The 230,686-nt window shown below is 39.3% G+C and carries 231 protein-coding genes, 3 pseudogenes and 5 riboswitches; of the genes and pseudogenes, 55 read left to right on the top strand and 179 right to left on the bottom strand.

The features are described 5' to 3' along the window. Nucleotides 1-187: 187 nt before the first annotated feature. Nucleotides 188-2,107 (top strand): heavy metal translocating P-type ATPase, encoded by a 1,920-nt coding sequence (locus tag BKO01S_RS10105; protein WP_066052714.1) that lies wholly within the window; start codon nt 188-190, stop codon nt 2,105-2,107. A gap of 24 nt (nt 2,108-2,131) precedes the next feature. Here BKO01S_RS10105 and BKO01S_RS10100 read toward each other — a convergent pair whose 3' ends face one another. From BKO01S_RS10100 to BKO01S_RS10090, 3 genes are read right to left on the bottom strand one after another with little or no spacing between them, the layout of a single operon-like run. Then, on the bottom strand, nt 2,132-2,956 hold the full coding sequence (locus BKO01S_RS10100; RefSeq protein ID WP_066052707.1) for a YihY/virulence factor BrkB family protein: 825 nt from the start codon (nt 2,954-2,956) through the stop codon (nt 2,132-2,134). 25 nt (nt 2,957-2,981) lie between these two features. After that, nucleotides 2,982-3,308, bottom strand: a complete 327-nt coding sequence (locus BKO01S_RS10095) for a YtxH domain-containing protein (RefSeq protein ID WP_066052703.1) — start codon at nt 3,306-3,308, stop codon at nt 2,982-2,984. A 1-nt stretch (nt 3,309) separates the two neighbouring features. After that, entirely contained in the window at nt 3,310-3,795 is a 486-nt protein-coding gene (locus BKO01S_RS10090) for a low molecular weight protein-tyrosine-phosphatase (protein ID WP_066052700.1), read from the bottom strand. A gap of 146 nt (nt 3,796-3,941) precedes the next feature. Between BKO01S_RS10090 and BKO01S_RS10085 the strand changes: the two genes are divergently transcribed. After that, entirely contained in the window at nt 3,942-4,166 is a 225-nt protein-coding gene (locus tag BKO01S_RS10085; RefSeq protein WP_066052696.1) for a DUF1128 domain-containing protein, read from the top strand. Between the two features lie 57 nt (nt 4,167-4,223). Here the strand turns inward: BKO01S_RS10085 and BKO01S_RS10080 are convergent, their stop codons facing one another. The 3 genes from BKO01S_RS10080 to map form a co-directional block, all read right to left on the bottom strand. After that, nucleotides 4,224-5,204: an HD-GYP domain-containing protein gene (locus BKO01S_RS10080; protein WP_066052695.1), complete on the bottom strand. Its 981-nt coding sequence runs from the start codon at nt 5,202-5,204 to the stop codon at nt 4,224-4,226. Between the two features lie 356 nt (nt 5,205-5,560). Further along, nucleotides 5,561-5,749 carry a hypothetical protein gene (locus BKO01S_RS10075; RefSeq protein WP_066052691.1) on the bottom strand — a complete coding sequence of 63 codons (189 nt, stop codon included), beginning with the start codon at nt 5,747-5,749 and terminating at the stop codon, nt 5,561-5,563. A gap of 49 nt (nt 5,750-5,798) precedes the next feature. Continuing rightward, nucleotides 5,799-6,551, bottom strand: a complete 753-nt coding sequence (gene map, locus BKO01S_RS10070) for a type I methionyl aminopeptidase (protein ID WP_066052687.1) — start codon at nt 6,549-6,551, stop codon at nt 5,799-5,801. 584 nt (nt 6,552-7,135) lie between these two features. Between map and BKO01S_RS10065 the strand changes: the two genes are divergently transcribed. Then, nucleotides 7,136-7,465: a helix-turn-helix domain-containing protein gene (locus tag BKO01S_RS10065; protein ID WP_066052684.1), complete on the top strand. Its 330-nt coding sequence runs from the start codon at nt 7,136-7,138 to the stop codon at nt 7,463-7,465. A gap of 133 nt (nt 7,466-7,598) precedes the next feature. Here BKO01S_RS10065 and BKO01S_RS23915 read toward each other — a convergent pair whose 3' ends face one another. From BKO01S_RS23915 to BKO01S_RS10035, 7 genes and pseudogenes are all read right to left on the bottom strand, one after another. Beyond that, complete coding sequence (locus BKO01S_RS23915) at nt 7,599-7,733, bottom strand: anti-repressor SinI family protein (RefSeq protein ID WP_084362038.1); 135 nt, start codon at nt 7,731-7,733, stop codon at nt 7,599-7,601. Nucleotides 7,734-7,765: 32 nt separating this feature from the next. Then, a riboswitch (cyclic di-GMP riboswitch) is annotated at nt 7,766-7,859 on the bottom strand. 771 nt (nt 7,860-8,630) lie between these two features. Continuing rightward, a complete protein-coding gene (locus tag BKO01S_RS10055) occupies nt 8,631-9,545 on the bottom strand; it encodes a pseudouridine-5'-phosphate glycosidase (protein ID WP_066052677.1) in 915 nt (304 codons plus the stop codon). A 12-nt stretch (nt 9,546-9,557) separates the two neighbouring features. Next, the gene (locus BKO01S_RS10050) at nt 9,558-10,655 is read right to left on the bottom strand and encodes a carbohydrate kinase (protein ID WP_066052675.1); all 1,098 of its coding nucleotides are present in this window, start codon (nt 10,653-10,655) and stop codon (nt 9,558-9,560) included. A 471-nt stretch (nt 10,656-11,126) separates the two neighbouring features. Next, nucleotides 11,127-11,924, bottom strand: coding sequence for a flagellar motor protein MotB (motB, locus tag BKO01S_RS10045; protein WP_066052672.1), 798 nt, complete (start codon nt 11,922-11,924; stop codon nt 11,127-11,129). Further along, nucleotides 11,917-12,711: a flagellar motor stator protein MotA gene (gene motA / locus BKO01S_RS10040; RefSeq protein WP_066052668.1), complete on the bottom strand. Its 795-nt coding sequence runs from the start codon at nt 12,709-12,711 to the stop codon at nt 11,917-11,919. Before motA ends, motB begins: the two co-directional genes overlap by 8 nt. 168 nt (nt 12,712-12,879) lie before the next feature. Next, a pseudogene (locus BKO01S_RS24855) lies at nt 12,880-13,002 on the bottom strand (DnaJ family domain-containing protein); the annotation flags it as partial. 52 nt (nt 13,003-13,054) lie between these two features. Continuing rightward, on the bottom strand, nt 13,055-13,615 hold the full coding sequence (locus BKO01S_RS10035; protein WP_269748514.1) for a peroxiredoxin: 561 nt from the start codon (nt 13,613-13,615) through the stop codon (nt 13,055-13,057). Nucleotides 13,616-13,757: 142 nt separating this feature from the next. On the opposite strand from BKO01S_RS10035, the gene BKO01S_RS24635 reads away from it, so the two are divergent. From BKO01S_RS24635 to BKO01S_RS10015, 5 genes are all read left to right on the top strand, one after another. After that, the gene (locus BKO01S_RS24635) at nt 13,758-13,922 is read left to right on the top strand and encodes a hypothetical protein (protein ID WP_198158795.1); all 165 of its coding nucleotides are present in this window, start codon (nt 13,758-13,760) and stop codon (nt 13,920-13,922) included. Nucleotides 13,923-14,094: 172 nt separating this feature from the next. Beyond that, nucleotides 14,095-16,185, top strand: coding sequence for a DNA topoisomerase III (locus BKO01S_RS10030; RefSeq protein WP_066052662.1), 2,091 nt, complete (start codon nt 14,095-14,097; stop codon nt 16,183-16,185). A gap of 179 nt (nt 16,186-16,364) precedes the next feature. Further along, the gene (locus BKO01S_RS10025) at nt 16,365-17,648 is read left to right on the top strand and encodes an MDR family MFS transporter (RefSeq protein WP_066052660.1); all 1,284 of its coding nucleotides are present in this window, start codon (nt 16,365-16,367) and stop codon (nt 17,646-17,648) included. Nucleotides 17,649-17,767: 119 nt separating this feature from the next. Then, nucleotides 17,768-18,997: an aminopeptidase gene (locus BKO01S_RS10020; protein WP_066052657.1), complete on the top strand. Its 1,230-nt coding sequence runs from the start codon at nt 17,768-17,770 to the stop codon at nt 18,995-18,997. 132 nt (nt 18,998-19,129) lie between these two features. After that, nucleotides 19,130-19,351, top strand: a complete 222-nt coding sequence (locus BKO01S_RS10015; RefSeq protein WP_066052654.1) for a hypothetical protein — start codon at nt 19,130-19,132, stop codon at nt 19,349-19,351. Nucleotides 19,352-19,378: 27 nt separating this feature from the next. On the opposite strand, the gene BKO01S_RS24850 is transcribed toward BKO01S_RS10015, so the two are convergent. The 3 genes from BKO01S_RS24850 to BKO01S_RS10005 all read right to left on the bottom strand — a co-directional run bounded on the left by BKO01S_RS24850 (nt 19,379) and on the right by BKO01S_RS10005 (nt 21,782). Then, nucleotides 19,379-19,510, bottom strand: coding sequence for a DUF6254 family protein (locus BKO01S_RS24850; protein WP_232311209.1), 132 nt, complete (start codon nt 19,508-19,510; stop codon nt 19,379-19,381). Between the two features lie 105 nt (nt 19,511-19,615). After that, nucleotides 19,616-21,238 carry a DUF4179 domain-containing protein gene (locus BKO01S_RS10010; RefSeq protein ID WP_066052653.1) on the bottom strand — a complete coding sequence of 541 codons (1,623 nt, stop codon included), beginning with the start codon at nt 21,236-21,238 and terminating at the stop codon, nt 19,616-19,618. After that, entirely contained in the window at nt 21,216-21,782 is a 567-nt protein-coding gene (locus BKO01S_RS10005; protein ID WP_084362035.1) for an RNA polymerase sigma factor, read from the bottom strand. Before BKO01S_RS10005 ends, BKO01S_RS10010 begins: the two co-directional genes overlap by 23 nt. 178 nt (nt 21,783-21,960) lie before the next feature. Between BKO01S_RS10005 and BKO01S_RS10000 the strand changes: the two genes are divergently transcribed. Then, nucleotides 21,961-22,908, top strand: coding sequence for a DMT family transporter (locus tag BKO01S_RS10000; RefSeq protein ID WP_066052651.1), 948 nt, complete (start codon nt 21,961-21,963; stop codon nt 22,906-22,908). A 91-nt stretch (nt 22,909-22,999) separates the two neighbouring features. Continuing rightward, nucleotides 23,000-23,272: an acylphosphatase gene (locus BKO01S_RS09995; RefSeq protein ID WP_066052648.1), complete on the top strand. Its 273-nt coding sequence runs from the start codon at nt 23,000-23,002 to the stop codon at nt 23,270-23,272. A 321-nt stretch (nt 23,273-23,593) separates the two neighbouring features. On the opposite strand, the gene BKO01S_RS25010 is transcribed toward BKO01S_RS09995, so the two are convergent. Continuing rightward, nucleotides 23,594-23,728, bottom strand: a complete 135-nt coding sequence (locus tag BKO01S_RS25010; protein ID WP_269748513.1) for a hypothetical protein — start codon at nt 23,726-23,728, stop codon at nt 23,594-23,596. 141 nt (nt 23,729-23,869) lie between these two features. On the opposite strand from BKO01S_RS25010, the gene BKO01S_RS09990 reads away from it, so the two are divergent. From BKO01S_RS09990 to BKO01S_RS09980, 3 genes are all read left to right on the top strand, one after another. Continuing rightward, the gene (locus tag BKO01S_RS09990; RefSeq protein ID WP_439951039.1) at nt 23,870-24,064 is read left to right on the top strand and encodes a hypothetical protein; all 195 of its coding nucleotides are present in this window, start codon (nt 23,870-23,872) and stop codon (nt 24,062-24,064) included. 202 nt (nt 24,065-24,266) lie between these two features. Beyond that, nucleotides 24,267-24,530 carry a spore coat protein gene (locus tag BKO01S_RS09985; RefSeq protein WP_066052776.1) on the top strand — a complete coding sequence of 88 codons (264 nt, stop codon included), beginning with the start codon at nt 24,267-24,269 and terminating at the stop codon, nt 24,528-24,530. A gap of 52 nt (nt 24,531-24,582) precedes the next feature. Further along, the gene (locus tag BKO01S_RS09980) at nt 24,583-25,269 is read left to right on the top strand and encodes a DUF421 domain-containing protein (protein WP_066052639.1); all 687 of its coding nucleotides are present in this window, start codon (nt 24,583-24,585) and stop codon (nt 25,267-25,269) included. Nucleotides 25,270-25,297: 28 nt separating this feature from the next. On the opposite strand, the gene BKO01S_RS09975 is transcribed toward BKO01S_RS09980, so the two are convergent. The 9 genes from BKO01S_RS09975 to BKO01S_RS09935 all read right to left on the bottom strand — a co-directional run bounded on the left by BKO01S_RS09975 (nt 25,298) and on the right by BKO01S_RS09935 (nt 33,285). Then, on the bottom strand, nt 25,298-25,603 hold the full coding sequence (locus BKO01S_RS09975; protein WP_066052634.1) for an antibiotic biosynthesis monooxygenase family protein: 306 nt from the start codon (nt 25,601-25,603) through the stop codon (nt 25,298-25,300). Nucleotides 25,604-25,655: 52 nt separating this feature from the next. Further along, a complete protein-coding gene (locus BKO01S_RS09970; RefSeq protein ID WP_066052631.1) occupies nt 25,656-26,615 on the bottom strand; it encodes a siderophore ABC transporter substrate-binding protein in 960 nt (319 codons plus the stop codon). Nucleotides 26,616-26,632: 17 nt separating this feature from the next. Further along, nucleotides 26,633-27,394 carry an iron ABC transporter ATP-binding protein gene (locus BKO01S_RS09965; protein WP_066052628.1) on the bottom strand — a complete coding sequence of 254 codons (762 nt, stop codon included), beginning with the start codon at nt 27,392-27,394 and terminating at the stop codon, nt 26,633-26,635. Continuing rightward, nucleotides 27,391-28,341, bottom strand: coding sequence for an iron chelate uptake ABC transporter family permease subunit (locus BKO01S_RS09960; protein ID WP_066052625.1), 951 nt, complete (start codon nt 28,339-28,341; stop codon nt 27,391-27,393). The genes BKO01S_RS09965 and BKO01S_RS09960 overlap by 4 nt, the downstream gene beginning before the upstream one ends. Next, a complete protein-coding gene (locus BKO01S_RS09955) occupies nt 28,334-29,284 on the bottom strand; it encodes an ABC transporter permease (RefSeq protein WP_066052621.1) in 951 nt (316 codons plus the stop codon). Before BKO01S_RS09955 ends, BKO01S_RS09960 begins: the two co-directional genes overlap by 8 nt. A gap of 250 nt (nt 29,285-29,534) precedes the next feature. Beyond that, nucleotides 29,535-30,041 carry a YfiT family bacillithiol transferase gene (locus BKO01S_RS09950; RefSeq protein ID WP_066052618.1) on the bottom strand — a complete coding sequence of 169 codons (507 nt, stop codon included), beginning with the start codon at nt 30,039-30,041 and terminating at the stop codon, nt 29,535-29,537. A 35-nt stretch (nt 30,042-30,076) separates the two neighbouring features. After that, complete coding sequence (locus BKO01S_RS09945; protein ID WP_066052615.1) at nt 30,077-30,259, bottom strand: DUF3934 family protein; 183 nt, start codon at nt 30,257-30,259, stop codon at nt 30,077-30,079. Nucleotides 30,260-30,357: 98 nt separating this feature from the next. Further along, the gene (locus tag BKO01S_RS09940; protein ID WP_066052612.1) at nt 30,358-31,164 is read right to left on the bottom strand and encodes a nucleotidyltransferase domain-containing protein; all 807 of its coding nucleotides are present in this window, start codon (nt 31,162-31,164) and stop codon (nt 30,358-30,360) included. Between the two features lie 114 nt (nt 31,165-31,278). Then, nucleotides 31,279-33,285: a methyl-accepting chemotaxis protein gene (locus BKO01S_RS09935; RefSeq protein ID WP_066052609.1), complete on the bottom strand. Its 2,007-nt coding sequence runs from the start codon at nt 33,283-33,285 to the stop codon at nt 31,279-31,281. Between the two features lie 251 nt (nt 33,286-33,536). Between BKO01S_RS09935 and BKO01S_RS09930 the strand changes: the two genes are divergently transcribed. Beyond that, entirely contained in the window at nt 33,537-34,154 is a 618-nt protein-coding gene (locus tag BKO01S_RS09930; protein WP_066052606.1) for a LysE/ArgO family amino acid transporter, read from the top strand. Nucleotides 34,155-34,205: 51 nt separating this feature from the next. On the opposite strand, the gene queF is transcribed toward BKO01S_RS09930, so the two are convergent. Then, on the bottom strand, nt 34,206-34,703 hold the full coding sequence (queF, locus tag BKO01S_RS09925; RefSeq protein WP_066052603.1) for a preQ(1) synthase: 498 nt from the start codon (nt 34,701-34,703) through the stop codon (nt 34,206-34,208). A gap of 319 nt (nt 34,704-35,022) precedes the next feature. On the opposite strand from queF, the gene BKO01S_RS09920 reads away from it, so the two are divergent. Continuing rightward, on the top strand, nt 35,023-35,379 hold the full coding sequence (locus BKO01S_RS09920; protein WP_066052600.1) for a YckD family protein: 357 nt from the start codon (nt 35,023-35,025) through the stop codon (nt 35,377-35,379). Between the two features lie 59 nt (nt 35,380-35,438). Here BKO01S_RS09920 and BKO01S_RS09915 read toward each other — a convergent pair whose 3' ends face one another. Beyond that, nucleotides 35,439-36,422, bottom strand: coding sequence for a Gfo/Idh/MocA family protein (locus BKO01S_RS09915; protein WP_066052597.1), 984 nt, complete (start codon nt 36,420-36,422; stop codon nt 35,439-35,441). A gap of 144 nt (nt 36,423-36,566) precedes the next feature. Between BKO01S_RS09915 and BKO01S_RS09910 the strand changes: the two genes are divergently transcribed. Then, nucleotides 36,567-37,139: a TetR/AcrR family transcriptional regulator gene (locus BKO01S_RS09910; protein ID WP_066052594.1), complete on the top strand. Its 573-nt coding sequence runs from the start codon at nt 36,567-36,569 to the stop codon at nt 37,137-37,139. A gap of 79 nt (nt 37,140-37,218) precedes the next feature. Beyond that, nucleotides 37,219-38,148 carry an SDR family NAD(P)-dependent oxidoreductase gene (locus tag BKO01S_RS09905; protein ID WP_232311208.1) on the top strand — a complete coding sequence of 310 codons (930 nt, stop codon included), beginning with the start codon at nt 37,219-37,221 and terminating at the stop codon, nt 38,146-38,148. 46 nt (nt 38,149-38,194) lie between these two features. On the opposite strand, the gene BKO01S_RS09900 is transcribed toward BKO01S_RS09905, so the two are convergent. From BKO01S_RS09900 to safA, 11 genes are all read right to left on the bottom strand, one after another. Continuing rightward, entirely contained in the window at nt 38,195-38,395 is a 201-nt protein-coding gene (locus tag BKO01S_RS09900; RefSeq protein WP_066052591.1) for a cold-shock protein, read from the bottom strand. Between the two features lie 227 nt (nt 38,396-38,622). Beyond that, a complete protein-coding gene (locus tag BKO01S_RS09895) occupies nt 38,623-38,985 on the bottom strand; it encodes a DUF1284 domain-containing protein (RefSeq protein WP_066052770.1) in 363 nt (120 codons plus the stop codon). Between the two features lie 110 nt (nt 38,986-39,095). After that, the gene (locus tag BKO01S_RS09890) at nt 39,096-40,427 is read right to left on the bottom strand and encodes a polysaccharide biosynthesis protein (RefSeq protein ID WP_066052588.1); all 1,332 of its coding nucleotides are present in this window, start codon (nt 40,425-40,427) and stop codon (nt 39,096-39,098) included. 434 nt (nt 40,428-40,861) lie between these two features. After that, nucleotides 40,862-42,745, bottom strand: a complete 1,884-nt coding sequence (abc-f, locus tag BKO01S_RS09885) for a ribosomal protection-like ABC-F family protein (protein WP_066052585.1) — start codon at nt 42,743-42,745, stop codon at nt 40,862-40,864. Nucleotides 42,746-42,893: 148 nt separating this feature from the next. Continuing rightward, the gene (locus BKO01S_RS25115; RefSeq protein ID WP_306663969.1) at nt 42,894-43,019 is read right to left on the bottom strand and encodes an RAxF-45 family protein; all 126 of its coding nucleotides are present in this window, start codon (nt 43,017-43,019) and stop codon (nt 42,894-42,896) included. A 79-nt stretch (nt 43,020-43,098) separates the two neighbouring features. Further along, nucleotides 43,099-43,731 (bottom strand): response regulator transcription factor, encoded by a 633-nt coding sequence (locus BKO01S_RS09880; RefSeq protein WP_066052582.1) that lies wholly within the window; start codon nt 43,729-43,731, stop codon nt 43,099-43,101. Next, entirely contained in the window at nt 43,724-44,761 is a 1,038-nt protein-coding gene (locus BKO01S_RS09875; RefSeq protein WP_066052579.1) for a sensor histidine kinase, read from the bottom strand. The genes BKO01S_RS09880 and BKO01S_RS09875 overlap by 8 nt, the downstream gene beginning before the upstream one ends. Beyond that, entirely contained in the window at nt 44,758-45,495 is a 738-nt protein-coding gene (gene liaF / locus BKO01S_RS09870; protein WP_066052576.1) for a cell wall-active antibiotics response protein LiaF, read from the bottom strand. The genes BKO01S_RS09875 and liaF overlap by 4 nt, the downstream gene beginning before the upstream one ends. Nucleotides 45,496-45,580: 85 nt before the next feature. Continuing rightward, entirely contained in the window at nt 45,581-46,219 is a 639-nt protein-coding gene (locus BKO01S_RS09865) for a PspA/IM30 family protein (protein WP_066052572.1), read from the bottom strand. A 24-nt stretch (nt 46,220-46,243) separates the two neighbouring features. After that, the gene (locus tag BKO01S_RS09860; protein ID WP_066052569.1) at nt 46,244-46,588 is read right to left on the bottom strand and encodes a lmo0954 family membrane protein; all 345 of its coding nucleotides are present in this window, start codon (nt 46,586-46,588) and stop codon (nt 46,244-46,246) included. Nucleotides 46,589-46,775: 187 nt separating this feature from the next. Then, a complete protein-coding gene (gene safA, locus BKO01S_RS09855; protein WP_066052565.1) occupies nt 46,776-47,390 on the bottom strand; it encodes a SafA/ExsA family spore coat assembly protein in 615 nt (204 codons plus the stop codon). A 121-nt stretch (nt 47,391-47,511) separates the two neighbouring features. On the opposite strand from safA, the gene BKO01S_RS25005 reads away from it, so the two are divergent. Continuing rightward, the gene (locus BKO01S_RS25005) at nt 47,512-47,646 is read left to right on the top strand and encodes a hypothetical protein (RefSeq protein ID WP_269748512.1); all 135 of its coding nucleotides are present in this window, start codon (nt 47,512-47,514) and stop codon (nt 47,644-47,646) included. Between the two features lie 34 nt (nt 47,647-47,680). Here BKO01S_RS25005 and BKO01S_RS09850 read toward each other — a convergent pair whose 3' ends face one another. Further along, on the bottom strand, nt 47,681-48,493 hold the full coding sequence (locus tag BKO01S_RS09850; RefSeq protein ID WP_066052562.1) for an Fpg/Nei family DNA glycosylase: 813 nt from the start codon (nt 48,491-48,493) through the stop codon (nt 47,681-47,683). 140 nt (nt 48,494-48,633) lie between these two features. On the opposite strand from BKO01S_RS09850, the gene BKO01S_RS09845 reads away from it, so the two are divergent. Beyond that, nucleotides 48,634-50,169: an FAD-dependent oxidoreductase gene (locus tag BKO01S_RS09845; protein ID WP_066052559.1), complete on the top strand. Its 1,536-nt coding sequence runs from the start codon at nt 48,634-48,636 to the stop codon at nt 50,167-50,169. A 38-nt stretch (nt 50,170-50,207) separates the two neighbouring features. Here the strand turns inward: BKO01S_RS09845 and ypzF are convergent, their stop codons facing one another. The 10 genes from ypzF to BKO01S_RS09810 all read right to left on the bottom strand — a co-directional run bounded on the left by ypzF (nt 50,208) and on the right by BKO01S_RS09810 (nt 58,893). Next, nucleotides 50,208-50,345 (bottom strand): protein YpzF, encoded by a 138-nt coding sequence (gene ypzF / locus BKO01S_RS24630; RefSeq protein WP_198158794.1) that lies wholly within the window; start codon nt 50,343-50,345, stop codon nt 50,208-50,210. A gap of 63 nt (nt 50,346-50,408) precedes the next feature. Further along, nucleotides 50,409-51,875 carry an amidase family protein gene (locus BKO01S_RS09840; RefSeq protein ID WP_066052556.1) on the bottom strand — a complete coding sequence of 489 codons (1,467 nt, stop codon included), beginning with the start codon at nt 51,873-51,875 and terminating at the stop codon, nt 50,409-50,411. A 72-nt stretch (nt 51,876-51,947) separates the two neighbouring features. Beyond that, entirely contained in the window at nt 51,948-53,090 is a 1,143-nt protein-coding gene (locus tag BKO01S_RS09835; RefSeq protein WP_066052555.1) for a DEAD/DEAH box helicase, read from the bottom strand. Nucleotides 53,091-53,177: 87 nt separating this feature from the next. Then, complete coding sequence (locus BKO01S_RS09830) at nt 53,178-54,401, bottom strand: Ger(x)C family spore germination protein (protein ID WP_066052553.1); 1,224 nt, start codon at nt 54,399-54,401, stop codon at nt 53,178-53,180. Next, nucleotides 54,398-55,984, bottom strand: a complete 1,587-nt coding sequence (locus BKO01S_RS09825; protein WP_066052549.1) for a spore germination protein — start codon at nt 55,982-55,984, stop codon at nt 54,398-54,400. The genes BKO01S_RS09830 and BKO01S_RS09825 overlap by 4 nt, the downstream gene beginning before the upstream one ends. Next, nucleotides 55,981-57,093, bottom strand: a complete 1,113-nt coding sequence (locus BKO01S_RS09820) for a GerAB/ArcD/ProY family transporter (RefSeq protein WP_066052546.1) — start codon at nt 57,091-57,093, stop codon at nt 55,981-55,983. The genes BKO01S_RS09825 and BKO01S_RS09820 overlap by 4 nt, the downstream gene beginning before the upstream one ends. Beyond that, on the bottom strand, nt 57,090-57,266 hold the full coding sequence (locus BKO01S_RS24360) for a hypothetical protein (protein ID WP_157077348.1): 177 nt from the start codon (nt 57,264-57,266) through the stop codon (nt 57,090-57,092). Before BKO01S_RS24360 ends, BKO01S_RS09820 begins: the two co-directional genes overlap by 4 nt. A 196-nt stretch (nt 57,267-57,462) precedes the next feature. Beyond that, nucleotides 57,463-57,621 carry a DUF1540 domain-containing protein gene (locus BKO01S_RS23900; protein ID WP_084362032.1) on the bottom strand — a complete coding sequence of 53 codons (159 nt, stop codon included), beginning with the start codon at nt 57,619-57,621 and terminating at the stop codon, nt 57,463-57,465. Between the two features lie 84 nt (nt 57,622-57,705). Further along, a complete protein-coding gene (locus tag BKO01S_RS09815) occupies nt 57,706-58,149 on the bottom strand; it encodes a threonine/serine exporter family protein (protein ID WP_066052541.1) in 444 nt (147 codons plus the stop codon). 15 nt (nt 58,150-58,164) lie between these two features. Then, on the bottom strand, nt 58,165-58,893 hold the full coding sequence (locus BKO01S_RS09810; protein ID WP_066052767.1) for a threonine/serine exporter family protein: 729 nt from the start codon (nt 58,891-58,893) through the stop codon (nt 58,165-58,167). Nucleotides 58,894-59,051: 158 nt separating this feature from the next. Between BKO01S_RS09810 and BKO01S_RS09805 the strand changes: the two genes are divergently transcribed. Continuing rightward, nucleotides 59,052-59,999 carry a D-2-hydroxyacid dehydrogenase gene (locus BKO01S_RS09805; protein ID WP_066052536.1) on the top strand — a complete coding sequence of 316 codons (948 nt, stop codon included), beginning with the start codon at nt 59,052-59,054 and terminating at the stop codon, nt 59,997-59,999. A 173-nt stretch (nt 60,000-60,172) separates the two neighbouring features. On the opposite strand, the gene BKO01S_RS09800 is transcribed toward BKO01S_RS09805, so the two are convergent. From BKO01S_RS09800 to BKO01S_RS09780, 5 genes are all read right to left on the bottom strand, one after another. Then, a complete protein-coding gene (locus BKO01S_RS09800) occupies nt 60,173-60,895 on the bottom strand; it encodes an amino acid ABC transporter ATP-binding protein (RefSeq protein WP_066052534.1) in 723 nt (240 codons plus the stop codon). Beyond that, nucleotides 60,892-61,548, bottom strand: coding sequence for an amino acid ABC transporter permease (locus BKO01S_RS09795; RefSeq protein WP_066052531.1), 657 nt, complete (start codon nt 61,546-61,548; stop codon nt 60,892-60,894). Before BKO01S_RS09795 ends, BKO01S_RS09800 begins: the two co-directional genes overlap by 4 nt. Nucleotides 61,549-61,628: 80 nt before the next feature. Then, entirely contained in the window at nt 61,629-62,444 is an 816-nt protein-coding gene (locus BKO01S_RS09790) for a basic amino acid ABC transporter substrate-binding protein (RefSeq protein WP_066052528.1), read from the bottom strand. A 365-nt stretch (nt 62,445-62,809) separates the two neighbouring features. Then, complete coding sequence (locus BKO01S_RS09785) at nt 62,810-63,043, bottom strand: excisionase family DNA-binding protein (RefSeq protein WP_066052525.1); 234 nt, start codon at nt 63,041-63,043, stop codon at nt 62,810-62,812. A gap of 58 nt (nt 63,044-63,101) precedes the next feature. Further along, entirely contained in the window at nt 63,102-64,316 is a 1,215-nt protein-coding gene (locus BKO01S_RS09780) for a cystathionine gamma-synthase family protein (protein ID WP_066052523.1), read from the bottom strand. A gap of 178 nt (nt 64,317-64,494) precedes the next feature. Here BKO01S_RS09780 and BKO01S_RS09775 point away from each other — a divergent pair, with 178 nt between their 5' ends. The 4 genes from BKO01S_RS09775 (at nt 64,495) to BKO01S_RS09760 (ending at nt 67,550) form a co-directional block, all read left to right on the top strand. After that, nucleotides 64,495-65,139, top strand: coding sequence for a GntR family transcriptional regulator (locus BKO01S_RS09775; RefSeq protein WP_066052520.1), 645 nt, complete (start codon nt 64,495-64,497; stop codon nt 65,137-65,139). A gap of 158 nt (nt 65,140-65,297) precedes the next feature. Further along, nucleotides 65,298-66,089, top strand: coding sequence for an amino acid ABC transporter substrate-binding protein (locus BKO01S_RS09770; RefSeq protein WP_066052517.1), 792 nt, complete (start codon nt 65,298-65,300; stop codon nt 66,087-66,089). Between the two features lie 15 nt (nt 66,090-66,104). Then, a complete protein-coding gene (locus BKO01S_RS09765; protein ID WP_066052514.1) occupies nt 66,105-66,788 on the top strand; it encodes an amino acid ABC transporter permease in 684 nt (227 codons plus the stop codon). Nucleotides 66,789-66,806: 18 nt separating this feature from the next. Beyond that, nucleotides 66,807-67,550, top strand: coding sequence for an amino acid ABC transporter ATP-binding protein (locus tag BKO01S_RS09760; RefSeq protein ID WP_066052511.1), 744 nt, complete (start codon nt 66,807-66,809; stop codon nt 67,548-67,550). 169 nt (nt 67,551-67,719) lie between these two features. Here the strand turns inward: BKO01S_RS09760 and BKO01S_RS09755 are convergent, their stop codons facing one another. Both BKO01S_RS09755 and lepB read right to left on the bottom strand, forming a co-directional pair. Then, the gene (locus tag BKO01S_RS09755; RefSeq protein ID WP_066052508.1) at nt 67,720-69,147 is read right to left on the bottom strand and encodes an amino acid permease; all 1,428 of its coding nucleotides are present in this window, start codon (nt 69,145-69,147) and stop codon (nt 67,720-67,722) included. 116 nt (nt 69,148-69,263) lie between these two features. Next, a riboswitch (Lysine riboswitch) is annotated at nt 69,264-69,443 on the bottom strand. A gap of 81 nt (nt 69,444-69,524) precedes the next feature. After that, on the bottom strand, nt 69,525-70,064 hold the full coding sequence (gene lepB, locus BKO01S_RS09750; protein ID WP_066052504.1) for a signal peptidase I: 540 nt from the start codon (nt 70,062-70,064) through the stop codon (nt 69,525-69,527). 197 nt (nt 70,065-70,261) lie between these two features. Here lepB and BKO01S_RS09745 point away from each other — a divergent pair, with 197 nt between their 5' ends. From BKO01S_RS09745 to BKO01S_RS09740, 3 genes and pseudogenes are all read left to right on the top strand, one after another. After that, the gene (locus BKO01S_RS09745; RefSeq protein WP_084362031.1) at nt 70,262-70,924 is read left to right on the top strand and encodes a spore coat protein; all 663 of its coding nucleotides are present in this window, start codon (nt 70,262-70,264) and stop codon (nt 70,922-70,924) included. Between the two features lie 383 nt (nt 70,925-71,307). After that, nucleotides 71,308-71,607, top strand: a pseudogene (locus tag BKO01S_RS25200) (beta-ketoacyl synthase N-terminal-like domain-containing protein); the annotation flags it as partial. Next, complete coding sequence (locus BKO01S_RS09740) at nt 71,534-73,267, top strand: ATP-binding protein (RefSeq protein ID WP_066052501.1); 1,734 nt, start codon at nt 71,534-71,536, stop codon at nt 73,265-73,267. The pseudogene BKO01S_RS25200 and the gene BKO01S_RS09740, both read left to right, overlap by 74 nt. A 118-nt stretch (nt 73,268-73,385) precedes the next feature. On the opposite strand, the gene mscL is transcribed toward BKO01S_RS09740, so the two are convergent. Further along, entirely contained in the window at nt 73,386-73,775 is a 390-nt protein-coding gene (mscL, locus tag BKO01S_RS09735) for a large conductance mechanosensitive channel protein MscL (protein WP_066052498.1), read from the bottom strand. 266 nt (nt 73,776-74,041) lie between these two features. Here mscL and desA point away from each other — a divergent pair, with 266 nt between their 5' ends. After that, nucleotides 74,042-75,094 (top strand): Delta(5) desaturase DesA, encoded by a 1,053-nt coding sequence (gene desA, locus BKO01S_RS09730; protein WP_066052495.1) that lies wholly within the window; start codon nt 74,042-74,044, stop codon nt 75,092-75,094. Between the two features lie 34 nt (nt 75,095-75,128). On the opposite strand, the gene BKO01S_RS09725 is transcribed toward desA, so the two are convergent. Beyond that, nucleotides 75,129-75,467: a cupin domain-containing protein gene (locus BKO01S_RS09725; RefSeq protein ID WP_066052492.1), complete on the bottom strand. Its 339-nt coding sequence runs from the start codon at nt 75,465-75,467 to the stop codon at nt 75,129-75,131. 153 nt (nt 75,468-75,620) lie between these two features. Between BKO01S_RS09725 and BKO01S_RS09720 the strand changes: the two genes are divergently transcribed. Then, a complete protein-coding gene (locus BKO01S_RS09720; RefSeq protein WP_066052489.1) occupies nt 75,621-76,607 on the top strand; it encodes a nuclease-related domain-containing protein in 987 nt (328 codons plus the stop codon). A gap of 280 nt (nt 76,608-76,887) precedes the next feature. Here the strand turns inward: BKO01S_RS09720 and BKO01S_RS09715 are convergent, their stop codons facing one another. Further along, entirely contained in the window at nt 76,888-78,003 is a 1,116-nt protein-coding gene (locus BKO01S_RS09715) for an NAD(P)/FAD-dependent oxidoreductase (protein WP_066052486.1), read from the bottom strand. 235 nt (nt 78,004-78,238) lie between these two features. Here BKO01S_RS09715 and BKO01S_RS09710 point away from each other — a divergent pair, with 235 nt between their 5' ends. Then, complete coding sequence (locus BKO01S_RS09710; protein WP_066052483.1) at nt 78,239-79,435, top strand: MFS transporter; 1,197 nt, start codon at nt 78,239-78,241, stop codon at nt 79,433-79,435. Between the two features lie 15 nt (nt 79,436-79,450). Here BKO01S_RS09710 and BKO01S_RS09705 read toward each other — a convergent pair whose 3' ends face one another. From BKO01S_RS09705 to htpG, 5 genes are all read right to left on the bottom strand, one after another. Then, a complete protein-coding gene (locus BKO01S_RS09705) occupies nt 79,451-79,747 on the bottom strand; it encodes a 4a-hydroxytetrahydrobiopterin dehydratase (protein WP_066052481.1) in 297 nt (98 codons plus the stop codon). 12 nt (nt 79,748-79,759) lie between these two features. Further along, a complete protein-coding gene (locus BKO01S_RS09700; RefSeq protein ID WP_066052478.1) occupies nt 79,760-80,356 on the bottom strand; it encodes a class I SAM-dependent methyltransferase in 597 nt (198 codons plus the stop codon). After that, nucleotides 80,353-81,720, bottom strand: a complete 1,368-nt coding sequence (locus BKO01S_RS09695) for a glycosyl hydrolase family 28-related protein (RefSeq protein WP_066052473.1) — start codon at nt 81,718-81,720, stop codon at nt 80,353-80,355. The genes BKO01S_RS09700 and BKO01S_RS09695 overlap by 4 nt, the downstream gene beginning before the upstream one ends. A 123-nt stretch (nt 81,721-81,843) precedes the next feature. Continuing rightward, entirely contained in the window at nt 81,844-82,095 is a 252-nt protein-coding gene (locus BKO01S_RS09690) for a YueH family protein (protein WP_066052468.1), read from the bottom strand. A 107-nt stretch (nt 82,096-82,202) separates the two neighbouring features. Beyond that, nucleotides 82,203-84,080, bottom strand: coding sequence for a molecular chaperone HtpG (gene htpG, locus BKO01S_RS09685; protein WP_066052465.1), 1,878 nt, complete (start codon nt 84,078-84,080; stop codon nt 82,203-82,205). 394 nt (nt 84,081-84,474) lie between these two features. Here htpG and BKO01S_RS09680 point away from each other — a divergent pair, with 394 nt between their 5' ends. Then, on the top strand, nt 84,475-84,963 hold the full coding sequence (locus tag BKO01S_RS09680; protein ID WP_066052462.1) for a hypothetical protein: 489 nt from the start codon (nt 84,475-84,477) through the stop codon (nt 84,961-84,963). Nucleotides 84,964-85,106: 143 nt separating this feature from the next. Here the strand turns inward: BKO01S_RS09680 and BKO01S_RS09675 are convergent, their stop codons facing one another. After that, entirely contained in the window at nt 85,107-85,334 is a 228-nt protein-coding gene (locus BKO01S_RS09675) for a DUF2922 domain-containing protein (protein ID WP_439951037.1), read from the bottom strand. 25 nt (nt 85,335-85,359) lie between these two features. Then, nucleotides 85,360-85,581 carry a DUF1659 domain-containing protein gene (locus BKO01S_RS09670; RefSeq protein WP_066052454.1) on the bottom strand — a complete coding sequence of 74 codons (222 nt, stop codon included), beginning with the start codon at nt 85,579-85,581 and terminating at the stop codon, nt 85,360-85,362. A gap of 344 nt (nt 85,582-85,925) precedes the next feature. On the opposite strand from BKO01S_RS09670, the gene BKO01S_RS09665 reads away from it, so the two are divergent. The 3 genes from BKO01S_RS09665 to BKO01S_RS09655 all read left to right on the top strand — a co-directional run bounded on the left by BKO01S_RS09665 (nt 85,926) and on the right by BKO01S_RS09655 (nt 88,890). Next, a complete protein-coding gene (locus tag BKO01S_RS09665) occupies nt 85,926-87,998 on the top strand; it encodes a peptidoglycan D,D-transpeptidase FtsI family protein (RefSeq protein ID WP_066052451.1) in 2,073 nt (690 codons plus the stop codon). Nucleotides 87,999-88,174: 176 nt separating this feature from the next. Further along, nucleotides 88,175-88,615, top strand: coding sequence for a hypothetical protein (locus tag BKO01S_RS09660; protein ID WP_066052448.1), 441 nt, complete (start codon nt 88,175-88,177; stop codon nt 88,613-88,615). Then, nucleotides 88,603-88,890, top strand: coding sequence for a YxcD family protein (locus BKO01S_RS09655; RefSeq protein WP_066052445.1), 288 nt, complete (start codon nt 88,603-88,605; stop codon nt 88,888-88,890). Before BKO01S_RS09660 ends, BKO01S_RS09655 begins: the two co-directional genes overlap by 13 nt. A 28-nt stretch (nt 88,891-88,918) precedes the next feature. On the opposite strand, the gene BKO01S_RS09650 is transcribed toward BKO01S_RS09655, so the two are convergent. The 36 genes from BKO01S_RS09650 to BKO01S_RS09485 form a co-directional block, all read right to left on the bottom strand. Next, a complete protein-coding gene (locus tag BKO01S_RS09650) occupies nt 88,919-90,697 on the bottom strand; it encodes a PAS domain S-box protein (RefSeq protein ID WP_066052442.1) in 1,779 nt (592 codons plus the stop codon). Nucleotides 90,698-90,849: 152 nt separating this feature from the next. Further along, on the bottom strand, nt 90,850-90,996 hold the full coding sequence (sda, locus tag BKO01S_RS23895; RefSeq protein ID WP_084362030.1) for a sporulation histidine kinase inhibitor Sda: 147 nt from the start codon (nt 90,994-90,996) through the stop codon (nt 90,850-90,852). Between the two features lie 164 nt (nt 90,997-91,160). Beyond that, nucleotides 91,161-92,270 (bottom strand): two-component system sensor histidine kinase NtrB, encoded by a 1,110-nt coding sequence (locus BKO01S_RS09645; RefSeq protein ID WP_066052435.1) that lies wholly within the window; start codon nt 92,268-92,270, stop codon nt 91,161-91,163. Beyond that, nucleotides 92,257-92,928: a cobalamin B12-binding domain-containing protein gene (locus BKO01S_RS09640; protein ID WP_066052431.1), complete on the bottom strand. Its 672-nt coding sequence runs from the start codon at nt 92,926-92,928 to the stop codon at nt 92,257-92,259. The genes BKO01S_RS09645 and BKO01S_RS09640 overlap by 14 nt, the downstream gene beginning before the upstream one ends. Nucleotides 92,929-93,144: 216 nt before the next feature. Beyond that, complete coding sequence (locus BKO01S_RS09635; RefSeq protein ID WP_066052428.1) at nt 93,145-93,801, bottom strand: urease accessory protein UreH domain-containing protein; 657 nt, start codon at nt 93,799-93,801, stop codon at nt 93,145-93,147. 17 nt (nt 93,802-93,818) lie between these two features. Continuing rightward, nucleotides 93,819-94,670, bottom strand: a complete 852-nt coding sequence (locus BKO01S_RS09630; protein WP_232311206.1) for an urease accessory protein UreD — start codon at nt 94,668-94,670, stop codon at nt 93,819-93,821. After that, nucleotides 94,628-95,242 carry an urease accessory protein UreG gene (gene ureG / locus BKO01S_RS09625; protein ID WP_066052420.1) on the bottom strand — a complete coding sequence of 205 codons (615 nt, stop codon included), beginning with the start codon at nt 95,240-95,242 and terminating at the stop codon, nt 94,628-94,630. The genes BKO01S_RS09630 and ureG overlap by 43 nt, the downstream gene beginning before the upstream one ends. Nucleotides 95,243-95,258: 16 nt before the next feature. Further along, nucleotides 95,259-95,945, bottom strand: coding sequence for an urease accessory protein UreF (locus BKO01S_RS09620; protein ID WP_066052417.1), 687 nt, complete (start codon nt 95,943-95,945; stop codon nt 95,259-95,261). Further along, the gene (ureE, locus tag BKO01S_RS09615; RefSeq protein ID WP_066052414.1) at nt 95,938-96,384 is read right to left on the bottom strand and encodes an urease accessory protein UreE; all 447 of its coding nucleotides are present in this window, start codon (nt 96,382-96,384) and stop codon (nt 95,938-95,940) included. Before ureE ends, BKO01S_RS09620 begins: the two co-directional genes overlap by 8 nt. A 9-nt stretch (nt 96,385-96,393) precedes the next feature. Further along, on the bottom strand, nt 96,394-98,103 hold the full coding sequence (gene ureC, locus BKO01S_RS09610; RefSeq protein ID WP_066052411.1) for an urease subunit alpha: 1,710 nt from the start codon (nt 98,101-98,103) through the stop codon (nt 96,394-96,396). Further along, nucleotides 98,104-98,424, bottom strand: coding sequence for an urease subunit beta (locus BKO01S_RS09605; RefSeq protein WP_066052408.1), 321 nt, complete (start codon nt 98,422-98,424; stop codon nt 98,104-98,106). A 15-nt stretch (nt 98,425-98,439) separates the two neighbouring features. Next, complete coding sequence (locus BKO01S_RS09600; protein WP_066052405.1) at nt 98,440-98,742, bottom strand: urease subunit gamma; 303 nt, start codon at nt 98,740-98,742, stop codon at nt 98,440-98,442. Nucleotides 98,743-98,914: 172 nt separating this feature from the next. Then, nucleotides 98,915-99,256, bottom strand: coding sequence for a hypothetical protein (locus tag BKO01S_RS09595; protein ID WP_066052402.1), 342 nt, complete (start codon nt 99,254-99,256; stop codon nt 98,915-98,917). Nucleotides 99,257-99,271: 15 nt separating this feature from the next. After that, nucleotides 99,272-100,162, bottom strand: coding sequence for a CoB--CoM heterodisulfide reductase iron-sulfur subunit B family protein (locus BKO01S_RS09590; RefSeq protein WP_066052399.1), 891 nt, complete (start codon nt 100,160-100,162; stop codon nt 99,272-99,274). Then, nucleotides 100,162-101,118: a succinate dehydrogenase/fumarate reductase iron-sulfur subunit gene (locus tag BKO01S_RS09585; protein ID WP_066052396.1), complete on the bottom strand. Its 957-nt coding sequence runs from the start codon at nt 101,116-101,118 to the stop codon at nt 100,162-100,164. Before BKO01S_RS09585 ends, BKO01S_RS09590 begins: the two co-directional genes overlap by 1 nt. Continuing rightward, a complete protein-coding gene (locus tag BKO01S_RS09580; protein WP_066052393.1) occupies nt 101,118-102,827 on the bottom strand; it encodes an FAD-binding protein in 1,710 nt (569 codons plus the stop codon). Before BKO01S_RS09580 ends, BKO01S_RS09585 begins: the two co-directional genes overlap by 1 nt. 22 nt (nt 102,828-102,849) lie before the next feature. Continuing rightward, on the bottom strand, nt 102,850-103,410 hold the full coding sequence (locus BKO01S_RS09575) for a Fe-S-containing hydro-lyase (protein ID WP_066052391.1): 561 nt from the start codon (nt 103,408-103,410) through the stop codon (nt 102,850-102,852). A gap of 12 nt (nt 103,411-103,422) precedes the next feature. Beyond that, nucleotides 103,423-104,268 (bottom strand): fumarate hydratase, encoded by an 846-nt coding sequence (locus BKO01S_RS09570; protein WP_066052388.1) that lies wholly within the window; start codon nt 104,266-104,268, stop codon nt 103,423-103,425. A gap of 14 nt (nt 104,269-104,282) precedes the next feature. Then, on the bottom strand, nt 104,283-104,453 hold the full coding sequence (locus BKO01S_RS24350; protein ID WP_157077347.1) for a hypothetical protein: 171 nt from the start codon (nt 104,451-104,453) through the stop codon (nt 104,283-104,285). Between the two features lie 23 nt (nt 104,454-104,476). After that, the gene (locus BKO01S_RS09565; protein WP_066052386.1) at nt 104,477-105,946 is read right to left on the bottom strand and encodes an anion permease; all 1,470 of its coding nucleotides are present in this window, start codon (nt 105,944-105,946) and stop codon (nt 104,477-104,479) included. Nucleotides 105,947-106,242: 296 nt separating this feature from the next. Next, nucleotides 106,243-106,956: a response regulator gene (locus tag BKO01S_RS09560; RefSeq protein ID WP_066052383.1), complete on the bottom strand. Its 714-nt coding sequence runs from the start codon at nt 106,954-106,956 to the stop codon at nt 106,243-106,245. Next, nucleotides 106,953-108,587 (bottom strand): DcuS/MalK family sensor histidine kinase, encoded by a 1,635-nt coding sequence (gene dcuS / locus BKO01S_RS09555; protein WP_232311205.1) that lies wholly within the window; start codon nt 108,585-108,587, stop codon nt 106,953-106,955. Before dcuS ends, BKO01S_RS09560 begins: the two co-directional genes overlap by 4 nt. 131 nt (nt 108,588-108,718) lie before the next feature. Continuing rightward, nucleotides 108,719-109,879: an ABC transporter permease gene (locus BKO01S_RS09550; RefSeq protein ID WP_066052380.1), complete on the bottom strand. Its 1,161-nt coding sequence runs from the start codon at nt 109,877-109,879 to the stop codon at nt 108,719-108,721. A 13-nt stretch (nt 109,880-109,892) separates the two neighbouring features. Next, nucleotides 109,893-111,092, bottom strand: a complete 1,200-nt coding sequence (locus BKO01S_RS09545) for an ABC transporter permease (RefSeq protein WP_066052377.1) — start codon at nt 111,090-111,092, stop codon at nt 109,893-109,895. Between the two features lie 12 nt (nt 111,093-111,104). Then, nucleotides 111,105-112,040: an ABC transporter ATP-binding protein gene (locus tag BKO01S_RS09540; protein WP_066052374.1), complete on the bottom strand. Its 936-nt coding sequence runs from the start codon at nt 112,038-112,040 to the stop codon at nt 111,105-111,107. A 153-nt stretch (nt 112,041-112,193) separates the two neighbouring features. After that, nucleotides 112,194-112,856, bottom strand: a complete 663-nt coding sequence (locus tag BKO01S_RS09535) for a response regulator (RefSeq protein WP_066052371.1) — start codon at nt 112,854-112,856, stop codon at nt 112,194-112,196. Then, nucleotides 112,853-114,046 (bottom strand): sensor histidine kinase, encoded by a 1,194-nt coding sequence (locus tag BKO01S_RS09530; protein ID WP_066052370.1) that lies wholly within the window; start codon nt 114,044-114,046, stop codon nt 112,853-112,855. Before BKO01S_RS09530 ends, BKO01S_RS09535 begins: the two co-directional genes overlap by 4 nt. A 108-nt stretch (nt 114,047-114,154) precedes the next feature. After that, nucleotides 114,155-114,625, bottom strand: coding sequence for a flavodoxin domain-containing protein (locus BKO01S_RS09525; RefSeq protein WP_066052367.1), 471 nt, complete (start codon nt 114,623-114,625; stop codon nt 114,155-114,157). Next, nucleotides 114,606-115,652, bottom strand: a complete 1,047-nt coding sequence (locus BKO01S_RS09520; RefSeq protein ID WP_066052364.1) for a ribonucleotide-diphosphate reductase subunit beta — start codon at nt 115,650-115,652, stop codon at nt 114,606-114,608. Before BKO01S_RS09520 ends, BKO01S_RS09525 begins: the two co-directional genes overlap by 20 nt. Before the next feature lie 20 nt (nt 115,653-115,672). Continuing rightward, nucleotides 115,673-117,958 (bottom strand): ribonucleoside-diphosphate reductase subunit alpha, encoded by a 2,286-nt coding sequence (locus BKO01S_RS09515; RefSeq protein WP_066052362.1) that lies wholly within the window; start codon nt 117,956-117,958, stop codon nt 115,673-115,675. Nucleotides 117,959-118,097: 139 nt separating this feature from the next. Then, a riboswitch (cobalamin riboswitch) is annotated at nt 118,098-118,294 on the bottom strand. Nucleotides 118,295-118,703: 409 nt separating this feature from the next. Further along, the gene (locus BKO01S_RS09510; protein ID WP_066052359.1) at nt 118,704-121,292 is read right to left on the bottom strand and encodes an ABC transporter permease; all 2,589 of its coding nucleotides are present in this window, start codon (nt 121,290-121,292) and stop codon (nt 118,704-118,706) included. Further along, complete coding sequence (locus tag BKO01S_RS09505; RefSeq protein ID WP_066052356.1) at nt 121,289-121,972, bottom strand: ABC transporter ATP-binding protein; 684 nt, start codon at nt 121,970-121,972, stop codon at nt 121,289-121,291. Before BKO01S_RS09505 ends, BKO01S_RS09510 begins: the two co-directional genes overlap by 4 nt. Nucleotides 121,973-122,068: 96 nt before the next feature. Continuing rightward, nucleotides 122,069-123,061, bottom strand: a complete 993-nt coding sequence (locus BKO01S_RS09500) for a sensor histidine kinase (protein ID WP_066052353.1) — start codon at nt 123,059-123,061, stop codon at nt 122,069-122,071. Between the two features lies 1 nt (nt 123,062). Then, a complete protein-coding gene (locus BKO01S_RS09495; RefSeq protein WP_066052352.1) occupies nt 123,063-123,740 on the bottom strand; it encodes a response regulator transcription factor in 678 nt (225 codons plus the stop codon). Nucleotides 123,741-123,876: 136 nt separating this feature from the next. Continuing rightward, on the bottom strand, nt 123,877-124,581 hold the full coding sequence (locus BKO01S_RS09490; protein ID WP_066052349.1) for a Dps family protein: 705 nt from the start codon (nt 124,579-124,581) through the stop codon (nt 123,877-123,879). A gap of 106 nt (nt 124,582-124,687) precedes the next feature. After that, nucleotides 124,688-126,232, bottom strand: coding sequence for a DHA2 family efflux MFS transporter permease subunit (locus BKO01S_RS09485; RefSeq protein ID WP_066052347.1), 1,545 nt, complete (start codon nt 126,230-126,232; stop codon nt 124,688-124,690). A gap of 183 nt (nt 126,233-126,415) precedes the next feature. On the opposite strand from BKO01S_RS09485, the gene BKO01S_RS09480 reads away from it, so the two are divergent. After that, nucleotides 126,416-127,276, top strand: coding sequence for a TetR/AcrR family transcriptional regulator (locus BKO01S_RS09480; RefSeq protein ID WP_066052344.1), 861 nt, complete (start codon nt 126,416-126,418; stop codon nt 127,274-127,276). Nucleotides 127,277-127,315: 39 nt separating this feature from the next. Here BKO01S_RS09480 and BKO01S_RS09475 read toward each other — a convergent pair whose 3' ends face one another. The 3 genes from BKO01S_RS09475 to BKO01S_RS09465 all read right to left on the bottom strand — a co-directional run bounded on the left by BKO01S_RS09475 (nt 127,316) and on the right by BKO01S_RS09465 (nt 130,686). Continuing rightward, nucleotides 127,316-128,185: an amidase gene (locus BKO01S_RS09475; protein WP_066052341.1), complete on the bottom strand. Its 870-nt coding sequence runs from the start codon at nt 128,183-128,185 to the stop codon at nt 127,316-127,318. A gap of 42 nt (nt 128,186-128,227) precedes the next feature. After that, a riboswitch (cyclic di-GMP riboswitch) is annotated at nt 128,228-128,316 on the bottom strand. Nucleotides 128,317-128,363: 47 nt separating this feature from the next. Then, nucleotides 128,364-129,134, bottom strand: coding sequence for a YhfC family intramembrane metalloprotease (locus BKO01S_RS09470; RefSeq protein ID WP_066052337.1), 771 nt, complete (start codon nt 129,132-129,134; stop codon nt 128,364-128,366). Between the two features lie 115 nt (nt 129,135-129,249). Further along, on the bottom strand, nt 129,250-130,686 hold the full coding sequence (locus tag BKO01S_RS09465) for a DEAD/DEAH box helicase (protein ID WP_066052334.1): 1,437 nt from the start codon (nt 130,684-130,686) through the stop codon (nt 129,250-129,252). Nucleotides 130,687-130,872: 186 nt separating this feature from the next. Between BKO01S_RS09465 and BKO01S_RS09460 the strand changes: the two genes are divergently transcribed. Then, complete coding sequence (locus BKO01S_RS09460; RefSeq protein ID WP_066052333.1) at nt 130,873-132,222, top strand: flavin monoamine oxidase family protein; 1,350 nt, start codon at nt 130,873-130,875, stop codon at nt 132,220-132,222. A 65-nt stretch (nt 132,223-132,287) separates the two neighbouring features. On the opposite strand, the gene BKO01S_RS09455 is transcribed toward BKO01S_RS09460, so the two are convergent. Then, nucleotides 132,288-133,298, bottom strand: a complete 1,011-nt coding sequence (locus BKO01S_RS09455; protein ID WP_198158793.1) for a GGDEF domain-containing protein — start codon at nt 133,296-133,298, stop codon at nt 132,288-132,290. A 415-nt stretch (nt 133,299-133,713) separates the two neighbouring features. Between BKO01S_RS09455 and BKO01S_RS09450 the strand changes: the two genes are divergently transcribed. The 4 genes from BKO01S_RS09450 (at nt 133,714) to BKO01S_RS09435 (ending at nt 138,211) form a co-directional block, all read left to right on the top strand. Next, complete coding sequence (locus tag BKO01S_RS09450) at nt 133,714-134,406, top strand: response regulator transcription factor (RefSeq protein WP_066052326.1); 693 nt, start codon at nt 133,714-133,716, stop codon at nt 134,404-134,406. Then, nucleotides 134,403-135,407 carry a sensor histidine kinase gene (locus BKO01S_RS09445; protein ID WP_066052323.1) on the top strand — a complete coding sequence of 335 codons (1,005 nt, stop codon included), beginning with the start codon at nt 134,403-134,405 and terminating at the stop codon, nt 135,405-135,407. Before BKO01S_RS09450 ends, BKO01S_RS09445 begins: the two co-directional genes overlap by 4 nt. A 100-nt stretch (nt 135,408-135,507) precedes the next feature. Next, nucleotides 135,508-136,269 carry an ABC transporter ATP-binding protein gene (locus tag BKO01S_RS09440; RefSeq protein WP_066052320.1) on the top strand — a complete coding sequence of 254 codons (762 nt, stop codon included), beginning with the start codon at nt 135,508-135,510 and terminating at the stop codon, nt 136,267-136,269. Next, nucleotides 136,259-138,211 carry an FtsX-like permease family protein gene (locus BKO01S_RS09435; protein WP_066052317.1) on the top strand — a complete coding sequence of 651 codons (1,953 nt, stop codon included), beginning with the start codon at nt 136,259-136,261 and terminating at the stop codon, nt 138,209-138,211. Before BKO01S_RS09440 ends, BKO01S_RS09435 begins: the two co-directional genes overlap by 11 nt. 31 nt (nt 138,212-138,242) lie before the next feature. On the opposite strand, the gene cobT is transcribed toward BKO01S_RS09435, so the two are convergent. The 6 genes from cobT to rhaB all read right to left on the bottom strand — a co-directional run bounded on the left by cobT (nt 138,243) and on the right by rhaB (nt 145,225). After that, complete coding sequence (gene cobT / locus BKO01S_RS09430) at nt 138,243-139,292, bottom strand: nicotinate-nucleotide--dimethylbenzimidazole phosphoribosyltransferase (protein WP_066052313.1); 1,050 nt, start codon at nt 139,290-139,292, stop codon at nt 138,243-138,245. Between the two features lie 84 nt (nt 139,293-139,376). Continuing rightward, nucleotides 139,377-139,554: riboswitch (cobalamin riboswitch) on the bottom strand. A gap of 12 nt (nt 139,555-139,566) precedes the next feature. After that, nucleotides 139,567-140,739: an iron-containing alcohol dehydrogenase gene (locus BKO01S_RS09425; RefSeq protein ID WP_066052310.1), complete on the bottom strand. Its 1,173-nt coding sequence runs from the start codon at nt 140,737-140,739 to the stop codon at nt 139,567-139,569. A 426-nt stretch (nt 140,740-141,165) separates the two neighbouring features. Continuing rightward, nucleotides 141,166-141,366, bottom strand: coding sequence for a cold-shock protein (locus BKO01S_RS09420; protein WP_066052309.1), 201 nt, complete (start codon nt 141,364-141,366; stop codon nt 141,166-141,168). Nucleotides 141,367-141,612: 246 nt separating this feature from the next. Next, complete coding sequence (locus BKO01S_RS09415) at nt 141,613-142,377, bottom strand: DeoR/GlpR family DNA-binding transcription regulator (protein ID WP_066052306.1); 765 nt, start codon at nt 142,375-142,377, stop codon at nt 141,613-141,615. A gap of 154 nt (nt 142,378-142,531) precedes the next feature. Further along, nucleotides 142,532-143,785, bottom strand: coding sequence for an L-rhamnose isomerase (rhaA, locus tag BKO01S_RS09410; protein WP_066052303.1), 1,254 nt, complete (start codon nt 143,783-143,785; stop codon nt 142,532-142,534). Between the two features lie 18 nt (nt 143,786-143,803). Further along, the gene (gene rhaB / locus BKO01S_RS09405) at nt 143,804-145,225 is read right to left on the bottom strand and encodes a rhamnulokinase (RefSeq protein ID WP_066052302.1); all 1,422 of its coding nucleotides are present in this window, start codon (nt 145,223-145,225) and stop codon (nt 143,804-143,806) included. Between the two features lie 89 nt (nt 145,226-145,314). Here rhaB and BKO01S_RS24345 point away from each other — a divergent pair, with 89 nt between their 5' ends. Further along, nucleotides 145,315-145,506, top strand: a complete 192-nt coding sequence (locus BKO01S_RS24345) for a hypothetical protein (RefSeq protein ID WP_157077346.1) — start codon at nt 145,315-145,317, stop codon at nt 145,504-145,506. A 506-nt stretch (nt 145,507-146,012) separates the two neighbouring features. Here BKO01S_RS24345 and BKO01S_RS09400 read toward each other — a convergent pair. The 15 genes from BKO01S_RS09400 to BKO01S_RS09330 form a co-directional block, all read right to left on the bottom strand. Beyond that, on the bottom strand, nt 146,013-146,981 hold the full coding sequence (locus BKO01S_RS09400; RefSeq protein ID WP_066052297.1) for an AraC family transcriptional regulator: 969 nt from the start codon (nt 146,979-146,981) through the stop codon (nt 146,013-146,015). Nucleotides 146,982-147,273: 292 nt separating this feature from the next. Next, nucleotides 147,274-147,504, bottom strand: coding sequence for a hypothetical protein (locus tag BKO01S_RS09395; protein ID WP_066052295.1), 231 nt, complete (start codon nt 147,502-147,504; stop codon nt 147,274-147,276). A gap of 237 nt (nt 147,505-147,741) precedes the next feature. Further along, the gene (locus BKO01S_RS09390; RefSeq protein WP_066052292.1) at nt 147,742-148,212 is read right to left on the bottom strand and encodes a peptide-methionine (S)-S-oxide reductase; all 471 of its coding nucleotides are present in this window, start codon (nt 148,210-148,212) and stop codon (nt 147,742-147,744) included. 180 nt (nt 148,213-148,392) lie between these two features. Next, nucleotides 148,393-148,815, bottom strand: coding sequence for a FosM family fosfomycin resistance protein (gene fosM, locus BKO01S_RS09385; RefSeq protein WP_066052289.1), 423 nt, complete (start codon nt 148,813-148,815; stop codon nt 148,393-148,395). Nucleotides 148,816-148,876: 61 nt separating this feature from the next. Further along, nucleotides 148,877-149,452 (bottom strand): biotin transporter BioY, encoded by a 576-nt coding sequence (locus BKO01S_RS09380; RefSeq protein ID WP_066052286.1) that lies wholly within the window; start codon nt 149,450-149,452, stop codon nt 148,877-148,879. A 150-nt stretch (nt 149,453-149,602) separates the two neighbouring features. After that, entirely contained in the window at nt 149,603-150,184 is a 582-nt protein-coding gene (locus BKO01S_RS09375; RefSeq protein WP_066052283.1) for a DUF4256 domain-containing protein, read from the bottom strand. A 217-nt stretch (nt 150,185-150,401) separates the two neighbouring features. Then, nucleotides 150,402-151,283, bottom strand: coding sequence for an ROK family protein (locus tag BKO01S_RS09370; protein ID WP_066052282.1), 882 nt, complete (start codon nt 151,281-151,283; stop codon nt 150,402-150,404). A 27-nt stretch (nt 151,284-151,310) separates the two neighbouring features. Next, complete coding sequence (locus BKO01S_RS09365; protein WP_066052279.1) at nt 151,311-152,879, bottom strand: alpha-L-rhamnosidase-related protein; 1,569 nt, start codon at nt 152,877-152,879, stop codon at nt 151,311-151,313. Nucleotides 152,880-152,903: 24 nt separating this feature from the next. After that, a complete protein-coding gene (locus BKO01S_RS09360) occupies nt 152,904-153,788 on the bottom strand; it encodes a carbohydrate ABC transporter permease (RefSeq protein WP_084362028.1) in 885 nt (294 codons plus the stop codon). Next, nucleotides 153,788-154,654, bottom strand: a complete 867-nt coding sequence (locus BKO01S_RS09355; RefSeq protein ID WP_066052276.1) for a carbohydrate ABC transporter permease — start codon at nt 154,652-154,654, stop codon at nt 153,788-153,790. The genes BKO01S_RS09360 and BKO01S_RS09355 overlap by 1 nt, the downstream gene beginning before the upstream one ends. A gap of 83 nt (nt 154,655-154,737) precedes the next feature. Then, the gene (locus tag BKO01S_RS09350; RefSeq protein WP_066052272.1) at nt 154,738-156,054 is read right to left on the bottom strand and encodes an ABC transporter substrate-binding protein; all 1,317 of its coding nucleotides are present in this window, start codon (nt 156,052-156,054) and stop codon (nt 154,738-154,740) included. Nucleotides 156,055-156,290: 236 nt separating this feature from the next. Next, complete coding sequence (locus BKO01S_RS09345) at nt 156,291-157,763, bottom strand: response regulator (RefSeq protein WP_066052271.1); 1,473 nt, start codon at nt 157,761-157,763, stop codon at nt 156,291-156,293. Further along, nucleotides 157,741-159,528 (bottom strand): sensor histidine kinase, encoded by a 1,788-nt coding sequence (locus tag BKO01S_RS09340; protein ID WP_066052268.1) that lies wholly within the window; start codon nt 159,526-159,528, stop codon nt 157,741-157,743. Before BKO01S_RS09340 ends, BKO01S_RS09345 begins: the two co-directional genes overlap by 23 nt. A gap of 287 nt (nt 159,529-159,815) precedes the next feature. After that, a complete protein-coding gene (locus BKO01S_RS09335) occupies nt 159,816-162,605 on the bottom strand; it encodes an alpha-L-rhamnosidase (protein ID WP_232311212.1) in 2,790 nt (929 codons plus the stop codon). Beyond that, nucleotides 162,589-163,929: an MFS transporter gene (locus BKO01S_RS09330; RefSeq protein WP_066052261.1), complete on the bottom strand. Its 1,341-nt coding sequence runs from the start codon at nt 163,927-163,929 to the stop codon at nt 162,589-162,591. The genes BKO01S_RS09335 and BKO01S_RS09330 overlap by 17 nt, the downstream gene beginning before the upstream one ends. 227 nt (nt 163,930-164,156) lie before the next feature. On the opposite strand from BKO01S_RS09330, the gene BKO01S_RS09325 reads away from it, so the two are divergent. Next, nucleotides 164,157-165,179 (top strand): AraC family transcriptional regulator, encoded by a 1,023-nt coding sequence (locus BKO01S_RS09325; protein WP_066052260.1) that lies wholly within the window; start codon nt 164,157-164,159, stop codon nt 165,177-165,179. 94 nt (nt 165,180-165,273) lie between these two features. Here BKO01S_RS09325 and BKO01S_RS09320 read toward each other — a convergent pair whose 3' ends face one another. From BKO01S_RS09320 to BKO01S_RS09285, 8 genes are all read right to left on the bottom strand, one after another. Continuing rightward, a complete protein-coding gene (locus tag BKO01S_RS09320) occupies nt 165,274-168,291 on the bottom strand; it encodes a family 78 glycoside hydrolase catalytic domain (protein ID WP_066052256.1) in 3,018 nt (1,005 codons plus the stop codon). A gap of 261 nt (nt 168,292-168,552) precedes the next feature. After that, on the bottom strand, nt 168,553-169,596 hold the full coding sequence (gene rhaS, locus BKO01S_RS09315; protein WP_066052253.1) for a rhamnose ABC transporter substrate-binding protein: 1,044 nt from the start codon (nt 169,594-169,596) through the stop codon (nt 168,553-168,555). 61 nt (nt 169,597-169,657) lie between these two features. Next, the gene (locus BKO01S_RS09310) at nt 169,658-170,668 is read right to left on the bottom strand and encodes an ABC transporter permease (RefSeq protein WP_066052252.1); all 1,011 of its coding nucleotides are present in this window, start codon (nt 170,666-170,668) and stop codon (nt 169,658-169,660) included. 2 nt (nt 170,669-170,670) lie between these two features. Further along, nucleotides 170,671-171,678 carry an ABC transporter permease gene (locus BKO01S_RS09305; protein WP_066052248.1) on the bottom strand — a complete coding sequence of 336 codons (1,008 nt, stop codon included), beginning with the start codon at nt 171,676-171,678 and terminating at the stop codon, nt 170,671-170,673. A gap of 12 nt (nt 171,679-171,690) precedes the next feature. Next, a complete protein-coding gene (locus BKO01S_RS09300) occupies nt 171,691-173,223 on the bottom strand; it encodes a sugar ABC transporter ATP-binding protein (protein ID WP_066052245.1) in 1,533 nt (510 codons plus the stop codon). A 177-nt stretch (nt 173,224-173,400) separates the two neighbouring features. Continuing rightward, nucleotides 173,401-174,993, bottom strand: a complete 1,593-nt coding sequence (locus BKO01S_RS25000; RefSeq protein ID WP_084362027.1) for a response regulator transcription factor — start codon at nt 174,991-174,993, stop codon at nt 173,401-173,403. Next, the gene (locus BKO01S_RS09290; protein WP_066052239.1) at nt 174,971-176,764 is read right to left on the bottom strand and encodes a cache domain-containing sensor histidine kinase; all 1,794 of its coding nucleotides are present in this window, start codon (nt 176,762-176,764) and stop codon (nt 174,971-174,973) included. The genes BKO01S_RS25000 and BKO01S_RS09290 overlap by 23 nt, the downstream gene beginning before the upstream one ends. Next, nucleotides 176,754-177,797 carry an autoinducer 2 ABC transporter substrate-binding protein gene (locus BKO01S_RS09285; protein WP_066052236.1) on the bottom strand — a complete coding sequence of 348 codons (1,044 nt, stop codon included), beginning with the start codon at nt 177,795-177,797 and terminating at the stop codon, nt 176,754-176,756. Before BKO01S_RS09285 ends, BKO01S_RS09290 begins: the two co-directional genes overlap by 11 nt. A gap of 740 nt (nt 177,798-178,537) precedes the next feature. Here BKO01S_RS09285 and BKO01S_RS09280 point away from each other — a divergent pair. Further along, nucleotides 178,538-178,735 carry an aspartyl-phosphate phosphatase Spo0E family protein gene (locus BKO01S_RS09280; protein WP_066052232.1) on the top strand — a complete coding sequence of 66 codons (198 nt, stop codon included), beginning with the start codon at nt 178,538-178,540 and terminating at the stop codon, nt 178,733-178,735. 108 nt (nt 178,736-178,843) lie between these two features. Here BKO01S_RS09280 and BKO01S_RS09275 read toward each other — a convergent pair whose 3' ends face one another. Further along, entirely contained in the window at nt 178,844-180,913 is a 2,070-nt protein-coding gene (locus BKO01S_RS09275; protein WP_066052229.1) for a bifunctional aldolase/short-chain dehydrogenase, read from the bottom strand. A 235-nt stretch (nt 180,914-181,148) separates the two neighbouring features. Here BKO01S_RS09275 and BKO01S_RS09270 point away from each other — a divergent pair, with 235 nt between their 5' ends. Further along, complete coding sequence (locus tag BKO01S_RS09270; RefSeq protein ID WP_066052226.1) at nt 181,149-181,493, top strand: DUF192 domain-containing protein; 345 nt, start codon at nt 181,149-181,151, stop codon at nt 181,491-181,493. Between the two features lie 37 nt (nt 181,494-181,530). On the opposite strand, the gene BKO01S_RS09265 is transcribed toward BKO01S_RS09270, so the two are convergent. The 11 genes from BKO01S_RS09265 to dapA form a co-directional block, all read right to left on the bottom strand. Then, nucleotides 181,531-182,559: a potassium channel family protein gene (locus BKO01S_RS09265; protein WP_066052220.1), complete on the bottom strand. Its 1,029-nt coding sequence runs from the start codon at nt 182,557-182,559 to the stop codon at nt 181,531-181,533. Nucleotides 182,560-182,562: 3 nt separating this feature from the next. Then, nucleotides 182,563-183,804, bottom strand: coding sequence for a glutathionylspermidine synthase family protein (locus BKO01S_RS09260; RefSeq protein WP_066052216.1), 1,242 nt, complete (start codon nt 183,802-183,804; stop codon nt 182,563-182,565). Next, on the bottom strand, nt 183,801-184,262 hold the full coding sequence (locus BKO01S_RS09255) for an RNA helicase (RefSeq protein ID WP_066052213.1): 462 nt from the start codon (nt 184,260-184,262) through the stop codon (nt 183,801-183,803). Before BKO01S_RS09255 ends, BKO01S_RS09260 begins: the two co-directional genes overlap by 4 nt. A gap of 12 nt (nt 184,263-184,274) precedes the next feature. Then, nucleotides 184,275-184,673, bottom strand: a complete 399-nt coding sequence (locus BKO01S_RS09250; RefSeq protein ID WP_066052209.1) for a DUF350 domain-containing protein — start codon at nt 184,671-184,673, stop codon at nt 184,275-184,277. Nucleotides 184,674-184,707: 34 nt separating this feature from the next. Continuing rightward, entirely contained in the window at nt 184,708-185,076 is a 369-nt protein-coding gene (locus BKO01S_RS09245) for an aminotransferase yhxA (RefSeq protein WP_066052205.1), read from the bottom strand. 93 nt (nt 185,077-185,169) lie between these two features. Then, nucleotides 185,170-185,871, bottom strand: coding sequence for a FadR/GntR family transcriptional regulator (locus tag BKO01S_RS09240; RefSeq protein WP_066052202.1), 702 nt, complete (start codon nt 185,869-185,871; stop codon nt 185,170-185,172). A 119-nt stretch (nt 185,872-185,990) separates the two neighbouring features. Then, nucleotides 185,991-187,118 carry a glycerate kinase family protein gene (locus BKO01S_RS09235; RefSeq protein ID WP_066052758.1) on the bottom strand — a complete coding sequence of 376 codons (1,128 nt, stop codon included), beginning with the start codon at nt 187,116-187,118 and terminating at the stop codon, nt 185,991-185,993. A 70-nt stretch (nt 187,119-187,188) separates the two neighbouring features. Further along, the gene (gene gudD / locus BKO01S_RS09230; protein ID WP_066052197.1) at nt 187,189-188,541 is read right to left on the bottom strand and encodes a glucarate dehydratase; all 1,353 of its coding nucleotides are present in this window, start codon (nt 188,539-188,541) and stop codon (nt 187,189-187,191) included. A 71-nt stretch (nt 188,542-188,612) separates the two neighbouring features. Then, nucleotides 188,613-189,497 carry a 2-hydroxy-3-oxopropionate reductase gene (garR, locus tag BKO01S_RS09225; RefSeq protein ID WP_157077344.1) on the bottom strand — a complete coding sequence of 295 codons (885 nt, stop codon included), beginning with the start codon at nt 189,495-189,497 and terminating at the stop codon, nt 188,613-188,615. A 101-nt stretch (nt 189,498-189,598) separates the two neighbouring features. Then, nucleotides 189,599-190,924: a gluconate:H+ symporter gene (locus BKO01S_RS09220; protein WP_066052194.1), complete on the bottom strand. Its 1,326-nt coding sequence runs from the start codon at nt 190,922-190,924 to the stop codon at nt 189,599-189,601. A gap of 21 nt (nt 190,925-190,945) precedes the next feature. Then, on the bottom strand, nt 190,946-191,842 hold the full coding sequence (gene dapA, locus BKO01S_RS09215; RefSeq protein ID WP_066052191.1) for a 4-hydroxy-tetrahydrodipicolinate synthase: 897 nt from the start codon (nt 191,840-191,842) through the stop codon (nt 190,946-190,948). A 506-nt stretch (nt 191,843-192,348) separates the two neighbouring features. Between dapA and BKO01S_RS09210 the strand changes: the two genes are divergently transcribed. Beyond that, a complete protein-coding gene (locus BKO01S_RS09210) occupies nt 192,349-193,392 on the top strand; it encodes a CdaR family transcriptional regulator (RefSeq protein WP_066052188.1) in 1,044 nt (347 codons plus the stop codon). Between the two features lie 31 nt (nt 193,393-193,423). Here BKO01S_RS09210 and BKO01S_RS09205 read toward each other — a convergent pair whose 3' ends face one another. The 11 genes from BKO01S_RS09205 to BKO01S_RS09155 form a co-directional block, all read right to left on the bottom strand. Continuing rightward, on the bottom strand, nt 193,424-193,987 hold the full coding sequence (locus BKO01S_RS09205; protein WP_066052752.1) for an LOG family protein: 564 nt from the start codon (nt 193,985-193,987) through the stop codon (nt 193,424-193,426). A 103-nt stretch (nt 193,988-194,090) separates the two neighbouring features. Further along, entirely contained in the window at nt 194,091-194,687 is a 597-nt protein-coding gene (locus BKO01S_RS09200) for a class I SAM-dependent methyltransferase (RefSeq protein WP_066052187.1), read from the bottom strand. A 152-nt stretch (nt 194,688-194,839) separates the two neighbouring features. Continuing rightward, a complete protein-coding gene (locus tag BKO01S_RS09195) occupies nt 194,840-195,022 on the bottom strand; it encodes a hypothetical protein (RefSeq protein ID WP_066052184.1) in 183 nt (60 codons plus the stop codon). 65 nt (nt 195,023-195,087) lie between these two features. Beyond that, nucleotides 195,088-195,423: a DUF1904 family protein gene (locus BKO01S_RS09190; RefSeq protein ID WP_066052180.1), complete on the bottom strand. Its 336-nt coding sequence runs from the start codon at nt 195,421-195,423 to the stop codon at nt 195,088-195,090. Between the two features lie 20 nt (nt 195,424-195,443). After that, a complete protein-coding gene (locus tag BKO01S_RS09185) occupies nt 195,444-196,196 on the bottom strand; it encodes an NADPH-dependent oxidoreductase (RefSeq protein WP_066052177.1) in 753 nt (250 codons plus the stop codon). Between the two features lie 559 nt (nt 196,197-196,755). Next, on the bottom strand, nt 196,756-197,601 hold the full coding sequence (locus BKO01S_RS09180) for a PRD domain-containing protein (protein ID WP_066052176.1): 846 nt from the start codon (nt 197,599-197,601) through the stop codon (nt 196,756-196,758). After that, entirely contained in the window at nt 197,598-199,040 is a 1,443-nt protein-coding gene (locus BKO01S_RS09175; RefSeq protein WP_066052172.1) for a PTS transporter subunit EIIC, read from the bottom strand. The genes BKO01S_RS09180 and BKO01S_RS09175 overlap by 4 nt, the downstream gene beginning before the upstream one ends. Before the next feature lie 21 nt (nt 199,041-199,061). After that, nucleotides 199,062-200,408, bottom strand: coding sequence for a glycoside hydrolase family 68 protein (locus BKO01S_RS09170; protein WP_066052169.1), 1,347 nt, complete (start codon nt 200,406-200,408; stop codon nt 199,062-199,064). A 143-nt stretch (nt 200,409-200,551) separates the two neighbouring features. Further along, nucleotides 200,552-201,889, bottom strand: coding sequence for a glycoside hydrolase family 68 protein (locus tag BKO01S_RS09165; RefSeq protein ID WP_066052166.1), 1,338 nt, complete (start codon nt 201,887-201,889; stop codon nt 200,552-200,554). Between the two features lie 27 nt (nt 201,890-201,916). Continuing rightward, nucleotides 201,917-203,224, bottom strand: coding sequence for a glycoside hydrolase family 68 protein (locus BKO01S_RS09160; protein ID WP_066052162.1), 1,308 nt, complete (start codon nt 203,222-203,224; stop codon nt 201,917-201,919). Between the two features lie 338 nt (nt 203,225-203,562). After that, entirely contained in the window at nt 203,563-204,837 is a 1,275-nt protein-coding gene (locus tag BKO01S_RS09155; RefSeq protein ID WP_066052160.1) for an MFS transporter, read from the bottom strand. Between the two features lie 170 nt (nt 204,838-205,007). Here BKO01S_RS09155 and BKO01S_RS09150 point away from each other — a divergent pair, with 170 nt between their 5' ends. After that, nucleotides 205,008-206,210 (top strand): CynX/NimT family MFS transporter, encoded by a 1,203-nt coding sequence (locus BKO01S_RS09150; RefSeq protein WP_066052157.1) that lies wholly within the window; start codon nt 205,008-205,010, stop codon nt 206,208-206,210. A gap of 86 nt (nt 206,211-206,296) precedes the next feature. On the opposite strand, the gene BKO01S_RS09145 is transcribed toward BKO01S_RS09150, so the two are convergent. Further along, entirely contained in the window at nt 206,297-207,511 is a 1,215-nt protein-coding gene (locus BKO01S_RS09145; RefSeq protein ID WP_066052154.1) for a YecA family protein, read from the bottom strand. A 427-nt stretch (nt 207,512-207,938) separates the two neighbouring features. Here BKO01S_RS09145 and katG point away from each other — a divergent pair, with 427 nt between their 5' ends. After that, nucleotides 207,939-210,122: a catalase/peroxidase HPI gene (gene katG / locus BKO01S_RS09140; RefSeq protein WP_066052151.1), complete on the top strand. Its 2,184-nt coding sequence runs from the start codon at nt 207,939-207,941 to the stop codon at nt 210,120-210,122. A gap of 255 nt (nt 210,123-210,377) precedes the next feature. Here katG and BKO01S_RS23890 read toward each other — a convergent pair whose 3' ends face one another. Next, nucleotides 210,378-210,554: a DUF2187 family protein gene (locus BKO01S_RS23890; RefSeq protein ID WP_084362025.1), complete on the bottom strand. Its 177-nt coding sequence runs from the start codon at nt 210,552-210,554 to the stop codon at nt 210,378-210,380. A gap of 218 nt (nt 210,555-210,772) precedes the next feature. On the opposite strand from BKO01S_RS23890, the gene BKO01S_RS09135 reads away from it, so the two are divergent. Continuing rightward, nucleotides 210,773-211,465, top strand: a complete 693-nt coding sequence (locus BKO01S_RS09135; RefSeq protein ID WP_066052148.1) for a hypothetical protein — start codon at nt 210,773-210,775, stop codon at nt 211,463-211,465. A 516-nt stretch (nt 211,466-211,981) separates the two neighbouring features. On the opposite strand, the gene BKO01S_RS09125 is transcribed toward BKO01S_RS09135, so the two are convergent. The 6 genes from BKO01S_RS09125 to BKO01S_RS09100 all read right to left on the bottom strand — a co-directional run bounded on the left by BKO01S_RS09125 (nt 211,982) and on the right by BKO01S_RS09100 (nt 218,573). After that, nucleotides 211,982-213,109 carry an NtaA/DmoA family FMN-dependent monooxygenase gene (locus tag BKO01S_RS09125; RefSeq protein ID WP_066052142.1) on the bottom strand — a complete coding sequence of 376 codons (1,128 nt, stop codon included), beginning with the start codon at nt 213,107-213,109 and terminating at the stop codon, nt 211,982-211,984. A 42-nt stretch (nt 213,110-213,151) separates the two neighbouring features. Beyond that, nucleotides 213,152-214,189, bottom strand: a complete 1,038-nt coding sequence (locus BKO01S_RS09120; protein WP_066052139.1) for an LLM class flavin-dependent oxidoreductase — start codon at nt 214,187-214,189, stop codon at nt 213,152-213,154. Nucleotides 214,190-214,353: 164 nt separating this feature from the next. Continuing rightward, nucleotides 214,354-215,790, bottom strand: coding sequence for an MDR family MFS transporter (locus BKO01S_RS09115; RefSeq protein ID WP_066052136.1), 1,437 nt, complete (start codon nt 215,788-215,790; stop codon nt 214,354-214,356). A 37-nt stretch (nt 215,791-215,827) separates the two neighbouring features. After that, a complete protein-coding gene (nfsA, locus tag BKO01S_RS09110) occupies nt 215,828-216,568 on the bottom strand; it encodes an oxygen-insensitive NADPH nitroreductase (protein ID WP_066052133.1) in 741 nt (246 codons plus the stop codon). Nucleotides 216,569-216,585: 17 nt separating this feature from the next. Further along, a complete protein-coding gene (locus BKO01S_RS09105) occupies nt 216,586-217,929 on the bottom strand; it encodes an NtaA/DmoA family FMN-dependent monooxygenase (RefSeq protein WP_066052129.1) in 1,344 nt (447 codons plus the stop codon). A 218-nt stretch (nt 217,930-218,147) separates the two neighbouring features. Beyond that, a complete protein-coding gene (locus BKO01S_RS09100; protein ID WP_066052126.1) occupies nt 218,148-218,573 on the bottom strand; it encodes a MarR family winged helix-turn-helix transcriptional regulator in 426 nt (141 codons plus the stop codon). A gap of 350 nt (nt 218,574-218,923) precedes the next feature. On the opposite strand from BKO01S_RS09100, the gene BKO01S_RS09095 reads away from it, so the two are divergent. Further along, nucleotides 218,924-219,283, top strand: a complete 360-nt coding sequence (locus BKO01S_RS09095) for a winged helix-turn-helix transcriptional regulator (RefSeq protein ID WP_066052121.1) — start codon at nt 218,924-218,926, stop codon at nt 219,281-219,283. Between the two features lie 308 nt (nt 219,284-219,591). Here the strand turns inward: BKO01S_RS09095 and BKO01S_RS09090 are convergent, their stop codons facing one another. Beyond that, entirely contained in the window at nt 219,592-219,894 is a 303-nt protein-coding gene (locus BKO01S_RS09090) for a YunC family protein (RefSeq protein WP_066052118.1), read from the bottom strand. Nucleotides 219,895-220,031: 137 nt separating this feature from the next. Between BKO01S_RS09090 and BKO01S_RS25265 the strand changes: the two genes are divergently transcribed. Beyond that, nucleotides 220,032-220,172, top strand: a complete 141-nt coding sequence (locus BKO01S_RS25265) for a hypothetical protein (RefSeq protein ID WP_157077343.1) — start codon at nt 220,032-220,034, stop codon at nt 220,170-220,172. A gap of 261 nt (nt 220,173-220,433) precedes the next feature. Here BKO01S_RS25265 and BKO01S_RS09085 read toward each other — a convergent pair whose 3' ends face one another. From BKO01S_RS09085 to BKO01S_RS09060, 7 genes and pseudogenes are all read right to left on the bottom strand, one after another. Continuing rightward, nucleotides 220,434-220,970 carry a GNAT family N-acetyltransferase gene (locus tag BKO01S_RS09085; RefSeq protein ID WP_066052115.1) on the bottom strand — a complete coding sequence of 179 codons (537 nt, stop codon included), beginning with the start codon at nt 220,968-220,970 and terminating at the stop codon, nt 220,434-220,436. A gap of 135 nt (nt 220,971-221,105) precedes the next feature. Continuing rightward, on the bottom strand, nt 221,106-221,669 hold the full coding sequence (locus BKO01S_RS09080; RefSeq protein WP_066052112.1) for a GNAT family N-acetyltransferase: 564 nt from the start codon (nt 221,667-221,669) through the stop codon (nt 221,106-221,108). A 116-nt stretch (nt 221,670-221,785) separates the two neighbouring features. Then, nucleotides 221,786-221,932 (bottom strand): hypothetical protein, encoded by a 147-nt coding sequence (locus BKO01S_RS24625; protein ID WP_175490437.1) that lies wholly within the window; start codon nt 221,930-221,932, stop codon nt 221,786-221,788. Nucleotides 221,933-222,246: 314 nt separating this feature from the next. Further along, nucleotides 222,247-223,449 (bottom strand): MDR family MFS transporter, encoded by a 1,203-nt coding sequence (locus BKO01S_RS09075; protein WP_232311210.1) that lies wholly within the window; start codon nt 223,447-223,449, stop codon nt 222,247-222,249. Nucleotides 223,450-223,888: 439 nt separating this feature from the next. Continuing rightward, nucleotides 223,889-224,242: pseudogene (locus BKO01S_RS09070) on the bottom strand (cupin). Nucleotides 224,243-224,380: 138 nt separating this feature from the next. Further along, on the bottom strand, nt 224,381-224,764 hold the full coding sequence (locus tag BKO01S_RS09065) for a VOC family protein (protein ID WP_066052106.1): 384 nt from the start codon (nt 224,762-224,764) through the stop codon (nt 224,381-224,383). A gap of 156 nt (nt 224,765-224,920) precedes the next feature. Then, nucleotides 224,921-225,640: a nucleotidyltransferase domain-containing protein gene (locus BKO01S_RS09060; RefSeq protein WP_066052751.1), complete on the bottom strand. Its 720-nt coding sequence runs from the start codon at nt 225,638-225,640 to the stop codon at nt 224,921-224,923. A 225-nt stretch (nt 225,641-225,865) separates the two neighbouring features. On the opposite strand from BKO01S_RS09060, the gene BKO01S_RS09055 reads away from it, so the two are divergent. After that, nucleotides 225,866-226,102: a hypothetical protein gene (locus tag BKO01S_RS09055; RefSeq protein WP_066052103.1), complete on the top strand. Its 237-nt coding sequence runs from the start codon at nt 225,866-225,868 to the stop codon at nt 226,100-226,102. A gap of 97 nt (nt 226,103-226,199) precedes the next feature. Beyond that, a complete protein-coding gene (locus BKO01S_RS09050) occupies nt 226,200-226,598 on the top strand; it encodes a DUF3888 domain-containing protein (protein ID WP_066052100.1) in 399 nt (132 codons plus the stop codon). 182 nt (nt 226,599-226,780) lie between these two features. On the opposite strand, the gene BKO01S_RS24830 is transcribed toward BKO01S_RS09050, so the two are convergent. After that, on the bottom strand, nt 226,781-227,182 hold the full coding sequence (locus BKO01S_RS24830) for a hypothetical protein (protein WP_066052099.1): 402 nt from the start codon (nt 227,180-227,182) through the stop codon (nt 226,781-226,783). After that, nucleotides 227,179-227,379: a hypothetical protein gene (locus BKO01S_RS24825; RefSeq protein ID WP_066052096.1), complete on the bottom strand. Its 201-nt coding sequence runs from the start codon at nt 227,377-227,379 to the stop codon at nt 227,179-227,181. The genes BKO01S_RS24830 and BKO01S_RS24825 overlap by 4 nt, the downstream gene beginning before the upstream one ends. Before the next feature lie 67 nt (nt 227,380-227,446). Between BKO01S_RS24825 and BKO01S_RS24335 the strand changes: the two genes are divergently transcribed. From BKO01S_RS24335 to BKO01S_RS09030, 3 genes are all read left to right on the top strand, one after another. Beyond that, nucleotides 227,447-227,524, top strand: coding sequence for a helix-turn-helix domain-containing protein (locus BKO01S_RS24335; protein WP_439951038.1), 78 nt, complete (start codon nt 227,447-227,449; stop codon nt 227,522-227,524). A 62-nt stretch (nt 227,525-227,586) separates the two neighbouring features. Further along, complete coding sequence (locus tag BKO01S_RS09035; RefSeq protein WP_066052093.1) at nt 227,587-228,549, top strand: helix-turn-helix transcriptional regulator; 963 nt, start codon at nt 227,587-227,589, stop codon at nt 228,547-228,549. Between the two features lie 75 nt (nt 228,550-228,624). Then, nucleotides 228,625-229,257: a type 1 glutamine amidotransferase family protein gene (locus BKO01S_RS09030; protein WP_066052091.1), complete on the top strand. Its 633-nt coding sequence runs from the start codon at nt 228,625-228,627 to the stop codon at nt 229,255-229,257. Nucleotides 229,258-230,037: 780 nt separating this feature from the next. Here the strand turns inward: BKO01S_RS09030 and BKO01S_RS09020 are convergent. Both BKO01S_RS09020 and BKO01S_RS09015 read right to left on the bottom strand, forming a co-directional pair. After that, nucleotides 230,038-230,238, bottom strand: a complete 201-nt coding sequence (locus BKO01S_RS09020) for a hypothetical protein (protein WP_066052088.1) — start codon at nt 230,236-230,238, stop codon at nt 230,038-230,040. A 148-nt stretch (nt 230,239-230,386) separates the two neighbouring features. Further along, complete coding sequence (locus BKO01S_RS09015; RefSeq protein WP_066052086.1) at nt 230,387-230,596, bottom strand: DUF6366 family protein; 210 nt, start codon at nt 230,594-230,596, stop codon at nt 230,387-230,389. Nucleotides 230,597-230,686 lie beyond the last annotated feature (90 nt).

Raw genomic sequence — 230,686 nt, 5'->3', positions numbered from 1 at the left:
CCTAAGATTCTTAGTGAAAAAATATAAATGAGCAAACCCCTTCTGAACTCGTAAAAAATATGGTATGATAAACGTAATAAAATAGAACTCAAGCAATTCTGCTGTCATCATTAGATGACAGCTTTCGTGTTTTTTAGGGGTAATGACTTTGATTATTTTTCTCAATTAGATGAATGGAGGAGAGAATATGAATACAGAAATAAAGGCTTTGGAAAGACCTCTTGAAGCCAATGAAAGCTTTTTAGAAAAAATAAAGCCACATGCTGAATTAATTGCTGCCATTACAAGTGGGGTTTTAATTGCAGTTGGATGGACATTAGAAAAAATGGAGTTTTCGACAGCTTCTATCATCGCTTTTCTGTTCGCTTTTGTAATTGGTGGATTTGCTAAGGCCAAGGAAGGAATAGAAGATACCATTGCAGACAAAGAACTGAACGTTGAAATGCTGATGATATTTGCTGCGATTGGGTCTGCGATTATCGGTTATTGGACAGAGGGGGCCATTCTCATCTTTATTTTCGCGATGAGTGGAGCACTTGAGACGTATACCATGAATAAAAGCCATAAGGAGATCTCGGCATTGATGGAGCTTCAGCCTGAAGAGGCACTTCTCATTCGCGGTAGTAATCAGGTAACAGTTCACGTAAGTGAGCTTAGTATTGGAGATTCTATTTTAGTGAAACCAGGGGAACGCGTGCCTTCAGACGGAAAAATTATTAAAGGACAATCAAACCTAGATGAAGCAGCGATAACAGGAGAATCTATACCTGTTAGTAAAGGGATTGGCGAAGAGGTCTTCGCCGGTACGGTAAATGTCAATGGATCCCTCACCGTTGAAATTACGAAACCAAGTAGCGAAACCCTATTTCAGAAGATCATTCAGTTAGTCCAATCCGCTCAAAGTGAAAAATCACCTTCTCAGCTTTTCATTGAAAAATTTGAAGGGACTTATGTAAAGGTCGTCCTTGCCGTTGTTGTACTCATGATGTTTGTTCCACATTATGCCCTTGGTTGGAGTTGGACGGAAACCTTCTATCGGGCCATGATTTTACTTGTAGTTGCCTCCCCGTGTGCATTAGTCGCATCGATCATGCCGGCCACCTTATCTGCTATTTCTAACGGAGCGAAGCATGGCATTCTTTTCAAAGGTGGCGTTCATTTAGAAAACCTTAGCCACTTACAGGCCATTGCATTTGATAAAACAGGAACACTTACTAAAGGCAAACCAGAGGTAACGGATGTAATTGTAGTCGATGATATGGAAAGACAGCCCCTTTTACAAGCGGTCGCAGCCATTGAGAATCATTCGAATCACCCACTGGCTCAGGCAATTGTTACTTTTGTAAAAAAAGAAACAGGGGCTATGCTGAGTCATCCAGAGAGCATTGAAGATGTATCGGGATATGGGGTAAGGGCAAGTCTTAACGGGATTGATTGGAAAATTGGCAAAGCAGATTTTGTTGGTAAAATAGAGGCGGAGAACTTCTCTAATGGGGTAGCAAAACAGCTCGCTTCTGAAGGTAAAACCATTGTGTATGTGAATCAAAATGAAAAGCTTGTTGCCCTTATTGCATTAAAAGATGTGGTACGTGAAGAAACAAAAGCAGCCATTGATCTGTTAAAAGCAAAGGGGATTTACACAATCATGCTAACAGGTGACAGTGAAAAGACAGCCGAAGCGATCGCTGGTGAAAGTCATGTGAATGAATACGTAGCTGAATGCCTTCCAGAAACAAAGGTGGAAAAATTAAAAGAAATTCGTAAGCGATTTGGTACCGTTGCGATGGTGGGAGATGGAATAAATGATGCTCCTGCCTTAGCAACAGCAAATGTGGGGATCGCGATGGGTGAAGGCTCAGACGTTGCCCTTGAAACAGCTGATATCGTGTTAATGAAGAACGATCTTCCTCGTATCGCAGAAGCTATTACACTGTCTGAAAGAATGAATCGAATTATTAAGCAAAACGTGATTTTTTCCATCTCGGTCATTATGTTGTTAATCGCTTCAAACTTCCTCCAATTTTTAGACCTTCCTTTTGGTGTCATTGGGCATGAAGGAAGTACCATTCTTGTTATCTTGAATAGTTTACGTTTATTAAAATCATAAACGCCGGGGATGCCCCCGGCGTTTTTAGCATGCTTCATCCTTCATTTTGCTATAAAGTGCATTAATCTCTCCACCAATAATCATAATAACTCCCGACATATAAAACCAAATCATTAATACGATGATGGCCCCGATGCTTCCATAGGTTGCCGAGTAATTACCGAAATTACTTACATAGTAGGAAAAGGCAAGAGAAACAAGTGCCCAGCCGATGGTTGCAAAAATGGCACCAGGCACCGCCCGAACACATTTGAATTTTTTATTTGGAGCGATCCAATACAGACCGACAAAGACGGTAAACAGAATGAGCGAACTAACCACCCACCGTAACGCATTCCAAATCGATAGAAATTCATCAGATAATCCAAATGTAGAAAATAAGAAAATGCCGATTTGCTTTCCGAAAACGGGAAGCAACAAAGCAACGATAAAGACAAAGATCATCGCAAAGGTTAACAGGATAGACATGCCCCTTGCGACAAAAAAGGAACGACTTTCTTTCACATCATACGCATGGTTAAAAGCTTTAACAATTGCATTAATTCCATTTGACGCTGACCAAATGGTAGCAATGATCCCGAAGGATAATAAGCCTCCATTCCTTTTTTCCATAATGTCATTTAAATTGGTTTCAATAAGTGCAAAGGTTTCTGCTGGCGCAAAATCTTCCAAGAATCCTAAAAGCTCTGGTTGAGATATAGGTAAGAACGAAATCAGCGTAGCTAAAAATATTAGCAGTGGAAATAAAGAAAGCAGAAAGAAGTAGGCTAGCTGCGCAGCCAGTCCAAATACATCATCCTGCAATACTCTCTTTGTAAGTAAGGTAAGAAATCTCAGATTAATAACCATTCCATTCCCCCTTCTTTACTATGAATTATTCTTCTTCCTTATGAAAGGCCTCTTTTGTTTCTTTTACGATACCTGTTACAGCTGGTGTTACTTCACGAAGTTCCTCTACCTTGTCTGCGATAAAGGATATATCTCCACTTACCTGCTCAACAGTTGAACGAATTTTCGTTGTCGCATCCTTTACCTGTTCCACTACTTCATCTGGATGCTTGATATAATAGGATAGCTCACCACTTGTCTTTTTACAGCTTTGTACGACTGCCTGTCTTGTGTCTCGATCAAGTAGGCTGATTGCTCCTCCAGCAAGAGCTCCCCAAAGGACACCTGTCCAAAACTTTTTTGTACCACTCATCTTATTTTCCCTCCCTGCTTGCATTCTCATTCGTTTGAATTTCTTTCAATAAGCGTTCACAGCCCACCTTTAATAAATCAAACACTTCTTGAAAATTCCCGGTAAAGTACGGGTCAGGAACATCCAGCTTGTCTGCCTCCGGAACATAGTCTAGAAGCTTTACGATTTTCGTACTCGTATGAAGAGAGGTGAGCTTATGTATGTTTTTCTCATTTTGAGTATCCATTGCCACAATATAATCAAAATCATTCAGATCTGTTGTGACCAGTTGTCTAGCCACCTGACCTTCAAAACTAATCTGATGTTGATTTAATATGTCTTGTGTACCCTGGTGAGGGGGCTTCCCAACATGCCAATCTCCCGTACCAGCAGAATCAACCGTTATTATATGTTCTAATCCTTCCCTTTTCACTAAATCACGAAACATCGCCTCTGCCATTGGTGAACGGCAAATATTCCCGAGGCATACAAATAAAACTTTAACCATGACTACTTCCCTCCTTTCTACATTTTGTAGGAAAAGGAACGGCTTTTCAACCTTTCCGGAAAGAAGTTACTGAAATTCATTTGACTTTTCAAAGGGAACATGGAAAGATAATTTTACAAGCTTGCTGAAAAAGGGGAGAACAATCGATGAATTTGTCTGAGAAATCAGTAGAAAACGTGGAATATATGATTGAAAAAATAAAAGAAAAACTAAAGGTGCTGAACCTAGGTGCCATCAAACCATCACACTTTGATGAAAATATGTATGATGAGCTAAAAGAGATTTATGACCTAGTAATGAAAAGAGATTCGTTTAGCCCGAATGAAACTCAAGCACTAGCCGAAGAGTTAGGGAATCTTCGAAAGCAATAATTTTTCATTAAGAAACTGCACCCCAACTAGGCTTGAGCGTGCAGTTTCTTTGCTTTTTTACTTATCTAACACTTCCGTAATCAATAGCGTGTGATTTTCCCCTAAAGAAATTTCTTCATTTGTATCTAAATAGCGCACGTAAGGCCTTTGGAGATTACCTGTTACTTTGGTGACAATCGCACTCCGGCCATTATTTAGGATGACCCTCGTACCCGGAATAAAGTGTGGTACCTCTTGGACAAACAGTTTAACCAGATCTGTGCTAAAGAGTGTTCCGCTTTTTGTCATCACATACTCCATTACCTCATGTGGTGGGATGCCCTTTTTCGATAATGCATTCTCGTAAAGATTCGCAATGCTGCATATTTGGGCAAACTCATGAATTTCCTTTTCACGTAATCCCCTAGGTATCCCACTGCCATCAAAGGCTTCGTGATGCTGGTAAGCAACATGCGCAGAAAGCAAACTCACTTCTCTTGTTTTTCGTAAATATTCAAACCCTACCCTCGGGTGATCATCCTCTACAGGAGTTAACGCTTTTCCTATATCGTGAAGCAATGCTCCTACGGCTAAATCCCGTATTTGCATTTGTGAGATTTGATACTTTTTTGCAATTTGTAAGGCAAGAAGTGTGACATTAACCGAGTGGGCAAACTCTCGAAGATCTTCTGCTAAAGAAGAGGCTGGAATTAAAAGAATGGCTTTTCTTTTATTTACTTCCTCAACTAGCTTAATGGCAAGTTGTTGAATGGGTCTAATCGGAAGCTCTTCTTTTTTCTCAACTGCTTTGTATACCGCTTGTACCACATCTACAGCATCTACCCATGTTGGAACATCGAGCATCTCTTCCATTGAAATTCCAAACGATTCAGCGTCCTCTATAAATAAATATCGAATATCTAGATCTATTAATTTTTGTAAGTATGTTGGATGAATCGAGCGTCCTGCTGCAAGAAGAACCCTTTTTTGCCGGTCAAAAACGGGTTTGGCCAATTGCATGGTGCGTGGTTCATATTCATCAATTCGAATTAATCTCATCGTTACTCCCTCTACACTCATTAATACCTTTAGTATACAAATAGTTTGTCTCCATTGCTATTGCCCTTTACTCCTAAGTTTCACTTTATATATAGGATGGACAGGGGAATAAAGTAAAAGGAATCACCGAATAATAAGGCTAAGCTAGGCATATTGCTGAAAGGAGGAGGGTTTGGATGGTACGTAAACTTCTTATGATATTGCTTGCTGGTTTTCTAGTTACCTCTGTCGTTGCTTGTGATGATGCACCAGGTGAAGATGAGGTTGGCGATGGCGAAGTACAGGATGAGGAATAATGTTAATTAACAAATAAGGGAACAGCACTATTTATGTGTTGTTCCCTTTCTTGTGGCCTATTACACACCCATTTTACGGCGTTGATTGCTGACCTTTTTGGTTTGCTGGCTTTTCATTTTCTTTGTTGTCGCAGGTCCGTTCGTACTACCTTTTCCACCGGCTTGCTGATTTTTCTTTTTTTCTAATTGTTGCTTTATGGCTTCTTGTAAGCTCATTTTCTTTTTTTCGGTTTCATGGTTTTCTGTCATGTTCTTTCCTCCATCTTGTATTAAATAGAATTTTGTTTAAATGTACTGATTATTCACCTTGGTCTGTTAGAATGACTGGACCATCCTTCGTAATGGCAATCGTGTGCTCAAATTGAGCAGAGTTTTTTCCATCCACGGTACGGGCCGTCCACCCATTTGAATCCATTTTTGTCTCATAGCTTCCTACGTTGACCATGGGTTCAATCGTAAATACCATTCCTTCTTTTATACGAGGGCCTTTTCCTGGGAGTCCAAAGTGTGGAACGTCCGGCTTTTCATGAATGGATGGACCAATCCCATGCCCAATAAAGTTTCTTACAACAGAGAATCCCTCTCCCTCAACATAAGTTTGAATCGCATGTCCGATATCTCCAATACGATTTCCTACAACAGCTGCTTCAATTCCTTTGTATAAGCTATTTTTGGTTACTTCTACAAGGCGGGTCGTTTCTTCCGAAGCTTCACCAACAATATACGTCCACGCAGAGTCTGCTAGGGCACTATTCACATTAACAACCATGTCGATTGTAACAATGTCCCCTGCATTTAGAGGTTCTTTTCTCGGAAACCCATGGCAAATCTCATCGTTAATGCTAGCACATGTTGCGTATTCGTAACCTCTATAACCCTTTTGCTGAGCGGTAGCACCATGCTTTTCTAAATAGTGATCAACAAACTGATCAATTTCCCAAGTAGTTACCCCAGGTTTGATCATCTTTTTTATTTCTTTATGACAAGCCGCAAGAAGCTCGCCTGCTTTTTTCATTGCTTCTATTTCACGAGGTGACTTTAAAACAATCATGTAACTCAACCTTCCCCAATACCAATAATGTATAGTCTTTATTGTACTCTCAAAAGGTCTATATTAGCAAAGCATTCCTATGTCTAAATATGTTAGATTACCTAAAAAAATAGTCAATCAAACGTTTGATTGAATCGCCCTCAGCCCTTTAGAAACAACAAACGCTAAAAAAGAATTTGTCGAATAAAAAAATAAGTTTCACCCACCCAAATCCCGGGTATATAAGGGTGTCTATAAGGGTGTCAGACACCCTCCGTGGACAAAATGGGCCATTCTGTCCTTTGGTGGTGTCTGTCACCCTTTGTGGACAGATTGGGGTGATTTGTCCGTTTCGGGTGGACAGTGAATTTTTTTTATTTATGCCCATAAATATCGCTTTCATTACGAATGGTATTGTGTATAATGCTACATAGAAGTATTAAAAGTGATATTCCGCTTTTACGTACTAGAACCGTAAAAACCTTGAATTTGTGACCAATTAAAGAATTTTAAGAACGATACATACTATTTTCGTTCTGAATATGGAACTAACCGTATTTTTTTGCTAATATAAATTCATACAGAGAGATAGGTGAGTGATCTAGATGATTGGAGATCGTGTAAAAAAACTTCGTCTTGAAAAGAAAATGTCAATGTCTGAACTAGCTGAACAAGCTGGTGTCGCTAAATCATACTTAAGTTCATTAGAAAGAAACTTACAAACCAACCCTTCAATCCAATTTCTCGAGAAAATATCAGCTGTGCTTCACGTGCCAGTTGACCACCTTATACACGAGCACCCAAATAAAGACGAACTAGATTCTGATTGGATGAAGCTTGTGAAAGAGGCAATGAACTCTGGGGTTTCCAAGGATCAATTTAAAGAGTTTCTAGAGTTTAATAAATGGAGAAGTAATCAATCAAATAATAACTAATATGAAAAGACAAAATCACCGATGATTTTGTCTTTTTTTTCAAAATAAAAAAGCATTTCTATTTAGGTGGTTACCTGACAGAAATACTTCCATTCTATGTATGAAACAATATGCTAAGTATGACTAGTTCTTTTTATCCCCTAATTTCATTCTCACCTAAAAATTTTCTGATTTCATCTTTCTGAATACCTAACTTTTTCGCTTCAAGGATTAATAACATCCACTCATAATCAAGCTCTTCGACCGTAACCTCATGCGTTTCTAACATCCCTCAATCTCCCCCTAAAATACGATCGTATTCCAGGCAGTCCAGCCGTCTTAGCAAAAAACTTCTAACTACCTTAGACCTGCGACTTTGCGTCCCCTCTTTTCAGAAGGTTTGCCTTTTTCTGTGTTCACGTACCTTATGTGATTCACTTATCAATCATTTTACTACTCGAATTTAGTAAATTGTGTAAAAATTTGTCACATGTTTTAAAAATTTCCCAACTTTTTACTTACACTATTCGACAGAGACCTCCATAAAGAACAGTGAATCTGCTCTTTCATATTTTACCATTTTTCATTTGTAAAATAATGGGCGAAAATTGTAAATATTTCTGTCGGCAGCTGTCGAACTAAATTCGTGAATTTTCTGACTTTTAGTAATTAAGCCTATTTTCCTAGTTTCTGCTTCTCATATGCTTTCAATTTTCTTTGGATAGGAATGATATTTACATGTACCCTCTCAAGTGTAGCTGCATCAAAAAATGGTAATTTCGTTAGATTATGACCACATGTAGGGCAGGTCCATTCCCCTGCTTCCGAGCTACTGTATGAAGGGCGATAACATTTATCACAGTTTTTTCGGTACATGCCAACCACCTACTATTCTAATAGTTTCGTTTTCTATTCTATTAATTTTTGTTCTATATAAAGAATATCTTGATTTTATTTTAGTCCTTAGTTCTTTTAAACTAAACTAGCTAAATCAGCCGAATTTTCGTTATAATGAACAATTCTCTTCTATTTACGTCTCCTTTCTCCACTATTCTTAATTTTATAATTTTTTTAAGAACGAATTGTTCGTTACAGTGTACGGAATCTCTTTTTGAAAATCTATTTCTATTTTTATGCACAAAAAAAAGAATCAGTCCTTATAAGACTGATCCTTGAAAATTATTCTTTAAGCTTGAGATGTAAGCTGAACGGCTATTTTTGATCCAACCTCAGCATTGTTTTTAACCAAAGCAATATTTGCTTCTAAGCTTCTTCCCTCAGTTAGTTCTTTTACTTTTGACAAAAGGAATGGAGTAACGTTCTTACCAGCAATATGCTTCTCCTTCGCTTCTTTTAAAGCAGATTCTATAACACCATTGATAAATTCCTCTTCAAGTGCATCTGTTTCTGGGATTGGGTTAGCAATGACCACTCCACCCTTCAATCCTAACTCCCACTTTGTCCGAATCATGCTTGCGGCTTCCTTTTCATTTTCCACTTGAACATTCACTTGGAATGGACTTGTTCTTGTATAAAATGCAGGAAGTACATCTGTACCAAAGCCAACGACTGGCACCCCATGAGTTTCTAAGTACTCCAAAGTTAAACCAATGTCGAGAATAGATTTTGCTCCTGCACACACAACAGCAACATTTGTCTGTGCAAGTTCTTGAAGATCAGCTGAGACATCCATCGTTACTTCCGCTTCACGGTGAACTCCACCAATTCCGCCCGTTACAAACACTTCAATCCCTGCAAGCTCAGCACAAATCATCGTTGCTGCCACGGTTGTTGCCCCATTCTTTTTCGTCGCAATTAGATATGGTAGATCTCTACGGCTTGCCTTTTCAATATCCTTACGTGTAGCAAGCAATTCAAGCTCTTCATCTGATAAACCGATTTTTATTTTTCCATCCAAAATGGCAATGGTTGCTGGTACAGCTCCATTCTTACGAATAATATCCTCCACTTCCTTTGCCGTTTGCACATTTTGTGGATACGGCATTCCGTGAGAGATAATCGTTGACTCTAGTGCTACTACTGGTAAATTATTTTTCTTCGCTTCTAAAACTTCCTGTGAGTATTCTAAATATTTTTCCATATTGTTTTCTCCTTAGTTGAAATTGTGTTGGAAAGCTTCCTGTAGCTGTTGATGATTTAATGTAGGGCTAACCGTTTCCTCCGTGGCTAATGTAAGCATCGAACAAGCCATACCAATTTTACAGGCATCCTCTGTTTTTAAATTACGTAAATACGCATAGACAATTCCTGCAACCAGGGCATCCCCTGCCCCCGTAACATCCACCACATTAGCCTTTGGTGGTAATAAAACACCCGCTTCATTCGCCTTTGTAAAGTAAATAAGTCCTTTGTCGCCGCGAGTGATCACGACTCTTTCTACACCCTTTTTCATAATGGCTTCTGCAGCTTTAAAAAAGTCACCTTCGTCTTTAATTTTATTCCCTGCTAACGCCTCAGCTTCGTCTTTATTGGCTATAAGCCATGCTACACCATCAAGGTTTTGTGGCAACTTCTTAATCTTTGGAGCAGAAACTGGTGTAATCACCAGTGGAATTTCTTCCTCCCTACAACGGTCAATCACTTTTACAAGTACATCAGCGGGGAAGTTTGTATCAATCATGACAAGTTCGGTTGCAGCAAGAAAACCCCAACGCTTCTCTATAAAATCCACATCAACTTGATCGTAGATACCCATATCTGCTAGAGCAACAGCCATCTCGCCATCTACGTCTAAGACAGCCGTATAGGTTCCCGTTGCTTCATTTGGAAGGACTTTAGAAGGCTCTATATCTACGTATGACTTTGTATAATCCAGTAGCCATTTTCCCTCATGATCATCACCTACAACGGTCATTAGAGAAACATCTACTCCTAGCCTTCCCAAGTTTTCAGCTATGTTCCTAGCAACCCCTCCGCAAGAGTTACTTGTACTAGCAGGATTGGATGTTCCAAGCTGAAGCTTGTCCATCGCTTGCATTTTTCTATCAATATTAGCTCCACCAATGCAGATGACCTGTTTTTTATTGGGCAAAACGTATGCCCGACCTAATAGTTTTCCTTGCTTTGTAAGAGAAGAAATATAACCAGCAACAGCCGAACGAGACAATCCCGTCCTTTCCGCTAACTCATTTTGAGAGATAAATGGATCTCTTTTAATCAGCCCAAGTATTGTTGCTTCCTTATCACTCATAATTCACCTCGTAACATTTTTGGACATTTGTTAATATTATAAACTTTTGTTTATAAATTATCTACCATCTTCTTCTAGAATGGGTGGATATTTATCAACATCATAGTATTCCCTAATTATGTTGTATTTTGCCAACACTAAAATTTGAATATTCCGTGAATTTTATTTGCCATTTTAGTGAATAAACACTATACTTAAAGTAGATTCAACCAAGTGTGAAGGAGGTATTTCCATGACTATTGTTCACATCTTGAATTTCACCATTCCAATTGCCTGCATCCTATTTGCTGGAGTTTTAATGGATCGAATGTGTAAACCGGAAGTACCACAACCTGATAAAAACAACGATTAGTTTTTTGTTTTGTGTTTATTGTAAGCGCTTCCTAATGAATAATCCCTTGAATCTCTTTTCGCCACTCCTCTGAGTGGTTCTTTTTTTTTACATAAAAAAGACCGAACCTGTTAGTAGGCTCAGTCGGCAGTCCTTGGTAATATCAAAATTTCAACACGACGGTTTCTTGCTTTTCCAGCTGTATCATCATTGGGTGCAATTGGTTTAAACTCCCCAAATCCTTTAGCGCTGAACCAACTTGGATCAAGGCTCTTGTTTTCAAGTAATATTTTCATAAAGTTAATCGCACGCATGACACTTAATTCCCAGTTAGACGAGAACTGTGCATTTTTTATAGGTACATTGTCAGTATGCCCACTTATAATGATGCTACGGGCAGGATCCATTACAAGTAACTCAGAAATTTCTTTTACAATCTGCAGATCTTGTGTTCTAACAGCATCACTTCCTGATTCAAACAATACATTATCACGGATGGTTAAAAGTAATCCCTCATCGGTTAACTTCGTTTCAAGCTTATCCTGTAACCCTTTGCTACTAACATATTCATTTACCTTTGCCTGAATCGCTTGCAGCTCCACCTGTTCAGCCTGCTGTGCTAGCTTTTGCTTTTGCTCTTCTGTCATTTTCTCTCCAGATTGAGACTGTTCGATCTCTTCAGAGTCATTTGTTTGCTCATCTGGTGCAGTTGCCCCTTCCTCTGGGATTGGGCTTGGGAACTCAAAAATCCCTGTTCCACTTGTAAACTCCTGATTAAACACTTCAGCCATCGCTTGAAATTTCTTAGCATCTACAGAACTCATAGAAAATAATACGATGAACAAAGCTAGTAGGAGTGTTAACAAATCCGCGTATGGGATTAACCAAGACTCATCGACATGCTCCTCATGGTGATGCTTCTTCCTACGCTTACTCATTGGACGGTTCTCCATTAGCAGCTAAAAACTTCTTCTTCTCACTTCCTGGTAAATAAGACGCTAGCTTTGTTTCAATGACACGTGGGGCCTCCCCTTCAAGAATCGAAAGGATGCCTTCTACCATCATTTGCTTAATCTTTACTTCTTGCTTCGATTTACGCTTCAGTTTGTTGGCAAATGGATGCCATAGTACATATCCCGTAAAAATCCCTAGAAGTGTTGCGATAAACGCGGCACTGATCGCATGTCCAAGTCCATCAATGTCATCCATATATTTTAAGGCTGCAATTAGACCAACTACCGCTCCCAATACCCCTAAAGTCGGTGCGTACGTACCCGCTTGCGTGAAGATTAGTGCTCCTGCTTGGTGTCTTTCTTCCATTGCTTCAATTTCTTCAGAAAGTACATCGCGAATATAATCAGCACTTTGGCCATCAACCGCAAGAGACAGGCCATTTTTTAAGAAGTCATCGTCAACTTCATTTGTCTTTGACTCCAATGCTAACAGCCCCTCTTTACGAGCAAGCTGAGCCCAATCAGAAAACATTTTTATAAGATCCGTTGGGTTCGGAAGCTTGTCTTCTTTAAACAATTTTCCAAACAACTTCGGAACTTTCTTTATTTCACTAGTTGGAAAAGCAATGGTTACTGCCCCGGCTGTTCCTAATAAGATAATCAAAATCGCAGCTGGGTTAATTAATGCCGTAGGGCTAACCCCTTTAAAGAACATACCAACTAATACAGCAACTAGACCTAACACGAGACCTACTACTGAAGTTAAATCCATCTTTTTCACCTGTCTTTTCTCAAGTCTTATATGATTTGATAGATATCGTCATTCTATCATCCTACTATTCTTTATTTCGGCGATAAATGTCATTTTTTAAGGGATTTTGTAAAAAATCTGCATAAAGATTTTCCTAATAAAAAAATGCCACAGCTTCTCGCTTAGGCATTAGAATAATTTTTTATTAATTTTCTGTTCGTAATTTTTAAAAACAGAGGAGTTTGTGTTGATTCGACGTTTAGATAACATGCTGTTAAAAGCTAACATCTTTTCGTTTAGCTTTTTCTGAATCCCTATTATACCTTGTATCTTGGAAAGTAAGAGAGGTTCTAAAATTTGTATATTAATTTTGGTCAGGCATCCAGTTTGCTGGTACACCTTTACCTGTATCTTTAGCATGTTGGAGTGCCTGCATTAGCCTAACATGTTCATATAGATTCCGTCCGACTTCCCTTGGATAGACAAGCTTAGCGACGATGACTCGATTAGGGTCTATAAAAAATGAAGCTCTAAAGGCTGCTCCTGCTTTTTCATCAAGTACTCGATACGATTTGGAGATCGTATGAGTTCTGTCACTCAACAGGGGGTAGTAGACATTTTGTAAAGAGGGAGTCGTTTCTCGAAATACTTTATGTGAATAGATGCTATCCGTGCTGATAGCCAAAACCTCAACATTCATCGCTTGAAAATAAGGATAAATAGCAGCGACCGCCGCTAGTTCTGTTTCTCAGACCGGTGTAAAGTCACTAGGATAGAAAAATAAGAGAAGCCATTTCCCTTTATATTGCTCAAGTTCGAATGTTTTAATTTCTCCATCCACAAATCCTTTTGTCGAAAACGGTGGCGCTTGATCGTCTCGAGTCGCATAAAAAGGCTGTTGGCCATTTTGAGATTGATTAGTCACTTAGATCCCCCCTTACTATAAAATTCGAAAAGCCCATACCTTCTATAAATATGCATGAACCTTCTGAACTGTCCTGTTTCTTTTCTACATAGAAGGGAATTTTTCCGGAGAAGCTAATTTTGAAGGAAAGGAGTGTGAAAAAATGGGTCGCGGAAAAGATTTTGAACATAAGAAAAAAGGGCACCCCGGGAAGTTTCCTGAGGGAACTCTTGTTGAAAAACATACGAAGGACGCAATTGGTGACGAGGAATTTCTCGTTGTACGTGAAGCGTTTAAAAATCGAGTGGAAACTCAGGATAATGAGTAGACCTTGCCTATGCAAGGTCTTTTTTATTTGTCCAGCTCTAGCACCTAGCTCCTCGGGTTCATAAGGCAAAGCCTATCGGTGCATACCTAGACGCTTAAGCTTTTCATATTCCCTTTTTCTTTCGTTTTCCTGTATACTTAACCCGAGTAAATGGAAATTCGGAGGATAACTAATGAAATCACTCGTACTTGCTGAAAAGCCAAGCGTGGCTAGAGAAATTGCACGCGTTCTTGGCTGTACGCAAACACATAAAAGCTATATTGAAGGACCGAAGTATATCGTAACTTGGGCGCTTGGACATTTAATTGAGTTAAAAATGCCCGAGCATTACGATACGAAATACAAGCAATGGAATTTAGAAGACTTGCCGATTATCCCAGATAAGATGGGTCTTAAAGTGATGAAACAAACCTCTCACCAGTATAAAGCCATAGAATCTTTGGCCAAACGTAAGGACGTTAGGGAATGTATTATTGCCACCGACGCCGGGCGTGAAGGGGAGCTTGTTGCACGGTGGATTTTAGAAAAAATCCGTTGGAATAAACCTATTAAGCGTTTGTGGATCTCCTCTCATACGGATCGTTCGATTAAAGAGGGATTTGCCAAACTTCGCCCTGGAAGTGAATACGAAAATTTATATGCATCAGCTGTTTGTCGCGCGGAAGCTGATTGGTTAATTGGACTTAATGTTACTCGTGCATTAACAACGAAATATAAGGATCCTCTCTCAGCTGGACGCGTCCAAACTCCAACACTTGCACTTGTAATGGAACGGGAAAAAGCGATTCAAACGTTTAAGCCACAGGAATATTGGACGATTTCTGCACAAATTGGGCCGTTAAAGGCAGATTGGGAGGAAAATGGCGAGAAGCGAATTTTCTCTAAAGACAAGGCTGATGCTATTGTGGCAACAGGCAAAGGGCAAAAAGCCCTCGTTCAGTCAGTGAATAAAACAGCTAAGTCCGAGCAACAGCCCCTTCCATATGATTTAACGGAGCTTCAACGTGACGCGAACAAGCGATTTGGCTTTTCAGCCAAAAAGACATCAAGCGTTTTGCAAAAATTATATGAGCATCATAAGCTGGTAACTTACCCTCGTACGGATTCTCGTTACCTCACAACTGATATGGAAGCCACCATGCTCGATCGAATTGAAGCAATCTCTGGAGGCTATAAGGAAGAAGTGCGTAGCATTCTCGCGAACAAGGGAAAGGTATTAGCAAAGCGTGTATTTAATAATGAGAAAGTAACCGATCACCATGCCATCATCCCTACAGAAGAGCGTTTATTCCTTCGTGATTTGGAGGCAGATGAACGAAAGCTATACGATTTAATTGTGAAGCGGTTCCTAGCTCTATTTTACCCTGCCTATCAGTACGAAACGGTTCGTGCGGTATTTGATGTAAACGGCGAGTCATTCTCTGCGAAGGAAACGGTCGTTGTAAATGCAGGATTTAAAGCGATTACTGGGAAAGACGAGGAGTTAAGTGGGCAAAAGCTTGGACAAATATCGAAAGGGCAATCCTTCTCGGTAGGTCAGCTACATGCGGAGAAAAAACTAACCGAACCTCCTGCTCGTTTCTCGGAATCTGATATATTAGGTCAAATGGAGAAGTATGGTCTTGGAACTCCTGCGACTAGAGCTGAGATTATCGAAAGAATCATTGAAACTGAGGTCGTGGAGCGAAAAAATGGCCGCCTACATCCGACTCCTAAAGGCAAGCAATTGATGGATCTCGTAAATGAGGAGCTTACCTCTCCTGAGCTTACAGCCAAATGGGAAAAGGACCTTGAAGCGATTTCTCGTGGAAAAGGAGATCCAAAGCAATTTTTAAAACGGATTCGTAAGCAAACCGAGCAGCTGATCTCAGAAATTAAGGCTAGTGATAAATCGTACCGTGCTCATAACTTAACGGGATCGAAGTGCCCAGAATGCCAATCCTTGTTAAAAGAAAGAAATACCAAGGAAGGGAAAATTCTAGTTTGCTCAAGCACGGAATGTAACTACAGAAAGCGAAAAGATCCAAAGCTCTCGAACCGACGCTGTCCACAGTGTAAAAAGAAAATGGAAATGCACGAAGGAAAAGCAGGTTTGTACTTCCAATGCCGAAAATGTAATGTCGTTGAAAAGGCAGAAGAGCGAAAGAAAGCAGTCAACAAACGCGAGGAACGAAAACTCGTACAAAAGTATACGCAAAAAGATGAAAACTTCGGAAACAGCCTTGGAGACCTATTAAAGGCTGCATTAGAAAAGAAGGATTAAAGAAAGGAACGCTTAGGGGCCATCAGGCACCTAAGCGTTTTTTCAGGAGTAAAACTGTCCGTCCCACACGGACAAATCAGACATTTTTGTCCACGAGCGGTGACAGACACCGTCGAAAGACAGATTGGGTGGGTTTGTCCAAGAAGGGTGTCTGTCACCACAATTAGGAGGGTTTTAGTATGAGAATACGTGATTGGGATTCCAATTTGAAGGTTCGTTTGTTTGGTGAGGCGTTAATGAACATTACCTTTTGGATGTTTTTCCCCTTTTTGACCATATATTTTGCTGATGAATTTGGCAAAAGCCTCGCTGGGTTGTTATTAATTCTTTCACAGGTTTTATCGGTTTTTGCTAACTTGATAGGCGGTTATTGTGCAGATAGATACGGCCGTAAACGGATGATGGTTTTATCTGCTTTTGGCCAAGGCGTGTGCTTTATGTTATTTGGACTTGCCGATTCACCTTGGCTTCAATCCCCATGGATTGGCTTTCTTTGTTTCTCTTTTGTCGGTTTTTTCGGATCCATCTACTGGCCAGCTAGTCAGGCAATGGTGGCTGATGTGGTCGACGAGGAAAACAGAAGCAGCGTGTTTGCAGTCTTTTACACATCGATCAATATTGCCGTTGTCATTGGTCCTTTATTAGGAGCGATTTTCTATGTGAATCACCGCTCCCAGCTACTCCTCATCGCTGGAATTATATGTGTAGGCCTTGCAGCTGTTCTACAGAAATGGACACGTGAAACGGCACCAACCTACGAACACAAGGTGAATACCACCACAAAATGGTATTCGTTTGTTGGTAATCAGCTTCGCGACTACAAAATCATTGTTAAGGACCGAACCTTCCTATTATTCATCGTTGCAGGAATATTGTCGGCACAAACTTTTATGCAGCTCGACTTGCTCATTCCTGTCTATACAAAGGAAGTCGTTCATAATCAAACCCTACTAACCCTTGGCAGTTGGTCATTAACCGTCAGTGGAGAACAAGCCTTTGGTTTCATCCTTGCAGAAAACGGCTTGCTTGTTGCGCTCTTAACTGTAGCTATTACTAAATGGGTCATTGGTTTTAAAGAAAGAAACGTTTTTATCGTCTCTTCCCTGCTTTATGCCATCGCCATTATTGGATTTGGCCAAACAGAATGGATTTGGGGACTTGTACTGGCAATGGCAATTTTTACTCTTGGAGAACTTCTCGTGGCTGGATTACAGCAAAGCTTTATTTCAAAAATTGCCCCCGATCATATGAGAGGACAATACTTTGCCGCGGCAAGTCTACGATACACAATCGGTCGAACCATAGCACCTATCTCTATTCCTCTGACGGTTTGGATTGGATATGAATGGACCTTTTTCACCATTGCCATTCTAGCCATCGGGAGTGCTGCGATCTACTGGATCATGTTTTCAAGGATGGATCATAAACAACAAACATTAACGGACGTTAAAGACTTAGCATAATTTCAATTACTCCCACCCCTAAGCCATAAAAAACCTTTCGGGTGGCGAATTTGTTTTCTTTTTCTTGAGAAAACGAATACAATAATAAAGAAGAATCCATAAAAAAGGAGACTATACATATGAGCTTTCAAGCTAATTTAGAAAAATACGCAGAGCTGGCTGTCAAAGTAGGCGTAAACGTCCAGCCAAATCAGACACTTGTCATTAATACATCACTTGACTCAGCAGAGTTTGTTCGCCTTGTTGTACGCAAAGCTTATGAGGCTGGTTCTCTTAATGTGATTGTAAACTGGGCAGATGATGAAATCACTCGTGCGAAATATGAGCTGGCACCAGACGCTGCTTTTACTGAATACCCTGAGTGGCGCGCACGTGAACTAGAAGAGCTTGCTGATAAAGGGGCTGCCTTTATGTCCATCGTTTCATCAAGCCCTGACCTTCTTAAGGGAGTAAACCCTGAGCGTATCTCCAATTTCCAAAAGGCAGCAGGAACAGCATTAAGTAACTACCGTAAAAAAATTCAATCAGATAAAGTAAGCTGGACTGTCATTGCAACCCCATCGCCTGCTTGGGCTGCTAAAGTATTCCCAGATGCAGCACCAGAAGAACAAGTGAATCTCCTTTGGGATGCGATTTTCAAGGCTACCCGTGCGGATTTAGACGATCCAGTGGATGCTTGGAAAAAACACGACGAAACATTACATGAAAAAGTGGCTTACTTAAACGAACGTCGCTATAAAAAGTTACACTATACCGCTCCTGGAACTGATTTAACGATTGAGCTTCCAGAAAAGCATATTTGGGTTGGTGCTGGAAGCATCAACGAACAAGGACACAGCTTTATGGCCAATATGCCAACGGAAGAAGTGTTTACTGTTCCATACCGAACAGGAGTAAACGGATATGTATCAAGCACGAAGCCGCTTAGCTATGGTGGAAATATCATCGATAACTTCACCATTACATTTGAAAATGGTCGCATTGTTGATGTGAAGGCCGATCAAGGTGAAGATATCTTAAAACGCCTGGTTGATACAGATGAAGGATCACATTATTTAGGAGAAGTGGCATTGGTTCCTTTCCAATCCCCAATTTCTCAGTCTAATGTACTTTTTTACAACACCCTGTTTGACGAAAATGCTTCCAACCACTTAGCCATCGGAAGTGCCTATGCATTTTGTATTGAAGGCGGAAAAACAATGTCAGCGGAAGACCTTGAAAAGAACGGTCTCAACGAAAGCATTACACATGTGGATTTCATGATTGGGTCTGCAGAAATGAACATTGATGGCATTACAGGTGAAGATCAAACAGAACCCGTATTCCGTAACGGAAACTGGGCGTTCTAATTACTGAAACTAGGCTTGGTTCTAAGAACCAAGCCTTTAATTTTTATAGTTGTCTCTAGGTCTAAGCCAACCTCTCTTTCTATATGTATTAACAAGGTGTTCAAACCCGTAGAAAGGATAGGTGAGGCTAACATGTTTGTAGTCACTTATTACGAAAACAGAAATGTGTTATTAACTCAGTTTCTAAAAAGTCTCCCTGAAGAAGGGCAAAATGTGAAAATTAAAGGCCGTAAAGGCAAGATCACTTCCGTATCACCAATTGATGAAAAAAAGGTTCATGTGTATGTTACTCTAGAAGCAATTAATAAAAATAAGCTTGCTGCCTTAGATACCTCTAAAAAGAAAAAACGGTAAAAAAAGCATGAGGGGAATCCTCATGCTTTACTTGTTATCGTTATTTTTGCCTTCTACTCCAGCGCCTAGCTCTTCAAAGCTTTTTACTTTTCCATGCGGGTGTTGATCTTCTTTTCTCGCTCTCCATTGACGTTCTTTTTGGCTTTTTGACTTTGTCATCTCACATGCTCCTTTATAAATAACTTCTTTACTATCTTTTCAGGAACATCAACATCTTATGTAATAAAAATAACGGACCCAATGTTGGATCCGTTTTGGAATTCATTATTCAGTTTCATTATACAAAGGGATCTTCCATTTCTCTTTCACCTCATGATAACGTGTGACCGTGATTAGGTGCAGAGTTAATTCTTCAGGTAATTCTTTAAGACCATTAGCCCCAAGCTTGACTGTCGTTTTAAAACGACCGTTCTCATCCTTTTCATCGAGTATGGATGTACTTTGATAGGCTTGATAGGAGTTTCCTTTATCATCTACAATCACCCATTCACCAAGGTCTGAGGAAAGCCATTCCTTACCACCGTCCATCTCAATTTCAAACTCGACGTCTTTTTCTATTGGCCATAATGATTTTTTCAGGGAGTAATTTGTTTGTTTTTCTGCTTTTTTTATCGTCATGTGGTTTCCTTCATATTCAAATGTTACAGGTTTCTTCTTCAAATCACTCGGCTTGATTTGGATAGAGAAATCCGATGGAACTGTCTTAATGACCCCATCTAATACAAAAGTTAAATTCCCTTCATCTTTCTGAGGAACAAAGGATTCATTCCATTCATTCTGTCCCATCACTCCCGTCCCCTGACCACTTCCTTGTATCATACCTGAATCGGTTGGATGTCCTTTTTCTTCTGTAAACAGATTATGTCCAGAAACCATCTCCCCCTCTTCATTTTCAATATGATATTGAATAGCCGTTCCATATTGACCCGTATCTGATATCCCTTTACCAATTTTCTTAGCTAATGCTTGATTTTGCTTATTAAGCATACTCCATTCATCATTTGAAAAAGAGGTCTCATACATAAGTTCACTAGAGGAAGGGGCAAATCGAGCTTCCTTCATTTGAATATTTACTCCATTGAAACTATTCTTATATTCATGTAACTGAACATTTGTAGTCATTTTTTGACTTTCTTTTAAATCAACTGGGACTTCTAAGTTCCAGGTGCCTTCTTCCCCGTTTAACAGTGATAAATTAAAATGAACTACTAGTTCTCCTATCTCCTTTTGATCGCGAAGAGATATTTCAATTAATCCGTAGTCACTCCCACCAGACCAACCCATACTAGAAATTTCAAGTGGGTTACCATCCGTTCCGTAGACGGAGATTTTATTTTTCATATTGTCTAGTTCTAAAGAAGAATCTTTCAATTCCCCCTTATCACTTAATACTTGATAAGAAAGAGCAATTCTAGAAGAATCTGCGATAACGTCTTCTACTTTAAATGAAATTCCTTGGTCAGTGGCGATTTGATTGACCCTATCAGCTATTCCAGCTTCATTGGCTATTCTAAGTCCTTCATCTACTTGGTCGGAAGAAAACAATCCCTCGACCCATTCAGCAAAGCTTGGATTCAAGGAAGTGGTAAGTCCAACTGCTAGTACAACTCCTGCCGCAAGCCCAATGACCCTATTCGACTGAAATCTTTTCTTTCCTATTTTTTGTTCATACGGCTCTATTTGTTCAAGAATGGTAGAGGCAAAATCATCCGGTAACTGAGGAGATTGTAACGTTTCTTTCACGAATTGCTGTTCTCCTTGAAACCATTCCACTATATGGTCGCAACCACTACAGTTCTTTAAATGATTGTGTATTTCGATCATCTCGTCTTCTGAAAGCAGGTTATCCACATACATTGATAATTTATCTGCCGTTGGACAGTTCATGAAAATAGCCTCCTTCTCGTTTCACGGTTTCTCTCATTTTTTTCTTTGCCCGGTGGATTTTATTACGGACATTAGACAACGACGTATCAACAAGCTCACTAATTTCGCTGTAGCTCATTTCATTTACATAACGTAAAAGTAGAATCAGTCTCTCTTCCTCTGGTAACGTGGCAATCAATCTTTCTAGCTGCCTACTTTTTTCATTTTTTAAAAATATCACTTCGGGATGATTCGGATTCACAATCCTTTCTTCATCCACTTTGCCCTTTATAATTTGATGACTTTTCTTACGAAACTCATCCATACAATGGTTAATGGTTACCCGATAAATCCAACTTGAAAAGGATCCCTTTCCTTCATACTTATCAAGCTGGTGGTATACTTTAATGAATGCGTCTTGCACAAAATCCTGTGCATCCTGTGGATTTTTTGTCATTCGTAAAACTGTAGCAAATAGCTGATTTTTATATTTATTAATGATGTGAGCATAGGCTTGTTTATTTCCACCCAGCACTTCTTGGATCCATTGCACTTCCTCTTCCATGGTAACCTCCTTACATGAAACGCTCATGCGCATGTCGCGATCATTTTTCTTACCTATATAACGAGTAAAACTAACAAATAATTTCAATCCATTCAGAAAAATTTATAAAACTTTCATGGCATAGATGATAAATTAGTTAAAGATACATATAGCTTATCATGCTACTGGAGGAAGAAAGATGAAAAATAAAACAAGAATAATGGGGTTGCTGCTTGTCATCACCGGTGCCTCACTCTGGGGAATCGGAGGAACAGTTGCTCAAAAGCTTTTCCAACAGTACGAGATAGAAGTAAATTGGCTTGTGACAACGAGATTACTTGTAGCTGGTATATTGCTGCTTGCAATCTATTCAATTGGTAAGAACCGATCTAGTATTTTTGATATCTGGAAACATAAAACGACTGCGATCCAGCTGGTTGTCTTTGGAATCTTCGGGATGCTAGCCGTTCAATATACCTACATGGCATCTATTAATCACGGAAATGCTGCTGTTGCTACCCTCTTACAATACCTGGCACCTATTATGATTTTATTGTATTTACTCATTCGTAAACAAAGTCACTTTACACGTCATGACCTTATTACGGTTAGTCTCGCCCTTTCAGGTTGCTTTTTTCTACTAACAAACGGCTCACTTTCCAAGCTGTCTGTTCCACCCATGGCAGTTGTTTGGGGAGTGTTGTCTGGGATCGCCCTCGCATTCTATACGTTATACGCGGGACAATTACTTAAAAAATATGATTCACTTATTGTCGTTGGTTGGGCGATGGTTATTGGTGGCTTACTCCTAAGCTTTGTTCATACTCCTTGGGAAATTGAGCTTTCTAGTTTTACTTTAGAAAGTTTTTTATCAATCATATTCGTCATTATTTTTGGAACGATGTTTGCCTTTTGGTTTTATATTAAAAGTCTACAAAGCCTATCTCCAAAAGAAACTAGTCTTTTAGGAAGCCTTGAGCCTTTAGCTGCAGTGCTAACAACGGTCTTTTGGTTAAAGGAACCCTTTGGCTTCCATCAATGGCTTGGTACGTTTTGTATGATTGGAATGATTGTTTTATTAGCCACTCAAAAAAAATCGAATCGCAATCCATCTAAAATCAATCATGAACCCCGCCAAGCAGGGTAATCAAAAGAGGCTATTGCAAAGAAATTCAAATTATGGGAGGATGAAACTACATATATTAGAATCGTTATAATGAATTTTAGGAGTGAATGATGTGGACCAGTTACATATTATCGTTTCTGGTAAAGTGCAGGGGGTCGGCTTTCGATACTATACGCAAATGAGAGCTTCACAGTATGGAATCACTGGCTGGGTAAAAAATATGGATGATGGCAGTGTAGAGATCATTGCTGTTGGCCAGCCTGAAGACCTCCAGCTTTTTATTGAGTCCATACGAGAAGGTAATCCTTTCTCTAAGGTCAAGAACATGGAAATCCATACAAGGGAGAAAATCGATCCTTTTCCCTCCTTCAAAATTAAATACTAACTCACCTATACCTTTTCCATGCTCAGAGAATAGGATAAACAAAAAAGGTGGGATAGCTAATAATGATGTATTTTGTATATCCTATTTACCCTTACAACACGTTTTACTCGCATCCCTTTTCTCACTCAGATGTAGTTATTCATGGACTAACTATCTCTATGGGTAAGCAAAGTTATGTTGAATATTCACCTGCGTCAAACCCCATATCTATCGTATATGGGAAACATACGACCGGAAACTTTGTCCCTTCCAGAAAGCTACCATAAAACAAAAACCTAACTGGCCAAGTTGCATATTGGCCAGTTTATTATTTTTCTCCAGTCACTCACTATTCTCTGTCACTCTTCCTCCATATTCATGGGGCTTTGGAGCTCCTTTTAAATGTTTCGTTCCTTTTGTTTCAACATCGGCCTCATATGAGTTTGTTTTTAGTTGTTTTTCGGATCTATCGTTCAAATCACTCACCTCCCTTTTTACCTTTCCCAAACGAGAACGGATAAAGCTACAAAACTTTCTCCAATAATAACCAGACACTCAAATTCTATTTATGGACATATTACCTTTGTGCACTAAAAGGAGGTGTCTATTTTGAAAACAATAACACTTGGCGTACACGAAACACTTGAACTACATGAGCTAATGGCATTTAAAAGTCTTTGCTTAACTAAATCTTCAACGATGAGTGGAATGGTAGAGGATAATGAGCTTAAAAATCTATTGACACAGGACGTTACTCAAACGAAAAATCATATTCAGACATTGCAACAATTTGTACCACGAAAGGGGCAATAAATACATGGAACAGTCAGGACAAACTAGTTATAGCTCTTCACAACGCGTTGATCCAACGGTTTTAAATACATCTGACGTAAACCAAGCTGGAATGAAAAGTGGTATGGCTGGTACAAACCAGTCTGGAATGAGTAATGATATGCCGACTTCCAACCAATCTGGAATGGGTCATACGACAACTGGCTCAAACCAAGCTGGTCAAATGAGCGCCATGACAGAACAAGTCATTGCTGCTGATTTATTAATGTCAGCTAAATCAGCCATTAAAAATTATGCCATTGCTATTTCTGAATGTGCTACACCAGAACTACGTCAAGCTTTGACGGAACAACTAAATGATACGATTCGTTCTCATGAGCAGATTACCAACTATATGATTAACAAAGGGTACTATCATCCGGTAGATGTGTTAGAACAACTTCGCCTTGACCAGCAGGCAGCTCAAACAGCTTTAAATCTACAATAAGTTTTCTGCCTTGAAGGGTCCCTTCAAGGCTAAGTAAATTGGAGGAATGATTATGAGTTTCACCGAAGCCACAATCCGTACGATTGCAACTTTCTTAACATTATTTATAATGTGTCGTATCTTAGGGAAAAAGCTTATTGCTCAAATGACCTTCTTTGATTATATTGCAGGTATTACCATTGGCTCACTTGGCGCTTCCTTTGTTTTTAGTCAAGCCATCCCTAACCCAATCGGGATGTACGGCATTGTTTTATTTGGTATCTTAGTTTTAATTACAGATGTTTTATCCATAAAAGTGTATAGAACACGTAAGATTTTTAATGGGGAACCGTTACTTATTATTAAAAATGGAAAAATTCTCGAAGAAGGGATGGAAAAAGCACGTTTAACGATGGATGATCTTTTATTTCTCTTACGAAAGAAAAATATTTTCTACTTAGATGAGGTTGACTTTGCCTTTTTGGAGACCGATGGTACGATTTCTGCACAAAAAAAGGGATCCCAGCAGTACACGAAAAATGTCGATTTAAAAATCACTCCCTCTTCCCGTGGAATTCCGCAAACATTTATTATTGACGGTAAAGTCATGAGGGGCAGTCTCCAAGCAGCTGGAAAGGATGAAAACTGGATCAAAAATACCCTTCAATATAGTGGAATTAATAATGTAATGGATGTAGCGATTGCTCAGGTTGACGAGAAGGGCACTGTGTTTATAGACCAGAGGGCCGATAAGCATTAAAAAAGACACCAACTAGTTGGCGTCTTCTTTATATTTGTGCTTCATATACATCCTGACTTATTTCTACTATATACTCTGGCTTCGGTTTCCCAGCATTGGCTTTATGCCCTGCAATATGTTCAGGATGCTTTTCCCAGCTTTTCCAATCTGTTTCTGATTCCCAACGAATCATGACAATGACTTCTTCGTTCCCGCGACGGCTTTTCTTCAATAGTACTTGCTTGTCAATAAATCCTGGCTGCTCTGCCATCAACCCGCCTTGCTGTGAGAAGCGTTCAATCACCTTTGGAGAGTGTCCTTCTTCCACAACGATTTTCTTCATTTGATAAAACATGTAGATAACCTCCTATTGGTAAAAAAGCCGGAACAAAGTCCGGCTATCCCATTTAGTTAAGTGCTGCTTTCACTTCTTCTACCATTGATTTTGTTGATTCAACACCGTTTCCAGCGATGTACCAGTTTACAGCGTCTAGGTAAATAATTTTACCGTTTTTATAAGCATTGGTTTTCTTCACTAACTCATTTTCAATCGTTTCTTTTGCACCAACTTCTCCGCCAACTGCAGCAGAACGGTCGATCACGAAAATAACATCTGGATTTTTCTCAAGAATGTATTCAAATGTGATGCTTTGACCATGTTGAGATACTTCTAGGTTTTCGTCAACGGCTTTGAATCCAAATGCATCATGAACGAATCCATAACGTGAACCAGGTCCGTAGGCACTTACCTTGCCTTCATTTGCTAATAAAATCAGAGCTTTGCTTTCAGAAGCTGTAGCTTCCTTGTTAAGCTCGTCAATGCTTGCTGTTAACTCTTCCATTTTTGAATCAAGCACATCTTCTTTTTCAAAGATTTCTGCTAAAAGTTCAAAATTCTTTTCTAGAGAAGACATATAGTTAGCATAATCTACATCAATGAAAACAGTTGGGGCAATCTCAGCAAATTGATCATATAATTCCGCTTGTCTACCAGAGATAAAGATAACATCTGGTTCTAGGTGATGAATCGCTTCAAAATCAGGCTCTTTTAAGCTTCCTACGTTTGTATAATCTGAGCTAGCATACTTCTCTAAGCTCTTTGGAACGGTTGCTTGTGGAACACCTACTATGTCTACACCAAATGCATCTAATGTATCAAGTACTCCAAAATCAAATACGACTACCTTCTTAGGGCTCTTTTCTAGCGTTACTTCACCATATTGATGACTAATGGTTACTTCCTTTGACTCTTCTTCTGTTTTTTCTCCTTCTGTGCTAGCTGTTGTGCTCGCTTCTTCTTTGCCTCCACATGCTGCTAGTAAAAATAGCATCGTGACAATAATTGAAAATAAACCTAACTTCTTCATGTTTTCTATCCCCTTTTTTATGAATTAAAGTAAACGCAGATTCTGCAGTTGTTCATTTCTTGAATGGGAATATCCATATCATAAATTTCCTTCAAAGCAGTTGATTGGATAATCTCATTTGTTGGTCCATCCTTTACGACCTTTCCATCCTTTAGAGCAACGATACGGTCGGAATACACTGAAGCAAAATTAATATCATGAAGAACAATTACCACCGTTTTTCCAAGCTCATCCACCAGACGGCGTAAAATTTTCATAATCTGCACAGAATGCTTCATATCCAGATTATTTAACGGCTCATCCAGTAAGATATACTCTGTGTCTTGAGCAATAACCATTGCGATAAAAGCGCGCTGCTTTTGCCCTCCTGACAATTCATCTAAGTACCTGTCTTCCATGTCCTTCAACGCCATATATTCGATTGCTTGATCAACCATTTTCTCATCCTCAGCCGTTAAGCGACCCTTTGAGTAAGGGAAGCGACCGAATGAAACCAGCTCACGAATCGTTAAACGGACATTCATATAATTGGATTGCTTTAAGATGGATACAATTTTTGAAAAGTCATTTGACTTCATCTTTTTTATATTCGATTGATCAATCAGTACCTCACCTGTATCTGCATCCAAAAGACGACTGACCATTGATAACAGAGTTGACTTTCCTGCTCCATTCGGGCCGATAAAAGAAGTAATCTTCCCTCTTTGAATCGAGACAGTTACATCTTCTACGACTTTCTTTTTTCCATAAAACTTCGAAAGTGCTTGAACTTGGATCAAGATGATCGACTCTCCTTTAGCAGTAAATAAATGAAGTACACGCCACCGATGAAGTTAATGATAACGCTTAGTGTAGTTGAGAATGTAAAGATTCTTTCAACGATCCATTGTCCTCCTACGAGGGCGATAATACTTATTAGACCAGCACCAATGATCAGTATATTGTGTTTATAGGTTCCAAATAATTGATACGATAGGTTGGCTACAATTAATCCAAAAAACGTAATCGGTCCTACAAGTGCTGTTGAAACGGAAATAAACACCGCAACAAGTATAAGCATTTTCTTCACTAATGAATCATAATTGACACCTAGATTTACAGCGTTATCCCTGCCAAGTGACAGAACATCTAGATAGGCAGTGAAGCGCCATGCATAGATGATTAACAAACCTACAATCCCAATCGCAATCCATAAAATATCGGTATTGATATTATTAAAACTTGCAAACATTCGATCTTGTACAATCTGGAATTCATTCGGATCAATTAATACCTGTAAGAATGTCGAGATGCTCGAGAAAAACGTTCCTACAATAATTCCAATTAATAACAAAAAGTAGATTGGTTGATTTCCTTTTTGAAAAAGAAATCGGTAGAGTAATAGAGCAAAAACAATCATTGCGACAACTGAAATACCGAAATTGATTTGCTTGTTTGTTACGATTACATGGGTTGAACCCAAAAAGAAAATAATGACCGTTTGTAAAAGCATATAAAGGGAATCTAATCCCATAATACTTGGAGTTAAAATTCGGTTATGGGTAATGGTTTGAAATACAACCGTGGAATAGGCAATCGCTACCCCAGTCAATATCATCGCAGCTACCTTAAACCCTCTTCTCGGAAGTGCATAATCATAGCTCCCATTTAAATCATGAAATAAATATAGAGCACAGACCACTATTGCAGCTAAAATCAATAAAATATTCTTGGTTGAATTACGCATACGCCTTCCTCCGGAACAACAAGAATAGGAAGATACCACTACCGATCACACCGACCATTAATGAGATAGAAATCTCATATGGGTAAATAATGACTCGGCCAAGAATATCTGTTATTAGAAGAAAGATTGCTCCTAACAATGCCGTATGTGGCAAGGTCTTTTGCAAATGGTCCCCTTTAAAAATAGATATAATATTAGGAATAATTAAACCTAAAAAAGGAATGACACCAACGGTAAGAACCACCGTCACTGTAATGAGAGCAACTAATACCAACCCTATATTCACCACTCGTTTATAGGCAAGACCCAGGTTTTTTGAAAAATCCTCTCCCATACCGGCAACTGTGAATCGATTAGCATATAGATAGGCAACTATTAACACCGGAATACTTATGTATAACAGCTCGTAACGGCCTTTCATAATCATTGAAAAATCTCCCTGTAGCCAAGCTGACATGTTCTGGATCACATCTGCACGATACGCAAAAAACGTTGATACCGAGGATAAAATATTACCGAACATGAGTCCAACCAGCGGGATAAATATAGCATCCTTGAACTTAATTCTGTCTAGGATTTGCATAAAAAGAAAAGTTCCTGCTAATGCGAAGGCAAATGCAATCCCCATCTTTTGTAACATCGTTGCATTCGCAAAAAATAGCATCGATACGAGAATTCCTAGCCTTGTCGCATCTAATGTTCCAGCGGTTGTCGGAGACACGAATTTGTTTCTACTTAGTTGCTGCATGATCAAACCAGCAATACTCATCCCTGCTCCTGCTAGTAAAATAGCAATTAACCTTGGAACACGGCTAATTAAAAAGATTTCAGTTTCTTCTGATTGAAAGTCAAGTAACATCTTTGGAGAAATGCTGCTTACCCCTACAAAAAGAGATAGAACTGAAAGAATAAGTAACGCGATTAGTAAATATCGTTTCTTCATCGGCTCTCCTCTTTATCAATTATCTAATAATGATAATCATTATCACAAAGTCTATAATATATTTATATCCAAATAGTGTCAACCTAGTTGAGAATGTTTTTCATAAAATCTTGGATACCTATTGCTAGTTACATAAGGTTTTTGGGATTTGTGAAAATTTTATGACAATAGAAGTTTCCCACTTAATTTATGTTGTAAATTAATCGTATCACCTATAAAGATAGAAAAAAGCTGTAGACCATTGTATGGTCTACAGCTTTGCATTAGTGATATGGGCAAGATGATGATTTCCGTGCCATGCGTACAAACCAATATTCTTTTCTAGTGAAACGACCCCAGACTCTGGATGGACGAAGGTTCTTTTCCGTTCGTCTTCATTTAGAGCCTTTAGAAGAACAATCAATCTTATATGTACAGACTCTATAAGCATCAAAGACACGTCTACAGGTAGCTTTGAATCTTCTAACTCAGCCCATCTAGCTTCTTCGTAAGGCTTAATAACTGGGCTATCTTCCGTTAATGCTAGCTTAAATCGGATATACGCATTCATATGGCTATCTGCGATATGATGGACAACCTGACGAATCGTCCAGCCTCCCTCACGGTAAGGTGTATCAAGCTGTTCATCAGTTAAGTCTGTAACAGCCTCTCTTAGCTTTTTAGGCAAGCTTGCAATCTCCTCAATCCAGTGATTCATTAACGTTCTATCTATGTCTCCCTCTAACTGAAACGTACCAATCGGATATCTTGCATCCATCTTTACCCTCTCCCCATATCAATAGTATAGGACCTCTACTTTTCTGCTCGGTCTGCCGTCCCTTTCTCATCTCCTGAACCAGATCCATGCTTTACACCCTTGCTTTTATACGGTTTTGCATTTTTCGCTTTTTTTGCTCCAGCCTGCCAACGCGTCCAGCCTTTTTTCCCCGTACCTTTTCCTACTCCACTCTTGCTTTTTGCTTTTACTCTCGCCAATTCTAATCACTCCATTGCTATTCTATTTTCTATTATAGACTAGTTTTAACTTATCGGAGGATCATATGCTTTAAAATTACCCATTTCTAATACCTTAACTACTTCCAAGCCTCATCCAGCAGCTCTCTAAATAGCTCATTGAACAAATGTGTGGATGTACCTTTATCACCCTCATCCCATCCCTTAGTCCTTCTTTCCATATGTATGATTTCTTGATGTAGGTAGTCATTAAGGACCTTAATGGAGGGTTCTAACTTTAAAGGCTGATCCTCTGCTCTCATTTTTTTTCGATCAATTAGATCTTCAATGGCTTGCCGTACCGGTCCCGTGGGTACCAGTTTCTTTACAAGAACATCAAATTCAATTGGAGGAATCGAATGGTACGTTATAATCCACTTCGCCGCTAAAATAGGACGTAGAACCGTAAAGTATTTTTTATGATTTACCTCCTCTTCCATCAGGTACGAACGGAAATTTCTCTTAGCCATACTAACATAGTGGGAAAGACAGGTTACGGGTGAAAACACTTTATGTTCGAGGGCTAAAAGTTTTTCTGCTGTTCCATACTTTTCATGATAGACAATCCCGGAATGAAGCCACTCCATAAATGGCGGATTAGACTTTCGGTAAAGTCTCAACGCCTTAGTAAGCTCCCACCCACTCATGTCCAATAGTGGATGAACCGCCTTTGCAAGGGAGTCTTGACTAGGCACTTCAATGACGTCTCTTCCCTGGTCAATGGATAAATACCATTCTTTATTATGTACATACAGAAATCTCACATCAAAATCACTGTCCCTAGAAGGAAATCCCCAGGCACGACTTCCCGATTCACAAGCGTATAACACTTTAACATCATATTCTCGTTCAATTTGCTGAAGAACTTCTATTATGTGTTCCTTCATAAAATACCCCTCTTTAGTATTTTCTTACCTTTAATCATAATAGGCAGATGAAAGAAAACCAATACCAACCTCCATACGAAAAAACCGGTAGGATCTCGTCCTACCGGTCATGTATTATATTTTAAATCGCTTAATCATCTCAGCAAGCTTTGAACTTGCTTCGTTTAGTTCAATAGCAGACTGTGTTACTGAATCGAGCGCACGTACTTGCTCCTCTGTTGATTCACTGACCCTATCTGAGGCTACTGCTGAATGCTCCGCAACAGAAGCTATGCTTTGGATAGAAGCTACCACGTCATCCTTCAAATCATTGATATGGTCAACATCTGTTCGAATGGACCCAATCGAAGAGACGATTGCGTTAATGGTTTGTGAAATATCATTAAACGCTACTTCTGTTTGTCCTACTGCTTGGCTTTGTAGCTGTGAAATGGCTACTGTCTGTTCCATTTCCTTTACGACATGCTTTGTTTCTTTTTCAATACTGGAGATCGTTTGCTTTACTTGATGAGCTGCCTTCGCCGATTGCTCCGCAAGCTTTCTCACCTCATCAGCAACAACCGCAAACCCTTTACCACTTTCTCCTGCTCTAGCTGCTTCAATACTTGCATTCAAGGCTAGAAGATTCGTTTGATCGGAAATCTCCGTAATCGAGTGAATGACCTTTTCGATTTCCTTTACCTTTGAATCTAGATGATTGATCACTGTCCCAACATTCTTAATGACTTCGTCGCTCTCCATCGCACGTTGTCTTAAGAAGTTCATTTGCTCTAAGCCTTTTGCATTCGTGACTTCCGCTTGCTTGGACAATCCAGACATGTCTTCCACATTTTCTTTTACTTTTTCAATTTGTGTTGATAATCCGATTGCCCTTTGGTTCGCACCTTCTGCATCCTGTGCTTGCTGATATGCACCTGCTGCAATTTCTCCAGTTGCTCTTGCTACCTCTTCACTTGCAGCAATCGTTTCTTCCGATACGGCTGTTAAGCTAGAAGCGGAATCATTTACACTGTCAACTGACTTTTCTACAGAGGTAATAAGTTCACGCATGTTTTCAACCATGATGTTAAAATGGTCTGTTAATTGACCTGTTTCATCCTTTGATTTGCTCTCTACCTGGATCGTTAAATCTCCTGCTGCTACCTCTTGAACCTGCTTATTTAAAAGCATGATTGGTTTTGCGATACTCTTTGACAAGAAATAGGTAATGACTAGACCGATAACAATGGCAATTGCTGCGATAATCAGAATGGCATCCTGAAGACTTTTTGCACTTTCTAATATATTTTTTGTCTCAAACACCATACCGACCTTCCAGCCTGTTTGACCGAGGGTCTGGTAGTAGAGTTCGTAATCCGTTTTACCTTCTGTATAAGAAGTGGCACCTTTTTCTCCACTATTTACAGTAGAAAAGTAGGCCTTTTTACTAACATCTTTTCCTTGATCCTTTGGATGAACTAAGGCCATACCATTTTGGTCTAATAATAGTGAATATCCATCATATCCTACTTTAGTCTCTGTAATAATTCCTGAAAGCCCTGCTAGGCTGAGATCCATTCCAACAACCCCAAGAGTTTCCTTCGTTTCTGGATCAAGAACTGCCTGTGCTACAGTGACAACATATTCTCCAGAGCTCGCATCTTCATACGGATCCGTCCAAATGGTTTGTCCCGAAGATTGAACGGCAGCTGTGTACCAAGGTCTTCCCGTTGGATCATAATCTGGCGGTAGCTCGATAACAGGGGTAGTCGTAAATTGCTTTGTTTCTGCTCCAACATAGATAGTTGCAGCATTTTTATTCAGGTTCATAAATTCCTGAAAGTCTTTGTCAACAATCGGCCAATAGGTGTCTAAACCCGTTTGTTCGTTAGCCTTTACTTGTTTTAAGTAATCAATAATTCGACTATCTTTGCTATATCGGTCAACCGAACTTCCATAAAAATGTAAGTATAAATCAATATTGCTTTTTAAGCTATCTACTTGCGCACTTGAGCTCGAACTCACGCTAGAAAGCATCTCATCCTTCGTTTTAAAAAACGTAACAGTCGAAACAATTAGTAACGTAACTGCTAGAAGGATACTGACCGTCAGCATGATTTTCGTTTGAATTTTCTTGAACATACCCTCACCCCAACGATGTTTTTCTTTTATATCGTCAGGTTTTAAAATAAATGAAGAATTTTGTCGAATTTTTTTAAAGAATCAGCTTTATTAGAGAATAATCTTAATTTCTTATTAAATAACAAGATAGGTTCAAAAGAAGCCTTTATGAGGCTATTGTTTTTATAATTTTTGATAAGCATTTAAGGCCATCATGTAGCTGTGGAAGTGTACAATGGAGCTTAGAGTATGTAAAGAAAGGAGAACGTTGGATGATGGAACCATTTATTCATGGGTTTATTCTTGCAATTGGATTAATTCTGCCACTGGGTGTCCAAAATGTTTTTATTTTTAACCAAGGGGCACTACACCCAAGATATATCAATGTTTTACCCGTGGTTATAACAGCTTCCCTTTGCGATACCTTGTTAATTACAATTGCTGTTTTAGGTGTTTCCTTACTGATTTTAAGTTCATTTTGGATGAAAATCATTTTAATCACAGGCGGGGCTATTTTTTTAGTGTATATGGGATGGAACACATGGAATAGTAAACCAAATAGTCTAAGAAATTCTGATGTAAATAAATTTTCTTTAAAGAAACAAGTATTGTTTGCCGCATCTGTCTCTTTATTAAATCCACATGCCATCATGGACACGGTGGGGGTCATTGGTACAAGTTCATTACAATATCAGGGAGAAGAAAGAATAATATTTACTGTTACTTGTATTATAGTTTCATGGATTTGGTTTATTGGGCTTTCACTGGTAGGTAGAATCATAGGAAAAATTGATAAGTCTGGAAACTTTTTATTGATTCTTAATAAAATATCTGCCTTAATTATGTGGGCAGCTGCCGTTTATCTAGTTTTTTCTTTTATTAATATGTAACAGAGCAAAAAATAAAAAGCAGAGATTTTCTCTCTGCTTCCATGTTCATCATTAGCGATTATCAATCGTCTCTGGATTTAAGTCATGGTTCATTAAGCGATAATGTGCCATCTCTTCATATTTTGTACCAGGCTTGCCATAATTGGTGTACGGATCAATCGAAATTCCACCTCTAGGAGTAAACTTTCCCCATACCTCAATATAGCGAGGATCCATTAACTCAATTAAATCGTTCATAATAATGTTCATGCAATCCTCATGAAAGTCTCCATGATTTCTAAAGCTGAACAAGTATAGTTTTAGAGACTTGCTCTCTACCATTTTCTGATCAGGAATATAGCTAATATATATCGTTGCGAAGTCCGGCTGACCTGTTTTTGGACAAAGACTTGTAAATTCAGGGCAGTTAAATTTCACAAAATAATCGCGATTTGGGTGCTTGTTATCAAATGCCTCAAGAATAGCAGGAGAATACTCGAATAAATACTTTGTCCCCTGATTTCCTAATAAGGTCACGCCTTCTAATTCTTCATCTTTTCTTCCACTCATAAAAAGAACCTCCTTTTAATATGAACCGTGTTCAACAACGAAAAGAGGCATAGAAAACATAACTTTGATTCAAAAAATAAAACCATATCCTCATTGGATATGGTTGATAGTTTCATCAAAGCCATAGTTTTTTATAGAGGGTTGTGTTCGCTATGAACCTCTCCCGACACACGGGAATATGAATATGTCACAGTTACTATAGTGAATTTCTCTGAAAGTGTCAACGGTTTTTTATTCCACTTGCCAGGAATGACTCATGCATATTTCAAGCGTATTTAGGAAAAATTAACCTTCGTGTTGAGTAAAGGAGGGATGTATGATGAGAAAATTTGTTGGAGTCTTGGCTGCTTGTTTGCTTTCCATGTCTATCTTTGGCGTCACCTCTTCATTTGCAGAAGTGGAAAAGCCACAGGATGCGAAGAACACCGAAGAGGTAAAACTAACGGATGCTCAAAAGGCAGAGCTTGCAAAGCTACATAAAAGTATTTTGGAACAGAAGAAACAACTGATTCAAAAGTATGTAGAATTCGGCGTCATCCCAAAAGAACAAGCCGACAAAATGATTCAGCGTTTTGAGGAGCATTACAAAATGCTTGAAGAGAACGGCTTTATTTTTAAAGGACGCCACGGCGGATCCGACCGCGGACCACACGAGCACCACAAAAGTGAAGAGTAACAATGAAAAACGGACCAGCTCATAAACATGAAATGGCCCGTTTTTTTAATTCACAGTTTCTAATGATCCGCAGGGAACCTCACGCCAATTTGCTTGCGCACTTCATCCATAATTTCCATCGTTACCAAAGAATTTTCGTATGTATTAATGTTCGATTCGGTTTCACCTTTTTCAATAAGCTCGATGAATTCCTTTGCTTCATAATACATCGAGTCGACTTTTTGCGGTACTGATAGGTCGACTTTTTCTCCGTTTCGGTATTCGAGGACCACCTTTTCTGGGGTGTTCATTTTATCGATAACCAGATTTCCATCTTCCCCTTGAATTTCAGAAGGGATCGAAGAGTTTGTTATCTTAGAGTACATTAACACAGCATCCATATCTTTATAAGTTAAGAGAATACTTCCTTCTCCATCCACTCCCGATTCAAGAAGGACACCAGATGCTTTAACAGATAATGGCTTACCAAACATAGCCACAACTGGATAAATGCAATACACACCAATATCCATGAGTGCCCCATTTGAAAAAGTAGGGTCAAATGCATTTAAAACGGTTCCGCTTCGATACGCATCATAACGAGATGAATACTGACAATAGCTTGCGAACACACGGCGTACTTGACCAATTTTTCCGAGATTCTCTTTAATAACTGCAAAGTTTGGAACAAACGTAGATTTTAATGCTTCCATTAATAGAACCTTGTTTTCCTTTGCCACATGAACCATTTGCTCCAATTCAGCTTTGTTGGAGGCAATCGCTTTTTCACAAAGAACATGCTTCCCATGCTTTAAAAAGAGAATCGCTTGCTCTGCATGCAAAGAGTTCGGACTTGCAATATACACGGCATCAATCTGTTCACTTTTTGCCATTTCCTCTAGACTTGTAAATAAATGAGAAGCCTGAAATTTGTCGCCGAATTCCTTTGCCTTCTCTTCTGTTCGTGAATAAACAGAGGTTAGTTGAAAATTGGGTAATTCATTTGCCGCCTGTAAAAATGATTCGGTAATCCAGTTTGTTCCCACTACACCAAAGCGTATCATTCTCTACTCTCCTTATGCCAATAGTATGCTACCATTATCTTCCCTCCACACATTTTTTTCAACCTTCATGATTATTACTTGCCAACATTAGGAAATGGAGGTATTATTTAATTGACCAGTGTTCAATTAATGAGGTGAAACCTTTTGTCTCCTAGAAAATCGGCACAAGAAGAACTAACAAAAACCGCCATCATCAACGTGGCTCGTGAGTTATTTGTAACGAGTGGCTATCCCTCCTTTTCTATGAGGAAGCTTGCAAAAGAGCTCGGCTGTAGCCACGGAGCCATTTACTATCATTTTAAAAATAAAGCTGAATTATTTTATGAGATTGTCACTCAGGATTTTCTTACACTTGATTGTGTACTTGAGGAAGTGCTTGGCACTCAAACAAACTCAAATGAGGAAAAGCTTTATCTGATTCTTTTTGAGTACATTCGTTTTGGGTTAACCAATCAACCTCAATATGAAGTGATGTTTCTTATTAAGGATGAAGAGATTAAGGGCTATTTGCTTGAGGCTCCTAATAATAGCTATTTACACTTTGCTAATGCGGTTGCTAGTCTTGCAGCAAAGCCTCTCACACCGAAGGATATATGGTCCTTATTTATTGGGATCCATGGGTTTGTCACCCATTATTGCCGGACTGAGACCAGTTTTGAAGATGTTAAGCAACTAGCGAAATCGCATGTGGAGTTTCTATTAAAAGCAATAAAATAATAAAAATGAGGGGCAGCAAGCCTTTTATTTTTACTAGTTATTGAACAGTGGTCAATTAATAATATGGGGAGAGATTATTATGAAAAAAGCATTAGTGCTTGGTGCAACTGGTGGTATGGGGTTTGCTTTAGTAGAAGAACTGGTTAGTAGAGGAATAGAAACGACTGCCTTTGCACGTTCCTCTGAAAAACTAGTTGCTTACAAACAGGAATGGGGGCATTTAGCAAAGACATTGGTTGGCGATGTAATGAATGAACAAAGCTTAAGCGAGGCAGTCAAAAGTGTTGATCTCGTTTTCCACTCTATCAATATACCCTATGAAAAGTGGAATCCAGCATTATTTCGTATTCTTGAAGCCATACTTATTCAGTGTAAAAGCCACAAAAAACCGATCATTTACGTGGATAATATTTATTCGTACGGCAGGCAATCAAATCCTGTTTCTGAAGATACTCCTAGAGATCCTCACACGAAAAAAGGAAACATTCGCTTACAGCTACAAAATCAAATTCAAACATCTACTGTTCCCTACATCATTGCCCACTTCCCAGATTTCTATGGACCAAAAGCTGAAAGCACCATCCTTCAATATACCTTTAAGCAAATGCTAAAAAAACAATCTGCTGGCTTTGTTGGCCACACGAAGCTTCCACGTGAATTTATTTACACGAAGGACGGAGCAAAAGCACTTGTCGAGCTTGCGTTGAGAGAGGACTGTTACAATCAGAGCTGGAATATTTCTGGTGCGGGGACGATATCTGGAGAAGAAATTGCTGCAATCGCCTCTCGTTTTCTTGATAAACCATTGAAGGTAAAGCCGATCGGACGACGGATGATTGCAGCTCTTGGTCTATTTAATCCTTCGATGAGAGAAGTTACTGAGATGATGTATTTAAATGAGACACCCGTTATCCTTGATAGTTCAAAATACGAAGCGCTAATTGGACCTCTGCCAAGAACACCCTATCATGTAGGTGTTGTCGAAAACTTAAAAGAGTTAGCCAAATAATAGAAACAAAAAAAGACTCCGGTAAGAGTCTTTTTTTAAGCTTAAATTAAGCTTTGTTTACGTTAGCAGCTTGTGCTCCACGTTGTCCTTGTTCTACGTCAAAAGTAACTTCTTGACCTTCTTCTAGAGTCTTGAAGCCTTCACCTTGGATAGCTGAGAAGTGAACGAATACATCGTCTCCACCTTCGCGCTCGATGAATCCAAAACCTTTTTCTGCGTTAAACCATTTTACTTTACCTTTTTCCATTGTGAGTTACCTCCTAGTGCCTTGACACTTGTAATACTATCCTTGCTCTCATTGATATAAAGAAGTGATTTCTTACATACCGAACAAAAATAATTCTCTTACATCTTACCATCATTAGCTAGTTTTAGCAAACGCATTCAACCTATATTTTTCGAGTACTTTTGACAGGATTAAACAAATTAAAGCAATGCTCTACTTTTTTCTACTATAACTTTAGTAGAAATGATTTATTTTTTTCGGAGCTCTTCTATTCCTTCTTTGCAAACCCCATATGGTAGCCAAGAGCACCCTTTACATAAATGATCCAAATCATCTGGAGTAACTCTGGCAGCTGTTAAGGCTACTAGCATTGACTTCAAGTAAGACTCCTCTTTCTCTAGTCCTAAGTGTGCTAATACTCTTTCATCCATAGACAAAACATGCTCATTTGAACCCTCACTAGCTTCACATTTTGTGTTGCCACGATGAGGACAAGCCATACAAGCATCATCAAAGGCAGCTACTGTTTTTATCATAAAGTCATCATTTTCATTTCTTACTCTAGCTACAATCTCCGTCATTCTTTCAACAAATGCTTGGCTATACCCCATTCCTCTAAAGCCGTGAACACAGAGGAGATGATGTCCTCTTAACACCTTTTCTTCTTCCACTTTTTCTCCCTCCTCTCACTCCCTAATTCTAGCAAGAAAAGCGGAATCCTTTAAAGGTTTTCTTTCGCTAGTTTTTTTAAAGAGAAATGAGAGATACCAATCTTTTTACAGATAGTTACGTAGTGCATGAGCGTTAGTAGCACGGCTCCTGCATTCAACCCAATCAGAACCCCATCCATTTGAAATTCGTGGAGAGAGCCCAGGAAATACATCATGGTAAATTGGATAATCGATGACCAAACGGTATGGTAAAAGGCATCCTTCATAAGACCGAGACCAATCAAGTAAGCCTGCATCGGAATAACAAAGAAATGAAGCAAAAAGTACGGCCAGAGGACCTGCAAGTATCCTGCAGCTACGGACGATTTAAAAAACATACTGGTTAGAGGCTCAGCGAAAAAGTAGCAAACAACCATAGCCGGAATTCCGTATAGTGCCGTCCCTTTTAATACCTGCTGAAGCAGTCTCTGAAGCCGGTCAAAGTCTTTATTAGCATATGCTTTTGATACGGTTGGAATAAGCATAATTAGCAAAGAGTGACCGATAAAGGCTGGGAAAAATCCGATGGTCATCGCTACCCCAGTGAGCATTCCAAATTGTTCCGTCGCCACCTGCTCACTCACCCCTGCATGAACTAGAGCAATTTTAATAATAAACGGTTGAATCGCATGGGTTAAAGAATGAAAAATCCGAAGTCCAGTAGTTGGAATTGAAACGGCCATCAGGCTCTTTCTTACCTCTTGATTAGGAAGAGCCTCTGACGGTCTTCTTTTTAGCTCATGATATTGAATAAAGAACGTATGGATTAAATAGAGGACGATAACAAACTCGCTCCCTACAAATGTACAAAAGGCAATAAGTATCGCCGTATCTGTCTGAAATTCAAACAACTGGAATAGGAACACCAGCAAACCAAGCTGAACAAGCTTTCGAACAAGCTGCGTAGAAGCAATCTTACTCATTTGCTGTTTTCCCATGAAATACCCTCGCGCGATGGAAGAGAAAGAAATCATTGGAATCAATAGAATAACAAGCCAGCGAAGCAGTGGATGATACACATCAAAGGATGATATAAACGGGAGAATAATAGTGACAGCAGCAAGCAAAACAGAAGTGAAAATAATTGTTAGCTTAATCACATGCTGAAGCATACTTCTGTGGTAACGAGCATCCCTTTCAGCAATAAACTTCGATATGGATACGGGCATCTCAAAGCTTGCAAGCATAACAATAAGAAAGATGGTCGGCAAAATTTGCATATAAAGGCCCAGTCCATGCTCTCCTAACTCCTTTGCAAGCACCATATTCGCAATAAACTCTACACATTCACCCATAAAGGTGGCAACAACCAACAATAACGTTCCTTTCATAAATGCACTCATGCTGTCTCTCCTTACATTTAATAGCTTTCACCTTACACTATATGAGACAAGTTCCCAGAATATTTTATGAAATTCATTCTGCGCTCAAAATCAGGGAAATAAGAGCAAGCAATCGCTTGGATTAGAGGGATTTGGACAGGTGTTGAGGGAATTTGTCCTTGGGTGTCCGAATACATGGGTTATTCGGACAGGGATAGAAAGAAATTTCTTTGGTAGTATAAACCCACGGGTTACTCGCTTAAAGTGTTTAATTGCAAATAATAATATGTCAGTCTAATTGCTACGTGTGTCCTATCGAGTGCCAATTAAACTAAAAATCCTTTGTTTAAAAGAAAAATAGCGTGAGTCAATTCTCACGCTATTTTATGAGTCATTTTATACTTACGCACCCGAAAACGGAACCCTTTTCACTTGGATGACCTGCAATCCCCTTCTTATGCTAACTCTTCTAGCTGGGAATATAGTTCTTCCACATGGCTTTCAAGAGCTTCTTTTTCACTGTAAAGCTCTTGAATAATAGAGAGCTCCTGCTCCAACTGAAGCTGTTCGTTTAATTCTTTTAAATGGGCTTCCACTTTTTCTATATTGCTCTCAATTTCTTCTATCGACACCGTACTAACCTTTTTAACAGTGTCTGTCACCCTCGTTTTTTTTGAGGGGCCTGGTGGTAATTCCTTTTTTTGAGGCTGCATTTCCAACAGTTTCTCTCTCGCCCATTGGTAGCCTCCTGCAAAATGATGAAGTCTTTTGTCTTTAATCCAATAAATTCGGTCAAAGAGCTTATCTAAAAAGTAACGATCATGCGATACAGCCAGAATCGTTCCATTGAATTCCTCCAAAGCTTCCTCAAGAACTTCACGTGATTCAATGTCTAAGTGATTTGTCGGCTCATCGAGTATTAGAAAATTCAAGTCCTGATACATCATTTGTGCTAGACGAAGTCGCATTTTCTCCCCGCCGCTCAGCTGGGATACCTTGCGAAACACACTGTGCCCATAGAACAAAAAGCGAGCGAGAATATGTCTTGCTTCCCCTTCTGTTACCTTGATTTCTTCTCGAAATAATTCAATCACCGTTTCGTCCTTTTTATCGGGAAAAATATGCTGGGAAAGATAGCCGACCTTTACATTACTTCCAAGTTTTAATTCCCCACTATCTACCTGTTCTTGGCCGAGGAGCATTTTAATAAGGGTCGATTTTCCCGTCCCATTTTCACCAACCATTGCCACCCTTTCGCGAAATTGAATGTGGAGATTGGCATCCTGAAATAGTACTTGCTCTCCAAAGGATTTATTTACCCCCTTCATGACAACAACATCCTTGCCACTTCTATCAGCCACCTCCATCTCTAAATTCATCTTTTTGCGATTTAGTACAGGTCGATCCAATTTCTCCATTCTCTCAAGCGCTCGTTCCATATTGCGCGCTCGCTTATGAAGTCCCTCATTCGGTGGATTTGCTCGATTGGCCCACTCACGTAATCTTTTAATGGCTTCTTTCATTTTCTTAATCTTCTTTTGTTGTTCTTCATAAGCCTGAAATTCCTTTAAGAGACGCTCCTCCTTCTCTTTTACAAAGGCAGAGTAATTCCCTATATACGAAGTAATTTCTCCATCCTCTAAATCAAGTATTTTTGTCACCACTTCATCAAGAAAGTATCGGTCGTGAGACACAATCACCACCGTACCGCGATACTCTTTTAAAAACTGTCCTAGCCACTCGACTGACATAAGATCTAGATGATTTGTTGGTTCATCTAGCAACAAGAGATCCGGTTGCTTTAAGAGGAGTTGAGCTAATCCGATTTTCGTTTTCTCTCCACCACTTAAAGACTGAAACGATTTATCTAAGAGAGCTTGAATAGAAAGACCATTGGAGATACGATCAATATTTGCATCCATTTCGTATCCACCTAGCAATGTGTATTGATCCTGTAACTGTCCATATTTTTCCACGCATCTATCAAGACCCTCTGGAGAAACATTAGGATTTGCCATCTGTAATTCTAGCTCTTTCATTTGCTTCTCCATCTCTATTAACGATGAGAAGGCAGTTTTTAACACATCCAAGGCTGTGGTGTCACTCTGAAAAATAGGTATCTGTTTTAAATAACCAATGGTCGTTCCTTTTCTCCGATGAATTTGACCACTATCAGGAATTTCCTCCCCAGCTAATAGCTTAAAAAGAGTCGTTTTCCCACTGCCGTTACGACCAACGAGTCCAACCCGATCTCCTTCATGAATTTCTATAGATAAGTTTTCAAAAATGGTGTTTCCACCAAACATTTTGCTAATAGAATTTACGCTTAAAGTAATCATATATAAACCTCCGGAGTTTGTTTGTAAGTTTTTTACACAAAAAAAACCATGGGAAAAATCCCATGGCACGAAAAATGTGTACGAAAAAAAGAGAGCATGAAGCCCTCTTTTATCCGTTCATATTTGTGGATAAGAGATGTTTCACTGTTTAGTTTGCTATGGAATTGCTAAAAAAGGGCAGACTTCTCCCGTTGTTCGCAAAACCAGCAAAAATTGCACGGACGATATACGTATAGTCCATCCAGAATCCGCGCATCAAAACAGCATTTTTCATCTCTTTCCACCTCCGTTTCAGTTTAGTTACTTTTATGATATTCAATCCGAAGCTGAAAAGCAAGAAATTTATGTAAAATCTACTTTACCAGCTCATGTTTGAACGCGTAAATAACGGCTTGCGTTCGATCTTGTACTTGAAGCTTGCTTAAAATATTACTAACATGGGTTTTTACGGTCTTTAGAGCAATAAACAAGTCGTCCGCAATATCTTGATTGCTTTTTCCCTCAGCCATTAACAAGAGGATTTCCATTTCCCGAGAAGTAAGCTCCTCATGGGGGGCAACATCATTTTTCTGACGCATTTTCAACATCATTTTCCCAGTCACCTCAGGTTCAAGGACCGATTGACCGTGATAGGTTGCACGGACAGCGTTAGCTATTTCACTCGCTTTTGAGGTCTTTAACATGTAGCTCGTTGCTCCCGCTTCTAGTGCCGGATATACTTTTTCATCGTCTAAAAAGCTCGTCACAATGATGATTTTTGCATCGGGCCACTTCGCAATGATTTGACGTGTTGCTTCAATGCCATCCATTTCCTTCATTACTAAATCCATTAATACGATATCTGGCCTTAACTCCAGTACCATTGGAATCGCTGTTTTCCCATTATCCGCTTCACCTACAACCTCAATATCTGGCTGTGCAGATAGGTACGAGGAAACTCCAATCCTTACCATCTCATGGTCATCCACAAACACGACTCTAATCACTGCTCTCACCCTTCCTCATCAACGGAACCTTTACTTCTAGACGGGTACCTTTATTTTTCACACTAATAATTTTACACGTTCCACCTATTTCGACTGCACGTTCATGCATATTTTGAAGTCCATACGAACCAGCTTTTGATTCTTCCACATCAAATCCAATCCCATCATCTACTACCCTCATAATGATAAAATTGTCTCGTTGTATGAGCAAAACCTCCAGCTCCTTCGCCTTTGAATGACGAAGAATGTTCGATACAGATTCCTGAAGGATTCGAAAGAGATGGTCCTCTACCCCTTTATCCAGAGGAAACTCCTCTACCTTCCATCCTATTTCCATCGTTACTTTTTGTGATAGTTCGACTAACAACTCTTCGATTCCTTCTTGTAGGGTTTTTCCTTTTAACGGCACTGGACGTAAATGAAGAAGAAGCGCTCTCATTTCCAATTGAGACTGGTGAATCATTTCTTCTACCATCTTCATCTGCTTTGCTTCTCGATCTTCACTCTCAACCTGCTTCGTTTCATTGATTGCAGACATCATCATCGAAGCTGCAAAGAGCTGCTGGCTTACCGAGTCATGGAGCTCTCTGGCTAACCGATTGCGTTCTTGAGAGATGATTTCTTGAATCCGATTTTCCTGATCCTCTGCTTTTTCATTCGCAAGCTTCTGAGAAGCCTTTGCTTGGTCAGCAATTTGCTTTTGGATTTTCCGAACTCTTTGGAGGATCGGTTCATAGGAGATGCCGTTCTCCCTCTGACTAGCGCGTCCTTCCTCTACTTCATGAAGAAGATCATCAATTGTTTGCATCTGCTTACTCCAATAGAACCCAGACCCCAAACCAAACAAAATTCCAATCGCAATACTTACGCTTGGAAGAAAGAAGATGAATGGGATATCCATTAAATCAACTTCCCAGAGTTCAGACCAATTGTAGACTGGAAAAGCCATGAAAAAAGAGATGGATAAAAAGATGAAGACTAATAGAGAAAGCGTAATGCCCCACACGATTTGGCGTTGTACGATACTCATACTCGCTTCACCTCGAGGTCACCCACCAGCATCGAAGTGAATACCTTCACCTTCTGATCCGCTTTCTCATACTCGCTCGTTTGCACATGTTGTCTCTGATTGAACAGCTTATCTCCTGTTACATTCAATATATTACTAGAGCCAGCCAGAACACTGTGATTCACGCAAACCTCAACATCGTAAGGAACTTGAATCTGGATATTCCCGACTAATCCTCGTACAAATATAATCGTCTCACCTTTTGGTAAAACGGTATAGCTTAGGTCGATGATCGTGTCACCGATTCCTGTCTGTATATTAATATCATTCCATTCATACACATGGTCTTTCGTTCTCTGTTCACCGAAAATAGTATTTTCAAATAAGGGCGTTTTCTTCACAATGGCTTCAGTCTGTGGAGTACTTGTTTCTCCCTCCACTACCTCAGGCTGAATTTTTTCTGGGGAACGCTTGGACTTGGCAAATTGAATGATTAAATAGCCCAGTATTCCAAACAAAAAGACTTTAATCGTCATCATATTAAATACGCTTAAAATAAAGAAGATCGTTCCTGCCCAAAATAAGAACTTGCCTGATGTTTTTGGCTGGCGCTTCCTCCCGATGTAGATCATTCCTGATGCAACAAGGAGGGAGAAGATCAGTCCACGATTAAAGAAAGTGACTTCAAGTAATAACACTACAATTCCAAACATAACTGCCCAGCTGAGAAGATCACTCTTCTTTTTTCCTACCATGTTGATTCCTCCTCTCCTGTATATACCTATAGAAGGCGTAAACGCTACGCCTTCTAAGCTCTATCTTTTACAATACCAGTTTTTTTTATAAAGTAGTAGTTTCTTTCATTTCTTTTTCTAGTTTGGCGATGCGAGCATCAATGGTGTTTCTGTAGTAGGAGGTATTTACTTTCTCCTCGATACGATCAAGGTACGACTCTATTTCTTGAAAGCGCGAACCGGATTGGTTTGCGTAGTTGTCACTGTCTAGCACTTTATTCATTTGATGGTGGGCACGAGATAGATTTTCTCTTCCCATTAACTCCATGCGACGTATATGCATGTCTTTTAGCTTGTGCTTCATTTCCTCGTATTTTTGCTCAAGCTCCTGTAATTGATTTTCCGTGTAACGAAGGGATTCACTTAATCGTGTGGCTCTCTCTTCGTATTGAAGCTGCTCCGCACTGGCAAATGTATAAAGATCTGTTTCACCTGCATTTTGTGCTACTTCCGCTTGATATTTTCTTTTTTCAGCCAGTTCCTGTGCTTGCTTCCACTCGCGAGTAAAACCATCACGTAAATTATATTGTCTTTCAACAAGCTTTCTCACTTTTTCTGTTTCTAGCTCACATTCACGTAAATACTGGTTTAGCATCACAATCGGATTTTTGTTTTCCTTTTGTTCTAGTACTTCATTTAGATCGGCTACAATCGTGTTTTTTAATCGAGTAAATAAGTTTGACATTAAATATCTCTCCTCTTTTTAGAATTAATTATTTTTTAGTTCAGACCATTGCTTTTCAAAGTTTTGAAAAGGGTCATTTGAAACTTTTTCCATTACTTTTGTTTCATTAAATTTTTTGTAAACACCATAGAGAATATATGCAGCTACAATCCCAACAAGCGCTGGTGCGTTAGAGATAGACGCCATCAGGAGAATGAATCCTAGGATTCCTAACCCGATCTTCATCCCCATCGAATCTGTCTTTAAAAACTGCTTAAACACAAAGTACAGAATCGCCATGCTGACTACTAACCCTACCATTGGACCAAGATTTGCTAATAAAACTAACGCTGCAATGCCTCCTATTAAAAGCAACCCGAATTTTTTCATTTGTTGTTGCCTCCCTTCTTGATATCATCTTACCTAGATTTCAAACTTCTCATAACGAGCTTAAGCTTGATTTTCATATAAGACTTGAGGCTTAGAGAGGAGTAGGACTGGTGGTAAATCGAGGATGATAGTGCATACGAATAGGAAAACCAAATAAAAAAGCCGGAGTAAAAACCTCCGACTTTTCCTACTTCGATATAAACATTTGTGTCCAGTAATGCTGCTTTGACCCGCCTTGAGCATAGCCGACTCCGATGTGCGTATATCCAGAGCTCAGGATGTTTTTGCGGTGACCTTCACTGTTCATCCATGCAGTCACTACCTCTTGCGGTGTGCGTTGACCCGCTGCAATATTTTCTCCTGCACTACGGTACGAAATGCCGAAGTTTTTCATCATTTCAAATGGCGATCCGTATGTAGGGCTTGTATGCGAAAAATAGTTCCGGTCTCTCATATCAGCTGATTTGTAACGTGCCACTCTTGCCAGTTCCCAGTCCGCAACTAGCGGTTTTAACCCATACTTTGCACGCTCTTGATTGGTCAGTTGTACCACTTGGTTTTCAATGGACTTGGTTGCATCAAAGTTTGGAATGTTTACCTTTTGACCCGGATAGATTAGAGCTGGATTTTTGAATTGCGGGTTCATTTGAATAATTTCAGACAATCCCACTTGATAACGAACAGCAATTTTCCATAAGCTATCTCCCGGTTGGACCGTATACACTTGTTGTGCGAACGAGTTTATCGGGATAACCACCAATGACAGTAATAAAACAATTCCCAAGAATAGCTTTTTAAGCATATTTTCCACCTCCTAACAATAATAGAATTCATCTTCCTCCTCTAAAAAAATCAAGGAGAATGTTTCCAAATTGGAAAAGATTCATTGCCCCCTTCATATAGTGTGTAAAGGAGGGATTTCCATGGGTTTGATGTGGGTAACAACCGTTGGATTTGTTATTTGCTTAGGAATTGTAGGTGGTGTATTTATCTATTATCTTAGAAAAGCTCTTGATTCAGAGGATGCACATCGAATTGATCCCGCTCCAAAAGAATAGAAGCAAGTGGCTCGAGTCTGATCGGGCCACTTTTTTACTTCCTTTGACATTTTGGACAATAAAAGCATTTTCTCGAGGAAACCTCTTCAAAACAAATCGTTCCCTCGCATCTTCCGCACAATTCCCCTTCCCGATCATAAACAAAACAATGGTCATTATAGCCTCCTGTAAAGGTATCTCCTTTATACAATGGCTGATCCATATAGCCTCCAAATCCAAGTGCTCTTTGTAGGACCGACTGAATCGCCTCATAAAGATCCTTTTGCATTTCCTCATCCAGTGTATCTGCTTGCTTGGTTGGCATGAGTCGAGCTCCGTAACAAATCTCATCAGAGTAGCAATTTCCTATTCCCGCAATAAATTGTTGGTCAAGAAGAGTGGTTTTAAGCCGCCCTCTTTTTCCTCCGATTAAATCCTGCCAAGCTGCATAAGGTAAATGTCCATTCAACGGTTCAGGACCTAGGTCAGAGAGCTCCTTTTCCAGCTCTGTTTCTGATAAAAGATGCAAATATCCTAGCCGTAAACCAATAAAATATAACTCCATTTCTCCAAAGGAAAGAATCACCTGTTTGGTTCGGTTCGGCTGGTCATTTTCACTTCCGATATATATCCACCCACCAAGCATTAAATGGAGCAACAGATTGTCTCCCGTACTTAGCTTAAAAATTAAGTGCTTTGCTCTTCTATGAATGGCTTGAATTTTTGCTCCTTTCACTTTATTGATAAAAGTTCCGCTCTCCATATTGATGGATTTCTCACGGTTAATGGCCACATTTGAAATTTCTTTCCCTGACAATCGCTCACTTAACAACTTCCGATACGTCTCCATTTCTGGTAGTTCAGGCATGATGGTCCCCCCTTTGTTTTGTTTCTTTTAGTATGTACAAAACCACATGTACGTCTTTAAAATTTATCCTTTCCCTTATACATATTTCTCTCTCACTTGGAAAAATTATGTTTATCTAGTAGATTTGAGGAGGAACGGCTATGTCTATGAAGGATTATGAAATGCCCCGCTTTCCAGAACCATACTGGAGAGATATGGATTTACCCATTTACAATTCTTTAATCGAGGATATCAACGTAGATGTCGCTATTGTCGGGGCAGGAATCACCGGCATAACAGCAGGTTATCTTTTAGCTAATAAAGGCTTAAAGGTTGCCATACTAGAAGCCGGAAGAGTTCTAAATGGAACGACTGGCCATACGACGGCAAAAATCACGGCTCAGCATGGCTTAATATATAATGAGTTGCTCCAAAACTTTGGAGAAGAACGAGCAAAACTTTATTACCAAGGCGCTACAGACGCAATGGAATTTATCAGTCGAATGGTAAACGAACACAGTATCGAATGCGATTTCTCAAACCAAGAGGCTTTTATTTATGCAGTTTCAGAGAAAAATGCCTATAAAGTGGAGGAGGAAGCCGATGCCTATCAAAAGTTAGGCATTCGTGGTGAGTTAACAGAGGAAGCTCTTCCCTTTAACATGAAATCCATGTCTACCCTTGTAATGCATGATCAAGCTCAATTTCACCCACTCAAATACTTAAACGTGCTTTTACGCAAATTTATTGAAGCGGGTGGTGTGGTCTATGAAAATGTAACGGCTACCGATGTTGAGGAGGGCTCCCAACCTAAGGTCGTATTAAGAAATGGGAAAAAGGTAACGTGCAAGCATGTCATTGCAGCGTCTCATTATCCATTTGTTGATAAAAATGGCTTTTATTTTACTCGGCTAGAAATTAAACGTTCCTATATCGTTGCGGTTACAACACAAAAGGAGTTTCCTGGCGGAATGTACTATAGCGCCGATTCTCCTACACGGTCATTACGTTCAACTCCACTGGATAATGGGGAACAACTCGTTTTAGTGAGTGGTGACGGTCATAAGACTGGACAAGGTGTTGATACATTGGAGCATTACTTGGCTCTTGAGAAATTTGCTAATGATGTCCTTGGTATTAAAGAGTACAAGTACCGCTGGTCGGCACAGGATATGATTACACTAGATAAAATCCCTTATATTGGACCTGTTACTGAGAATAATCCCAATATTCATATCGCAACCGGGTATCGTAAATGGGGAATGACTAACGGAACACAAGCAGCACTTGTTCTTGCAGATACCATCCTTGAAAAAGAAAATGCCTATCGTGACTTTTATGCTCCTCAGCGCTTCGATGCTGATCCGGATATTAAAAAGTTCATTAAACTGAATGCAGATGTAGCAAAGCACCTAGTAAAAGGGAAGCTTGAATACGTCGGGAAAGAGCCGAACGAAGTGGAAGTTGATGAAGGGGCTGTCGTTATGGTAAAAGGAGAGCGCGCTGGTGCTTATCGCGACCATGACGGCTGTCTTCATCTCGTAGATACGACTTGTACTCATTTAGGGTGTGAAGTGGAATGGAATCACGGAGATCGCACATGGGATTGCCCTTGTCATGGATCACGATATACTTACGATGGTGAAGTTGTGGAGGGGCCCGCAAACAAGCCACTTAAAAAAGTGGAATTGGATTAAAAAAACTGGCCGAAAATGATTCGGCCAGTTCTTTTTTGTTATTGATTCATCGGACGATTTCGACGAATGTCCTTTTTATCCGTTGTAGAAAACTCTACAAGCTCGGAGCTAGTTTGTTGCTGCTTTTGGTTATTATTACGCTGCGCGTTGGCATTCCCAAGCTTTGTTCTTCCCATGTAAAACATCTCCTTTTAAAAAGAGGATACTTACATAGGTAGTATGAGAAGGAAAGGTACACCTTATTCGATAATTGGAGGTTTTCGATGCTTGGTTGCTTGTTCGAAGGCAAACCCGAGTTTAATTAGGGTTGGCTCACTATAAGCAGTCCCTGTAAAGGTGATTCCAACAGGTTCTCCTTCACTCGTGTATCCAGCGGGAACTGTTATCGACGGGTAGCCTGCTTTCGCAGGAATACCTGCTCCAAAATTATTAGGGAACACAATCGCATCCAGTTGGTGTTCCTTTAACACGTAATCGATCCCCTGCTCGGTTGAATAGTATAGATCTTCTTCCAGTGCTTTTAAATAGGCTTCTTCGGTTAGCCTACCAGAAGTAGCTTCTGCTTCCTCTAAAACGACTTGTCCATACTTTAAGCATGTTTCTTCGTTTTCTTTATTAAACTGAATCACATCCGAAAGTGACCTTACTTTAACCGAGGAATCCACTGTTTTTAAGTATGCATTCACATCTGATTTAAACTCATACGTGAGTACATCATAGCTCCATTTTCGTCCTGTTGAAGGAATAACTACATGATCTACGACCTCTGCACCTAGTTCAACCAGCTTTTCAACGGCTTTATTCATCACCTGAAGCTGTCCCTCATTTAAATACCCAAAGTACACATCACGGGTAATCCCAATTCGTGCTCCTTTTAACCCCTGCAGATCTAAATAGGAGGTGAAGTCTGTTCCAGATAACTCTGTGTTGGTTAATGTTACTGGGTCATTTTGATCTTGAGCAGATAAAGCGCTTAATAAATAGACTGCATCCGTAACGGTTCTCGCCATTGGACCGGCTGTATCCTGGCTGTGAGAAATCGGTATAATCCCCTTACGACTCACTAATCCTACCGTCGGCTTTATCCCAACTAAGGAATTTTGACTTGCGGGACTTAAAATGGACCCGGAGGTTTCTGTACCAACAGCTATGACGGCTAGGTTTGCTGCAATAGAAGCACCTGATCCCGAACTTGATCCTCCCACATCAAACTGACCAGTTCCGTATGGGTTTAACACTTGTCCCCCACGAGAGCTATATCCGCTTTTCATTCCTTCAGCCATAAAATTCGCCCACTCGGTCATATTGGTTTTTCCTAAAATGATTGCACCCGCTTCTCTTAATAGAGCGGCTACCTTCGAGTCCTCTTTTGCATATGAATCAGCAAGAGCTAGCGAACCTGCACTTGTATGCATATGATCACCCGTGTCGATATTATCCTTAATTAATACAGGAATCCCATGGAGCGGGCCGCGTGGTCCCTTCGTCTTTCGTTCTGCATCAAGACTAGCAGCAATCTGAATGGCATGAGGATTCACTTCAAGAATGGAATTGATTTTTGGGTCTAACGTACGAATGCGATGCAAATACATGGTTACAAGCTCTTTTGAGGTTACCTCACTAGAGGCCATTTTTTCCTGAATTAAATCAATGGTTGCCTCTTCAAGCCAATCTTCAGAAGCTATATGTAAACGTGGATTCTCCATTCTTTCAACCCCTTATTTTGTTTCCTTTATTATACAATAAGGAGCGGGAAACTTGTTCCCACTCCTTGGAAATTACCTTCTTGAATCAGCATCCACCATCTGACCTTTAAAAAACACCTTTTTGACAACGTCCTTTTTCAAATCCCTAGTAAATTTCTTTAAATCTCTTTCCTCACGTTCATTCACTAAAGAGATCACCGTGCCTTCTGCCCCAAATCTTCCTGTACGTCCGGATCGGTGCACATATTGTTCTATATCTCGAGGGAAATCATAATGAACCACGTGCGTGATCCCTTTAATGTCTAACCCTCTTGCAGCCACATCCGTTGCAAGTAACATATTTACCTTGCCTGTTCGAAAATCCTTCAAAGCATTTTTACGTTTGTCCTTGTTTAGGTCACTATGTAAAACGGATGCTTTTACATTTTGGAAATCTAGTTTTTCAGACACAACATTCAAATTTCCGATATCTTTAATGAAAACCAGAATACTTGCCTCTTCCAAGCGCGAGATTTTTTCAAGCAGCTTAATTTTATCGCGTTGTTCCGCAGTAAAAAACACATGATCAACGGTACCCGACTCAATTGTTTCATCTTTTTTCACCTTAATGACTTCCGCTTCCTTCGTCAACTCTCTTGCTAGCTTTTCTGCATGCTCTGGAAGCGTGGCTGAAAATAAGACGACTTGACGATCGGCTTGGGTAGACTTCACAATATTGGTCACTGTCTGCAGATGCTCTTTTGTTAGTAATTGGTCACCCTCGTCTAGAACAATCGTTTTTACTTCATGCATCTTAATTTTCTTTTGAGCAATCAGCTCCATCATTCTCCCTGGAGTTCCTGCAATAATATGTGGTTGCTTCTTTAGCTTTTCGAGCTGGCGCTTGACGTTTGCTCCTCCAATAAATGAAGCCGAACGTATGCCACTTCCTTCACTCCATTTTTGAATCTCCGAAAGGATTTGCATAACTAGCTCCTGCGAGGATGCTAAAATAACGGCTTGAATCGTTCGTTTCTCTGGATCTAATTTATCTAGCACCGGTAGAAGATAAGCAAGAGTTTTTCCCGTTCCTGTGGGTGACTCAGCAATCACATCTTTTCCTTCTGCAATGATAGGCACTGCCTTTGTTTGTACACTGGTTAGTTCTTTAAATCCTTCTTTTTTCCAAATATCCTTTATAAATGGTTGTAGCTCGTTTACAATCGTCGTACTCATCTGCTTCTCCTTTAATAAAAAGCTGTTTTCTATTCAGCTTACTCTTATTTTCTCTAGTTAAATACTAGCTGAAAGACGAATGGTTGTCTAATCTTGCTTTGGAATCTCAGATATGAACGATTTTGCTCTAATTCCCGAACGTCTTAAATGTAAATCAGACTCCACTTCAACTTCTGCTTGCGCAAATACCTCATCCCAATTCTTTTCTACCTTTTTATATTCCTTATGATGCTGGCGGTTAAACACTTCCCCAAATCCAAAAATATCTGCACCATATTCTTCCTGTACCTTCTCGATGGTCTTCTGTATTTCATTCGCTACAAACTCGTTTGTTTGCTTCTCGAATTTATTATAGGTTTCGATCTTTGTTATATCATCAGGGCACTGTGTTGCTTCAATTCTCGTTTCACCTGTAATTTTTACCTTGAGAACAGGTCTACCACTTTTAAGATCTACCTTGAGCTGTGTGTATGTTTCCGTTACTCTTAGATCATTAAATAGTTGGTCCCTCGATTTGGCCTCGTCTTGTTTGGCGCACGGCACACTTAGACTTGTATTTTTTAATTCTTGGGTCCAATAATAATTTCTTGTATCAGTTAAATCTAAAAATCCAACCAATTTATCATCCTGAAAAACGGCCATGCCGTTCATCTCAACTAGGGATTCTATATCTAAGCTTTGGTTATTCTCTGAGCTACTCCCTTTTTTTGGATCGCCCTTCAGCTTAATGGCAGCTGCAACAGGATTTCGGCCAAGAGAGGTAACGGCTGAAATAAAATCAGTCAATCTAACCCCTGGGTCTCCACCCCATTCTTCAATGAATGATTGGGTTTGTTTATGCATTTTTAAGGATGGAACTTTTTGAACAGGATACGTAATTTTTGTAAACACTTCTGCCTTTTCACCTTGTGTGATCACTATATTAAAATCATTTCGAAATTGCCCACTACGATCAAGATAATCGAGAAATTCAAGGACCCCTTCTTTTGCCACCTCCTCACCAATATAAAGAACTCTTGTATGTGAGAAAATTAATCTCCGAGTAATACCGATATTCATTTTATGCACAAGCTCAGATACAGAGTTTCCTTCAAGTGAGTAAGTAATGGCAGGGCTTGCCTCTCCACCCATTTGACTTTTTGAAAATTGGCTCGCATTAACAATTTCCACTGTTAATTTATATTTCATTTCCTTGCCTTTATCAACGGCTAGTCCTGTTACGATGGAGATATCATTCAATTCTACTCGATCCCAACACCCCGTTAAAAAACCCATACAAATCACTAGTAAAAGAAAAGGTTTGCGATTCATCTTTGATCTCCCATCGGCTTTGGGGGACCTGGTTTGTATTGATCCTTAATTCGAACGGGTGTCTTTGGATAAAGATAAGAAGGTCGTTTTTTATTCTTCCATATTGGCATACGAATAAATACATCATCTTGATCCTTTGGTCGAAATGGTGCTACAGGTGCCAAGTAAGGGATCCCAAAGGAACGTAAACTAACGAGATGAATAACCATCATAATTAAAAACAAAAGAACGCCATAAAGCCCCATAAAAGAAGCGCTAAATATTACGACGAATCGTAACAGGCGTGTAGCAATTGAGAAGTTATAAATGGGTGAAACAAAGCTTGCAATCGCTGTAAAGGCAACAACGATAACCAACACATTTGAAACAAGTCCTGCTTCTACTGCCGCTTGACCAATGACAAGAGCACCAACAATTGAAACGGTTTGTCCAACCACCCTTGGCATCCGTACACCAGCTTCCCTTAACACCTCAAAAGATAACTCCATGATCATTATTTCAATAACAGCAGGAAAGGGGACACCTTCCCTTTGTGCTTGTATGCTTATTAAAAGCTGTGTAGGCATGAGTTCATGATGAAACGTGGATATCGCTACATACAAAGACGGTAATAGTAACGCAATCATAAATGATGAATAGCGAACCATACGAACAAAACTCGCCATGATAAACGGCTGATAATAATCCTCAGACGCTTGAAAAAAATCCACAAATAGAGTTGGCACCGTTAGAACGAATGGACTCCCATCTACAATGATCGCCATCTTCCCCTCTAATAAATGCCCACATACACTATCTGGACGTTCCGTGTTATAAACAAGAGGGAAAGGAGTAAAAGATTTATCCGCGATAAACTCCTCCACATTCCCCGAATCCAGTAATGCGCCTACATCTACCTTATTGATTCTCTCCCTTACTTCACACAGAAGATCTTCATTAACAATATCATTGATATATCCAAGGGCAACATTTGTCTTTGAGTCACTACCAATCTGAAAAACCTCAAAACGTAATCGCGGGTTTTTTAATCGTTTTCTAACCAGCTGAATATTAACAGGGAGTGCTTCTACAAATCCTTCTTTCGGCCCCCGAATGATCGTTTGCGTACTCGGTTCAGATATCGCCCTTTGCTGGGGAAGCCCGATATCTAACGTTAATGCTTCCATATATCCATCCACCATAATGACTACTTCACCGTTTAGGACACTCCATACAACCTGATGAAAGTTTTTAGAAACCTTATAGTCAATGGATGGGAAGTATAGCTCTCTCATTTCAACCATATCACGAAATGATTGGTCTGTTTGACGGTTTGTTGCCGCTTGTAAGACACGGTTTGAGAGTTCATTTTTATTAATCATCGTACTTATATATGTTATATATCCTTTTAGGCCACCTATTTTAATAGACTCACATTTAAAGTCGAATGTTCCCTTAAATAGCTCCCCTAGATGTTTTTTATTTTCATCAACCTGTCTGGAGTAATACTTGGTAATGTCCTGTTGCTGAAACAACTCCTCCTCCGTTGATTTTCCACGGTTTTTATTTTTCTTCCTTAGAAAAGTGGATCCAAATAATTTCATTCCCTTCCCTCCTTACTCTTCTTTGTTTTCCATAAGAGAATCGGTAGTATTAGTAGCGGAAGTATGAATTGAAAAGGAATATGTAAAAACATTGGGACAACGATTAGCCCTTCCTCGATATGCTCAGCAAAATTATCACTGATTTTCACTGATAAAAAAGTGATAATTGCTCCTAATGGAACTACATGCATTCGATATGGACGCTTGCTTAACAGCTCCAACCCTTTTAAAGCCCCGTAAAAAAAGACACCAACCTTAATAATAATTCCATACATCACGATAAAGACAACAATCAAATCTACCCTTTCAATAAACTCCAGCAATGATATTTCACGGGCAGATGATAGAAGTGGAAAGTTTGAGCGAGCCCTCATTTGCACTCCTAAGGTTGCGATTTGCAATATTGCATTGTAAATCAATATAAGACCACTAGCAAATACAGCTAGTAGAATAATCTTTTTAGACTTTTTAAATTCTGATGTATAAGGGATTATTAAGGTGAAGGCAATGAGCTCACCGAAAGGAAAGGTTAAAAGCTGCGGGAAAACCGCCTTTACTACCGGCTTTATCCCTTCTCCAAGAATAGGAAGTAAATTAGTAAATTCCATTTCACCTGAAATAAAGACGGCAATTCCAATAATAATAATAAATGAGAAGAAGTAAGGAATGAAAATCTCACTCGTTCTCCCCATTACCTCTATACCTAAATACAGCATATAGATGATAACAACCACCATCGTAATAGCTACGAATTCAACAGGAGTCTGTTCAAATATAAAAGAGGTGATCAACTCACAAAAATCTCTAAGAACACGGGAAGCAATGTAGATAAAATAAAGAATATACATAATGATTAGTGCTCCACCCATCCACTTTCCTAAGCAAAGCTGAAAAATCTCAAATAGATTTTTCCCCGGGGCCCTGGAAAGAAGAAAGTGGAAAAACAAACCTATTCCTAACCCGAAGATCATCGCTACCCCAAGAGCGATCCACGCATCTTGTTTCGCATCATTTCCTGTACTTACAACGGCTGCGCTTCCAATTTCAAAGATAAAAATTAAAATAAACAGTTGCCAGAGGGACAATTTTTCAACAAGAATATTTTTCATGATGATTTACTTGTTTTTTTATTTTTCCTTACTCTATAGTCAACTCCAATGCTATAGCAGAAGCCAACCAAAAGAACGGAATAGATCATCCATTGACTAGTCCCTCGCTGAAAGGAAACATTCGCTTTTACAATGGTTAAAAGCGGCTGGTTATATAGATATAAATCAAACACGGTGATCACTCCAATTGATGCACAAAATATCAAACAAAACATAAAGGTAACCAAGATTATCATCCTAACTCCATGTAAACTTCCTATTTCACTTTCTAATAGCATTTGTCACATAAGGAGGAAATATGCTTTCTTGGTAAGAAATCCCGAAAACACATAAAAAAAGACAGTGCTCGCTCGCACTGCCTTAGTTTTTCTATAATCCTTCAGGTTCGAATGTTTTACAATCTGTTTCACGGCTAGTATCTGCTTCATTTCCACGGTGACTTACAACGAAGATTTGCTCTGCTCCACACTTCATTCCTTCTTCATTGTGGACGCAATTACTTACCTCACATAGTACATCTTTTGCCATGGTATAACACCTCCCCTATGGATAGGGTAAACAAAAAGGGAGAGGGACATTCGGATTTGAACTTGGCAAATCTTTGAATCATTACTAGCTCTTTTTTATAAATGCTGTCTTTCTAATAAGCTGGTTAATTACTTCCGAAAACACGATTCCCATCGCAATTGACCCAGAAATTAAGAAGGCTTTCGCAGCAAGGGCTAAAGCGATATTATAGTCATTTTCAACAAAATTACGCATGGCATCATATGCCATTCCACCTGGAACAAGAGGGATGATTCCTGCGACTATAAATATGATAATCGGCGTCCGATATAGCTTTGCAAAGACCTGACTGGCTACTGCAATAACGAAGGAGGCAACCAAAGTAGCATTAACTGCATCAGAGCCATTGATTGTGAAAAGGATATAAATACCCCAACCAAGCATTCCGACAAACCCCGATTGTACCAAGGAGGATTTAGGAGCGTTAAAGATAATACCAAAAGCGGCGGCGGCCAAAAAACTTAATAGTAGATGTTGAAGAATGTACATGAATAGGCGTCTCCTTTATAGAAATGATAATACGACAGCAATACCTGACCCGATAGCAAAAGCAGTTAACAGCGCTTCTGCCCCTTTGGAGATTCCTGAAACCAAGTGTCCGGCCATTAAATCTCTAACGGCATTGGTTAATAATAGACCCGGCACAAGTGGCATAACCGATCCAATAATAATTTTATCTAACTCAACGCCCATACCCATATGAATAAATAGATAGGAGAGAATTCCGATAATAATGGATCCAATAAACTCTGAAATAAACTTGATAGGAACCATTCTGTGAAAATAAATCACACTCGTAAAACCTAAGCCACCGGTAATAAATGCCGGGAGGAAGTCGACCCAACTCCCATTAAACATAATTAAAAAGCATCCACTAGCTATTGCTGCTGCAAGGATTTGAAGCTTTGTTGAATACGTTAATTGGGACTCTTCTACCTCTGTTAACGCACGAAAGGCCTTTTCTATATCAAGTTCTCCATTCGTTATCCGACGGGAAACCCCATTTACCAATGCGACTTTATGTAGGTCCGTTGTTCTTTCTGTAATTCGAACCAGCTTTGTTTTTGTAGGCTCCGTACTTTCTATTGAAAAAATAATTCCCGTTGGTGTTACAAAACAATGCGCCTCCCTAACCCCAAAGGCACGGGCTATTCTTTCCATCGTATCCTCCACGCGGTATGTTTCAGCACCACTTTGGAGCATGATTTTCCCTGCTAATAGACAAACTTCCATAATGTCGTATACCACTTGTTGTTTTTCCACTATTTATCACCAACTGCTTAACTTTATAATGTAATGAATACTTTATCATATTTCTCGTATTAGCGGGCCACTACTTTTTTATGTTATATTTAGAATATCGAAATTTTCAAAAAAGTAGGTGTTGAGCATTGAGAAAGCTAGTCGTTACTCATAATATTGAACAAGTATATGTTAACGAAATAAAGGCTATATTACCAGATTGGGAAATCATTGTTGGCAAAGAAATCTACAAAGACCGTATCCATGAGGCAGAAATTATTTTAGGATGGAAAAAAGATATAACAGACCTTATAGGGAGCGCCTCTGCATTGAAATGGGTTCAAACCTGGAGCGCCGGTGTGAATAATTTACCCCTTCAATTGCTTAATGAGCGTGGAGTAATGGTTACAAGTGCGAATGGCGTCCATGCCTTCCCCATTTCTGAAACCATCTTCGGATTAATGCTAGCACTTACTCGTCATATTCATACATACGTTCGAAACCAATCATCCAAACAATGGCATCATGGTGGGCTAAAACTTGAAATCCACGGAAAAACGATTGGTATTATTGGAGTTGGGGCAATTGGGAAAGAAACGGCAAAGATCGCTAAAGCATTTGGAATGAAAGTACTTGGAGTGAGAAACTCCCAAATTCCTGAAGAAAATGTGGATGAAATGTACGTTACAACAGAACTGAATTCAGTACTTCCTCAATGCGATTATGTGGTTTCTACTCTACCCTTAACGAAGGATACAAAAGGATTATTTTCTATGGAGCAATTTCAATTAATGAAGCCAACCTCCTTTTTCATTAATATTGGTCGAGGAGAAATTGTCGTGGAAGAGGATCTTATTCACGCACTTCAAACGGGAGAAATTGCAGGAGCTGGACTAGATGTATTCGAGGTAGAGCCTCTCCCTGAAATGAATCCTTTATGGGAGATGGAGAATGTGATCATTACTCCTCATACATCCGGTTCAACGGAAAATTATGATCAACGAGTCGTAGAAGATATCTTTTTACCAAACTTACGACAATACGTAAATGGTGAAAAACCTTCCATTAATGCAGTTGATTTTAAAAAAGGATATTAGTTTCAAAAAAAACACAGGTCCAATTAGAACCTGTGTTTTTGACTCGATGGGACTTCAACCCATAAACTACTCTTCCCGTATCAATGATACGAGAGGCCGCTCTGTTCTTTGAGCTACAAGTCATTTTTATTTTGGCCTTATTAAGAAAATATTATGCAAAAAGGGATATCCTTTTATAGTACTTTGCTTAAAAATGCTTTGGTTCGTTCCTGCTGCGGATTGCTAAACAGTTCTTCAGGGATATTTTCTTCAACTATATAGCCACCGTCCATGAAAATAACCCGATCACCGACTTCTCTAGCAAACCCCATTTCATGTGTCACAACAACCATCGTCATACCTTCTTTTGCTAGCTGTTTCATAACCTCTAGAACCTCACCAACCATCTCTGGGTCTAATGCAGAGGTTGGTTCATCGAAGAGCATGATCTTCGGTTCCATGGCAAGTGCCCTAGCAATGGCGACACGCTGTTTTTGACCACCAGATAAAGAATCAGGATAGGCATCTGCCTTGTCCTCAAGCCCGACTTTTCGTAAAAGCTCCAGACCCTTTTGCCTAGCCACTTCTTCATCGACTTTTTTCACCTTCACAGGGGCCATCATAATATTCTCAATAACCGTTTTATGAGGGAACAGGTTAAATTGCTGGAAAACCATTCCTACATCCTGTCTGACTTTATTGATATTCACACTCTTATCTGTTAGATCGACACCTTCAATATATACATGACCGTCTGTGACGGATTCTAACAAGTTCAAGCAGCGTAGAAAGGTCGATTTCCCTGAACCTGAAGGTCCGATGACAACGACCACTTCTTGTGGTTTCACTTCCGCATTTATATTTTTTAGTACTTCGTTACTTCCAAAGGATTTTTTTAAATTACTGACTTTAATCATTCGGTTGATAACCTCCTCTCAAGACGATTTAACAGGAAGCTCAATGATAACGTGATGACGAGATAAATAACTGCTACAGTCAAATACGGCTCCCAAACACGATAGTATTGTCCTTGCATAGCTCGTCCCCAGTACATAATCTCTGGAGCGGCAATAACCGCTGCTAATGATGATTCCTTAATAAGAACAATAAATTCATTTCCTAATGGTGGAATCATTCTCTTAAATGCTTGTGGTAGAATGACGTATCTCATCGCTTGGAAATGAGTCATCCCAAGTGTTCTTGCCGCCTCCATCTGACCTTTGTCAATGGATTGAATTCCTGCTCGAAAGATTTCTGCAATGTATGCTCCTGCATTTAAGGACAATGCGAGAATAGCCGCTGTCACTGGCTCAGTTTTTCCTGTAAACAATGGAACGAGACCAAAGTGAATGAGCAATATTTGTACAAATAATGGCGTTCCTCTGAAAAACGTAATATATAAGTCAAAAGGTAGTGACAACCACTTGTTCTTGACCATTTTCCCTAACCCAATGGCCAAACCTAGTGCGGTACCCAAAACGATACCTGCTAGTGATAACCCAAGGGTAAGCAATGTTCCCTTTAAAAACAATGGAGCGTAGTCCATGATGAGATCAAAACGAAAGTCCATCGTACTCCTCCTTTACTAGAATGAAAAAATGGCGTAACACTATGTGGAAGAGTTACGCCGCTAATAAATCATGTAACCAATTATTGTTGTGCTTTTAAATCTTCAACGTCCGGCTCAGAACCAAACCATTCTTTATATATCTTTGCATACGTTCCATTTTCGTAGATGGCGTTAATCGCTTTATCAAATTCTGCTTTCAACTCACTATCCTTCGGGAACATTAAGCCATAATATTCAGCTGCGAATGCTTCTGTATCTTCAACGACAACAAACTTATCATTTGGATTATTTTTTGCATACTCTTCAACCACTGTGTTATCAGCAACAACTGCGTCAGCGCCGCCACCTTTAAGCTCCATTATTGCTAGAACCGTATTTTCAAATTTTTTGATATTAGGATTATTTACTCCTAGTACACTTTCAATTGCTTCTTGGCCAGTGGTACCGTTTTGGACAGCCACTTTCTTGTCCTTTAAGTCTGCAGCTGATTTAATATCACTGCCTTCTGGAACTAGAATTTTATTAGTTGATAGGAAGTAAGGGTGTGAGAAGTCATACGATTCTTTTCGCTCATCATTAATGGTAATCGCTGAAACAGCAAAGTCTGCTATTCTATCCTCTAACTCTACGAAAACAGGGTCCCAGCCAACATGTACGATATCCACTTCATAGCCAGCCTCTTTTGCAATGGCATTAACAAAATCAACATCAAATCCAACAATTTTATCGCCATCCATGTACTCAAATGGTGCGTAGGCTGCATCGGTTACGACTCTTAATGTTTTCTTTTCTTCACTTGCTCCTTCATCAGATCCATTGTTCTGGTCGTTCGTTCCACAAGCAGACAAAAGCATACTAAGCACTAACAAAAATGATAAGAAAGATAGTTTTTTCACTACATTGCCCCCTTAATAATTGTTTTATATATATTGTAACTTTACCTAACAAATACCTTATAACTCTAAATTTTCAGTATATTTTGACATGAAACTATTATAACTTTAATCGTTTTTTTATGCAACCATAAAAACTTTGTTAGGATAATTTATTACCACTCTACTAGAGTAAAGTATGTGTATTGGGAATCCTATCCTTATTGGTATTTGAAAATATCTTTTAACGATATATTCACTATCTTTTTACTGTTAGACTATTTAACATGTTCATTGACAATTGCATAAAAACCATTAAAAGCATACAAATAAAGGGAGAATAAAAAACCTATCTATTTTTTATTCTCCCTTTTTAAGAGTATGACTATTTAATCCTCATCTTTGATGTCTCTGTCTTCTGGAATGGGCTCGTTTTCTAATTCTTTTAGGAGATTCTTGTATTTTTCAAGCTGTTCAAAATGCGTTTTGAACTGGTCCTTAAAAATCATGGGTACACCTTCACTGTCACGCAACACCCGAATTTTCCCCTGTAAAATTAAATTTTCTACATATTGAACGGAAACTGATAAATACTCTGCCGTTTCTTTCACTGTTAGGTACATCCATACGTCACTCCTACTAAATATATGAAGCTATTATATCGAATAACCCCTTATTTACCTATAGCCCAAGTGATAATTTGGACTCTAGATGTACAAAAGCTTGCTCGAGATCAGCTATCAAATCTTCGGTGTCCTCGATTCCCACCGATATTCGTACTAGCCCCTCTGGTATCCCCAATTCTTTGCGTTCTTCAAGGGTACACTCCACATGGCTGGTCGTTCTTGCTGGTCCATAGATGGTTTCCACCGCACCAAGATTCCCAGCTCTATTCGCATACTCTAACTTTGGTAGTAAAATTTTGATTGCTTCCATCTCTTTTTTTAACACAAAGCTTACTATTCCCCCGAAGCCCTTCATTTGTTTTTTTGCAATATCATGATTAGGGTGTGTTTCTAACCCAGGATAAAATACTTCTTCCACATGCCTTTGAGTTTTCAGATACTTGGCTATTTCCATTGCACTCTTTTCTTGCTGTCTCACCCGCAGCTTTAATGTTTTCATTCCTCTTAATATAAGGTAAGCAGACCAGGGATCCATAGTGGCACCATTAATTTCGCGATAATGGTACACTTTTTCCATCAGTTCCTTCGTTCCGCAAACAACTCCACCCATCGCATCTGCATGACCACTTAAAAACTTAGTGGCACTATGTATAACGATGTCTACCCCCAATGAAATAGGATTTTGATTAATGGGAGTAGCAAAGGTATTATCAATGATAACCAATGCGCCAACTGCTTTCCCTGCCTTGACCATTCTATTTATATCCGTAATCTTCAACGTTGGGTTCGTTGGTGATTCTAAATATAGTACCTTGCACCCTTTGGCAACTTCCGCCTCGATTTCTTCGTGATTTCCCGTCTGACATAGCGTCACATTTACATTTATATTTGGTAGGAACTCTGTGAATATTTTATTGGTCCCTCCATATGTATCCTTAACAGATACGACTCGGTCCCCCGGTCTTAAAAATGTATACAGCGTACTACTAATGGCGGCCATCCCCGATGAAAAGCCAACTGCCCTTTCTGCTCCCTCCAGAATACGTACTTTTTCTTCAAAAGCTTCGACCGTCGGATTCGTCATCCTATTGTAAGTGTGTCCTGGCTTTAATCCAAGTGCCACGTCCTGCCATTCATCAATATCATCATAATTGTAGGCTACACTTAAGACGACAGGCACCTGAGTTGCGTTAAATGCAAGGGATGCCTCTTCCCCCGCCCATACAGCTTTTGTTCCGTCCTGTATATTCATGCTTTTATGTTTCCCCATGTAATCACCTCAAAAGTTATTTCCCTTTTTAAAAAATATTGTATATTGTATAATGTACAGAATATTATAACAAATTAGTTTGTAGATAGCTACTTAAATCCGTTGTAGTACTTCCCTTTTGTATTTAATGTATAATTATTGTTAGATATAACAAGCCTTCAGCAAGGAGGAATGAACGATAAAGAAGAGATACCGATCCTTAAAGGATCACGTTTATGATTACATAGCCACAGAAATTCAGAACGGAACTTTACTCCCCAATCAGAAAATAAATGAAGTAGCTATAGCAAATCAATTAGAAGTGAGTAGAACTCCTGTAAGAGAAGCTTTAATCCAGCTTGCTTCCGAAAACCTACTAGAATTTTTCCCTAGAAAGGGATTTATCGTAAAAGAAGTCACTACGAAATCAAAGCTAGATGTATTCCAGGTTGTTGCCGTACTTGACGCGTTAGCAGCTTCCCTTTCCATACAGCTTCTTACAGAAGAAGAGATAAACAAAATGGAGGATATGGTTAGAAAAATTGACTTAGCGATCTCTCAGAAAAATTACTCTGACTATCAACTCTACCAAAATGAATTTCATAAGGTCTATATTGATAAATGTAATAATGAGACATTAATCGAGCTGCTTCACTCGTTTCAAAATAGTTTTGTTAGACAGATCTACTTAAGTAAGGACGACGATAAATTATTTTCTGTTTTAAAACAAATGAATGAACAACACTCTCTAATAGTGAAACATTTTAGGGACAAGGACCAGGAAAAACTAGAAGAGCTGATTAAAAATGAACATTGGAAAATCACTCATATAGATATGATTTAATCGAACAGGCTAAATGGTCTGTTCTTTTTGTTTTTCCTACATATAAGTTACATTTCTGTGAAACATAAGAATAATTGTTTGACATAAGCCCAAGAAAATATTAACCTAATATAGTTTTTAAAAATAATTAATCCGATAAACTTAGTGGGGGTTTTAACATGAAAAAATTATCATTCGTGCTGTTCACGCTCCTTCTTTCACTTGCACTAACAGCTTGTGGAGCAAAAGAAGAAGAAAAAACAGCTACAAACTTATACGAAGAGATCAAGGAAAAAGGTGAAATTACCATCGGGACAGAGGGTACTTATGCACCGTTCACCTTCCATGATGAGTCTGGAAAACTAACAGGATTTGATGTTGAGATCGCTGAAGAAGTATTCAAGCGCCTTGATATTAAGCCAGTTTTCGTAGAAACAAAATGGGACGGAATGATCGCTGGGCTAGATGCAAAGCGTTATGACATGGTTGCTAATGAAGTCGCTATCCGCGAAGAGCGCCTTGAGAAATATGATATGTCTGATCCATATATTTCTTCTAAAGCGGTTCTTGTTGTTGGAGAAGCAAACGAAGACATTAAAACGTTTGAAGACCTTAACGGTAAAAAAGTAGGTCAATCTTTAGACAGTAATTACCGTAAAATTGCAGAAGCAAACGGAGCAACAAACACAGTGGTTGATGGATTTAATCAAGCCATTGACTTAATCACTTCCGGTCGTATTGATGCGACCATCAACGATAATTTATCGTACCTGGATTTAAAAAAGCAACGTCCTGACTTAGCGATTAAAAAGGTAGATGAGGAAGCTGATGTGACAAGCAATGCGTTCTTATTCCGGAAAGATAATCCAGAACTAGTTGAGGCGGTTAACGGAGCGTTAGCAGACATGATGGAAGATGGAACATACCTCGAAATCTCAACTAAATGGTTTGGCGAAGACGTATCGAAGTAAAGGACTGAATTGAGTATGGTCTTAGATGAAAGAACGGAACGAATTATAGGAATCCTTAGTGATTCCTTTTTTCCTATATTAAAAGCAGGTTTATATTTTACTGTTCCATTAACATTAATCACATTTGCCCTTGGACTTATATTAGCGTTTCTCACAGCAATCGCTCGTATATCAGGTATCAAGCCTCTTGTTGCCATTGCTAAGTTTTATGTATGGATTTTCCGCGGGACTCCTCTTCTCGTTCAATTATTTATCTTATTTTATGGTCTCCCGAGTGTGGGTATCATCCTTGATCCATTTCCAGCAGCTGTACTTGGGTTTACGTTAAATAAAGGGGCATATAGCTCTGAGATTATTCGTGCCGCTATCCTGTCTACTCCTAAAGGACAATGGGAAGCTGCTTTCTCAATTGGTATGACTCGAGCACAAGCCATGCGACGAATTATCCTGCCACAAGCGATGAGAGTGTCTGTTCCACCACTAGGAAACTCTTTTATCAGCCTCGTGAAGGACACTTCCCTTGCTGCAACAATAACCGTTACAGAGATGTTTCAAAAAGGTCAACAGGTGGCTGCTGCTACGTACGAACCCCTTTGGCTTTATATTGAAGTAGCATTTATTTACTTACTGTTTAGTACGGTGCTTTCCTATGCTCAATCCATGCTTGAACGTCGCTTTGACCGTAGCGTAGCAAAGTAGGAAGGGAGAGTATAGCAAATGATTAAAATAGATAATTTATTTAAAAGCTTTGGAGATATTGACGTTTTAAAAGGAATTGACTTAGAAGTTGAAAAGGGGAAAACTGCTGTTATTATTGGACCATCCGGTTCAGGCAAAACGACCCTTTTGCGCTGTCTGAATTTATTAGAAATTCCTAATCAAGGGAACATTGCCATTGGGGAAAAAGAACTTTCGTTTCACTCAGGGACGAAGCTAAAATCTACTGAGATGACTTCCTTTCGTCAACAAACGGGAATGGTTTTTCAATCGTACAACCTCTTTCCACATTTAACTGTTGTTGAGAATGTAATGGAAGGCCAAGTCATTGTTCTAAAACGCTCAAAAGCAGATGCCAAAAAGCGTTCTCTCGATCTACTAGCCAAGGTTGGACTAAGTGACCGTGCGGAGATGTACCCTCATCAACTCTCTGGTGGTCAACAACAACGCGTGGGGATCGCAAGAGCGATGGCCATGGATCCGAAAGTATTATTATTTGACGAACCAACCTCAGCACTTGATCCTGAGCTTGTGGGTGATGTCCTAAAGGTCATGAAGGCTCTGGCTGAAGAAGGAATGACGATGGTGGTCGTTACCCATGAAATGGAGTTTGCAAGAGATGTAGCAGACCAAGTCATCTTCATGGACGAAGGACGAATTGCTGAAAAAGGGACACCTGAAGAAATATTCACCCTCTCAACCAACCCAAGAACCCAGCAATTTCTAAACAAAGTAGCACGCTAAACAACAAAAGTGGAAGCACCCGTCTAGCAGAAGCTGGACATACAAAAGGGGTGTAGTGTCCTTCTGAGAAGGACACTACACCCCTTTTTGTCCACGAACGGTGACAGACACCCTCCGTGGACACTTTGGCCTCATTTGTCCTTTTGTGGTGTCTGTCACCGCAAGAGGGTTAGGCTGCTTTATTTGATGCTGTTTTTTTTTGGCTGTGCTTTCTTGCAACAGGGCCGTAGAAGAAGATCCCACTTGCTAGAAGGGCCATACCGAACATAAATGTTTTGATGTCAGCTGTTCCCGCATAAATCACCCACACAGAATAACCAGTAGCAAGCAGAGCAATCGCACCGTCAATCACCTTTGATCTTGCTTGACCTGCATAGGTTTCACCTGTTATGACTAACTTCAGCTGGAATACAGCTGCAATAAAGTAAGGAACTAAATAGGATAATGTAGCGATATAAATGACAAAATCAAATGCTGCTGAGATCGAATTTGAGATCGTTGAGAAAATAAATAACTGTCCTAATGAATTCGTTATAATCATTGATAACACAGGAATATTCTTCTCATTTTCCTTTAAGAATGCTGGTAAGAATAAACCTTGCTTTGCTGCTTGGTATGGTACCTCTGCACTCAGCATCACCCATCCGATTGTTGATCCAAATAAGCTGATTAACCCAATAGCTGCTAATACTTTTCCAGAGACTGGTCCAAGAACGGAAACAATCGCATCAATTAATGGCTTCTCGGATGCAATTAACGCCTCTTGACTCAATAAACCCATTACCAACGTACTTACACCGATATAAATAGCTAACGCAATGAACAACCCTAGAATCGTCGCACGCTTTACATCAATTTGCTTCTTGGCACGTCCCGCAAACACAACCGCGGATTCAACACCAATAAATGCCCATAATGTCGCTACAGCTGCATTGCTAATCTGACCCATTAACCCAACTGAGGCACCACTCTCATCTAAACGAGGCTCAACCATCGGAAGCATATTGGATACCTCAAATGCGAACAACGCAACAATAATGAAAAGAAAGAAGCCTGCAACTTTAGACGCTGTAGCAATAAAGTTTAACTTCCCTGCGTTTTCTAACCCTCGTAAGATAATGAAGTGTGTTCCCCATAATAAAATCGAACACACCGCAAAAGTTAACGCATTTCCGACTTTTAAAGTAAAGGAACCAACTGTAAATAACTCAGCCTGACTCGTTAATATCGGAAAGAACGTTGATAAATAACTAGCGAATGTTGTAATGATGGCAATATTTCCTGCTAAGTTACCAATCCAGTAACCCCAAGTGGCCATGAATCCAGAAAGAACTGATGCCTTCGAGTCCGGCTTAAAAAGCTCTTTTGCATATATCTGAGGTCCACCATTTAGATTCGGTTTTCTCATCCCTAAGTTTCCGAATACAAGCGCTGTTACTAGTACCCCTGCCCCTGTGAATAACCAGGCAAGAATAACCCCTGCAGGACTCGCAGCTTCTGATAGTGAACGTGGTAACATAAAGATACCTGAACCGACCATATTTCCAACTACTAATGCAGTTAGTATCCATAAACCTAACTTTGTTTGTTTTCCCATGATAATATTCCTTTCTATTATTCTTCCCCACCTCTCTCAAAAATAGAGGGCCCTATAGGGACATAAAAAAACACACCAAACTTTTCGTACGGTGTGTGTTGCATTAACCGCATCAGGCAACGGATAGTTCAACATAGCTACTAAGCCATGACAGTCCTACACCTATTTGATGTAGTCCCAGCTACTATAGTAAGAGAAATATAGTGCTTCGGCGAAAATTCCTTTCAACTGAAATCATTGAGCTTCTCTGGCCCTCATCCAACCTACTATTACTTTTCGCAACCTCTACCTCATCTTGAGCCGATGAGGGGAATATTTAATTAAAAATGCTTTACTAGAATAATGCATGAAAGGTTTTATGTCAATGGGATTAATTGCTATTGAACCGTCCGAACATCTGAAAATGGAAAAAACACAAACTCACTTACTCCAACAATCTTCTCCTTTTTTATAAATCCAAGGCCATTTCTTGAGTCCATACTACGTAGTCGATTGTCACCCAAAACAAAATAATGCCCTTTTGGAACAAGAATAGGACCGAAGTCTCCCGTTAATACACTACCTTGCTCATTGGCCAGCTCACGATTTTCTTCTAAATACTTTTCACTATGAGGGGCGCCATTAATTAGTAGCTGGTCGTCCCTAATTTCGATGGTATCGCCAGGTAAGCCAATGATTCTTTTCACGTAATTTTCGTCTTCTCCTTTAATAATCACAATAGCCTCACGTTCAATATTGTCTGTATTTACTTTATTAACAAATATTTTCTCTTGATCGTGAAGCGTTGGTTCCATCGAGGCTCCATCCACAATATAAGGAGCAAAAACAAATGTACGAACGATTACCACGATAGCGAAAGCAATAAATACCGATTTTCCCCAACTGATTATTTCTTGTCTCTTTTTAGGTTCTCCCATCCTTTTTTGCCCCTTCTCTATATGTAATAACTTGTATTCATCTTATCATAATTCAAAAAAACCCTAAGGATTCAAAGCTCATTTCCAGCCAAAAATCGTTTGACAAGATTCTCCAAATTTATTACTGAATATCGTTCAGGAGGAAAGACACAATAAAAAAGGCTTTATCAATAAAATTCACTAGGAGATGATTACATATGCAACAACCTTACGCGGCACATGAAGTATTAGAATCAATGGAAGCGATGCGCACCAAAGCAGCAGAAATCGAGCAACATGGCTTCTTTGCCACTCAATGTCAAGACCCTCAGTTAAAGCAAATATTACTGAATCATCAACAACGTATGATTCAGGCATATCAACAAGGAATTGGACTTCTTCAAGGCAAAGGAGCAGCCATTACTCACCAACCACCTATGGTTCACGGGGGCGACTATTCAGTGGGTCTTCAACAATCAAACCAAATGAGCACAGCGCCAAATCCAACACCTTCTAAATTATCTGATAACACTATTTCAACACTTGTATTAAACACACATAAATCAGGTGCTATGATGGGAATGGTTTGGGCCAATGAGTGTGCAGATGCTTCTCTTCGTAATTACCATGTACAAGGGGCAAACCTTTGCCAAGAGATGGCATATGAAGTTTTCCAATACATGAACCATCGAGGCTATTACCAAACACCAGCATTGCAAGATCAACAAGTGAACACGATGTTTAATTCATTCCAAGCCATTGATCAAAACCAAATGTCTAGTCAGCCAACACAACAAATGCTTCATAACTCTCATTACGGTATGAATACTAATACAAATGTACAATCGAATACTCATGGAACTACTGGTTTCTATCAATAATAGTAACAACACAAAAACAGCACTTCGATTTTTAAGTGCTGTCAGATTGTCAACAAAAGGTAGCGAGAATCTCTTTCTCGTTGCCTTTTGTCATTATTTTGTTTGGAATGGTAGAGAAAAGGCTGATTTTATACAAAATTTTTTTAAAACCAGTAATGTAACTGTTATCTCGTTTAATAGGTATAAGTCTTTTCTAAGAGTACCATTCCCAAAAATGATTTAATAGGTATATAATTCTGATAGAATCACTTAGAGTGGAGTGTGAAACTTCAGCAAACCAATCAGATTTCTCCATTTTCAATTGGAAAAATGAACACTAATTGTATATCGACCGCTGTAAGTTCATTTTTTGAACTGAATGGGATGTCGCTTACTTTTTAAGTAATAGTTGTACGGCAAGTACGGATGCATTTAACTTAGCTACGTTAATAGAGGTTGGGCAGCTCGATGTTTGCATTGTAGGAGGAGTGGAAAGTACATTAAAAAACGTTGTGGTACAGGGTTTTTCTAAACTCAATCTTACTGCAAAGGAATTAGATCCTGCTAGAGCAGGATGGTGGCAACAACTCATGTTTATTACTATCAAAATTGTAAGAAGGGCTGTTTCTAATGGAATTTATTATATTGTTTACCGTTTCGCTTTTCCCATTTTTTTGCGGTCTTATCATCTTTTTGGGGAATAAAGTTGAATTAGCAAGAGCTATTTCTTACTTCTTATTTTTGTTATTTATTTGGCAGGTTGATATCGCGGTTTTATATGCTGGGGACTTTTTATCGAAACCAATTATCGAAATTCTTTTTAGAATTTTCCGCTTCGGACAGATTATGATCATGCCCTTGTTATATTATTTTGCGTTTTATATTTACAAAACGGGACTTGCTAACAAAAATATTAAGAGATACCATAACTGGTTTTATAATAAGCAGATCTTTTATTGTGTATTGCTTTTTAGTTTGCTCGTTTATTACACGAATTTTACTTCCTCTGGAGTTGTAGAAGTATATCAGATTCAGCCATATCCATCATTTCCTACTCACTATATACCGGCTTACGGGGCAGGGAACATTACATTCTATATAAATATTATTCTTGTATTTGTTCATGCCTTTTTACTATTATTTATTGGGCGGAAAATTTCTGATGCTAAAATACTGAAGTTTTTCCAATCCCTTGTTTTTGCTTCACTATTTATTTTTATTAATGGCATTTTAAGTGGATTTTTAATCTTCCCTTTATTTTTTTCAGTATTAAATTCGGTTTTTGCCGCAATTGTTCTATTTTCATCTTACTTTATTTTACAGAATAAAACGATTGAAACAATCAATCAGGAATTAAAAGAGGAAAGAAGCTTTTTAGAAATTATCTTAAATATCAATCCGAATTATATATATGTAAAAGACAAAAGTGATAAATTGTCCGTTGTAAATGAGGCATTTGCTAAGCTTTATGATAAAAAACCTAACGAGATGATTGGCTTAAAAGAATATCAATTGGATAATACATATCTAATAAAAGGGGAACAGCATGAACCCAATGAAGTAGTCTTCCTTAGTAACGGGGAAGAAAGAGCAACGGAATGGAGATTTTTGCCGATTTCTATTAAAGGGACTTATGATCACACTCTCTGTTTAGGTACGGACATTACGAATAGAAAAAAAAATGAAGAAATGCTGGTAAAGTCGGAGAATTTAAGAGTCCTAGGTGAAATGGCCGCTGGAATTGCGCATGAAATAAGAAATCCGCTTACCTCGATAAAGGGTTTCATAAAACTATTGGATCAAAGTGTTATTGATTCAAACGAGAAGTATTATCTATCAATTATCTCTGAAGAAATTGACCGAATCAATGATGTAGTGGGAGAGTTACTTTTTATTGCAAAGCCCCAAGCATCTGTCCAAATAGGTAAGGAGGTCAATATTAATAAAGTGGTTCATGATGTAAAAATTTTAATGGAACCAACAGCACTTCTCATCCAAGCGTCAATCGATATAATAACGAAAGACCAAATCAAAACCTACGCAATTGAAGAAAAGCAAATAAAACAAGTATTAATTAATATTTTTAAAAATTCATTGGAAGCTTTGTCCAAAGACGGTAGGATTCGAATTAAATCCGAAAAAATTAGCCGAAAAAGAATTAGAATTCGAGTCATTGATAACGGTAGCGGTATAGCAAAGTCAACATTACAGAAATTAGGAGAACCTTTTTATACGACAAAAGAGCGAGGAACAGGGCTAGGTCTTACAGTGTGTTTTAAAATTATAAGAGAAAATAATGGAGACATTCTTTTTAGAAGTAAAAAGGGATCAGGAACTATCGTGGACATTATTTTGCCTGAATAGACATAAATGAAGATAATTAAATAAAATGAATAAACAACATCCGAAAGCCATTCGATGTTCTTTTGTCTACAATCTGACAGCACTTCGACTTTGAAGTGCTGTTTTGTGCTTCCTGGGTTTATACACCCTTTTGTTGTTGTTGTTCCTTCAAAATATCACGGATTTCTTGAAGATATTTTTCTTCAGTTGTTGGTGCCTTCACTTCCGTTTTCACTTCTTGCTTCTTTCTAAACTTTTGTAATAACCTTACAAATAGGAATATCGAAAAAGCGACAATTAAGAAATCAACAATATTTTGTATGAATTGGCCATAAAGTATAGTTGCATCATCATATGTATATTTTAGTTTTGTAAAATCAAATCCACCTAATAAAAGCCCCACAAGCGGCATTAAAATATCATTGACCAATGAGCTAACAATTTTACTAAAGGCACCACCAATAACAACCCCGACAGCCAAGTCAATTACATTCCCTTTTAAAGCAAACTTTTTAAATTCTTGCCACATAGTATGTCCTCCTATCCAAATGTATACAGACTAGTATATCTTCAAAAGATGAACGTATGTAATCATATGCTCATTGAAAAAATTCTCAAGAATAAAAAGAGCTTGACTTTTCTAAATTTTCATAGGTATTTCCAGTAATTTCTCATAAATTTCCACTTGAAACATGACATTTGTCATGTCTCACTATATACGTTTATGCCTTTCATGACCTGCTCATAAACACTACAATAACAGTAGATAAATTTAAAACCTTGTAGGAGGCTTTTATGAGCAAGCAAAAAACAGCTGAATTAAGAAAAAGCGTTGTCCCTTTTGAAAAGTCAGATATAAGTAAAAGTATTAAACAAATGATTAACACTTTCGTTCCTTTCTTTGGTTTATGGTATTTAGCGTACGCAAGTCTTTCGGTTTCTTACTGGCTTACGTTACCACTAGCGATCGTAGCTTCCGGATTTGTTATCCGAATCTTCATCATTTTTCACGACTGTTGCCACCAATCGTTTTTTAGAAATCGAAAGGCAAATGCCCTCGTTGGTAACATTAGTGGAATTATTACAATGTTTCCTTACGAACAGTGGAAGCGAAGCCACAATATCCATCACGCAACAAGCGGGAATTTAGATAAGCGTGGCATTGGTGATATTTGGGTTATGACAGTGGAAGAGTATTTAGCAGCTACACCTGTTCAACGCCTTAAATACAGAATGTACCGTAACCCCTTTGTTATGTTCGTTCTAGGCCCGATCTTCTTGTTCCTTGTTACCAATCGTATCAATGTGAAAGATGCCAAGCGTAAAGAGCGTCTGAACACGTATTTCAATAATATCGCGATCGTAGTGTTGTATGCGTTCATGATTTGGTTAGTTGGTTGGAAAGCATTCGTTCTTGTCCAAGCTCCCATTTTATTCGTTGCTGGTGCTTTAGGGATTTGGTTATTTTATGTCCAGCATCAATACGAAGACAGCTATTTTGAACACGAAGAAGAGTGGAACTATGTAAAGGCAGCTGTTGAAGGGAGCTCATATTACAAGCTTCCAAAGATCTTGCAATGGGTAACTGGAAACATCGGCTTTCACCATGTGCATCATCTTGCACCTAAGGTTCCAAACTACAATCTTGAAAAAGCACATGAATCTACACCACCTTTACAAAAAGCGACAACCGTTACTCTGGGTACGAGCCTTGAGTCCATTCACTTCAAATTATTTGATGATGTAAATAAGCGATTTGTAAAATTCAAAGACATTCAACATCTTCTTGAAGAAGGAAAAGAAAGCCTTCAATTAAATAGTAAGCATCCAACAGCGGAAGAAAAATAGAAGAAAGGCTCACCTGAGATGGTGAGCCTTTTTGTTAGATTTCTTTTACATACCTGTCATCTGGTATTTTGTTTAGCATAACATACAAGCTCGTATTGCCTTCACCGTTTATGAAAGACATTTCCTCTTCCCCAGTAAAATGGATCACATCATGTTTGGATACAGACAAGCTTTCTCCGTCTACATGAAATGTTCCTTCTCCTTCTATTACCTGAATAAATACATTTGTGCCAGGATGCTTATGTGCCGGTAATGCTTGATTTTTTGAAAAGTTTAATACAAATACCGTACTTTCCCCTTCTTTATAAATCACACGTTTGGTGAATTTTTCTTCATTATATACGATAAAGTTAGCTAAGCTTTGTAGTTGCATCTTCTTCAACCCTTTCATTCTTTATGGATCAATCATATCTTTATACACTCTTTTTTGATGTGATTTGAATCAACCTTTTTGAGAAAACAGTGGAGGAAAAAAGAGGATATTGTCGAATGATTAGATGATGATAAATCGAAAGGAAGATGCCGATTGATTGTAAAAGAATTAACTGTTCCATTAAAACTTCAAGCAGTACAGTGTCTAGAAAAAAGAATGTTGTCCACTCACCCTCAATATCCACATATCCTAAATGACTTAGCAAAACGAAGAGCTGGCTATTATGGTGAACGAACTCTCTGTTATTATTTCCGTCAACTTCCCTCAACCTCTTATCTCTTTCACAACCTCCGCCTAGAACAACATGATTCCACATTTGAGATGGATGTCCTCATTCTTTTTCCTACCTTTGCCTTACTCATTGAAACCAAAAACATTGTCGGTGAAATTCATTTCGATTCTCAATTTGGTCAATTGATTCGTACTTGGAATGACAAAAAGGAAGCCTTTCCTGATCCAATTGCCCAAGTACGAAGACACCAATCCTTACTTGGGGACTGGCTTTTGCAACAACTAGGGTTTACCGTACCAGTAGAATACCTAATCGTAGTTAGTAATTCATCTACTATTATCAGCACTGATCCCGGAAAATCCTATCTTTTTAAACAAGTCATCCACGCAAATAAGCTCCCTTTACGTTTAAGGGAGCTGGAAACTAAATACAGGAATACGATTATTGATACAGCATACTTAAAAAAACTAAGCAGAAAACTTATGAAAGAACATACGGAAGACGAATACGACGTTTTAAAGAAGTATCAAATTCAAGAAGATGAACTCATTAAGGGAGTACGATGTCCCACCTGCCACTTCTATAATATGCAGCGAAGAAAAGGACGCTGGTTATGTTTGAACTGCGGGAAATCGGATCGGCTAGCTCACCTTGAAGCACTCCATGATTATTGGTTACTTGTGTCCCCTATCATTACCAATTCAAAATGTCGTGATTTCCTCCAAATTGACTCCCCTTTTGTAGCAAGCCGCCTATTAAAATCGCTAAACTTAGCAGAAAGCGGAACCCTTAAGGGAAAAAGATATCATTTTTCGAAAAAAATGATGTTAATTCAAGAGAAGAGATAAGATTATTTGCGATTCTCAGAATTTATTTGCGGTCCTGAGAATTTATTTGCGATTCCCGGGATTTATTTGCAATTATGAAGTTTTATTTGCGATTCTCAGAATTTACTTGCGATCATGAAGTTTTATTTGCGATTCTCAGAATTTATTTGCGATCATGAAGTTTTATTTGCGATTCTCAGAATTTATTTGCGATCCTGAAATTTTATTTGCGACTCCCCAGATTTATTTACGATTCTCAGGATGTATTTGCGATCCTGAAATTTCATTTATGCTCCTAGCTTCACTCAATCGCCCCGTCCACTAAATAGCGACTCACATCCAGCACGGTTTCTTCCCCAAGAGCGAGCTTCGCGAGCTCTGCACCGAGAAACGGGCCGCTTGTTAGTCCGGACGCTCCAAGTCCATTTGCAACCAACACACCTTGCAGTCCCGGAACCGAACCGATCACTGGTAGAGAGTCGGGGGTAAACGGACGAAAGCCTACTCTCGTTTCTAATACAGTCGCATCCTCTAATCCGGGAAACACCTCTAGTGCTTTTCCAATAATTTCATTGAGTCCACCTGCAGTGACTCTCGTATCAAATTCTTTATTGTCTTCATGCGTGGATCCTACAACGACTCGACCATCTTCAAATGATAATAAATATTGATTATTCGCAGGCATGACCACTGGCCATTCAGAGGTGTCGATGCCAGGTATTTCTAAATGGAGAATCTGGGCTTTTTGTCCGGAGACTTGAAACTTCACTCCCACTGGCTCCAACACCTCTCGTGCCCATGCCCCTGTCGTGACAAGCACCTGATCAGCCTCCAACCGCTCACCATCAACCACCACTCCACGAATACAATGATTCTCACAAATGAGCGAAGCTTGCCCACGAACTAATTCAGTACCTAACTTAACAGCCGCCTCTATTAGAGCATCACGTATGAGCCTGCCATCTACCCTTGCTCCACCGGTAACAAGAACCGATCCAAACCCTTCTGCCACGAGAGGAAACCACTTTTTTGTTTCCTCATGAGAGAGAATACTTACTTCACCGATCTCCGGTGCATCTTCCCGGCGCTTCAGGGCTCTCTCAGCCATTTGAGCCAATTTTTGCTCATCTCGATGAAGACTTAATGCCCCTACTTTTTTATATCCGGTACGAGTGATTCCATAAGAAGACAATTTCTCAACTAGTTCAGGGTAATAACGAGCCCCATGCTTCACTAGCTCATACCATGCCTTATTTCGTCTTTGTGAGATCCATGGACAAATAATTCCTGCTGCCGCGTTAGTTGCCTGTCCACTATCCTCACGGTCAACTAGAATTACTTTTATTCCTTCCGCCGCTAAATGAAAAGCAGCCGAAGCACCTAAGATCCCAGAACCTATTACAATTACACGTTCCATCATGAACACCTATTTCTCTTTTTGATACCCTTAATACTACTAAACCTTCTTTTCCGACTCAAATAAGACCATAACCGTATGACCTCATGGATAAAGTGCCAAACTACAACATAGTAAATAGAATAGGGATTGTCTATAATGAATTTATCACCATTTTCAGGTAAAATCGAACATATAGTTAGATTAACGAAATGTTTACGGATAATCGGGTATCCCCGAATGGGAGAGGATAGTTATGAGCACACCGCTAGCGGAAAACGCTACACATACAGAAAATAGCAAAGAAAAAATATGGACGCGTGACTTTATTCTGATCTGTATATCAAACTTCTTTGTATTCCTTGGCTTCCAAATGACTTTGCCTACTATTCCTTTATTTGTAGAGGATCTTGGTGGGAATGACCAACTCATTGGGGTCGTTGTGGGGATATTTACTTTCTCTGCTCTTTTAATTCGGCCATACGCTGGGCATGCATTAGAAAGCAAAGGACGTCGATTCATTTATCTTGTTGGATTAGGAATTTTTGTTTTATCCATTGGCTCATTTGGTATTGCGGGAGGTCTTGTGTTTTTATTTGGATTGAGAATTGTTCAAGGGGTCGGCTGGGGACTTTCAACAACTGCTTCTGGTACGATTGCGACAGATTTGATACCCGCCAAACGCCGTGGGGAAGGAATGGGCTACTACGGCCTGTCAGGGAATTTGGCCCTAGCTATCGGACCAACACTTGGTCTTGCACTAGTTGGTCACCTTAGCTTTACTCGACTCTTTTTGATTTGTGCCGTTCTCGGTGTAGTCGCTATGGTTTTATCCTCTCGCATACGCTTCAAACCTGTAGAACCAGCAAAAGCTTCAACTAACAAAAAGCTTGACCTTTATGAAAAGAGTGCCTTACCTCCTTCTATATTGCTGTTATTTATCACTGTCACTTTTGGTGGGATTGCCTCATTCCTTCCTTTGTATACAGTGAAAAAGGGAATTGAAGGAATAGAATGGTACTTTCTCCTTTATGCCATCGCCCTACTGATATCTAGAACATTTGCCGGTAAGCTCTATGATCAGAAAGGACATCGCTTTGTATTCCCAGCTGGTTCCTTACTGATTATGGTAGCCATGATCCTTCTTGCCTGGATACCAAATAGCTTGGTCCTCTATTTAGCAGCCATTGTTTATGGACTAGGCTTCGGAACCGTACAACCAGCACTACAAGCATGGAGTGTTCAAAATTCTCCTATAAGCAGGCGTGGAATGGCTAACGCTACCTTTTTTTCATTCTTTGACTTAGGTGTGGGACTTGGGGCGATCGTGTTCGGACAAATCGCTTTCTGGTTAGATTATCATAGCATTTACATAGCATCTGCCATATCTGTTTTTATTGCTATTTTTCTATACTACACTGTCTTCGGAAAAGAAAAGGCGAGAGCACAGTAAGTGCTTTCGCCTTTTTTATTCAACAAATTGATCGTATATCTCATCAAAGATTCTTGCCATTTCCATATCGAGGGAAGTGATTCCACCCACATTCCAAGAGCTAAGCTTAATGGTTACTAACTTATAATCAATAGAGATAAATGGATGGTGATTTCGTTGTTCTGAATAATTAGCTAGCTCACTCACAAAAGACACACCCGTTAAATAATGTTGAAATCGATATCTTTTGCTAATCCATTTACCCTCATCCCATTTCCATCCAGGCAGATTTTCCACATATGTAAGGATTTCTTGTTCAAGCAATTTTTCCAAATTGATTCCCCCTTAAAAAGCTAAGCCATAAATAGAAAACCTCTCAAACGGATTTCCTTTAGAACAAATGACCTCGGATTTTAGCTGAAACATGCCCATACTTTCTAAAAACTCTACGTACTCCTCACTTGCATAGTACAAGATCAAGCTTATTTCCCGATAATTCTCCTCAACTGATTGAAGGATACGATGAATTATATTCCGAAAAATATGAATAGAGAACGGGTTAAAAAAGTAAAATTGATTATCCTGCGGATGAATCGGATATTCCTCCGCAAAACCGAGGAAGAAATGAATTCGGTTGTCTACCCCATGCTTTTTTCGATAATTATCTCTATTTTCCAAAGCAAGCTTGTAATAATCTTCATTCATCTCAACACCAGTTACTGTTGCTCCCGTATAGTGATAAAGGAAAAAGTTAAGTCTTCCTTTTCCACAGCCAAAGTCCACAATACGATCGGATGCTGTGAATGCATGCTCACTGATTAATTGTTGAAGATGCATATATGGAGTTGCTTCATAACGGTGGAATTGTAATGACTTGTAAAAATTAAGTTGATCACCGGTTGTGACTATATGTAAGGTCTTATCAAAATCCTGCTCCCTCATATTAGCTCCTCTGGTACGTAATACTGACCTTTTATCCCACCTGCATGATAAAAACCATCTATATAGATTTTATTTAGAATCACATGTTTCGCTCGATACTGGATAGCAATAATAGGGTGCCCTCCAAAATCATAGGTGGGATCTCCAAGAATCGTAAATTGGTTCACCACTACATTCCGGTAGGCAGAAATAACCATCGCTCTTGGAGTAGACCCTTCATACAACGGAGTAAAGATAGGTGCTATGGCAACTAAATTCATTGCTCGTATATTATAAGCCGTTTTCGACTCTGGATCCTCGCCTTTATGGTGACCGATATGCCGAAAGTTGAAGGCACGATTATCTTGAACCGATAGATGCCCAATGATGGTGACATTAGAAGCAGCAGAAGCATTATGATGAGCCTTTATTTCCACCCCACCAAAGCACCTTGTCGTTGTATTATTTGCTAGCCATATATATCTAGAACCATCATCTATTTCAATACCGTTTGAGTTTGAAAAGCCTTGTTTATGAGCCCTTCCACTTGGATCACACATATGAGACTTCGAAATAAAAATAAAATCACTGTGATGAGTGGTAATCCCATCATCTCCAAATCCGTATCCATTTAACTCATCAAGCCAGATGTATTTGCTTCTCCCTGGACCTATGAATCCGTCTTTCATGTAATAGTATAAAGTCGAGGAAACGTCAAATGCATGTAGGCCAGCCTGAATGGCTTCTACTTTTTTTACCCACCCATAAGTCACATTTGCAAACGTTAAGCAGCTTGACCGATTATTTCCACTCGCCGTTTTTTCATGGTGTGGTAGACGCTCTACATTCCAGTCAAGTGTCATTCCTTCCACATAAATATGGTGGTTTCCACTTATATGGTTTTTATTAGTTACAAGAATGGCAGATTTAGGGGCATCTTGATGAAGTTTGAGCGTTGTTTTTCCCTTACCTGCCCCCATAAGGAGTGTGTTGGAGGGAAGTTTGATTCTTTTCGTGACAAACACACCTTCAGGGATGATGACCTTACAGCCTCCCCGACCAATGGCTTTTTGAAAGGCATGTGTATTGTCTGTGACTCCATCACCAACTGCCCCAAAATCTACTACATTTCTTTCATATTTTATGTTACTAAGAAGTGTATTGAATTCAGCGTCTAATGTTGGAAACCAAAAGGGAATAGCCTCCCCATCTTCTGATACAATTGTTCTCATTTCATGGATGGAACCCTTGGGTTGAACCGCCACTTTTTGAAAAAGAGCCTCTGTCTCTTCAATAAGTTGATTCACATTCGTTTGATATCTTGACCACCGTCGAATCAACTCGGGATTTTGCTCGGGGTTATGATGTTTTGTTAGGTGAAGCAGAACCTGTCACCTCCAGGTGAAGATAGTATATACCTTCATAGTAGTATACCTCTTCATACAATAACAAGGTAATAAGTGTAAGAATTTTGAGGCTAAAGAGGGGATTGGTTAAAAAGGCAACTCTTATCTTCTAAAGAACTGCCCTTCTAACAAGGTAATAATGTCTTTTGCTAAGCTTTCTGCATTTCCTTCAAATAACTGAAACATTAATGATTGTAAAATATGTTGGTAGTGACTATCCTTTGTACCATTTTCCGGTAAAAAGATAGACCAATGTATGTCAGGAATCGCAATAATAAAACCATTACTAGTAAGTTTGTTCATATATACGTCTGTCACTTTTTCAGAAGAGTGAATAGGTAATTGAAAAATCATCCTATATTTCCACCTTTCTCCACTTTTTCTATATATTTAGGTTGCTGGTTCATTTTTTTGAGGGTAAAAAGAAAAGAGCACTCATTTTATCTGAGTGCCCTTCTTACCTACACCATAATTTTGCAAATATCGTTTGTAAATTCAACTGGATCTTGAATTGGTAATCCTTCGATGAGCAAGGCTTGATTGTATAGTAGCCCTGTAAATAGGGTTAACTTATCCTTATCATTTGCATACGCATCCTTTAAGGAGCTGAAAACTTCGTGGTTGACGTTGATTTCTAACACCTTGTCCGCTTTAACGTTTTGGCTATTTGGCATCGCTTGAAGAACCTTCTCCATCTCAATGGAAACGTCACCCTCTGTTGTTAAACATACAGGATGTGACTTGAGACGTTTGGATACACGTACAGCTTTTACCTTATCTCCAAGGGCTGATTTCATAAAATCAAACAGTTCTTGGTTCTCCGTTTGCTCCACCGCTTCTTTTTCATCTGCTTGCTCTTCAATTCCTAGATCACCACTAGAGACAGACTTGAATTCTTTTTCCTTGTAATTCATCAGCATGCGAATCGCAAACTCATCAATATCATCTGTGAAATACAGGATTTCGTAACCTTTATCAGCAACTAGCTCTGTTTGTGGAAGTTTTTCAATTCGCTCAATGGATTCACCTGACGCATAGTAAATATACTTTTGATCCTCAGGCATTCTTGACACATACTCATCCAATGTAACAAGTTTCTTTTCCTTAGACGAATAGAACATAATGAGATCTTGAAGCGTCTCTTTATTGCTACCAAAATCACTATACACTCCAAACTTTAATTGACGACCAAAGGATTGGAAAAATGCTTCATACTTTTCACGGTCATCCTTCAACAAGCTTTGGAGCTGCCCTTTGATTTTGTTTTTAATATTTTTTGCAATTAGTTTTAATTGACGATCATGCTGTAACATTTCTCTCGAGATATTGAGTGATAAATCTTCTGAATCAACCATCCCTTTCACAAAGCTGAAATAGTCCGGTAATAGATCCGCGCATTTATTCATAATAAGAACACCGTTTGAATACAGCTCTAATCCTTTTTCGTATTCCTGAGTGTAGTAATCAAATGGGATTTTTTCTGGAATATATAACACCGCATTATAACGAACGGCTCCATCCACACTGATGTGAATATGCTTTAATGGTTTATCAAAGCCGTAATGCTTTTCAGCGTAGAAGTTTTCGTAATCCTCTGTTGTTAATTCGTTTTTGTTCTTTCTCCAGATCGGTACCATACTATTAATCGTTTGTTCTTCTGTATAATCCTCGTAATCCGATTCGCTGCCTTCCTTTAGGCGTTTGCTCGTCGTATCCATTTTAATAGGGTAACGGATGAAGTCAGAGTACTTTTTCACAATCGATTTCAAACGATATTCTTCTAAAAATTCATCATAGTTGTCGTCTTCTGTGTTTTGTTTAATCGTAAGAATGATTTCCGTTCCCACTTCAGTTTTCTCATAAGGTTCAATCGTATACCCATCAGCACCTTGTGATTCCCATTTATAAGCCGTATCGCTACCGAGTGCCTTTGTGATCACCGTCACCACGTCTGCTACCATAAATGCAGAATAGAAACCAACACCAAACTGCCCAATAATGTCATGTCCATCTTTTAGTTCGTTTTCTGATTTAAAGGCAAGAGAGCCACTTTTTGCGATGACCCCAAGATTGTTTTCAAGTTCTTCCTTGGTCATACCAATTCCTGTATCGGTAATCGTTAATTTTCTGCTCTCTTTGTCAGCAGCTATTTTTATAAAATAGTTGTCTTTTTCAAATGTAATATTTTCATCAGTTAAGGCACGGTAATAAATTTTATCAATCGCATCACTTGCGTTTGATAATAACTCACGCAGAAAAATCTCTCGATGTGTGTAAATGGAGTGAATCATCATGTCTAATAATCTCTTTGACTCTGCCTGGAATTGCTTCTTTTCCATTCATAAATCCCCTCTCAGAAAATAATTTATGTACACCCTATTAGCACTCTATCCCCTAGAGTGCTAACCACTATTTTAATATCACACAAAAGCCACCCATGTCAATAGATACGGTGACAGACACCGTCCGTGGACAAAATGCCCCTTTTTGTCCACGAAGGGTGTCTGTCACCACTTGTGGACACTCGGGGTTGATTTGTATGCCTGAGATGGACACTTTAGTTTACGTACAGGGCATTGACTTCTATTTTTAGGACTTCAGAGGATTTTTTTTTGCAACATGAAAAGTCTATACATAACTTTTTGCAACTTTACTCATTTTTTACTTTAGCGTCCATATAATGTAATGAATGTATTCGACCAACTAGAAAAATGACAGCTTGGAGGAGACCACATGAATGAGTTTCTCGAAATCATGCAGCGAAAGCTTGGAGAGTTGAATGATCAATCATGGACAGTGGAAAGCCTGCTCGATAAAATTGCAACCGGCACACCTATTCGTATGTCAGAAGAACTCGTCAACCGTCTGCTTCATCTTCAGCCATTAGAAGGAACCTCCAATTTACAATGTTCTTTTGAAGGTGAACACCTAGTCCTAACAGGGAATACGAAGGTCATGCTCGTACCTGTTCCATTCCGACTTGAACTAAAACCTATCATGGCTAAGGGTAGAAAGATGCAATTTGAGGTAGTCGACCTAAAACCTACCTTAAAAGAATCCATGAAACGAAAACTTTTAAAGGATGCCGATGGGGTTACTTACGAAGATAACAAGCTAACACTTAACTTCAATGAACTTGAAGTCGTTCGAGACATACCGTTCGGGAAATTAGCTGGAATACGCATTAAAGACCATACGCTTTGGTGCAAAATTGTTATGTAGAAAAAAAAGCGTAAGCGCCCGTCTAGCAACGTGTACACTAGTTACTTAGCGCGGAAGCTGGATAATTTTCAATGTGCAAATTTTTGTACTTTCTTACCCAACAAAAAGAGAGTCGGTCAAAAGCGGCCGACTCTCTCTTATATTTATGCTAGTTCATAAGGTGTCACATTTCTCTCAATTACTCTAATGCCTTTAGGGGAAACCAACTGCCCCTTCGCACTATAAAACGCATTGGAAGCAACAATCTGATCCATGGCAACCTTAACCGTTGCAGCATCCACTGGTTCCTTTGGGGATTCGATACTAATGGTTGTTGTTTCACCGGTTTCAGTTATGAATTGCAATTCTAATGTTTTGGCCAATCTACTCACCTCCTAATGAATAGTTACTCTCGATTTACGCGTTTACTAGCTCAAAATTATCTGCTCGCTCAATGTTCACTACTGGTAGTGAACAAAGACTAGCTAGTGCTTGTCCCGCTTGAAAAAGCTGATCGGCTGTAGCCTCCTTACGTACATTGCTAAATGTCTTCGTTTTAATGATTACTTCTCCTTTTGAGTTCATTCCATTTTCAAACAACACTTTTAGTTTTGTATCCATAATCATTGCCTGTGCCATCAATATCACCTCCTCTCACCTTCTATATAGAAAGAAAAAAGGCATTTGGACAGGTTATTGATAAAATTTTTTTAAGTTATCCCCAGTTATTGTTCAAAAAATCCTATTCAGTACTCCTGTTTGTGGATAATGTGCATAACTCAGGGTACAAATTGTGGATAATGTGGATGTTTTAAGTTGTCTACAGTTTATTAACAACATTTTCACAATATTAATCCACAACATGTGAATAACCTGTTAATTAGTCAAAAAATTGAAACTTTATTGTTATTAAGAACGTCATAGATTATGATAAAAATAGAAATATATACCAGTAGAGCCGTTCGCTTTAAGGAGTGAAGTTTATGAAGAAAAAAACTAGCAAACGGAGGCATGTTCCCTTACGAGTAAACCTCCTATTTTTTATTGTCTTTATCCTATTTGTCATCCTCATTGTACGCTTAGGTACCGTACAAATGGTTCAAGGGGTTGCCTACAAAGAAGAACTCGAGAGGACAAATGAAATTGTGGTCAGCCAACCTGTACCACGTGGAAAAATGTATGATCGAAATGGAAAAATAGTAGTTGATAATATTGCCCAAAACGCAATTACATACACCAACTGGGGAGCAAGCCAGGAGGAAATGTTAACAACAGCAGAAAACCTCTCAAAGCTAATCACCATGGATACAAAGAAAGTAAGAGATCGTGATAAAAAGGATTATTGGATCTTAAAAAATCCCTCATTGGTGAAAGAAAAAATATCCGATTCCGAAGAAGAAGCAATGAGAGACTCCACCGACAGTGAAAAAGAGTTTAACAAAAAGTACTATTCTCTTTTACTAGAGAGGATTACCCCTGAGGACTTGGCCTCTCTAAAGGATAAAGATATACAGGTCGTCGCCATTTATCGTGAGTTTGCTAGCGGTTATGAGTATACCCCTCATCTTGTTAAAAATGTTGACGTAACGGATGAAGAATTCTCGAAGGTTAGCGAGAATCTCAGTTTCCTACCTGGGGTAGATACGGTGACGGACTGGCAGCGCACGTATTCATTTGAGAATACATTAAAAACAATCTTGGGAAAAACTACCACTAGTGAAGAAGGGATACCAGCCGAACAGCTAGATTACTATCTCTCTCGTGGTTATAGTAGAAACGACCGTGTGGGAAAAAGCTATCTGGAGTATCAATATGAAGATGTCCTGCGCGGAAGTAAATCAAAAATAAAATACTTAAAAGACAAATCCGGAAATATTGTAGGAACCGTTCCTGTATCCGATGGTACGCGTGGCAAGGATCTAATTTTGACCATAGATATGGATTTACAGCTAGCCGTTGAAAAAATTCTTGAAGAAGAGCTTCTTGCAACCAAACGGGGATTTGGTGGAACAAAGTTTCTCGATCGTGCCTTTGTTGTTTTAATGGATCCAAATACCGGAGAGATACTGACCATGGCCGGAAAGCTTCTAGCTAGGAACGAAGAAACGGGAAGCCTAGAAATCCAGGATTTTGCACTTGGCAACATTACTACCTCCTATAATGTTGGTTCCTCTGTGAAGGGAGCAACGGTTCTAACAGGATACCAAACGGGAGCTATTACACCGGGAACTCCCCTTCATGACGGACCCCTTTCCATTAAAGGGACGCCCGTAAAGAAATCATGGCGAAATATGGGGCCAATTAATGACTTATATGCGTTAGAGCAATCCTCTAACGTGTATATGTTCCGTACTGCTATAAAAATCGGAGGAGGGCAGTATGTACCAAATGGTCCGTTAAGCTTAGCTCCAGACACTTTTTCAAAAATTAGAGATTCCTTTGCCCAATTTGGCTTAGGTGCAAAAACAGGAATTGACCTGCCAAATGAGATGATTGGATTTAAAGGACCGTCAACCAAACCAGGTTTTGCACTCGATTTGGTAATCGGCCAATACGATACGTATACAACGATGCAGCTAGCTCAGTATGCCGCCACGATTGCTAACGGCGGCTACCGCATCCAGCCACATCTTGTAAAGGAGATTCGTGAACCAGGTTCAACTAGCGATCAGCTTGGTCCCGTGTATAAAGAAATAGAACCAACTATTTTAAACCGTGTGAGCATGAAGGATGAATGGATTGAGAGAGTTCAAACAGGCTTTCGAAGGGTAATGACAGCTGGAACAGGGGCGAAAGCGTTTAGTTCCGCACCTTACAGTCCTGCTGGAAAAACAGGTACCGCCCAATCCTTCTATGACGGACCAGAACGAGATCAATATCCAAAGAACGCACCACCAGAAGTCATGAATGTAAGCTTAATTAGCTATGCCCCTTCTAGTAACCCAGAGGTAGCTATGGCTGTTATTGTTCCATGGGTGTACACCGGAGACACAGGACCTTCTCCGAATTTAACCATTGGACGAAGAGTGCTTGATACGTATTTTCAGATGAAATAAAAAGAAGATGGAACTCCCGCTATGTGTGCGGGAGTTTTTCGTTTAGTTGTTTTATTTGCGATTTCAAGATTCTATTATCTTCCTACTATTTATTTTTTAAAAATGAAACCCTTTCTACTTTCATTCGTATAGAATAGAGTAGTAGAAATAAACTTTGCGGAGGGAAAACTAAAGAAATGAAAAAGTTATTATCAGCCTTGCTTATGGCAGCACTCATTTTTTCACCGGTTGGAAACGTTGTGTTCCAGGACCACACCACAACAGTGGAAGCGAAATCGTATAAATCGGGAAAAAGAAGCTTTAACAATAATACAAATACAACAACCAATAACAATTCAACCATTCAAAGTAAAAAAACGGATACTACATCTACAACGAAATCTACCTCAGCCAATAAAGGATTTTTCTCTGGTGGGTTGATGAAGGGGCTTATGATTGGTGGGCTAGCTGGTCTATTGTTTGGTAGTCTTTTCGCAAACATGGGTATGTTAGGTTCGATCCTTGGGTTGATGGTTAATGTATTCGCTATTTTGATTTTAATTAACATCATTCGCATGGTATTCACAGCTCTTAAAAAGAAAAAGAAGCAAGAGAATGCAGACTCATGGAGAAGCTAATTATCCCTGAACAAGATATCATCAATGCTGTTTGTGTCTATATTGCAAGGAAAAAGCAAGTGAAGCCCGAAGAAGTAGAAGTAGAACTTATGTATGATGATGACCACGGATTTTCTGCTGAAGTATTTGTCAATCAGCGAAACCAGATATTAATCACGGCTAATTTGATAGAAGCGTTACGACTTTGGCTCGAGGAATTTGTAGGCCGTGATCCATACGCTCCCATTAAACTACATTTAGACGACAACGAAGGAATCATCGCTTATATTGGATAAAAATAACCTCATCCACTCTCGGATGAGGTTATTTTTCTTTAGGTAAAATGATTTCAACAGTTGTTCCTACATTTACTTCACTGGAGATATGTACAGTACCACTATGGCCCTCAATTATGTTTTTACTTACCATAAAACCTAATCCAGTGCCTGTTTCTTTTGTTGTATAAAAGGGTTGGCCTATCTTGGATAGAATGTCTTGCGGAATCCCGCAACCGGTATCTTTGAAACGAATCGATATTCCAGAGGCAAGCGCACAATATTCCATTTCAATATTGAGGTATCCGCCATCTGGCATTGCGTCAAAAGCATTTTTCATAAAATTAATGAATACTTGCTTAATTTGGTTCTCATCACAATGAAGAATAGGAAGATTTTCATCATGTTTTAAATCCACCTGAACACTCTTCATATTGGCTTCTGACTCTAATAGGGAAATACATTGCTTTAAGGTGAATCGGAGATCCGTTTCTTTAAAATTACTTTTTTGTGGCTTTGCAAGTGATAATAGTTCACTCAATATCAATTCAATTCTAGCAATTTCAGACTCAACTATTTCGTAATAAAGCTGTTTTTCATTTGAGTTCTGCAATAGCTTTAAAAATCCTTTTATAGCCGTAATTGGATTTCTAATTTCATGCGCAATAGCTGCTGACAATTGTCCTGCAATCGATAGTTTTTCTGACTGAATCATTAGTTCTTCTGCATGTTTGCGATCCGTTATATCTCGAAAACTAACAGCTATAGCGTTCATAGCCCCTTGATGGTCCTTAATCGGGAAACTTGTAATCATAACATCCATTGCTATCCCATTTTTCTTCTTAAAGATGGTTTCATAACCTTCCAGACTTTCTCCACGAAGAATTTTATTTTTTATTCCTTCTTTGTCTTCAGGTGAAAATTCCACATCTAGCAAATTAACCCCGACAAGCTCCTGATGGCTCCATCCAAAATCTACTTCAAATGCAGAATTGGCTCTTGTAAGAGTTCCCTCTTCGTTAAAGATTAAAATAGGATCTAAATGATTATCAATAAAAGATTCTAGCTGAGCGACAACAGCCTTTTGCTCTGTTATATCCCTTACGATCCCAGACAGCGCAACAATCTCACCATCCCGGTTATAAATAGGAGACATGGTGATACTTACTGTAATATACTGGCCGTCCTTTGTTTGCTTTATTGTCTCAAAATTTTTGATGATATTTCCCTTTAGGGTTTCCTCAACCAAGTACACTGCATGATCATAAGTAAAGGAAGGTGTAACAGGAAGTTTTTTGCCACGAACTTCGGATTCCATCCAACCAAATATCTCTTCGAATGCTTTATTAACCTGAATAATATGACCCTCGACATCAAAAATCCCAATACCTTCAGAGGCATAGTTATAGAAGGACCGAAGCATTTCCATTTCTGGCTCTGCCTTTTTCCTTTGGGTGATATCGACAACCTGGCCAATAATATAATCCGCTTGTGATGTGGTAACCTTATGAGCACTTATCGCACCCCAAATCACTTCTCCATTCTTATGAACAAATCGCTTTTCTAATTGGAAAGCATCTAGGTCTCCAGCGATTAACTGAGTATAGTTTAAAACGATTGCTTGATAGTCCTCTTCAAATAGGACCGTTCTTAGACCTAGATGTACGAGTTCTTCATTTGAATATCCTGTAAAATGACAAAAGGAAGAGTTTGTTTTTACTACACTTCCATTTATCCCTAACACCACCATCCCTAATGGTGAATGGGCAAACGCTTCAAACAATAGCTCTTTATCCATTGCGTGTAATTCCAGGTAAGTTCCAGTCAATTCTCTATCCCCTATGAACTTAAATTAGCGAATTCCCTTAAAGGTATGCTTAGATATATTTATAATCTCTCTTACTATCTATCAAATATTAACCTGCCATACTTGGTCGTAAAGTTTTTTTGCTAATCTAATAGTATTTGGCTAAAGGTCATTTATTGCTCAATGGAATATTTGTCTACTAAATGCATTAAATTCCTTTTTTCTATTTCTTCCTCTAGCAATTGAATAAATTCGTGATCTAAAGCCAACTTTAATGCTGCAGCATAAGCATCCATCAACTCTTTGTCTGATATTTTCAAAACGTACTATACCCCTTTTTCCATAAACTTGCTGCAATCCGAATGAATATAATAGTAACGATTTTGTCTTCATGCAGCGTGAATACTATTAGATTGATTCTTCTCCCCCACATAGATCATTTATCGTTGCTAGTAAACACTCACTAAAAAAAGATCTCTCCTATTTAGTATGATTCTAAGGGCAGAACGAGAATGAAGGTTGTCCCTTCCCCAGGTTTACTTGAAACATCAATAATTCCACCATGGTTTTCAACAATCTTTTGACATACAGATAAACCGATCCCTGCTCCCTTTTCTTTTGTTGTATAAAAAGGAGTAAAAATCCTTTTCGCTGTGTCTTCTTCCATCCCAGAACCATTATCTTTTACAGAGATCTCAATTGTATTTTCGTTAAGTCTAGTTCTAAGAATAATGCTCCCTTTCCCTCTGTTTTGACTCACTTGAATCGCATCCATTGCATTTCGAAGCAAGTTTAATACCACTTGTTTCAGCTGTTTTGGATCTATCTCCTGAACTGGGAGAATTTGTTCCTTCACATACTTGATTTCACACTTTATTTTTGCAGCTTCTTTTTGAGTAGTCTGAATGACTTCCATTAACACTTTTTGTATATTCACCTGCTGTTTATTAGGAGCAGTTGGTTGAGTAGCACTAACATATTCATAGATTAACTTATTAGCATAATCTATTTCTTCGAGTGCAATATCCGCATAATGGTCCTTACCCGTTTCTATTAAATGAGGCTTCAGCAATTGAAGGAAACCCCTGATGCTTACTAAAGGTTTTTTTAGATCTCTCGCGATTATAGATGCCATTTTCCCGATATTTGGAAGATTATCATTCTTCATAACAACCTGTTCCATCCTTTTTAAGGTTGCTTCAAGCTGTTCTTGTTTTTCAAGTAAGGAAAGATTCTCACTTTCCAATTCAGTTTCTAGCTTTCGAATGATTGTTTGAATTTGCTGGATACTTTCTTGTTTTTCTATACAAAATACATACAACCGATTCTCATCCTCCCACTGGGTATAGACATCAAATAGAGTAAGTGCGAAATCTTTTCTTACTAAATTCAGCTCTACTTTGGTTTTTGAGAATACAGGTTTTAAGAAACGTTCTGCTTTCTTTCTACTTCCTAAATCAACAAGTTCAAGAAAATTCCCTACGTTAGGAAATTGAATTTGCGACTCATCTGATACTGCTAGTATTGTAAGATCTTGATCCACAACAAAAAATGGAAAAGGGCAGGTTTGAAAGGATTGTTCAATTATATGCATATACTCTTTCACATAACTTGTTCGCTTTAAGCCACGAACGTAATTGGTATAAATCTTCTATCACGACAATGTTACTTGGCCAATAATTTTTTAATTGATACAAGGATGTGATTCTCCCTCCAACGATAATTTCAGGATTATAGTCCAATTGATTGAGTTCTTTTAAGCATTCTAATAAAGTAGGAAGATTGTATATGAGCGATAAAGAGATTCCTATTACATTGGGTCTCCAAATGTTTGCATAAATAACTGAATCCTTAACAGGTAGATTGGCTCCAAGATACCTTGTATCCCATCCACTTTCTTTATAAATAGAAGATACCATTTTTGCACCAATGGAATGGTCTTCTTCCTGTACACAAAACACCATAGCTTTTGGCCTCCCCTCCACAGTTAGGGAGGCTGTTTCGTTACTGGATTGTAGGTTATATCGGGAAATAAGAAGATTACAGATATTAGAAGCTACGTGCTCATCAGCGACCGATATCTCATTATTCTCCCAAAGTTCCCCAATATATCGCATGGATCTTGTTAAAATATCTTCAAAGAAGAAGAAGCTATCCTTTTCTTCTATCAAGTTGCATATAAAGCTCCAAGAGCTACTTTCATCTCCTGCTAGTAATAAACTAACAAGCTCCTTCACTTGCTTATCCGTCATCTTTCCGTACCCGCACTCTTTAAAAATGAATGGTATATTGGAGACTAATTCGATTAATCTTAACCATAATTATGAATTTACATATAATTCTAGTTGAATCTATATACAATGTCTATAATTATAGGATTGAAATACAATGTCTATAATTATAGGATTGAAATACAATATGAAGAAGGAACTGCATCATATTTACAGTTCCTCTCCAAAACCTAAACCCTATTGAATCCACAGATGAAATAACCCCTCGTTAACCCCTAGATTATACATGTAGTAAACACCAAATATAGCACTTACCACACCAGTTACTTGGGTAAAAAGCTTATTCACACGGAACTTCCCAGCACTATAGATAAAAGGGATCCCAATAATGGTTGTAAACACAAGCATCCCTACAATTGTCCCTATTCCAAAAATAAGGATGTACACCATCCCTTCCCACAAGGTACTAACGGTACTCAATGTTAACAAGACCATAGCTGCACTACCTGCTAGACCATGGATAAATCCCATAAATAGTGCCTTAAGCGAGGTTCGTTTCCCCATACCATGCGGTTCGTGATCAGCATGTTTATTATAATTTTTTATTGATAGAAACGTAGTGACACCGAAATAAACCAGCATAATTCCAACTAGAAACTCCAATGACATCACCCACTCTTCCGGGATATTGCCTTTTAATAAAATAATTAACACTCCTGCTAATAGAAGAGTTGCCGTATGACCAATTCCCCAAAAGACCCCTATTAACGATGATCTCCATAGCTTTTTACTTTGAGAGGCAACAGTAGAAACAGCAATTACATGGTCAGCTTCTATCGCATGTTTGATTCCTAATAAAAATCCTAAACTAATTGTAGTAAATAACCCGACCAATTTTAGTCACCTTCTTTTTATTTTCTAAAAATCAAATCTGATTTTCTAAGCAAATTCTTCCTGGCATATTGATGAGCAAAGGCAATAACCTTTTCAAGTTGCCTCGTATCAGTAGCAAACATCCTAATAATCACTCCATAGACAGGGAGAGTTGAGATCCCTATTCTCCCTCCATCCACGTGATCTTGAATATGATCATATAAGCGATCTCCAAAATTCTTGTCGGCCTGCTTATGAATGATAATAAACGTACCCATATGTGTATACTGCTCCATTTGCATGAGACCACTTATTCCAGACTTTGGCTCAAGAAATAAATGATCAAAAAGGATTAGACTCTCTCCTACATACACCTTCAGTTTCGAGCGTACTGAGGTGTATTGAAACGGGGCTCCACCCTCTGACCACCCCGGGGTAGTAATATCACTATAAAAAAAGCAAGCTCCGTCTTCCATATGTACCTCTGTATGTTGAACGAATCGTGCTCCTTCATAGGCGATAAGAGGGTCTGGCATATACTCTAGCAAACTATCTGCTTTAAGGGTGATGCTCGTCTCTTGAACCACGGGATGATTTGGAGTTTTATATACTTTTGTATACGACTGAGTGGTTACAGAAATCTCTGCCCCTTCCTCTACAAGAAAATGGGTAGAATAATGATCTCCATCCACATAACCACCACCAACATGAATGAGGTAAATGGTTGGGGATTCCTCTTCCAGATAGACAGGCCTTGTCACCTTTAGTGCTCCCTCATAGTAGCAATTTGCAATGATTGTTTTGTTTCCTTTGCGTCTCACCGTGAGGTTTAATAACCCGGTTGGGCTCATGATTCTAATCCAATCAATAGAGCTTCCTTTTGGATCCACTCCACTACCTGATCCAATCCAATTTCATCCTTTAAATTTGTAAAAATATATGGTTTTTCTCCGCGGGCTGAGATGGTATCTCTTTCCATAACCTCAAGGCTTGCTCCAACATATGGAGCCAAGTCTGTTTTGTTAATGATAAATAGATCCGATTTGATCATTCCTTGTCCACCTTTTCGGGGAATCTTCTCCCCTTGCGCCACATCAATGATATAAATAGAAAAATCAACTAATTCAGGACTAAAAGTGGCTGCTAAATTATCTCCACCACTCTCTACAAAAATGAGTTCAAGATCAGGATGCTGTTCCTGTAATTCTTCAATAGCCGCAAAGTTCATAGATGCATCCTCTCGAATGGCCGTATGTGGACAACCACCTGTTTCCACGCCAATAATGCGATCCTCTGGCAATACACCATTTTTGATAAGAAACTGAGCATCTTCTTTCGTATAAATATCGTTTGTCACAACTGCCATACTTAGGTCCGCTTCCATTGCTCGTGTTAATTTTTCAACAAGCATTGTTTTCCCTGCCCCAACCGGGCCACCTACTCCAATTCGTATCGGTTCCATCACTTATTCCTCCTTGTTAAGACATAAATAATCGTACATGTAGTCGCTCATGACGCATTTGAGCGATTTCAAGTCCTGGGGAAACAGCCCCTAAATCATCAATGGATAGATGAGCCATTCTATTCACTGCTTCTTCAATCACTGGTTGAATCTCCAATACCATTTTCTGACCATCTGTTTGACCGAGAGGAATACCCCTCACACCGTTTTGCACTAAGGAAGAAACGGTTGAAAATAAATAACTACCAACAGCTGTTTTCTTTCCCACACTCAACCCATAAGCAACGATCGCAAATACAATGGCCGGATGACCGTACACCTTCTTTTCCTTCATCCATTTTACGTAATCTCCTAAAATAGAAGATGGATATAATTCCAAGCAAAGCTTTGCCATCCGCTCCCCCATTCTACGAGTTCCTACTCTCGTTTCCTGCGCGAGGCTAGAGCAATATAATAAATGATCTATCTCGACCAAACTCCCATTCTCCCCGTTATCGATAGCTTCATAGGATAGGGCACAGGCTAATCCATCTGAGAAAACCAGTTGTTTCCGAATATACAAGACTAATGCATGTTGGAAGCTTGTTTTGTCATGGATGGCTCCTTCCTGAATGTACGTCTCTATACCAAAGGAGTGCGAAAATGCTCCTGATGGAAAATTCGAATCACATAGCTGGAGGAGTGAGTAGATCGGGTTAATCATGTGAATGTCCAATATGACGAAACGCCTGCTTCACCTTTCGTTGCTCTCTCTTATACGAAATAGATAGTTGCTGTAATAGTTCTTCCACTAAATAGTCATACTGAACCAGCATTTCATTCCCTTCAAACTGCGCAGGCATGTGCCGGTTGCCTAACTGGTGGGCAATCTCCCCCATTTGTTGAATAGAGCTTGGTTGAATAGTTAGCAGATCATCCTCTTTTACAGAGATGACAATCATATTCTTTTCGTCCAAATAAAGGACATCCCCGTCCACCAACTCTTTATTTTCCCGTAATCGAATGCCCATCTCACGACCATGGTCAGTGACTACTCTTTGAATTCGTTTGACAAGATCGTCACTTTGTAAATAGACTCGCTCGACATGAGGAGATCGTTCTTTTAATGTGGCAAGGTTACCAATCACTTTTTCTATAATCATGTCATCACCTCAAAATAAGAAATATCTTTGGGCCATTGGAAGTACTTCCGCCGGCTCACAAGTAACCAATTTTCCGTCTACCTTTACTTCATACGTTTGCGGATCCACCTCTATTTGTGGTGTTTCTCCGTTTAAAATCATATCCTTCTTTGTTAAGCTTCTTATACCCGACACAGGCTTTATGATTTTCCGTAGACCCAGCTTCTCGGGAACCTTTTTCTCCACTGCCGCTTTAGACATAAATGTCATACAGGTAGAATATTTCGCACTCCCTAAAGAACCAAACATGGGACGATACACCACCGGTTGAGGAGTGGGAATGCTTGCATTCGGATCACCCATAAGACTATAGGAAATCAAACCACCCTTTACAACGATTTCCGGTTTTACACCAAAAAACGCAGGATCCCATACCACCAAATCCGCTAGCTTGCCAACTTCAACAGAACCTACAAACTCTGAAATGCCGTGAGTAATGGCTGGATTAATGGTATATTTGGCAACGTATCTTTTCACGCGGAAGTTATCTCCTATCCCCTTATCCTGCTCAAGCTTCCCTCTTTGCTTTTTCATTTTATCTGCGGTTTGCCATGTTCTTGTAATGACCTCACCGACTCGTCCCATCGCTTGGGAATCAGAGGAAATCATACTAAACACACCTAGATCATGTAAAATATCCTCTGCTGCAATCGTTTCTTTTCGAATTCTCGAATCAGCAAACGCAATATCTTCCGGGACACTAGGATCTAAATGATGACAAACCATTAGCATGTCCAAGTGTTCTTCTAATGTATTAACTGTAAAGGGTCTGGTTGGATTGGTTGAAGAAGGTAAGATATTTGGCATACTTGCCGCTTTAATAATATCTGGAGCGTGTCCCCCTCCTGCACCCTCGGTATGATAGGTGTGAATCACCCGGTCCCCAATAGCTGCAAGCGTATCCTCCACAAAGCCACCTTCATTTAATGTATCTGTGTGGATAGCTACTTGAATATCATACTCATCAGCCACGGTCAGGCTTGTATCTATCGCAGATGCTGTCGTTCCCCAATCCTCATGCAATTTCAAGCCGATGGCACCAGCCTCAATCTGTTCCTTTAACGGGTCTACATTGGATGCGTTACCTTTTCCTAAAAAGCCAATGTTAATCGGAAACTCTTCTGCTGCTTCAAGCATTCGATGAATGTTCCAAGGTCCTGGTGTACAAGTCGTCGCATTCGTCCCCGTGGCTGGGCCCGTGCCACCACCAATCATCGTTGTTACACCCGAGGATACGGCCGTTTCCACTTGTTGCGGACAGATAAAATGGATATGAGCATCAATTCCGCCTGCTGTGACGATCATGCCTTCAGCAGCTATCACTTCCGTACCTGCTCCAATGGGGACATTCACGTAATCCATCAACAGTGAATTTCCAGCCTTCCCAATCGCAGCTATCAGTCCATCCTTCACTCCAATATCTGCTTTATAGATGCCAGTGTAGTCCATAATAACCGCGTTTGTGAACACAAGATCCATCGTTTGATCGCTTGTAGCTAATGGATGCTGCCCCATCCCATCACGTATGACCTTGCCTCCACCAAACTTTACTTCATCCCCATAGGTAGTAAAGTCTTTTTCAATCTCAATAAAAAGCTCGGTATCAGCTAGCCTGATGGCATCACCAACTGTAGGCCCAAACATATCACTGTACTGTTTTCGAGAAATACGAAAGCTCACTTACTTCTCCCCCTTTTCAACAGAACCATTCGTTAAATTATTTAAGCCGTACACCCTCTGTTCCCCCGAGAACGATACAAGATCTATCTCTTTTACATCTCCCGGTTCAAATCTCACAGCTGTCCCTGCTGAGATATTTACATGCTTTCCAAACGCTTCTTGCCGGTCAAATTGTAATGCTTTATTTACCTCATAAAAGTGAAAATGAGAGCCAACTTGAATGGGACGATCCCCTCTGTTCAACACCCGAATACGAATAGACTCTTTGTTTTTGTTACAGATGATGGGTTCTGTTTTTAGTATGTATTCACCAGGTATCACCTTGTTCCCTCCTCTTTATCGTATAGGGTCGTGTACAGTGACAAGCTTTGTTCCATCTGGGAAAGTCGCTTCCACTTGTATATCCGGTATCATCTCTGCCACGCCTTCCATCACGTCCTCTTTTGATAGAATCGTAGCTCCATAGCTCATTAGCTCTGCGACTGTTTTCCCGTCTCTTGCTCCCTCTAACACTTCGTAAGTAATAATGGCTATCGCTTCGGGATAATTAAGCTTCAGCCCGCGACCTTGCCTACGACGGGCAAGATCTGCCGCAACAACAATCATTAACTTTTCCATTTCGCGCGATGTCAGTTTCACTCATACCCCTCCCTTCTATACTTCTTACAAATTATAGGAATATTTATTACATTCAATGTTACAAAACCTAACATGTATCTAAAATACCATGTATTACCTTATGTTACAATTAAAATAAATCAGAAAAATCAAATAAAAAAAGTAGTGAACGAAACATTCACTACTTGACACTTTACACACTTCTTCTATATTTTTTATAAACACCTGTTACCCATTTAAAGCTGACGAGATTTTCGATGGTATCTTCCCAAGATGAATTTATATCATGAATATCAAATTCGGCTACACCTTTTATCACCCTGATCCATTTCCCCGTTTCTCCATCCTGAAAATAGCCTGTGATTGATGTTGAAACCGGGTGAAATCGATCACGCGAGGAATGGATTTCTCCATAATATATATAACTATCTCCATACTGATCATGGATCCAATCATCTTCAATGTTTAACAGCCAGAGTAGACCTTTGTCTATTCTTCCAACAAGCTTTGCTTTCTTTTGATAGGTAAGTTCCATAAAACCTCGTGGCCCCTAGACAGTCTGTAGTTGAAGTGTTTCTTTTAATGCAGGGATTGCATCCACCACATGTCGCTGAATGGCCAATTCTTCTGGAGAAAATCCTAACGCAAGTCCAATCAACTGAGGTAAATGAAGCACTGGCATGGTGATATCTTCCTTGAATGCCTTTTGAGCATCCGGTTGGTAGGCATCTAATTGCATTTGACACAATGGGCAAGGAGTTACAAGACAATCCGCGCCAGCTGCTTTAGGAGATAAACAGTTCTTCCCAGTTAAGTTCATTACTTCTTTTTCCGCCGGAAAAACCGCATGGAACCCACAGCAAGCAAGTCTTTGTTCAAAATCAACACTTTCTGCGCCAAGCACTTCCGCCACCATCTCCATCGATTGCGGATTCATATGGTTTTCAAAGCCCATCACATTTGGAGGCATTAAGATATGACAACCATAGAAGTTTGCTACCTTCAATCCTGTTAATGGACGCTTCACAAGCTTCTTTAGATTATCTAAACCATAATCTTGGATGAGTGCCCATAATAAGTGGGTTACTTCAACCGATCCTTTGTATTCCATTCCAGAACGATTTAAGCCTTCATTCACCTTCGTACGAAGTTTTTCATTTTTATCCATTTTTAGCTTTGCTGTACGTAACATAAGGGTACATGTATTACAAACGGTTAATAATTTATCTACTTTTAGTTCCTCTGCTAGGGAGATATTTCTAGCATTAATGGAAGTTGCAAGGAAATCATCTACATCTTGTATATGACTCGCCCCACAACAGGTCCAGCCATTGAGTTCGATTAGTTCAATTCCAAGGGCGGCAGCCACTTTCTTTGTTGATATCATTAATTCTTCTGCAGCAGACTCCAGTGTACAACCTGGGAAAAAGGCGTATCTCATTATTCCCCGACCTCCTTGGCATATTGGTATATTTCTCTAACACCCTTAATTCCTTCCACTGCCTTAGGCATATGGAATGGATTGATTTTCCCCTTTTTAATCATTCTTAAGGCAAAAGGGACCTTTCTCATAGCCGTATTGACAAGTCCGTCTGTTTTAATTGGAAGAGTCATTTCATTTAGACGTCCTTTACTTCGAACATCGTCATGGAAGGCAAAGGCATGCCGTGCTCCTTGATTATTCACCTCACCCATTCTGATGGATTCTTGTCTTAGGTAAGCAATTTGTTCGGTCAAAGGAATTCCCTTTGGACATTTTGATACACATTGCATACAGTGTAGACATTTCCATAATTCATTTTCAAAAACAGGTTGAATATGCTGCTCAGGGCTTCCATCACGAGAATCCACAGCAAATCGATAGGCTCTATTTAGAATAAATGGATCAAGGTATGTTCCGTCATTAACAGCTAATTGATTACACTCAGACGTACAAACACCACAGAGAATACAGTCTGTCGGAGCAGCAATCTGGTGGTAGTCCTCTTCACTTTGCTTGAAGCCTAATTCCTTACTTCCATCTTCTGCTGGCAGTAACCATGGCTTCACTTTTTCCATTTTCTCCATCTTCGGTTCCCATTCAATTGCCAGATCCTTAATGACTTCAAAGTTCTTCAAAGGCTCAAAGGTTAAATGCGGAGTTTGAAAGGTTTCAAGCACCTCATCTAGTGATGTCTTACATGCTAAAAACGCATTTCCATTGATTGTAACCGCACAGCTTCCACAAATCGCATGTCGACAAGCCGAGGTAAATACAAGTGTTGGATCCATCTGCTCACGAATGGTTGTTAAAGCCCAGAGGACCGTTCTCCCCTTTTCATACGGAAGGTGATAACCTTGGTACCATTCTTTTTTTCCGTCAAAACGTCTAATTTTTATATATAGTGTAGAATACATTAGTATTTTCGCTCCTCCGGTTGGTATTTTGTAATCTTCACCGGGCTATATTCCAAACGGTATTGGTCCCCGTCCTTATAGATCAATGTGTGCTTTAAGAAGTTGTTATCGTCACGCTCAGGGTAGTCTGCTCTTGCATGTGAACCCCTGCTCTCTTTTCGATTAAGCGCACCTAAAGCAATCGCCTTTGCAAGCTTTAGAATATTTCCTATTTCCACATAGTTAAGGAATGCCATATTATATCTTTCAGAAGAATCCCCTATGGTGGCAAACTCGTAATCTTCTATCAGTCTAGAAACCTTTTCATAAGCTACTTCCATCTCTGCTTCTGTACGGAAAATCCCGACATGATTCCACATTGTTTCTGCTAACTCATCCCGTATCTTGAACATATTAATCCCATTCGTTTTTTCACGAATCGTCTTGAACTTCTCTGTCCATTCCGTCGCTTCAGCCATCAGCTTCTCTATGCTTGAAAAACCACGTTTTTTCGCACTTTCTCTTGCTCCAATACCTGCATACTTTCCAAAAAGAACAACGTCAGCCACCGAGTTGCCACCGAGTCGATTGGCTCCATGGATGGATACGCTACAACATTCACCCGCTGCATGAATTCCTTCAATCGGTGTGCTGCATGTGCGATAATCACTCACATGAATACCACCCATTGTATAATGACAACTCGGTCTTATCGGGACAGGTTCTTTAATAAGATCTACCCCTTCAAACTCCATTGCCAACTCTCTTACTTGAGGAAGACGTTCCATGATTTTCTTTTCCCCTAAGTGACGAAGGTCCATGAGCACATACGAACCCATCCCTTCACCGAAGCCGCGACCTTCCTTGATTTCCGTCTCAATCGCTCTCGATACAAGATCACGTGGCCCAAGCTCCATTTTCCCCGGAGCATAGCGTGCCATAAAACGTTCCCCATCTTTATTGATTAAGTAGCCACCTTCTCCACGACAAGCCTCAGATAGAAGGACACCTGTCGAAGCTAATCCTGTTGGGTGGAATTGAACAAACTCAGGATCTTTGAGAGGAATTCCCGCCTCGAAGCATGCAGCCGTTCCATCACCCGTCATGTTAATGGCGTTCGTTGTCCGGCTCCAATACACTCTTCCGAAACCGCCTGTTGCTATAACAACTGACTTTGCTTGAATCGAGTGAATTTCTCCACTTCTGATATCCATAGTAACAATTCCTTCAAACTTCCCTTCATTCACGGATATGGATAATAGGTGCCAGTCATTATGAAATTTCACCCCATTTTTCAAGCATTGTTCATACAAGGCATGAAGGATCACATGGCCTGTTTTATCCGCGGAATAACAGGTTCTCGGGCTAGAGGCCCCACCAAACGGCCGCTGGGCGATATTTCCGTTTTCATCTCTTGAAAAGGGAACACCAAAATAATCTAGCTCCGAGATCACCTTTGGCATATTCGACGTAAAAAACTCAACGGCGTCCTGATCTGCAAGAAAGTCACTCCCCTTGACCGTATCTCTAAAATGGCTTTCTGGCGAATCGTTTTCATCACGATATCCCATCGCTGCATTAATTCCACCCTGGGCCGCACCGGTGTGAGATCGGGTAGGGAAAATCTTTGAAAGACAGGCTACTTTTAAACTTTTATCTTCGCTAGCATTTAGGGCCGCCATCATACCAGCCCCACCTGCTCCAACAATTATGACATCATAGCTAAGCATCGTTGTTTCACCTCTATATTTATTAAACTTCTACTCTGTACTTTTCTACACCAATTTCATACAAGTCGTTTCCTTCACAATCAACAGCAACGATGCATGGATAATCCACAATTTCCATTCGGCGAATCGCTTCAGGTCCAAGCTCTTCATATGCAACAATATCTACCTTCTTAATCGTGTCCGCGATCAAGGCAGCTGCTCCACCGATTGCAGCGAAGTATACCGCTTTATTTTTCTTCATTGATTCAATAACCGCTTTACTTCTAGGGCCTTTTCCGATCATGCCCTTTAATCCTTGCTCCATTATTTCAGGTGAATAAGCATCCATACGACCACTTGTTGTTGGCCCACATGACCCAATCACTCTGCCTGGTTTCGCTGGGGTTGGACCAGCATAATAAATGATCTGTCCTTCTACATCAATAGGAAGGGGAAGATTCGCATGTAATGCATCCACCATGATTTTGTGAGCCGCATCACGAGCAGAGTAAATGACTCCTGTAATGGATACTTGGTCACCTGCTTTTAAGTCTTTTATTTGTTCATAGGTTAATGGTGTTTGTAATTTTTTAATCAATGTCATCTTTTTCACCCCTTATAAAATAGCTTCTTTATGACGTGCCGCATGACAGTTCAAGGTCACACAAACAGGCATCATAGCAATATGAGTTGGGTATGTTTCTACATGTACAGCAAGAGCTGTTACTTTCCCACCAAAGCCTTGTGGCCCAATGCCCAGCTTGTTGATTCGCTCTAGCAATTCCGCTTCTACTTCGGCATAGGCTGGGTTCGGGTTTGGCTCACCCGCTGTTCTTGCTAATGCTTTTTTGGCTAAAAGCGTACATTTATCCATCGTTCCACCGATACCTACTCCAACGATAACGGGAGGACAAGGGTTTCCACCTGCTGTTGTGATCGTATTGACAATAAAATCCTTTACTCCTTCAATTCCTTCAGAAGGCTTACACATCTTTACCGCACCCATATTCTCACTACCAGCACCCTTAGGAAGAACCTCAATTTTCACATGGTCCCCTGGAACAATTTCTGTATGAATCACAGCTGGCGTGTTATCACCTGTGTTTTTCCGGTCGAGTACAGGATCTGAAACAACCGATTTACGAAGATATCCGTCCTCATATCCTTGTCTTACCCCTTCGTTGATCGCATCAGTTAGGTTCCCATCGACAATATGAGCATCCTGACCAACCTCTACCAGAACAACTGTCATCCCTGTGTCTTGACACATAGGTGCATGGTCCTCTCGCGCTAGCTTCACATTTTTTAGTATTTTTTCTAAGCTATATTTACCGAACTCAGACTCCTCTTTCTCAAGCCCAGCAGCGATCAAGTTCTCCACATCTTCAGGTAAGTCACATGCCGCTTGAATACATAACCCTCTCACTGTTTCAGTAATTAATTTCGCTGATATTTCACGCATTTGTTTTCCTCCTGTTATATGGCAACTAATTCGTTTATTTCTTCTTTACTAGCTTGAAGATGGGTGACTCCACACTTGGTACAAACCAAGTATGGAATCATTAGTGCGTACTCATCGTCACAGCCATGATACATTTCTTCACCATATTGAACTTCTAGTTTTTCCTGACAGCACGGGGATTTCATGATTGTCACTCCTCTTATTTTTCTTACCAGAGACCTAACAATTTCCACCAAGCTCCACCCACACCGAACCACACAACGATATGGATGATAGAAATAATAAATCCAAGTGACCACCATTTGTTTTGAGTCACATACCCCGTTCCAAAGAATACCGGAGCTGGACCACAGCTATAGTGCGTTAAACAACCAAACAGGTTACTAAATACAGCTAGAATTAAAGCAGATACTAACGGCGGTGCTCCTGCAGCTACTAGAACAGCTAAGAACGCTGCATACATGGCACTAACGTGAGCTGTGTTACTCGCAAAGAAATAGTGCGAATAGAAATAAACAACTGACAAAATCACAAGTGTCCACATCCAAGACATTCCACTTACTGAATGTTGCATCGTATCGCTGAACCATGGAATCATCCCTAGCTCATTTAGGAAGGTGGCCATCATAACAAGTACAGCGAACCAAACCAACGTGTCCCAAGCCCCTTCTTCTTTCTTAATATCTGACCAGCTCAATACTTGTGTTAAAAGAAGTGCACCAAGACCGATAAAGGCTGTCGTTGTTGCATTAATACCTAAGTTTGTTCCGAAAATCCACAATCCTAAGATCAGTAGGAAAACGCCGATCATGTAGAACTCTTCCTTCTTAAGTGGCCCCATTTCCTTTAGCTTTTTTTCAGCCATGGATGTTGCTTGAGGGGTTTCTTTAATTTCTGGTGGGTAAAGCTTGTAAATAACTAAAGGTATTAAAATTAAACTAAGTAATCCAGGTACAATGGCAGCAATGGCCCAACTTCCCCAAGAAATGTGTTGTCCAGTAATATCACCAGCAATTTGTGCGGCTAAGGGGTTCGCAGCCATCGCAGTTAAAAACATAGCCGAAGTGATCATGTCACCTTGGAAGGCAACCTTCGTTAAAAAAGCACCAACTTTCCGCTCTGTCCCATCTCCTGCTCTTGAACCATACGTTTCTGAAAGAGATCGAATAATCGGTAGTAAAATTCCGCCAGCACGAGCCGTGTTAGAAGGCATAGCAGGAGAAAGGATTAAGTCACTAGCAATCAGTGAATAAGATAATCCAAGGGTCTTTTTACCGAATTTCTTCACGAACATATAGGCCACCCTTGTTCCTAAGCCTGTTTTGATAAACCCTCTTGAAATAAAGAAGGCAATAACTATTAACCAAATGGTCGTGTTTTGAAAACCACTTAACGCTTGATCAATTGTTAGGGTCTGCGTAAGCACCGTCCCAGTTAAAGCAAGAACAGCCACACTGCCCATTGGCAATGGCTTAATAATGAGCCCAACAATTGTTGCCACAAAAATGGCAAATAAATGCCAAGCTTGAGGTGAAAGATCTCCAGGAGGATTAATAAACCAGATGATTGCTCCAATTGCTAAAGTAACTAATAATGGGATGAACTTAACCTCGTTCGGCTTCTTCGTAATAGTTGGCCCTGATTGATGTTGTTTAAGTTTTCCAACAGGAATTGCCATTTTTTCCACTCCTTTTTTATCACGTGATTAACATCACTCTTATTTCACAAAACGTCCATATTGTGAAGCATTTCACAAACTTAACCAATAAAATAGCTGCTAACACAACATTAGTAGCTTCTTACAAGTATGCGTATCCCTCCATTGGAATATGAATGATAAAAAACATGTTTTTTACTTATGCTTTTAAGATACTAGAAGGAGAGGAAACAAAAAAGCTTCTGAAAATTAGTAAATAGTTTAGTAACTTTAGTAAGTAAAAGAAAAGAGCAGCCACCTATAGGTAACTGCTCCTTTTAATGAAAATATTGATGAATTCGCTCTTCGTTATATGGAAGCAAACGATGTGTTAACACAGGTCTACCGATAGAACCATACGCGAAATCAGTCTCTAATACTTGTATGTCTGCTAAAAATGTAACATACTTTCTCATTGATACTCTTGATACCCCTACTCGACAAGCTAGTTCCTCCGTCGTAAATGACTGTTTCCCAAAAGCAACTATCTCCCTCCAGACTCTTTGGAGTGTATTTCTAGTTAGTCCCTTTGGCAGTTCATTCCCATTGGACTCCTTCTGCTCTTTATGGAGTAAAAGTTGATCTAACTCTGACTGGTTAACTTTCTCCTGTTTATCAAGCAAGATTTGTTCCTGTTGATAATGAACGAGCGCCGACTTAAACCGATCAAACTCAAACGGTTTGATAATATAATCAACCGCTCCAAATCTCAATCCCTTTTTAATACTCTCTTTATCACAGGATGCAGTTATAACAATGACGTCCATTTCCATTCCCATCCCACGCATTTTGCAAAGAAGACTCCAACCATTATCACCAGGCATATGAATATCTAGTAGGATCAGGTCTACTTTGTTAGATGTAAGAATCGGCTCTACTTCCTCAACAGACGAGGCGATGCCAACCAGTTCAAACCCCTCTATCTGTTGCAAATATCGACGGTTGATTTCTGCCACCATCGGATCATCTTCAACAATAAGTATATGAATCATTCCTCATCCTTCCCTTCATATGGAATAACAATCTTGAATGTTGACCCTTTTCCGATTTTTGATGAAATATTAATCGACCCACCTAAATTTTCGGTTACCTTCTCAATTAAATATAAGCCTAACCCTCGGTTTGCTCCCTTTGTTGAAAAACCTTTTTCAAGAACCATCAACTGAACACTCTTACTCATGCCAATTCCTGTATCCGAAACGGTAATGGAGAGACTTCCTTTATCAATAGGATAAATATCTAATGTGACCTTTTTTTCGCCGCATCCATTTAGCGCATCAAGCGAATTATCTATTAAATTACCAACAATCGTAATAATATCCTGTACGATTGCTTGGTCTTTCGACTTTGGTAAGAAACTATTTTCACTCAGCTCTAGGGTTGCTCCCTTTTCTCTGGCATAACTGACTTTCCCTATAACAAATCCTGTAATGACAGGATCCTTTATTCTAGCCGTTAAATATCCCACCTCGGATTGAAAGGAATGAGAGATTTGTTTTACATAGTCAACAAGTTGATCGTATATCTCCATCTGAACCATCCCTAGAATGACATGAAGCTTGTTCATGAATTCATGTGTTTGGGAACGCAATGCTTCCGCATAAATTCTAGCACCCGTTAGTTGTTCCGCTAACTGCTTAATCTCAGTCTTATCTCGGAAGGTGGCAACTGCCCCTGTGATCACACCATCCACGTAAATCGGTACAATATTGGTAACGATCACAACCCCACCTACAGAATATTCCTGATCTAGTATTTTATTTCCCTTATCTAAGATAGAATCAATGGGTAGCTGTGGTAACACCTTAGCAAGGTGAACCCCGACTAAACTTTCTTTTACCCCCATCGATGCTAATAATCTGGTCGCTTCCTGATTTAATAGAGTAATCGTCGAGTCTTTCCCAAGGGCAATCACCCCTTCACGAGCATGTTCCACTACAGCACTTCGTTGTTCAAGCAAATTGGCGATTTCAGCAGGTTCCATTCCAAATAAAATATTTTTGACTTTTCTCCCAAGCAGGATCGCTCCTATCATGCCGATTGCTAACCCAATAACCATACTTACTAAAATAAGTCTCGTACTCTCCCAAACCTTTTTCTCTACATCATCAAGTAGAACACCTACTAATATCGCTCCAATCTGCTTTCCGTTCTCATCTTTTACAGGTGTAAAATATCTCAACGATTCTCCCAGAGTGCCTTCAGCTATTGATGAGTATTCTTTTCCTTTAAAAACATCGTCAGCATCTCCTCCGGCATATTTTTGGCCGATTTTGTCGGGCATCGGATGAGATTTACGTATCCCGTTCATATCAAGAACAACTAAAAAGCGGACATCCGTAGCCTTTCGAATTCTTTCTGCATAAGCTTGTATCTCCGCATCGCTTATTTCACCCTTAAGCCCTGCAATAAAAATTGGATTAATTGCAGCTGACTTCGACACATCCTTTGCCTCATCTCTGATGTGATCAACAATCGTTTGCTCTACATTTCTTTGAATGAAATAATTGGTAACAAGCAAGCATAGAATGCTTACTCCACAAACCAATAAGGTGATTTTTAACTGTAATGGCAAATTCCATTTCCGTTTCATCCTTCTTGCTCCCTCTACTGTTTCATTCATCATTATCCTCTATTTTAAGATTGTTACTAACTTAATAGTGTTTCAATATTGTGAAGAAGAGGAGCTAATCTAAAAATACAGCAATAAAAAGAACCCATTTGAGTAAACAAACGGGCCTTTTTCATATATATTCACTCAAACTTGACTCGACTAATTCCAATCACTAACAATAGGACTGCAAAACCAAATAACAAACCAATAGTATCAATAATGTCTACTACTCCCCCTCCATTCGTTAGTAGTTCCGTAAATCCACTCATTGCCCATGTTTGCGGTAGGAATTGCGCTATCTTTTGCATAAATTCCGGTTCGATTTCCAATGGCCAATACACTCCGCTAATCATACAGGTGGCAACGACGACGACATTCCCGATGGCAGCCTGTTGCTCCACCGTTTTTACTAAGGTAGCAATGAGTAATCCAATTCCGACAACCGTTAACAATAATGCCACCATAAGTAATAATAATGCCAGAGGATCGCCCCAATGGACTCCAAATAAATAATGAGTAGCAATAATCAATAGGGAGAACTGAATAAATCCTATGATAAAGAAAAACAACAAGTATCCTACCGCTATTTCAAATCGAGATGCCGGAGCAATCAGCAAACGAGACCACACCCCATTATTCCTCGCCTCTAATATCGTTCCTGTTACACTCATAATCATAATCATGACAAACATAATTGAAAAACCTGGTGCTACCATTGATGCTCCATTGATATCAACTGTAGAACGTTTCTCTTCTACATTCATTTTCTTGATATGAAATGAAGTCTCACTAGCATTAGATACTATTTTTTCATACATTACGTGCCATTCATCCCCACTATATCGGCTCCATTCGGAGGAAGCTGACACTATTAAGCGAAGCTTCATTAACTGGTTTCCCACTACCTCTTTTATTGGACCACTTGAAGTAAACTCGGGTATGGTCAGGAATGTCATTTCTGGTTCCTTCTTCGCCTTAATCTCCTCTTCAAATCCAAGCGGAATCACAAGTGCTGCAGCCACATTTTTTGACTCAAGTAAATCATTCATCTTACTTTCGTTGACCGTTTCTATTGTAAAAAGACTATTCAATTCTTTGAGTTGATGTGTAAATTCCTTTGAAAGAGATGAATGGTCCTTATCAACTAGTAGTACTTTTGCTTTTTCCGAACTCTCCCCTGATGATAGGCCGCCAAAGATAAATGTAAATAGAAGTGGCATCAAAAACATAACAACGTAGCTTTGTTTCGTTTTTAATAATCTATTAAACTCAAGACCACAAATCGTTACAATCTTCCTCACGAATCTCCCTCCTTTAGTTTGTTTTAAGCTTCCATGTTCCAAGGGCAAGGGTTATAAATCCTAGCAATAATAAAATTGAAATGGCTGGAAACAATTCACTCCAAGTAGTCCCCGACATAATGTCTAAGAAGCTTGTTAAAGCCCATTTATTTGGAGTCACGCTAGCGATTGTTTTCAGTCCCTCCGGAAATAAATAAATGGGTAGCATGGAACCTCCTAAAATAGCAAGAATTTGTATACCGATACTACTAATGACGTCGGTTGTTTTCTCCTCTTTAACAAACGCAGCGATCGTCATAGATAGTCCTGAAACGGCAAAGGAATAACAGAAACCAACCGTTATCACCTGGTAGAGGTTAGAGCCCCAATCCACTTTAAAAAAGGTGGAGGTTGCTCCAAAAAAGACAATAAATTGGATAAAAGAAAAAAACAGAGTTCCTAAAAATTTCCCCAATAGGATCGATGCTTTTCCAGTCGGTGTCATCGATAAGCGTTTGAGTGTTTCCGTTGTTCGTTCTTGTAAAAAAGATTTCGCACCCAGTGTCATATTAAACATTAAAAACATCACAGCCATCGCTGCCGCATAATACTGCATCGACCCAACGTTTTTCTCACCAATAGATGCCTCCTTTAGCTCCCCTCCACTTATTGATTGAAGCTCTAACTGAATCTCTGATGCTACTTGCTTCATATTTATTTCACTGGTAGAGGCTGTAACCGAAGCACTTAAATCGTTCATTACGGTCAACGTCGTTACTGCATGTATTTGAACCTGCTCACTATACGATTTCAGCATAGATTCGATCACAGCGGTTTTGGTCCTTTGATCCGGTTTTTCTAGTAATGTAACACTCTTTAAGATCCCTTGATTCACCCCACTGCTCCATTCTTTCGGAAAGAGGATCCCAACATCGACTTTCCCTTCAGTAAGTAGCTCTCTTAGTTCCTCTTCACTCTTACTTTCTTTTATTTTCACGAAGACAATAGTTGGTAGGACATCCGACACAAAAGCCTCTGCTAGATCATCGTCATCGCTTACAAAAACCCCTACTTTTGTTTCGGGGAAACCTCCTTCTCCACCCATTACGGAGTTTAAAGCAAACCCAAGAATAGCCGTTAATAGTAGCGGAGTTAGCAGCAGCGTAACAAATCCTTTTCGATCTTTTACACGAATGGTGAAATCCTTCCAGGCAATTAGAAGACTCTTTTTCACTTTTCTCTCCTCCTAGTCCCTTAAAGATCTTCCTGTTAATGAAAGGAATAAGCTCTCTAAGTTAGGTTCATTCACTTCCAATGAATGGACATTTACATTTGCCTGTACAGCAAGTGTAATGATTTCACCTACCACCTTTTGATGGTTCGTAACGAATATTTCGATAGTAAGGTCCTCAGGGCGTGGAATCACCTTCCCTACTTCGTCTATCTCCTTCACTTTGTTTAAAAATAACTCATCCAATTTATTGACACCTACTTTTATGACCGTTCCCTCTGCTAAACGTTGAAACAAATCCTTCTTTGTTCCAAGGGCGATCATCTTTCCTTTATCAATGATTCCAATACGGTTGCATAGGAATTCAACCTCTTCCATGTAATGACTTGTGTAAATAATCGTCATGCCATTTTTGTTAAGTTCTTTGACCGTTTCTAAAATATGATTTCTCGATTGAGGGTCAATTCCGACCGTTGGTTCATCCATAATTAAAAGCTCCGGTTTATGCATAAGCGACGCACCAATATTCACTCGTCGCTTCATGCCACCGGAAAAGGTTTCAATTTTCTCTTTTGCGCGCTCACTTAATCCCACATATTCTAATACTTCATTAGCCCGCTTAATTGCCTCATTCCGAGTTAATCCATACATTTTCCCCCAGAACATTAAATTATCCTTTGCTGACAATGTTGGATACAAGGCAATTTCCTGCGGTACTACCCCAATTTTCCTTTTGATGTCCAATGCGTTCTTCTTTATCGATAAACCATCCACTTTTATTTCTCCCTTATCAGGGGTAATAATGCCTGAAATCATTCCTATTGTTGTGGATTTCCCCGCTCCATTCGGACCAAGTAAACCAAAGCTCTCCCCTTTATGGACACCAAAGGTAATCCCTCGAACAACCTCATTTTTATCATAGCTTTTCAGCACATTTTCTACTTGAAGCATGTGATTCACTCCTTCCCTTACTAACTACCCTTATCTTAGCGATAAAGGAAGATCATTCCATGTAGCACAAGATAGATATAAGGGCATGAAAAAAAGACCTGTAAAAAGGTCTTTAATCGATTCCCATATGCTAAAAGTCATGTGCATTTATTTTTAAAAGGTAGTAATTCCATATCTTACGGCAAATATGGCAGCCTGTGTTCGGTCCCTTACCCCTAATTTACTTATAATATTAGAAACATGATTCTTTGCTGTACCTTCTGTGATAAAAAGCTTCTCAGCCATTTCCTTATTACTAAGTCCAAGACCGAGCTCACGCAACACCTCTACCTCTCGTTCGGTTAGCTCTTCCACTTCCTTAGGTACCTCTGAGCAAGCTCCATGTTCAAGCTCCTTTGTTTTCTTTAATTCCTTAAGCATTTGGGAAGTTATATCCGGTGGCAACACAATTCCCCCAGCGTATACGGTCTTTATCGCCTGAACAATGGTATCTGTAGGCATATCTTTTAATAAATACCCACTCGCTCCCTCTTCAAGGGCATCAAATATAAGATCATGATCCTTAAACGTCGTTAACATAAGAACTTTAGTGTCCGTTGTATATTTTGTAATCAGTCCTGCTCCCTCTACCCCACTTGTTCCTGGCATACGAATATCCATAAGGACAATATCTGGGTGAAGCTCCTTCACTCTTTCAAATGCCTCTGCACCATCGCAAGCCGTTCCAACTACCTCAAGCTCTTCCCTAAGTCCAAGCAATGTTGAAAGTCCATCCCTTATAAGTGGTTGATCATCTACAATGATTACTTTTATCATCCTTTTTTCCCCGCAATCCATGTTCTTTCTACTAATGAGAATTGCACCTTTACGCAGAATCCCTCACCTTCATTACTTTCAAAGGTCACAGACCCACCATGCTCTTCAATGCGTTCCTTCATATTGATTAATCCAAATCCTTTAGTAATCAATCCGGTTCCCATCCCATTATCGATAATCATTAATAAAATTTCTTCTGCCGAGCAGTTCAGTTTGATATGACAAATAGTGGCACCTCCGTGGCGCTTAGCATTTGTGACTGATTCCTGGATGACACGGATAAGAGTGGGTTGAAGGGAAATAGGAACGACAGCAGGATCTCCAGAAACACTCAGCTTCGCTTCCAATTGAGTGGACTCACGGAAATCATTGAGCATCGTTCGTATCACCGGAATGAACCGATACTCCTCCCCCTCCTCTTCGTGAAGGGTCCGTACAGAAAATCGCAGTTCCTGCAGGGCCCCTCTTGCTAGATTGTCACAGGTCTTTAAAGTGTCTTCTGCTTTTCTGGAATCTAACTTGAGTAGCTCACGAGCCAATTCCAATTGTACGATCAAGGCTGTCATTTTGTGTCCCACCGTATCATGAATGTCTCTTGCAATCCGATTTCGTTCGCGTATGGTTGTTAAGCTTTCTACTTGTTCCGAATAATGGCGTAATTGTTCGTGTACATCTGTTAAGGCGACATGTGACTCATTTAATTGCTTATACTGTGTATCCATCGTTTCTTGAGCATCATATAATTTTCGAATTAAACTCCCCACCACTGCTCCAAAACCGACAAACGAGCCGCTTATCAAATTCTCGAAGACAGCCCACTCTCCCATGACTCTTTCACTGTAGACCATGACCACTCCCCAAGAAACCAAAAACATGGCAATACCAATCCACAATCGAATTTTACTAGATTCATGAATCGTTAATGTAACGGCTACTATCCCAAATAATATTAAATACAAGTTCATATGAGGAAAGAATATCCCAAACAAAAAGCTCAAAAGCCCATCGAATAAAATGAGATAATACGAGATGCTTCCAAATCTTCCCGATATGATGAGAAAGTGATTACACACGAAAAGAATAACAGCAAAAATGACGTACCCTTTTAAGAAAAGGTTATCTTTAGGAACATCATTAAAGAAAACCATACCTAATAAAAAGAACATAATGACCCGGGTATAAACTAACAAGTGATCACCCCCTTATTTGATAATCTTACCATTTAATTCTAGGAGCAAGAGGAAAAAGCCTTCTCAAGTATAGAAAAAGCACTAGGCCTATTCACCTAGTGCTCGATTTTATGCCGTTCGTTGCCCCATCATTCGTTCCATAAGAAGACGGACAAATTTCTCGCATTTTGAATGATCCTGCTGCTGAGGGGTTAATTCAATCTTCATGGTAGCTGTTAAGATTGTATGCACATAAAGCATGTCTCTAAATTCATCTACCGCCCCACAAAAATGAGGATAGAAACGGTCACCTGTACCAACGACTCCCGTAACAAGATGCCCTACATTTTGTCGTTCAACTTCACGATACAAGGATCTCATTTCAACTGGGATTTCTCCATTCCCCCATGTGTATGTTCCAATAATGATGGCATCATACTCACTGATGGTTTGCAAGTTAAAATCCTCTATTTTCACCTTCATTACAGTAACTGAATAAGACTGTAAATAGCTAAATAGCAAGTTTATTAGTTCTTCTGTATTCCCTGTAATCGATGAGTAAACAATAGCGACCTTTGTATTATAATTCGTCAAAGCCATTTGACTGCGTCACCTTTGTATACGTACGTGATTTCTGCTCAAAGAAGTCTGATTTTGTTTCATTGATCATTTCATCACTAAACACTTGGATCCATGGCATAGAATTGTCACGATCACCATAAAGGTGATCTAGCCCCAATTGACGGAGTCTTTTATTCGCCAAATACTCTACATATTGTCCGAACTCTTCCAAATCAATTCCGTTGATCTCTTTTAATATTTCTTCAGCCCATTCTTTCTCTAAATCAACTGCTTCTTTGATACGATCGTAAGCATATTGAATGTTTTCCTTATTATTTAACTCTGGGTTTTCCGTTAACATAATACGAACAAACTGAGAAATAAAATACGCATGTTGCATCTCATCACGTTGGATATAGCTAATCATCGTACTAGTTTTTAGCATTTTTTGCTGTCGGGCCAAATTGTAGAAAAACGCAAAGCCCGCATAGAAGTAAATCCCTTCTAAAATAATGGAGTTAATCCCTAATTCATAGAGATTTTGAGCAGACGGATGTGAACGGAACTTTTCATACGCATCCAAGATCAGCTGGTTTCTCTTTTGTACAATCGGATCATCCTTCGCCTGGTCAAAGCGAGCATTTTGTTCACTAACAGGAACCAATGAGCTTAAAATATACGAGTACGACTCATTATGAACAGCCTCTTGCTGAGCGATAACAGCAAATATAGCCTTGAAGCTTGAATCTGATACATAATCAAGCACCTGACTCATTGTTGGTGTTTGAAGACTATCAAGGGACGCAAGCTGCGTATTTACTCTTAGGAAGATATCTTTTTCGTGAGCAGATAAAGAATCCCATTGCTTGATATCATCCTGCATATTGATTTCCTGTGCCTTCCAGAAATTCGAAAGCAAGGTTTGATATAGATCATACATTTGTGGGTAGGCGATATCATTCCAGTTTAATAGACCAGAAGATTTTCCGTTAATAATGCCTGTTGAACGGTTTGGAAAAGTCGGGTTCAACAGCTTGATTTTATTTAGTGGTTCATTAATTGACATATATATTTCTCCTCCAACAATTAGCTATGACAAGCTTCACATTCTTCAATTTCAGACTGTGAAGTACTTCTCACGTAATAAGTCGTTTTCAGCCCTTGCTTCCATGCTTCCACATGTAAATTGAGCAGATCCTTCGCTTTAATGTCATGTCTTACATAAATGTTAAAGCTAATAGATTGATCTATATGACGCTGACGTGCAGCATTTTGACGAATGCTCCATACTTGATCTAATTCATGTCTTGCTCTTCGGTAGTACGTGTATGTGCGGTGATTCAAGTCAGGTGCCGTTACCTTAAACTTAAAGTTCTTCTTTTCCTCCGCATATTCAACCGCGTACAACGGATCAATCCCATCTGTAGATCCACCAATTTTCGCTGTGGATGAATTCGGAGCAATCGCCATCAGCCAAGCATTACGAATACCGTTTGTCTTTACTTGTTCCTTTAGCTCACTCCAACGCTCAGAAGTGTAATTTCTTCGTTCGAAGTATTTCCCTGAAGCCCACTCAGACGTCTCAAATTGGCTGAATGCCCCTTTTTCCTTTGAAAGCTCCATAGAAGCTTGAATCGTATAATAGGCAATATCTTCATATAGCTCATCCGCAAATTGGACCGCTTCCTCTGATTCCCAATGGATAGATTGTAACGCCAATAGATGATGCCATCCGAACGTACCTAGACCTACGGCACGATACTTTTGATTCGTTAATTCAGCTTGTCCGACTGGAATGGTATTCAAGTCAATCACATTGTCTAGCATACGGACTTGAATCGCTATTAACCGTTCAAGCTCATTCGCACGATAAGCCTTCGGTAGATTGATAGAAGAAAGATTACATACAACAAACTCGCCTGGCTTTCTCACGATGACTAGATTGCCATCTTCGTCCTTGTATTCTTTTACTATCGTTGTACTCGACATATTTTGGGCAATTTCCGTACAAAGATTGCTACAGTAAATGGACGTTCTACCTTCCCCACGTTTGTTTGGATTTTGTCGATTTACCTCATCGCGATAGAACATATAAGGTGTACCCGTCTCTAGCTGCGCCACCATAATTCTCGCCATAATATCCATCGCACGATAGGTTTTTCTTGGGAGTAATGGCTGATTAACTGCTTCTTCGTATTTCTCCGTAAAATACTTTCGATCTTTTTCATCATAAAAGTCTTCAAGGCCAAGCGGGTTTCCGTTCTCGTCCTTCCAGCCCATCAGCTGCTTCACTTGGTGCGGACAGAATGTATGCCATTCTCCAACACTTCTGCCGGTTTCATCCTTCTCTTGAAGTTTTTCCATAAATAAATCGGGGATGGTGACTCCTGTGAAAATATCATGAGCCTTTCTTCTCTCGTCCCCATTATTGGTCTTTAGTTCAAGGAAGCCATTCATCACGTCTTTGTGGAATACATCCAAGTAGATCGCAACCGCTCCCTGTCTTTGACCTAATTGATCGACACTTACGGCTGTATCATTAATCAAGCGGATCCAAGGTACTACCCCTGAAGACATTCCCTTGAATCTTTTAATATCAGAACCGAGCGCTCGAACCTTTCCATAATAGATTCCGATACCGCCGCCTTCTTTACTCAAGCGAGCAATATCCCAGTTATTTAGATAAATACCATCTAATGAATCATCTACTGTATCAATAAAACATGACGAAAGCTGACCAAAGCTCTTACCGGCATTTGATAGAGTTGGTGTTGCGACTGTCATATATAGATGGCTTAATGCCCAGTAAGCTTCTTTAACTAGCTCCGTTCTTTTTTCCTTCGCCTCATTCATCATAATCGTCATCGCGATGACCAAGAATCGTTCTTGCGGAAGTTCATACACATTTCTGTCATGGTCCCTCGCTAGGTAACGATCAGCGAAAAGAAATAATCCAATATAGTTAAATAGCTCATCTCGCTCTGGACTGATCGCCTTTGCTATTTCCTTTATCTCTTCCTCTGTATACATTTGAAGTAGCTTCGGAGAGTAGATTCCCTTTTCTGTTAAAGTAACGATTAACTCATAAAAATCTCCATATGTACGTGATGAATCATAAGCTCGATTTTTTGAAGCTTGTTTGTATAAATCAGCTAAGTATATACGAGCAGCAACAAACGTCCAATCTGGTTGGTCCATTGCAATCTTATTTAACGAATAAAATAAAGCCTGTTGATTTACTTCTTTTCCTGCTGCTTCTAACTCATTGACCATTCTTGTAATTTCAGTTGCGTCTAATTGATACGTTGAAGAACACTCTTCAATCGCTTTTATTACGGAATGATATTCTGATTGGTAATCTACTACTGTCATATATGTCCCTCCTGAAAATAAAAAAACCGCTCATAGGTCCTTGAGCGGATGAAACGATTTCAGCAAAAGACAAAAATACATTACTATCTATTTTGTCTTCTGTCGCCATCGTTTCATCTTCCCAATCCCCGAAGAAGTTGAAACAGCTTAAGTAAGATAGGTCTCCTGACTTATGCCTCATTCTACTTTGAACCCTTCCCATTTAGGCACCTACAATGGTAAGCAATCTACACAGTGGTCTGTTCATTTTGTCAGCATATACAGTTGCGGGGGCAGTTCTGGTCTCTCACCAGATTCCCAATTAAGCCATATGGCATCTTATCTTAAGGCAACAACACAATATATAGTTAAACTTTAACTTTTATATACCTATATCTAGATAATACAAATTTAATAGTAACGGTAGTTTACTAGTTTAGCAAGTAGAAAATGTTTGTTTTGGTAAAATATTGTTGTTGACTTTGAATGATGCAGGTTGGATTTGTTGTATTCGTAGGGATGGTAGATTTTTAATTATTTTCGAGTCTAATGGACTAATAAAACGCGTGGAATGAAGAGGGAAACTTGATTATTAGTGGGTTTTTGTGTTGGTTAGTTCATATTCTGCTCTATTCTGGGATTTATTTTGCGGTTCTATCAATTTACTTACGATTCCCGAATTTTATTTGCGATTCTATAAATTCACTTGCGCTCCCCTCTATAAAAAAAGATGAACATCGCCCCATGCCATGTTCATCTCCTTAATCTAAATATTCTCCTGCCTCAATACCTCAATAATATTATCCTTCTTCACTTTCGCGAGGGAATACAGCATGGCTGAGCCGACAATTACAAATACCGAGATAAAGCATATTCCAAGACTAAGCCACGGAATCCAAAACGGGTAGGTAAAACTATTCATGGTCCCTTTATAAATGAGGAACATGATCCCCATACTAATCGGCAAGCCGTATAACAGGGCTTTTAATCCATAGAAAATACTTTCATAGCTAATCATTTTATTAAAGCCTTTTGCGGTCATTCCTACTGATTTCAGCATCGCGAACTCCCGCTTCCTTAAGGAAATACTTGTGGAAATCGTATTGAAAATATTCGCAATGGAAATGGCTGTGATGAGCACAATGAAACCATACGTAAAAATCGACAGTAACATCACAATCTGTTCTTCTTGCTGTCTACTTTGGTAGACATTATAAACAGAGAGATTGAACTCTTTCATATCCTCAATTTCCTGTTGAGTCTTCATCGGGTCATCTGACATTAAAAAGAGTTCGGTCTGTATATTGTCTGCTACCTTCTCATTCACCAATTGATCCATGACTTGATCAGAAACAATGATATTAAGTCCACCAGGTCCTGCTGAGTATACTCCCATAGGTAACTGATCCGTTAACCCAGCCACTTCAAGGTTCTCTAAAGGCATTTTCTCACCAGTGTTAAAATCTTCGAAAAGCAATTCCACCTTCTCACCGACTGACGTTTTTATAGCCTTCGTTTCTATAAACTTCCCTGTCTCCCCATCCTGATAAGTAATGGTGTCAACAATAATACCCGAAATCTGATCCTTGTCAGTCAAAAGACCAACGTCAACCCCCACCTGTTCCGCATATTGTTTTAAACTTTTCTCATCGAGACCAATTAACCCAATGTAGTACGTAGCCTTCCCATTCTCAATCCCCAATGTTTCTGCAAATTCATCTGGAATCTTTCCCTCCTCCAATTCCGTTGCCAGATCCAGCCTTTTCATCATACTAGAATTGGTCACATCAGGGAGTGTCCGTATCTGTTCAAAAGTCTCTTCCATATTAGAAGTTAAACCGCTTGAAGCGCCAACCTGAATATCGTAGGTAATTCCATTCTGGGAAAGTAATAAAGACTTTTTTAAGCTATCGGTAAAAAACGAAACGGATAAAAATAGGACAATACTGATTACTAGAGAAAAAACAGTCACCCGGTATCGGCCCTTGTTCCGTTTTAAATTTTTCAATCCAATTTCCGCTTCCACTCCGAACATACGACGGATGAATTTGGAAGTTTTAACTGTCTTACCGGTAAGCTTGATATCTGCTGTTTGACGAATCGCATCAATAGCGGTTATTTTAGAAGCCTTTCTTGCTGGTATAAATGTAGAGATAAAGATCGTCATCATGGAAACAAGAACTGCACCTATGATGGAATACGCTGTGATGGTTAACTCTAGTGATACCGATATACCAAGCGCTCCTTCAAGGAACTGATTAATGAACAAAAAAGTAACACCGATTCCTCCAATTCCTGACAAAATGCCGATTGGAATACTAATCAAACCAATGATAACACCTTCAAAAAAGACAGAGTTTCTTTTTTGACTCTTTGTTGCTCCCACACTAGAAAGCATCCCTAAATGACGTGCTCGCTCGGAGACAGAAATCGCAAAGGCATTGTATATAAGCGCCACCGAACCAATCATAATCACAGTCATAATAATCGCTAATAACGAATATAATGTTCGGTTTAATTTATCATTGTCTGATACTCCATAATAGCGAAGCAATTCACTATTAAAATCAACCTTTGAAATACCATTTTCTTTCGCAAGCTGCTCTGCATGTTTAAATAAGTCTCTCTTTACCTTTTCCAAAATAACCACTGCATTAACAGAATCACTCTGATCCAGCATTGACTCATTAATCGCAGTGATCACTGTGTAACCAGGAGCCCAGTTTGGTTCCCACGACACTCTTTCCATCATTCCTACAATCGTATATTGATGCATTTTCTGATTTAGAAGCTCTTCAATTATCTCTCCATCCATCGTGTGAAGACCGCTTTGTTGATCATATTCTGTTGAATTGCCCTCACTGTCTACCAACACACGATCTCCAACATTCAAAGAAAGCTGATCACCTAGCTTGAATTTCACCTTGCCGTTATCTTCAATGGACTCACTGATGATAATCTCATTTTCATTCTTTGGAAACCGACCTTCGCTAAGCTCAATCGGAAACTGTTTGAATCCTTCTGCACTAAAGGCTTTTACAAATAAATAAGGTTTGTAGGCATTTTGACTTCCCTCAAGCGGAGCGTAGCCAACATCGCTCGAGAGAACTAGCTTTTTTGTTTCCGAATCGGACTCAATCGTTTCTATTTGCTTCTGATTTACATCCTCATAGACAACATGCCATTCCCCATCATCTGAGATAGCTTGTCTTTTTAATAAATCTAAGAAAGAGGCTCCTAGTGTCGTTACCGCTGTGACCATCGCGACTGAAATAATGACACCAATGATGGTGACCAAGGTCCTTCTCTTATTTTGCTTCAAATGCCTAACGGTGAGCTTGTTGACAATATTCACGGACGAATCACCTCATCCTTGGTGATCTTGCCATCTTCTATTGCAATAACACGATCAGCCTGTAGGGCAATTCGCTCGTCATGGGTAATGACGATCAACGTCTGTTGGTACGTTTTATTAAATCTCTTTAATAAATCGATAATCTCCTCACTATTATTACTATCTAGATTACCGGTTGGTTCATCTGCTAGCATAATAGCTGGATTGTTAATTAATGCACGTCCAATGGACACACGCTGCTGCTGACCACCCGAAAGCTGATTAGGCAGGTGCAGCAATCGATTTTGTATATTTAAAATACTCACAATCTCTTCAAATTGTTTTTTATCTACTTTATGTCCATCTAAGAGGAGAGGAAGCGTGATGTTCTCCTCCACTGTTAAAATAGGAATCAAGTTATAAAATTGATAGATTAGGCCGATTTGTCTTCTTCGAAAAATGGCTAGCTGTGTTTCATTGAGCTCATAGATATCTGTGTTATCAACAAATACCTTCCCGCTTGATGGTCTATCGACACCACCTAGAAGATGTAGCAATGTAGACTTCCCTGAACCCGATGGCCCAATAATGGCCACAAATTCCCCTTTATTAATGGAAAAAGACACATCATCGAGCGCCTTAACCGCTGTTTCTCCTTTTCCATACACCTTAGATAAATGTTCTATTCGTAAAATTTCCATCCTGTCCCTCCATTACGTCCTTGATACGATTTAGTATATCGGCCGAAAATGACTATCAAGTGACTAATAAGGTGACAATTTTGTCACTTTAGGCTATTATTTATATATTTTAAAAAGAAACGTGGTTCCGAACCCTTCTTTACTTTTTACCTCAAGTGTTCCATTCTGCCTTGTAATTATGCTGTGTGCCATCGCCAATCCAATTCCAACACTCTCTTCGCTCGCATTATTCCCTTTATAAAAACGCTGGAACACATATGGAAGATCAGCCTTCGCAATTCCCTCCCCATTATCAGCAACGGAAATTTCTGTAAAAAGGGGATTCTCCGCATACTGAATCCGTATTTCTCCACCTTCTTTTGTGTGCTCCACGGCATTTTTGAACACATTAATGAGTGCCTCCTGTGTCCAATGGAAGTCACCTAAAAAAGAAACAGCATCATCACCATCAATAATTAATTTCTGATCTTTTATATCCATAGGAATCAATAATGGTTCTACCGATTTATCAATAAGCTGCTTCACGTTTACTTGATCCTTCTTAAACGCGATGGTCCCTGCATCTAGTTTTGATAGCTTTAATAAAGAAGATACTAACCATTCAATTCGTTCTAACTGAACCTGTATATTATTCGTAAATTCCTTCCTCTTTCCTTCTGATAAGGTAGAGGCACTTAGTAAGTCCGCCATTACCATCATAGAGGTTAAAGGCGTCTTTAACTGATGGGAGATATCAGATATCGCATCAGTTAAGTGTACCTTATCCCTATGAAGCAATGCTTTATGCTCAGAAAGCATGATGGTTACTTTGTATATTTCACTTTTTAAAATACTGAGTTCTCCCTCATAGTTGTCACGAATATCAAGTGACGTTTCACCTGAGCTGATTTTTCGAAGATATCCTGAGAGTTGCTTAATTTCCCTATAGCGCCAATAAGTAAAAGCGATGCTACAAGCGATAAAAAGGAGGGATGTTAGTATCATGAGTACTACTGGCTGTATAAGGGATAGAGAGGCAACCACCGTAGCTGTTCCCCCAATCAGGACAAGCAATAGAACAAAAAGCTGAAACTCTCGATTTCTTAACATTTTACTCTCCCATCTTGTAGCCTAATCCGCGAATGGTCTTGATAATCGTTGGGTTTTGCGGATCATCCTCTAGCTTTTCTCTTAGTCTTTTTATGTAGACGGTCAGCGTATTATCGTTCACAAAGTCACCAGCCACATCCCAAATCTGTTCTAATAACTGGTTTCTGGAAAGAACTTGTCCACAATGGTTCGCAAAAATCAGGAGAAGGCGATACTCTAGGGCAGTCATTTGAACCTCCAACGTATGCTTATATACCTTCCCCTCAAGTGTATTGATTCGGATGGATTCAATGTCCAACATTGGCTGTGTCTGCTTTTGATAGCGGCGTAATACGGTTTTTATACGAGATAGAAGCTCACGAATTCTGAATGGCTTTGTAATATAATCATCTGCCCCCATATCTAGCCCCATGACCACATTCCCCTCATCATCAATAGCAGTTAAAAAGATAACAGGCACATCACTATGTTCTTTTACCAACCGGCAAAGGTCATAACCACTTCCGTCCGGTAGTGATAGATCAAATAAACAGAGGTCAATTTCATAGAATTTTTCCTTTATTACCTTTTTTGCTGATTCCACATTGTAACAAAGTATGGTGGAAAACTGATCCTGCTGGAGAGAATATTCAAGGCCTGAAGCAATGATTTTATCATCCTCGACAAGTAATATGTTCATCTACAACACCCAATTCTTAGCAAATATATGTACTATGTCTATCATATGGCAATCAGCTACTTTCTCCAAGCAATTACTTAAACAGGGATATAAAAAGACGATTGGCTAATTGCACAATCGTCTTTTTATATCCCTATTAGTTCGGTAAATTATCATTTAAATGGCGGTTATGTGCAATGTTATTCTTTTCATCCAGTAAATGCGTCATGCCTCGAACAAGCGTGTCATCTTCTAGGAGGCTCCATAGATGATAACCTAGATCCTCTCTTTTTAACAGGATGTCCTCTAACACTTGAACCGTCCCAAAATCATTTAATTCGTGAGCACGTTTGATGGTTTTTCTCATCATTCCTTGAATTTTCAGTTCGTGTTCAAGGTCATTTCGAAGGAAATCGCGCATCGTGTAACGACCTTCTACTTCATGCTTAATATATGAGATTTCGTGCTGGGTTACTGGATGAGAAGTAGGTACGACTCCAAGTCTAGCCACTCTTTCCCCTACATCATCAATATGCTGTTCCGTTACATCAATATGTTCATCAAGTATATGATGCAGACTTCCAAATGACTCTGCCCCTTCAGTTAACCAGTGATGCTTCGTGTACTGGTGTAAAGCTACATTTAGGGCACATAGATGTTCATCAAGCTGAAGCCCCATTTCTAGTCTCGTTTCATAAGGAAGACTAATCCCAGACCCTTCTTTACGAGCCGTTCTTGGTTCTTGTCTTAAAATCATTTCATTCATATGCTGATTCGTGTGTCCAGGCATTGCAGGATCAAATCCAGACTTTGAAAGTTTAAACTCATCCGGAGAAAACCCTTGGTTGTCATGTCCTTGCATAGTAAAACCTCCTTCTCTATGATATGTACGTTGTTAGTGTAATCATATCTAGTGAATCTATTCCGCAAAAAAGACCCTCTAATTTGAGGGTCTTCCAGGATGACTATTAGTTTTCAGCTAGCTTTGCAGATACAACCGTTGGCGTTTCTTTAGTTTCTAACGGATCCTCTGCTTGTGTCGCACGCTTGATAAAGAAAGCGAGGATGAATGCAACAAGAGAAATCCCTGTAGCCACTAGGAATGCATCATTAATTCCTTCAAGCATCGCTTTCATCATAATCTGCTCTTTCATTTGAGCGATCATTTCAGCTGTTGGCTGGGCTGCTCCTGCTCCTTGACCTGCGGCAGCAGTCTTCATTGCTTCATCAGCAAGAGCCTTTGCATGTGTTTCTGTACGATTCGACATAACTGTAACTAGTAATGCTGTTCCGATTGCCCCAGCCACTTGGTTTAATGTATTGTTCATTGCCGTACCATGTGGATAGAAACGTGTCGGAAGCTGATTTAATCCGTTTGTTGATACAGGCATCATAACAAATGACATCCCAATCATTCGAATGGAGTAAAGGATGACTAAGTGAGTATAGCTTAAGTCTACCGTTAGCTGACTAAACTCATACGTAGTAATCACCGTGATTCCTAGACCAATCAGCGCCAATACTCGACCACCAAATTTATCGAACAATCTCCCTGTAATAGGAGACATAATCGCCATTGCGATGGCACCTGGAAGGAGCATTAATCCAGCGTCGAGTGGAGAAATTCCACGAATCGTTTGAACATAGATCGGAATAAGGATCATCCCTGAGAATAACGCCATGTTTGTTACCATGGATATGGAAGATGACAAGGCGAACATCGGATATTTAAACACGCTAAAGTTTAATAACGGATTGTCTTGTTTTAGTTGTTTAACAATAAATACAACGAGCGAAATAAGACCAACCGTAATGGCCACGTACACATGCGGACTATCCCAGCCCTTGCTTCCTGCAGAACTAAAGCCGTATAGGATCCCACCAAATCCAATACTTGATAATACCAATGAGAAAAAGTCTAATCGAATATTGACCTTTTCCTTCTTATCTTTTAAAAGGAAGAATCCAATTAATACCACTAATACTGAAATTGGGGTAATAAAGTGGAACAGCATTCTCCAATCATAGTGTTCAATAATCCAACCTGATAATGTTGGTCCAATAGCTGGGGCAAACATGATGATTAAACCAAATACCCCCATTGCTGTTCCTCTTTTTTCAATTGGAAAACTAACGAGCATGACGTTCATAAGCAACGGCATCATAATGGCAGACCCCGACGCTTGAAGCATACGTCCAGCTAAAAGGATGGGAAATTCATGAGCCACCCCAGCGACTAATGTACCAATCGTGAATAAACTCATTGCCACTAAAAACAGATTTCGAACAGAATATTTCTGTATCAAGAAGGCGGTAGCTGGAATTAAGATCCCGTTAACCAGCATAAATCCTGTAGTTAACCACTGCACCGTAGCAGCCTCTACTTCTAAATCCTTCATGATGGATGGCAAAGCAATATTTAATAACGTATTATTTAAAAACGTAATGAACGCTCCAATTAACAAAACCCCAATAATTCCGTATGGTGGTCGTTTATCTTGTTTTCCACTCATTTATGTTCCCCCTATACTCTAAGTCTAATAAAGTAGACTACTGTTATACACTTAACATATATTATACCCTCAGTACAAAAAAAGCAACGAAAAAACGTTGATAAATAATGGGTTTGTAACCTTCAGAAAAATACGTTACTATACATTTATACAGTTAGTCCAAATACTAATTCAGGTGATAAAATGAATGATCGAAAGCAGCACGTTATCAATACAGCCCATCAGCTCTTTGTAGAAAAAGGGTTTCAAGCTACCTCTATTCAGGACATTTTAGATTATAGTAGTATTTCTAAGGGAACCTTTTATAACTACTTTTCCTCGAAAAATGAACTTCTCATGGCGATTTTTCGAGACATACAAAAAAAGTTCGAGCATGAAAGAAACGAACTATTAGTCGGCAAAGACCCAGCAGATATCGAAGTTTTTATAAACCAGATGGTACTACAAGTTAAGACACACCGTGCCACTAACCTGATTCCTCTTTATGAAGAGGTGTTGTTTTTAAATGATGTTGAGTTAAAAAAGTTTATTGGCAATATCCAAATAAGACTATTAAGGTGGGTATACGAACGACTAAACGACATCTTCGGAGAGAGTAATAAACCTTATCTCCTTGATGGAGCAATTATGTTTACTGCTATTTTGCACCATAATTTAAAGTACGAAAGAATGGCAAACCGATTAAATAGTAGCCCAGAACGAGTCGTACGTTATAGCGTGAATCGATTAGTTATTTTAATGAATGATGTGAATTCAACCGGGGAACAGCTTCTCCCGCCGGAAATTTTAGAAGAGTGGTCACCTAGTTGTCATAAAAAAGATAAGACCTATCATGAAAAACTTACACTTGAAATCATGTCTCTTAAAAAGGAATTAGTGAAGGATAAAGACCTTGAGAAATACGTAGAGTTGCTCGATTTTGTTCAAGAGGAGCTTTTACAGTCAGATAATAAAAGGCCGTTTGTAGTAGAAAGTGCGTTAGCTGCTATAGAGATATACTTTGGTAAGGATAAGCTACAACGTTTACGTTCATTCATTCAATAGAAAAAAGCACTCATCGGAGTGCTTTTTCCTGTCTATTATTTATGGTTTCATTGTTTTCCAGCTTCCAACATGGTGAATTGCGATTCCGTTATATCCAAGGGCTGTTCCGTAATGAGAGGCAACAGAAGCAAGCTGCCCGTTCATGAACGCTTCCCCTTCTTCAAAAAAGGAAATCAAATCCCCTTCGTCTGTTGCACCTGTTTCCACACCGATAACTAATGCCTTATTGTGTTTCCCAGCAAAGGCTACTTCATTTTTTACGATGTCAATAATGGCAGGAGCTGTGTCACGGTAGGCCATAATCGTTACACTATTTGTTTTTGTAATGACCCATTCAGCTAGATTTCCTTTACCATACGTGTTGTTATAAGTGACTTCATCAAACCAGAATGGCAGGTCTGCTTCAAGTGGTAGTTTTAATCCTGCAGCAGAGTTATTCGCTTTTATTAGTAGTGCTTGATAACTCTTCACAGTTGCCGCTCTATTGGTATTCCAGCCGGTATATAAGTACGGCTCTACATCTAAATGAATACCGGTGAATTTTTGAGAAGCTGTTGAGCCGGCTTGATAGGTATTTAACCAATTCATTAACGCATCTTGGTTTCGATATCCTTTCGGGGCTACCCAGCTTGGGGCTCCGTCTAGAGCATATACTTTTATCCCTTTTACTGATGCCTTCGTATTAAAGCTACGGTATACATTCATAGGGATATCACGATCAATTTGTACATAGACTTTGTTAATTTGCTTTTGTTCAAGAAAACTTAAGGTTCCTGCTTCATCACTCACAATCTCCCATGGATTCCATAGCCAGGTCGAACGATCCACTGTTGATGCACTCATCTTTGACCCAAAGCCTCCCATTGAAAAAAGCAAAGCAATAATCATTGATACAACTAACTTTTTCATTATAGTTCCCCCATTCTGCCAGCCGAGGCTCACAAAATGAGTCTTGGCAACCTGACGACCATTCGCTTTACTAGCGATTAGGCTCATGGCTTTGCGTCCTTCCCTTTCGGTAAAGTTTGCCTTTTACAGTTTTTCTTTTATTATACTTTATTAATACTGACTTTTGCCTCAGGTATTTTTACCCAACCAGTAATTTTCTTAATCTTTTTATTATAAGAATAGATAGAACTCCTACGAAAGCAAGATACATCTCGATAACCCATAAGCTTTTAATATATCCAGTTTGGTAGAAAGTTACCGGAAAATCAATAGCGGCATGAGCAACAATAGCTAGCAACACGTATAGGAGCTTCTTTTTGATTACAGCCAATAATACAAGTAAAGTAAACGCGATTTGCATTAATAAGGCAAAGAACCGCTCTGGTATCCCCCATAAGTAGTGTGAAACTCCCTGATTTAATACTGTCTCTTTAATGGTTGCTGCCTGATCGCTTGGCAGGCTAGCTCCAATAGACGAATCAAATGTACCTGCATTAATCATGGTGGCAAAGAGGATAAATGGCACAACCGTTGAAAGAGCAATCACTACTGCTTCAATACCACCCCAGCCTACCCCAAAGGATAAGCCACCCTTGAAATCTTGATATTTTTTTAACAGCCAAATAAATAGAAAATAGCGTCCTAGTTCCTCAAAAATTCCTGCAGCGAAACCACCGTATAATCCAAAAGCCCAAGGATGTTCAGCATAATTAGGGAACCCTGTTATGACGACCACATGAAGTAGCTTCTCTAATACCTGAGTAATAATTACGAACCCAACGCTACCAATTAATAACGGTTTGAGAGATAGTCCTACCCGTTTTTTTGTAATAAGGATGGCACTAACAAATAGGAAAATGGAAAAAATGATAACGGCAATCATGCTTAAAATCGTTGCGTTGCTTATCAAGTAAAGCCCCCCCTTTATTTATTATCATTATTGATAATGATAATATTAAAGTAAGAGTAATTTTCTGTCAATGGATTTTACTCTTTTTCAAAAAAAAAGCACCTCTAGGAAGTGCCTATCTTTTTGCCACATGTACCTTTAATTGTTTTCCTTTTACGGTTGTATGTTTCATTTCAGACAATACTAGTGCCCCTTTGCCATTTAGTATTTCTACATAAGAAGCAGTGTCAAGAATCGTGATAATCCCAATGTCTTCTGCAGATATACCATCAATTTTAGAAATGGTTCCTACAAAATCAACGGCGCGCAGCTTCTTTTTCTTTCCACCATTAAAATATAGTTTCGTTATATCTTTATTTAGCTGCTCGCTTTTTAGTTGTTTTATAACTGGGTCGGAATTAATTTTCTCTTCAAAGGCAGGTCGTGATCTCTCCACCTGCCCCGAAGCAGGTTTCACCTTCTCAGGAATAGGAAACCCAATTAATTGTTCTATCTCTTCTAACAATCGTTTTTCTCTCTCTGTTACAAAAGTAGTCGCTTTTCCTTTCAAGCCCGCCCGGCCTGTTCTACCTGTACGATGGACATAGCTCTCCTTTTCATATGGGATATCAAAGTTAATCACAAGTGAAATATTTTCGATATCTATCCCACGTGCTGCAACATCGGTAGCGATGAGGTAGCGGAATTCTCCTCGCTTAAATTCACTCATCACTTCTAGGCGGTCCTCCTGTATCATTCCGCCGTGTATTTTATCGCAATCATACCCACGCTCTGTTAAATGATCCACGACCATATCCACACGGTCCTTTGTCCGGCAAAAAATGATACTGCTATCTGGGTTTTCTACAATCGTTACCTCTCGTAATAACTGAAGCTTTTCATTTTCCTCCACCCAATATAATGAATGTTCTATTAGGCCTGCTGTTTTATCAGTAGGCTCAATCTCAACCTCTTCGGGAGAGCGTAAATAGTTTTGGGCTAGCTTTGTTATTGCATCAGGTAGAGTGGCTGAAAAAAGCATGGTGGTTCTTTTGTCAGGAACCTCCTTTATAATTGCCTCTACTTGTTCGATAAAGCCCATATTCAGCAGTTCGTCAGCCTCATCAATGACAAGGAAGCGAACCTGATCGAGTAAAAGGGTGCCTTTTTGAATATGATCAAGCAGTCGACCGGGAGTCCCAACAACGACATGCGCCTTTTGCTTCAGTTTGGTTTTTTGATACATAAAGGATTGCTTGCCGTACACTTCTACGACATTGATTCTCTTTAATCTGCCTATATTTATAAAATCTTCCTTTATCTGTACCGCTAACTCTCGTGTAGGTGTAAGTATTAGCGCCTGTGGTCTATTTTCAGCCCAATCAATCTTTTCACAAATCGGAATGGCAAAGGAAGCTGTTTTTCCACTTCCTGTCTGTGACTTCACCACCAGATCCCGCTCAGCTAACACCCGCGGAATGACCTTTTTTTGAACCTCTGTTGGGTGTTGATACTGTAGGCTTGCTATCGTACTTAATATTTCTTCACTTAAGTTAAAATCTGTAAAAGTCATGGAACAGCCTCTTTTCAAGAATTCTTCACACATTACTACATTGTACCGAACTCCGTCTTTTTATTAAAGCTAACTTGTGAAAGTTAAGTGGTTTTACAAAACAGATTCATTAAAGCACATGTTTCTTTAATAAGAGAGGGAAAATACTTTTCAAGTAGCTAACTTTATTATGGGAGGCACTCATCCGTGCTAAATCATGTAGACGTAGTAATTGTTGGAGCAGGGCTATCTGGCCTTGCTGCTGGATGGGAGTTAAGGAAGCATGGAAAAAGCTTTGCTATTCTAGAAGCGCAGAACCGTATTGGGGGAAGAATACTAACGACTACCCATCAAAATTCTATCATTGACCTTGGAGCACAGTGGGTTTCACCCTTCCAGCCTCGTATACAAGCCTTACTAGAATTTTTCCAGATTAAAACCATCCCTTCATATAAAAAGGGAAAAACCATCTATGATTTACATAACAGGCGGATGCTCAGTTCAACTAATACTCCTCCCATTTCAGCACAAGGAACGCTAGATTTGTTCCTAGCACGAAGAAAGATTCATCAATTAACGAAGCTCATCAAAAAAGAAGGAATATTTCAGTCATCACTCCTGAGGAAATATGATGCTCTTACAATGGACAGCTGGATTGACAGGCAAATGTTCTCTAAATATGGAAAAGCATTCTTTCGAATCTTCACTGAAGAGCTTTCTTCCCTTGAGCTCAGTGAATTTTCCTTCTTAAATTTCCTTTGGTTCACACAAGCTGCGGGTGGAATGGATCCAATTTTGACTGCTGAAGATATGTGGATCAAAAATGGAGCCCATACCCTGCCTTTACGAATGGCTAAGGTTATGCACGATCATATCTATTTAAACCAGCCTGTTAGAAAAATTGAGTGGCAAGACACCGGGGCAACTGTTCATACGGATACTAGGAGTTGGAACAGTAAGAAAGTCATCGTCGCAACCCCTCCTGCTTTCAGCGCAAAAATACAATACGATCCCCCACTGCCTGCACTTCGCGAACAGCTGTGCCAGCGGGTTGGTCAAGGGGCAATCATAAAATCAATCATCGTTTACCATACCCCCTTTTGGAGAGAAGAGGGTCTATCTGGTAGCTCCTATTACGATTGCGGTCCGATTCGAGCTACGATGGACAGTAGCACGCCTGGACAACCCCATGGAGTTCTTACCGCATTGATTGGGGGGAAATATGCAAGAAGGTTGGGAACATTGTCACAAGGTGAACGGAGAAAAGAGATAATCACTTGCATTGCCCATCTATTCGGAAACAAGGCACTTGAGCCTATCGCTGTTTATGAGAAGGATTGGGCAGAGGATCCTTGGTCTAGAGGAGGCTATGCTGCCCATTTTGCAACCGGAGTAATCTCTGAATACGGTCCTGCATTAACGAAGCCGGTCGGGCCTATCCATTGGGCAGGGACGGAAACTGCTAATGAATGGCGCCTATACATGGAAGGTGCCATTGAATCAGGAGAACGCGCCGCAAAAGAAACCCTAAAAAAAATGTCCACGGAGGGTGTCTGACACCCTCCGTGGACATTTTTGCCTATTTTGTCCGTGTCGGGTGGACAATATCCTCTCTTTGGTGACTACATTTGACTAAGCTTGTCATCTTCAAACCCTTCTGTATGTAAAAAGCCTCTACTAACGCCATTTCTTCCATTTCTTTTTGCTTCATATAGAGCTTTATCACAGGCAATATACATCATTTCTAGTTCGGTATCGATTGTCGGTACAGTCGTAAGTATCCCCATACTTAACGTGTATGAAAAATTCCATTCAATTAGAGATTCCTTTTCTATCCGTTTACCAATCTCCCGTGCTACCTTCATGGATTGTTGCTCATCTGTTTCTGGTAGGAGAATAGCAAATTCATCTCCACCAAACCGACTAAAGTAATTCCCTTTTCCTAGGTATTCATGAATCTTCGAGCTTAATTCACGTAGTACATGATCTCCTACATCATGTCCATACTTATCATTTATCTTTTTAAAATGATCAATATCAAATAAGAGTAGAGATATCGGCTTTTCATCCTTTAAACAGGCGGATATACACTTCTCCGCTTCTGAGAAAAACACTCTACGATTCAATGCTCCGGTCAGGTCATCATAACTCGCAAGCCGTATCAATTCCTCATCGGCTTGTTCCTTCAGTATTAAAATAAACCCTGTGTTTCCAATTAGCATCACAAGGTAAAGGCCAATGAAAGATAAAGTTTGAAAATATCCTGGATTAAAAAAACTCCAGCTATAAGAAGAAAAAAGGGTTACAATCCCTCTGCCAAACAAGGCCAAAGCTAAAAACAAGTAAAATAACCCCATTATTCTTCTTAGTCGAGAGGTTTCTCGTCTATAAACCAAATGATACACCGGTAATAACATCAGCATCGCAGTACCAAATGAAGCAATAGCAATTCGATTACTTTCTGTGTTAAAGAACAGAATAGCCAAATGAAAAGCAACTAAGTTTGAAATAGTCATTATAGAATAGACCGTTTTAAGCTTTTTTGAAAAAACATTCATCAGTTTTAGAAGGGCAATCATTTCAAAAGAAGTACCTAAGAACAATAGGGTATTTGAAATTGAGATCGTAAACACATCCGAGATGCCACCCCGTAATGTCAATATTGTCCAAGCAAGGGCCTGTACACATTTCGCGAAGAAAAAAGTCGTTATCGTCTTATCCGTCCGATGATCGCGCCAATAAGCACTAATAAGGAACACCGTAAAAACATGGCCCGTAACCAAAATAACGAATATAGTTTTCATATCAAGAGAAAAGCCCATTTAAGTATCACTCACCTGAATTAATAATATAACTCACTTACACACCGTTATATATACTACTATATTTTTAAGGTGTCTGACACCCTTCGTGGACAAAATTAGTAGTTTTGTCCACGAAGGGTGGACACTTGATAGGAGCACTTCACTAATTGTTATTTTTTTACACACATGTAATTTTCTTTTGTTTGTGGTTTCGTTACAATTAGGATGGAGGTTGGTGACAGATATGTTTAAGATTCTACTAATTGAAGATGATTCTAGTCTTTTTCATGAAATAAAAGATCGACTTACCCAGTGGTCTTATGAAGTTCACGGGATCCAAGACTTTGGGCTCGTTCTTGAGCAGTTTACTAATGTAAAACCAGATCTCGTCATTATTGATATTCAGCTACCGAAATTTGATGGGTTCCATTGGTGCCGACAGATTCGTGCCCACTCCAATGTGCCAATCATCTTCCTCTCTTCACGTGACCATCCGACAGATATGGTAATGAGCATGCAGCTAGGTGCAGACGATTTTGTTCAAAAGCCGTTTCATTTTGACGTCTTAATTGCAAAAATCCAAGCCATTCTTCGTAGAGTCTACAACTATAGCAATCATACATTCGAGTTAAAGACATGGTGCGGCGCCACGGTGGATTATGAGAAAAATACGGTCACAAACAACAACGGAACGATAGAGCTGACTAAAAATGAAATGTATATATTAAAAATATTAATCGAAAAAAAGAATGCGATTGTGAGCCGCGAGACTATCATTAAAAGCCTTTGGGATGATGAACGGTTTGTCAGTGATAATACACTAACGGTGAACGTGAATCGATTACGTAAAAAACTGGATGAGGTCCAGTTAGGCCAATATATAGAAACAAAGGTAGGTCAGGGCTATATAGCCATTGAAGAGGGATTCTTCTCATGATCAAACGATTCATAATGGAACGCCGTAGCTGGATTATCTTTTACTTGGTTATTCATCTCTTAATTGTATTTGTGGCTTTTCTCGATTCCACAATCCCGCTCAAGCCCATCCTATACATTCTATTTTTATCCTTTCTTTTATTTACCATTTTCCTTTACATAAGATATCAAAAGGAAACTCGTTTTTTCAAAGGACTTGATGAATGGGAGAACAACCTGGACTTAGCTCAAATCCCCCATGCGGAGAGCCCCTTTGAGGAAATTATCGAAAAAAGTGTCTATAAGCAAACAGAATTGCTCAGAAATCAATCCAATCACCATCAACTGTCATTAGAGGATGAAAAGGATCAGCTGTTAGCCTGGATTCATGAGGTAAAGACACCCTTAACAGCCATGAACCTTATGATTGACAGAATTCCTGATGAAAAAACAAAGGCAAGCCTGACTAATGAATGGCTACGAGTACACTTATTACTGGACCAACAGCTTCACCAGAAGCGACTTTACTTTATTGAGAATGACCTATTTATTGAAAAAATAGATCTTCACACGCTGCTTGTTCCTGAGATTAAAACCTTACAATCTTGGTGTATTCAAAAAGGCATTGGCTTTGATATCAATCTTTCCGAACGAGAAATCCTTTCTGATGCGAAATGGATCGCTTTTATCCTTCGTCAACTATTAACTAATGCCGTTAAATACAGCAGCCATTCGGATATTTACATAAAAAGCTTTAAACAAAATGATCATATTATAATAGACATACAGGACTTCGGGCGTGGGATTGACCCACGGGATATGACACGTATTTTTGAAAAAGGGTTTACATCCACTTCGACCCATCAAGACCACTCCGCCACTGGAATGGGTCTATATTTAGCGAAAAAAGCCGCTGATTCTCTACTTATACAGCTATCGGTTCAGTCCACACTTGGAGTGGGTACAACCTTTTCTCTCACCTTGCCTACTCGAAATGAATTTGTGAAAATAACAGGCATGTGACAAAAATGTCACATGCCTGTTCCAATTGTTAGATGAATCGAAGGAAGGAAGCTCCCCACTTATTTTATAATCAAGTCATTAAGGAAAGGAGTCGCTAAAAATGAATATTTTAGAAGCCAAACAAATACACAAAAGCTATGGAAATAAATTTAATAAGCAAGAGGTTTTAAAAGGAATCAATATGTTTATTGAGCAAGGAGAATTTGTGAGTATCATGGGCGCATCTGGGTCGGGGAAAACGACTTTGTTGAATGTTCTGTCTTCTATTGACCATGTAAGCCAAGGTTCAATTTATGTAGAGGGAAAGGAAATTACACAGATGCGTGACAAAGAATTGGCCCTCTTTCGTCAAAAGAACTTAGGATTTATTTTTCAGGATTACAATCTTCTCGACACACTGACGGTTAAAGAAAACATTTTGCTTCCTTTATCCATTACGAAAACACCAAAAAAGGAAGCAGACCAAAAATTCACGGAAGTAGCCAATGAACTCCGAATTGCAGAGCTTCAAAATAAGTACCCGAATGAAATTTCCGGAGGACAGAAACAACGAACATCCGCTGCCCGTGCGTTCATTCATGAGCCAAGTCTGATCTTTGCTGATGAACCAACGGGTGCACTTGATTCAAAGGCTGCGTCAGACCTATTAAATAAGCTTAGCCACTTGAATCAAAAACGCAAATCTACCATTGTAATGGTTACTCATGATCCTGTGGCAGCCAGTTACTGCTCAAGAGTGATCTTCCTTAGAGACGGACAAATCTATACCCAGTTAAATCGTGGGAATGAAACCAGACAAGCATTCTTCCAAGATATTATGAAAACACAAGGGGTATTAGGCGGGGTGCAAGATGACTATTAATCAACTCATCCTTCGATCCTTTAAAAAGAATATTAAAAATTATTATTTGTATGTATTTGCCTTGATTTTTAGTGTCTCTCTTTATTTCGCGTTTGTTACCCTACAATATGATCCAGCGATGGATGAAGCAAAAGGGAGTATTAAAGGTGGGGCTTCCATCCGAGCGGCTTCCGTTCTATTGGTTGGGATTGTTACGGTCTTTCTCGTGTATGCTAATATGATATTTATCAAAAGACGTAGTAAAGAAATTGGGCTCTTTCATCTGATTGGTATGACGAAACGAAAGATTTTTCGTATCCTTGGAATGGAAAATGCTCTTCTCTACTTTTTGTCGCTAGGCATTGGTATTTTCCTAGGATTTTCGATCTCAAAATTAATCATGATGATCCTGCTGAAGATTACAGGAGTAAATGCAGTTACTACCTTACATTTTTCAAGCCAAGCATTTCTACAAACACTCATTGTGTTTACACTAATTTTCTTATTAATTCTTGGAATGAATGCTCTTTTTATAAGAAAACAGACGATTTTATCTTTATTTCGAGTCACCTCTTCTGCAGAGGCGAAGGTACAGAAAATATCTGTATGGGAGATACTTATGGGCATTGCCGGTATCGTTCTGATTGCCTTTGGGTATTTTGTTTCCACTAAACTGTTTAGCGGTGACATTACAGAAATGACTGAGCTATTCATCACCATGGTTGTCATTTTAGCATCCGTTATTATTGGCACCTATTTCTTTTACAAAGGATCGGTAAGCTTTATTTTTAATGTGATTCGCAAAAAGAAGGATGGGTACCTAAATATTAGGGAAGTTCTCTCATTATCTTCCATCATGTTTCGTATGAAGTCGAATTCGTTACTGCTAACCATTGTAACTACTGTATCCGCACTCGCCATTGGTTTATTATCGTTAAGCTATATCTCCTATTACTCAGCAGAAAAAACAGCTGAAGATAATGTGATTAAAGATTTCAGTTTTGCAAATAAAGAAGATGCACAAACGTTTAAGAATGCTTTAAAGAGTGAGAATCTATCATTTGAAGAGACCGTTATTGATGTTGTGATGGTTCAAGCCAATCTGAAACCGATCATACAATCGGATGGAGAATTAATGGATGTGGATCTAACTCGTATGATGATGCCTGTCGTTAGTGAAAAATCTGTTCCTGGAATTAATGTGTCTCCAACAGAAACATTGTTTACAGGATATAGTGATATGCTATCCAAATTCATGTCTCTTGAAGATACCGGAAACATTGAATTTCACAGTAAATCCGGATCCATTCCTCTTGATTATATGGGGTTAAAAGATGAATTTATTGTTTCATGGTATTTTACGAACGGCGGTCAGCCTGTTGCGATTGTGGATGATACCTTGTTTTCTAAACTTCAACAAGATTTCGATCCAGAGGTACAGAGGGAATCTTCTGTCTTTATCGGCATTGATATGAAGAACGAAGAGATGATCCAACAAGCAAATGATCTTTATAATCAGCTAGGTTTCCATGAAGATGACCATTACATGAATGATTCACAGCTTCAAATGAGTACAGAACAGAAACAGCTCATGGGCCTCATGATGTTTATCGTTGGTTTCCTTGGGCTTACCTTCCTAATTACATCCGGGTGTATTCTTTACTTCAAGCAAATGGACGAAAGCGAAGATGAGAAGTCCAACTATACGATTCTACGTAAGCTTGGTTTCACTCAAGGTGACCTCACGAGAGGAATCGGATGGAAACAGGTATTCAACTTTGGGATTCCTTTAATCATTGGCCTTTCCCATAGCTATTTTGCGGTTCAATCCGGCTGGTTCTTTTTCGGTGCTGAGCTTTGGACGCCGATGGCACTCGTTATGCTATTGTACACAGCTCTATATTCTATCTTTGGTTTCCTTTCGCTTCTTAATTATAAAAAGGTGATTAGAAACGCACTATAACTCCAGCCCATCTAGGCTGGAGTTTTTCTATTTATATCTCCATCCCCGCCTCAGCGAAGGTAGGCATATGTTTCATCATGCTACACGCTGCTTCAACAATCGGAAAGACAAGGGCAGCACCCGATCCTTCGCCTAAACACAGATCCATATGAATCATCGGTTTCAGCCCTAACAGTTCACTGCCTCTTTTTCCACCAGGTTCTGCAGACGCATGAGAGGGAATGAGAAATTCCCTTACCTTTGGTTCAAGGGTTGCAGCAATGACAGCGGCCGCTGTTGATATATATCCATCGACAACAACAGGCACTCGATTGGCAGCTGCCGCAAGCATCACACCCGCCATCCCACCTATTTCAAGTCCCCCTACCTTTGCCAACACATCAATCCCATCCTCACGGTTCGGTTGGTTTACCCTTATCGCTTGTTTGATTACTTCTATCTTGTGCTGAATGCCTCCCTCACCGACACCAGCGCCTCTACCGGTAATGTCTTCTGGTTTGAAGCCACCAATCACTGATAATATGGCTGTGCTCGGAGTCGTATTACAAATACCCATCTCTCCTGTTCCGAGCAACTGCACACCCTTTGCTATTTCCTGATTAGCTATCTCAATCCCAACTTCTACTGATTGGATTGCCTCTTCTCTTGTCATTGCTGGTCCCTTTGCCATATTATCGGTACCATATTTAACCTTTCTTAAAATAACCCCTGCATCATGAGGAATATCAGCATTCACTCCTATATCCACTGGTATAATGTTTGCTCCTGAAACTTTCCCAAGCACGCATACACCTGTTAACCCCTTTGAAAAATTCAATGTTTGAGCTAGTGTCACCGATTGAGGAAAATTGGTAATTCCCTCATCAAAGACGCCATGATCGGCCGCCATAACAATAATGGCTTTTTGATCAACACTAGGAATGGGTTGTCTCGTTATCCCAACAAGCTGTACAGCTAAGTCTTCTAATCTTCCTAAGCTTTTCGTAGGTTTAATTAAGTTGTCCACCCTCACTCTTGCCTTATCCATCATCTCCTGATCAAGCCCCGTAATCTTATCCATTGTCTGTTGTAATAATTCCATGCTTCTCTCTCCTTTTTTAAAAAAATAAAAAAGCCCATAGTTCATTCAGCAAAGTGAATAAACTACAGACTTTTCCATCATCTAGTATTTGCTCGCAATAAGGCAGGTCTCCTGGCTCTGGTTCATGGCTACAAAGGCCTTCCCGAATATTTTCACCCAGTGGCATGATCTTTGAAGCTCCCCATTACAGTGGCGGGACCGCTGAAGACTTTCACTTCATTCCCTATTCTCCCATGTGGGCACCTTATTGCTTTTTATTCTATTAATTCTTAGATTAGCTCAATACAACAGGTGATGCAATTTCTTTAAACATTTCAATGACTTCTTCTTTTGTTGGCTGGAATGGATTACCCGGTGCACAAGCATCGGCTAGGGCATTCGTTGCTAGTTTGTCTAAATCTACCTCTGTTACACCTAATTCAGCAAGAGTACTTGGAATGCCAACTTCCTTACAAAGAGCTTTGATTGCTTCAATGACTTCATCAGCACACTCTTCATCTGTTTTTCTTTCTACTTGTATGCCTGCTGCTTTTGCAATTAAACGGAATTTCTTCGGATCACGTTTCGCATTTTCTCTTTCAACAATCGGTAGAAGCATCGCGTTACATACTCCATGTGGAAGATCGTACACACCACCAAGCTGATGCGCCATCGCATGAACAAAGCCTAGTCCTGCATTGTTAAATGCAATACCTGCTAAGAACATCACGTATGTCATTTGCTCACGAGCTTCAATATCATGCCCATCTTTTACGGCACGAGGCAAGTAGTTAAAGATGATTTCGACAGCAGCTAATGCAGTTGCATCCGTGACAGGGAACGCACCTGGAGTCACAATCGCTTCAATTGCGTGGGTTAGTGCATCCACCCCTGTCGCTGCGGTCAAATCAGCTGGTTTATCAACCATAAGCTCTGGGTCATTTACTGAGATGGTTACTAAGCTGTTTTTATCTACCATAACCATTTTCACTTCTCGTTCCGTATCTGTAATCACGTAGTTAATGGTAAATTCACTGGATGTACCTGCTGTAGTATTAACAGCAACAATCGGAACCGATTTGTTCTTTGTCTTCCCAACACCCTCATAGTTCCGTAAGTCTCCTCCATTTGTTACATAAAGGCCAATTGCTTTAGCAGCATCCTGAGGAGATCCTCCACCAATCGATACGATGAAGTCACACGCGTTTTCCTTAAACACTTCAACTCCCTCATACACATTTTGGACCGTAGGATTTGGTTTTACATCATCAAAGATCACGTATTCTAGCTCAATTGTATCTAGTTCCGCAAGAACCTTTCCTGCTAGACCCGATTGATTCAAAAATTTATCCGTTACAACTAACGCCTTCTTTTGACCCAATTCCTTTACAAGTGCTGGTAGTTCTTTTAAACACCCTTTGCCCATTAGGTTTGTACTTGGCACATAATACACACGTGCATTGCTCATCTCTTCTTCCTCCTTCAACATTTGTTCACTATTTCACAAATGATTTTTGAAATAAGAAAGGGTTTTCAATAAACCTTTCCTATTTATTTTCTATACCTTTATCTTACTCCCCTACCTTGATGTAATCAACATAAAAACAGGTAATTATCTTTGTTTATTTTTGATTTTTAACATTTCGGACACAAAGGTCATTTGTTTAATTCTGTTATGATAATAAAAAAAAGAGAATAGTTAAGTTGATTCCAGAAAAAAAGAGAGCTTTTTTATCACTATTAGGTGAATTCGTGATTATGTGATACACTTTGTTTACCATTTGATTTACTTGCTTACATTGTGCCCTGCTCATTCATTGAGTGGGGATCTTTGTTTTTAAAAGGAAAAATAAAAACAGACTCTAAAAAGAGCCTGCTTTCGTTTGCCTTATTATTAAGCTTTACGCACGTTAGCTGCTTGAGCTCCACGTTGACCTTGCTCAACGTCAAAAGTAACTGCTTGACCTTCGTCTAAAGATTTGAAACCTTCGCCTTGGATAGCTGAGAAATGAACGAATACGTCTTCTCCGGCTTCACGCTCGATGAATCCAAAACCTTTTTCTGCGTTAAACCATTTTACTTTACCTTGTTCCATGTTGTTTCCTCCTGCTGTGTGCTTTGCACACAATGTATTACTATCCTTGTACTCAGTGATCATCAAGACGAAAAGTTAATCTTATACAATCCTTTACACCGAACAAAAATAATTCTTCTAAAGTTTAACATTTTTTATAAGTATTTGCAAGAACACATAGATCAACGCCCTCTTTAGCTCAATCATTACCCTTGAAATTGATACCAAAAAAGCTAGTTCCTAGTCCCTTTCTTTCTGTAAACCATCTTATATATTAACAAAACTCATTTTAACTTCCTTTTCTTCAAGCCTCTCTCGTGTACGATCATCCATGTTTGAATCTGTAATAATGGAATGAACAGCTGATAATGAGCTGATCTGAGAAAATGCTCTTTTTCCAAATTTACTTGAATCTGCCATTAAGATTACTTTATCAGCAATTTGAATCATATCCTTTTTTAACAAAGCTTGTAATTCATTCGTATCACTAAGTCCACCATCCGGATGAATGGCTTTGCAGGAAAAGAACATCTTGTTCACATGGTACATTTTTAATGATCGTTCTGCCAGTGGCCCGACATAGGAAAGAGATATAGGCATTAGGTTTCCACCCGTTGAAATAACACGGATTTGTTCCTTTTTACTAAGCTCTAGGGCCACTTTAATGGAATTTGTTAATACCGTTAATGGCATATCAGGAAGCTCTTTGGCCATATACCAAGCTGTCGAGCTTGCATCAAGAACGATCTGGTCCCCCGGCTCCACCATTTTCACCGCTTCTAGAGCAATCGCACGCTTCTCAGCAGCTCTTGTAATTTCTCTTTCCACATAAGAAACTTCATTATCTTCCTTTTCAATACTGACAGCACCACCATGACTTCTTTCGAGCAAACCATCCTTCTCCAACTTCTCAAGATCTCTTCGAATGGTTTCTTCTGTCACTGAAAAAATTTTGCTAAGTTCGGACACTCGTATACTTAAACGTTCATTAACTAGATCAACAATTTTCCTCTGCCTTTCAGCTACAAGCACAAACGTACACCCTTCCCCGATTGAACGTTGATTTATATTTGATTATTTTTATTTTTATGTTAATTATATGTTAAATCATAGCATATTCTTTGAAAAACAAAAAGATAGTAGACCCTCATAAGTGAAGATCTACCTACCTTTTTGTTAACCTTTGTTATCTTTTTGAAAGTACTTCTTTTTCGTATGCCTTTACTTCTTCTAACCAAGCTTCTTTTACAGGTACATCCATTTGTTCACAGTAGTAATCCCAAATCGCACCGAACGGATATGTCTTGAATTCCTCCATTAATGCTAATCGTTCTGTAAAATTGCCTTCTTCTTGAAGCTGCTTCAACTTTTCGTTTGGTACAAGCATTGCGTATAACAGTGCCTTTACCATATTTCTTGTACCGATTGTCCAAGCAGCTACACGGTTGATACTTGCATCAAAGAAATCTAGTCCGATAATCACTCGATTGAGTGCATCGTTACGAACAATTTCAAGGGCAATTTCTTTTAGTTCATCATCTAAAATGACGACATGGTCACTATCCCAGCGTACCGGTCTTGATACGTGAAGAGCTACCTTGTCACTATATAGAAGCATAGAAGAAATTTTGTTTGATACCGTTTCTGTTGGATGATAATGTCCTGTATCTAGCAAGCAGATTTTATCGTTCTTTAGTGCATAGCCTAAGTAAAATTCATGAGACCCAACTACATACGATTCTGAACCAATTCCAAATACTTTGCTTTCTACCGCATCAAGATTGTATGCCTCATCAACGGGAACAGCGAAAATTTTATCCAAAGAATCTTTTAAACGTTGTCTTGGTGTCAGTCTGTCACTAGGGATATCTTTGTAACCGTCTGGAATCCAAATATTTGTTAAAGCTGGAGTTCCTAGTTCTTTTCCGAAATACTCCCCGATTTTTCTACTTCCAATACAGTGATTAATCCAAAACTCACGGATTTCTTCATCTGGATGTGAAAGAGTTAATCCATCGGATGCTTTTGGATGGGAGAAAAGGGTCGGGTTATAATCTAGTCCTAATCCGTGTTCCTTTGCCCAAGCTACCCAATTTTCAAAATGCTTTGGCTCTAGTTGATCACGTTCTACTACTTCTCCGTTCGTTTCTGCGTAGATCGCATGAAGGTTTACACGATGCTTACCAGGAATAAGGGACAGTGCTTTTTCAAGGTCGCTACGTAATTGCTCAGGAGTCGTTGCCTTTCCAGGGTAGTTCCCTGTTACATCAATTCCTCCAGAAAGTTCACTAGGATTTACTTCAAATCCTGCAACATCATCCCCTTGCCAGCAGTGGATTGAAATCGGTACTTGCTTTAGCTTTTGTAATACGTCCTCCACATCAATTCCCCATTTGGAGTATGCTTGCTTAGCTAGTTCAAAGTTTTCTTTAATCGTCATGATCTTCTTCCTCTCGATTTATGAATTCGTTACTGTTTTAGTAGGTTCGTATGTTTTCACTTCAAAGGATTGTTTGATGACAGAACGTGCTTCCTGCAAGTCCGCAAATTCACCTAATGCCATCAATTGTGCAACGATATTGCCAATGGCGGTTGCCTCTATCGGACCAGCAAGCACTTCCTTATTGGTCACGTCAGCGACCAGCTGATTCAACATTTCGTTTTGACAACCACCACCGATGACATTGATCTTATCGAAAGACTTTTCAAAAATACTTTCAATCTCAGCGACGGTTTCCTTATAGCTAGCTGCCAAACTATCATATACACATTTCGCCACTTCTCCTGGTGTACTAGGAACACGTTGTCCTGTCTCAACACAATAGTTCATAATTTCTTGTATCATATTGTCCGGTTTTAAGAATCGATCATCGTTGACGTTTACGACCGCTAGGAAATCTCCTGCTTCTCCAGCAAGCTCTACCAACCTAGCAAAGGAATACTCATCATTGTAGTTTCGCTTGACCTCTTGAATCATCCAAAGCCCCATAATATTTTTCAAGAAACGGAAGCGATAGTCGATACCGCCTTCATTCGTAAAATTGTAATCTAGCGCTTTTGTGACACAGATAGGGAAATGGTTCTCCGTCCCCATTAACGACCAGGTTCCTGAACTTATATAAATGGTACTTTCCTCTTCTGGCACAGAGATGACCGCCGATCCGGTGTCATGTGTGGCAGGGAGAATGACGTTCATATCAAAGCCAAGTTCTGATACAAGATCTTTCTTCAAGTTCCCTAGAATCGTCTTGGGCATCTGGATTTCATGGAACATGTCCTTATTAATTCCTAAAATATCGAGTAGCTCGTAGTCCCATTTTTTCGTAAAAGCATTGACTAGCTGGGTGGATGTGGCATTTGTATATTCGTTTGATTTTTTCCCTGTTAGTAAAAAGTTCAAATAATCCGGTATCATTAAAAAGGATTTGGCTTTCGCTAAAATGTCAGGATGGTTCTTTTTTAAGGAGTATAACTGGTAAATCGTGTTGAACTTTTGGAATTGGATTCCTGTTTCTAGGTAAAGGCGCTCCTTGGAGATCAGCTCAAATACCTCTTCCATCATGCCGTCCGTTCGTGGGTCTCGATAGGACACAGCCTCCGTAAGTGGCTGATCATTTTCATCTAGAAGGACAAAATCAACCGCCCAGGTAGCGATTCCGATGCTATCTGGTGTAATCCCTTGATCACTGCACTTCTTTAAACCGGTTTTGATTTCTTCGAACAGCCTGTCAAGCTCCCAGCAAAAGTGATTCCCTTTTTGCACAATCTTATTTTCAAATCGATATAATTCACGTAACTCTAATTGTCCATTTTCTCTATGACCTACCATTAATCTTCCGCTTGAAGCACCAATATCAACAGCAATACTGTACTTGTTCATCCTCAACGCTCCTTTTGGTGTAACCGCTTACGATACTACTATCATACTAGATTCAAAGAAATATCCTATAACGGGATTCATTTAATTTATTGACCTTATTTGCAAAACGAAAAGCGGAAGCAGCTTGCTCAGGGGCGACAGGCATAAGACAAATCGCGCAGGAAGGCCTGCCTTCTGGAGCGATTTGGCTTATGACCCGAGCCCCTAGCTGCTGGAGCTGGACAGAGAAAAGCGGAAGGGGCCGTTTAGAGACGTACGGACTTCTCGATATAGTTTTATGACACGTACTCCTCTATTTCTTCCAGCTCTCATGTCATAAACCTTTTCTTATGACACAATTGCTTCTGTTTTTTCGGTATTCACGTTATAAACCTCTTCTTATGACGCGTATGCCTCCTTTTTCTCGGGTTTCGCGTCATAAACTCATATTCCAGACAAGAAAAGCGGAAGCAGCTTGCACAGGGGGTACAGGCAAAAGCTAAAATTGAATTAAAAAACATAAAAAACTGGCCAATAATTCATTTGGTCAGTAATTTTTTTCTTTTCTAGAGGTGTATAACTCAAATTTGAACAATCTGGTCACCCTTCAAGCTATTTTTTCGGTGTTTATTTGCTATTCCCAGATTTTATTTGCGATTCTAAGAATTTATTTGCGATCCTGAATTTTTATTTGCCATTCATCGTCCTTATTTGCTATAGCGAAAATTTATTTACGGTTATCTCGACCTTTTATTGGGGCTTGTCCTCAATTCTCCAAATCCAATAAAAAAACAGCTGAACACAAAGTTCATCTGCCTTTCAGCTCCACTCGAAATTCCTTTGGAGTTTTTCCGTATTTGCTTTTAAAAATCCGGTAGAAGTAACTCATATTATCATAGCCTACTTCATCAATGATTTTGGTAATCGGCATTTCGGTTCTTTCTAGAAACTCTTTCGCTTTCGTAAGTCTTTTTTCTTGTAAAAGCTCCTTAAAAGTATACTTTGTCGCAACCTTAATTTGCTTACTAACCGCGTAATGTGGCTGATTTAATTGCTCAGACAACTCATAAAGAGATGCATTTTGATAATGCTCATCAATATACTTCATCGTCTCGACAAGGATATAGTGGTGTTCGCTGCTTAGTTCATTTTGCTTTAATTTATCCGTGTGCTTCAATAGCTCTATCATTAAAAGCCCCATATACAGCTTCAAGGTAGACTCTGAAAATAACGATGGTTCCATGATCTCATCCATCATTTTCTTAATTAACTCTTGAATCGCCTCCACGTGTGTAACTGCAAAATAGAGGTATTGTCCATTCTGCGTGTGATTATAAAGACTATTGATAATGAAATTACTCATTAAATTAGTGGAAGATAGATAGGAAAAAATAAAATCAAAGAATTTCGGCTGAATGATAAAATTAATGATTATATCCTCTTTTGCACAGGCTTCAATTTCGTGTTCAATATGCTGGTTCAAAAATAAAAGCTCGCCCTGCTTTAAGTGAACATTCTCCGTTCCAACCTTCTGCTTTAACTCTCCATGGAACACGTAGTTAATTTCGATGTAGTTGTGTCGATGCTTGGGAAAATCTATAAATCGTGTATGCTTTCTAAGCATGATCATTTCGTTCGGATTTAAGAACTTTTCGCTTTCAATAATAAAAGACGTTTGATTCGTATATAAGTCTTTTTTTATCTCACTGCTTTGCTCGAGAATCATCTGTTCTTCCTCTGTCATTTCCATTAAAGTTGCAAGAAGATTCTTTCCCATATTACACCTCAAGAACGTGAATTTATGTCTTTAGTGTAATATAAAAGCATGCGGGGATAAACATAAGGTTTCCGTTTGAGGTCCTTTTCTAGAATAAGTACCGAAAATGTAGTCGTTTTTGACATCATTATTTAATTATTTAAAATGATGGAAGGTAAACGTTAAAAATATGTAACACCGTGTACATACAAAGTTTTTTACTATTAAAAAAGTCCTTACAGCTAAATGCAGAAGGACTTTAGATGTGTGATTTACGGTTATTTCTTATTAATTCATCTTATCGGATGGCTCCCTAACTAAAAAATCCCAATGCATATTTAATCCCTTCTTCGACTTCATTCGTTTCATATCCTTCTAAATCTTCCTGTGAAATTTCAAGTTTTGTTCTGGATAGTGAATAACCACTGTCTAAGTTCACATCTAGTGTTACTTCGTATCCTGTTTCAGTCGGTCTAATTTCGATAATATCGTAGTCACGTATGGCAGTACCTGTTTCATATTCAAATGGTTCTAATTCAGACATTCCTTACCCTCCCGATAATAATAAAATCATTCTACTAGGTTGTATTTTATCCAAACACTTTCATAAATATTTTAATCAGTAAAACACCAAAAACACCTGCCTCCCTATACATTCCAGGAGATGCAGGCGTTTTAAAATAGGTATTGGATACAGGAACAATGCTCTAAATGGTAAGGAATTCTGTTCCCTTTTTGGAGGGTCAAGCATAGAGTCCATACAGCATCTTTAATATTCTCCTTACTTATATCTACTTAATATTTCTTCTGGAATATGACAATAATCATTTGGGCATCTAGCTAACCTATCTTGATGTTCTTCTGCACTTTTCACATAGTTTGTAAGAGGTAATACTTCAGTAACTATAAGATCATAATCATTTCTCTCACTAAGAAACGCTTTTGCCTCTATTAAATGCTCAGGGTTTTCGCTATATACTCCTGTTCTATATTTCTTACCAACATCCTGTCCTTGTTTATTCAAACTGTATGGATCAATAATTTCAAAAAAATATCCCATTAATTCCTTGATCGTTACAACCTTCGGATCAAATCCTGTTTTTACACATTCGGCGTAGCCATCATAATCACTATCAAGTGTTTGACTTGTTCCATTAGCTCTTCCCGCTTCAGTAAACTTAACTCCAGGTAAAGTTTTTATAAAAGCTTGCACTCCCCATAAACATCCACCTGCAAAATATACTATTTCCATATGGACTCTCCTCTTTGTTTAAACACCTTCGGATAAATAATCGTATTTCAAAAATAAGAGCATTAATTCCTCCCTCAAACTATTGTTTAACAATCCTGCTCCATATGTAAATAAGTTAAAAAGGCCGCCGCAGCAATCCCTATCCTTAACTCTTGCCTCGGTTTGTTACTACTAGGTCCTTTAATCAAAAAACTCCATATGTGTTTTCTCCTGTTTGTAGTAATCCAATCTATCTTGTAGTGTACCAACATGGAATTCAAATTTATGACCATCTGGATCAGTAAAATATATAGACTTTTTATCTTTTTCATCTCTTGGACGACCTGATAAGATGTTTACATTCAATGACATAAGTTTCTCGTACATTTCATCAAACTTTTCTTCTTCAATTGAAAATGCTATATGTGTGTAGGATTGATATATTTCATTACGGGGTATATCTTTCTCTACATTGAGAGCAAGCCACGTTCCACCTAAATCGAAGTAGGCAGTGTTTCTTCCTTTTACTAGCAACTTAGCATCGAATACATGGTTATAAAACTCAATAGATTCTTCCAAATCCGAAACTGAAAACAAAAAATGATTTAGTCGTTTTATCGACATTTTACCACCTCAATAAAATAATACTCATACTACGGATAGATTACCCTTCCCCTGCGCTGTTTTAGGCTGATTTTGTTTGGTCTTTTTTTTCTGAGAACAATAGCCTAGCTGAAATTAATCGGTTTCGAACTAAGACACCAATCCAAGAAGCAAGGGCAGCCTTAATTAACCCAACAATGATAAATGGAGTAAATCCTCCTGCAAAAGCAGCTGACCAAGAGAGCTCAGCAGCAATCTTTAGCCAAGCAGTGCCAAATGCCAAAGTAACAAGCATTCCCAAACTATTAGCAATCATAGCATTCTTGAAGTTGAAGGCTGTTTTTTCCATAAACCATCCAATGAGGAAGGTAGCTGGAAGGAAGCTAACTAAATAGCCTCCAGTAGGTCCGATCAGCTTCGAAACTCCACCTGAAAATCCAGCGAATACTGGTACTCCTGCAGAACCAATAATTAAATATAAAATGACCGATAAGGTTCCATAACGAGAACCTAGGATCGTTGCTGCTAAGCCAATGGCAAGGGTTTGTCCTGTAATGGGAACGAGCGGAAGTGGAATGGTAATTTGAGCCATTACGCCAATGATTGCAGCAAAAAGTGCTGTCACAATCATCATTCTTAATTTCAATTGTTGATTCATTTGTTTCTCCCCTTTAAATGTAAACTATTTTATCATTTGGTTAACAATTAAACTTTATAAATATTTAAAAAATTTGTCAACAAAAAAAAGGTGCCAGTGCACCTTCGAGGATTTATTTTGACAAATGAAACATAAATCTTTAGGAGAGATTTACACCCTTAGCGAGCCACGGAATCCTCTGGCAGCATAGTAGGATTCGGCACCGTTATGATACACGAAGACATGACCAAAGCGACAGTCACAAAAAAGAGCCCCACCAAGTTCTCTAATATCAGAGGGAGTTTGTACCCAGCTCGATGTTTTCAAATCAAAATTCCCAAGCTTCTGAAGCTCTCGATATTGTTCTTCTGTTAATAATTCAATGCCCATGGCAGTCGCCATATCGATTACGCTATTCTCGGGTTTATGATTTTTTCTTGACTCCAGCGCTTCACGGTCGTAACAAACACTTCTGCGACCTTTAGGACTTTCCGCTGAACAATCATAAAAGATGTATTCGTCCTTCTCCTTATCATAACCAACCACATCCGGTTCACCGCCGGTTCTTTCCATTTCATTCAGCGACCATAGTTTTTCCGTATTCCCTTCCAGCTTTGCTTGGATTTTATCCCATTCGAGAACTTCGTGGCGGTTTATGTTTTTTTCAAAACGGGCTTTCAATAGTTTAAATAAGTCTTCACGTTGTTCTAGTGACAATTCCTTATTGTTACTTGTGGCATTTCCATTTGTCACATTGACTCCCCCTTATTGTCATTACTCATAATGGTTTAAGTATATCTACATATTAGTTTAAAAATAAATCGTTTTCAAAACTACTTGGAAAAATACATATGATTCCTATCTATTGGGGACAGTTATTTTTTCTGCTTAGGCTGCCTATATGAGTCTTCACTCAGGCCTGTAAAATAGAAGGACGTATGTCACAAAACATACGTCCTTCTTGTTCAATTTATTTGTTCATAAAATGATACACTGCACCAATCATTCCCGCATCATTTCTATGTTTGCATGGAGCAATTTCTACTTTTAAAAACTGCCACCATTCCAGTTCCTCTAGTTTTTCTTGGATTTGCTCAATCAGCCCTTCTCTAGCACTTACTCCCCCACCGATCAGAATCTTTTGTGGGTTTAATGTCACTGCTAAATTAAAGAGTCCATATCCAATTCGTTGGAGCCATTCATTAATCAACTGCTCCACCTCTTTATTCCCAAGAGCTTCAGAGAAAATCTCTTCTCCTTCAACCGTTACATCCTTTTCTATCCCTTTTAACGTTTTATATCTATTAATGAGGCTTGCGGTAGAGGCACTCGTATGCAACATACCTTTTCCTTTTTCTCCAACTTCGGTCAACATAAATCCAAATTCTCCGCCACGAAACGTATGCCCATGGACCACCTGACCGTTCACGATTATTCCCCCGCCAATGCCCGTACCGATCGTGAAGCAAATGAAATCCTCGCATCCAACTGCGTTTCCGCTCCATTTCTCCGCTAGAGCAGAGCAATTCCCGTCATTCTCAATCTCCACTCTTAAGGGAACCATCGCTTCAAGAAGTTCCTTTAAATTTTTCCCATCAAGGGCGATAACCGCCCCAGCTTTCTCAGAAAAACCTGTGCTAGGATTAATAAAGCCCGGCAAGCTAATGGCTACTCCTTCGACTTCATGCTCTTCCCGATATTCCGTTATCGTTTTGACCATATCTACCAGAAACACCTCGAGGTCCTCACATACCGTCGGGTAGCTCCCTTTAGATAAAATGGTTCCGTCCTCAAGTACGATTCCATGCTTTACTTTTGTTCCACCAACGTCAAAAGCAATATACTTTTTCATCCTTCTTCTCCTTCAGCCAACGAACTCTTATAGATTGTATTTTCGAATTAAGTATGTTGGTGTGCAGCTCCAAGCATGACAATAGCTGTTGATTAAATGACTTCCGTAAGGTGAAAATTCTTTGTCTTTCGGGTCATACAGCTCCCAAAAGGTATCTGCACCATCTTCAATCATTCCACCCCAGTAGGTTTTCATTTCAGAAATGGCTAGCTCTTTTTCTCCAGCAATCAGTAACGCCTCAATAAAGTGATGATACATATATGGTGTGGCGATTCCAATCTCTGGTTTCTCCTCCAGCAAGCGATTCATCAATTGCTTGCTTTCTTCTTCTGTTACAACACCAGCTAATACCATCCAGATTTGACTTGCCCATGATACTTGACGATCCTGCCCACTGACAAAAAATTGTTGCTCTTCATCCCATAAATACTTCTTCGTTGCGCTAACAATCTCCTCTAAACGAGCAGCAACAATTTCCTTTTCCGATACATTCAGTTCCTCCGCTAAGTGTACGGCTTGTTTTAGCGTATAAATTAAAATGGCTTGAGAAGGAGTTTGCTTGTTTAATCCTTGCTGCCAATCAATAAAGGACCACCACGCTGAAGAATCTACTAAAATCTGATCTTCATCTAATCTTTCAAGGGCTAATTCCACTTGGCAGTATGCTGTTGGCCATAACTCCTTTAACGTTTCTGTGTCTCGTGTAGCTAGATAGTAATCGTGTAAGGTCGAGAGGAAGAATAGAGAGTAGTCAAACAAGAACGTATCATCCGCAATAAGCTGTGGTTCAATAAACACATTGGCTGATACATTTCCTTTATCATTCGGAACCCCAGCAAAAAGATATAAACATCTTTTTACTAACTCATTCGTCCCGAACGTTTCATAGTTTGCTAGAGCCTGCAAACGCAAATCTCCTAACCAAAGGCGACGATCACGCTTCGGTCCATCTTCAAACACGTCCTGCATACAGTCAGCTAGTGTTTTTATGCTTACTTCGTCAATTTTTTGGAGCATCTGGTCAGGATGCCCCAAAGCCTCTACCGCTTCCAAATCAGCTGAGGTGACAGCTCTACATTCAATATCCTCGAACATTACTTGGTATTTTTGCGAAGTGGCAAGGACCTCAAACTTTACATATCGGAAACTATAGCGACGTGGTAAAGTGATAGTTTCCGGTAACACATCTACAAAAATCGTTTCCTCCTGTAGCCAGGCACTACTTAACCAGCCATCGTAATTCTCAAAGGGTTCACCCATTTCAACGGGCATTTCACCAATCGTTAGCTTTAGTTTCAAAGGTGCATCCGGAGGACTTCCAACCGGGCGAACACGAAAGGTTAAGTACCCGACCTGATGGTCACCAAAATCAACGATAAAGGAATCCCCTTTTTTGAACTCTCGCTTATCTAAAGCATCAATGGAAGAGGCTGGCTCCACTTTCCAACCATGCATGACACTTGGGTCTAAATTGACCTCTACTAGTCTTTCAGGTTTCACCATACTACTTTTTAATTCTGGCTTTAAACTTTCTGCTTTCTGTATAAAAAGATTATTTTTTACGACTACATGGTTTTCAAGCTTTTGAGTACTCATCAAATCTCTCCTTTTATCTTCCTTTTACTTAACAGCTCCTGCCGTCATACCTGCTACGATCTTCTTATTGAAGAAAATAAACAAGATCAGTGGTGGAATCGAGATTAATAGAATGTTTGTAAATAACAAGTTCCATTGTGTATTGTACATACTCGAGAAGTTATAAAGTGTTAACTGTAAAGTCGCATTTTCAGCACCTGGAAAGAAGTATAACGGGTTAACGAAGTCGTTATATACTCCCACAGCGGTCAGTACAATGACCGTTGCTGAAACGGGTTTTAATAAAGGCAAGATGATACTAAAGAACAATCGTACCCTTCCACAGCCATCAATCAGTGCGGCTTCGTCTAATTCTTTTGGTAAAGTTGCCATAAAGCCTTTATACAGCAGGATCGTAAACGGGAGATTTAAAGCTACCTCTACTAAAATAATCCCCGGCATCGTTTTAAATAGGCCGATTCCGTCAAGAACCCAAATCGTCGGCACGATGGCTGGAGGAATAATGAGTCCAGCTAAGATAAGGAAATTGAAAAATGGTGACATTTTGCTTGTTCTTCTCTGAAGCACGTATCCGGCCATTGCCCCCACCAAGATAAGAATAGCTATTGAAAAGCCAGTAATCATGATGCTATTGAAGAAAGCTCTGATGATCATCCCATTCTGGGCTGCCATAACCGATTGAATATTTTCAAAAAGGTGAAACGAACTTGGAAGGTCCATATTTAATAGAGAGGACTCTTTCGTATCCTTACTCGCATTCACAATAACAAAGTAAAAAGGAACTCCGAAAATAATTAAGGAAAGAATAATCGCTAGTATTTCACTAAATAACTTCCTTACCGTCTTTCTCTTTCTTGTATTTGTCCGAAATGTTGTCTCAGCTTTTACTGCGATCTGCGTTTCACTCATTATAAGTCCACCTCTTTCTTATTCAGGAATGCATATAACGGGAAGGCAAGTGCAGAAACCACAATGAATAATATTACGTTACCTGCTGTTGAGAGCCCATAAAACCCACCTTGGTACTGCTTATAAATAATAGAAGCGATTAAGTCTGTACTAAACCCTGGGCCTCCCTTAGTCATTGCCCAAACTAAATCAAATGAACGCAGCCCACCGATAAAAGCTAGAATAATAACAGAGTTCATGGCTGGTCTACTTAAAGGAACAATGATATTCCAAAACTTATGAAATGAGTTACCGCCATCGATTGCCAGAGCTTCATAGTAGTCCTCTGGAATAGACATAATTCCTGCGATAAAGATAACCGTAGCCATCCCTACCCCTTTCCAAACGTCTACTAACGCTACAGATAGTAGGGCAATCGTCGTGTCTCCTAACCAATCTGGTCCTGCAATTCCTACAATCTTTAACGACGTGTTAATTAGCCCTTGTGTTGGATGCATCATCATCGCAAACGCCATCCCAACCGCAATCGTACTTAATAGGGTTGGAAAGAATACCATGGACCGGACAAAACCAATTGTTTTTAGCTTTTGACTTAAAAATACGCCAAGTAAAAGTCCTAGTATTACCTTCAACGAACAGGTCACAATGGCATAAATAATGGTATTTTTAAAACCGATATTCAAGGACGGTTCGGTTAAAAAGGTGATGAAATTTTCAAGACCGATAAACTTCCAATCCGTGAGGGTCCACCATGTCATACTAAAAAAAAACGACATAATGGTTGGTAGTAGGAAAAATACGAAGTAAATAATTCCTGCGGGCAATAAGAAGTAATACGTGTACGAGCGGTTTGTTAGCTTAGTCATATCATACTTCTCCTTTACTAGTCTGGGTAGAAAATCAGCCCTGTCGCAACCCGACAGGGCCTCTTCTCTTTTACACCAGCTGATTACCAGCCTTCAAGGCCAAGTTGTTTTGCTTGCTTTTCAACGTCTTTATCATATAATTCTGCTCCATCTTTTGCTTTTGAAATTCCACTTCCTACTTCAACAGCGATTTGTGGAAGGTTTGGACCCTTTACTGGGCTTAAGAATTCAAGAGCAGGTGCCGTTTTACCTGATTCGAAGAATGGTAGCATATCTTTTACAGCACCGTACACATCATCTGAAAGCTCCACTCCTTTAACTGCAGGTGGCCCTTGAGGTTTAATTTTAGAATTGTGAAGATCAATTCCTTCTTGCGATACAAAGAATTCTACCCATTTTTTTGCTTCTTCCGCATGCTCTGTATTTTTATTAATATAAATACCACCAGGTACCCATACGGTTACTCCGTTCTCATCCGCACTTTCCCCAGGTTGAGGGAAGAAGCCAATGTTATCTAGCTCTTCTGAGTAATTCGCTTCTAACATAGGAAGAGCAAAGCTTAGCATTGGATAGTGTGCTCCTTGACCTTCAGCAAGCATCTTTAATCCTGCTTCATAACCAGTAGCAAGGAAATCTTCATTCAAGTATCCCGCATCAAATACTTCAGCTAATTTTTCGAAGCTTCGAAGAGCACCAGGTGTATCTGCAATTTTTGCTTTATTCCCTGTGAAATCATCTGCAAAATTTGGATGCTGTTGGAGGACATTATAGTTGTCCGCTAGAACGATTACTTGGGCTGTCCAAGAATCTTTATACGAACCAATTACCGCTGTCTTTCCAGCTTCCTTAATTTTCTCGTTATTGGCCATTAACTCAACCCATGTTTTCGGGACGGAGAGACCCAGTTCTTCATAAATCTTTTTATTGTAAAACCATCCTCCAGCCATAAAGCTAGTCGATGGAATACCATAAACCTTTCCGTTTGAAGACAATGCGTCCTTTGCATCGTCCATAATCGTTTCTACAAAGGCTTCATCCGTAATATCCAAAAAGTTTTTCTCAGGATTCAGTGCCTGGAAAAGAGAGCCAGAGTTATATGCCATTAAATCCGTCATATCACCAGTGGCTAAACGAGTCTTAACTAAATTATCTCCTTCTCCTCCACCCGGACGTAATTCATATTCTGTCTTAATATCGTATTTCTCCTCAATAGCATCTGTTACCGCTTTCATTCCGTCCAAGTTCGTTTGATTATCAACGAGGATCGTTAACGTAACTTGTCCTGAATCTTCATCCTTGTCTCCTGAAGCACTGTCGCTGTTGCTACTGCAGCCTGCCATAATTCCAGCAAATAATGCTGCACTTGAAAGTACCGCAAAAATTTTCTTTTTAGCCTTCATTTTTTAGTTCCCCCTTATATATAATGATGACCCAAAATCCAATGACAGCTGTCTCGCTTCCTTTAAGGAAGATCAGATTCTATATATGTTTTTCCAGATTGTTGTCCTTGGATCTATCTCTATTGTAAGTGCTTTCATAAGGAATATTAATTGTCTCATTTTTTTGATTACGTCCGTATTTTTTGTTTAGGTATGAATTTTTCGTACATAAAATAGTCCTGTTCAATGGAACAGGACTATTTCATTTCCTTAAATTGACCTGGCTTGATACCTATATGCTTTTTAAAAAGCTCAGAGAAATGTCTATAGCTGTGATACCCTACTAACTCACTTACCTCAGCTACCTTTCTCCCTTGGGCCAGTAGCTGCTTGGCTTTTTCCATTCTTAGTTGGGTTAAATATTTAATATAGGATTCACCCATCTCTTCTTTAAATAAGAGGCTAAGATAGGTTGCGTTCATTCCAACATGCTCGGAAACCTCTTGTAGCGTGACGTCTCTTGTGTAGTTCTCTTTAATAAACGTACAAGCTCGTTCAATCGCCTCATGCTTATAAGTAGAACGAATGTTGATGGAAGCATGAATTATTTTTTCTAATTGATTGTAAAGCCATGAAAACATTTCTTCCTTTGTTTGTAGCTTTCGAATATCCTGATGCGGCATGTAGTCTGGCCAGACTTGATTTGGGTCACAACCTGTTTCCTTTACTACCTCAAGACCCAAATAGACAAGCTTTAATACCTCTCGTTCTATAACATCAGGGTGGAGTCTCTTTCTGTCAAATTGTTCGATTAATGCCTTCAACTGTTCAAACAATTCTTCTTTATTACCTGTCCGGATATGAAAGATGACAGCTTGTTCATGTTTGGATAGATCGGTGCTATGTCTTGGGTTTTCTCCAATATCCTCAAAACGGTACCACTCGAGTTCATTCATAAACTGTGTATATCGGAGCGCATGAAGTGCTTCATGATAGCTCTTATTTACTTCTAATAAATTGGTATAAGTCCTTCCCGAACCCACAGCTACTCGAACACGTTCAGACCAGTTCATTAAATGGTCCCAAACATCCCCACTATCCTTCACTAGATGAAAAATAACCAACAAGTTCTCAGCACCATTCTGAATCGTAATGATACGATGGCCTTCGTTTATCTCTGGTGGTTCGACGAATGACGAAAGTGAAAGAACCGTCACTCCCTCGAGCTCTTGTGCGTCTTGACCAAACAGTTCTCTCCACTGTGTTTCATTCCCTTTTTCCAACAATAATTGCAGGGTCTCTTTTTCTAGCTTTTCCTTCTGATTATAATCTTTTAATGAATTTACTGTTTCATGATGGGTAATCCGACTAATTGTTTTTTCTAAGGCTTCTTTGATCATGGAGATCGTAATTGGCTTCTCCAAATAATCCACGACACCTAGTTTTAAGGCTTTTTTCACGTAGTCAAACTCATTGAATCCACTAAACACGATACATTGCGTCTCCGGAGCATCCTTGATGATTTCTTCAATCACTTGTAACCCATTCTTCCCAGGCATTCGTATATCAGTAAAAACGATCTCCGGTCGATGTTTACGGAAAATATCAAGGGCCTCTTCACCATCAGCAGCTGTCCCCACCAACTCGACATCATATTCTGACCAGTCAATCATTCGTTCAAGACCTTTTAGCACGATAAACTCATCATCAAATATAACTGCTTTCCGCAAGATTTTGACCCCCTTTATTTTCTCTGAAACGAATCTCCACACAAGTGCCTTCATTTACCTTACTGTGAACCGTTAACTCACTATCTTCTCCATAGCATAAATATAGCCGCTCGCGGACATTTTGCATTCCATACCCGTTTCTAGTCCTATCTAAATCTGCTATTCCTACCCCATCGTCTCTAACGGTAAAAATAATCCATTCATCCTCAAAACGTCCAGTTAAAATAATCGTTCCTTTCCCGACCTTTGGCTCAAGTCCATGATAGATAGAGTTTTCCACTAGGGGCTGAAGAAGCAATTTAAGAATCTCCTTATCTAGTAAACGAGAATCTACTTCCTCCACATACACAAATCGGTGGTTAAAGCGGAAATTTTGAATCGTTAAATAATGCTTAATATGCTCAAGTTCCTTTGAAACAGGAATCATATCATTTCCATTATTTAAACTTAGCTTAAACGTTTCTGAGAGAGCTACAGCCATTTTTGCCACTTCATGATTATTTTCAAGAGAGGCCATCCAGTACATAGAATCTAGCGTATTATATAGAAAATGCGGCTTAATTTGTGCCTGTAATGCTCGTAGCTCCGCTTCTCTTTTCTTTAGTTGCGACCGTATTAATTCTTCATTTAATACTTTATTTTCCCCTGTTATTTTTTGAAAGGTCTGGCCGATTGCTCCGATTTCATCGGTTGGATCATCTGTTTCCGAAGGCTGTATAAGACCACTCGTCCATTCAGCTGCCATTTTCCTTAACCGAACAATGGGATTGGATAGAGTTTCAGATAATAAAAAGGAGAAAACAAATGCGACAATGGCAATAACCGACGCAATCGAAATAGTTACATTCCTTATCTGATTGGATTGCTTTAGCAATTCTTTTTCGTTAATCACATGGGAAAAGGTCCAGCCAGTAATCCGATTCTTATAATCTGTGACAATGTATCCTTGATTTTCCAACTCCTCTAATGGGGAGACCTCTCTATTTTGTGACTCCTTTACCTGCAAAGAACTTGGGTACCGGTACACATCCCTGTAAATTCCCTGTGAATCGTCAAGAATGAGAAAGGCACTATTGTCACTCTTTTTGAACACTCTTGAAAATATGGATTTATTAATATTCACCACTAGTAATCCTGTAGTGGTAGGATCATAAAATTCTCCTGGATCTTTCAGTAGCTTTACCGATGAAAAGGTCTTACTAGATTTATTTCCTTGTAAGACATTATAGCCATAGAAAATGGATTTCCCGTCCTTTTGGACAGCATCCCTATACCACTCTGTCTCTTCTATGTGTTCATGAAAGCCGCCATTGCCATATCTACCATAGCTTTCAGACTTCCCATAGCACATTCCTTGAAAGTTTACATTGAATATACATACAGATTCGATGTCTTGTGTATCTATTAAACTACTCGCTAGATGATCCTGCAGCCTTCGAAGCGATCCGTTGTCAACCAACCTCCCCCCTGCAACATCTAGAGTGACACTTTCTTTCAGTTCTTTTTGGACGTCCTTATTCCATGTAATGATCCGCTCCATATTAATGATGTTACGGAATAAAAGGTCTGCAACTTCACTCGATGTCTCTAAATGGTTTTGTATGGTTTCCGTCTGGTTTTTAACCAATAAATCCTTTGTAATATTAAATGAGACAAAACCAAGCCCCATTAATGGCCCAATCGATAGAGCTAAAATTAAGATGAAGTTTCTGTAACGATATTTTTCATTTTTTAGTTTTCTCTTTATTGTATTAAGCGCTTTCATATTACTCATCACCTTTTGCACGAAAGGGTTGCTAATCTTTTATGTAACTATAATATATTGATTAACCGAATGCTATGGTTTTTTTAATAAAAAAAACTGGTCGAAATTACATTCGACCAGTACTTTTGGAGGCTCTAGAGGGTCATTTAACGTTGTTAAATCCCTTTTGGAACTAAATTGTGTTCCTGAGAGCTTCTTTTCAGGTGTTTATTTGCGATTCTGGAAATTTATTTGCGATTCCTGAAATATATTTGCGATTCCTGAAACTTATTTGCGATCTCGACCATTTACTTACTATTTAAAACGCATTTTTCAGCATACTCAATCTGGTGAATTCCACTTCCAACAACAAACTTTACTTTTCCATCACCAGTATAGGTCAATCCATCCCAGTCACCCGTGATATCCGCATTTGGAGGAAGGATGACGGTTGCTGTTGTGTTTGCTGGCACCTCAATTTCTAATTGAACCGTATGATTTTTTTTGAGCCAAGACGATGAAAGGATCCCATATCCTGTTTTAAGTTTTGCTTTTGCAAAAGTTAATCCACAATCGGTATGGGGTTCGATGATGCTCGTTTTATATCCAGGTTGATCATGCTTGATGCCGGCAATATGTCTATATAGCCAATCACCAATACATCCAAACGCATAATGGTTAAATGACATATGACCAACTGTTCCGTCCGGTGAGATCGCTGACCATGATTCCCAAATCGTAGTTGCCCCTTTTTCGACTTCATAGAGCCAAGATGGACATTCAGTTTGATAGAGTAGTCGATAGGCGAGATCGGCCTGACCTTCTTCACACAATACATCCATTAAATAGGGGATTGATAGGAATCCCGTATCAAGCTTATACCCATTCTCCTTGATTAATTCAACTAATTGGTTGACCACCAGCGAACGTTTTTGCTCAGACACCATATTCATTTGCAGAGCTAATATATATATTCCTTGAAAATGCGAGCTGATTCTCCCTTTATCATCCACATACTCTTCCTCAAAAGCTTTTCTAATTTGGCTATTCAAGTCTTTGTACATAGACTCCATTTCTGGCTTCCCAAGGACTTTTGAAATTTCGGCTAAAAGGAGTGTCGAATTTGCGTAAAAGCACGTTGCCACGAGTTCTTTTGTCCGAATAGCACTTTCCATCGGATTTTTTATGCTAGGTATTAGCCAATCTCCAAAATGGAATCCTGTATTCCATAAGTATTTTTGCCTTTCTAAACGAATAGGATCTCGGTCTTCTAAATGGTCTGGAATTCCCGTCTCTGCTTTTTGACGAACATAACTCATCCATTTCGTCATCGCTTCAAAATTCTCTTCTAATATCCGCTTATCCCCATATCTTTCGTACAATACCCAAGGAACAATAATGATGGCATCGCCCCACCCAGCACTCGAAAGTTCTCCCCCATTTGCTGCACTTTCCGGCTCGTAATATTTTCCAGTTGGTACAAAATTGGCGATTTGACCATCAGGAAATTGCTCTAAACGGACATCAACCAACCACCTGGTTAAGAAGGAATCAACATCCATATTAAAGGCAGCTGTTGGAGCAAACACCTGAAGATCCCCTGTCCAACCTGCTTTTTCTCGTTGAGGACAGTCTGTCGGAATCGATAACATATTCGTTTTTTGACTCCATTGGATGTTGTGCTGCAATTGATTTACTCTACCATCAGAGCATTTAAAATGGCCAGTCGTCTCCATATCACTATATAAGACGATCGCTTTTACATCTGTTTTTCGAATGTTATGTGGATGACCTGTTACACGTACATATCGGAAACCATGATAGGTAAAACTAGGTTCATAGGTTTCCATCCCATTTCCTTTTGCGATATAGACATCTATTTGGTCTTTATTTCGACCCATAATATTCATGAAAAATTTTCCGTCTTGGTCCAATACCTCACTATGTTCCATACAAATGGTCGTGCCCCGCGGGACATTTATGCTCATTTGAATACGCCCCGCAATGGTTTGGCCAAAGTCTATAATTTGGGAACCATCCTCTTCCATGTGGATATCGCATGGTAGTAATTCCTCCATGGCTTTTACACTTGGTCCATATTGGGCCGTAAGATTTTCGAATGAGTAGTTCACACAATTAACCTCAGACCAGCCAGATGCAACAAAATTAGAACAACTCCAAGCCTCCTGCTCGAGTCTTGCATCATATTTTTCACCAATAAATAAGTCAGCATATTGCCAAGGTCCAGGACTTGAGACGAAGTTTTCATCAGAGGTTACGATTTCTATTGTTCCATCTTCATATTCCATTTCTAATTGAAGCAATAAACCTAGTTTGTTTCCATATTGACAGCTATGCCCCGTTAATTGAATCCGTCCGGTATACCAGCCGTCGGCAACTATTACACCGAGTACATTGTCACCATTATGAATGTACGGCGTGACATCATAGGTTTGATACTGAAGATGTACATCATAGGCCGTAAAATCTGGGGCAAATTCTATGTCTCCTACCCTTCGCCCGTTAAGCTCCAATTGATAAATTCCATGGCTGGTTACATATACTCTTGCTTTTTTTACTCTTTTTTCAGCCGTAAAAGGACGTCGTAACAACTGAGGAGGTCGAAGATTCTTCGCTCTTTCCTCGAGACTTTCTGCCTTTAGACCACCAGAAAAGATTTCTTTTATGGTGATAAAATCTTCCTCCACTGCTTCTTGTTGTTCAGGTTCAATCCAGCTTGCCAGCCAATCTTCCTGTTTTAACAATCCCATTTCCCACGATGCAAGCTGACTCCAATCGGATTCCCTTCCTTGGTTATCCCATACTTTCACTTTCCAATCATATCGTTTACGTGACTGTAAAGGAGTTCCCTGATAGTCAATCCAAAGTGATTGGTCACTCTTTACTTTTTCCGTATTCCATACCTCGGTTCCGTCATCATCCGTTACAATGACGTGGTAAGCTGTTTGCAAAATATGATGTTGCTCCGTTTGAATCCACCAACTCAATCGTGGGGTAACCACATCTATTCCTAACGGGTGTTTCTGACTTTCTACCGTTAGATTTTCAACCCATAAATCTCTATCCATTAATAACACCGCTTTCAATTGTTTGACTCTTTGATGGTTTCGTTTTATAGAAAAGCATCAACACGGTAAATAAAAGTGCACAGGCTGCTGGAATTAAAGCAGACGTAACAAGAATTCCTTCTAAACTTTGAGGGGTTGGCGCGCTGCCTGCTTGATATCCATAAGCTGCTAGAACAAACCCGGCAAGTCCACCGGAAAGCGATGAACCAAGCTTTTGAATAAAGTTATAAAGAGAATAATAGACTCCTTCAATATGCAACCCATTCTGTCTGACAGAGTAAGAGATGGCATCAGGTAGTGCTCCCCAAGCAGCAAACATAACTAATCCCGTTAATGCTCCAGCCAAAATATTAAGAACTAAAACCATTGGTGCCATATTTACAGGTGTGAAATAAATTAAGAGGAAGTCAATAACCGATAAAGCGCCTATTAAAATATAAAAGTTTCTTATTCCGATACGAATAGCTATAGCGGGTAACACTAGAGTTAGAACTAAGCCAATGATCCCTCCAAGACCTGAAACCACACTAAACAAATTAGGATTACCTACATTGTAAATAAAATAGTAGATACCAGAAGCTCCACGAATACCTAGACTCAATTGAGCTAATAAGAAGGACGCAGATAAGATCAAAAATGGTATATTGGTCCCCACGGTTTTGATGGCTAACTTAAATGGAATCTGTTCTCTTATTTCATTCTCTATCACTTTCTCAGCTGTCCCTTTAAAACAAATTAGAATTAAGATAATAGATAAGACTCCAATAAAGGCTCCCATAAAGAAATAGCCAGCCTTGGGACTTGGAAATAACCCTACGATTGGTACAGCAATCGTACCTGCAATGGCTGCCGATAAACCTGAAAACAGAACGAGATACTTCGTTAAATGCGTTCTTTCTTGAACATTGTCCGTCATAACCGTGTTTAATGCGGCATGAGGAATACTGACAATACTATACAAGATACTGATTAACAAATATAAAGTGAAAGCGTAAAATACCTTACCTGTTTCGGTAAAATTCGGTGCATAAAACAAAAGCGCTGTGACGACTCCATATGGGACTGCACCAAACAGTAGGTAAGGTCTCATCTTCCCCCACTTCGATTTTGTTTTATCAACTAAAAATCCAAATGGTAGGTCAAATCCCGCATCAATAAGGCGTACTACTAACAAGATAGACCCTGCAGTAGCCGCTGGTATTTTTAGTACATCCGTATAAAAGTACATAATATACATCGATATGAAAATATAAACGATATCTTTCCCAAAAGCACCTGAACCAAAAGCTAATTTTTCTTTTAAAGTGACACTGCCAGCTTCTTTCCCCTTCATTTTCTTAACCCCCTAGTATTTTATTTCGCTTACTTCGAACAATATGGCAAATGTTAACTATTAAACTAATAACAAATTATTTGCTCACTTTATTCAATAAATCCTTTGCTTTTATTATGTAAGCGATGTCATAATTATCTTATATAAATTTATCTGAATTTTTAATATCAAATCATATCTTGTTTTATAACAAATCTTAACCTTTAAAGAAAGGGGGAGTGAAATCTATGCTCGTTGCCGAGTTGGAAGAGTATTTAAAAACCTATGACATAATCGAAACCGTTGCCATTAATACAGGAATAACCCAGATCCATGAAATATTGCCTTTAATCCATTCGCCGGGAACAGGAAATAAGATGTTTTCTGAAGAGGTTCTCTCAGGGGATATATTCATGAAAAATACGGAAAAAATGACTTTTAAGAAGCATCCCCGTTTTGTGGAGGTGCTCCCCCATAAACATGATTTTTTAGAAATTAGCTACGCCTACAGGGGAGGTTTCACCCAGGTAATTAATGAACAGGTGGTGAGAATGGAGGAAGGTGACCTAACCATATTGGATACCGATGTGGTTCACACCATCAATAAAGTAGCAGAAGAATCAATTATCATTAATATTCTGATTAGAAAGGATTATTTTAATCAAAGTATTTTAGCTCGTTTAACAGAAAATGACCTCATTTCGGAATTCGTTATCGATGCCATCTATAAACCGAGTATGAATGGACGTTACCTATACTTTCCCTCACGTGGAAATGAGAAAATCAAATATTATATCGCTACAGCCATGTGCGAATCCTTGGACCCTGATGTGGCCAGCATTGAAGTGGTTAATTGTAACGTCATCCTGCTTTTTACGGAGCTTCTGAGGTTGTCTAAGAAAAGCAATCTGGAAGTGAACGATGTAACAAAGGGAAAGAGATCCCTTGTAGAAATTCTAAATTATTTGGAGGAACATTATTTAACGGTCACCCTCAGCGAGGTTGCTGAACACTTTCACTTTCATCCTAACTATTTTAGTAGGTTTTTTAAGGAAAATCTCGGTAAAACCTTTAGTGAAATGATTCAAGAACTTCGACTTCGCCAGGCAAAACTATTACTTGAAAATACAACCTTCCAAATCAATCATATTGCGGATGAAGTAGGCTACACCAATTTCAATCATTTCTATAAAAAGTTTAAGGAGCATTATCACGTTACTCCTGCCGAATACCGAAAGCAATATATTGAGCAGAGGGATAAGAAGGCTTGAGTGCTAGAAAATTAAAATTTTAAAAATGTATCGAAAAAAAAGAATGAGAGGACATTAACCCTCAAGGGATTAATGTCCTCTCTACTCATGTTTTTTAATTCACCTTAGATGTTATATCATATGTCCCTGAGCTTACCTCACAATACACCTTTCCATCTTTCACCTCAATTACCTTTATTCCCTTAGCTTTTGAAAGTGAGACCCCACCTTCTGTCACTTCATTTACATTCGTAGCTGGAATGACTAAGGTTGCAGATGTGTTAGCTGGTACCGTTACTTGATACTTGAATGTACCGTTTTTCACCTTCCAATTACTCTTTATTTCCCCATAGACTGAATCATAGGATCCATTCACCCAAGATATACGATTTTCCCCATCAATGGTTGGTTGCAAGACAAAATGTTGAAATCCTGGTTTTTCAGGGTCATTTGAGATTCCAGCCATATATTTATACATCCATTCAGCTACCGCTCCATAAGAATAGTGATTAAAAGAATTCATACCTGAATCACCAAAGCTATCCTCAATAGAGTAGGAATTCCATCTCTCCCAAATCGTCGTTGCACCATTTTTCACACTGTATAACCAAGATGGCATTTCATCTTGTAATAGTAGTGTATAAGCTAAATCATTATCCCCTATATCAGATAATGTTGGTAGAAGAACATTTACTCCAAGGAAGCCAACTGCTAATGTATTTTCTGGTTGACCTGGACGAATCAAGCTTCCCTCATTTTTAATATTTGCAGTAAGGTTTTGAACCATTGTTTCTCTTTGTTGTTCCGTCTCGTATAATCCAAGTTTCAAAGCCCAAAGTAATCCCGTTTGGGCATTATCAGCTCCAGGATATCCATGTCTTGATTGAGTAAAATTATCTGCACTAGCTGTAAGTAAATTACCCTCGTCATCAAAGTATTTATTTACAAAATCAGTCTTAGTCTTTGCATATAACTCTTCATACTTGTCTACTGCTGTCTCATTTCCAATTACCTTGGCCATTTTAGCCATTAATTGTGCATCATAAGCACGATAGACTGTATTTAAATAGACCGTAGAGGTTGCTTGGAAGGCCAACCAATCCCCAAATAATCCCGTGTTATAGCCATTTTTCCCTACATAATCCATATACCTATCCATCTGAGCAAAATTCTTTTCGATGACTGTTGTATCTCCTGTTTGTTGGTATAATACCCATGGAATAATGATTCCCGCATCACTCCATCCGGAAGCTACCGTATTAGCAAAAAATCCAACAAACGCACCAGGCATAATGCTTCCATAAATACCATTATTATTTTTATTATGTGTATCCATGATCTCACTATAATTCTCTAAAAATGAAAAGTCATTATAGTTATAAACCGCTGACTGTGCAAATAATTGAGCATCTCCCGCCCAGCCTGCACGTTCGGCTCTTTGCGGAGAGTCAGTAGGGATGGAAAGGTAATTCGATCTCTGTCCCCATAACACATTCGAAAATAATTTATTTACATCACTATTAGAAGTAGCGAGATCTCCTGTCTGATCTTTTACTGAGGTGATGATCTTTCCTTCTGCTGAGTGTATTCTAATATCTGCATCGGCTGTCACTTCCATATACCTATAACCATGGAAAGTAAATACTGACTGATATTCTTCTACACCCTGTCCTGAAAGAATATACTTATCCGTTTGGGCAGCACTTGTTAACGCTTTTCGATAAAGGGTATCCTTTGGTCCGTCACTACCACCTGACGTAATTTCCGGATTTTTCTTCCCATCATTAATCATTTCCGCAAATCTCATGGTAACAGTGCTTCCTGTATCACCAGAGACCTTAATATTTGGTACCCCGGCCATATTCTGTCCCATATCAACGATAAGTATTTCTCCCGCCTTAAGATGGATCGTAGAGTTTGGCTTCACTTTTGTTGTTACGGCATGACCAAATTCGTAAGGAGACTCACCACCATTTTGTAAGGATTGCTCTATTTTACTATATTTATAGGCTCCAATTGGTTGTTGAGTATATTCCTCTGCCACTCGTGCTGCTGCAGCTCGACTACCTTTTACCTCTCCTTTGTAAATAATACTTGATACAGGTGACCATTCACTGTCATCGTACTTAACATTATTCCATCCTTCTATTTCCTTAGCGATATTAGCATCATATGTCTCCCCATCAAAGAAATCATTTGTTACAACTGGACTCTTTTCACTAGATTTCCAGGTTGACTCATTAGTAACTATGACATCTCTGCTGCCATCCTTGTAAGTAATGACCAATTTTGCTAATAAAGCTAACTTATTCCCTGATACCTTTGTATATTGGCCTACTTGCCCAATACGTCCTCCGTACCAACCTTTCCCTACCATCACTCCCAGGCTTAGATGACTCTTGTTAGATAAATAGCTGGTAACATCGTAGGCTTGATAGTTTACATAGGAATTATAATCGGTCCATCCTGGGTTAAACGTTTCGTCCACTGCCTTTTCGTGACCCTGAAGTAACTGTACCTCTTTCCCATTAATAAATGCTTCATAAATTCCTAAAGAGGAAATATAAAGTTGGGCATTTTGTATCGGTTTGTTGGTTACCTTTTGCTCCGTTCGGAATAGGGTTACATTTACCGGGTCAGTCGCTGCTTTATTATTAGTAATCCACTGCGCTCCATCCCAATTCGTTGTTCCGTCTGTACTCATTAGACCTGTTTCGAAATAAGCATTCTGTTTGGATTCTAAAACTTTATTATTTTGATCCCATACTTTTACATTCCAATAATAACGTGTGCTAGGTTTCAGCTTTGTTTCTCCTGTATACTTTAAATTAACAGATTGAGATGAAGAAACCTTTCCACTACTCCAAACAACGTTTTCTTGTTTTAAATTTTTCTCACTATCAGCTATCACTATCTCATAAGCAAGTTGTTTGGCTCCACGGACATTCGACAACATATTCCAACTGAATCTAGGTTTCTCAGAATCTACTCCAACAGGATTTTCCATATACTCTACTTTCAGATTGGTAATGGAGCCAGGTGGGGATGCCTTTACCGTTTTTGTAATTGGAAATAGCAAACTAACAGTTAAAATAAAAGAAAGCACGATAATCACTGCACGTTTAAACCTCATTGTTTTCCTCCTCTTCTAAAAATCAAGCCAAATGTTTTTAGGAAATAAAAGCTACTACAAATTCCACCTCCTTTATATGAATCCGCTTACATTTTAATATAAAAAATAATGTCTTGACTGGAAAGGGGACATTCTTCGGGTATAGGGGTTGATATTCGGAACTTTCCAACCTTTTATACAGAAACTAACCGGTTAATACGATACCAATAGTACAATAATAAAGGGCTTACAGTTAAAAATGTCTGTAAGCCCAGTGAACTCTTAATACACTTCTTTCCACTCAGCAATATTGCTCGCATCAAATTTGAACGGATCGCCAAGCATGATTTGCGTGCCATCTCCGTCTTCCACAACTTCCTTCTCACCAAGGTCACCAGCTGTGAACTTGTCGCCCACTTTTCCAGTAATTGTTTCGCTCACAAGAGCATCTGCAGCATATCCTGCTAAGTATCCTACATCAATTGGATTCCATAGATACATCCAATCACAGACACCGCTTTCAATATACTCTGCCATTTCACTAGGTAATCCAAGACCTGTTAAATGAACCTTATCTTTTAATCCTTTATCTGTTAGTACTTTCCCAGCAGCCGCAATCCCAACAGTGGTAGGTGCGATAATTCCTTTTAAATCTGGGTATGATTTTAATAGAGCTTCTGTTTCGGATACACTCTTGTCTCTTAAGTCATCACCATATGCAACTTTTACAAGTTCGATATCTTTATATTTTGGATCCTTTAAGGTTTCCTTCATTTGCTCAATCCAAGCGTTTTGGTTTGTTGCTTGAGAGGTTGCACTAAGTACAGCAATTTGTCCTTTTCCACCAATCATTTCAGAAATGGCTTCAATTTGTACACGTCCAATTGCAACAGGGTCCGCTTGGTTAACGTGAACCATACGACTTTGTGCATTAACAGCAGAGTCAAGAGAAAGAACTTTAATGCCTTGGTCCATTGCTTTTTTCAAGGCCGGTTGAAGAGCATCTGGATCATTTCCTACGATCGCAATACTATCCACTTTTTGCGAGATCAGCTCTTCAATCATTTGAATTTGAGCTTCAGCAGTCGGCTGGTCTGGAGCTTTTAAAATTGCTTCATGTCCAAGCGCCTCAATGGCTTGCTTAAACCCATCCATTTGTTTTTCCCCATAAGGGTTACCAGTGTTTTTAAATACAATCGCGAAACGTTTCTTGCCATCCTTGCTACCAGAATCGCTAGATCCCTCGTTCGAGGATGTTTGCGAGCATGCAGCAAGCGTTGAGAATACAAGAAAAATTGACAAAAACCCTAAAAATAGCTTTTTCATTCTTTTCTCCCCTTTTTTGTGTTGTGTTTTTATCTACAAACAGTCTTTGACTGCATTGTAATTATCCAGCGATCTGTTCGTCTTGACTCTTCGGTGGCTTCCCTTTTGCCTTCTTTTTTGGTTTCAGATTAGGAACCATGACTGCTACAATGAGCAACAGTCCAATGATGATCATTAGCACTTGTGCTGGCATATTGATCAGTCCCAGTCCATACCGTAAAAATCCGATGAGGAAAACGGCGATAATGGCACCAATCATTTTTCCTTTTCCACCAGCTGTACTAATTCCACCTAACACCACCATCGCGATCACATCTAATTCGTATCCGAGCGCCACATTGGGTCTTGTACTTCCCATTCTTGATGTTAAAAAGAGGGCCGTAATAGCTGCCATCACACCAGCAAGCGTAAAGACAAGAATTTTGATTTTATCTACTTGAACACCAGAGAAGCGACTGGCTGTTGGATTGTTTCCAATTGCGTAAATTCGTCTCCCAAATGTCGTTTTGTGTAGCAATAACCCAAACAGTACCGCCATCACGACAAAAGCAATCAAGATAAACGGAACGCCGCCAATATATCCCCATCCTAAGAATCCAAACCATTCAGGGAAAGAACCTGCTGATTGATCTTCTAGAATGATATAAGCAATTCCGCGATAGATAATCATCGTGGAGAGAGTAACAATTACGGCTGAAAGCTCCTTAAACCTTACAATCAGCAGTCCGTTAATCAACCCGCAAACAGCTCCCACCGCTAGGCAAATCACCACCGCTAACTCCATTGGAACACCTAAGGTATACAAATGAGCCATTACTACCGAAGCCAATGCTACTGTAGATGAAACAGAAATATCAATATCACGCAAAATCATAATCATAACCATCGGAAAGACCATAAATGCCTTATCAAGGAACGTCATGGTTGCATCCCGTAGACCAACACTATCTAAATAGAAGGGTGATAGATTCGTATTTATGACATTAACAACTAGAAACAATAGTATGAGCATCCATTCCCACTGCAGGAAGAAGCCCTTCCATGAAAATGGTTTTTTATTTACCTGATCCATTGTTAGATTCTCCTCCTCATGAGAGCATTCATATCTACTCCTCGTTTCACAAGGGCATTTAATACAACAGCGATGAGGATAATGGACCCTTGTATTCCTGTCTGCCAGAAAGGAGAAACATTGATTAAAGGAAGGGCATTATTCATAATCCCAATTAACACCGAACCTAGGATAATTCCTGAGATTTTCCCCGATCCTCCCGCAATATTTACTCCACCAAGAACACATGCAGCAATGACTGTTAACTCATAACCAGACGCTGTATCTCCTTGAGCCGAAGCGAATTTCGATACCCACAACACTCCAGCTAAACCAGACAGACCACCCATGATCGTGTACACAAGCCAGATAATCTTATCATGGTTAATTCCACTTATTTTTGCTGAATCAGGATTGCTCCCTACCGCATAAATTTGTCTGCCCGTTCTTGTATGATTTATAAAATAATAGAATGCTACATAAATGAGTACAGCTATTAGAATGAGATTATTGATTCCTAAAAAGGAACCCGTTGCTATGCCTTTAAAACTTTCTGGCATTTGATGAGCACTCACCCATTGTCCACCGCTCACCATAAAGGTAAGACCACGGAAGATATACATCATCCCCAGCGTCGCGATGATGGGAAGAACGCCTCCCTTTGAAATGATTGCTCCTAAGATCAACCCACTCACCAGTCCAACCAAAGTTCCTAATAAAATCGCCAAGATGGGGCTCAAATTCGGAAAAGCTCCAACCGTTAAGGCCGCAATCATTCCTGATAATGCAAGAGTGGCCCCGATCGATAAATCAATTCCTCTTGTGATAATAACAAGCATCATTCCCACAGCAAGAATGCTTAAGATCGCTGTATTCGTAATCATGTCATTAATATTTTCCAATGTTAAAAAGCTCGAGTTTCTCCATTGAATGACGACCGATAGGATAATAATGAAGCCGAGTAATCCGACCTCACGGAACTTGGCGATATTTTCAATGAGCGTTCCTTTTTGTTCATTATTTGCAACCATACTTCTCTCTCCTTATAAGCCAGATGCCTCAAGCGATTGACCTTCTGTTGATTCCTTACTCGCCATCGCTGCTTCAAGAATTGCTTCTTGTGTCGCCTGCTTTGCTTGAATTTCTGCTGTAATTCTTCCTTCTCTCATAACAAGAATTCGGTCACTCATACTAATGACTTCTGGCATCTCCGAGGAAACCATAATAACGCCGTATCCTTGTGCAGCCAGATTGCTGATAATTTCATAGATGGCCGACTTCGCTCCAACATCGACCCCTTTCGTTGGCTCATCAAGGATAATAATGTCCAAACCTGTCATCAGAAGCTTTGCCACAGCCACCTTTTGCTGATTTCCCCCTGAAAGAGAGCTAACCAAGTTGGCCACATTCGGTGTTTTCACGTTCACTTTTTTGGATAGATGATTAGCATACTCGTCTTCCTTCTTTCGATTCATCCACCCTTTTTTGGAGATTAAAGATAAGGAAGATAAGGTAATATTCTTATCAATTCCCCATGAAAGAATGAGGCCTTGCTGTTGCCGATCCTCAGGCAAGTATCCTATTCCTTTGTTCATCGCCTGAAGCGGCGTTTGAATGGTTGTTTCGACCCCTTTGACAAAAATCTTCCCTTTGTCAGCTGGCTCTACACCGAAAATGGCCTGACATACTTCGCTTCGTCCCGCTCCTACCAGTCCGGTGATTCCAAGGATTTCCCCCTTGCGAAGCGAAAAGGAGACATCTGCAAAAAATCCTGTTTTCCCTAATCCCTCGACTCTTAGTACTTCGGATCCTATGGTAGTCTCTACCTTTGGAAACAGCTGCTTAATTTCTCTCCCGACCATCGCGACAATTAAGTCTTCATTGGGAATATCATGAACACCCCAAGAGCCGATATATTTGGAGTCTCTAAACACGGTTACCTTGCTTGCCAATCGATACATATCCTCGAACCGGTGCGAAATGAAAATGATCGATGTCCCACTATCTCTTAACTTTTCCGTTATTCGATAAAGGTCTTCACTCTCGTTTCTGCTCAAGGCTGCTGTTGGTTCATCCATAATGATGATTTTCGCATTTGTGGAAAGAGCTTTAGCGATTTCCACCATCTGTTGCTGTGCGACACTGAGCGTTCCCATGATGGTTTTCGCATCAAAGCTGGCACCTAATTCCTTTAACAACCGATTGGCTTCTTCATGCATTTCCTTCCATCGAATTCTTCTTGTTCCTTTTTGTATCTTTTCGTGACCCATAAAAATATTTTCCGTCACACTTAAGTCAGGGTAGCAGGTCACATGCTGGTAGATCGCAGCGATTCCAACCTTTTGCGCTTCTGTTGGATTTTTGAAATTGACCTCTTTTCCATTAAGAAACATCTGCCCTTCATCTGGCTGATGAACCCCCGTAATGACCTTGATAAAAGTCGATTTCCCCGCTCCGTTTTCCCCCATTAATGCATGAATCTCTCCCGGTCCTAACTGAAATTGAACATTATCAAGAGCTTTTACACCTGGAAAGGTCTTCGTAATCCCTCTTAGTTCAAGCACAAACTCAGACATCTCTTTCACTCCTAACCCCTTTTCATTCTCTATGATTCATACAATTCATTCTGTATTGTATCCGCTTACATATAGGTTACCTTCTCCCCTCCTATACGAAAAGGAGAGAATCTTCGGGTAGGGGGGATATTCTTCGGGACTTTTTGTAAAAATGAAAAAACCTCCCGTTAAGGAGGTTTAGTGTGACTCTGTTTTTACTTTGTCTTTAAATTTAGATGGGACTTCGCCATAGTACTTTTTAAATAACCTACTAAAATACTTTGTGTCTGCGTACCCAACTTGCTCTGCAATATCATAGATTTTAAGGTCCGTTGTTACGAGGAGCTCTTTCGCCTTTTCTATCCTTGTTTTGGTTACATAATCTAGAATGGTCTCTCCAGTTTGATTTTTAAAATACTCACAAAAATACGTAGGATTCATCGGGATCTCACGAGCGATCTTTTCGATGGTGAGATTTACACCTAAATGTGATTTGATCCACTTCTTCGCGATATGAACCGGATCAATCTCATTTTGCTGGATCCTATTTTTTCTTATTTGAAAGATTCTTTTCAGCCATCTAGACAGTTCATCTCGTAAACTTGAAAAGCTAGTTGCCTTCCTAGTGAATTGGATGGCTTCTTGAATAAGACTAACATCTCCTTTATTACTAGAATCCTTCAAGAGAACGTTAACAAGTTGAACCGACAGGGATTGAATATACTTCTCTATATCCTGAGGAGAGGAAAGACTTTTTAACTCATGTAAGTACTGCTGTAATAAATCAAATGCCTCTTCTTCCCTTTCTCCTTCCAAAGAATGAACCATTTTACTGATGACTAAATCTAAGCCCTTTATTTCTTTGCCTTTTACAGCTGTTAATTGCTGAAGTAGAGAAAACATAAAGACTTTATTTCCACCATATAATAACCGAAGTTGCATTAGCGTTTGTAAGTGGTTCTTCATGGAAGAGATTAGTGATACATCCTGAAATTCATCACTTACCGCCAATGTATACGTAGAAGATCCGGACTGTTTTAACTGGATTTGTATTTCTCTTGCGACATCCTGCTTCCCTGTATCAGCCTCCGTAAGAATCCAATACGTTGACTCTTCCCCTTTCCAAAACCAATAGCTACACTTCTTTTTAAATACCCGGTGAATCGTATTCTCGACCGAGTTTTTCCATTCCTCAAAGGATCCAGTTTCAATCGATTGATCCAAGGCTAGATAGTAGAGATTGTAAGCACCATACGTAAACTTCTTCGTCCACTCGAGCTCCGATAAATCGATTTCCCTTTCTTTTGTCAGATCGCTTAGTTGCTGACTTTGCTTTAGAAAGAGTAGTTCCGCATCGATTTCTTCGTTTTTCTCTTCATCCATCCATTTTTGTTTAATTTTTGCTTTTACCTTTCCTAACTGCTCTTTGAAATCTTCCCTAACAATCGGTTTAACCAAATAGTCAATCGCTCCTGCACGGATGGCTGTTTGTAAGTATTTAAAATCATTGAACCCACTGATGACAACCGCTTCAAAGGTAGCCCGTTTTCTTAATGTCTCAATTAAATCCAGTCCATCCATTCCTGGCATTTTAATATCTGTAATTAATAAATCAAAGGCAAACGCCTCTTTTTCATAGGCATTCAGTAACTCTAGTGCACTTGAGAAACTTCCAACCACGTGAAAATCATCTTCATTACTTTGAACTAATCGTTCAATTCCCCTACGAATTCTATTTTCATCATCCACGACAAGTGTTAGTATCTGTCTAATTTGCCCTCTCCCCCTCATTAAGCAAATCCATCGGAATCAAAGGAATCCGGATAGTTACCTCAGTCCCAATCCCTCCCTTACTTTCTATATGAAGCCCATATTGTTCTCCAAACATCATCGTGATCCGACCATGAACATTGATCAGTCCAAACTTCGAATCTCTTCGACCCATTGGATCCATTTGTAAATATTTATTTAATTCAGCCATGACAGCTTCATTGATTCCGGGACCATTATCTTTTACGGTAAAATGAACCTCTTGGTCTTTTATTTCTATTAAGATTTCCACTTTAAAATGATGACAATGATCGAGTCCATGCTTCATACAATTTTCAACGATTGGCTGAAGAATGAATTTCGGAGTGACAAACCTCTTTGTTTCCATATGATCTTGAATAGAAAACTCAATTCGATCCTCAAAACGAATTTTCTGTATCGTTAAGTAATCTTTCATATGTTGTACTTCTTGATCAATGTTAACCATTTTCTCTTTATTGCTAATGGAAAAACGAAGCATGCGACCAAGAATCGATACCATGTCGACAACCGTGTCATTTTCCCCTTCCTCTACCGCCATTCCAATTGTTTCTAATGTGTTGTACATAAAATGTGGATTGATTTGTGATTGTAGCGCATATAGCTCTGCTTCTTTCTGCTGAAGCTTGATTTGGTAGTTCAACCGTATCAGGTCTTTAATTTTTGCCACCATGGAATGAAAGCTTTTTGCTAACATCCCTACTTCATCGGAACTTTTACTCGTTACGTCCACCTCGAAATTCCCTTTTTCTACTTCCTTCATTTGATGGGTTAATAGGTGTATAGGACGTGAGACTGTCCATGCTAAAAAAATGGAGATAAGGGTTCCAAGAAGAATAATGACTATGAATACAATAATGGTCGCATTTCGAACAAGGTCCGTTCTCTCGGTTAAATTTTTCAATTTCACACTATGTAGTAACACCCAATCATCTGGCCCAGCTCGACTTATGCTGATCAGTCGATTTTCCTCTTCTCCTGTCGTCCGAAAGCTCCCATTTATCTTAGGATATTTTTGAAACTGTTCATCCATTAAACCAATCTTTTCCGAATCGGTATGATAGATCATTTGACCTTCGTCACTTAAAAGAGACAAATCAGCATTATTTACCGTCTCTAGATTTTCAACCACCTTGCTCATAAAGCTAAGGTCAACTGCAATAAACATCGTTCCGAGGTTCATCCGATTCTCTGTATCTGTTATTTGCCTCATTAATAGAATATACGGGGGATTTCCTTTGAACGATAAGGGCACTTGACTAGGTAACAGAAATGATTGCTTCCCTTTTAACTCCAGATCCTGTCCGAACGGAAGCATATCCTCTGCAAAGCCCGAATAAGGAATTTTTGAACTTACAAACAGCCGATTTTTTGATAAAATAAACGCACCTAACACATCAGCCTCCCCATTAATATAGGTGCGAGTTAAATAACTATTTACGATAAAGCGATCTTGCAGCAAGGAAGATTTATTTTGATAGGTGTCTTTTCTTAGCACTTCGATGACTTGATTGGAGTTGTAAAGAAGTTCTGGGAGTTGCTTTACGTCAGCTAAATAGTAATCAATGCTCTCATTTGCTTGATCAAGTACCTTTGGGATATACTCACCCACCTGCTCCTCAATGGATTTCGTATATTGAGAATAGGCAACATACCCAATGAGACTCACGGGAAGAACCGTTAGCAGCATGTACGTAAAAATGAGTTTGGTCATTAAGCGATAGTTCTTAAAGCTTTTCCACTTAAAAGTCATATTGATCCACATTTTCCTTTGTAAAATCGATCGGTTCTCCCATAATCACCGTGTCTTCTATGACGTGAATTCTCCCTACCTGAGGTACATCCTGTTGATTAGAGGGGTAGACGCCATCGACTAGATTTGTAGCGAGGGCAACTGTTAAATACCCTAATTTTTTCGGACTCCAGAGAGTCACCACTTGTGCGGCACCAATCTTTAAGTATTCGTTCATTGGGTTCGGTGACGACAAGCCTACAACGGCCACTTCTCCCATCTTTCCTTCTTCCTTCACTGCCTGAGCGGCTGCAGGTGGGCCAACGGAAGAATTCCCGATAATTCCCTTAAGATTTGGATACTTTGCTAGCAGATCTTTTGCAAGCATATACGCTTTATGTGGATCATCATCAGAGGCAACAACTTCAACAAGCTTCATATTAGGGTAATAATCTCTTTGCTGAACCTTAATCCAGTTGAGCCATACATTTAAGTTGGCAGCCGATTTTGAACCAGTAATAATTGCAAATTCCCCTTTTTCATCCACATTCCATGCGAGTGTGTCCATAAGATGTCTACCCAATGTTTCCGGGTTCACCATATTGATAAAGAACTCCCTAGAGTCAGAATGTGTGTCAGAGTCCCATGTGATCACCTTAATATCCTTTCTTTGGGCCCTTTTTAATACCGGAACCAGTTTGTCTGGATCATTAGCAGAAACGGCGATCACATCCACTTTTTGATTGATAAGCTCTTCAATGACTTTAATTTGTTGGGTAGAATCAGCAACGGTTGGACCTTTATAAATGACCTTCACACCAAGTTCTTCCCCTGCCTCTAACGCCCCTTCTTCCACCGCATTAAAATAAGGAATATTTACGAGCTTTGGTACAATAGCAATCGTATACTGACGTTCCTCTATTTTCTCTGTCTCTCCTTTTACATCCCCTTTAGAATAAACCACCTCGAATTCACCTTTGTTGTTGGTGGTAGTGCAACCGCTTACAAAGACAAGAATAAACAAACCAACAAGTGTCATCGTCCTTCTTGCCATTCTCTCTTCCCCCTTAGAGATTTATATATTCATAATTTTCTATCTAATTGTTTTCATTTTAGCATAGGCAAACCTTGTTTACACTACTAAGAAACAGGCATTCATTATTTTGAGCACCTGTTTCTTTGCTAACCGAATTGACTCCTTATTCGGACTTAGAATTCACTTGTTCTGGTTTTGCTGTCCGAATCAGTCCTCCATTCGGACTCAGAAGATCACTTGCTCTCACTTTGCTGTCCGAATCAGTCCTTCATTCGGACTCAGAAGATCACTTGCTCCCGCTTTGCTGTCCGAATCAGCCCCTCATTCGGACTCAGAAGATCACTTGCTCTCGCTTTGCTGTCCGAATCCACCCTTCATTCGGACTCAGAATTCACATGCTCTCGCTTTGCTGTCCGAATCCACCCCTCATTCGAACTCAGAAGATCACTTGCTCTCGCTGTGCTGTCCGAACCCACCCCTAATTCGGACTAATCTCTCATACTCCACGCCAATTATTACTAGATTCCATGTCTATTTTATAATCCGACTCTTGCTTTTATGTCGTTTTAATAGGTAATAGTAATAATTAAAAATGTCTATTTATGCCTGATTTTATTTGTATTCGCTTACATTTTCGACTCCAGCATAGAACTTTGTCTTTGTTTGGGAACGTTTGTCGATTCTATTTCAATATGATTAAAACCTAGTATAATTATATTAAATAATTATTAAATATCTTAGTTAGGGGTTTACTAACCATGGACAATCTAAACCTTGAATTATCACTATTAAATCAAATAGATAAAAAGAAGAAGAAAATGGTTGAAGTTGCTTCTGACACAGGTATGAATAGTTACCAGACCCTTAAATGTAGTCAGGAGCTAGACGTATTAATAAACCTGCATATGAAACACTTTTCTCCAAAAGGCAGAAATATGTTCAATAGTGCTTCTTGATAGTTACAAACTCCTCTAATCTTATTAGCCCCCAATATTCCACCTTTTTTAATAAACATTAATAAAAAAGATAGTAAGGATATTGAACCCTTACTATCTTTTTTTATATTATCTTGTAAATGCAGCTGGCACTCCACCATCTACAGTAATCATACATCCTGTTGTCTTATCTGATTTAGATGAAGAGAAGAATGCAATAGATTCCGCAATATCTTTCGGGTAAATATTGACTAGTAATGTCGTGCGCTTGCGGTAGTGTTCCTCAAGTTGATCTGGCTCAATGCCGTAAGCTGCCGCACGCTCTTCACGCCATCTTGATCCCCAAATAGCAGACCCTTGTAACACAGCGTCTGGAAGAACAGAATTCACACGAATGCCATACTCTCCACCTTCTGCAGCAATACAACGTGCTAAGTGTGTTTCAAGTGCCTTTACTGAGCTATACGCTGCTGCGTTTTTCCCAGCATACACAGAGTTTTTCGATCCTACAAATACCATGCTTCCACCGATAGCCTGCTCTTTCATTTGCTTAAAGGCCTCACGAGCAACTAGGAAATAACCCGTTCCAAGAACATTCATGTTTAAGTTCCATTCTTGTAGTGTTGTTTCATCAATTGGGCTAGATGTAGCAAGTCCCGCATTGTTGACAATGATGTCCACACCACCAAATGCTAATGCTGTTTGGTTGAAAGCAGCTTGAACAGCCTCTTCATTCGTTACATCCATTTTCACAGCAAGAGCACGGTTCGCACCATATTTCTCATTGATCTCGGCTGCTATCTTTTCTGCTCCTTCAAGGTTCAAATCAGCAACAACGACATGTGCCCCTTCAGAAACAAAGCGACGGCATGTTTCACTTCCGATTCCACCTGCTCCACCTGTTACAAATGCTACCTTTCTAGAAAACTCTGCTTCTGCTGGCGCTAGAGAGAGTTTGTATAATTCCAATGGCCAGTACTCCACATTATATGACTCGTTTTCACTTAATGAAACGAACTGTCCAAGTGTCGTTGAACCCTTCATAACAGCAATAGCACGGTAATATAGCGCTCCACTTACTCTAGAGTTAGCCACATCTTTGCCTGTATTCACCATACCTACCCCAGGAATTAAGATGACACGTGGAGCTGGTTCGAACATTTTGTCGCCTTCATGCTTGTTACGCTCGAAATACTCTTTGTATTCAGCCTTAAAGCTTTCTACGCCTTCTTTAATTGCTTGGATAAGTGCTTCTACATCCTGAGATTGTGGATTCCAATCTATATATAAAGGAACACGCTTCGTATGAACCAGGTGATCTGGGCAAGCTGCCCCAACTTGGGAAAGCTTCTTCGCATCACGACTATTCACAAACTGAAGTACATCCTCGCCTCTGTCATACGTTAAAAGCATCTTCTTTTCTTCGCTAACGGCCCCACGGATCACAGGCATTACTTTAGCTAGCAAGCTAGTAGCTTCTTCCTCGCTAAGAGATTCATATTGTTGTCCACCAAAAACAGTTTCTTCATTGGAGCGATCATTAATAAATTGCTCTGCTTCGCTAATGATTTGGATTGTCTTTGCATATGCCTCTTCAGATGTTTCACCCCAAGTAACAAGACCGTGCTTTTCCATTAATACAAGCTCTGCATTTGGATTGTTTCTCACACCTTCTGCAATCATTTTTGAAAGGGTGAATCCTGGGCGGATATAAGGTACCCAAACAAAACGATTCCCAAAAATCTCTTCTGCTAACTCTTTCCCATTGTCCGCACAGCAAAGGCTAATAATGGAATCTGGATGTGTATGATCCACGTGATTATATGGTAAAAATGCGTGCAATAATGTTTCAATTGATGCTCTTGGATGCTTACTGTCAATCATACAATGTGAAAGATAAGCAACCATATCCTCATCTGACATTTCGTCACGTTCAAATAATGGACGGATATCTTCAAGATTTAATCCCGTAAAATTATGCGCTTTCATTGTAGCTAAATCTGATCCGCTTCCCTTTACCCACATCACTTCGATATCGCGTCCACGGAAATCCTTTTCAACGGTCTTCATAGATGTATTGCCGCCACCCCAGTTACACACGGCACGATCTGACCCAATCAAATTTGAACGATAAACTAATTCTTCTACCCCTTTTTGTACCTGACTAGCTGCTTCAACATCCCAATTGTTCTTAACCATCCGATTACCTCCGTATTACTATTTGTTATTTTCTGATTTTATTATAATACATGTTTGTTTGTTTTTGAATATAAAAATAGTAAATTTGTTTATTTTTGTTTTTTGTGAGATTTTTCAATAATTAAAACTCTACCTATTTATTTATGGCAACTACTTTTCGACAACTTTCACTAGTCCAGGAAACTATAATAATACTAGCTACTAAATTAACGTCGGTTCTTAGGGGGTTATGTAGGTGTATGTAGTGAAAAAGAGTAGTATATATCGAACAATTCCTTATTCGATAAGGAAGGCACAGTCGTTTGGGGCTAGGTTAAAAGGCTTAATGTTTCGGAAGCAGCCATTGCATGAGGAAGGTTTGTGGATTGCACCTTGTAACTCCATTCATATGTGTTTTATGCATTTTCCGATTGACGTTGTTTTCCTAGACAAACATCATAGAGTGGTTCATCTCGTCGAAGACTTGAAACCATGGAAATTCGTGCCTCCGATCAAAGAAGCTCACTCGGTTCTCGAGCTCCCAACAAAAACGATCTCGAAGTTTCAGCTAGAAGTAGGACAATACGTGAATTGGACATAAATAAAGGGCTAACTCCCAACAAGGAGTTAGCCCTTCTTCATCCAATAATCTTACGGTAGGTATCATCATCACAAATAATAAACAGCTTTGCACCAGCTGGTATCGTTTCACCATGCCTTCTTGCCACATCAAGAGAGCTTCCATCTGATAAGAGCGTTGCTCCTTGATCAAACAGTTCCATCGCCGCGTCCTTATAGGTTTTCCACTCAGGCCTTGCGGGTATTTCATAAATATTATCGCCATCTGTGTTGCTTAACATTTGCTTGAACAATCGACTGGAGCCATGATTAATCGCTGCTTGTGCTATTAGTCGAGAGACGGAATCATTCGATAGAATAAATTCATCCACCTTTGCATGCTCGAATAATGTGATATGATTATCTTTTTTCACTTCCACAATCGTATAGATATTTCTATCATACTTCTTAGATATATGTTCGACTCGGGAGGCGGTTAAGAGGGTTTTTCCATCAGAGTACTCAGCATGATCATTTCGATCATCTGAAAAAATCGCCACCGATTTCGCCTCTAAAATATTGGCCTTCATTAAGACGTCTTCATCCGCTGGGTTTCCACTGACAAAATGAAGCCGATCATCTTCTAGCGGAAGCTTCTCCACATGATCAACCACAACAATGTCCCCTGCTCTTTCACTCGTATAAATCTCACCCATCACCTTCTCAAGCTTCTCCTTAGAAGGACTAATCAATATGTAGTGGCCTTTCCCTGTATAAGACAATTTCCCTTCCTCCTTCAGTTTCCGGTATTTGCTGAGGCTTTCGAAAATCTTTCCAATGATAATCCCCATCGCTCCAATTCCAAAGGTATAGATTAGGAGCATGGTAAAGATCCGTCCTGCATCTGTTACCGGAAAGAAATCACCATAGCCAACCGTGACAAGCGTGGTCATTGTCCACCAAAGAGCGTCAATAAATCGCGGAAAGGTCTCCGGCTCTAGTATTCTCATCGTAACGCTACTTACAATAATTAGGAGAATGGCCAGTATTCCAGCATGCGTTAAGCTTAACTGGGACATCTTCGAATAGATTCGATGTAAAATCCACAACGTCTAGTTTCCTCCTTTCACTCCAACTGGAAGGTAATACGAAAGATTATTCGTAATTTCTCCTCCGACACGGCAACCTAGTGCAGCGGACTTCCCGTTGAGTAGAAAACTGCCAATTAACAGCTTCCCTTTTTGGATGCCTTTTTCACTTTGGAAGCGAACCGTTTGAGACTCCACGTACTTCTGATAAACAGGTACATAATTCGTATAATTGCGTTCTGTATTGGCATGCGCTAACTGCCCACTGCTCTTAAAAATTTCAACCGTATCCCCTTCTCTTCCAAACGAAGGCTTTTTTACATAGGATTGACCCGTTTGTAAGAAGGGCTCTTCCTCCAAATAGGTGGGAAGGAAATATTCCTCAATCCATTGATGCTCTTCTATGGTAAAAAAGGAATGTTCCTCCTCATGTAGACCCCAAATGACGGCCTGCACGGCTTTATTTTGAAGTAAAAAGGCAGAAGGAGGATTAATTAACACCAGTTTTCCTTGTTCGACTAACTCTAATAGCCATACTCCAATTGGATTTCCATTTTCGTCTCGATCCGAAATGAAATTCTCTACTGGGAAGGTCTGTCGATAAAGTACATCAATTCGTTTTCCCTCTTCATCAAATAGCCCTATTCCCTTTTGTATTTGAAGTTGATGAAGCGGCGTGAATTTAGAAGGAAGTCCTGATAATTGTTGAAGATAGAGTACGGTTTCACGATCCTCTACATGATCATCATGGGCAGTAAAAACGATATTCGGCGTAATGAGCCCTTTCCCCTCTAGCCCCTCCATGATGCTATTTCTAACGGCTTGACGTAAACGTTCTTCCATCTTGTCATTGGGGTTTTCTACAGAAAACGCTCTGCATACCTCCCCATTGACTGCGAATAGCTCCTTAATAAAAGTCGGTGTGTCCGCGTTAATTTCAATACATTTGTATCCATCACTTGTTGGGATAAGATCAAGCCGAGAAATGACACTCTCAGCCTGATGTGTTTTTATTCGGAGAAAGGACAGCGTTTCATGGGGAAAGCCCATTTCAAGAAGGGTCTCATCAGGCACTTCACGCAGCAGTCGGCACACCTTAAAGAAGATATGACCCACTCGATTACTAACAAGTCGAATCTGATTGACCTCTGCTTCACTAAGCAGATGCATGTCAAAAAGGGCATACTCCTCCCCATATAAATCTGCCCAAAACCTCTTGATATCCCTGTAAAAATGGCTTCTCTTTTCCTGATAACTACTCGTCAATCCGAATCCTCTCCAACCTCTTTAACATACAACACATAGACCCCTCGATCTTCGTCAATTTCAGAAGAGGTCACTTGTTTATACCCTAATCCAGGTACATCGACAATGTCCTTTAACAAATAACGAATCACATCAAAATGGCTGTCACACGATAGCGAGGTAAGGAGCTTGTAGTTCTCTTCCTCTCGAAATCTACGAATCTCAATATGTAGACCTTTTCCGTGGTAGCCTTTCTCATCTACAACATGAGGATTTCTTCCCCTGTCTCTAATAATTAGCTGGTCCTCGTCCCCATCCATTTCCGTAGAGAAGAGCTCATACTGTCTTCCACGCATAATAAAGTACGTGCAAAGCTGCCTTGCGTACAGCTCATCCACACCAACGGACGCGGTAGTATACTCATATAAAGGGGTATACTCGTCATTCCCCTTATCAAGATAGTATGTTAATCGTTTCATAGTCGTCTCCTTTTAGTACGAAAGACATTTCGAAATAATCATTCCAATGGCTAAGGAGAGGGATAATAGCATGATTCCGACCGCACGATTATCCTCTTCAATCGCCTTTGCAATGCTAAAACGGATCGTGATGACCTCCGCTAAAATAAACACCACAATTTGAGCGATGATTCCGATTATGCCCCAAATCACCATATCGGCTAAAGAAACTGAATACTCAGCCGCCGCACCAAGAACAATCGCTAAACCAATCACCTTTCCTCCGAGTAACAGAGCCGCTGATACATTCTTTTCTGCAATCAGCTTGAATTCCCTTAGCTTCGGTGTACTAAACATAAATAAAATGATCCCTGCAATCATCAGAAGGACTGCCACTCCTAGGTAGGAGGCAAAATTTAAATATAAGTTCATGTAAGATTCTCCCTTTCTTTAGTTGGGCTTGGCATTACCCTCCTGAGCTCGTCGATCCCTTCCCAAATCCCGTGCTATTGTTCACTGTTCCATTTGATGTACTTCCTTTAAACGAAGTGCTGTTTTTGTATGAGATATAATCCTTGCTTGCGTAAAGTGCATTCTTGCCTTTGTAATACCGACCACCATAAAAATAATGCCCGTAATAGCCTGAATTACGATCATCACATTCCCAAACTCCATCTTCTTCATCCCAATCCCATTCTGAACAGCTGGAATCCTCTGGCGGATCTGGAATATCCTCCGTATACGTGTATTCCTCTGTATTCGAACCACAACCTGCCATTCCAAGGACAAGAGCCGTTGATGTTATACCTACCATCATTCGTCTTGTTTTTGACATATACTCACCCCTCCTTCCTCATGACTAGTATTACGTGATACTAATGAAAAAGATTCGATAATATGAAAAAAAGCCCCACGAATCATAGACAGGCTATTCTTCTTGACCGTGGTAGCTTAGTACTTTCTTTCGAACATATTCTAAATGTTGATACATTTTCTGGAATGCTTCCATTGGATCCCTATTTACCAGTGCTTGATAAATCGCTTTATGATGCTCGATGGTTAATTCCCTTTGTCGTACCTTAATTTCACTATCTATTTTTTTGTGAGTAATAATTAATGAGTCAATCATACCTTCCACAACAGGATTGTCTGCACTTAAAGCTATGATCCGGTGGAACTCTTCATCTGCCTGGCTATAATTATTATCTTTACTATTTTCAATCACTTCAATTGTTTCCTTTAACTTATCTAGATTTTCAGCGTCAATTTTTTCTGCTGCTAATGTTACTAGCCCTAATTCAAGTGCCATACGGGCTTCCACGATTGCTTTTAGATTATCGCTAGCCAATGCAAGCATCACCGAAAACGGATGACTGCTAATTTTACTGCTAAAAAAAGTCCCTTCCCGAGTCTTCCTATTTATGATCCCCAGCGTTTCTAATGAACTTAACGCCTCTCTGAGTACAGGTCTACTCACACCAAGCTCTTCCATTAACTTCATCTCAGTTGGCAATTTATCACCAGGCTTTAATTGACCGCTACTTAAGAGCTCAACAATTCTTTCCAGTACCTGCTTTGATAAGGTATTTCTATTAACTGATTCAACAATGATTGCTTTAGGATTTTCCATCCTCTCGGCTCCTTGGTTACAAAAAGTTTTCTAAGCCTATTATACCTTATTATGAAGCTAATACGTGAAGGGTCGCACAATAAAAAAGGGTAGCTTCCTAAGACCAGCTACCCACAGAATTATTCATTTAGCTTTAACACCCTACATACATTTTCCACTTCTCTACAAAGATTTCTCTCACCGTGGGATAATGCCTCATCTAGGGAAGTAACTCCATTTACGATCCCGAAGATGGAGGTGAAGCCTTTTTCATATAATACTTCAATACCTTCTCCCACTCTTCCAGCAAATCCAATGACTGGAACATGGTACTGGTTTGCTACCGAAGCCACACCAAAGGGTGTTTTTCCGTACAAGGTTTGGTGATCAATGCTTCCCTCTCCAGTAAAAACAAAGTCAGCATCCTTTACCTTATCTTCGAGTCTAGTAAATTCGATCACTAAATCAATTCCTTTTAAAAGTCTGGCATTTAAAAAAGCAATTAATCCTGTGCCCAATCCACCAGCCGCACCTGCTCCAGCCATGTTTGATATATCCTTGCCAAGCTCCTTATGAATCAGCCTAGCGTAATGTGCCAAGTTTTCATCTAGTTGCTGTACCATTTCCGGAGTTGCACCTTTTTGGGGCCCAAAAACAGCAGATGCACCATTTTCACCAGTTAGAGGGTTGCTAACGTCACATGCCACATCGATTTGAACATCCTTTATTCTAGGATCCAACCCACCTACGTCAATGGAGTTCAACCTGCTTAAGGCACCACCTCCAAATGGTAGCTCAGCACCTGTTATATCTTTAAAGGAAACTCCAAGCGCCTGTAGCATTCCCACCCCACCATCATTTGTGGCACTTCCGCCAATTCCGATTAAAATGCGCTTTACACCTTGGTCCAGTGCATGTTTAATCAGTTGCCCGGTACCATACGTCGTTGTCAATAGTGGGTTTCGATCTTCATTTTTTATAATTTGCAAGCCACTAGCACTTGCCATTTCAATAATGGCTGTTTCTTCAACGATTCCATATTCTGCGGTAACCAGATCCCCTATTGGACCTGTTACCTCTGTTTTTACAAGGTGACCATTCGTCATATTTACTAATGAGTCAACGGTTCCTTCTCCTCCGTCCGCCATTGGAACAATGGTACACTCGGCGTCAGGAAACACCTTTTTTATTCCTCTTTCCATCGCTAATGCGGCTTGTTTTGCTGTCATACTTTCCTTAAAGGAATCTGGAGCTAAAACAAATTTCATACCCATCCTGTCCTTTTCTTCATTTTCTATTTTTAAGTAGGCAGGGTGACTCTTTGTCACCCTGTGTAATTTATCGCACTAGACAAGGACGCTTGTTATCGAACTTCCATCCTGGAATTAAATACTGCATTCCAACTCCATCATCACGTGAACCTAACCCCATATTGTTATACACTTCATTTGCCTTCATGATTTGATCCATATCTACTTCAACACCCAAGCCTGGCTTATCAGGTACAGTAATATCACCGTCTACAATTTTGAATGGTTCTTTTGTTAGACGTTCAATTCCTTCTTGCCAAATCCAATGCGTATCGATAGCTGTAATTTCACCTGGTGCTGCAGCAGCTACGTGAGTAAACATAGCTAATGAAATATCAAAATGGTTATTGGAGTGCGAGCCCCATGTTAATCCCCATTCATTACACATTTGTGCTACTCTTACAGAACCTGCCATTGTCCAAAAATGAGGGTCTGCTAGAGGGATATCTACTGATTGCAAGGAAATAGTATGCCCCATTTGACGCCAATCCGTTGAAATCATGTTTGTTGCCGTTGGGAGACCCGTCTGTCTTCTGAACTCTGCCATCACTTCACGGCCAGAAAAGCCATTTTCCGCTCCACATGGATCTTCCGCATATGTCAAAACATCTTTTAAGCTGTTACCAATTTCAATTGCTTCCGCCAATGCCCATGCTCCGTTAGGATCTAGAGTGATTCTTGCATCTGGAAAACGCTCTTTTAATGCACGAACAGCTTTCGCTTCTTCTTTTCCTTCAAGAACTCCACCTTTTAATTTAAAATCCTTAAACCCGTAAAGCTTTTGAGAAGCCTCTGCTAAACGAACAACTGCCTCAGGTGTTAAAGCTTCCTCATGACGAATACGATACCAATCTTCGCTTGCAGAAGGATTGCTATAATACGGAAGATCTGTTTTATTACGATCTCCAATAAAGAATAAATAACCAAGGGTTTTGACTTTGTCTCTTTGCTGTCCTTCACCCAGTAAAGCAGCGACTGGAACATTTAAGTGCTTTCCTAAAAGATCTAATAATGCAGCTTCGATAGCCGTTACCGCATGAATAGTTATACGCAGGTCAAATGTTTGCAATCCGCGACCAGCAGAGTCACGACCAGCAAATGTTTCACGTACTTTATTTAAAATATTATTATAGTTTCCAATTGATGCTCCAACTACTAAAGGTTTTGCATCCTCTAGTGTTTTTTTAATTCCTTCTCCACCAGGAACTTCCCCTACACCAACATTGCCGTTGCTATCTTTTAAAATAACGATATTACGAGTAAAATAAGCTCCGTGAGCTCCACTTAAATTAAGAAGCATGCTATCATGACCAGCAACCGGGTATACGTCCATTTCCGTAACAACAGGAGTTACATTGACTTTATTCAGCACAGTATTCATCTCTACTTTCTCCTATCAGTAAGTTTAGTTTTTGGTTAGGAGGAAGCAGCCGTGCTCCCTCCCATAGGTTGTTATCGCTTTACTTCAGCGTTTGCTAATTTTTCATAGTACTTTAACAAGCTACTGTGATCGTCAAATTCGTGACCATCTGCTTTCAAGGCATACATCATTTCCAAAACAGCTGCTGTTAATGGAGCTGGTGAGCCGTACTCATGGCTAGTTTCGATTGCATTTGTTAAGTCTTTAATGTGTAGGTTGATACGGAAACCTGGGTTGAAGTTGCGATCTAACATCATAGGTGCTTTCGCATCTAACACCGTGCTTCCTGCTAAACCACCGCGGATTGCTTGGTATACAGCTTCTGGATTTACACCAGCTTTTTGTGCTAAAACAAATGCTTCAGACACAGCTGCGATATTTAGGGCAACAATTACTTGGTTTGCAAGCTTTGTTACATTACCAGCACCCACTTCACCCACGTGCACAACAGAACCAGCCATTGCTTCTAATACATTTTTTACTTCTTCAAATACTTCTTTCTTCCCTCCAACCATGACGGAGATCGTGCCATCAATCGCTTTTGGCTCTCCACCGCTGACAGGTGCATCTAACATTTCAACGCCTTTTTCAACTAAGACACGGTTAATTTCTTGTGAAGCTGCAGGGGCGATTGAGCTCATGTCAATAAAGATTAAGCCTTCGCGAGCTCCTTCAATCAATCCGTTTTCTCCTAATGCTACTGCTTTTACATTTGGTGAGTTTGGAAGCATAGTAATTACGATATCTGCTTTTTCAGCAATCGCCTTTGGAGTGGTTTCTACTTCAGCACCTAATTGTTCAAGTTCTTTTACAGCCTCTTTATTAAAATCACTAACGATCAATTGATATCCAGCTTTAATTAAGTTTTTGCTCATCGGCTTACCCATAATTCCTAATCCAATAAATCCAACTTTCATTTTCAATTCCCCCAAATCAATATTTTTATATAGTAAACGGGCAGAACCTTCATCTATCAATCTGCAGTATAAGAGGTGTTGCCCGTTTAAAAACATAAGTTTTATCCAATAAATGTGTTTAAGACTAATACTCCGATCAACCCAAGGATACCTAACGCGGTAGTATAGGTTGTTCTTACTTTAATTGCTTCCGCGACTGATAAGTTAAGGAATTCCTTAAACATCCAGAAACCTGGGTCTGTTACGTGTGAGAAAGCAACACTTCCGCATGAAACGGCAAGGACCATTAATTCCATTGGGATTCCTGAGGCTTGAGCGATTGGCAGTACCACTCCAGCAGCTGTCATAACAGCAACCGTAGCGGAACCAAGAGCAATACGTAAGAGAGCAGCAATGAGCCAAGCAAGAATGATTGGAGACATATTTAAGCCATCTGTTATCAATTTGATATAATCGGCAATCCCACCATCAACTAGTACTTGTTTAAATGCTCCACCTGCACCAATAACCAAAAGGATCATTGCCATTGGCTTAACAGCATTGGAACAAGACTTCATTACATCTTTTAAAGGACGACCAATTCTTGGTCCTAATAGCCACATAGAGATTAAAAGACCAATTAGTAATGCCGTTTCTGGTGCACCAATGAAGCCCATAACGTGTCTGAAACCATTATCTTCAGGTAAGAATAATGTGTTAATAGCATCAGTGGCAATAAGTACTACTGGAATAAGAGCAACGAAAAGACTTACTCCAAAAGATGGCATTTCTTCATCTGAAAACTGTTTGGTCGAAACAAGTCCCTCTGGAATTGTAGGATTAATATTTTTGAAAAACGGAATTCTAGGCCACATAAGCGCAATGAAGCTCCCTACAGGTATAGCAATAAATAAACCGTACAAAAGAGTTAATCCCATATCGGCTCCGAACACGCCAACAACAGCTGCCGGTCCCGGATGTGGCGGTAGAAAACTATGAGTAGTAGATAACCCGACTGCCATTGGCAAAGCAATCCATAAAAGGTTTAACTTAGTTTGACGTACAATAACGAATACTAGTGGAATTAATAATACAAAAGCTACTTCAAAGAACATGGTAATACCAAGTACGAATGCGGTAGTCAAGATTGCAAGCTGAACACGATTAATTCCCATTTTGTTTACCAAGCTAGTAGCAATTCGTTGTGCGGCACCCGCATCAGCAAGAACTGTACCAAGCATAGCCCCGATACCAACAATAAGGGCAGTACCCCCAAGCTGGCCTCCAAGACCGTCACCAATCGTTTCCCAAATCTGCTCCGCTGGCATACCTACGAGGAAACCAACAAAGATTGAAGCTAAAATTAGTGATATAAACCCGTTCATTTTTAGCGGAATCATTAAAACTAGTAAAAGTACAACTGCTAATGCAACATATAATAATGGCATCGTAATCTTCCTTCCGAAGGATTATATTGTTTGATAAATCTCCAGGTCTTTTAACACATTTTCTAATTGTTTTCTACTTTCTGGACTCATTTCAGATGATGGTTCAAACGCATACCCGACATCCACACCAACCATTCGTAACCCCTCCTTTAACACAACAGGGAAAGTGGCTTTGTCGACACATAATCTTAATGGAGCAAGTTTGAACTGTAACTCTAGTGATTTCTTATAGTCCCCAGCTACAAATGCATTGTAAATATCTGATACAAGTTTCGGTGCGATATTTCCTGTACTTGCAATGGCACCCGTTGTACCATGACATAACCCTGCGTAAATGAGAGTATCTCGACCAGCCATTACAGAGAAGGAATCTCGATCTGTTACTCGAAGGTATTCTGCCATTCTAGTCATGTCACCGCTACTATCCTTAATTCCGATAATGTTATCGACCTTACTTAACTCGGCACATGTGTTTACTTCAATCTTTACCTGCGTACGAGCTTCATTTCCATAAAGGATAATTGGTAGATTTGTAGATTTTGCAATTGCTTTAAAATGTTCAGTAAGTTCACTTTGAGTTGGAGTCATGAAGTATGGAGTGAGAACAGATAATGCTGAAACACCACCTACTTCTTGAACCATTTGAGCTGTTTCAATACAATCTCTAGTTGTGATTTCACTTGCTCCGCAATAGACAGGAACTCGACCATTAGTATGTTCAACCGTGATTTCAACAACACGGCGTTTTTGCTCATTGGTCAGTCCATAAATTTCCCCACTGCTTCCCAAGATGAAAAGCCCATGAACTCCTCCAGCTATTGTGTAATCGATTACATTACGCAACGCAGCTTCCATTAAATTTCCGTTCCGATCCAAAGGTGTAACTAATGCAGGAATTACTCCAGTAGGTTTAAACACGTTTGAACTCCTCCTCTATTTTCTGATTTTCATTTGGCAATTCTATGACTCTTGATTTATGACTAATTTGTGAATTCATTCACATACCTTGCTTTTAGGAAAGACTATTATTTTTTACTATTTCAAAGCTAGTAATCTAATAATAATCTTCGTAAAAACATATTTGAGTGTATAAAACGTACAAATTGAAGAACGATGTCTAGTAAACGGTTAAGGGCTAAGGGTCACCCTTCATCTTCAGATTAGTCTCTGTACCAAGAGTAGTCTTTTACCAATGGGTATATAAGTAACTTCGCGAAGTCAAGTGACTTCTTTTCAAACACTTTTAATACTTTTTCATCTTTTTCTATTGTTCTGTGGTAACCGTTTACAGTACCTATTGTATAATTGTCTTACAAATAAATCATCAGTCAATTTGCTAATGTTTTGACCTATTTTTTAGGCAAATGAACAAAAGAAAATCATCATACTCTAATTTAGTTGTTCATACATGGGAGGCCTAGCACATGCGGATTACACAATCACTCGCACAAGAGATTACAAAGAAGGTTATGGATGTCATTCCTTATAATGTAAATATTATGGATCACGAGGGACTGATCATTGGCAGCGGGGAGAAGCATCGTATTGGAACCTTTCATGAAGGAGCAATGGAAGCCATTCAATCTAGAAAAATGGTATCCATATGTGACTCAGGAGAGTGTATCAAGCCAGGAGTCAATATTCCATTTCAATTCAGAGACAATATTGTTGGAGTGATAGGAATAAGCGGGGATCCTCAATATGTTGCACCTTTTGCAGAACTTGTTAAAATTACCGCTGAGCTATTAATTCAACAGCAATTTATGTATAAGGAACGAAGAATCAAAGAGCAGATGAAGGAAGAATTCTTATATCAATGGGTCTACCGGGTTGACCATTACGATTCCTCCTTTATGGAAAAAAGTAAGACTCTTGATATCGACCTTACAGTAAAAAGATTTGCGATGATTGTAAAAGGAATAGACCAAAAGGAAAAAATCCAACTAAATGATCAGGAGTTTCTCTTCCGTCTAAGTACTGATACCCTTCTCTACATTGTCCCAGAAAAAAGTGAACTTCTAAGACGATTAGAGCCTTTAGTCAAACAAGCAAAAGGAAAGATCGGCGTCGGTACTTGCCATCAATTAATTGCTCAATCGATTGAAGAGGCCAAAAGAGCACTCGAGATCTCAGAAAAGCTCTCTTTAAACAGTGAGCTATCCTTTTATCATGATTTACAATTTATTGATTACTTAATTAATAGCGAAATAGATATAGAGGATACGGTCACGTGCTTCAAACAACTGGAGGGAAATCCAAAAGGAGTGGAATTGGTTGAGACGTTAATATGCTTTATTGACAATAACGGAGACATGAACACAACTTCCCATCAACTTCATATTCATCGGAATAGCCTAACCTACCGTTTACAGAAGATAGAATTTTTAACAAAGAAAAACCCGAAAAAATTTACTGATTTATTTCAACTTTATACTGGCTTTCTTAAATATAAAATAAAAACAAGGTAGCAGGACAGCTCCTCTACCTTGTATGATCCCTTTAATATGTTTTTACTGGTGGCGCCTCATACTTCCCGAATTGATCTAATAACCCTGCCGACTCTTCATTGATAAGTGCCATCGATCGATATTGATCCTGAAGGAACTTCTCTTTATTCATATGATTAAGTAGAGTGATAAGCGGATCATAATACCTGTTTATGTTTAATATACCAATTGGCTTTTTATGTAGCCCGATTTGTCCCCAGGTAAAGACTTCAAAGAACTCTTCCATCGTTCCAGCCCCTCCCGGTAACGTGATAAACCCGTCTGATAACTCGGCCATTTTTGCCTTTCTCTCATGCATGGTGTCCACCACAAAAAGTTCGGACAAACTTTTATGAGAAATCTCTCGTTGATCCAAAAAGCTTGGCATGACACCAACTGCTTTGCCACCTTCCTCTAGTACGGAATCAGCAACCGCCCCCATAAGGCCTACGCTCGATCCTCCATAAACCAGGGTAATGTTTCTTTTAGCCAATTCTTTTCCCAGTTCCTTTGCTTTTTCCATATAAATATCCGAGGCTCCGCTACTTGACCCGCAATACACAGCTAAAGATTTTATCATCTTGGTCCCTCCAATGCGTTTACTCATTATTGCCTAAAAATAGGTCCCTATGATACAACTTATTCTTCGTCCTCTTATTTTTTCCTTCTAGACGAAAAAATCACTTTATGCAAGTGCAGATGAACATTGAAGCGTCTTGATTCATGAACATTTGATTCCCGTGATAGAATGTCTTAATTTTTATTCTTTTAAATCCAACCTCGGATAATCTCTTCTCTAGTTCTTCATGGGAAAAACCGTTATGAACTTTTGGATGATTTATTTTATCATTTTTGTCGAAATCAATGATAATTAGCTTGCCGCCAATATGTAAAAGGTTGAATAATTCTTTGATTATTTTTTCAGTATCTGGAACATGAAGGAGGACTAATGATAGTAAAACGATGTCTGTCTTAAGTTCAGGGGTTTCTTGAGTAAAATCTGAATAAAGTACTTTTGCATTGGTCATTCCTTTTTGAGAAATTTTAGCTTTTGCAACCTCTAACATCTGCTTTGATGAATCTACTAACAAAATAGAACCTACTAAATCGGTTAATTCTAAACTTACTAGACCCGTTCCGCTCCCATAGTCCATGAATGATTTGGATTGACTGTTTTGTAGTTCTGGTCTTATTTCTTTTACGATCACTTTAGCTAATTCTATTCGTTCTTCTGTATCGTATCTTTTGGCCATCTGTTCGAAAACGTTATTTTCCATATTCTATTCCCCTAAGTTTTATTTACTCCTATTGTTTTTCTTTACTTATAATAACAGCACAATCTATTTCACCTAAAGAGGTACCCTGTACGGTAGCTCAGTTAAAAAAGGTACATCACTATTTTCTTTAGTGATGTACCTCTTAAATAAAATTAATGCATCCCTTTCCATTCGCCTTGGTTTTTGGATGCTTTTTCTTTTTTCGCTTTTTCTTTGTGTGCTCGGTTAGCAGCAGCACTTCCATGCTCTTTACCGAACTCTGAATCGGTTTTACTTGAGTCAAACCCTTGTTTATTCTTTTGCTGTGCATCAGTTTTTCCATTTCGTTTTGCCATATGTATCACCCCTTTGTTCTTATTATGAAAAAAGAAGGAGGATATATTTCATGACAAAATTTGTATTAATCTTCGGCAAAGCTCTTCCCATTTAAATAATAATCAGATTCTTTAAACGTAGTAAAAGCAACCTCTACCTCTGGAATCCCGAGGGAATGAACCTGTTTTGTAATGATATTTGCAAATTCATCCTGAACCTTCAGACCTCGATCAAACCATTTTACTTCAATAAATGGATATCCAGGAACCTCACTTCCATCAAAAACAAAGATGGAGTTTAGAACCTCCAGCGTGAAATTATCTGTTCCACAGGCACATAGAGCAGCCAATTCTTGAACCAGTGGTTTACTAATCGTTTTTACTTGGTCAACTGATATTCCTTTAATCAATAATTGTGGCACCTAAAATTCCTCCGAATCGATTACTTGTAATGAAACCCTTGTTTTTTCAAGATAGGACTGGAGTTTTTAGCATATTGCTCAAATCCCGTATCATAAAAACGAGCTACTTTACTAGACCAGTTACTTGAATCCTGGCCATTTGTTCGCTCAGCCATATAATTCGAAATGGTCTGATCATATTCGTCAATCGCTTCCCTTTGGATTTTAGCGTTGTACTCCTCCTGCTGATGGGTTGCCTTAAGAGGCAGTCTCGGTTTTTGATCAGGAATTGTTCCCGGATGCCCGATAACCAGACCTGAAACAGGGAATACATACTCTGGCAGATCCAGAAGATCCACAATGGTTTGGAGATTTCTCCTTACTCCTCCGATTGGAACCGTCCCAAGTCCCATCGATTCAGCAGCGATCACTGCACTTCCTAGAGCTATGCCAACATCTGTCGACCCAACGATTACTGCTTCAATATCATCCACTACTTGAAGTTGACTGCCATTTTTCTCCGCCGCTAGCTTCGCCCGATAAAAATCTAAACAAAATACGAGAAAAACAGGAGCCTCATCAATCCACCTTTGGTTTCCTGCTGCTTCTGCTAAAGCTGCTTTTTTCTTAGGATTTCTCACTTCTATAATGCTCACTTGCTGTCCATTAATCCAATTGGGAGCAGCCATTGCTGCCTCAATAATGGTTGCCACTTCTGACTCACTTACATCTTTTCCCTTATCAAATTCCCTTACAGAACGGTGATTTTTTAATAAATCAATGGTTTCATTCATGTAATCACTCCTTATGAATACCTTACAACACGTGTATCTAAATATTCAAACAGGAGTGTCTCAAGATTATCGTTGTAGGGAGGTTCTTTAGCTGGATGAACTTCATTTGCTCAGTGGTTTCTCTTTGTAATGATGTTCATTTGACTGATGAACTTCGTTAGCTCAGTGGTTTCTCTTTGTAATGATGTTCATTAGATAGATGAACTTCATTTGTTCAGTCTTTTCTCTTTGTAATGACGTTCATGAGCCAGATGAACTTCATTTGTTCAGTCTTTTCTCTTTGTAATGACGTTCATGAGCCAGATGAACTTCATTTCCTCGGTCTTTTCTCATTAAAATGACGTTCATGAGCCAGATGAACTTCGTTTCCTCAGTCTTTTCTCATTAAAATGACGTTCATGAGCCAGATGAACTTCGTTTCCTCAGTCTTTTCTCGTTGTAATGACGTTCATTAGCTAAAAGATCATAATAAAAAAGAGGCGCGCACCAAAAAGTTACACTTTTGGAACAGCCTCTAAGTTATACCCTGGTACATTTCATCTTATCTATAATACGATACCTATTTTTGTAATAGCGCCCGATTATAGAATCTTTGAATATGCATACTAATATACATTAATTCTGCTTCTGGATAGTCGATACGATATTTCACTTCTAGAAACTCTCCAACTTCTTGTGCACAGGAAAATGCTTCTTTAAAATTCTCCCTGATGACTTTTGCCATTTGTGGATCATATTCATGCTTAGATTCATTGGATAACAGGCTTTTAAGTGAAAAGCGTAAGTGGGTGATCAATCGTTCATAAGACATTGAATCTTCGACAATATTGACATGTAGACGGCTTTCTATGATACGGGTAATTTCTTGAATGGTTGTGGTGATATCAATCGTTTCTTGCATGTTACCGATATTCATTCTTGCCGTATGCATGTGCATGGCGATATTTCCTACTTCATCTTCTGGAATTTCTATCCCCAGTCTCTTTCTAATTAGTTCCCTTGCCCAAAGTCCTATTTCATACTCTTTCACATAAAGAATTTTTATCTGGTCAAGCAGCGAGTTTTTAATCGATATCCCATTGGTTAATCGTTCAATGGCAAATGATAAATGATCAGAAAAAGCAACATGTACATGCTCGTTGATCGTGACGCTGAATTCCTTTTCCGCATAGCTGATGATTTCCTCAGCCAACTGGATATGCTCTTCCGGGAGCAGCTGTAGTATTTCCTCAAATTTTTGGTGTTCGTTTGGGTCTTCCATGACAAAAACTTTATCAATTTTCGACTCGTTTACCCTATCATTCTTTCTCTTCTGAAACCCTATGCCCTCTCCCATGACAATCTTTTCGCCGTCTCTATCTTTCACGACTACCGCACTGTTATTCAAGACTTTTTTAATTTTCATCTTACATTCACCTTCCTGTTTTTCGTGCAATCGAGGTCATTTCTGTTATCTGCACTTTCCTTCACCCACAAAATCCAGGTTGCAATAAAAGCGGTAATGGCAGATATACCAAGGCCGATCAGATAATTGACTAAATTATAGCTTCCTAATGGCGCTACAATGGCAATCATGGGAATTCCAGTTAGTCCATATGAATTAGCGGTAACATGAGTAAATACAACATACGATCCCCCCATAGCACCTCCGATGGCAGCACTAATGAATGGTCTCATAAGCCTGATATTCACACCAAACATAACAGGTTCAATAATGCCTAAAAATGCTGAACAAGCAGAAGGAATCGCGATTTTTTTAATTCTCTTATTTTTCGTCCTGAAAAATACAGCAAGTCCTGCAGCTCCTTGAGCAATATTAGCCATTGACCAAATCGGCAACAGAAAATTGACACCAATGTCCGGATCGGCAAGCAGTTCCATCTCGACCGCATGCAACGTATGATGCAAACCCGTGACCACAATAAGTGAATAGAGACCGCCAAATAAAAATCCAGCAACGGTGCCTCCTGATTTATAGACGAGTTCCAGAGCCATAGTGATCCAATCTCCAATCAATAATGAGACGGGCCCGATGACTAACAGCGAGACACTCCCAATACAGATCATTACTAGAAACGGGATAAAAAACATATCCAACGAACTAGGCACCATTTTTCTCAGACCCTGTTCCATCTTACTCATGAAGAATACGGAAATCAGGATTGGGATCACTGTTCCCTGATAGCCTATAAGCGGGATATCAAGTCCGAAAACCTCCATATATTGTGGCATTTTGTAGCCAAGCATGGAAGGATTCAGCAGCGTGGGATGTGTCAAGATTCCTCCGATTACGGCCCCTAATATTTGGCTGCCCCCAAACTCCCTGGCGGCACTGAATCCTATTAAAATTGGCAAGATGATGAAGGCTGCACTCGAAAAGATATCCAGCATAATCATAATCGGGCTTTCTGGGCGCACCCACTGAAACACCTTGATCATGCCTATGAGTCCCATTAACAGGCCGCTTGCAACGATGGCTGGGATAATCGGGACAAAGATATTGGACAAAGTCTTTGCTAGTTGCACCAGTGGGTTCATTCTTCTATTTTTACTATCCTTTATGCCAGGTTCAAACGCAGGAGTGAGTTCCATGATAGACCTGTAGACATGATTAATCGCTACGGACCCGATGATGATTTGGAAGAGTCCTAGCCGAGAAAAGGTGCCGTGTACATAAGGCAATCCCTCTAATTCTGTTTTTTTCACCCGGCCTTCATCGACAAGTTCGAATCGTAATCGAGTCGTACAATGAGTCACCTTTGCGATATTTTCTTTTCCACCTAGTAATAAGACCAGCTCGCGCGCAATCTCTATAGGCTGTTTCTGTCTATCTTTCATGTCCATCTTTCCTCACCCTACGACCTTTTATTTAAATACGCCCTGCTTCTTCTCATGAACGATCTTTGTCCGATCACGTGTAATGGCTAACTTAATGGATGGTGCAAGCATTCCGCCGAAGTGCTCCATTTGATATTCGGGGGCTTGCTCACCAATTTCATGAATATCCAGTCCATCCACATCCGTATAATTTACAAAACTAGCCACCGTTCCATTCGGCATGACCATCCAGGAATAAGCTTGATAGGGCTGATTACTTGGATTAGCAATAACCAGTCCGCTTTCATTTAGCGGCTCATAAGCTCCACGAAGTGAACTGGAAACAAATCCATATAATCCTTCTGGAGCGTTTAGACCCGGTGCAAATTTTTCGCTGTGTGTCTTGGCAAATAGATAGTAGTCACTGCCCTTTACAATGATGCTTGGACGTTCAAGCTCTTCATTTACATAGTTAGCCTCGAGCAATGGAGGCAACAATTCAAAATTAGTAACATCTCCATCCACTGCTTTGGCGATACCAATGCTGCCATTGAAGGCTTTGGAGTCTTCGGAGATTTCTTGGTGGTTGCGGAAATCCGCCGACCCAATATATTCATCCTTTAAAAAACGGTCCTCTAATCTGCCCGCTGAGTTCGCTTCAAATAATAGATATTCTTCACCAGTCTTTGGATCCTGGAAAAAATACGGATCACGGAATGCGTAAGATCCTTCTCCTAGACCCGTCTGCTCCATTGTCTGATAAAATTCTCCCTCAGGCTCAAGGATGACTTCATGCGCAGACCAGCCTTGAAAAGCAACCCCATCTCCCTTTGTACTGATTTCTGCTGAGGCAGTAGCGATTCGCTGTTCATAGCTTAATTGCTTTTCACCTTTTCTGCCTGTGGCTGTATAGAACATATGTAGTCTGCCATCCTTATCGACAATCGAAGAACCTGCCCATTGTCTAGAACCCAATGCGTCGCTATCCTTAAACACCTGACCTCCTGGCTCCCAGCTCTTTCCGTCCTTTGAATAAAAGTAGACAATTTCAGCTGTATCATGTCGTTTGCCTGGAAGTACATCATTAGGAACGGATAAAGCAAAAATAATTTTATATCCATTCACCACAGCAGGGTGTCCATTCTTATCCTGAAGGGGCCACGTATCCCAAATATATGAATTTGATGTGATTTCCTCTAGCTCTTCTTTATTAATTTCTGCCGCTGTATTCGTGTCATTGATTACTAATTTACTTACACTTTCACGTGTCCAGTCAAATGTTTCCATTTTCTCACTAGCAGAAACACTTGTGCTAATCATAGGTGTAAGTAGAGAGGAAAGTCCAATGAAAGCAGCAATAAAAATTTTGCCAGTATTCTCTTTTTTTCTTTTCATTTATATAGTCCCCCATAGTCGAGTCCTGATTTTTGTAACATTTTTTATAACGCGAGAACGAACTTGCTTCTGCACAAGTTCGTTTCTCTCCCCCATATAGACAGATAGTCAGCCGATCCTGAGGAATCAGCTGACCAAAAGCATTATTGTTTGATCCAACCTTGGTTGAATTCTTTCTCGATCTTTGTTGTCGATCCATTGATTGATAGTTTCACAGTTGGAGATATTGTACCGCCAAAATGGCTGAATTGGAATTCCGGATCCTGGTTTCCAACATCGCCAATTGACATGTTACCTAAATCACCAAAGTGGGCGAATCCTACCACATTCAAATTCGGAAGGACAAGCCATGAATAGGCCTGGTAAGGATTTTCTGGAGGATTGGCCATGACCAGCCCACTTCCATTAAGCGGCTCATATCCGCCAGTCAATGTATCAGACACAAACCCATACAGTCCTTCTGGTCCTTGTAGTCCTTCAGCATATTTATTGATATGGCTGTCTGTGAATAGGTAATATTTTTTATCCTTCACAAGGATATGTGGACGTTCCAGCTCTTCATTTACATAATTAGCTTCCAAAAGCGGCGGAAGCATCTTCAGGTTTGAAGGATCTCCATTCACAACCTCTGCAATTCCAATATTGGCATTTGCGTGAACTGCACCTGCTGGTACTGGATTTTTATCCGTGTATTCGGTGCTTCCAGCATACTCCTGCTTGAATGTACGCTCCCCTACTGCACCGCCAGAATTCCCTTCAAACAGAATGTATTCCTTTTCTGTTTTTGGATCCTTGAACCACATCGGATCACGGAAAGCATAGCCGCCTCCTTCTCCTTGCTGTGCCTGTTCCTTCGTTTGGTAGTGTACGCCATCTGGCTCCATGATGATCTTATGATCTCCCCAGCTTTCAAAACGGACACCCTCGCTGTCAGCTACGATATCGGCTGTTGCCATTGCCAATCGCTGTTCAAACGTAAGCGGAGCTTCTCCTCTATGGCCTGTTGCTGTATAGAAGGCATGAATTTTGCCATCATCCATCATGGCAGATCCTGCCCATTCGCGTGAACCCAGTGACTCTCCTTCTGGGAAGAGAGTCCCGCCAAGCGTCCAATCCTTTCCGTTCTTTGAGTAAAAATAACGAATGGTTGCAATATCATGGACTTTACCTGGTAGCACGTTGTCTGGAGCTGATAGAGCAAACAATACCTTCCAGCCTTTAATGGAAGCAATATTCCCATCACGGTCGGTTAAAGGCCATGAATCCCAAACATGGTAACCAGGTGCAAATTTCTCCAACTTCGAGATATCCGTATATGGCAAGGTATTATCTTGATTCAATTCTATTTTTGAAGCTTGTTCCCTTGTCCAATTGGTTGTCGTTACGGTTTCATCCGCCTTTGTTGATAAGCCGTTAAAACCAGATATAATCACACTTGCTGCCAATACTACTGCTGATAGTGCTTTTTTGTTATTTAGCATTTCAATCCCCTCTCAGTTTTGAATAAATTAGCGATTCGCACCGAATGGCTTAATTTCGCCTGTCTTTCCTTCTTTCATAATTTTTGAACCTTCTCCATCAAGCTTTAATTTCAAGGTAGAAGAGAATGTACCGCCAAATTTCACATGTCCATTCTCATCAAGAGGTTCATTGATGAAGCTAATGACCTGTTGGTTTGGAAGGACCATCCATGAATAAGCCTGGTAAGGATTCTCTGATGGGTTTGCTATCACAAGACCACTTTCATTCATTGGCTTTTTCTCGCCGAACAACCCGTTACTGACAAATCCGTATACACCGTCAGGTCCAGTTAAACCAGGAGCGTATGTAAATGTATGGCTAATGGTGAATAGATAATATTCATCGCCATTGATTACCATGTGCGGACGTTCTAACTGATGATTCGTACCAACTGATTCAAGCAATGGAGGAAGAAGCTTCAATTCACTTACATCTTCATCAAGCACTTCAGCAATACCAATATTTCCGTTGAATTTTTCTGCGCCTTCAGGAACAGAATGCGTGCTGCGGTAATCTTCATCACCAATATTCTCCGGCTTGATATAATCTCTGTCGCTTCCAGCCTGCCCTTCAAAAAGGATGTATTCTTTTCCTGTATTCGGATCCTGGATGAAGAACGGATCACGGAATGCTGTAATAATTGGGCTATCTGCCTGTTCAATCGTTTCATAATGCTTGCCGTCTGCTTCAAGGATGATTTCATGCTCTCCTTCATTTGTCAGCTTGACGCCATCTTTACCTGTCTCAATACCAAATGTGGTTTTAGCAAGACGCTGGACGGCTCTCTTATCCCATCCGTTGTAATCCCAGTTCTCACGGTCCCCAGTTGCTGTATAAAACAAATGCACCTTTCCATCTTCATCAAGCATTGCTGTACCAGCCCATTGCATATATCCCTTAGCATTTTCATACTCATAAGGAATTCCTGCATAGGTCCAATCCTTGCCGTTCTTAGAATAAAACATTCCAATTCTTGCTTCCGTATGTCGCTCGCCCCACCCTAGGCTACGTGGTGCCACCAAAGCAAAAGCAACTCGATAGCCGTTCACGATTGCTAGAGAACCATCTCTTTCCTGTAACGGCCATGTGTCCCATACCCATTGGTCAGGTGCGACAAGATCAAACTCCAAATCCACCTCTGGTGCCGTTGTTTCTTCTGTCAGCTTTACTTTTTCCGCTTGCTGGCGTGACCAGACAGACGTTTGATACTCCGCGGCCATGGCTGGTGTAACAATGCTGCTTGCAGCAATCACTGTTGCCAAAGCAAGGCCTTTCCATTTGCTAGTTTTCTTCATCCCTATTAACCTCCATTTTTTACAGCAGGATTACAGCTTAAAGACTTGTCATTTATAATTTTTGACAACAAAAAAAGACCTAAAATGTGCATGGACGAATCTACCAAAAAGGTACAATTTGCCCTTACACAATTTAGGTCTTGCCTGCTTAACCAGTCACAATCCTGCATAATTCTGTTTACAGTGAACATTCTATTCTGTTCAAATAGCGAAATCAATAGGATAATATTCCTTTCATCCAATTGTTTACAGTTAAAATGACATCGGTCTATTCTCACAAGAGCATGAATCTACAAGATATGGAAACGCATTCGAAATAGTAAAAAAAATTTGAACAATCAAGAAGTTTGGTTACTAGTTATATATCCATTCTCTTGACGTTTTTCCTTAAACATACTCACTCCCATCAAGCCAACCAGAGAGAAGATAACAGGAGTAATGAATCCATAATAGTACCCATCACTATTACCTAAACCAGAGTGGAAATAATCCAAAACGACTCCAAAAATACTTGGAAGCAAGACGGCACTTAGGAACCCCCCGGTATTCGCAATTCCAGAAACAAGGCCTGATTCAATCATCGGAAACGTTTGACGGACGAGTGCAAAGGTTAAGGCACTTGCCCCAAATCCAAAGCCAATGATAAAGAAGAGCAGTAAAAGCATGAAAAGGGGTGGATGGCCATGAAAGAAGAGAAAAGAAGACCAACTCATTAAAATGGTGATATGAACCATTACATAAGGTAGTTTAATCGTTCCTAACCGACTTGAAATCCAGCTTGCTAACGGCGCTCCGATTAATGCCCCGATCAAACCAATCATGATAAACTGACTCGCCTCTGATCTTGTCATACCATACACATCCATCCCATACGGGACAGCCCAAGAACCGATAAATCCTACATACGCACCGACCACTCCAAAATGACAACAGAATAAAGCCCATACCTGTCGATTAGAAAAGATTCTTTTGAGTAAAACCATTGTTTTTTCTCGTGGTATCTTGTTTTTTACAGATGCCGTTTCTGTCAGAGAAAGTTGTTTTGGTTTTTTTAAAAGGACAATATAAAGAAGAATCCCACACAAACATAATAGCAATCCCTCTGAAAAAAACGCTGCCCTCCACCCAAGTAAGCTAATCCATGCAGAAAATGGGACAGTCGCCAAAAGGAACCCAAGGCTTCCTGTCATACCCGCTAGACCAATTAATCGGACAAATTCCTTTCCATTAAACCATTGACCCAGTATTAACACCATATTGACCCAAATCGTCGCATCCCCGGTCCCGGTCAATATTCTCGCAAAAAACAGGACAATCTCGTGAGTACCAAGACTATAAATGATCGTTCCTACACCGGTAAGGATCGCACCGACAATGAGGAAAAAATTAGGACCATACCGATCAGCCAATAATCCCATCGGTATTTGCAAACCCGTGTAGACAAAAAATTGTATACTCGTCAGTAATCCTATCGTTGAGGCTGTTACCTGAAAATCCCTCATCACTTGATCTGTAATTAGTCCCGGTGCCGTTCGTTGGCTCGCCATCAATAAATAAGTAAATAGTACAGAAGCAAATACAACCCATCTAAATTTGCTAGTTTGTTTATCCAATTTTTTTCTCCTGTTGGCTTTTTACTCATATATATATGGGAATACCTCCATAGTTATTTATAGGGGATGAAATAAGGACCAGCACCTCTCGAAACTGGGACTTGTTTTATTAACCCTCTACTTTATGTATGGTATACTGTAGAAAGTTTGTCTTAACGGGGGATCACTTTATGGAATTACTAAAAACCAAGGCATTTACACACTCAAATTATATATATTTATTGATTGCTGGTATTGTTCTTATTGCCTTTAACCTACGCCCAGCTATTACATCTCTAGGTCCTTTGGTCGGGATGATTCAAGAGGATGTTGGACTGGCACACTGGAGTGCAGGACTTTTAATGAGTCTGCCCTTACTCGTGTTTGCTGTCATGTCCCCTCTCGTTCCTAAGATAGCGGCTCGGCTGACAAATGAGCGGACCTTATTGATTGGGTTAACCACTCTTTTGATTGGCATTGCCATTCGCTCGGTTCCCACGCCATTTTTACTTTTTACAGGGACCCTTTTGGTCGGTTTTGGCATCGCGATAGGAAATGTCCTTTTGCCCGCGGTCGTAAAGGAACGTTTTCCCAAGAAGTTCGGGCTGATGACCAGTGTTTACTCTACATCCATGGGGTTGGTCGCCTCTTTAGCATCAGGAATTAGCGTGCCATTAGCCGTTGATTGGGATCTTGGTTGGCAGGGAGCGCAAATCGTCTGGGGGATCCCAGTGATAATTGCTCTTATCTTGTGGGGATTCCTTTTTAAGTATAGGGAAAAAGAGAAATATGGAAGCCAACTGATGCAAAGAACGTCTTCCAAGCTGATATGGCGTTCCTCACTAGCCTGGCAAATTGCGATATTCATGGGTTTTCAGTCGTTCTCTTTTTATGTCACGATTTCGTGGTTAACGGAAATCTTACATAGTCATGGGATAAACTTGGAAACGGCGGGCTGGCTTTTATCCTTTACACAGCTAGTAGGATTGCCCGCTAGCTTTGTTATCCCGGTCCTTGCGGGTCGATTCCGGTCACAAGTGTGGCTTTCCTTTATCCTTGGGATGTTTGCTGTTCTAGGGTATAGTGGATTATTGTTCAGCTCAAGCTTTCCCGTTCTAATCGTAAGTATCATCTTTATTGGGATTGCATTAGGTGGTAGCTTTCCGTTAGCTCTTACTTATATTGGCCTCCGTACTCAAACCGGCCAGCAGACGGCAGCTTTATCGGGGATGGCACAATCAACAGGATATGTTCTTGCAGCAGTGGGTCCATTGTTTATCGGATATCTCTTTGACTTAACACATTCTTGGACCGTCCCTTTACTGATACTGATTGTTGTCTCGGTCATTTTAACGGTATTTGGAATGTTTTCTGGGCGAGATCGGTATGTATGATTGTTATCTAATGAAAAAAAAATGCGTCTCCAATTGGAGATGCATTTTTTTTCACTTAGTGAACCTACCTAAACTTATCTATATACTCAAGCTTTCCCGCAACACTTCTTATACTTTTTCCCACTTCCGCATGGACAAGGATCATTACGACCGATTGCCTTTCGACTCTTAAAGTCAATTATATTGGATAATGGTTGAGACTGACTGCCTAGAACCGTAGAGGTTGCAGTCGTTCCTTGAGAAATCTCCCTTGGCGTGTAACCTTTTAATATCCACCGTCTAGAGTGATTAAATAATTCTGTCAGATAATAGGCGAGATCCTGGAAAAACTCCATATCCGGAAATTCCAATCGTAGTTGAAAATACTCTACAGCTTGGTTCAAACTACCATTATTAAATATCATGATATTTAACTGTTCTGCAAGATCATCTCTTTCCTCAGCAGTCAAATCATAATATTGCTGTAAAAATTGAATCAAGCGTTGCATTTCTCGTGTTTTTTCAATGTATTCTGGTTTACCAGCTTTTAAGAGTTGCTGTTTTGTAAAAGGAAAGTAATCGATACTTGGTCGTTTTTCAATTTCAGCAAAAATCTCCTTCTGGTCGATCACTCTTTTATCCACTAGACCATACCCTGAATAAGCGATTTGTTTATAGTAGTCACTTGCACTAGAAAATACATATAAAAACTCTAAGAAATCTATTTCTCGGTTCATTAAGTCGCTAACCCTATCAACTAGAAGAGAAGTATTCATAACCCCATAGTAATAGAGGCAGCCCTGTGTGAGCTGAATCCACTCTGTATTTCTGTCAATGACCTTTTGTAATTCCTGACCCTCTAAAGCATGGAATTGTTCTATAATTTCAATAGGGACTGTTAAGCCTTTTCCCCCTTCTAAATGAATGGGAAAGATTACTCCCCAAGCCATCAAAGCCTCCACTTTTTTCACAGACACATTCCTTGGCAATGGGAGCTTCCCTGAATGTTTCACTATATTTTTAAAAAGTACATACCTTTCCTTATCGAATCTTGAAAGAATCCGGAATAACTGATTTGGAATGGCTCTAACCAGTTCCTTTATTAAATCACCTTTATTCAAACCACTGATTCCTTTTAAATCTAGATTCTTACGTATTTTATCCAAATCTGTTTTTGAATGAGAGTGAAGCACACTTTCCAAATGATGTGGCTCAACAATACTCTTCCACAGCTTCTGTTCCCTTTTTTCTTGTAACTCGTGCTCATAACTCAATCCTCGAGCTTTTCCTGTTTTAAACTTATTCAACGTTCTAGAATCCACTACCGCACCTCTTATCTCTTCTTACAAATATTCTTATATTAACAAATAAAAGAGCTCAAGTGAACTTGTTAATTGTTAAACATAATAGGAAACTCGACGGTAACACTTAACTCTAGCATTTAACTTTCTAGTAATTTCCTCTTATTATTTGTAAACACCATTCTCATCTAAGTATCCTTTTACACTTTTATTCTCAATTATTCATTCTAATTTCCTTTAAGATTAGACTTCTTTTATATGAATTTAAACATATATATTAACTAGATAATCTCTATTAGTACGTTATAAATTCAAAAATAATCTGTTTTTAACAAGTTATTTCTTTCAATTTAATCAATATTATATTATAGTTATTATAAAGTAATAATTATATTTTTATAGATGTAATTATTCTAATACTTACATTACAAAAGGAGAGATTGAGATAATGGAAGGTTTTAGCACTACAAGCGGCGGCAAATGCCCGTTTAACCATGGTAGCACGACTACTCCTAAATCAAGTGGTACAACAAATCGAGACTGGTGGCCAAACCAGTTGAACTTAAATATTCTTCATCAACATGACAAAAAATCTAACCCTATGGGCGAAGACTTTAATTACGCAGAGGAATTCAAAAAGTTAGATTACGATGCTCTTAAACAGGATCTTCACAATCTAATGACAGATAGCCAAGATTGGTGGCCTGCTGACTATGGTCATTATGGTCCAATGTTTATTCGTATGTCTTGGCACGCAGCGGGTACATACCGTACTGGTGATGGCCGTGGTGGCGGAGGAACTGGCAATCAGCGTTTTGCTCCTCTTAACAGCTGGGCTGACAACGCGAACATTGATAAAGCGCGACGCCTATTATGGCCGATTAAGCAAAAGTATGGTAACAAGATTTCTTGGGCTGACTTATTGCTTTTAACAGGAAACGTTGCACTTGAATCAATGGGCTTAAAACCGTTTGGGTTCGGAGCCGGTCGTGCAGACATCTGGCATCCGGAAGAAGACATCTACTGGGGTTCTGAAACGGAAATGCTAGCAGATAACCGTTACACAGGAGATCGTGAGCTTGAGAATCCTCTTGCTGCCGTTCAGATGGGACTTATCTATGTAAACCCAGAAGGTCCAAATGGCAAGCCAGATCCAATTGCAAGTGCTCGCGATATTCGTGAAACGTTTGGACGTATGGGAATGAACGATGAAGAAACTGTTGCACTAATTGCAGGTGGACACACGTTTGGCAAGGCACACGGTGCAGGAGATGCTACTCAAGTTGGTCCAGATCCAGAGGCTTCTCCTATTGAAGCACAAGGCTTAGGTTGGCTTAGTACACATGGTTCTGGCAAGGGTGGAGACACCATCACTAGTGGTTTAGAAGGTGCATGGACAGCTAATCCAATACAGTGGGATAATGGGTACTTTGATTTATTATTTGGATATGAATGGTGGTTAACTAAGAGTCCTGCAGGGGCATATCAATGGATGGCCGTAGACCCGGCAGAAAAAGACCTTGCACCAGATGCAGCAAATCCAGAAGCTAAAGTTCCGACAGTGATGTTTACCACTGATTTAGCCTTACGCCATGACCCAATATACGAAAAGATTTCACGTCGTTTCCACGCAAACCCTGATGAGTTTGCTGATGCATTTGCTCGCGCATGGTTCAAACTTTTACACCGTGACATGGGTCCTAAATCAAGATACCTTGGTCCAGAAGTTCCAGAAGAAGATCTTATCTGGCAAGACCCAGTACCAGCGGTTGATTATGAATTAACGGAAGAAGAGGTAGCAAAAATCAAGGTATTAATCCTTGACTCTGGACTTACAATTAGTGAGCTTGTAACAACAGCTTGGGCTTCAGCAAGTACCTTCCGTGGCTCAGATAATCGTGGTGGTGCAAATGGTTCTCGTATTCGTCTTGCTCCACAAAAAGAGTGGGAAGTGAATCAACCAGAACAATTAACAAAGGTTCTTTCTGTACTAGAAGACATCCAAAGTCACCTTGACAAGAAGGTTAGCCTAGCAGACTTGATTGTACTTGGTGGATCTGCGGCAGTAGAAAAAGCTGCAAAAGAAGCAGGATTTGATGTAACAGTTCCATTTGCTCCTGGACGTGGGGATGCAACACAAGAGCAAACGGATACCGAAAGTTTTGACGTGCTAGAGCCCGTTGCTGATGGTTTCCGTAACTACCAGAAGAAGGAGTACGCCGTCTCTTCAGAAGAACTTCTTGTAGACAAGGCACAGCTTCTAGGCCTTACAGCACCAGAAATGACTGTTCTTATCGGTGGTATGAGAGTTCTTGGTACGAACTACGGTGGGACGAATCACGGTGTATTCACCGATCGCGTAGGAACACTTACGAACGACTTCTTCGTGAACCTTCTTGACATGGGGGTAGAATGGAAGCCTGTAGACGGTAATGTGTATGAAGGGCGTGACCGCAAGACTGGTGAAGTCGTTCGTACAGCAACTAGAGTGGACCTAGTATTTGGTTCAAACTCCATTCTTCGTGCAATTGGAGAAGTGTACGCTCAAGAAGACAATAAAGAAAAGTTTGTTAAAGACTTTATCGCCGCTTGGGTGAAAGTAATGAACGCTGATCGTTTTGATTTAAAGTAAAAGCTTGCTAAAAAATAGAAGCACGTGAAACTCCTTTGTATGGAGATTCGCGTGCTTTTTTACTAATTCCTTTGTGGTTGCTAATTAAGCTTTATGTAAGACCCCATCATCTTCATGAGGGGAACGCAATGGAGTGCATTTACCAAAAAGATAAAATAAACTAAAAGGACATAACATATTTTTTTTGGCTATATGTTATGTCCTTTCTTCTTTAATTATGACCACCGTTACTTTGAGTCTATTTTCCCACAAAGCTTAGTTAGTAATTTTATAATTTTTATGATTGACTATGGTTATAAGTGGTTGGTTTTTTTCTTTATTGTACCCGTACTCAACAATAACAGAATTTTCTCTAACAACCGTAACATTTCCTTTATAGTTTTGCCCTTCACGCTTAAACAATATATTGTCCCCGATTTTAGCAGTTGCCATTTTATCACCCCGATCTTATTATCTTCAGCAAGGATAAAAAAATGCAGGAACAATTAAAATACAAACTGGAATTATTGCGAAAAAAAAGAAGGCTACCACAGCAACCCTTTATTAAACAATAGCCCCCGTTAGCTTAATAAGGAAAACACTTTCGTATATATTTCAGGATTTTTCAAAAAATAATAATAAATAAATTATGAAGAGAGTGAAATCATTATATGGAACAAGAAGAAAAATGGAAAACCACTGCTATCTCAATGGCAAGCGATATAAAGGTACAAACTTTTGGCGGAGCGGAAAAGATAACTCAAACTGTTGAAGATATGGAAAAGGTTCAAACGATTATTAATGATTGGAATGCTATGTCAAAGAAATCGGCAAATCTTACAATTGAACAATATGGTCCTCCGAATGAAGCGATTCCAAGTCGATTAATCTGGTATAACAATGGACCGTGGAAACGGACTATTGTCTATCGTGATGAAATCCCACATGATTTTCCACAACCCCATACCGATGTTATCGAGCAAGTTATTAATTATAAGGTCCCCCAAGATATGTTTAATGAGCTTGCGAAATTTGATGGTAGTATAATCGTTGAAAAAACAAGGGGCGAGGTATCTTCCCGCTGTGATATGGAGGCTGCTAATTTTACTGCCATTAATGTAATGCACGATATTTGTACAGGAAAGTTAAATGCCGAAAAAGGACGCGAGCTTCTCTGTGAGGTTATGTCTACTCATATGATGAATAGACCAGCACCTTATGCTGAGAAACTTCAGTTCGATGTGTCAAAAGAAGCAAAATATGATACAGACGTTGTGATGATTGCTAACGAAATGGTGGAACAAGCCGTAGAAAAAGTAAACGATATAGTCGATGATAATATGGGTAATGGTAGGCTTCATTAAAAATATAGAAATTCTTAAAGGACTGTCTGGAAAGACAGTTCATTTTTAAGTATTTGCCACGTTTGTTCAATAAGAAAAGGCGAATACCTTTATTCAGCAATCGCCCCCGTTACTTTAAGTGAAATCATTCACAAAGGTTAGTACAAATAAAATGTTGGTTTGAATGCGTAGTAGGGTTGTACTATGCAATAACTGTTGTTTTTTCGTCGTTCATATTTAACATTAACACTTCAAAAATATCATATACCCATTATCCTATATTACGATTCATAAAGTACCAGCGATCACCTCTATTATGAAGGTTCCCTTTTTTCTTCAAGGTTCTTAATTGTTTAAATATAGAACCTTGGGAATTTGTTTCTTCCGTTACTAATAAATTGTTTGTTTTTGAATCCAAACATGAAACAATCTTCTTTGCGCTTATTCCTGGGTGCTCTTTTATACAGGTGAGGATAATGTCCTCCATTTTCATTGGTCACATCTCTCCTCTGTTTAATCAAAGTATAATCTTCATAATCAGATAGAATATCTATTCTCTGGATAAGGTAAACCTAAATTCCCACGTAAGGTGTTTGATTCATATTCTTTACGGAAAATTCCTCTTTCTTGTAAGATAGGAACAACTAAATCAATAAAGTCATCAAATCCTGAAGGATGCTCCTGTCTTATCAGCAATAGATCCATCGCCCCTGCCTCGTACCAGTGTTGAATTTGATCTGCTACTTTTTCTGCCGAACCAAAAAATTTTGGCTTTGGTATACGGTAAATCGGCAACAGCGCTTGCAGTTCCTGGAATTTTTCCTCTGCTTCTTTTTCTGTCCGTCCTACAATAGGGTTTTGGGTAGGCATGATTAAAAAGTCATTAGGTGAACGACCTTCTAATTTCACCCTTCTCTTTAGTTCCTGACTGAATGCTTTCGCATACTCAAAATCTTCCCCATTAACCAATGAACCCTCGGCATGCTTCGAAGCAATATTCATGAAATCCGGAGAAGTGCCGGCTTGAAAAATAACCGGTCTCCCTTGTCTGGAACGGCTAATATTTAACGGACCATCCACTGAAAAATAGTTTCCTCTATAATTTAGAGCATGCATTTTTTGTGGATCCAAGAACACTCCGCTTTTTTTATCTCGTATAAATGCATCATCCTCATAGGAGTCCCAAAGACCTTCCACAATCTCTAAAAATTCTTCATTCATTGGATACAAGTCTGCTTTAGAAAGATGAGTGCGACTATAATTCGCTAGTCCTCCTGGATTCGAAGTGATGGCATTCCATCCTGCCCGACCATTACTGATTTTATCAAGAGAAGCCATTTGACGGGCAACAGTGAATGGATCCGCATAGGAAGTTGCAATTGTGGCAGTAAGCCCAATAGAATGAGTCACCATGCTTAAGGCAGACAGAATACTTACACCTTCAAACATACTGAGATAATGAGGAATCATCCCTGGTCCAATATGGCTGACGTCAGCTAAAAAGATCATGTCAAACTTTCCTTCTTCTAACCTTTTAGCTTTTTGTACATAGTAATCAATGCTCTCACTGGCATTAGCGGGCATATCAGGGTGACGCCACCCCATATAATTCCAGCCTAATCCATCTATAATTCCACCAATTTTAAGTTGTTTTTTCTCTGTCATTATAACACCTTCTTTTCGTTCTATTCGTTCTATTCTTGTTAGCTAGTTAGATTTAAGATCAAACGCTTCTGCTAGTAGTTGGTGTCCTTTTAGTCGGCTTTCTTGGCTAGGATAAAAATCAGCAATCATCATTTCATCTACTAAAGCTTCTTTTGCCAATTGCTTTAATTTTTCAGCAACATTGGCTGCACTTCCAATAACAAAACGTTCTTTATTATATTCTCGTGCTGCCTCTTCCTGTAGTGTATAAACATGCTTGCTGGCTTCCTCTAGTGATGGAAATGTAAGATCGCGCGAACCTGTTTCCATTCTTGCCCACATTAATTCCACTGGACCTGCCAAATAGTTTGCCTCTTCCTCTGTTTCTGCAGTAATAACTCCAATTGCTAACATGCTTTTTGGCTCATTCATATATATAGAGGGCTTGAAATTTTCACGATAGAAACGAAGCATTGGAATAGCTAACCTAGGTGCTAAGTGGGCTGCAAACACAAAACCCAGTCCTTTATCTATAGCGAACTGTACACCGCCCTGACTGGAACCTAACATATACATATCGGGTACTAATGATCCATTTCCTGGAACGATTATCTTCTTGAAAGGATGATGAGCTTGGAAATTTCGTGAAAAAAACGAGAGTAATTGATTTAATTGTTCTGGAAAGTCATTTGAAGTAACTGCCTCTTGTGAACGTTGTAAGGCTAATGCAGTTAAACCATCTGTTCCCGATGCTCTTCCTATTCCAAGGTCTATCCTACCAGGATAGAGGGCTTCAAGTAATGTGAAGTTTTCCACCACTTTCAGAGGACTATGGTTAGGTAACATAATCCCTCCTGAACCTACACGTATATTTTTGGTATGTGAAGCTGCGTGTAGACTTAACAAATCGGGAGATGTACTGATTTGGCTAGGAGTATTATGATGTTCCGTGAACCAGTATCTCTTATAACCTAATCTCTCAGCTAGTTGTACCACTTCCGTTGAATTTTTTAAACTTTGAATAGGGTTACTGCCAGGATGTACATGTACAAAATCTAAGATGGATAACTGTAGATCATTATAAAGTTCATTGTTGACCATTTACTAAAACTCCTTTTTCTTCATTAGAAGAATAACTATTTATATAAGACTTTTTTCTCTTATATATATCGGGTGTATAACAAGTAAACACCAGATAAGATAAATAGACAGGGTCAACTTATATATTTTTATCCACTAAGTGACCCTGTTTTTTTATAAAAACATTAATGTGGTAAATTCATCAACTTGTGGTTGACTACGACGCGGCGGATGAAGAACGCTATGACCAAACCAATCAGTGCTATAATCATTGTGAACAAGAACACGTTTTGTGATCCAGCCGTTATCGCGTTTGCTATTTCCGTCTGTTTAGCCGGAGCGGAGGAATTGTGCAAGTATTTCTCCATACCGCCCGAAAGGATACTGATTGCAACCGCTGTTCCAATCGCACCTACAACCTGCTGCAGGGTGTTCATGACTGCCGTGCCGTGCGGGTATAGCTCCGGCGGCAATTGATTTAGCCCGTTCGTTTGAGCAGGCATCCATATCATGCCTACCCCAACCATGAGCCCGATATGCAAAGCCACGATAAAGGCCACTGAAGAAGCAGGAGACAGGGTAGTAAAGAACCATAACATGACTGAAACGATCACGAGTCCGGGAATAACGAGCCATATCGGCCCATATTTATCGAACAAGCGCCCCATACGCGGGGAGAGGATACCGTTCAGCGCGCTGCCAGGCAACAGCATGAGTCCCGCAGTGAACACAGACAATCCTGCACCCGTCTGCAGAAACATCGGCAGGATAATCATGCTCGACATCATGATCAACATACACGACATTACCAGAAGCAGCCCAACGACGTACATTGGATACTTGAAAACACTCAGGTTCATCATCGGATCGCGCATAACGTTCTGCCGCAGTATGAACAGCATCAGCGCGATGAGCCCAACAATGATTGAAGTGACTACAACCGCACTGCCCCAGCCTTCAGATCCTTCGCCAGCCTTACTGAAGCCGAAGACAACTCCTCCAAAGCCGATCGTTGACAATGCGACGGACAGCAGATCGATCCGGGGCTTCGTGACCTCGGTGACATTTTCCAAATACTTCAGCCCTACCAACAACCCAATAACCAGGAACGGCAGCGAGAACCAGAAGATATAATGCCATGTTAAATACTCGATTAATAGACCGCCTATGGTCGGGCCGGTTGCTGGCGCAAACATGATAACAAGTCCGACGAATCCCATCGCCGCCCCCCGCTTTTCCGGCGGATATATGACAAGAATCGTATTGAACATGAGCGGCAGTAATAATCCCATGCCTGCCGCCTGTAAAACTCTAGCGACCATCAACATTTCAAAATTGAACGCGAGCGCCGCAATGAGTGTACCCATGATTAAACTTATGAGCGAGCCTGTGAACAGCTGTCTCGTTGTAAACCTCTGCAGTAGCAATCCGCTCATCGGCATTAAAATGCCAAGAGTCAGCAAGAATCCGGTTGTTAACCACTGTGCAGTTGCAGCCGTAATTTGGAACACTTCCATTAAATTAGTCATGGCTATGTTTAGTGCGGTCTCGCTAAACATACCAACAAAACCACAGATAAGTAGAGATGCCATAATGGCACGCGTATTGTATTGATTCTTCATTTTATCTCCTCGTAAATCAATTTTAGTTAATATCAGATTATTTTTTAGCAAAACCTTGTTTGTTTAAATACTCAAGCATGAAAGGCAGTCTGCTTCTTTCAAGATGATTCTCAATATGATCTGTCCACCCCTTTACTTTCTTTACTGTGAAAGGCGCTCTAACAGGACGATTACGGTAATACTCACGCATCTGTTGGTCATAAGTTGCTAATTTTTCTCCATCTAGTGGTTGATACTGATTATCAAACATGACCATCGATTGGGGTAAACGTGGTTTTAGTCCAGGCTTCTCTCCAGCAGGATGTCCTATGCATAGCCCTACTAAAGGAATCACATACTTTGGTAAATTTAATACCTCGGTTAATTCTGTAATATTAGCTCTTACTCCACCGATATAGACACCACCGAGTCCCATTGATTCTGCTGCAGTTAAAGCATTTTGAGCCATTAGCCCAGCATCGAATGTACCTATTAAAAGGTATTCAATATAGTCCAGGTCTACCTTGTGTGCAATTTCATGATTTCTGTTAAAATCTGCACAAAAAATCCAAAACTCTGCTGCTTCTTCAATATAAGGTTGATTGACAGAGAGTTGCATCACTTTTTTTCGTAGTTCTGGATCTGTAATTCTAATGATAGAAACCACTTGTAGTAGACTGAATGATGAAGTTTGATTAGCTGCCTTAAAGATTGCATCTCGTTGTTCCTCTGTTAATGGTTGATTTGTAAAAGAACGAATGGATGTATGATTATGAAGCAATTCAAGGGTATTATTCATTTGAATCCTCTCCTCTATTAATTATTGTTATCTTTCAGCATTCCGTATTGGTAAGGAACTCCCATATTCTCGCGCAGTGTTTTTCCTTCATATTCCCTGTGGAACAAACCGCGGTCCTGCAAAATTGGGACAACCAGTTCCACAAAATCAGCAACTCCATCATAGGCTATATCCGGAACAACCGAGAAACCGTCACATGCACCGGCCAAAAACCATTTTTCCAAGAAGTCGGCAACCTGTACAGGGGTCCCTGCCACTACTGGATGATAGTTAATGACACCATGAGCAAGAACGTCTCGAATAGATAGCCCTTGTCTCAGCTTCTGTAAAGCTATGTGAGAGCGTGGATCCATTGGGTTGGCATATGCCTGTTTCAACATGTTAGCTGATAAAGGTTGATCAATATCTACTGAGTGCACCGATAGTGGCAAACCAACCATGGAACCAAGGTATCTTACCCTACTTGGAATCTCCTCAGGGTTAAAACTCATAAGCTGTCTTCGTCGTTCCAAAGCTTCTCCTTCAGTTGATGCCAGGGAAAACATAAAACCTGCATACATCTTAATGTCATCAGGATTTCGGCCAAAACGGGCAGCACTTTGTCGAACCGCTTGCCTGTGTTCACAAGCAGATTCGATATCATAAGGATTTGCATAGACACCAGAAGCGTATCTTCCAGCCAATTCCAATCCTAATTCCCCTCCGCCTGCTTGGAAAATAACTGGCTGACCTTGCTCAGAAGGTGGGATTGGCAAAGGACCACGAGACGCATAATACTGCCCTTGAAGATTGATAGGCTGAATTTTGTCCATGTCGGCAAATTTTCCGCCTTCTACATCTAATGTCCAAGCATCTTCTTCCCAACTTCCCCATAATGCTTGGACAATTTGTATGGATTCATGAGCCATTTCATAACGTTCTTTGCGACTCGCAACCTGAGCACCAAAATTTGCTGCCGCTAATGGATTTGAAGTAGTGACAGCATTCCACCCTACACGTCCATGACTTATAACATCCAGTGCTTTGAACTGACGTGCTATGTTATATGGATAATTGAATGTCGTTGATAGTGTTGCTACAAGCCCAATATGTTTCGTTTCTCTGGCAACAGCCATTAGAGCTAACATAGGATCCATAGGGAACATAGGAGTCTGAGGGCCTAAGTCATTGTATAATCCAGGGGTATCGGCGATGAAGATCATTTGAAATTTTCCTTGTTCAGCTAATTTAGCCCCCTCCACATAACTATCCGTATTTGTGTAGGCTGCTGGGTCTGTCCCAGGCATTCTCCAAGCGCTGAATTCAGCTCCATATCCAGAAACCATTTGTAGTGCTAGTTGCATCTGTTTTCTTTTTTCCATGTATTTTTTCTCCTTTATTTTTAATAGGCCCCAAGTAAGCAAAAACCTGAAGTAATATTCCCATCATATTTCGAAAAATCGAAGAAATTGAAATACTATTTAGCTTGCTAATTAATTAACTGTGATTACCTGCAATGATATACATATACAAGAAGCATATAATACTTAGGTTGCTAAATAAATAGATGTGTTTAGTATGCTAAATAAATAGAGAAACCTTATTCTAAGTTTCTCTCCATTCGCTTCATAAGATCCCTCAGTATTAAGCGTTCCTCCGGTAAAATTGAATGGAGTAGTTTTTCTCGCTGTTGTTTCCATATGGACTCAACCGGTTTCTCTAATTCTTTGCCTTTGTCCGTTAGATAAATTCGCATAACCCTTGCATCTTGTTTATCACGTTGACGGTATATAAATCCGTTTTGCTCCAATGATTTAACCATATTTGTGACCGTAGGCGGTTCACATTTTAAATGTTCACATAGTTGCATTTGTGTTACCCCATCGCCTAGCCACAAACGAGAGAGTAAATTATCTTGGCCCACGTAAAGATTAAGTTCCCTAAGACTTTCATTATAATCTCGACGCATTTGAAATGAAATTTTATCTAACGACTGACGAATATCGCAATCAACCTTATGGTTCATACATAAACCTCCGCTAGTCATAATATATATATTTAGTAGGCTAACTATATCATAGTGAGATTTAGGTGTAAATTATCTTAATGGACCTACTCAGATTTATATCGGCAAAATTCATCTAGATCGAAGGTGAAAATTATTGGATCCAACAATAAAATAGAACCCTTGATCCACATCAATTGTTTCAAACTGAAATGTACAGATTCTGTTTATTACACTCGTACCCTATCGACTTGTTTGAGTAATTTTATTACATACACTAGAATAAAACCAATTCTCATTTTCTTAAAGAGGGCAATAAAAATTGACCTAGTACATTTTTTTGTACTTAACCGTAGAAAGCAGGTGAAAAGGTGTCTAGAATATGTAAGGATGGCTTTGACAAAGAGTATATAAAGGATCAGAGAGAAGTATATGGTATTGCTTATACCCAAAACATACTTTCCGGACGTTGGAAATACCTCATTCTTTGGTTTTTAAAGTCCAAAGAGCGTCGTTATAGTGAAATCAAAGCTTTTTTAGGGGATATTTCACAAGGTTCTCTTACAAAGCAACTTCGAGAACTAGAAACAGATGGTTTAATTAATCGCAAGATATATCCAGAGGTTCCTCCTCGCGTTGAATATTCACTGAGCTCAAAAGGGGAAGAATTCATCCCTATTATTGATTTGATGGAAGAATTCGGGAAGAAATTTGGTGAGCAAGTAGACTAATCAAAGTAAGTAACGAATGTTACCCAAATATTCAAAAACCAAATCTAAGGTTGAAAGTCAGTTTGGATGAACTGTAAGGGCTTCGCTACTACCCATTTTTATGACATACAAATGAGCAAGTTCTTCTTATGGAGCTTGCCAAAATATAATAGGATTGCCTCACACCTAGCATGTTAGGCTAAGTGTGAGGCAATCCTTTTTTGAACATTACTTGGATTTGATGTTCGATCTTTAAATAAGAAAGATTAGGGAGAAAAAATACCCCTCTCAGTAATTAATTATTTGCGCTTAAGCAAGCTTGTAAACGGTTAAATCATTTTAAGCAATGCATCTTTACCTATTATTCCTTTGTTTATTCCTAATTTTTCTGCTTCATATGTTACAGATTCTAATGGCGCGTTTAAGAGTTGATCAATCGTTTTAACCCCAACTGCTCGTGCTGCAATTATTTTTCGATCGGCAAGTTTTGCATTTAATAATTTCACATCTAAAGCCCCGCACATAATATACCCCTTATTATTGGATACAGACAACAGAGTGGTTTTAGGAAGTTTAACAGTAACCGCCAAAAAGGTATGCCCACCTACATCAATTGGAGAAAGCTCAATCAAGTTTCCACGCTCCTTAACCGTGTTGAATATTTGTGTTACATATACAGAATAAAATCATTTCTCATCTATTGGAAGAGAGCAATAAAAATTGGTGTAGTACATTTTTTTGTACTTAATAGCAAAAAGCAGGTGAATAGATGGCTATGATGACAATTCGATACCGCACATCTGAAGAAGCACTCTCCGCAGGATCAACCATACAGCCTACCCCTACTCGGTCGACCACTGCAAACTTTGTGGCTTCCGAAACAAACTGGGTGATAATTCCGGCAATCTAGGGAACGGGAGGATAGTTTACCAGTTTACCGGCCCCCACTGGTCGCGAGCTGTATAGATGTCCGAGTAGTGAAATATTGTAAATAGTTTAATCGAATTCTTGTTTAACATTGTGAAAGAATTCACTTAAACTAAACTGCTTCTATTCTACAAGAAGCAATTTCAACATAAGCCCCAATTCTTTAAGTGTAGCCCTTCACAGAATAATTTTAGAATAAGAAAAAGAGGTGCTGCCGCTACCTCCTTGGTTCATTAAATAATAACTAAACATTTTTGTTTTTCAACCATTCATTCTCTAAAATACTCATTTCCCATAAACTCCAGTATTGTTCACCATTTTTTCTTGAATCTCGAAGTAAACCCTCTTTTACAAATCCTGCTTTTTCGTAACAAGCGATGGCAGAATCATTAAAGTCAAATACTCCTAGACTAACTCTATGTAGTTGGAGTTCATCGAAAGCGATTTTTAGGATTTCCTTAATCATTTGCTGACCTATTCCTTTGCCTCTTGTGTTTTTATTACCTACTAATACTTTTCCAACTCTTGCAGACTTGTTCTTTCTATCAATTTTACCCAAAGAGATATGACCAATAGTTTCATTAGTTTCATTATCAATTACTTTATAAACCATTGTTTCTGCGTATTCATTATTAGCATTCTCAATATACTTTTCTAATTGAGCATCATTCAAGGGATAATCAAACCCTGGGCCTCCCCATTGAAGTAAGAATGCAGGGGAATCAATCCAATTGATAAGTTGTTTGAAATCAGAACGCTCAAAATACTTTAGCTTTACCATAAATATTCCCCCTATAATTGTCCTTCCACTTTATCGCTTTATAAAACTAAAGTTAAACCTAATATATCCTTGTTCTTCAACAACACTGCTTTGTTTCTACTAGAAGGGAAAAGATCGCCGTAGCAATCCTTACTTTTAACTCTTGTCCCCATTGGCTGAAGAACGTTCTCTATTATATTTAAGTAATGAATACACATATGTATCATATGCCTCTCCATTTTGATACATATAATCCCTTAGCACACCTTCTTTTAGAAATCCCATTTTGGTTAACAACTTATTAGAAGCTTCATTATCAGTAAAGACAACTGCACCTATTCTAGTTAGACCGAATTCATTAAATCCGTGTTCAATTACTTTAGATATGGCTTCAAAGGTGTATCCCTTTCTCCAATGATTAGGATGTATCTCATAACCTATCTCTGCTCGCTTATGCTTTGTGGACCAAGCGTTAAACCCAATAGTACCAATTAATCCCTGAGTTCCTTTTAGTTCTATTCCCCAACGAATCCCTCTATTCTCCTTAAAACTATTAGCAAAGAAGTCAACAAATGCTTCTGCTTGTTCTATATTTTCTAACGTATCTTGCCCGTAATAACGTGTTACTTTTACATTAGAAAAACAAGCAAATATCCCCTCTGCATCCTCCTTTGATATTTCTCTTAGTACCAATCTTTCTGTCTCTAATGTAGGAAACATTTATCCCTCTTCCTCTTCTTATTATCCCTTTATAGCAACAACTCTTCTTCAATTATCCTGCACCGTTTGTTAAACAAGAAATAGGCGATCTCCCTATCGCCTACACTTAAATATAATCATTGAAACATACCGAATAGCCAAACAATCATATACATTGGAACTCCAACCATAATCATCCCTGCAACTAGATAACATAAGGATCTAATAATAAATTTAAAAAGGTCGTAAATAGCTTCTGCAAGATCATTAACAAACCTCACCACTACAACCCCTCCTGCAACTTATAGTTGTTAGCTCAATTTTAACATTTTTTTCCTTAAAATGAACAGATTCAGGTACATTAATTCAGTTCCTTCTTAAAGAATACTGCTTTGTTGTTCGAATAAGCAAAAGGGCCGCCGTAGCAGCCTCTGTTGATCCATTCCTAAGAAGGTTAGCAATTTCCTTGTTATCATACCTGTAGCGTAAGCGTAATACTATGCCGTTTTTCTTTCATTATCTTCCGCTTAAAGTGTTTGCTCTGCTGCATTTTATCAGCAATTCAATAAAAATGGTTACGTTACATTTTAATAAAATTCTATACCATGGTTGCTTTCCCGCTTGTTTCAATGACCTGATGATTCTGTTTTGTCCTCTTGTCCAAAGCAGGAAGAATCAAATAAAGTGTAGCGACTCCTGTAAGTCCAATCCCCGATATAAAAATCGTCGTCCCGATGCTTGATAGGAACACACTAACTGTAACAGTTATCGAGCAGACCAGCATTGCAATATTATATGACATGCTCGACACAGCCATATATGAACTCCTTGCGTTTTCTGGAGGCAATTCAGCCATGTATTGCTGTTGAACGGGAACGCGCATTACTTCAGCTATTGTTGCAATGACCATGGCAATTAACAGAACCCAAACATTGTTGGAATAGGATATAAAAGCATACCCGATAACAAACACAAGACAGCTGGCAAGCAGGACAGATTGATCCTTGAACCGTTTCACGAATTTCGCTGCGAATAAGGCCATTACAACGACGAGGATCGTATTTTCTGTTCTCAAAAAGCCAAGCATTTCAATCCCGCCAAATGACCAGCCGAACATTTCGGTGATGGGCATCTCTTTTGCCAAGCGGATTGAAATATAGTTGGTCAGCTGAAATTCCATCGAGAGGACCAAAATCCCTGCCAATACATACAGAATAAACAGTTTGTCAGTGAGAACCTGCCTGTAGCCGGATACCATTGTTCTACCATGCGAAGCCAATGATTTTCTATGTTGATCCACAGGAAAATAGGTTTCTTCAATAAAGAAATTGATCATTGCCCATGTAAATAATGCTGCGATAGACAAGGCAACGAGCAGCTCAAAGAGGTATTCCTTGAACAAGTACCCTCCTATCAGTCCGCCTAGAGCTATGGATAAATTGTTGGCCCAATAAATGATGGTGAACACTTCCTTACGTTCTGCAGGCTTACTGACATCAATAAGCATTGCCTGGACGGCGGGCCCGGCAAGCCCCCAACAAATACTGTTTACGCTCATCATCAAGAATGTCAATTCAGGCGATGTAAACCATGGTGAATTGCTGAGCATCATAAAACTAAACGCAATAAACCGCATAAGCTCTGCGGTAACCATCACCTTTTTCCGACCAAACGCATCCGAAAAGTACCCGCCAAAAAAGTTGATCGCTAATCCGATTCCAACGTTGACCAGCAGGAGAATTCCAGCTGTCTTGGTCCCAAAATGATGAGATAGGTAGATTGCTGCGAATGGGAAAATCATCCCTCCTATCAATGAACTCAGGAATGATTCAGCAATCCTAATTTTGATATTACGGTGAAACTTCCGAAAACTCACTTTCCTTTCCCCCTTACAAAACAACCTCTGTCCACCCCCAGGATACAGAGGTTCTAAATAATCATTTACCGCATGTTCTTTTTTCTTTATAAACGAATAATAATAGATTCCGATTATACCATTTATTTCCTACAGTGCATAGAGAGCTGAAAAAGCTATAGCTGAATAACAAAAAAGGATCGCCGTAGCAATCCCCATCTGAACTCTAGCCCCCATTTTTTAAGTGTATAAGTTCACAATCACTAGCTTAGATCCATCCTCATTTTCCATTCATTACAGGAATGCTGCCTCTATTGTTGAAGAAAAACATACGCAGTAGAGGTATATCTTTAACCTTTAGCAACCTTTTCAAGCACAACTTATATTACTTAAAGGGCATAAAAGATGCCGGATTTAATTCTTCACTTTCAATGACAATAGCAGTTAATCCTTTGTCTGTTTTGGTTTCGTGCCACTCATCTTTCTCCCAGAAAACAGCATCACCCGACTGAACTTTATAATATACTTCCTTTTCCCCTCGAACATATCCTTCACCATTCATAATTAAAAGAAGTTGAGGTTATACTGCTTGGTGGTAACCTATAACACCATTTTCTTCAAGGTACATACACCCTATATGAGCAGCATTTTCAGTATTTAAAATACGAGACATAGTAAAATTTGAATTGAATTTATTAATCTTTTTTCCACTAGGTTTATTGAATTTATAAAACTCCATTATGTACCTCCACAAATAAATTTATCTAGTCACGCCATATTTCGTCTTACCTTTATTAATCTTTGTTTCAATAGAAAAAGATCGCTGCAGCGATCCCTTTCTTTAACTCTAGCTCCTATAATTTTAGTAGATTTACCTTCAACCTACTTTAATCCCAAAAGCAATCCATCTTCCGTCTATATCTTCAATAACAAATTCATTATTATTATAATCGGTATTATCTAATGAACGGACTATCTTCACATTACAATTGATCAGCTCTTCTTGAAGTTCCTCTTGATTTTTTGTAATAAAGTAAGCATCGTACCCATAACCATATAAGTCTCTATTCGGAATTACTTTCTGTCCATTAGTTTTAGTTAAGATAATCTCTGTATTATCACGATATAAACAAATATGAGGTTCAATCGTATTAAGGTAATGAACAGCCTTAAACCCCATTTTTTGTTCATAGAAATTGGCGGTTTTTATTATATCATGAGTTGGAAATATACAGTGAGATTCTATTAAAAGGTTCTTCATTTACCTTCTCCTTATAGAAAATTGTTCCCTATCAAGTTCTATAAGAGCTTTATAAAATCCTTCTTTCACAACACAAGACTGCCCTTTTCTACATAAGAACTTCAACATTAAAACGCACTAAACCTTCTTGGACTAATGCCCCGTTTGTTGAAGTAATTAACTTTTGCCCAAGGAAAAACCCTCAAACAGCACGCCGCCATATGGCTTCAAGACTTCTTCAACCAATTGTATAACTCTTCCTTTTTTACCAGTCTTATAAAATGTATCAAATGCTTCGACAAAACGAGTTGTAAAGTCCTTGTCAAATTCTATTAATGATCGAACTATCCACTTTGAGGCACCTATCCATTTGCCGTTACTTCTTAATACAAATTCACTCATTAAATCAGCTAGTGTACTTGCTATAAAAATATCTTCTGCTCGATTAGAACTACCTTTAAAATCAGCCAGAGCATCCGAGATAAAATAACGCTTTGTATTAATCGTTTCCAGAGACCATAATTCTGGACCCATAATTAATAACTCATTAGCCTCTTTTTTAATTGAATCTATAATACCAACATCCTTCAGGACGATCCCTTCCGAAACCATTCTAGGTAGTGATGGTCTCGCTCTATCACAATCCATCTCAAAATATTCCTTATATGAGGTTAGGTTATGTACAAATACCTCTATAGCCCAATCAAATATTATTAACGACTCTCTGTATGAACTATTAAGATTTCTATCGAATATAACAATATCAAGGTCAGATGTTTCCGTATGCTCTCCCCGTACAACACTCCCAGCTAATATAGCTCCCTGACAATAAGGAAAACGTTCATTGATAAACTGTTTTGCTGCTTCTATTGGCTCTAACTTTTTTAAATTCCCCATTGGTTTCACCTCTATTAAAACAAACTCACTCATCATAATAGTTCTAGATTGAAGGAAGAATCCCCTTTAATATGAAAATCCTTATTCAATAAAACTGCTTCTTTTGTTCAACAAGACATTCTTTAACACTTTTGAATCTTACTATCCAGTAATAATTTATATATTATTTAAACTAACCAATTACCCTACGTGGTACAATTTTCCAAAACAAAAGGAGACTTTTAAATGGCAGCTACACTTGGCACTATTCTTCCGCTTTTACTATCCCTAGCCCCTATTGTGTTTGTTATTTGGTTTCTAATTAAGATTATTAAGCTACAAGAGGAAAGAATATTATACTTAAATCTATTTCAGATAAGCTTGATAAACAAAACAAAAAGACGGGGAAACCCGTCTTTTTTTTACGCCACAACAGTTGGTATTAAACAATTACTTCTTCCACAAAACTGCTTCTTTTATTAAATAGAGAAAATACATCCCCCTACTAGAAAAACACGTTGGTTTAATTAGAATTTCTTTATTTGTATATAATAAGAGCAGCGTTGAATGGAGGAATTCTATGAAGAAAACCCTATTTATATTAATTACCGTCTTTAGTTTTTTCTGTTCTTCTCCTGCTCAAGCCGAAACCCTAACTAAAAGAGATGAAATACAGTTGCGTGATGATTTAATTTTCATTATGCTTTATCCTTCAATTCAACAGGAATTGAAGAAGCAATATGGCGAAATAAAACAAAATTACTGCGGTAAAATAACACAAATTAAGAAGCTGCCAATAGGCAGTTATTTATATAATGTCATCGTACAGGTAACAACATTTGAAGGTGCACATAGCCCCCCGAATGATTTAGTGACGATCACTTTTAGTAACGAAAAAACCATAGAGTGGCAGGCTATTGATTTTCAAAGAAGAAGGTTAAAACCGAACGAAGTAACCGAATGCAGGAACCCTTTGTAAAAAGGGTTCTTTTTTCTTTGGATATTTCTTCATCTAAATGCCTCTTTAGAAACATAACAAAGGACCGCTACAGCAATCCACACTAAATTTTGTACCTGTTAATTTGAACAACTCATAATTTAGCTGGTTGAAATTCAATTGATTTTGCTTGAAACATTTTGTCTCGATATTCATAGACAATACTATCTCACCAATATAGCTGCTGGAGTGATTTGACCTGGGAGTATTGCAATTAGTTGATTATCTCTTAACTCATAATCAATAATACTGCCAAAACTTATCTCATCGCCAAGTTTAGGTTTGAAAGTTATCGGTGTTATATCAACTGTATATACTTTGTCATTAATTCGGACTTCGGCCTTTTCGGTTTTTAACTTAGTTTTGACGTTTTTATGGATAATTGCCAAAGGATTATCAATAAGTAAGTCAATCAATCCATTTGTATTTTTATAAACATAAACTTCTTCTATTAAGGCACCTGTACCATAACCTTTCGTCAAGATTATGATTAACTCTCTCTTCTCATCTTTGTTTATGTCTTCGTAAAATATTTGTGGGGCGAAGGAAGGATTAGTAACGTTCATCCAAAAAGGTCTTGAGAACCTCGTCCCCTTAAAGTCAATTTTGAAGTCATAATACAAGCTTCCAATCTCTTGGCATAGATCGTTATATTCTCTTTATCAGACTTTGCTATCACAGTATAGTCTGAAGTTTGTGCTCCTGCATTATTAGAGGCAATTACAAAAATCATAGCTATTAATAAAATGATAGACCTTATCATTTGAACACCTCATTTTAGTGTTCCCAACCTTGTTTTACTATTCAACAAAGAGGGGCATTGATCCTTCTTGGTAAATCAAATTTGTAAAATTACAAGTATGTCTAGGGCCTCATTATATAGAAAGCTATCAGAAAGGAACAGTTGACGGGTTATACTAAAAATCGGAAAATATAGTAAAAAATAAATTCCATATAGAGGTGGAATTATATGCCTAAAATTGACAATATACTAGCAATTCTATGGATGCTTAGTTCAGGTGAAAAAATTACTGCAAAACAAATTTCAGAAAAGTTAGAGATGAATATAAGGACTGTGTATCGTTATATTGATACACTTTCAACAAGTGGCGTACCTATAATTTCAGAACCAGGACATAACGGTGGATACACTTTATTGAACAGTTTTATTGAAGCTCCTCTTTTTTTTGATTTTGAAGAGCAAACCTCACTTTATCATGCTGCTGTATTTGCAGAAGAAGCCGGATATTATGGTGGTGAAGCACTAAATAGAGCTATTTCAAAGCTAAGCAAATATTCAAATCAAGAGCAGGAAACAAAGATAAACCAACATTTAACCAGTCTTGAAGTAATAAGTCGATTAAGTTCCCTTTCCATGGAACCATTTTTGAGGGAGTTGGAGAAGGCCGTAGCTGACGGATACACTGTAAAAATTCAATACCATAAAAGTGGCGAAGAGAAATCAAAGTATAGATTGGTTGATCCGTACAGAATTATTTATTGGAATAATAAGTGGTATGTGATTGGATTTTGTCATCTTAGGAATGATATCCGAAGTTTTAGAGTAGATCGAATTGAAAGTCTAATGCTAATCGAAAATAAGTTTAACCGGCCAGAAAACTTTTCAGCACGTGACTTTTTTATGAAAAACCTCCTTCCAACTATAGAAGATAAGGAAGGGATTATTTCTTTAGTTATTAATGGAAATACAAGGGAGTTGGATGATATTTGCCAACATTGGTTTTTAGGACATTATTTACAAGAACGGACTTCAAATCAAGCAGTATTTCTTCTTGAAAAAGATATGATACATACATATGTACCTTATTTACTTTTACCGTACGGTAAATCTATTCAAGTTATTGAGCCAATAAGTCTTAAGAAAAGACTTGTTGAAGTTCTGTCGGAATTAATAAAATTTTATCAAGTATGATAACTTCCCTGACGTTAGCTGTCAGGGAAGTTATTTTATAATAGGCTATATCAATTGTGATTGGAGTGTTATTGGATGCAAACAAAAAAAGTTTATCTTTATGTATTTAATACAATGTCAGACTGGGAATATGGACATTTAATTGCTGAACTAAACTCAGGAAGATATTTCAAAAAGGATTTAGCACCTTTAAAAGTAATTTCAGTGGGAGCTAATAAAGGACTTATTACTACCATGGGAGGACTGAGCATAAAACCAGATATTTCCCTTGATGAATGTACTCTTGAGAGTAAAGATCTTTTAATTTTACCAGGAGGGACTACTTGGAGAGAAGATATTCATCAACCTATCTTGGAAAGAATTGGCCAAGCTTTAAAGCTTGGCACTATTGTTGCTGCGATTTGTGGTGCAACTGAGGGCCTCGCGAATATGGGATACCTAGATTCTAGAAAGCATACAAGTAATAACTTAGAGTATATTAATATGGTATGTCCTAATTATAAAGGAGAAAAGTTTTATGAGTTGGGACCTGCGGTATCTGATGCGAATTTAGTTACTGCATCAGGAGTAGCTCCTTTGGAATTTGCGATGGAAGTACTGAAAAAAATAGATGTATTTACACCAGATACATTACATTCATGGTATAACCTAAATAAGACTCATAAACCTGAATACTTCTTCCAGTTAATGAATTCAATAAATAAATGAAGTAACTGAAAAGCTCAATTTCTCTATTTTGATTTGCAGAGAAGTTGGGCTTTTTAATTTGGAATTTCCTTATCGTTGTAAATCCGCATTTTCCTGACGCTACCCCTAGCTTAAGACATAGTTTCACAAACTTCAAACTCATTTTCAATTATTACAGAAATGCTGCCCCGTTAGTAGAATAACTTCTACAAAAAATGGCATTAACCCTTCTTGGATCAACGCCGCGTTACCATAGTGAAAATATCTATAGTTTCATTAGTTATTTATTAAAACACTAAGATATGATTTACTGTCGGAATAGGATTCATTAAAAATTAGATCACTCGAAATCACATATGTTCCAAATAAATCCCCTTTTTTAATTTCAAAGTAACATGTCTTTGGCATAATTGGACTTGTTCTCTTCTTTACATTATCTCTAATGATTTCTATCCACTTAATATTATGGTGGGCTTTGCCTTCCTGGTTCACTTTCGTTGCCCAAATTGTTTTATCACTTTTAATTATGACGAAAATATCCTTTTTGTGAATTTCATTAGGATTTATATGTGCCATAATAGGATCGGCGTAAACGGCAGTAAAACCACCAGTATTCTACTTTTTGTTGGCTTATGAATTCCTTAATCATACGAATCCCCCTAAAACTGAAAAAATGTATTTTTTCATACTTTCAACCACTACTAAATGATTACTTATTTTACGAATTTTTCTTATAAAAGGTTTCAGTTTTGTATGAGCCTTCTTCAACAAAACTGCCTCTTTTGTTCAACAGGTCTATGTTTAAGTTTTATTTGTTTTTTCGTTTAAAAGCTTTATTATCTCTTCGTTTTGCTTAACAATGTTTTTTAGACTTTGGTTTATTTCTTGAGTAGATTCAGTTATCTTTTTTGAATCTTTAGCTAGGAAAGGTAAGTAGTATATTATAAATACAATTACACCTAAAACTATTAAAGCTGGAAGAGCACCTAAAATGAATTCCATATTCTTCATCTCCTTGGATTAAGGTATTCAACAAAAAGAGCTTTACTCCCTGCTAGGAGATAAAACTCTCTCAGAAATTTATCTTCAATAAAACTGCACCTTTGGTCGAAAAAGGAAAAAGCGACCTCCCTATTGAAGAATCGCCCTTTTAATTTATGATGAGTGAAGCAATAATGAAGCCAATTATGATTACAAGAATGATAACCCCTGTAGCTTTCCAACCTAAGCTCCCAACATCTGGAGCTCCACTGTTTACCCTATTAAAAGTGTCATTCATATTTCCCATTGGATTACTTTTTAATTCTTGTTGTTTTAATCTCTCTCGTTTTTGTTCGGGAGTTTCTTTGTTACCCTGCATTTTAACCCCTCCGTTTTACCAGCCCAATTCTACCTCTTATTTTAACAAAAATTTCTCTAAGTTACTTTACCAGGCAAAATTCTTATTCCA

This window comes from Robertmurraya korlensis NBRC 107688 (assembly GCF_001591645.1).
GTDB lineage: Bacteria > Bacillota > Bacilli > Bacillales > Cytobacillaceae > Robertmurraya_A.
Note: the sequence above shows the minus strand (reverse complement) of the source record. Positions and strands in the feature narration are given on the sequence as shown.

Bases quoted from the DNA above. Each gene is read 5' to 3' on its own strand.
- BKO01S_RS10105 (WP_066052714.1), top strand. From the start codon at position 188: ATGAATACAGAAATAAAGGCTTTGGAAAGACCTCTTGAAGCCAATGAA.
- BKO01S_RS10100 (WP_066052707.1), bottom strand. From the start codon at position 2,956: ATGGTTATTAATCTGAGATTTCTTACCTTACTTACAAAGAGAGTATTG.
- BKO01S_RS10095 (WP_066052703.1), bottom strand. From the start codon at position 3,308: ATGAGTGGTACAAAAAAGTTTTGGACAGGTGTCCTTTGGGGAGCTCTT.
- BKO01S_RS10090 (WP_066052700.1), bottom strand. From the start codon at position 3,795: ATGGTTAAAGTTTTATTTGTATGCCTCGGGAATATTTGCCGTTCACCA.
- BKO01S_RS10085 (WP_066052696.1), top strand. From the start codon at position 3,942: ATGAATTTGTCTGAGAAATCAGTAGAAAACGTGGAATATATGATTGAA.
- BKO01S_RS10080 (WP_066052695.1), bottom strand. From the start codon at position 5,204: ATGAGATTAATTCGAATTGATGAATATGAACCACGCACCATGCAATTG.
- BKO01S_RS10075 (WP_066052691.1), bottom strand. From the start codon at position 5,749: ATGACAGAAAACCATGAAACCGAAAAAAAGAAAATGAGCTTACAAGAA.
- map (WP_066052687.1), bottom strand. From the start codon at position 6,551: ATGATTGTTTTAAAGTCACCTCGTGAAATAGAAGCAATGAAAAAAGCA.
- BKO01S_RS10065 (WP_066052684.1), top strand. From the start codon at position 7,136: ATGATTGGAGATCGTGTAAAAAAACTTCGTCTTGAAAAGAAAATGTCA.
- BKO01S_RS23915 (WP_084362038.1), bottom strand. From the start codon at position 7,733: ATGTTAGAAACGCATGAGGTTACGGTCGAAGAGCTTGATTATGAGTGG.
- BKO01S_RS10055 (WP_066052677.1), bottom strand. From the start codon at position 9,545: ATGGAAAAATATTTAGAATACTCACAGGAAGTTTTAGAAGCGAAGAAA.
- BKO01S_RS10050 (WP_066052675.1), bottom strand. From the start codon at position 10,655: ATGAGTGATAAGGAAGCAACAATACTTGGGCTGATTAAAAGAGATCCA.
- motB (WP_066052672.1), bottom strand. From the start codon at position 11,924: ATGAGTAAGCGTAGGAAGAAGCATCACCATGAGGAGCATGTCGATGAG.
- motA (WP_066052668.1), bottom strand. From the start codon at position 12,711: ATGGATTTAACTTCAGTAGTAGGTCTCGTGTTAGGTCTAGTTGCTGTA.
- BKO01S_RS24635 (WP_198158795.1), top strand. From the start codon at position 13,758: ATGGGTCGCGGAAAAGATTTTGAACATAAGAAAAAAGGGCACCCCGGG.
- BKO01S_RS10030 (WP_066052662.1), top strand. From the start codon at position 14,095: ATGAAATCACTCGTACTTGCTGAAAAGCCAAGCGTGGCTAGAGAAATT.
- BKO01S_RS10025 (WP_066052660.1), top strand. From the start codon at position 16,365: ATGAGAATACGTGATTGGGATTCCAATTTGAAGGTTCGTTTGTTTGGT.
- BKO01S_RS10020 (WP_066052657.1), top strand. From the start codon at position 17,768: ATGAGCTTTCAAGCTAATTTAGAAAAATACGCAGAGCTGGCTGTCAAA.
- BKO01S_RS10015 (WP_066052654.1), top strand. From the start codon at position 19,130: ATGTTTGTAGTCACTTATTACGAAAACAGAAATGTGTTATTAACTCAG.
- BKO01S_RS24850 (WP_232311209.1), bottom strand. From the start codon at position 19,510: ATGACAAAGTCAAAAAGCCAAAAAGAACGTCAATGGAGAGCGAGAAAA.
- BKO01S_RS10010 (WP_066052653.1), bottom strand. From the start codon at position 21,238: ATGAACTGTCCAACGGCAGATAAATTATCAATGTATGTGGATAACCTG.
- BKO01S_RS10005 (WP_084362035.1), bottom strand. From the start codon at position 21,782: ATGGAAGAGGAAGTGCAATGGATCCAAGAAGTGCTGGGTGGAAATAAA.
- BKO01S_RS10000 (WP_066052651.1), top strand. From the start codon at position 21,961: ATGAAAAATAAAACAAGAATAATGGGGTTGCTGCTTGTCATCACCGGT.
- BKO01S_RS09985 (WP_066052776.1), top strand. From the start codon at position 24,267: ATGAGCGCCATGACAGAACAAGTCATTGCTGCTGATTTATTAATGTCA.
- BKO01S_RS09980 (WP_066052639.1), top strand. From the start codon at position 24,583: ATGAGTTTCACCGAAGCCACAATCCGTACGATTGCAACTTTCTTAACA.
- BKO01S_RS09975 (WP_066052634.1), bottom strand. From the start codon at position 25,603: ATGTTTTATCAAATGAAGAAAATCGTTGTGGAAGAAGGACACTCTCCA.
- BKO01S_RS09970 (WP_066052631.1), bottom strand. From the start codon at position 26,615: ATGAAGAAGTTAGGTTTATTTTCAATTATTGTCACGATGCTATTTTTA.
- BKO01S_RS09960 (WP_066052625.1), bottom strand. From the start codon at position 28,341: ATGCGTAATTCAACCAAGAATATTTTATTGATTTTAGCTGCAATAGTG.
- BKO01S_RS09955 (WP_066052621.1), bottom strand. From the start codon at position 29,284: ATGAAGAAACGATATTTACTAATCGCGTTACTTATTCTTTCAGTTCTA.
- BKO01S_RS09950 (WP_066052618.1), bottom strand. From the start codon at position 30,041: ATGGATGCAAGATATCCGATTGGTACGTTTCAGTTAGAGGGAGACATA.
- BKO01S_RS09940 (WP_066052612.1), bottom strand. From the start codon at position 31,164: ATGAAGGAACACATAATAGAAGTTCTTCAGCAAATTGAACGAGAATAT.
- BKO01S_RS09935 (WP_066052609.1), bottom strand. From the start codon at position 33,285: ATGTTCAAGAAAATTCAAACGAAAATCATGCTGACGGTCAGTATCCTT.
- BKO01S_RS09930 (WP_066052606.1), top strand. From the start codon at position 33,537: ATGATGGAACCATTTATTCATGGGTTTATTCTTGCAATTGGATTAATT.
- queF (WP_066052603.1), bottom strand. From the start codon at position 34,703: ATGAGTGGAAGAAAAGATGAAGAATTAGAAGGCGTGACCTTATTAGGA.
- BKO01S_RS09920 (WP_066052600.1), top strand. From the start codon at position 35,023: ATGAGAAAATTTGTTGGAGTCTTGGCTGCTTGTTTGCTTTCCATGTCT.
- BKO01S_RS09915 (WP_066052597.1), bottom strand. From the start codon at position 36,422: ATGATACGCTTTGGTGTAGTGGGAACAAACTGGATTACCGAATCATTT.
- BKO01S_RS09905 (WP_232311208.1), top strand. From the start codon at position 37,219: ATGAAAAAAGCATTAGTGCTTGGTGCAACTGGTGGTATGGGGTTTGCT.
- BKO01S_RS09900 (WP_066052591.1), bottom strand. From the start codon at position 38,395: ATGGAAAAAGGTAAAGTAAAATGGTTTAACGCAGAAAAAGGTTTTGGA.
- BKO01S_RS09895 (WP_066052770.1), bottom strand. From the start codon at position 38,985: ATGGGGTATAGCCAAGCATTTGTTGAAAGAATGACGGAGATTGTAGCT.
- BKO01S_RS09890 (WP_066052588.1), bottom strand. From the start codon at position 40,427: ATGAGTGCATTTATGAAAGGAACGTTATTGTTGGTTGTTGCCACCTTT.
- abc-f (WP_066052585.1), bottom strand. From the start codon at position 42,745: ATGATTACTTTAAGCGTAAATTCTATTAGCAAAATGTTTGGTGGAAAC.
- BKO01S_RS25115 (WP_306663969.1), bottom strand. From the start codon at position 43,019: ATGAAAAATGCTGTTTTGATGCGCGGATTCTGGATGGACTATACGTAT.
- BKO01S_RS09875 (WP_066052579.1), bottom strand. From the start codon at position 44,761: ATGAGTATCGTACAACGCCAAATCGTGTGGGGCATTACGCTTTCTCTA.
- liaF (WP_066052576.1), bottom strand. From the start codon at position 45,495: ATGGTAGGAAAAAAGAAGAGTGATCTTCTCAGCTGGGCAGTTATGTTT.
- BKO01S_RS09865 (WP_066052572.1), bottom strand. From the start codon at position 46,219: ATGTCAAACTTATTTACTCGATTAAAAAACACGATTGTAGCCGATCTA.
- BKO01S_RS09860 (WP_066052569.1), bottom strand. From the start codon at position 46,588: ATGAAAAAATTCGGGTTGCTTTTAATAGGAGGCATTGCAGCGTTAGTT.
- safA (WP_066052565.1), bottom strand. From the start codon at position 47,390: ATGCTTAAAAAGCTATTCTTGGGAATTGTTTTATTACTGTCATTGGTG.
- BKO01S_RS25005 (WP_269748512.1), top strand. From the start codon at position 47,512: ATGGGTTTGATGTGGGTAACAACCGTTGGATTTGTTATTTGCTTAGGA.
- BKO01S_RS09850 (WP_066052562.1), bottom strand. From the start codon at position 48,493: ATGCCTGAACTACCAGAAATGGAGACGTATCGGAAGTTGTTAAGTGAG.
- BKO01S_RS09845 (WP_066052559.1), top strand. From the start codon at position 48,634: ATGTCTATGAAGGATTATGAAATGCCCCGCTTTCCAGAACCATACTGG.
- ypzF (WP_198158794.1), bottom strand. From the start codon at position 50,345: ATGGGAAGAACAAAGCTTGGGAATGCCAACGCGCAGCGTAATAATAAC.
- BKO01S_RS09840 (WP_066052556.1), bottom strand. From the start codon at position 51,875: ATGGAGAATCCACGTTTACATATAGCTTCTGAAGATTGGCTTGAAGAG.
- BKO01S_RS09835 (WP_066052555.1), bottom strand. From the start codon at position 53,090: ATGAGTACGACGATTGTAAACGAGCTACAACCATTTATAAAGGATATT.
- BKO01S_RS09830 (WP_066052553.1), bottom strand. From the start codon at position 54,401: ATGAATCGCAAACCTTTTCTTTTACTAGTGATTTGTATGGGTTTTTTA.
- BKO01S_RS09825 (WP_066052549.1), bottom strand. From the start codon at position 55,984: ATGAAATTATTTGGATCCACTTTTCTAAGGAAGAAAAATAAAAACCGT.
- BKO01S_RS09820 (WP_066052546.1), bottom strand. From the start codon at position 57,093: ATGAAAAATATTCTTGTTGAAAAATTGTCCCTCTGGCAACTGTTTATT.
- BKO01S_RS23900 (WP_084362032.1), bottom strand. From the start codon at position 57,621: ATGGCAAAAGATGTACTATGTGAGGTAAGTAATTGCGTCCACAATGAA.
- BKO01S_RS09815 (WP_066052541.1), bottom strand. From the start codon at position 58,149: ATGTACATTCTTCAACATCTACTATTAAGTTTTTTGGCCGCCGCCGCT.
- BKO01S_RS09810 (WP_066052767.1), bottom strand. From the start codon at position 58,893: ATGGAAGTTTGTCTATTAGCAGGGAAAATCATGCTCCAAAGTGGTGCT.
- BKO01S_RS09800 (WP_066052534.1), bottom strand. From the start codon at position 60,895: ATGATTAAAGTCAGTAATTTAAAAAAATCCTTTGGAAGTAACGAAGTA.
- BKO01S_RS09795 (WP_066052531.1), bottom strand. From the start codon at position 61,548: ATGGACTTTCGTTTTGATCTCATCATGGACTACGCTCCATTGTTTTTA.
- BKO01S_RS09785 (WP_066052525.1), bottom strand. From the start codon at position 63,043: ATGTACCTAACAGTGAAAGAAACGGCAGAGTATTTATCAGTTTCCGTT.
- BKO01S_RS09780 (WP_066052523.1), bottom strand. From the start codon at position 64,316: ATGGGGAAACATAAAAGCATGAATATACAGGACGGAACAAAAGCTGTA.
- BKO01S_RS09770 (WP_066052517.1), top strand. From the start codon at position 65,298: ATGAAAAAATTATCATTCGTGCTGTTCACGCTCCTTCTTTCACTTGCA.
- BKO01S_RS09765 (WP_066052514.1), top strand. From the start codon at position 66,105: ATGGTCTTAGATGAAAGAACGGAACGAATTATAGGAATCCTTAGTGAT.
- BKO01S_RS09760 (WP_066052511.1), top strand. From the start codon at position 66,807: ATGATTAAAATAGATAATTTATTTAAAAGCTTTGGAGATATTGACGTT.
- BKO01S_RS09755 (WP_066052508.1), bottom strand. From the start codon at position 69,147: ATGGGAAAACAAACAAAGTTAGGTTTATGGATACTAACTGCATTAGTA.
- lepB (WP_066052504.1), bottom strand. From the start codon at position 70,064: ATGGGAGAACCTAAAAAGAGACAAGAAATAATCAGTTGGGGAAAATCG.
- BKO01S_RS09745 (WP_084362031.1), top strand. From the start codon at position 70,262: ATGCAACAACCTTACGCGGCACATGAAGTATTAGAATCAATGGAAGCG.
- BKO01S_RS09740 (WP_066052501.1), top strand. From the start codon at position 71,534: ATGGAATTTATTATATTGTTTACCGTTTCGCTTTTCCCATTTTTTTGC.
- mscL (WP_066052498.1), bottom strand. From the start codon at position 73,775: ATGTGGCAAGAATTTAAAAAGTTTGCTTTAAAAGGGAATGTAATTGAC.
- desA (WP_066052495.1), top strand. From the start codon at position 74,042: ATGAGCAAGCAAAAAACAGCTGAATTAAGAAAAAGCGTTGTCCCTTTT.
- BKO01S_RS09725 (WP_066052492.1), bottom strand. From the start codon at position 75,467: ATGCAACTACAAAGCTTAGCTAACTTTATCGTATATAATGAAGAAAAA.
- BKO01S_RS09715 (WP_066052486.1), bottom strand. From the start codon at position 78,003: ATGGAACGTGTAATTGTAATAGGTTCTGGGATCTTAGGTGCTTCGGCT.
- BKO01S_RS09710 (WP_066052483.1), top strand. From the start codon at position 78,239: ATGAGCACACCGCTAGCGGAAAACGCTACACATACAGAAAATAGCAAA.
- BKO01S_RS09700 (WP_066052478.1), bottom strand. From the start codon at position 80,356: ATGAGGGAGCAGGATTTTGATAAGACCTTACATATAGTCACAACCGGT.
- BKO01S_RS09690 (WP_066052468.1), bottom strand. From the start codon at position 82,095: ATGATTTTTCAATTACCTATTCACTCTTCTGAAAAAGTGACAGACGTA.
- htpG (WP_066052465.1), bottom strand. From the start codon at position 84,080: ATGGAAAAGAAGCAATTCCAGGCAGAGTCAAAGAGATTATTAGACATG.
- BKO01S_RS09680 (WP_066052462.1), top strand. From the start codon at position 84,475: ATGAATGAGTTTCTCGAAATCATGCAGCGAAAGCTTGGAGAGTTGAAT.
- BKO01S_RS09670 (WP_066052454.1), bottom strand. From the start codon at position 85,581: ATGGCACAGGCAATGATTATGGATACAAAACTAAAAGTGTTGTTTGAA.
- BKO01S_RS09665 (WP_066052451.1), top strand. From the start codon at position 85,926: ATGAAGAAAAAAACTAGCAAACGGAGGCATGTTCCCTTACGAGTAAAC.
- BKO01S_RS09660 (WP_066052448.1), top strand. From the start codon at position 88,175: ATGAAAAAGTTATTATCAGCCTTGCTTATGGCAGCACTCATTTTTTCA.
- BKO01S_RS09655 (WP_066052445.1), top strand. From the start codon at position 88,603: ATGGAGAAGCTAATTATCCCTGAACAAGATATCATCAATGCTGTTTGT.
- BKO01S_RS09645 (WP_066052435.1), bottom strand. From the start codon at position 92,270: ATGCATATAATTGAACAATCCTTTCAAACCTGCCCTTTTCCATTTTTT.
- BKO01S_RS09640 (WP_066052431.1), bottom strand. From the start codon at position 92,928: ATGACGGATAAGCAAGTGAAGGAGCTTGTTAGTTTATTACTAGCAGGA.
- ureG (WP_066052420.1), bottom strand. From the start codon at position 95,242: ATGGAACCGATACGAATTGGAGTAGGTGGCCCGGTTGGGGCAGGGAAA.
- BKO01S_RS09620 (WP_066052417.1), bottom strand. From the start codon at position 95,945: ATGATTAACCCGATCTACTCACTCCTCCAGCTATGTGATTCGAATTTT.
- ureE (WP_066052414.1), bottom strand. From the start codon at position 96,384: ATGATTATAGAAAAAGTGATTGGTAACCTTGCCACATTAAAAGAACGA.
- BKO01S_RS09595 (WP_066052402.1), bottom strand. From the start codon at position 99,256: ATGGAACTTACCTATCAAAAGAAAGCAAAGCTTGTTGGAAGAATAGAC.
- BKO01S_RS09590 (WP_066052399.1), bottom strand. From the start codon at position 100,162: ATGAGATACGCCTTTTTCCCAGGTTGTACACTGGAGTCTGCTGCAGAA.
- BKO01S_RS09585 (WP_066052396.1), bottom strand. From the start codon at position 101,118: ATGTATTCTACACTATATATAAAAATTAGACGTTTTGACGGAAAAAAA.
- BKO01S_RS09580 (WP_066052393.1), bottom strand. From the start codon at position 102,827: ATGCTTAGCTATGATGTCATAATTGTTGGAGCAGGTGGGGCTGGTATG.
- BKO01S_RS09575 (WP_066052391.1), bottom strand. From the start codon at position 103,410: ATGACATTGATTAAAAAATTACAAACACCATTAACCTATGAACAAATA.
- BKO01S_RS09570 (WP_066052388.1), bottom strand. From the start codon at position 104,268: ATGCGTGAAATATCAGCGAAATTAATTACTGAAACAGTGAGAGGGTTA.
- BKO01S_RS24350 (WP_157077347.1), bottom strand. From the start codon at position 104,453: ATGAAATCCCCGTGCTGTCAGGAAAAACTAGAAGTTCAATATGGTGAA.
- BKO01S_RS09565 (WP_066052386.1), bottom strand. From the start codon at position 105,946: ATGGCAATTCCTGTTGGAAAACTTAAACAACATCAATCAGGGCCAACT.
- BKO01S_RS09560 (WP_066052383.1), bottom strand. From the start codon at position 106,956: ATGATTCATATACTTATTGTTGAAGATGATCCGATGGTGGCAGAAATC.
- dcuS (WP_232311205.1), bottom strand. From the start codon at position 108,587: ATGAATGAAACAGTAGAGGGAGCAAGAAGGATGAAACGGAAATGGAAT.
- BKO01S_RS09540 (WP_066052374.1), bottom strand. From the start codon at position 112,040: ATGCTTCAAGTAGAAAATGTGCTGAAAAGCTATGATAAAAATGAGGTT.
- BKO01S_RS09535 (WP_066052371.1), bottom strand. From the start codon at position 112,856: ATGATAAAAGTAATCATTGTAGATGATCAACCACTTATAAGGGATGGA.
- BKO01S_RS09525 (WP_066052367.1), bottom strand. From the start codon at position 114,625: ATGGCTTTGACGAATTATAATACAAAGGTCGCTATTGTTTACTCATCG.
- BKO01S_RS09520 (WP_066052364.1), bottom strand. From the start codon at position 115,652: ATGTCAATTAATGAACCACTAAATAAAATCAAGCTGTTGAACCCGACT.
- BKO01S_RS09515 (WP_066052362.1), bottom strand. From the start codon at position 117,958: ATGACAGTAGTAGATTACCAATCAGAATATCATTCCGTAATAAAAGCG.
- BKO01S_RS09505 (WP_066052356.1), bottom strand. From the start codon at position 121,972: ATGGAAATTTTACGAATAGAACATTTATCTAAGGTGTATGGAAAAGGA.
- BKO01S_RS09500 (WP_066052353.1), bottom strand. From the start codon at position 123,061: ATGTTAAGAAATCGAGAGTTTCAGCTTTTTGTTCTATTGCTTGTCCTG.
- BKO01S_RS09495 (WP_066052352.1), bottom strand. From the start codon at position 123,740: ATGAACATATTACTTGTCGAGGATGATAAAATCATTGCTTCAGGCCTT.
- BKO01S_RS09490 (WP_066052349.1), bottom strand. From the start codon at position 124,581: ATGCAAGGACATGACAACCAAGGGTTTTCTCCGGATGAGTTTAAACTT.
- BKO01S_RS09485 (WP_066052347.1), bottom strand. From the start codon at position 126,232: ATGAGTGGAAAACAAGATAAACGACCACCATACGGAATTATTGGGGTT.
- BKO01S_RS09480 (WP_066052344.1), top strand. From the start codon at position 126,416: ATGAATGATCGAAAGCAGCACGTTATCAATACAGCCCATCAGCTCTTT.
- BKO01S_RS09475 (WP_066052341.1), bottom strand. From the start codon at position 128,185: ATGAAAAAGTTAGTTGTATCAATGATTATTGCTTTGCTTTTTTCAATG.
- BKO01S_RS09465 (WP_066052334.1), bottom strand. From the start codon at position 130,686: ATGACTTTTACAGATTTTAACTTAAGTGAAGAAATATTAAGTACGATA.
- BKO01S_RS09450 (WP_066052326.1), top strand. From the start codon at position 133,714: ATGTTTAAGATTCTACTAATTGAAGATGATTCTAGTCTTTTTCATGAA.
- BKO01S_RS09445 (WP_066052323.1), top strand. From the start codon at position 134,403: ATGATCAAACGATTCATAATGGAACGCCGTAGCTGGATTATCTTTTAC.
- BKO01S_RS09440 (WP_066052320.1), top strand. From the start codon at position 135,508: ATGAATATTTTAGAAGCCAAACAAATACACAAAAGCTATGGAAATAAA.
- BKO01S_RS09435 (WP_066052317.1), top strand. From the start codon at position 136,259: ATGACTATTAATCAACTCATCCTTCGATCCTTTAAAAAGAATATTAAA.
- cobT (WP_066052313.1), bottom strand. From the start codon at position 139,292: ATGGAATTATTACAACAGACAATGGATAAGATTACGGGGCTTGATCAG.
- BKO01S_RS09425 (WP_066052310.1), bottom strand. From the start codon at position 140,739: ATGAGCAATGCACGTGTGTATTATGTGCCAAGTACAAACCTAATGGGC.
- BKO01S_RS09420 (WP_066052309.1), bottom strand. From the start codon at position 141,366: ATGGAACAAGGTAAAGTAAAATGGTTTAACGCAGAAAAAGGTTTTGGA.
- rhaA (WP_066052303.1), bottom strand. From the start codon at position 143,785: ATGACGATTAAAGAAAACTTTGAACTAGCTAAGCAAGCATACTCCAAA.
- rhaB (WP_066052302.1), bottom strand. From the start codon at position 145,225: ATGAACAAGTACAGTATTGCTGTTGATATTGGTGCTTCAAGCGGAAGA.
- BKO01S_RS09400 (WP_066052297.1), bottom strand. From the start codon at position 146,981: ATGGGAAAGAATCTTCTTGCAACTTTAATGGAAATGACAGAGGAAGAA.
- BKO01S_RS09395 (WP_066052295.1), bottom strand. From the start codon at position 147,504: ATGTCTGAATTAGAACCATTTGAATATGAAACAGGTACTGCCATACGT.
- BKO01S_RS09390 (WP_066052292.1), bottom strand. From the start codon at position 148,212: ATGGAAATAGTATATTTTGCAGGTGGATGTTTATGGGGAGTGCAAGCT.
- fosM (WP_066052289.1), bottom strand. From the start codon at position 148,815: ATGTCGATAAAACGACTAAATCATTTTTTGTTTTCAGTTTCGGATTTG.
- BKO01S_RS09380 (WP_066052286.1), bottom strand. From the start codon at position 149,452: ATGAATCAACAATTGAAATTAAGAATGATGATTGTGACAGCACTTTTT.
- BKO01S_RS09370 (WP_066052282.1), bottom strand. From the start codon at position 151,283: ATGAAAAAGTATATTGCTTTTGACGTTGGTGGAACAAAAGTAAAGCAT.
- BKO01S_RS09365 (WP_066052279.1), bottom strand. From the start codon at position 152,879: ATGAGTACTCAAAAGCTTGAAAACCATGTAGTCGTAAAAAATAATCTT.
- BKO01S_RS09360 (WP_084362028.1), bottom strand. From the start codon at position 153,788: ATGAGTGAAACGCAGATCGCAGTAAAAGCTGAGACAACATTTCGGACA.
- BKO01S_RS09355 (WP_066052276.1), bottom strand. From the start codon at position 154,654: ATGACTAAGCTAACAAACCGCTCGTACACGTATTACTTCTTATTGCCC.
- BKO01S_RS09350 (WP_066052272.1), bottom strand. From the start codon at position 156,054: ATGAAGGCTAAAAAGAAAATTTTTGCGGTACTTTCAAGTGCAGCATTA.
- BKO01S_RS09340 (WP_066052268.1), bottom strand. From the start codon at position 159,528: ATGAAAGCGCTTAATACAATAAAGAGAAAACTAAAAAATGAAAAATAT.
- BKO01S_RS09330 (WP_066052261.1), bottom strand. From the start codon at position 163,929: ATGAAGGGGAAAGAAGCTGGCAGTGTCACTTTAAAAGAAAAATTAGCT.
- BKO01S_RS09325 (WP_066052260.1), top strand. From the start codon at position 164,157: ATGCTCGTTGCCGAGTTGGAAGAGTATTTAAAAACCTATGACATAATC.
- BKO01S_RS09320 (WP_066052256.1), bottom strand. From the start codon at position 168,291: ATGAGGTTTAAACGTGCAGTGATTATCGTGCTTTCTTTTATTTTAACT.
- rhaS (WP_066052253.1), bottom strand. From the start codon at position 169,596: ATGAAAAAGCTATTTTTAGGGTTTTTGTCAATTTTTCTTGTATTCTCA.
- BKO01S_RS09310 (WP_066052252.1), bottom strand. From the start codon at position 170,668: ATGGATCAGGTAAATAAAAAACCATTTTCATGGAAGGGCTTCTTCCTG.
- BKO01S_RS09305 (WP_066052248.1), bottom strand. From the start codon at position 171,678: ATGGTTGCAAATAATGAACAAAAAGGAACGCTCATTGAAAATATCGCC.
- BKO01S_RS09300 (WP_066052245.1), bottom strand. From the start codon at position 173,223: ATGTCTGAGTTTGTGCTTGAACTAAGAGGGATTACGAAGACCTTTCCA.
- BKO01S_RS25000 (WP_084362027.1), bottom strand. From the start codon at position 174,993: ATGAGGGGGAGAGGGCAAATTAGACAGATACTAACACTTGTCGTGGAT.
- BKO01S_RS09290 (WP_066052239.1), bottom strand. From the start codon at position 176,764: ATGACTTTTAAGTGGAAAAGCTTTAAGAACTATCGCTTAATGACCAAA.
- BKO01S_RS09285 (WP_066052236.1), bottom strand. From the start codon at position 177,797: ATGGCAAGAAGGACGATGACACTTGTTGGTTTGTTTATTCTTGTCTTT.
- BKO01S_RS09280 (WP_066052232.1), top strand. From the start codon at position 178,538: ATGGACAATCTAAACCTTGAATTATCACTATTAAATCAAATAGATAAA.
- BKO01S_RS09275 (WP_066052229.1), bottom strand. From the start codon at position 180,913: ATGGTTAAGAACAATTGGGATGTTGAAGCAGCTAGTCAGGTACAAAAA.
- BKO01S_RS09255 (WP_066052213.1), bottom strand. From the start codon at position 184,262: ATGAAACGATTAACATACTATCTTGATAAGGGGAATGACGAGTATACC.
- BKO01S_RS09250 (WP_066052209.1), bottom strand. From the start codon at position 184,673: ATGAACTTATATTTAAATTTTGCCTCCTACCTAGGAGTGGCAGTCCTT.
- BKO01S_RS09245 (WP_066052205.1), bottom strand. From the start codon at position 185,076: ATGTCAAAAACAAGACGAATGATGGTAGGTATAACATCAACGGCTCTT.
- BKO01S_RS09240 (WP_066052202.1), bottom strand. From the start codon at position 185,871: ATGGAAAATCCTAAAGCAATCATTGTTGAATCAGTTAATAGAAATACC.
- BKO01S_RS09235 (WP_066052758.1), bottom strand. From the start codon at position 187,118: ATGAAATTTGTTTTAGCTCCAGATTCCTTTAAGGAAAGTATGACAGCA.
- gudD (WP_066052197.1), bottom strand. From the start codon at position 188,541: ATGAATACTGTGCTGAATAAAGTCAATGTAACTCCTGTTGTTACGGAA.
- garR (WP_157077344.1), bottom strand. From the start codon at position 189,497: ATGAAAGTTGGATTTATTGGATTAGGAATTATGGGTAAGCCGATGAGC.
- BKO01S_RS09220 (WP_066052194.1), bottom strand. From the start codon at position 190,924: ATGCCATTATTATATGTTGCATTAGCAGTTGTACTTTTACTAGTTTTA.
- BKO01S_RS09210 (WP_066052188.1), top strand. From the start codon at position 192,349: ATGCGGATTACACAATCACTCGCACAAGAGATTACAAAGAAGGTTATG.
- BKO01S_RS09200 (WP_066052187.1), bottom strand. From the start codon at position 194,687: ATGGAAAATAACGTTTTCGAACAGATGGCCAAAAGATACGATACAGAA.
- BKO01S_RS09195 (WP_066052184.1), bottom strand. From the start codon at position 195,022: ATGGCAAAACGAAATGGAAAAACTGATGCACAGCAAAAGAATAAACAA.
- BKO01S_RS09185 (WP_066052177.1), bottom strand. From the start codon at position 196,196: ATGAATGAAACCATTGATTTATTAAAAAATCACCGTTCTGTAAGGGAA.
- BKO01S_RS09180 (WP_066052176.1), bottom strand. From the start codon at position 197,601: ATGAAAATTAAAAAAGTCTTGAATAACAGTGCGGTAGTCGTGAAAGAT.
- BKO01S_RS09175 (WP_066052172.1), bottom strand. From the start codon at position 199,040: ATGGACATGAAAGATAGACAGAAACAGCCTATAGAGATTGCGCGCGAG.
- BKO01S_RS09170 (WP_066052169.1), bottom strand. From the start codon at position 200,408: ATGAAAAGAAAAAAAGAGAATACTGGCAAAATTTTTATTGCTGCTTTC.
- BKO01S_RS09165 (WP_066052166.1), bottom strand. From the start codon at position 201,889: ATGCTAAATAACAAAAAAGCACTATCAGCAGTAGTATTGGCAGCAAGT.
- BKO01S_RS09160 (WP_066052162.1), bottom strand. From the start codon at position 203,224: ATGAAGAAAACTAGCAAATGGAAAGGCCTTGCTTTGGCAACAGTGATT.
- BKO01S_RS09150 (WP_066052157.1), top strand. From the start codon at position 205,008: ATGGAATTACTAAAAACCAAGGCATTTACACACTCAAATTATATATAT.
- katG (WP_066052151.1), top strand. From the start codon at position 207,939: ATGGAAGGTTTTAGCACTACAAGCGGCGGCAAATGCCCGTTTAACCAT.
- BKO01S_RS23890 (WP_084362025.1), bottom strand. From the start codon at position 210,554: ATGGCAACTGCTAAAATCGGGGACAATATATTGTTTAAGCGTGAAGGG.
- BKO01S_RS09135 (WP_066052148.1), top strand. From the start codon at position 210,773: ATGGAACAAGAAGAAAAATGGAAAACCACTGCTATCTCAATGGCAAGC.
- BKO01S_RS09125 (WP_066052142.1), bottom strand. From the start codon at position 213,109: ATGACAGAGAAAAAACAACTTAAAATTGGTGGAATTATAGATGGATTA.
- BKO01S_RS09120 (WP_066052139.1), bottom strand. From the start codon at position 214,189: ATGGTCAACAATGAACTTTATAATGATCTACAGTTATCCATCTTAGAT.
- BKO01S_RS09115 (WP_066052136.1), bottom strand. From the start codon at position 215,790: ATGAAGAATCAATACAATACGCGTGCCATTATGGCATCTCTACTTATC.
- nfsA (WP_066052133.1), bottom strand. From the start codon at position 216,568: ATGAATAATACCCTTGAATTGCTTCATAATCATACATCCATTCGTTCT.
- BKO01S_RS09105 (WP_066052129.1), bottom strand. From the start codon at position 217,929: ATGGAAAAAAGAAAACAGATGCAACTAGCACTACAAATGGTTTCTGGA.
- BKO01S_RS09100 (WP_066052126.1), bottom strand. From the start codon at position 218,573: ATGAACCATAAGGTTGATTGCGATATTCGTCAGTCGTTAGATAAAATT.
- BKO01S_RS25265 (WP_157077343.1), top strand. From the start codon at position 220,032: ATGGCTATGATGACAATTCGATACCGCACATCTGAAGAAGCACTCTCC.
- BKO01S_RS09085 (WP_066052115.1), bottom strand. From the start codon at position 220,970: ATGGTAAAGCTAAAGTATTTTGAGCGTTCTGATTTCAAACAACTTATC.
- BKO01S_RS09080 (WP_066052112.1), bottom strand. From the start codon at position 221,669: ATGTTTCCTACATTAGAGACAGAAAGATTGGTACTAAGAGAAATATCA.
- BKO01S_RS09075 (WP_232311210.1), bottom strand. From the start codon at position 223,449: ATGATTTTCCCATTCGCAGCAATCTACCTATCTCATCATTTTGGGACC.
- BKO01S_RS09065 (WP_066052106.1), bottom strand. From the start codon at position 224,764: ATGAAGAACCTTTTAATAGAATCTCACTGTATATTTCCAACTCATGAT.
- BKO01S_RS09060 (WP_066052751.1), bottom strand. From the start codon at position 225,640: ATGGGGAATTTAAAAAAGTTAGAGCCAATAGAAGCAGCAAAACAGTTT.
- BKO01S_RS09055 (WP_066052103.1), top strand. From the start codon at position 225,866: ATGGCAGCTACACTTGGCACTATTCTTCCGCTTTTACTATCCCTAGCC.
- BKO01S_RS09050 (WP_066052100.1), top strand. From the start codon at position 226,200: ATGAAGAAAACCCTATTTATATTAATTACCGTCTTTAGTTTTTTCTGT.
- BKO01S_RS24830 (WP_066052099.1), bottom strand. From the start codon at position 227,182: ATGAACGTTACTAATCCTTCCTTCGCCCCACAAATATTTTACGAAGAC.
- BKO01S_RS24825 (WP_066052096.1), bottom strand. From the start codon at position 227,379: ATGATAAGGTCTATCATTTTATTAATAGCTATGATTTTTGTAATTGCC.
- BKO01S_RS09035 (WP_066052093.1), top strand. From the start codon at position 227,587: ATGCCTAAAATTGACAATATACTAGCAATTCTATGGATGCTTAGTTCA.
- BKO01S_RS09030 (WP_066052091.1), top strand. From the start codon at position 228,625: ATGCAAACAAAAAAAGTTTATCTTTATGTATTTAATACAATGTCAGAC.
- BKO01S_RS09020 (WP_066052088.1), bottom strand. From the start codon at position 230,238: ATGGAATTCATTTTAGGTGCTCTTCCAGCTTTAATAGTTTTAGGTGTA.
- BKO01S_RS09015 (WP_066052086.1), bottom strand. From the start codon at position 230,596: ATGCAGGGTAACAAAGAAACTCCCGAACAAAAACGAGAGAGATTAAAA.